Annotated in this window: 191 protein-coding genes, 2 tRNA genes, 1 pseudogene and 1 riboswitch (2 of these 195 running past the window's edge); of the genes and pseudogenes, 89 read left to right on the top strand and 105 right to left on the bottom strand. The window is 61.9% G+C overall.

Going from position 1 to position 230,686, the window contains the following annotated elements:
- A protein-coding gene (locus ACMFWR_RS10990; RefSeq protein ID WP_413191712.1) for a GNAT family N-acetyltransferase crosses the window boundary here: on the top strand, positions 1-338 show its 3' portion. Its footprint begins 130 nt before the window's first position; the window shows 338 of its 468 coding nt (coding positions 131-468); its start codon lies off the left edge, out of view; its stop codon occupies positions 336-338.
- Positions 335-457, top strand: a complete 123-nt coding sequence (locus tag ACMFWR_RS10985; protein ID WP_413191711.1) for a hypothetical protein — start codon at positions 335-337, stop codon at positions 455-457. The genes ACMFWR_RS10990 and ACMFWR_RS10985 overlap by 4 nt, the downstream gene beginning before the upstream one ends.
- A gap of 59 nt (positions 458-516) precedes the next feature.
- Here the strand turns inward: ACMFWR_RS10985 and ACMFWR_RS10980 are convergent, their stop codons facing one another.
- Positions 517-2,187 (bottom strand): hypothetical protein, encoded by a 1,671-nt coding sequence (locus ACMFWR_RS10980; protein WP_413191710.1) that lies wholly within the window; start codon positions 2,185-2,187, stop codon positions 517-519.
- A 580-nt stretch (positions 2,188-2,767) separates the two neighbouring features.
- Here ACMFWR_RS10980 and rimO point away from each other — a divergent pair.
- On the top strand, positions 2,768-4,132 hold the full coding sequence (rimO, locus tag ACMFWR_RS10975) for a 30S ribosomal protein S12 methylthiotransferase RimO (RefSeq protein WP_413191709.1): 1,365 nt from the start codon (positions 2,768-2,770) through the stop codon (positions 4,130-4,132).
- 182 nt (positions 4,133-4,314) lie between these two features.
- On the opposite strand, the gene ACMFWR_RS10970 is transcribed toward rimO, so the two are convergent.
- Positions 4,315-4,842: a hypothetical protein gene (locus ACMFWR_RS10970; protein WP_413191708.1), complete on the bottom strand. Its 528-nt coding sequence runs from the start codon at positions 4,840-4,842 to the stop codon at positions 4,315-4,317.
- A gap of 118 nt (positions 4,843-4,960) precedes the next feature.
- Between ACMFWR_RS10970 and bktB the strand changes: the two genes are divergently transcribed.
- The 3 genes from bktB to ACMFWR_RS10955 all read left to right on the top strand — a co-directional run bounded on the left by bktB (position 4,961) and on the right by ACMFWR_RS10955 (position 7,974).
- Positions 4,961-6,145 carry a beta-ketothiolase BktB gene (gene bktB / locus ACMFWR_RS10965; protein ID WP_413191707.1) on the top strand — a complete coding sequence of 395 codons (1,185 nt, stop codon included), beginning with the start codon at positions 4,961-4,963 and terminating at the stop codon, positions 6,143-6,145.
- A 13-nt stretch (positions 6,146-6,158) separates the two neighbouring features.
- The gene (locus ACMFWR_RS10960) at positions 6,159-6,692 is read left to right on the top strand and encodes a hypothetical protein (protein WP_413191706.1); all 534 of its coding nucleotides are present in this window, start codon (positions 6,159-6,161) and stop codon (positions 6,690-6,692) included.
- Positions 6,693-6,789: 97 nt separating this feature from the next.
- Positions 6,790-7,974, top strand: coding sequence for a cystathionine beta-lyase (locus ACMFWR_RS10955; RefSeq protein ID WP_413191705.1), 1,185 nt, complete (start codon positions 6,790-6,792; stop codon positions 7,972-7,974).
- A gap of 35 nt (positions 7,975-8,009) precedes the next feature.
- Here the strand turns inward: ACMFWR_RS10955 and serB are convergent, their stop codons facing one another.
- Positions 8,010-8,849 (bottom strand): phosphoserine phosphatase SerB, encoded by an 840-nt coding sequence (gene serB, locus ACMFWR_RS10950; RefSeq protein WP_413191704.1) that lies wholly within the window; start codon positions 8,847-8,849, stop codon positions 8,010-8,012.
- 343 nt (positions 8,850-9,192) lie between these two features.
- Here serB and ACMFWR_RS10945 point away from each other — a divergent pair, with 343 nt between their 5' ends.
- The gene (locus tag ACMFWR_RS10945; protein WP_413191703.1) at positions 9,193-11,547 is read left to right on the top strand and encodes an autotransporter outer membrane beta-barrel domain-containing protein; all 2,355 of its coding nucleotides are present in this window, start codon (positions 9,193-9,195) and stop codon (positions 11,545-11,547) included.
- Between the two features lie 143 nt (positions 11,548-11,690).
- Here ACMFWR_RS10945 and motB read toward each other — a convergent pair whose 3' ends face one another.
- The 3 genes from motB to ACMFWR_RS10930 all read right to left on the bottom strand — a co-directional run bounded on the left by motB (position 11,691) and on the right by ACMFWR_RS10930 (position 16,793).
- Positions 11,691-13,403, bottom strand: coding sequence for a flagellar motor protein MotB (gene motB / locus ACMFWR_RS10940; protein ID WP_413191702.1), 1,713 nt, complete (start codon positions 13,401-13,403; stop codon positions 11,691-11,693).
- A gap of 2 nt (positions 13,404-13,405) precedes the next feature.
- A complete protein-coding gene (gene motA / locus ACMFWR_RS10935) occupies positions 13,406-14,275 on the bottom strand; it encodes a flagellar motor stator protein MotA (protein WP_413191701.1) in 870 nt (289 codons plus the stop codon).
- Between the two features lie 184 nt (positions 14,276-14,459).
- A complete protein-coding gene (locus ACMFWR_RS10930; protein WP_413191700.1) occupies positions 14,460-16,793 on the bottom strand; it encodes a PAS domain S-box protein in 2,334 nt (777 codons plus the stop codon).
- A gap of 263 nt (positions 16,794-17,056) precedes the next feature.
- Between ACMFWR_RS10930 and ACMFWR_RS10925 the strand changes: the two genes are divergently transcribed.
- The 5 genes from ACMFWR_RS10925 to ACMFWR_RS10905 all read left to right on the top strand — a co-directional run bounded on the left by ACMFWR_RS10925 (position 17,057) and on the right by ACMFWR_RS10905 (position 23,556).
- Positions 17,057-17,581 (top strand): DUF6013 family protein, encoded by a 525-nt coding sequence (locus ACMFWR_RS10925; RefSeq protein WP_413191699.1) that lies wholly within the window; start codon positions 17,057-17,059, stop codon positions 17,579-17,581.
- Positions 17,582-18,092: 511 nt separating this feature from the next.
- Positions 18,093-18,707, top strand: a complete 615-nt coding sequence (locus tag ACMFWR_RS10920) for a biliverdin-producing heme oxygenase (protein WP_413191698.1) — start codon at positions 18,093-18,095, stop codon at positions 18,705-18,707.
- Entirely contained in the window at positions 18,704-21,097 is a 2,394-nt protein-coding gene (locus ACMFWR_RS10915) for an ATP-binding protein (protein WP_413191697.1), read from the top strand. The genes ACMFWR_RS10920 and ACMFWR_RS10915 overlap by 4 nt, the downstream gene beginning before the upstream one ends.
- Complete coding sequence (locus ACMFWR_RS10910; protein ID WP_413191696.1) at positions 21,090-21,554, top strand: response regulator; 465 nt, start codon at positions 21,090-21,092, stop codon at positions 21,552-21,554. The genes ACMFWR_RS10915 and ACMFWR_RS10910 overlap by 8 nt, the downstream gene beginning before the upstream one ends.
- A 13-nt stretch (positions 21,555-21,567) precedes the next feature.
- A complete protein-coding gene (locus tag ACMFWR_RS10905) occupies positions 21,568-23,556 on the top strand; it encodes a response regulator (RefSeq protein ID WP_413191695.1) in 1,989 nt (662 codons plus the stop codon).
- Here the strand turns inward: ACMFWR_RS10905 and ACMFWR_RS10900 are convergent.
- The 3 genes from ACMFWR_RS10900 to ACMFWR_RS10890 are packed head-to-tail and all read right to left on the bottom strand — an operon-like array spanning position 23,510 to position 26,662.
- The gene (locus ACMFWR_RS10900; RefSeq protein WP_413191694.1) at positions 23,510-24,310 is read right to left on the bottom strand and encodes an ABC transporter permease; all 801 of its coding nucleotides are present in this window, start codon (positions 24,308-24,310) and stop codon (positions 23,510-23,512) included. The two genes, ACMFWR_RS10905 and ACMFWR_RS10900, sit on opposite strands and share 47 nt — an antisense overlap.
- Positions 24,307-24,987, bottom strand: coding sequence for an ATP-binding cassette domain-containing protein (locus ACMFWR_RS10895; RefSeq protein ID WP_413191693.1), 681 nt, complete (start codon positions 24,985-24,987; stop codon positions 24,307-24,309). Before ACMFWR_RS10895 ends, ACMFWR_RS10900 begins: the two co-directional genes overlap by 4 nt.
- Positions 24,980-26,662 carry an EAL domain-containing protein gene (locus ACMFWR_RS10890; protein ID WP_413191692.1) on the bottom strand — a complete coding sequence of 561 codons (1,683 nt, stop codon included), beginning with the start codon at positions 26,660-26,662 and terminating at the stop codon, positions 24,980-24,982. Before ACMFWR_RS10890 ends, ACMFWR_RS10895 begins: the two co-directional genes overlap by 8 nt.
- Before the next feature lie 366 nt (positions 26,663-27,028).
- On the opposite strand from ACMFWR_RS10890, the gene ACMFWR_RS10885 reads away from it, so the two are divergent.
- Positions 27,029-29,497 (top strand): AsmA family protein, encoded by a 2,469-nt coding sequence (locus tag ACMFWR_RS10885; protein WP_413191691.1) that lies wholly within the window; start codon positions 27,029-27,031, stop codon positions 29,495-29,497.
- 17 nt (positions 29,498-29,514) lie between these two features.
- Here ACMFWR_RS10885 and ACMFWR_RS10880 read toward each other — a convergent pair whose 3' ends face one another.
- Positions 29,515-29,724, bottom strand: coding sequence for a dodecin (locus ACMFWR_RS10880; RefSeq protein ID WP_413191690.1), 210 nt, complete (start codon positions 29,722-29,724; stop codon positions 29,515-29,517).
- Positions 29,725-30,029: 305 nt separating this feature from the next.
- Here ACMFWR_RS10880 and ACMFWR_RS10875 point away from each other — a divergent pair, with 305 nt between their 5' ends.
- Positions 30,030-30,788, top strand: a complete 759-nt coding sequence (locus tag ACMFWR_RS10875; RefSeq protein WP_413191689.1) for a FadR/GntR family transcriptional regulator — start codon at positions 30,030-30,032, stop codon at positions 30,786-30,788.
- A gap of 122 nt (positions 30,789-30,910) precedes the next feature.
- Here the strand turns inward: ACMFWR_RS10875 and ACMFWR_RS10870 are convergent, their stop codons facing one another.
- On the bottom strand, positions 30,911-31,327 hold the full coding sequence (locus ACMFWR_RS10870) for a hypothetical protein (protein ID WP_413191688.1): 417 nt from the start codon (positions 31,325-31,327) through the stop codon (positions 30,911-30,913).
- Positions 31,328-31,556: 229 nt separating this feature from the next.
- Between ACMFWR_RS10870 and ACMFWR_RS10865 the strand changes: the two genes are divergently transcribed.
- The 3 genes from ACMFWR_RS10865 (at position 31,557) to ACMFWR_RS10855 (ending at position 35,483) form a co-directional block, all read left to right on the top strand.
- Positions 31,557-33,347 (top strand): sensor histidine kinase, encoded by a 1,791-nt coding sequence (locus ACMFWR_RS10865; protein WP_413191687.1) that lies wholly within the window; start codon positions 31,557-31,559, stop codon positions 33,345-33,347.
- Positions 33,348-33,357: 10 nt separating this feature from the next.
- Positions 33,358-33,807 carry a response regulator gene (locus tag ACMFWR_RS10860; RefSeq protein ID WP_413191686.1) on the top strand — a complete coding sequence of 150 codons (450 nt, stop codon included), beginning with the start codon at positions 33,358-33,360 and terminating at the stop codon, positions 33,805-33,807.
- A 68-nt stretch (positions 33,808-33,875) separates the two neighbouring features.
- Complete coding sequence (locus ACMFWR_RS10855) at positions 33,876-35,483, top strand: response regulator (RefSeq protein ID WP_413194849.1); 1,608 nt, start codon at positions 33,876-33,878, stop codon at positions 35,481-35,483.
- 93 nt (positions 35,484-35,576) lie between these two features.
- Here ACMFWR_RS10855 and mscL read toward each other — a convergent pair whose 3' ends face one another.
- Positions 35,577-36,023 carry a large conductance mechanosensitive channel protein MscL gene (gene mscL / locus ACMFWR_RS10850; RefSeq protein WP_413191685.1) on the bottom strand — a complete coding sequence of 149 codons (447 nt, stop codon included), beginning with the start codon at positions 36,021-36,023 and terminating at the stop codon, positions 35,577-35,579.
- 241 nt (positions 36,024-36,264) lie between these two features.
- Between mscL and ACMFWR_RS10845 the strand changes: the two genes are divergently transcribed.
- From ACMFWR_RS10845 to ACMFWR_RS10815, 7 genes are all read left to right on the top strand, one after another.
- The gene (locus ACMFWR_RS10845; protein ID WP_413191684.1) at positions 36,265-37,302 is read left to right on the top strand and encodes a LysR family transcriptional regulator; all 1,038 of its coding nucleotides are present in this window, start codon (positions 36,265-36,267) and stop codon (positions 37,300-37,302) included.
- Positions 37,303-37,380: 78 nt separating this feature from the next.
- Positions 37,381-39,546 (top strand): glycogen debranching protein GlgX, encoded by a 2,166-nt coding sequence (glgX, locus tag ACMFWR_RS10840; RefSeq protein ID WP_413191683.1) that lies wholly within the window; start codon positions 37,381-37,383, stop codon positions 39,544-39,546.
- 268 nt (positions 39,547-39,814) lie between these two features.
- A complete protein-coding gene (locus ACMFWR_RS10835) occupies positions 39,815-40,648 on the top strand; it encodes a DUF1223 domain-containing protein (RefSeq protein ID WP_413191682.1) in 834 nt (277 codons plus the stop codon).
- A gap of 450 nt (positions 40,649-41,098) precedes the next feature.
- Positions 41,099-42,451 (top strand): MATE family efflux transporter, encoded by a 1,353-nt coding sequence (locus ACMFWR_RS10830; RefSeq protein WP_413191681.1) that lies wholly within the window; start codon positions 41,099-41,101, stop codon positions 42,449-42,451.
- A 994-nt stretch (positions 42,452-43,445) separates the two neighbouring features.
- Positions 43,446-45,305, top strand: a complete 1,860-nt coding sequence (locus ACMFWR_RS10825; RefSeq protein ID WP_413191680.1) for a hypothetical protein — start codon at positions 43,446-43,448, stop codon at positions 45,303-45,305.
- A gap of 260 nt (positions 45,306-45,565) precedes the next feature.
- On the top strand, positions 45,566-47,791 hold the full coding sequence (locus ACMFWR_RS10820; protein WP_413191679.1) for an autotransporter outer membrane beta-barrel domain-containing protein: 2,226 nt from the start codon (positions 45,566-45,568) through the stop codon (positions 47,789-47,791).
- Positions 47,792-47,926: 135 nt separating this feature from the next.
- Positions 47,927-51,106, top strand: coding sequence for an RCC1 domain-containing protein (locus tag ACMFWR_RS10815; protein WP_413191678.1), 3,180 nt, complete (start codon positions 47,927-47,929; stop codon positions 51,104-51,106).
- Positions 51,107-51,120: 14 nt separating this feature from the next.
- Here the strand turns inward: ACMFWR_RS10815 and ACMFWR_RS10810 are convergent, their stop codons facing one another.
- The 4 genes from ACMFWR_RS10810 to ACMFWR_RS10795 all read right to left on the bottom strand — a co-directional run bounded on the left by ACMFWR_RS10810 (position 51,121) and on the right by ACMFWR_RS10795 (position 56,573).
- The gene (locus tag ACMFWR_RS10810; protein WP_413191677.1) at positions 51,121-52,743 is read right to left on the bottom strand and encodes a methyl-accepting chemotaxis protein; all 1,623 of its coding nucleotides are present in this window, start codon (positions 52,741-52,743) and stop codon (positions 51,121-51,123) included.
- A gap of 389 nt (positions 52,744-53,132) precedes the next feature.
- Positions 53,133-54,143 carry an alpha/beta fold hydrolase gene (locus tag ACMFWR_RS10805; RefSeq protein WP_413191676.1) on the bottom strand — a complete coding sequence of 337 codons (1,011 nt, stop codon included), beginning with the start codon at positions 54,141-54,143 and terminating at the stop codon, positions 53,133-53,135.
- Positions 54,140-55,006, bottom strand: a complete 867-nt coding sequence (locus tag ACMFWR_RS10800; RefSeq protein WP_413191675.1) for an SDR family NAD(P)-dependent oxidoreductase — start codon at positions 55,004-55,006, stop codon at positions 54,140-54,142. Before ACMFWR_RS10800 ends, ACMFWR_RS10805 begins: the two co-directional genes overlap by 4 nt.
- On the bottom strand, positions 54,993-56,573 hold the full coding sequence (locus ACMFWR_RS10795; protein ID WP_413191674.1) for a flavin-containing monooxygenase: 1,581 nt from the start codon (positions 56,571-56,573) through the stop codon (positions 54,993-54,995). Before ACMFWR_RS10795 ends, ACMFWR_RS10800 begins: the two co-directional genes overlap by 14 nt.
- Positions 56,574-56,679: 106 nt before the next feature.
- Between ACMFWR_RS10795 and ACMFWR_RS10790 the strand changes: the two genes are divergently transcribed.
- Complete coding sequence (locus tag ACMFWR_RS10790) at positions 56,680-57,351, top strand: TetR family transcriptional regulator (protein ID WP_413191673.1); 672 nt, start codon at positions 56,680-56,682, stop codon at positions 57,349-57,351.
- A 78-nt stretch (positions 57,352-57,429) separates the two neighbouring features.
- On the opposite strand, the gene ACMFWR_RS10785 is transcribed toward ACMFWR_RS10790, so the two are convergent.
- From ACMFWR_RS10785 to ACMFWR_RS10775, 3 genes are all read right to left on the bottom strand, one after another.
- Entirely contained in the window at positions 57,430-58,284 is an 855-nt protein-coding gene (locus ACMFWR_RS10785) for a metal-dependent hydrolase (RefSeq protein ID WP_413191672.1), read from the bottom strand.
- 473 nt (positions 58,285-58,757) lie between these two features.
- Complete coding sequence (locus ACMFWR_RS10780) at positions 58,758-59,951, bottom strand: tetratricopeptide repeat protein (RefSeq protein WP_413191671.1); 1,194 nt, start codon at positions 59,949-59,951, stop codon at positions 58,758-58,760.
- Entirely contained in the window at positions 59,948-60,628 is a 681-nt protein-coding gene (locus ACMFWR_RS10775) for a PspA/IM30 family protein (RefSeq protein ID WP_413191670.1), read from the bottom strand. Before ACMFWR_RS10775 ends, ACMFWR_RS10780 begins: the two co-directional genes overlap by 4 nt.
- 453 nt (positions 60,629-61,081) lie before the next feature.
- On the opposite strand from ACMFWR_RS10775, the gene ACMFWR_RS10770 reads away from it, so the two are divergent.
- Positions 61,082-63,646 (top strand): penicillin-binding protein 1A, encoded by a 2,565-nt coding sequence (locus ACMFWR_RS10770; protein WP_413191669.1) that lies wholly within the window; start codon positions 61,082-61,084, stop codon positions 63,644-63,646.
- Positions 63,647-63,816: 170 nt separating this feature from the next.
- Here ACMFWR_RS10770 and ACMFWR_RS10765 read toward each other — a convergent pair whose 3' ends face one another.
- Positions 63,817-64,338: a plasmid fertility inhibition factor family protein gene (locus ACMFWR_RS10765; RefSeq protein WP_413191668.1), complete on the bottom strand. Its 522-nt coding sequence runs from the start codon at positions 64,336-64,338 to the stop codon at positions 63,817-63,819.
- A gap of 305 nt (positions 64,339-64,643) precedes the next feature.
- Between ACMFWR_RS10765 and ACMFWR_RS10760 the strand changes: the two genes are divergently transcribed.
- The 3 genes from ACMFWR_RS10760 (at position 64,644) to ACMFWR_RS10750 (ending at position 67,869) form a co-directional block, all read left to right on the top strand.
- The gene (locus ACMFWR_RS10760; RefSeq protein WP_413191667.1) at positions 64,644-65,054 is read left to right on the top strand and encodes a hypothetical protein; all 411 of its coding nucleotides are present in this window, start codon (positions 64,644-64,646) and stop codon (positions 65,052-65,054) included.
- Between the two features lie 548 nt (positions 65,055-65,602).
- On the top strand, positions 65,603-66,199 hold the full coding sequence (locus ACMFWR_RS10755; protein ID WP_413191666.1) for a carbonic anhydrase: 597 nt from the start codon (positions 65,603-65,605) through the stop codon (positions 66,197-66,199).
- Positions 66,200-66,279: 80 nt separating this feature from the next.
- Complete coding sequence (locus ACMFWR_RS10750) at positions 66,280-67,869, top strand: SulP family inorganic anion transporter (protein ID WP_413191665.1); 1,590 nt, start codon at positions 66,280-66,282, stop codon at positions 67,867-67,869.
- A gap of 95 nt (positions 67,870-67,964) precedes the next feature.
- Here the strand turns inward: ACMFWR_RS10750 and ACMFWR_RS10745 are convergent, their stop codons facing one another.
- The 3 genes from ACMFWR_RS10745 to ACMFWR_RS10735 form a co-directional block, all read right to left on the bottom strand.
- Positions 67,965-68,930, bottom strand: coding sequence for a magnesium and cobalt transport protein CorA (locus tag ACMFWR_RS10745; protein WP_413191664.1), 966 nt, complete (start codon positions 68,928-68,930; stop codon positions 67,965-67,967).
- Positions 68,931-69,384: 454 nt separating this feature from the next.
- A complete protein-coding gene (locus tag ACMFWR_RS10740; protein WP_413191663.1) occupies positions 69,385-70,407 on the bottom strand; it encodes an ABC transporter substrate-binding protein in 1,023 nt (340 codons plus the stop codon).
- A 185-nt stretch (positions 70,408-70,592) separates the two neighbouring features.
- A riboswitch (guanidine-I (ykkC/yxkD leader) is annotated at positions 70,593-70,727 on the bottom strand.
- Positions 70,728-70,828: 101 nt separating this feature from the next.
- Entirely contained in the window at positions 70,829-71,209 is a 381-nt protein-coding gene (locus ACMFWR_RS10735; RefSeq protein ID WP_413191662.1) for a MarR family transcriptional regulator, read from the bottom strand.
- Between the two features lie 193 nt (positions 71,210-71,402).
- On the opposite strand from ACMFWR_RS10735, the gene ACMFWR_RS10730 reads away from it, so the two are divergent.
- From ACMFWR_RS10730 to ACMFWR_RS10715, 4 genes are all read left to right on the top strand, one after another.
- The gene (locus tag ACMFWR_RS10730) at positions 71,403-72,257 is read left to right on the top strand and encodes a sugar phosphate isomerase/epimerase family protein (RefSeq protein WP_413191661.1); all 855 of its coding nucleotides are present in this window, start codon (positions 71,403-71,405) and stop codon (positions 72,255-72,257) included.
- A complete protein-coding gene (locus tag ACMFWR_RS10725; RefSeq protein WP_413191660.1) occupies positions 72,254-73,363 on the top strand; it encodes an isopenicillin N synthase family dioxygenase in 1,110 nt (369 codons plus the stop codon). Before ACMFWR_RS10730 ends, ACMFWR_RS10725 begins: the two co-directional genes overlap by 4 nt.
- Positions 73,364-73,695: 332 nt before the next feature.
- Entirely contained in the window at positions 73,696-75,231 is a 1,536-nt protein-coding gene (locus ACMFWR_RS10720) for an MFS transporter (protein ID WP_413194848.1), read from the top strand.
- A gap of 160 nt (positions 75,232-75,391) precedes the next feature.
- Positions 75,392-75,883: a heme-degrading domain-containing protein gene (locus tag ACMFWR_RS10715; RefSeq protein ID WP_413191659.1), complete on the top strand. Its 492-nt coding sequence runs from the start codon at positions 75,392-75,394 to the stop codon at positions 75,881-75,883.
- Between the two features lie 152 nt (positions 75,884-76,035).
- Here the strand turns inward: ACMFWR_RS10715 and ACMFWR_RS10710 are convergent, their stop codons facing one another.
- Positions 76,036-76,989 (bottom strand): LysR family transcriptional regulator, encoded by a 954-nt coding sequence (locus ACMFWR_RS10710; protein ID WP_413191658.1) that lies wholly within the window; start codon positions 76,987-76,989, stop codon positions 76,036-76,038.
- Positions 76,990-77,280: 291 nt separating this feature from the next.
- Between ACMFWR_RS10710 and ACMFWR_RS10705 the strand changes: the two genes are divergently transcribed.
- The 3 genes from ACMFWR_RS10705 (at position 77,281) to ACMFWR_RS10695 (ending at position 81,521) form a co-directional block, all read left to right on the top strand.
- Positions 77,281-78,153, top strand: a complete 873-nt coding sequence (locus ACMFWR_RS10705) for an aldo/keto reductase (RefSeq protein ID WP_413191657.1) — start codon at positions 77,281-77,283, stop codon at positions 78,151-78,153.
- Between the two features lie 296 nt (positions 78,154-78,449).
- Positions 78,450-79,850 carry a GntP family permease gene (locus ACMFWR_RS10700; protein ID WP_413191656.1) on the top strand — a complete coding sequence of 467 codons (1,401 nt, stop codon included), beginning with the start codon at positions 78,450-78,452 and terminating at the stop codon, positions 79,848-79,850.
- Between the two features lie 225 nt (positions 79,851-80,075).
- Positions 80,076-81,521 carry an NAD-dependent succinate-semialdehyde dehydrogenase gene (locus tag ACMFWR_RS10695; protein ID WP_413191655.1) on the top strand — a complete coding sequence of 482 codons (1,446 nt, stop codon included), beginning with the start codon at positions 80,076-80,078 and terminating at the stop codon, positions 81,519-81,521.
- Between the two features lie 81 nt (positions 81,522-81,602).
- Here ACMFWR_RS10695 and ACMFWR_RS10690 read toward each other — a convergent pair whose 3' ends face one another.
- From ACMFWR_RS10690 to ACMFWR_RS10680, 3 genes are read right to left on the bottom strand one after another with little or no spacing between them, the layout of a single operon-like run.
- Positions 81,603-82,838, bottom strand: a complete 1,236-nt coding sequence (locus ACMFWR_RS10690; RefSeq protein WP_413191654.1) for a hypothetical protein — start codon at positions 82,836-82,838, stop codon at positions 81,603-81,605.
- A gap of 44 nt (positions 82,839-82,882) precedes the next feature.
- Positions 82,883-83,410: a (2Fe-2S)-binding protein gene (locus ACMFWR_RS10685; protein ID WP_413191653.1), complete on the bottom strand. Its 528-nt coding sequence runs from the start codon at positions 83,408-83,410 to the stop codon at positions 82,883-82,885.
- Positions 83,407-86,208: a xanthine dehydrogenase family protein molybdopterin-binding subunit gene (locus tag ACMFWR_RS10680; RefSeq protein ID WP_413191652.1), complete on the bottom strand. Its 2,802-nt coding sequence runs from the start codon at positions 86,206-86,208 to the stop codon at positions 83,407-83,409. Before ACMFWR_RS10680 ends, ACMFWR_RS10685 begins: the two co-directional genes overlap by 4 nt.
- Positions 86,209-86,417: 209 nt before the next feature.
- Here ACMFWR_RS10680 and ACMFWR_RS10675 point away from each other — a divergent pair, with 209 nt between their 5' ends.
- A complete protein-coding gene (locus ACMFWR_RS10675; protein ID WP_413191651.1) occupies positions 86,418-87,122 on the top strand; it encodes a methyltransferase family protein in 705 nt (234 codons plus the stop codon).
- A 140-nt stretch (positions 87,123-87,262) separates the two neighbouring features.
- Here ACMFWR_RS10675 and ACMFWR_RS10670 read toward each other — a convergent pair whose 3' ends face one another.
- Complete coding sequence (locus ACMFWR_RS10670; protein ID WP_413194847.1) at positions 87,263-88,201, bottom strand: ferritin-like domain-containing protein; 939 nt, start codon at positions 88,199-88,201, stop codon at positions 87,263-87,265.
- Positions 88,202-88,426: 225 nt separating this feature from the next.
- Positions 88,427-89,572 (bottom strand): hypothetical protein, encoded by a 1,146-nt coding sequence (locus ACMFWR_RS10665; protein ID WP_413191650.1) that lies wholly within the window; start codon positions 89,570-89,572, stop codon positions 88,427-88,429.
- Between the two features lie 383 nt (positions 89,573-89,955).
- Here ACMFWR_RS10665 and ACMFWR_RS10660 point away from each other — a divergent pair, with 383 nt between their 5' ends.
- The 3 genes from ACMFWR_RS10660 to ACMFWR_RS10650 all read left to right on the top strand — a co-directional run bounded on the left by ACMFWR_RS10660 (position 89,956) and on the right by ACMFWR_RS10650 (position 91,938).
- On the top strand, positions 89,956-91,368 hold the full coding sequence (locus ACMFWR_RS10660) for an ISNCY family transposase (protein ID WP_413191649.1): 1,413 nt from the start codon (positions 89,956-89,958) through the stop codon (positions 91,366-91,368).
- Positions 91,369-91,666: 298 nt separating this feature from the next.
- Positions 91,667-91,810: a hypothetical protein gene (locus ACMFWR_RS10655; protein ID WP_413191648.1), complete on the top strand. Its 144-nt coding sequence runs from the start codon at positions 91,667-91,669 to the stop codon at positions 91,808-91,810.
- A complete protein-coding gene (locus tag ACMFWR_RS10650; RefSeq protein ID WP_413191647.1) occupies positions 91,807-91,938 on the top strand; it encodes a hypothetical protein in 132 nt (43 codons plus the stop codon). The genes ACMFWR_RS10655 and ACMFWR_RS10650 overlap by 4 nt, the downstream gene beginning before the upstream one ends.
- Before the next feature lie 41 nt (positions 91,939-91,979).
- Here the strand turns inward: ACMFWR_RS10650 and ACMFWR_RS10645 are convergent, their stop codons facing one another.
- Both ACMFWR_RS10645 and ACMFWR_RS10640 read right to left on the bottom strand, forming a co-directional pair.
- On the bottom strand, positions 91,980-92,537 hold the full coding sequence (locus ACMFWR_RS10645) for a hypothetical protein (RefSeq protein ID WP_413191646.1): 558 nt from the start codon (positions 92,535-92,537) through the stop codon (positions 91,980-91,982).
- A gap of 837 nt (positions 92,538-93,374) precedes the next feature.
- Positions 93,375-94,448, bottom strand: a complete 1,074-nt coding sequence (locus tag ACMFWR_RS10640) for a sigma-54 interaction domain-containing protein (protein WP_413191645.1) — start codon at positions 94,446-94,448, stop codon at positions 93,375-93,377.
- A 512-nt stretch (positions 94,449-94,960) separates the two neighbouring features.
- Between ACMFWR_RS10640 and ACMFWR_RS10635 the strand changes: the two genes are divergently transcribed.
- From ACMFWR_RS10635 to ACMFWR_RS10585, 11 genes are all read left to right on the top strand, one after another.
- The gene (locus ACMFWR_RS10635; protein ID WP_413191644.1) at positions 94,961-96,760 is read left to right on the top strand and encodes an ABC transporter ATP-binding protein; all 1,800 of its coding nucleotides are present in this window, start codon (positions 94,961-94,963) and stop codon (positions 96,758-96,760) included.
- A gap of 241 nt (positions 96,761-97,001) precedes the next feature.
- Positions 97,002-99,281 (top strand): TonB-dependent receptor family protein, encoded by a 2,280-nt coding sequence (locus ACMFWR_RS10630; protein ID WP_413191643.1) that lies wholly within the window; start codon positions 97,002-97,004, stop codon positions 99,279-99,281.
- A 2-nt stretch (positions 99,282-99,283) separates the two neighbouring features.
- Positions 99,284-101,074 (top strand): ABC transporter substrate-binding protein, encoded by a 1,791-nt coding sequence (locus ACMFWR_RS10625; protein ID WP_413191642.1) that lies wholly within the window; start codon positions 99,284-99,286, stop codon positions 101,072-101,074.
- Positions 101,071-102,009, top strand: a complete 939-nt coding sequence (locus ACMFWR_RS10620; RefSeq protein WP_413191641.1) for an ABC transporter permease — start codon at positions 101,071-101,073, stop codon at positions 102,007-102,009. The genes ACMFWR_RS10625 and ACMFWR_RS10620 overlap by 4 nt, the downstream gene beginning before the upstream one ends.
- Positions 101,936-103,372, top strand: coding sequence for an acyl-CoA dehydrogenase family protein (locus tag ACMFWR_RS10615; protein WP_413191640.1), 1,437 nt, complete (start codon positions 101,936-101,938; stop codon positions 103,370-103,372). Before ACMFWR_RS10620 ends, ACMFWR_RS10615 begins: the two co-directional genes overlap by 74 nt.
- 21 nt (positions 103,373-103,393) lie before the next feature.
- Positions 103,394-104,368: an ABC transporter permease gene (locus tag ACMFWR_RS10610; protein ID WP_413191639.1), complete on the top strand. Its 975-nt coding sequence runs from the start codon at positions 103,394-103,396 to the stop codon at positions 104,366-104,368.
- Positions 104,365-106,053, top strand: a complete 1,689-nt coding sequence (locus ACMFWR_RS10605; RefSeq protein ID WP_413191638.1) for a dipeptide ABC transporter ATP-binding protein — start codon at positions 104,365-104,367, stop codon at positions 106,051-106,053. Before ACMFWR_RS10610 ends, ACMFWR_RS10605 begins: the two co-directional genes overlap by 4 nt.
- Entirely contained in the window at positions 106,046-107,455 is a 1,410-nt protein-coding gene (locus ACMFWR_RS10600; protein WP_413191637.1) for an LLM class flavin-dependent oxidoreductase, read from the top strand. The genes ACMFWR_RS10605 and ACMFWR_RS10600 overlap by 8 nt, the downstream gene beginning before the upstream one ends.
- A 189-nt stretch (positions 107,456-107,644) precedes the next feature.
- Positions 107,645-108,379 (top strand): TonB family protein, encoded by a 735-nt coding sequence (locus tag ACMFWR_RS10595; RefSeq protein ID WP_413191636.1) that lies wholly within the window; start codon positions 107,645-107,647, stop codon positions 108,377-108,379.
- 106 nt (positions 108,380-108,485) lie between these two features.
- Complete coding sequence (gene tolQ / locus ACMFWR_RS10590) at positions 108,486-109,274, top strand: protein TolQ (RefSeq protein ID WP_413191635.1); 789 nt, start codon at positions 108,486-108,488, stop codon at positions 109,272-109,274.
- Between the two features lie 2 nt (positions 109,275-109,276).
- Positions 109,277-109,711, top strand: coding sequence for an ExbD/TolR family protein (locus ACMFWR_RS10585; RefSeq protein ID WP_413191634.1), 435 nt, complete (start codon positions 109,277-109,279; stop codon positions 109,709-109,711).
- A gap of 130 nt (positions 109,712-109,841) precedes the next feature.
- Here ACMFWR_RS10585 and ACMFWR_RS10580 read toward each other — a convergent pair whose 3' ends face one another.
- Entirely contained in the window at positions 109,842-111,386 is a 1,545-nt protein-coding gene (locus tag ACMFWR_RS10580) for an MFS transporter (RefSeq protein WP_413191633.1), read from the bottom strand.
- A gap of 154 nt (positions 111,387-111,540) precedes the next feature.
- Here ACMFWR_RS10580 and ACMFWR_RS10575 point away from each other — a divergent pair, with 154 nt between their 5' ends.
- Positions 111,541-112,446: a LysR family transcriptional regulator gene (locus ACMFWR_RS10575; RefSeq protein ID WP_413191632.1), complete on the top strand. Its 906-nt coding sequence runs from the start codon at positions 111,541-111,543 to the stop codon at positions 112,444-112,446.
- 127 nt (positions 112,447-112,573) lie between these two features.
- Positions 112,574-112,711 carry a hypothetical protein gene (locus ACMFWR_RS10570; RefSeq protein WP_413191631.1) on the top strand — a complete coding sequence of 46 codons (138 nt, stop codon included), beginning with the start codon at positions 112,574-112,576 and terminating at the stop codon, positions 112,709-112,711.
- A 54-nt stretch (positions 112,712-112,765) separates the two neighbouring features.
- On the opposite strand, the gene ligK is transcribed toward ACMFWR_RS10570, so the two are convergent.
- From ligK to ACMFWR_RS10540, 6 genes are all read right to left on the bottom strand, one after another.
- On the bottom strand, positions 112,766-113,449 hold the full coding sequence (gene ligK, locus ACMFWR_RS10565; RefSeq protein ID WP_413191630.1) for a 4-carboxy-4-hydroxy-2-oxoadipate aldolase/oxaloacetate decarboxylase: 684 nt from the start codon (positions 113,447-113,449) through the stop codon (positions 112,766-112,768).
- 2 nt (positions 113,450-113,451) lie between these two features.
- On the bottom strand, positions 113,452-114,477 hold the full coding sequence (locus ACMFWR_RS10560; protein WP_413191629.1) for an amidohydrolase family protein: 1,026 nt from the start codon (positions 114,475-114,477) through the stop codon (positions 113,452-113,454).
- Positions 114,478-114,490: 13 nt separating this feature from the next.
- Positions 114,491-115,810, bottom strand: a complete 1,320-nt coding sequence (locus tag ACMFWR_RS10555) for an MFS transporter (RefSeq protein WP_413191628.1) — start codon at positions 115,808-115,810, stop codon at positions 114,491-114,493.
- Between the two features lie 121 nt (positions 115,811-115,931).
- Positions 115,932-116,705, bottom strand: coding sequence for an IclR family transcriptional regulator (locus tag ACMFWR_RS10550; protein ID WP_413191627.1), 774 nt, complete (start codon positions 116,703-116,705; stop codon positions 115,932-115,934).
- A gap of 93 nt (positions 116,706-116,798) precedes the next feature.
- A complete protein-coding gene (locus tag ACMFWR_RS10545; RefSeq protein WP_413191626.1) occupies positions 116,799-117,014 on the bottom strand; it encodes a hypothetical protein in 216 nt (71 codons plus the stop codon).
- Positions 117,015-117,173: 159 nt separating this feature from the next.
- Complete coding sequence (locus tag ACMFWR_RS10540) at positions 117,174-118,823, bottom strand: acyl-CoA synthetase (RefSeq protein ID WP_413191625.1); 1,650 nt, start codon at positions 118,821-118,823, stop codon at positions 117,174-117,176.
- Positions 118,824-119,180: 357 nt separating this feature from the next.
- Here ACMFWR_RS10540 and ACMFWR_RS10535 point away from each other — a divergent pair, with 357 nt between their 5' ends.
- Together ACMFWR_RS10535 and ACMFWR_RS10530 are read left to right on the top strand one after the other, a co-directional pair.
- Entirely contained in the window at positions 119,181-120,635 is a 1,455-nt protein-coding gene (locus ACMFWR_RS10535) for a DUF5939 domain-containing protein (protein WP_413191624.1), read from the top strand.
- Positions 120,636-120,766: 131 nt separating this feature from the next.
- On the top strand, positions 120,767-120,913 hold the full coding sequence (locus tag ACMFWR_RS10530) for a hypothetical protein (protein WP_413191623.1): 147 nt from the start codon (positions 120,767-120,769) through the stop codon (positions 120,911-120,913).
- Between the two features lie 156 nt (positions 120,914-121,069).
- On the opposite strand, the gene speB is transcribed toward ACMFWR_RS10530, so the two are convergent.
- Positions 121,070-122,032: an agmatinase gene (speB, locus tag ACMFWR_RS10525; protein WP_413191622.1), complete on the bottom strand. Its 963-nt coding sequence runs from the start codon at positions 122,030-122,032 to the stop codon at positions 121,070-121,072.
- A gap of 324 nt (positions 122,033-122,356) precedes the next feature.
- Here speB and ACMFWR_RS10520 point away from each other — a divergent pair, with 324 nt between their 5' ends.
- Entirely contained in the window at positions 122,357-123,241 is an 885-nt protein-coding gene (locus tag ACMFWR_RS10520) for a LysR substrate-binding domain-containing protein (RefSeq protein WP_413191621.1), read from the top strand.
- Positions 123,242-123,384: 143 nt separating this feature from the next.
- On the opposite strand, the gene ACMFWR_RS10515 is transcribed toward ACMFWR_RS10520, so the two are convergent.
- From ACMFWR_RS10515 to ACMFWR_RS10485, 7 genes are all read right to left on the bottom strand, one after another.
- A complete protein-coding gene (locus ACMFWR_RS10515) occupies positions 123,385-124,077 on the bottom strand; it encodes an HAD family hydrolase (protein ID WP_413191620.1) in 693 nt (230 codons plus the stop codon).
- Between the two features lie 77 nt (positions 124,078-124,154).
- A complete protein-coding gene (locus ACMFWR_RS10510; protein WP_413191619.1) occupies positions 124,155-125,132 on the bottom strand; it encodes a PDR/VanB family oxidoreductase in 978 nt (325 codons plus the stop codon).
- Positions 125,133-125,166: 34 nt separating this feature from the next.
- The gene (locus tag ACMFWR_RS10505) at positions 125,167-126,303 is read right to left on the bottom strand and encodes a Rieske 2Fe-2S domain-containing protein (protein WP_413191618.1); all 1,137 of its coding nucleotides are present in this window, start codon (positions 126,301-126,303) and stop codon (positions 125,167-125,169) included.
- 143 nt (positions 126,304-126,446) lie between these two features.
- Entirely contained in the window at positions 126,447-127,214 is a 768-nt protein-coding gene (locus tag ACMFWR_RS10500; protein ID WP_413191617.1) for a GntR family transcriptional regulator, read from the bottom strand.
- A 333-nt stretch (positions 127,215-127,547) separates the two neighbouring features.
- Positions 127,548-128,708 (bottom strand): patatin-like phospholipase family protein, encoded by a 1,161-nt coding sequence (locus ACMFWR_RS10495; protein ID WP_413191616.1) that lies wholly within the window; start codon positions 128,706-128,708, stop codon positions 127,548-127,550.
- A gap of 102 nt (positions 128,709-128,810) precedes the next feature.
- On the bottom strand, positions 128,811-131,579 hold the full coding sequence (locus ACMFWR_RS10490; protein WP_413191615.1) for an MGH1-like glycoside hydrolase domain-containing protein: 2,769 nt from the start codon (positions 131,577-131,579) through the stop codon (positions 128,811-128,813).
- A 252-nt stretch (positions 131,580-131,831) separates the two neighbouring features.
- A complete protein-coding gene (locus ACMFWR_RS10485; protein WP_413191614.1) occupies positions 131,832-133,844 on the bottom strand; it encodes an amylo-alpha-1,6-glucosidase in 2,013 nt (670 codons plus the stop codon).
- A gap of 468 nt (positions 133,845-134,312) precedes the next feature.
- Here ACMFWR_RS10485 and ACMFWR_RS10480 point away from each other — a divergent pair, with 468 nt between their 5' ends.
- The 5 genes from ACMFWR_RS10480 to ACMFWR_RS10460 are packed head-to-tail and all read left to right on the top strand — an operon-like array spanning position 134,313 to position 139,753.
- Positions 134,313-134,768 (top strand): MarR family winged helix-turn-helix transcriptional regulator, encoded by a 456-nt coding sequence (locus tag ACMFWR_RS10480; protein WP_413191613.1) that lies wholly within the window; start codon positions 134,313-134,315, stop codon positions 134,766-134,768.
- 16 nt (positions 134,769-134,784) lie between these two features.
- Positions 134,785-136,854, top strand: a complete 2,070-nt coding sequence (locus ACMFWR_RS10475) for an FUSC family protein (RefSeq protein ID WP_413191612.1) — start codon at positions 134,785-134,787, stop codon at positions 136,852-136,854.
- 34 nt (positions 136,855-136,888) lie between these two features.
- The gene (locus ACMFWR_RS10470; RefSeq protein ID WP_413191611.1) at positions 136,889-137,089 is read left to right on the top strand and encodes a DUF1656 domain-containing protein; all 201 of its coding nucleotides are present in this window, start codon (positions 136,889-136,891) and stop codon (positions 137,087-137,089) included.
- A gap of 16 nt (positions 137,090-137,105) precedes the next feature.
- On the top strand, positions 137,106-138,272 hold the full coding sequence (locus tag ACMFWR_RS10465; RefSeq protein WP_413191610.1) for an efflux RND transporter periplasmic adaptor subunit: 1,167 nt from the start codon (positions 137,106-137,108) through the stop codon (positions 138,270-138,272).
- Positions 138,269-139,753, top strand: a complete 1,485-nt coding sequence (locus tag ACMFWR_RS10460) for an efflux transporter outer membrane subunit (RefSeq protein ID WP_413191609.1) — start codon at positions 138,269-138,271, stop codon at positions 139,751-139,753. Before ACMFWR_RS10465 ends, ACMFWR_RS10460 begins: the two co-directional genes overlap by 4 nt.
- A gap of 6 nt (positions 139,754-139,759) precedes the next feature.
- Here ACMFWR_RS10460 and ACMFWR_RS10455 read toward each other — a convergent pair whose 3' ends face one another.
- From ACMFWR_RS10455 to ACMFWR_RS10415, 9 genes are all read right to left on the bottom strand, one after another.
- A complete protein-coding gene (locus ACMFWR_RS10455) occupies positions 139,760-140,701 on the bottom strand; it encodes a 2-hydroxyacid dehydrogenase (protein WP_413191608.1) in 942 nt (313 codons plus the stop codon).
- Between the two features lie 284 nt (positions 140,702-140,985).
- On the bottom strand, positions 140,986-142,533 hold the full coding sequence (locus tag ACMFWR_RS10450) for a methyl-accepting chemotaxis protein (RefSeq protein ID WP_413191607.1): 1,548 nt from the start codon (positions 142,531-142,533) through the stop codon (positions 140,986-140,988).
- Positions 142,523-142,786, bottom strand: coding sequence for a hypothetical protein (locus ACMFWR_RS10445; RefSeq protein WP_413191606.1), 264 nt, complete (start codon positions 142,784-142,786; stop codon positions 142,523-142,525). Before ACMFWR_RS10445 ends, ACMFWR_RS10450 begins: the two co-directional genes overlap by 11 nt.
- Positions 142,787-142,841: 55 nt before the next feature.
- Positions 142,842-144,206, bottom strand: coding sequence for an MFS transporter (locus ACMFWR_RS10440; protein WP_413191605.1), 1,365 nt, complete (start codon positions 144,204-144,206; stop codon positions 142,842-142,844).
- 7 nt (positions 144,207-144,213) lie between these two features.
- On the bottom strand, positions 144,214-145,005 hold the full coding sequence (eutC, locus tag ACMFWR_RS10435; RefSeq protein ID WP_413191604.1) for an ethanolamine ammonia-lyase subunit EutC: 792 nt from the start codon (positions 145,003-145,005) through the stop codon (positions 144,214-144,216).
- A gap of 122 nt (positions 145,006-145,127) precedes the next feature.
- On the bottom strand, positions 145,128-146,546 hold the full coding sequence (locus ACMFWR_RS10430; protein WP_413191603.1) for an ethanolamine ammonia-lyase subunit EutB: 1,419 nt from the start codon (positions 146,544-146,546) through the stop codon (positions 145,128-145,130).
- An 88-nt stretch (positions 146,547-146,634) separates the two neighbouring features.
- On the bottom strand, positions 146,635-147,606 hold the full coding sequence (locus ACMFWR_RS10425) for a diguanylate cyclase (protein ID WP_413191602.1): 972 nt from the start codon (positions 147,604-147,606) through the stop codon (positions 146,635-146,637).
- Positions 147,607-147,709: 103 nt separating this feature from the next.
- On the bottom strand, positions 147,710-148,717 hold the full coding sequence (locus tag ACMFWR_RS10420; protein WP_413191601.1) for a LacI family DNA-binding transcriptional regulator: 1,008 nt from the start codon (positions 148,715-148,717) through the stop codon (positions 147,710-147,712).
- A gap of 215 nt (positions 148,718-148,932) precedes the next feature.
- Positions 148,933-149,475, bottom strand: coding sequence for a response regulator (locus ACMFWR_RS10415; RefSeq protein WP_413191600.1), 543 nt, complete (start codon positions 149,473-149,475; stop codon positions 148,933-148,935).
- Positions 149,476-150,073: 598 nt separating this feature from the next.
- On the opposite strand from ACMFWR_RS10415, the gene ACMFWR_RS10410 reads away from it, so the two are divergent.
- A complete protein-coding gene (locus ACMFWR_RS10410; RefSeq protein ID WP_413191599.1) occupies positions 150,074-150,583 on the top strand; it encodes a hypothetical protein in 510 nt (169 codons plus the stop codon).
- A gap of 283 nt (positions 150,584-150,866) precedes the next feature.
- Complete coding sequence (locus ACMFWR_RS10405; protein WP_413191598.1) at positions 150,867-151,448, top strand: YSC84-related protein; 582 nt, start codon at positions 150,867-150,869, stop codon at positions 151,446-151,448.
- Positions 151,449-151,584: 136 nt separating this feature from the next.
- Here ACMFWR_RS10405 and ACMFWR_RS10400 read toward each other — a convergent pair whose 3' ends face one another.
- The 8 genes from ACMFWR_RS10400 to mltG all read right to left on the bottom strand — a co-directional run bounded on the left by ACMFWR_RS10400 (position 151,585) and on the right by mltG (position 158,796).
- Positions 151,585-152,655, bottom strand: coding sequence for a glycosyltransferase family 4 protein (locus ACMFWR_RS10400; protein WP_413191597.1), 1,071 nt, complete (start codon positions 152,653-152,655; stop codon positions 151,585-151,587).
- Positions 152,656-153,101: 446 nt separating this feature from the next.
- A complete protein-coding gene (locus ACMFWR_RS10395) occupies positions 153,102-153,458 on the bottom strand; it encodes a Rap1a/Tai family immunity protein (protein ID WP_413191596.1) in 357 nt (118 codons plus the stop codon).
- Between the two features lie 256 nt (positions 153,459-153,714).
- A complete protein-coding gene (locus ACMFWR_RS10390) occupies positions 153,715-154,452 on the bottom strand; it encodes an ankyrin repeat domain-containing protein (RefSeq protein WP_413191595.1) in 738 nt (245 codons plus the stop codon).
- A 70-nt stretch (positions 154,453-154,522) separates the two neighbouring features.
- Positions 154,523-155,326 carry a TatD family hydrolase gene (locus ACMFWR_RS10385; RefSeq protein ID WP_413191594.1) on the bottom strand — a complete coding sequence of 268 codons (804 nt, stop codon included), beginning with the start codon at positions 155,324-155,326 and terminating at the stop codon, positions 154,523-154,525.
- Position 155,327: 1 nt separating this feature from the next.
- Positions 155,328-155,828, bottom strand: coding sequence for an N-acetyltransferase family protein (locus ACMFWR_RS10380; protein ID WP_413191593.1), 501 nt, complete (start codon positions 155,826-155,828; stop codon positions 155,328-155,330).
- Between the two features lie 168 nt (positions 155,829-155,996).
- On the bottom strand, positions 155,997-157,058 hold the full coding sequence (locus tag ACMFWR_RS10375) for a DNA polymerase III subunit delta' (RefSeq protein WP_413191592.1): 1,062 nt from the start codon (positions 157,056-157,058) through the stop codon (positions 155,997-155,999).
- Between the two features lie 119 nt (positions 157,059-157,177).
- Complete coding sequence (gene tmk, locus ACMFWR_RS10370; protein ID WP_413191591.1) at positions 157,178-157,804, bottom strand: dTMP kinase; 627 nt, start codon at positions 157,802-157,804, stop codon at positions 157,178-157,180.
- Positions 157,801-158,796: an endolytic transglycosylase MltG gene (gene mltG, locus ACMFWR_RS10365; protein ID WP_413191590.1), complete on the bottom strand. Its 996-nt coding sequence runs from the start codon at positions 158,794-158,796 to the stop codon at positions 157,801-157,803. Before mltG ends, tmk begins: the two co-directional genes overlap by 4 nt.
- Before the next feature lie 70 nt (positions 158,797-158,866).
- On the opposite strand from mltG, the gene ACMFWR_RS10360 reads away from it, so the two are divergent.
- Entirely contained in the window at positions 158,867-159,961 is a 1,095-nt protein-coding gene (locus tag ACMFWR_RS10360) for a YgfZ/GcvT domain-containing protein (RefSeq protein ID WP_413191589.1), read from the top strand.
- Here the strand turns inward: ACMFWR_RS10360 and ACMFWR_RS10355 are convergent.
- Both ACMFWR_RS10355 and ACMFWR_RS10350 read right to left on the bottom strand, forming a co-directional pair.
- On the bottom strand, positions 159,937-160,410 hold the full coding sequence (locus tag ACMFWR_RS10355) for a GNAT family N-acetyltransferase (RefSeq protein WP_413191588.1): 474 nt from the start codon (positions 160,408-160,410) through the stop codon (positions 159,937-159,939). The two genes, ACMFWR_RS10360 and ACMFWR_RS10355, sit on opposite strands and share 25 nt — an antisense overlap.
- A gap of 32 nt (positions 160,411-160,442) precedes the next feature.
- Positions 160,443-161,405 (bottom strand): alpha/beta hydrolase, encoded by a 963-nt coding sequence (locus ACMFWR_RS10350; protein ID WP_413191587.1) that lies wholly within the window; start codon positions 161,403-161,405, stop codon positions 160,443-160,445.
- Between the two features lie 269 nt (positions 161,406-161,674).
- Here ACMFWR_RS10350 and ACMFWR_RS10345 point away from each other — a divergent pair, with 269 nt between their 5' ends.
- Complete coding sequence (locus ACMFWR_RS10345) at positions 161,675-161,974, top strand: superinfection immunity protein (RefSeq protein WP_413191586.1); 300 nt, start codon at positions 161,675-161,677, stop codon at positions 161,972-161,974.
- Between the two features lie 120 nt (positions 161,975-162,094).
- A complete protein-coding gene (locus ACMFWR_RS10340; RefSeq protein ID WP_413191585.1) occupies positions 162,095-163,294 on the top strand; it encodes an FUSC family protein in 1,200 nt (399 codons plus the stop codon).
- Positions 163,295-163,323: 29 nt separating this feature from the next.
- Here the strand turns inward: ACMFWR_RS10340 and ACMFWR_RS10335 are convergent, their stop codons facing one another.
- The 6 genes from ACMFWR_RS10335 to ssuE form a co-directional block, all read right to left on the bottom strand.
- The gene (locus ACMFWR_RS10335) at positions 163,324-163,539 is read right to left on the bottom strand and encodes a TOBE domain-containing protein (RefSeq protein ID WP_413191584.1); all 216 of its coding nucleotides are present in this window, start codon (positions 163,537-163,539) and stop codon (positions 163,324-163,326) included.
- A 43-nt stretch (positions 163,540-163,582) separates the two neighbouring features.
- Positions 163,583-164,587 carry an ATP-binding cassette domain-containing protein gene (locus tag ACMFWR_RS10330; RefSeq protein ID WP_413191583.1) on the bottom strand — a complete coding sequence of 335 codons (1,005 nt, stop codon included), beginning with the start codon at positions 164,585-164,587 and terminating at the stop codon, positions 163,583-163,585.
- Positions 164,588-164,684: 97 nt separating this feature from the next.
- Positions 164,685-165,563: an aliphatic sulfonate ABC transporter permease SsuC gene (gene ssuC, locus ACMFWR_RS10325; RefSeq protein ID WP_413191582.1), complete on the bottom strand. Its 879-nt coding sequence runs from the start codon at positions 165,561-165,563 to the stop codon at positions 164,685-164,687.
- A 73-nt stretch (positions 165,564-165,636) separates the two neighbouring features.
- Entirely contained in the window at positions 165,637-166,785 is a 1,149-nt protein-coding gene (gene ssuD, locus ACMFWR_RS10320; RefSeq protein ID WP_413191581.1) for an FMNH2-dependent alkanesulfonate monooxygenase, read from the bottom strand.
- 82 nt (positions 166,786-166,867) lie between these two features.
- Positions 166,868-167,845, bottom strand: a complete 978-nt coding sequence (locus tag ACMFWR_RS10315; RefSeq protein WP_413191580.1) for a sulfonate ABC transporter substrate-binding protein — start codon at positions 167,843-167,845, stop codon at positions 166,868-166,870.
- Between the two features lie 165 nt (positions 167,846-168,010).
- Entirely contained in the window at positions 168,011-168,697 is a 687-nt protein-coding gene (gene ssuE / locus ACMFWR_RS10310) for an NADPH-dependent FMN reductase (protein ID WP_413191579.1), read from the bottom strand.
- A gap of 260 nt (positions 168,698-168,957) precedes the next feature.
- Between ssuE and ACMFWR_RS10305 the strand changes: the two genes are divergently transcribed.
- Positions 168,958-169,383 (top strand): hypothetical protein, encoded by a 426-nt coding sequence (locus tag ACMFWR_RS10305; RefSeq protein WP_413191578.1) that lies wholly within the window; start codon positions 168,958-168,960, stop codon positions 169,381-169,383.
- 494 nt (positions 169,384-169,877) lie between these two features.
- Here the strand turns inward: ACMFWR_RS10305 and ACMFWR_RS10300 are convergent, their stop codons facing one another.
- A complete protein-coding gene (locus ACMFWR_RS10300) occupies positions 169,878-170,198 on the bottom strand; it encodes a DUF1488 domain-containing protein (protein ID WP_413191577.1) in 321 nt (106 codons plus the stop codon).
- Complete coding sequence (locus ACMFWR_RS10295) at positions 170,176-170,601, bottom strand: hypothetical protein (RefSeq protein ID WP_413191576.1); 426 nt, start codon at positions 170,599-170,601, stop codon at positions 170,176-170,178. The genes ACMFWR_RS10300 and ACMFWR_RS10295 overlap by 23 nt, the downstream gene beginning before the upstream one ends.
- A gap of 362 nt (positions 170,602-170,963) precedes the next feature.
- On the opposite strand from ACMFWR_RS10295, the gene ACMFWR_RS10290 reads away from it, so the two are divergent.
- Positions 170,964-171,260 (top strand): hypothetical protein, encoded by a 297-nt coding sequence (locus tag ACMFWR_RS10290; protein ID WP_413191575.1) that lies wholly within the window; start codon positions 170,964-170,966, stop codon positions 171,258-171,260.
- A gap of 229 nt (positions 171,261-171,489) precedes the next feature.
- Here ACMFWR_RS10290 and ACMFWR_RS10285 read toward each other — a convergent pair.
- Positions 171,490-171,566, bottom strand: a tRNA-Met gene (locus tag ACMFWR_RS10285).
- A gap of 188 nt (positions 171,567-171,754) precedes the next feature.
- Positions 171,755-171,831 (bottom strand) — tRNA-Met (locus ACMFWR_RS10280).
- Between the two features lie 238 nt (positions 171,832-172,069).
- On the opposite strand from ACMFWR_RS10280, the gene ACMFWR_RS10275 reads away from it, so the two are divergent.
- The 7 genes and pseudogenes from ACMFWR_RS10275 to ACMFWR_RS10245 all read left to right on the top strand — a co-directional run bounded on the left by ACMFWR_RS10275 (position 172,070) and on the right by ACMFWR_RS10245 (position 178,567).
- Positions 172,070-172,615: an NUDIX hydrolase gene (locus ACMFWR_RS10275; RefSeq protein ID WP_413191574.1), complete on the top strand. Its 546-nt coding sequence runs from the start codon at positions 172,070-172,072 to the stop codon at positions 172,613-172,615.
- Between the two features lie 14 nt (positions 172,616-172,629).
- Complete coding sequence (gene aat, locus ACMFWR_RS10270) at positions 172,630-173,379, top strand: leucyl/phenylalanyl-tRNA--protein transferase (protein WP_413191573.1); 750 nt, start codon at positions 172,630-172,632, stop codon at positions 173,377-173,379.
- 29 nt (positions 173,380-173,408) lie between these two features.
- A pseudogene (locus ACMFWR_RS10265) lies at positions 173,409-174,374 on the top strand (arginyl-transferase family protein); the annotation flags it as partial.
- Between the two features lie 258 nt (positions 174,375-174,632).
- On the top strand, positions 174,633-175,655 hold the full coding sequence (locus ACMFWR_RS10260) for a quinone-dependent dihydroorotate dehydrogenase (protein WP_413191572.1): 1,023 nt from the start codon (positions 174,633-174,635) through the stop codon (positions 175,653-175,655).
- A gap of 329 nt (positions 175,656-175,984) precedes the next feature.
- A complete protein-coding gene (locus ACMFWR_RS10255; protein ID WP_413191571.1) occupies positions 175,985-176,779 on the top strand; it encodes a cystine ABC transporter substrate-binding protein in 795 nt (264 codons plus the stop codon).
- Between the two features lie 6 nt (positions 176,780-176,785).
- Positions 176,786-177,445, top strand: coding sequence for an amino acid ABC transporter permease (locus ACMFWR_RS10250; protein WP_413191570.1), 660 nt, complete (start codon positions 176,786-176,788; stop codon positions 177,443-177,445).
- Between the two features lie 330 nt (positions 177,446-177,775).
- On the top strand, positions 177,776-178,567 hold the full coding sequence (locus ACMFWR_RS10245; RefSeq protein ID WP_413191569.1) for an IclR family transcriptional regulator: 792 nt from the start codon (positions 177,776-177,778) through the stop codon (positions 178,565-178,567).
- Positions 178,568-178,703: 136 nt separating this feature from the next.
- Here ACMFWR_RS10245 and ACMFWR_RS10240 read toward each other — a convergent pair whose 3' ends face one another.
- From ACMFWR_RS10240 to ACMFWR_RS10215, 6 genes are all read right to left on the bottom strand, one after another.
- On the bottom strand, positions 178,704-180,056 hold the full coding sequence (locus ACMFWR_RS10240) for an MFS transporter (RefSeq protein WP_413191568.1): 1,353 nt from the start codon (positions 180,054-180,056) through the stop codon (positions 178,704-178,706).
- Between the two features lie 45 nt (positions 180,057-180,101).
- Positions 180,102-180,863, bottom strand: a complete 762-nt coding sequence (locus tag ACMFWR_RS10235) for an SDR family NAD(P)-dependent oxidoreductase (protein ID WP_413191567.1) — start codon at positions 180,861-180,863, stop codon at positions 180,102-180,104.
- 10 nt (positions 180,864-180,873) lie between these two features.
- Positions 180,874-182,172, bottom strand: coding sequence for a histidinol dehydrogenase (gene hisD, locus ACMFWR_RS10230; RefSeq protein ID WP_413191566.1), 1,299 nt, complete (start codon positions 182,170-182,172; stop codon positions 180,874-180,876).
- Positions 182,173-182,293: 121 nt separating this feature from the next.
- Positions 182,294-183,157, bottom strand: a complete 864-nt coding sequence (locus ACMFWR_RS10225; protein WP_413191565.1) for an SMP-30/gluconolactonase/LRE family protein — start codon at positions 183,155-183,157, stop codon at positions 182,294-182,296.
- Positions 183,154-184,932: a bifunctional 3-(3-hydroxy-phenyl)propionate/3-hydroxycinnamic acid hydroxylase gene (locus ACMFWR_RS10220; protein WP_413191564.1), complete on the bottom strand. Its 1,779-nt coding sequence runs from the start codon at positions 184,930-184,932 to the stop codon at positions 183,154-183,156. Before ACMFWR_RS10220 ends, ACMFWR_RS10225 begins: the two co-directional genes overlap by 4 nt.
- Positions 184,933-185,314: 382 nt before the next feature.
- Positions 185,315-186,061, bottom strand: a complete 747-nt coding sequence (locus tag ACMFWR_RS10215; protein ID WP_413191563.1) for a GntR family transcriptional regulator — start codon at positions 186,059-186,061, stop codon at positions 185,315-185,317.
- Between the two features lie 125 nt (positions 186,062-186,186).
- Between ACMFWR_RS10215 and ACMFWR_RS10210 the strand changes: the two genes are divergently transcribed.
- A complete protein-coding gene (locus tag ACMFWR_RS10210) occupies positions 186,187-187,044 on the top strand; it encodes a fumarylacetoacetate hydrolase family protein (protein WP_413191562.1) in 858 nt (285 codons plus the stop codon).
- Positions 187,045-187,140: 96 nt separating this feature from the next.
- On the top strand, positions 187,141-188,121 hold the full coding sequence (locus tag ACMFWR_RS10205) for a VOC family protein (protein ID WP_413191561.1): 981 nt from the start codon (positions 187,141-187,143) through the stop codon (positions 188,119-188,121).
- Positions 188,122-188,239: 118 nt separating this feature from the next.
- Here the strand turns inward: ACMFWR_RS10205 and pbpG are convergent, their stop codons facing one another.
- Entirely contained in the window at positions 188,240-189,391 is a 1,152-nt protein-coding gene (gene pbpG / locus ACMFWR_RS10200; RefSeq protein ID WP_413191560.1) for a D-alanyl-D-alanine endopeptidase, read from the bottom strand.
- Positions 189,392-190,074: 683 nt separating this feature from the next.
- Between pbpG and ACMFWR_RS10195 the strand changes: the two genes are divergently transcribed.
- Positions 190,075-190,644: a phasin family protein gene (locus ACMFWR_RS10195; protein ID WP_413191559.1), complete on the top strand. Its 570-nt coding sequence runs from the start codon at positions 190,075-190,077 to the stop codon at positions 190,642-190,644.
- Between the two features lie 509 nt (positions 190,645-191,153).
- Here ACMFWR_RS10195 and lpdA read toward each other — a convergent pair.
- From lpdA to aceE, 3 genes are all read right to left on the bottom strand, one after another.
- A complete protein-coding gene (lpdA, locus tag ACMFWR_RS10190; protein ID WP_413191558.1) occupies positions 191,154-192,935 on the bottom strand; it encodes a dihydrolipoyl dehydrogenase in 1,782 nt (593 codons plus the stop codon).
- Positions 192,936-192,968: 33 nt separating this feature from the next.
- Positions 192,969-194,663, bottom strand: a complete 1,695-nt coding sequence (gene aceF / locus ACMFWR_RS10185) for a dihydrolipoyllysine-residue acetyltransferase (protein ID WP_413191557.1) — start codon at positions 194,661-194,663, stop codon at positions 192,969-192,971.
- A gap of 101 nt (positions 194,664-194,764) precedes the next feature.
- Positions 194,765-197,458, bottom strand: a complete 2,694-nt coding sequence (aceE, locus tag ACMFWR_RS10180; protein WP_413194846.1) for a pyruvate dehydrogenase (acetyl-transferring), homodimeric type — start codon at positions 197,456-197,458, stop codon at positions 194,765-194,767.
- Positions 197,459-197,829: 371 nt separating this feature from the next.
- Between aceE and fixL the strand changes: the two genes are divergently transcribed.
- From fixL to ACMFWR_RS10160, 4 genes are all read left to right on the top strand, one after another.
- Positions 197,830-200,286, top strand: coding sequence for an oxygen sensor histidine kinase FixL (gene fixL / locus ACMFWR_RS10175; protein WP_413191556.1), 2,457 nt, complete (start codon positions 197,830-197,832; stop codon positions 200,284-200,286).
- Positions 200,283-200,909 carry an oxygen response regulator transcription factor FixJ gene (gene fixJ, locus ACMFWR_RS10170; protein WP_413191555.1) on the top strand — a complete coding sequence of 209 codons (627 nt, stop codon included), beginning with the start codon at positions 200,283-200,285 and terminating at the stop codon, positions 200,907-200,909. Before fixL ends, fixJ begins: the two co-directional genes overlap by 4 nt.
- A 125-nt stretch (positions 200,910-201,034) precedes the next feature.
- On the top strand, positions 201,035-201,895 hold the full coding sequence (gene folD, locus ACMFWR_RS10165) for a bifunctional methylenetetrahydrofolate dehydrogenase/methenyltetrahydrofolate cyclohydrolase FolD (RefSeq protein ID WP_413191554.1): 861 nt from the start codon (positions 201,035-201,037) through the stop codon (positions 201,893-201,895).
- Between the two features lie 255 nt (positions 201,896-202,150).
- The gene (locus ACMFWR_RS10160; RefSeq protein ID WP_413191553.1) at positions 202,151-204,316 is read left to right on the top strand and encodes a M3 family metallopeptidase; all 2,166 of its coding nucleotides are present in this window, start codon (positions 202,151-202,153) and stop codon (positions 204,314-204,316) included.
- A gap of 166 nt (positions 204,317-204,482) precedes the next feature.
- Here the strand turns inward: ACMFWR_RS10160 and ACMFWR_RS10155 are convergent, their stop codons facing one another.
- The gene (locus ACMFWR_RS10155) at positions 204,483-205,763 is read right to left on the bottom strand and encodes an amidohydrolase family protein (protein ID WP_413191552.1); all 1,281 of its coding nucleotides are present in this window, start codon (positions 205,761-205,763) and stop codon (positions 204,483-204,485) included.
- Between the two features lie 1,650 nt (positions 205,764-207,413).
- Between ACMFWR_RS10155 and ACMFWR_RS10150 the strand changes: the two genes are divergently transcribed.
- Entirely contained in the window at positions 207,414-207,962 is a 549-nt protein-coding gene (locus ACMFWR_RS10150; RefSeq protein ID WP_413191551.1) for a hypothetical protein, read from the top strand.
- Positions 207,963-208,007: 45 nt separating this feature from the next.
- On the opposite strand, the gene ACMFWR_RS10145 is transcribed toward ACMFWR_RS10150, so the two are convergent.
- From ACMFWR_RS10145 to ACMFWR_RS10065, 17 genes are all read right to left on the bottom strand, one after another.
- Positions 208,008-208,751, bottom strand: coding sequence for an IpaD/SipD/SspD family type III secretion system needle tip protein (locus ACMFWR_RS10145; RefSeq protein WP_413191550.1), 744 nt, complete (start codon positions 208,749-208,751; stop codon positions 208,008-208,010).
- Between the two features lie 34 nt (positions 208,752-208,785).
- On the bottom strand, positions 208,786-209,898 hold the full coding sequence (locus ACMFWR_RS10140; protein ID WP_413191549.1) for a hypothetical protein: 1,113 nt from the start codon (positions 209,896-209,898) through the stop codon (positions 208,786-208,788).
- A 105-nt stretch (positions 209,899-210,003) separates the two neighbouring features.
- Positions 210,004-211,122, bottom strand: coding sequence for a type III secretion system translocon subunit SctE (gene sctE, locus ACMFWR_RS10135; RefSeq protein ID WP_413194845.1), 1,119 nt, complete (start codon positions 211,120-211,122; stop codon positions 210,004-210,006).
- A gap of 211 nt (positions 211,123-211,333) precedes the next feature.
- The gene (locus ACMFWR_RS10130; RefSeq protein WP_413191548.1) at positions 211,334-211,996 is read right to left on the bottom strand and encodes a SycD/LcrH family type III secretion system chaperone; all 663 of its coding nucleotides are present in this window, start codon (positions 211,994-211,996) and stop codon (positions 211,334-211,336) included.
- A gap of 24 nt (positions 211,997-212,020) precedes the next feature.
- Positions 212,021-213,151, bottom strand: coding sequence for an EscU/YscU/HrcU family type III secretion system export apparatus switch protein (locus ACMFWR_RS10125; protein ID WP_413191547.1), 1,131 nt, complete (start codon positions 213,149-213,151; stop codon positions 212,021-212,023).
- Positions 213,148-213,936 (bottom strand): type III secretion system export apparatus subunit SctT, encoded by a 789-nt coding sequence (gene sctT / locus ACMFWR_RS10120; protein WP_413191546.1) that lies wholly within the window; start codon positions 213,934-213,936, stop codon positions 213,148-213,150. The genes ACMFWR_RS10125 and sctT overlap by 4 nt, the downstream gene beginning before the upstream one ends.
- Positions 213,937-213,948: 12 nt before the next feature.
- A complete protein-coding gene (locus ACMFWR_RS10115; protein WP_413191545.1) occupies positions 213,949-214,218 on the bottom strand; it encodes a flagellar biosynthetic protein FliQ in 270 nt (89 codons plus the stop codon).
- 18 nt (positions 214,219-214,236) lie between these two features.
- The gene (locus tag ACMFWR_RS10110) at positions 214,237-214,980 is read right to left on the bottom strand and encodes an EscR/YscR/HrcR family type III secretion system export apparatus protein (protein ID WP_413191544.1); all 744 of its coding nucleotides are present in this window, start codon (positions 214,978-214,980) and stop codon (positions 214,237-214,239) included.
- A gap of 10 nt (positions 214,981-214,990) precedes the next feature.
- Entirely contained in the window at positions 214,991-216,037 is a 1,047-nt protein-coding gene (locus ACMFWR_RS10105) for a FliM/FliN family flagellar motor switch protein (protein ID WP_413191543.1), read from the bottom strand.
- 20 nt (positions 216,038-216,057) lie between these two features.
- Positions 216,058-217,050, bottom strand: a complete 993-nt coding sequence (locus ACMFWR_RS10100) for a hypothetical protein (protein WP_413191542.1) — start codon at positions 217,048-217,050, stop codon at positions 216,058-216,060.
- Complete coding sequence (locus ACMFWR_RS10095; protein ID WP_413191541.1) at positions 217,029-217,499, bottom strand: hypothetical protein; 471 nt, start codon at positions 217,497-217,499, stop codon at positions 217,029-217,031. Before ACMFWR_RS10095 ends, ACMFWR_RS10100 begins: the two co-directional genes overlap by 22 nt.
- Positions 217,483-218,865, bottom strand: a complete 1,383-nt coding sequence (locus ACMFWR_RS10090) for an EscN/YscN/HrcN family type III secretion system ATPase (protein ID WP_413191540.1) — start codon at positions 218,863-218,865, stop codon at positions 217,483-217,485. Before ACMFWR_RS10090 ends, ACMFWR_RS10095 begins: the two co-directional genes overlap by 17 nt.
- Positions 218,862-219,260, bottom strand: a complete 399-nt coding sequence (locus tag ACMFWR_RS10085) for a hypothetical protein (protein WP_413191539.1) — start codon at positions 219,258-219,260, stop codon at positions 218,862-218,864. Before ACMFWR_RS10085 ends, ACMFWR_RS10090 begins: the two co-directional genes overlap by 4 nt.
- Positions 219,261-219,277: 17 nt before the next feature.
- Positions 219,278-221,332 carry an EscV/YscV/HrcV family type III secretion system export apparatus protein gene (locus tag ACMFWR_RS10080; RefSeq protein ID WP_413191538.1) on the bottom strand — a complete coding sequence of 685 codons (2,055 nt, stop codon included), beginning with the start codon at positions 221,330-221,332 and terminating at the stop codon, positions 219,278-219,280.
- Positions 221,329-222,405 carry an HrpJ domain-containing protein gene (locus ACMFWR_RS10075; RefSeq protein WP_413191537.1) on the bottom strand — a complete coding sequence of 359 codons (1,077 nt, stop codon included), beginning with the start codon at positions 222,403-222,405 and terminating at the stop codon, positions 221,329-221,331. Before ACMFWR_RS10075 ends, ACMFWR_RS10080 begins: the two co-directional genes overlap by 4 nt.
- On the bottom strand, positions 222,402-224,327 hold the full coding sequence (sctC, locus tag ACMFWR_RS10070; protein ID WP_413191536.1) for a type III secretion system outer membrane ring subunit SctC: 1,926 nt from the start codon (positions 224,325-224,327) through the stop codon (positions 222,402-222,404). The genes ACMFWR_RS10075 and sctC overlap by 4 nt, the downstream gene beginning before the upstream one ends.
- 131 nt (positions 224,328-224,458) lie before the next feature.
- A complete protein-coding gene (locus tag ACMFWR_RS10065; RefSeq protein WP_413191535.1) occupies positions 224,459-225,337 on the bottom strand; it encodes a helix-turn-helix domain-containing protein in 879 nt (292 codons plus the stop codon).
- Between the two features lie 260 nt (positions 225,338-225,597).
- Here ACMFWR_RS10065 and ACMFWR_RS10060 point away from each other — a divergent pair, with 260 nt between their 5' ends.
- The 6 genes from ACMFWR_RS10060 (at position 225,598) to ACMFWR_RS10035 (ending at position 229,970) form a co-directional block, all read left to right on the top strand.
- Positions 225,598-227,058 (top strand): PrgH/EprH family type III secretion apparatus protein, encoded by a 1,461-nt coding sequence (locus tag ACMFWR_RS10060; protein WP_413191534.1) that lies wholly within the window; start codon positions 225,598-225,600, stop codon positions 227,056-227,058.
- Positions 227,059-227,133: 75 nt separating this feature from the next.
- On the top strand, positions 227,134-227,394 hold the full coding sequence (locus ACMFWR_RS10055) for a hypothetical protein (protein ID WP_413191533.1): 261 nt from the start codon (positions 227,134-227,136) through the stop codon (positions 227,392-227,394).
- Between the two features lie 180 nt (positions 227,395-227,574).
- Positions 227,575-227,826, top strand: a complete 252-nt coding sequence (locus ACMFWR_RS10050; protein WP_413191532.1) for a hypothetical protein — start codon at positions 227,575-227,577, stop codon at positions 227,824-227,826.
- On the top strand, positions 227,823-228,626 hold the full coding sequence (gene sctJ / locus ACMFWR_RS10045) for a type III secretion system inner membrane ring lipoprotein SctJ (protein WP_413191531.1): 804 nt from the start codon (positions 227,823-227,825) through the stop codon (positions 228,624-228,626). The genes ACMFWR_RS10050 and sctJ overlap by 4 nt, the downstream gene beginning before the upstream one ends.
- Positions 228,626-229,291, top strand: coding sequence for a hypothetical protein (locus tag ACMFWR_RS10040; protein ID WP_413191530.1), 666 nt, complete (start codon positions 228,626-228,628; stop codon positions 229,289-229,291). The genes sctJ and ACMFWR_RS10040 overlap by 1 nt, the downstream gene beginning before the upstream one ends.
- A gap of 52 nt (positions 229,292-229,343) precedes the next feature.
- Complete coding sequence (locus tag ACMFWR_RS10035) at positions 229,344-229,970, top strand: hypothetical protein (RefSeq protein WP_413191529.1); 627 nt, start codon at positions 229,344-229,346, stop codon at positions 229,968-229,970.
- 14 nt (positions 229,971-229,984) lie between these two features.
- Here ACMFWR_RS10035 and ACMFWR_RS10030 read toward each other — a convergent pair whose 3' ends face one another.
- Together ACMFWR_RS10030 and ACMFWR_RS10025 are read right to left on the bottom strand one after the other, a co-directional pair.
- On the bottom strand, positions 229,985-230,413 hold the full coding sequence (locus ACMFWR_RS10030; RefSeq protein ID WP_413191528.1) for a DUF3830 family protein: 429 nt from the start codon (positions 230,411-230,413) through the stop codon (positions 229,985-229,987).
- Positions 230,414-230,430: 17 nt separating this feature from the next.
- Positions 230,431-230,686, bottom strand: partial view of a substrate-binding domain-containing protein gene (locus tag ACMFWR_RS10025; protein WP_413191527.1) — the end only. It continues 758 nt past the right edge of the window; 256 of the gene's 1,014 nt are visible here — the last part of the coding sequence; the start codon falls outside the window, past its right edge; its stop codon occupies positions 230,431-230,433.

Raw genomic sequence — 230,686 nt, 5'->3', positions numbered from 1 at the left:
GCAGTGATCTGTTTCTGGCGAGCTGGAACGGCTCAGAGAACTACGTGATCGAATGGGCCGGCATGGCGATCGGCGTGCTGCGCATCGATCAGGATTCGGACGCGCTGTACGTTCACGATATCCATATCGTGTCGACGCACCGCAATCGGGGGGCAGGGACGTTTGCGCTCGAATCCGCTCACGACATCGCACGGCAGCGCCGGCGGCGAACGCTGATCCTCAGAGTCTTTGTCGACAATCCGGCAGCGCATTTGTACGAACGGCTCGGGTATCGCCCGGTCAATGTGCGGACGTCTGCAGGATCGATTCGCCAGATGACGCGCCCGGTCGATGCATGACGAATCGACTGCGCTATTCCGATTCCGCCAGCGATACGGTGAATGATCCGTTTTTCATCCGCCGCCCGCCGTTGCGCTTTCGCCTGCGCCAGACCCGCCGCCGTCCGCGCGGCCATTGAGGGACCAGGGGCCGCGTCCGATACGTGACGCAGAGAAGAGGTGCAGCGGCCCCGGGCTTTTATTGCGACTTCGGAAGCGAAAGGATCAGGGAACTGTTGTCCATCCAGACTTCGCCGTTAATCGACATACTGCTGTTCTCGCAGCGATAGTCCTTATCGTCCCACTGGCACCATTGATGCCGTGCGTCGTACACCGACGTGTATTGCGTGGTGCGACCAGCATTTTGAGCAAGAGGAAGTTCCCACACAATCGACCACGCGGGGTTGAGCGTCTTGGCGAGCGGCGTCGCGTTATCGATCCAGAGGAACGAATCTTTCTTGAGATCCTTGGCTTCGATCCAGTGTGCCATCGCTTCCCAATCGGGTTTCCAGTTGGTCGAGCGGTACATCAACGTGTCGGCATTGGTCGTCGTATCCACCAGGCTCAAGGTTTCCTGGGCCGTGTTGGTATTGGTATAACCACCGCTCAATGAAAGCGATAGAGAACCCTCGGGCCCGGTTTCGGAGGCACCCACTGATCCGGTGAACGCCCCTCCGATCGACCATGCGGTCGAATTGGCGATCGTCACTTGGTCGTTATAGGTATTTCCAGGAAGCACGCTCAGGAGACGAGGCTGGATTGGGCAATATACCGATGTCGTGATGCCGTTATTGACCCCGGTACCCATATTCACCGCTGCTCCATTCTTCTCGCAGAGGAACATGTCCGTGGGTGTCTTGTTAGGCCACGCAGTTGGCCTGCTTTCGATTGGCCCCCACCCGCTGTGGATGGACGTGTTCATGATGTCGTACATTTCCACGCCATTCTTCCGGGTATAAGCGTGTCCGGCAACGCCGGTTGCCCACGTGAAACCGGAACCGGCGTCATCGCCAAGCGTTCGAAGCCACACGTAGGCGCGCGATCCTTCGGGTTGCGCTTTGTCCTCGCTGAGGAGGAGCATCCATTCCTTGCGTAGATTGAGCATGAGAGTCGTGTCGGCCGGCATTCCATATGCGGGCTCGCCCGTTACCGAACGAAATTCTCCGACTGTCCCGTATTGACACACGCGTTGTACAGCGTTTGTGACCTCCGTAGTCGGAACGGCAGGATCGTTCAAGGTCGCCGCGAGCTGATTTCGAATCGATATGCACACGCCGCTGGGGGTACTCGATATCAATTGCGGCATCTGGAATGAGCCGCTTGACGAACTGGACCTGGCAGAAGCGGATTGTGGCGCGGTCGCGCGCGTCGGCGTTTTATTGCCAGCCGTGCGAGCGGAAATCTGCTGACGCGTTCGGGACAGCGCTTCGGCAATCTGGTCGATCGTCGCCGCAGCATCCACCGTCAGCAGATAGTCACCCAACTCCTCGCTTCGGGTGGATATGAAAAGTCGGCTGCCCGGCACCCACACCGAACGCATTTCGGGCTTCATCTGGCGAAGAAGGTCGTCAGTGCCTTCGACGAGCACATCAATCTTTTGATTCATGGCGGCTTCGACGATAGGTTTCGCGCGCTCGACGTCAGAAGCGTTTGCCACCGACAACATGATCATCGCGTTATTGCGCGCAGCGGAGGAGAGCAGGTCGTCTACGGTCGAGGTCGTTGTGTGAGTCGACTTTGCGCTCAGTCCATGAACCACCGTTCCGCTTTCGAGACCGGACAACGTGATTGTGTTGTCCGCATAAGCGCAGTTTGCTGCCAGGCCGAGGGTGATGTAGGCGGCAGTCAGCCGGAGTTGACGTAGTTTCATTGTGGACGGCTTGATTTTATTTTGATAAATCAAAATAGATGTTTTTGAAGAGTTTGTGAAAATCAAAAAACGAGATGTGAGTTAGTTTCGCCCTCCTATCAACATCTGATGTGCTGTTTTGACTAAATCGAGCATATTCTGCTCATCGCGCAGTGTATGCGCGATTAATTAAAAGGGAGATTGTCAACATTCTTAAAGCGATGTCGGATTATTCTTAATGTGATATTGCGCGTATTCACTCGATTCGCTATGGGGGAAATGCGCGAAAGATGTGCGATGGGCACGATCCGCCCATCCTGTTAGCAACTGGAAAAGCGTCGTCACGTGCTACCTGGATGGCAGCGCGGCATGTGCTTCTTGGGACGAGCTTAGGGGCGCGTTCGAAAGGGACTGCTGGCCCGGCCAGGCGGCCGCACTTCGGGTGTTGACGCGTTCCGCGCGTGCGGATTGCACTGCCTGAGCCGGGAGGCGACCGTTGCGTGAGAGGGGCGCCATCTGTCTCGCTGATTCAAAGACTTACGCGCATTCGACGTGCTAAACCGCTACAATCCACGGTTTCACGTCTTTACAGCGGTCCCCCATGTCTGCCACCCCCCCGAATGCCGCGCCGAAGGTCGGCTTTGTCTCGCTCGGGTGCCCGAAGGCACTCGTCGATTCCGAACAAATCATTACCCAGCTACGCGCTGAGGGTTACTCGATCCACGGTAGCTACGAGGGGGCCGATCTCGTCGTCGTCAATACCTGCGGCTTTATCGACGAAGCTGTCCAGGAAAGCCTCGACGCGATCGGTGAGGCACTCAACGAAAACGGCAAGGTCATCGTCACCGGTTGCCTCGGTGCGAAGAAGAGCGCGAGCGGCGGCGGCCTGATCGAGGAAGTGCACCCGAAAGTGCTCGCGGTCACGGGGCCGCATGCGGTCGGCGAAGTCATGCAGCATGTGCATTCGCATCTGCCCAAGCCGCACGATCCGTTCGTCGACCTCGTGCCGGCTGCCGGCGTGAAGCTCACGCCGCGCCATTATGCGTATCTCAAGATCTCGGAAGGCTGCAACCACCGCTGCACCTTCTGCATCATTCCGTCGATGCGCGGCGACCTGGTGTCGCGTCCGGTCGCGGAAGTCATGCTTGAAGCGGAGAACCTCTTCAAGTCGGGCGTCAAGGAACTGCTCGTGATCTCGCAGGACACGAGCGCCTATGGCGTCGACGTCAAATACCGCACGGGTTTCTGGAACGGCCGTCCGCTCAAGACGCGCATGACGGAACTCGTCCAGGCGCTCGGTGAACTCGCCAAGCAATATGGCGCATGGGTACGCCTGCACTACGTGTACCCGTACCCGCACGTCGACGAGATCATTCCGTTGATGAACGAAGGTCACGTCGTGCCATATCTCGATGTGCCTTTCCAGCACGCACACCCCGACGTGCTCAAGCGCATGAAACGCCCGGCTAACGCGGAAAAGGTGATGGAGCGCGTGAAGGCATGGCGTGAAATCTGTCCCGATCTTACGATTCGCAGCACGTTTATCGCGGGCTTTCCTGGCGAGACCGAAGAGCAATTCGAGACGCTGCTCGATTTCGTGCGTGAAGCCGAACTCGACCGCGTCGGATGTTTCGCCTATTCGCCGGTTGAGGGCGCGACGGCGAACGAGCTCGACGGCGCGCTGCCCGACGAAGTCCGCGAAGAGCGCCGAGCGCGATTCATGGAAGTGGCTGAAGCGGTGTCGGCCGAACGGAACAAGCGCAAGGTGGGCCGCACGATCAAGGTGCTCGTCGACGAAGTGAACGCCGAAGGCGGCGTTGGCCGCTCGGCAGCCGATGCGCCGGAGATTGACGGAGTCGTCTATATCGATCCACCGTCGAAGCCGTCCAAGCGGTACAAGGCCGGCGAATTCGTGTCAGTCAAGATCACAGGCGCCGACGGCCACGATCTGTGGGGCACGGTTTAAAACAAGGCGCGATCCGATTTGGGAGGGTCTGACCGGTCGGACCCCTGACCAATGGCGTCATACCTACAGGCGGCGCATCGGCGGCTTGCGACTCGAACGCTTCGGCTGTCTCCGTGCCAAGCCCGGCTGCCTGGAACCGTCTCCGCGCTGACGACGGTTCCTTCCCTGCGGATGCTGCCCGTTTACTTCGCTGGCGACGCCTCGGGTTCAGACGCCGCGTCGGGACTCGATCCTTGCCCGGCTGAACCCTGAGCATTGGACGGATCGTCCGGCATCGCCGGCGTGAAATGCGGGTTGGCGGGCTTATCGACCGCGCCACCGGCCGGGGTCACCTCGACAACCGGTCCATTCGGCCCGGGTTTGCTGGCGACGTTGTAGACGAGATCGCCACGGCAGGTATGCGCGGTCCAGATTTGCGGCGCGGCTTCGGTCGGCTCGCCGTCCGGCCGGTCGATATTCGTGACAGTGGGGCATCCCGAACGCAATTGCGCGTCGAGCCGGACCATATTGTCGGCGGTGCTGCGCGTGGGTGTCAGATCCGTGCGTGTTTCGCTGACCGGTTCGACCTTGACCACCTTCGGCGTGCTGCTGCACGCGCTCATCATCATCGCGACGGGCAATACCAGCCACAGGCCAAGCGACGCGCGAGGCTGCAGCGATCGAGTTGCGGGAGCGCAAACCTGCGCCTGGCTATACGACAGCAATGACATCTTGATTCTCCTGCCCGGACTTCAAAAAGCGGAAGCGCGATGATACCGTGCGGAACTGCCCGGCGCGGATAACGGAAACACGCCGTTACCTGCCGGCCGGGCACAAAAGGGAGATGACATGACAAAAGAAGTGGTGGTGGTCAGCGGCGTCAGAACCGCGATCGGCGATTTTGGAGGCAGCCTGAAGGACATCGCACCGACCGACCTCGGCGCTCGCGTTGTCGCTGAGGCGCTATCGCGCGCGAAGGTCGGCGGCGATGAAGTCGGACACGTCGTGTTCGGTCACGTGATCAACACGGAGCCGCGCGACATGTATCTTGCCCGCGTCGCCGCGATCAACGCCGGAGTCAGCCAGCAGACGCCCGCTCTCACGCTCAACCGCTTGTGCGGGTCGGGCTTGCAAGCCGTCGTCAGCGCTGCGCAAACCATCATGCTCGGCGACGCGACGATCGCCGTCGCGGGCGGTGCCGAAAGCATGAGTCGCGCACCGTACATCGCCCCCTCGACCCGTTTCGGCGCGCGCATGGGCGACGCAGCCATGGTCGACATGATGCTGGGCGCGCTGCACGACCCGTTCGACAAGATCCATATGGGCGTGACGGCTGAAAACGTCGCCGAGCGATACGGCGTCGACCGCGATGCGCAGGATGCGCTGGCCGTCGAATCCCATCGACGCGCAGCTCACGCGGCGCAAGCGGGCTATTTCAAGGACCAGATCCTTCCGATCACGCTCAAGAGCCGCAAGGGGGACATCGTCTTTGATACGGACGAGCACGTGCGCGGCGAAACCACGGTCGCCGACCTCGCAAAATTGCGTCCGGTATTCAAGAAGGAAGGCGGATCTGTTACGGCCGGCAACGCGTCGGGCATCAATGATGGCGCGGCGGCGCTGGTGCTCATGGAACGCTCGGTCGCCGAGCAACGCGGCATCAAGCCACTGGCGCGACTCGTGTCGTACGGCCATGCAGGGGTTGATCCGAAGTACATGGGCATCGGCCCGGTGCCCGCATCGCGCCAGGCGCTGGAACGCGCGGGGTTGACGATCGCCGATATCGACGTGATCGAATCGAACGAAGCGTTCGCGGCTCAGGCGTGCGCCGTCGCAAAAGAGCTTGGTTTCGATCCGGCAAAGGTCAACCCGAACGGATCCGGTATTTCTCTCGGGCATCCGGTCGGTGCTACCGGGGCGATCATTGCGGTGAAGGCACTATATGAGCTGCAACGGGTTCAGGGCCGTTATGCGCTCGTGACGATGTGCATCGGCGGCGGGCAGGGCATTGCCGCCATCTTCGAACGAATCTGAGCAAGAGGAACGGATGCCGGGACCGCTCAAGCACGCAAGGTTGACGAACTGTGTGAGCCTGCGTCACATATCGATGTGCGCAGGCGTCATCGCCATCGCTTTGTTGACTGCCGATCTGTCAGGGTGCGCCGCGCCGTCGTCGACGCACGCTTCGACGGGCGCATCAGGTTCGAGCACGCGGCTACCCCCGCCGTCGGTCACGCTGCATCCCAATCCTGCTTTTGCTGCGCTGCCGACGTATGAGGGTACGCTCGGGAAGCGAGCTATCGTGCTGCATCTCGGCGAGAAGACGGATCCCGAGGACTCAGGCGGGCTGCACGGCGAATATCAGTTTCGGGACACCGGGCAGGTCGTGCTCGTCGCGGGCGATGCGGGCGATGGGGTCGTCGAACTCGACGAATCCGACGATGGCACCCGCATATCGGGGCAATGGGTCGGTAAGCTTGCCGCCGATGGCACTTTCAAAGGTGTCTGGAGCAACGTCGACGAGTCCGACACGGAATCGATCGAGTTGCACCGGGTGGCTTCCGGACCCTCCGGGAAGTGATGTAACGGGCGACGGCGCCGTGTCGTGAGGCCGCTGAGCGGATGACCCTGTGCTATTCTCGTGCGCTTCTTTACGATGCCCAGAGTTGCACCTCACCATGTCCGAAGCCGGCCCGAAGATCCATCCCCAGACGCTTTCTGTTCACCCCGAAGACCGGATCACGCCGGGATGGGATGCGGTTCAGGTGCCCGTCGCGCGCGCATCGACGGTGCTGTTTCCAGATCTGGCATCGATCCGTGCATTAAACTGGCGCGACGATACGCAATGGCGCTACGGCCTCCATGCAACACCGACTTCGATGGCGTTGATGCAACGGCTCGCTGCCATCGAGGGCGGTCAGCACACCTTGCTCCATCCGTCGGGCCTCTCGTCGATTACGAACGTCTATCTCGCATTCGTTCGTCCCGGCGACGACGTATTGCTTCCCGATAACGCTTATTCGCCGAACCGCGAGCTGGGCGATTGGTACGCGAGCGACTTCGGCGTGTCCGTGCGTTACTACGACCCCCTGGCCGGCGAGAAGATCGCGGACCTGATCCAGCCGAACACCAAGCTGATCTGGATCGAAGCACCGGGCTCTGTGACGATGGAAGTGCCCGATGTCGCGGCGATTGCGCGCGTGGCGCGCGAAAAGGGCATTCTGACGGCCATCGACAGCACATACGCGGCGGGGATCTCGTTCCGTCCGCTTGAACACGGTGTCGACATCGTCGTTCAAGCCCTCACGAAATATCAGTCGGGCGGCAGCGACGTCATGATGGGCGCGACGATCACGTCGAATAGCGACCTGCACGCTGAACTCAAACGCGCGCGCATGCGTTTCGGTCTCGGCGTGTCGTCCGACGATTGTTCGCTGATTCTGCGTAGCCTGCCGACCATGCAATTGCGCTACGAAGCGCACGACCGCAGTGCGTTGTCGCTGGCCAAATGGCTTGCCACACGCGATGAAGTCGAGGTCGTGCTGCATCCGGCGTTGCCGAGTTGCCCGGGCCACGAGCATTTCGTGCGCGATTTCACCGGCGCCGGTGGCTTGTTCTCTATCGTGTTCAAGCCCGGGTACACGAGTGCTCAGGTCGACGCATTCGTCGAGGGGCTGCGCTTTTTCAAGCTCGGCTACAGCTGGGGCGGGGCATTAAGCCTTGCCATGCCTTATCACATTCGTGCGATGCGCACCGCGACGCAATGGCCGTACGACGGTGTACTGGTCCGGTTCTTTGTGGGACTCGAAGATGAACGCGACTTGCGTGCTGATATCGAGCAGAGCCTGAACGCTCATCTATGAGCCTGGCTGACCCGGCATCGCGCCGGGCCCAACGCTTACACGAACAAATTGAGCAGGCCATCAAGCCCGACGTGATTGAACGCAACCGTTGCCGCGTCCTGCACGACGGGCTTCGCGCGGAACGCCACCGACAGTCCTGCTTCAGCCATCATCTTGAGGTCGTTCGACCCATCGCCCATGGCGATGGCGCGGCTCGGTGCAATGCCGAGCGTGTCGCATGTCTCGCGTAGCGTACGCGCCTTGACGTCGGCGTTGACGATTTCGCCGATTACCCGTCCGGTCAGTTTCCCATCAACGATTTCGAGCGTGTTCGCGCGCGTGAAATCGAGCCCCAGCCGTTCCTTGAGCCGCTCGGTGAAGAACACAAAGCCACCGGAGACGAGCAATGTCTTCAGGCCCGCATCGCGCGCGCCCGCCAGCATGCGCTCGGCACCCGGGGACAGATTGAGCCGCTCGTTGTAGACGCTTTCGAGCGCACTTGCTTCGAGGCCCTTGAGCAACGCGACACGCCGCGTGAGGCTCTCGTTGAAATCGCGAATCTCCCCCCGCATCGCCGCTTCGGTAATCGCTGCAACCTCGCTTTTCAATCCACAGAAATCGGCGATTTCGTCAATGCATTCAATCGTGATCAGGGTTGAATCCATATCCATGGCAACGAGCCCGAACGCCGATAGCGCCTGAGGTTCGACATACGCGTAGTCGAGGCGGTGCGTTTCGCAGTAGATCGCAATGTCGGGGCGTTGCGTCAGCTTGGCGTCCACCACGCGCAACGTATGCGGATTGACGAGCCCACCGGATGCGCCGCGTGCGAGTCCGAGGAGCGGTTTGAGATGGGGCGCGTCAAGCGGTGTAGGGCTTTGGATGACGAGGTTCATCGTTATGTGGAGTAAGAAGGTACACGCAAGTGGCCGAGCAATACGGCCGCCATTGTAAAGCGTTGGCAACGTCGCAGTGCCAAGGCTCGGGATGTAGCCCAGTATCGCGATATGAACCGGTCCGGGTCGCGAAGAGGGCGAGGCTTACGCGCGCCTGGATAAAGACCTAAACCGGTTCGGCGAATTCCGAACGATGAAAGGTAAATGTAAGAGTTTTTGAGTTGCGTGTGGTTTCTACACTGGGGGCGCTTCGTTCCGGTCCGCGAAGCACTCCTGAATAAAACCATCGCAACTTATGAAATTGAACCAAAGACCGTTACATATTCCATTGTCAATTGCCTTCGTGGCAGTCAACGCCGTGTGGAGCTGGCAAGCACTCGCGACGGTGCAGGTATGCGGGCCCACCGGCGCAAACTGCTCAAATGCAACGATCGCATCGGGTACCGATAACAGCTACGACAGCTCACAATGGCTCAAAATTACCAACGACCCAAGCGGAGCCAATATCGGTACCGAGACGGACACGACTATTTCAACCAAAGGCAATCTGACCGTTGCCAATTCGACCGTCAGCGTGGATAGCATTACGATCGGCACGGTGAACAATGCGACCGGAGCGCCCAATACGGCGTCCACGCCGAAGGCGACCATCAGCGACAGCACCGTCTACGTCAGCTCGGCCGCTGGCGGCCTGACCGTCGCCGAAGGCAACCTGACGGTGTCGAATTCAGTGATTCATGGCGATGTGACTGCAGCGAACAACGGTAAGCTGGACAGCTGGGTTGGAAGCGGCGAAATTGTCATTCAGGATAACTCCACCGTGTATGGCACAGTCCAGACGTCATACAAGTCGAGCGTATCAATCGATAACAGCGACGTTTTTTCAAGTGCACCCGATGCGTCGTCCGCCGCTGTCTGGGTCCGGGGCGGGGGGACGGTAAAAATCACGAACGGCTCCAACGTTTCGGGTGCAACGGGGATTCGTATCGAAGGCGATATCCAGTCGCCAGACAGTAGCGTCGTGATCGACGGGTCGTCCGTAACGGCGACCAACAATGCGGCGATTCGTGTGCTTAACAGCAGTACGAACACGACCACGAACATTTACGTGCAGAACGGAGCGACGCTGTCCGGTAGCACCGGTGACATGCTGCTTGTCGAAGACAGCTTCAATGGCACGGTGAATTTCAACGCCGAAAACGTGAATCTCGTGGGTGATATTTACGCGTATGACACGCCTACGGTGAATGTCGCGATGTCGAACCACGGCAACATCGCGGGCGCCATGATCGGCGTGGACTCGCTCAGCATTTCCAACAGCACCTGGAGGCTGACGGACGACTCCGACGTGCGAACCATCACGAGCGCGGGTGGCACGATCAATACCGGTTCGAGCGTACTGGCAACAGTCTCCATGTCGGGGCAGGGCAACCTGGTGTCGGATATGGAACGCGTGAGCGCCGGGCCTGCGGTGATCGTCAACCAGAATATGTCGGGCGATTGGAATGTCGCGGTCACGGATACGAAGCACAACTATGACCAGGGTGAGCTCCAGCAGACATACGTCGTCGCCGAAGTAGCAGGCGAAAACACGGCCAACGTCAGCGGCAAATCCGATATCGGCGCGTATAGCTATTCGAGCAGCGTGGATCAAAACGGGGACGTCGTCGTGACGCAGGACGCCGACGACGGAAATGATGGCGGTGGAGGTGGCGGTGGTGGCGGTGGAGGCGGTGGCAAGCCCGCGCTCAATGACGGCGCGACAGCAGCCCTCGATGCCATGTCTGTCGCGGCGCAACGTGCGATCTGGGACACTCAATTCTCGGCATTGCACTTACGTCAGCAAAACCTGCGTGACTTCACGCCTGCTCCGGGCGCCGGTTCGTTCTGGGTCCAGGGCTACGGAGGTAACTACAAGCTGGATAATGGCTATGGGTCGAGCGATGCGGATACGTTCGACACAACGGTGACCGGCGTATCGATCGGCTTCGACAAGGTTTTGCATCACGACGACAACGCCGACGTCATCGGTGGCATCTACGCTTCGTTCGTTGACGAAAATCGCCAGGCAACAGCACAAAGCAACGGCGACAGTCACGGCTACTCGATCGGTGCATATGGAACCTGGGCGCACCGCTCCGGCTGGTATGTCGAAGGCATGATGGCGTATGGCAATTTCGACAACAGCTACAGCGCGCGTTACTACGGTGATCCGTCACACACCATGGTCAATGCCGATGACTGGAGCAGTTCATCTGGCGCCATTGCCGTTGAGCTCGGCCGCAAGTTTGAGCTCGCCGACGGGTGGTCGATTCAACCGGCCATCGGCTTGCGTTACCTGAGGCAAGGCAGTCAGGACTTTACGACCGATCTCGGCCATCGGGTCAGTTCGGATGGTGTGAGTTCGGGCGGTGCCAACGCGTCGGTCACGTTTGCAAAGACCATACACCAGGGCGACGCGGTATTTCGCCCCTACGTACGCGTCGGATACGCGGAAGAATTTAACGGCACGCAGACCGTTCACTACGCCGGCGCGACCATCGACTCGGAACTCGACGCTTCGCGCGCATTCGTCAACCTCGGTGTTGCCGCGGAGTTCGCGAAGCACCACTCGGCCTTCGTCGATTACCAGTACCAGAAGGGTCACAACGTCGAGAACACTTACCTCGTCAATCTTGGCTACCGGTATGCGTTCTGATCGCGTCGAAGGTACGACGTGGATAGGTGTGAGATAGAAAAGCCGTGAAGCCTGAGCATTCCGGAGCCGCGGATCTGCAGGCTCGATGCGAAGCCGGTCTGATTGAGGGGGGAGCGATGAACCGCTCCCCCTCGTCGGTTCGCTTACTGCGCGCGTCCGAAATCGGACGTGTTGTGCTCGACGGCGGCTGGTGCCGGCGTCGTCGCTGCCGGCTGGATTGCACCGGAGCTGACCTTCTGCGGTGCCGGGGTGATGGCGCCGGCGCTGACCTTCTGAACGGGCGCCGTGATCGCGCCCGAACTGATCTTCTGCACCTGGGGCGAAGCCGCACCTGCACCGTTGCCAGTCGCGTTACTCACGTTCGCGCTCGCGACCTGCATCGCGACCGTGCCGCCATTCGCGCCCGCTGCATTGGCTTGCGGCGATGCACCTGCCGCGGCCGTTGCCGTCTTGATCGCGGCGAATACCGAACTGGCGTGGGCCGATCCGTTGGTCGCCGCATCCTGCTGCGACGGCGAACCGTGCTTCGCGCCGGTTTCGGGCGTCGCGGGTTGAACCGCAGCCTGCGACGGTGCAACGTTAGCGGACGACTGCGCGCGTTGTGCCGCACCAGGCACCGCCTTCGCAGTTGCCGCCGCGCCAGAACCGCCGTTCGTGTGCGGAGCCGGGTCCGCGACATCGACAGCTGCCTTGATCCGTGCGACCACGGCTTCCGGTGAAGCCGCGACGTTGTTGGGCGAACCGCCATCCGGGCTCGACGTATGGTTCGATACCACGGTCTGCGCCGGTGTGCCCGCTGCCGGAGCCGCGCCGGACGGCTTCTGCGCATCGCCCGGCTGAGCCGATCCCGGCGTCGACAGGTCCATCCGTCCACCGTCGCGATAGAACGCGTCTTCGGTCTTCTTGTTGAGCACAAGAATACTGATGCGTCGATTCGCGGGTGCGGCGAGATCGTCCTTCACGAGCGGCAGGGCGTCGGCGAGGCCGCGCACCTGGAGCACCTTGAGTTCCTTGAGCCCGCCAATACCGAGTTCGCGGCGCGCTGAGTTCGCGCGTTCAGACGACAGTTCCCAGTTCGAGTAGCCCGACAACGCACCCGAATACGGCGCCGAGTCTGTATGGCCGGCGATCGAGATGTGGTTCGGCACGTCGTTGAGCGCGATACCGATCTGATCGAGGATTTCCTTCGCGTACGGCTCGAGTTCTGCACGGCCCGTCTGGAACATCGGGCGGTTCTGCGCGTCGACGATCTGGATACGCAGACCCTCGGACGTGATGTCGATGCGAATCTGATTCTTGAACTGCTGCAGCTTCGCGTTCATTTCGATCATCTTGTCCAGACGATCCTTGAGCGCCTTCAGTTTGGCTGCGTCGTCCGGCGTGTCGGCGCGCGGGGTGTTCTCCGGCTGCATCGGGTCTGCGGCCGGCATCATCATGCCCGGCGTCGACGAATCCTGTTCGTCTGCAGACTTCTGCGTTGTCGCGTTCGGCACGAGCACCGCGTTCTGTGTCTTGGAGTCGTCGCCATGCGCAACTTCGGCCGACGTCTTTGACATCAGGTCCGTGCCGCCGCCGTTGATGATGCTGGCCGAGGCGCTCGACGAGTTGCCGTGGTCGAACGCCACCGAGATCGGGCGGTTGAAGAAGTCCGCAATCCCTTGCTTGTCGCTTTTGTTCGTCGAGTTCAGCAGCCACATCAGCAGGAAGAACGCCATCATGGCCGTCACGAAGTCGGCGTAGGCGATCTTCCATGCGCCGCCGTGGTGGCCATGGTCGCCATGGCCACTCTTGCGGCGCAGAATCAGCAGCGAAACCTTGTCGGTTTCACCGCCTTCCTTCTTTTTTGGTGGAGGCATGGTTACGCAGCCTTCGGAGTCTTCGTTGCCTTGACGGCTTCTTCGAGCTCTTCAAAGCTCGGACGGTCGACGGAGAACAACACCTTGCGGCCGAATTCGACGGCGACGGTCGGCGCATAGCCACCCATGGCGGCGAGCAGCACGCACTTCACGCATTCGAACGGCTTGCCGGCTTCCTTGGCCTTCGCGTTGAGCACGCTCGCGAGCGGGCCGATAAAACCGTACGACAGCAGAATCCCGAGGAAGGTACCGACGAGTGCCGCGGCGATCATTTCGCCGAGTTCGGCCGGCGGCACGCCGATCGAGCCCATCGTGTGCACCACGCCCATGACGGCCGCCACGATCCCGAATGCGGGCAGGCCATCGGCCATCGACTGGATCGCCGTGCCGGGCACCGCAGCTTCGGCATGGTGGGTGTTCAGTTCGGCATCCATCAGGTCCTGCACTTCGTGCACGGCGAGGTTGCCGCTCGACATCATGCGCAGATAGTCGACGATGAAGTCGAGCAGGTGATGGTCAGCCAGCACCACGGGGTACTTCTGGAAGATCGGGCTTTCCTTGGGCGACTCGACGTCGGCTTCAAGGCTCAGCATCCCTTCCTTGCGCGACTTCTGGAGCAGCTCATAGAGCAGGGCGATGATCTGGAGGTATTTTTCCTTGTTGTACTTGCTGCCCGCGAAGCACGTCGGGATCGCCTTGAGCGTCGCCCCGAGCGTCTTCTTCGGATTGCTGACGACGAAAGCGCCCGCAGCCGCACCAAAAATACACATCAGTTCGAACGGTTGCATCAGCGCAAGGACGTGACCGCCCTCGAGCACGTAGCTACCGATCACGCAGCCGGCCACGATGGCCCAGCCAAGAATGACGAACATGGGATTAATCCTAAGAGGGAAAAGAAGTCGCGCGATACTTCGCTTAATTCTGTTTACGGTCGGCTGACCGCGTACTTGATAGTCCGGAACCCGCGAAAGGGCGACATTTTGACGGATTCGTCACCCGTTTATTACCGTTGTTTGGAAATATTGACCGCTATGCGAACACGTATTGCCGAGCGTGCTAGGTTTCTTCACGAGAAGGGGCGCGGCGAACGGGTGAAAGCAGCGCGTCGATGGCGGCCGGATCGGCCGGTTTGACGAGGTGATGGTCAAAGCCGGACTCTTCGGCGAGGCGAATGTCCTTCTGTTGTCCATACCCGGTGAGCGCGATCAGCAAAGTGTGCGTGCCCCAGTCGCGAAGCCGCGTGCGCTGGGCGACTTCATAGCCGTTCAGCCGCGGCAAGCCGATATCGAGAAACACGGCGTCAGGGTGAAAGCGCTCGATGGCCTCGAGTGCCGCCTGGCCGTCATAGGCGATCTCGACGGTATCGCCGCCGAGTTCGAGCATGGCGCCGAGCGCCTGCGCGGCATCGATATTGTCGTCGACCACGAGCACGCGCAAACGTCGGCCGGCGGTCGGATCGGCCATGGGGCCGGCCGCCGCACGATGTTCGGGTTCGACCAGCGGCAGGCGAACGGTAAACGTGCTGCCGGTACCCAGGCCGTTGCTGTGCGCTGTCACACTGCCGCCATGAAGCCGTGTGAGCTGTTGGGCGAGAGAGAGTCCCAGGCCCAGCCCGCCAGGGACGACATCGTCTGTCGCCGGTTCGACGCGCGCGAAGGTTTCGAAGACTTGCGCGAGCATGTCCGCCGCGATGCCGATGCCGTTGTCGCGGACGGTGAGAAGGGCGGTGTTGGGGTCGCCCGGATCCCGGGCAAGATCGATGGCGATCCGGCCCCCCGGCTTGGTAAACTTCGCAGCGTTGTGAAGCAGGTTCGAGAACACCTGCGCGAGGCGTGCGCGGTCCGCGTAGACCGCAAACGGTTCCTGCGTCAGGTGCACATCGAGATGATGCTGGCGCTGGTCGATCATCGGCGACGCCGTGTCGATGGCGATCTCGACGGTTTCCGTCAGGTCGATGACGTCCTTGCGCAGCTCGAGCCGGTTATGCGTGATCCGGGATATCTGAAGCAAGTCGTCGACGAGTCGGGTCATCTGATCGACCTGGCGCACCATGATCGCGCGGGCCTTTGCGCGCGTCACGGGTTCGGACGAGCGTTCCAGCACTTCGAGCGAGGCCCGGATCGGGGCGAGCGGATTGCGCAGTTCATGCGCCAGCACCGCCAGGAACTCGTCTTTCTTTCTGTCCGCCGTGCGCAGGTTTTCGAGCAGCCGCGCCGCGACTTGTTCTGCACGTTTGCGATCGCTGATGTCGCGAATCACGCAGCGCGCATATTGGAACTGCAGCCCTTCGTGATGCGCATTGGCATCGAGCAGCACGGCGCGCAGTTCGCCGCTGCGCGCACGGATCGCTCCTTCGAGATTGCGAACAGTCTCGCCGGCGACCAGCCGGTCGAGTAACACGCGTAGGCTTGCGGGATCGGCCCAGAGGTCGGCGAGCGGCCGGTTGAGCACCGCGTCGCGCGGCGCGCCAAGCAGATCGAGCAGCGCCTGATTGGCCTGCACGACGACACCGTCGATATCGATGCGCAGCAATGCCACTGCGACATTTTCAAGAAAATCGGCGAGATCCTTTTCGCTCTGGCGCAGCCGTGTCTCGGCGAGCTGCCGCTGCGTGATATCGCGGAACACAATGACAACCCCGGCCGGACGGCCTTCGTCGTCGAGCACGAGCGAGGCGCTTTCCTCGATCGGCAACGTGATGCCATTGCGTGCCTCGAGCCAGGGGGCCAGACCGTCGGCCGCGCGCGGGCCGGCACCGGCCAGTACACGTAACACGGGGCTGGGGAGCGTGGCGCGGGTCTGGCCGTCGACCAGCCTGACGAGCGCATCGAAGGATCGGCCCAGTGCCTCTTCGGTCCGGTAGCCGGTAAGCGCCTCGGCTTCGCGGTTCATGAGCAGCAGCGTGCCTTCGAGATCGGTCACGATCACCGCGTCGCCGATGCTGGCGAGGGTCGCCGACAGCCAGTCGCGCTGACGGCGCGCGTCGAGTTCGACGCGGCGGCGTTCGCGCACTTCGTCCTCGAGCAGGGCGGTCGACGCGATGAGTCGCTCGCGCGTGGTACGCAAGGCGTCGAGCATGATGCAGACGGCCGAGCCAATCAGCAGGAACAAGGCGACGAAGACGATGTCGTTCGCGTGATCGAGCCGCAGCGACATTCTGGGCGACATGAACAGCAGCATGCCCGCCAGCGCACCCAGCACCGTCGCGGCGAGCCCGGCACCGAGCCCGCCGAACCAGGCGGCGAACAACAGCGAGAGCAAAAACGGCAGAAGCGGCGCGTGGTAGCCCAGCACCGGCGTCAGGAGCCAGCGCAAGACGCCCATCGCGATCGTCGAAGCAATCGCGAGCAGATAGGGCCAGACGCCGTTACGCAACGAAGGGGCTTTCACGGATGAAGTGTCCGGGCGATCGGTGCGAATGCGGATAAGGACTTGACCGGATGCTCTGATCCAGGCTGGTCTTGTTCAATGTGGCCTTTTTCAATGAGGTCGCGACGGCGGGCTCCCGGTTCCGTATGTGGGGCGCGCCCGGGTTGGCGCGTCCTGTGCTGGGAGCATATTATCGGAGAGGCGGCACGCGTGGACGATCGGTTCGTGCAAGCGATTGCCGCCCAGCAGGACCCCATTCGCCTGACATCAACAGGAGACACCGGATGAGAACCGTACTGATGACGCTTGCCTGCATCGCCGCCGTTGCCGGGAGTGTCCAGCCGGCCAGCGCGAAATCGCCTGACGAGAAAATCGCTTACACGGTCAAGGTCAGTTCGAAGGTGTATGGCAACAGCCAGGCGACGCGGCAGATCGCATCGGGCCAGACCGACGACTACACGTGGAAGACAACGCCGCCGGGTGGCGCCGCGGCTTTACCGTCGCAATGCGCGGCCGGGCACGACTGGCCGGTTGATGAGAATGGCGCGTTGTTGCGGCAGACGCGCGTGCGGCTGGCTCCGGTCGTCGACGCAGCGAATACCGCCAACATCCAGTTGAGTTTCGACGCACTGAGCCCGCAGGCGTCCGCACCCAAGCAAGGGTCGTCGACCGCCAACGCGGATCCGAAGGCGTGTCCGGCCGTGTCGACGACGAGCGAAGTCGTGCGATTCGCGCTGCCCCTCAATAACAAGCCAAAGACCATCACCCTCAAGGACGGCACCCAGCTGACCATCAGCGCCAAGTCCTGACATCCTGAGCGGACCCGGGCCATGACGTGCAGTGTCGCGGCGTGGCCCGGGCCCGCTCGTCGTCCGTCCATCCGCTGTTCGTGCGCTGTTCGTCCTCCATCCGGCAGCCGCGTGGCCGGGGTGCGTCGCGGGTGTGTAACCACCGTTGACGCGCGCCTTTACGTCGCGTTAGACCTCCCTTCGCGCTTCCCGGCACGAAGCGTGCTTGTAAGGCCGCACCTTAGATGACCGCGCTGTGTCAATTCCCGACGGGATCAAGGCGGGCGCGGTTCTGCTGTGCAATCGCGACGATCGGCGTAGGTGTTTTTTACGTCGCATCGGGACTTTTTCCTCGTTCGGCGATTCGATGCGTGCAACGGGTACCGGATACCGAATGACAATCACGACCCACTCCCTGATAGACCAGGAAGAACAAGAAGAACAGGAACGAAAGGAACCCGAAGCCGTCTCCACAGGAGCGCGGGCCAGTCGCGCGCGGAGTCAGCGCGGGCAGCCGCCACACGAGACCTTGATGCAGATGCTCCGGACGCAGACGCACGCCCATCACCGGCGGCTGGAGACGTCGCTCGATCTGATGCGGACCGGCATGACGCTCGACGATTACGCAGCCGTGTTGCGGGGCTTCTATGGATTTATCGCGCCGTGGGAAGAATCGGCGCGTGCCCGCATGCCGGCGACGTTGGTCACCGCGTTCGACGCACGCCGCAAGACGGGCGCATTGCGCGACGATCTTCGTGCGCTGACGCGGCGCGGCGTTGGCGAGTCGGAGGTCCGCGGGCTGAGCTTGCCGGCGTTCGAAAGTACGGCGGAGAGTACGGCAGCGTGGCTTGGCTCGTGGTACGTGATCGAAGGCTCGACCCTGGGCGGACAGATTCTCGCGCCGCACTTTGCCGCGCGCTTCGGGCTCACACCCGAAAGCGGTGTCCGTTACTTCGACGGATACGGGCCGCGTACCGGCAGCATGTGGAATGCCTTCAGGGCCTTGCTGGTCGAGACCGTCGAACCCGCGGCTTACGGCACGGCGGTCGATGGGGCACGGCGTACGTTCACACGGCTGCACGACTGGATGATCGAAATCGGCGTCGCGCGGGATGCGAGCGCTGAAACGACACAAGGAGCCGGATGAGTTTGGGGAACACGGGCCGCACCGATGCACCGGATCTCGGCGCATGCGATCGCGAGCCTATTCATGCACCGGGCGGCATTCAGCCGCACGGCTATCTGTTTGTCGTCGACGAGTCGTCGCTACGGATTCTGCAGCTCAGTTCGAACGTGCAGGCGCTGGTGGGCGCGCAGGCCGAATCGTTGCTCGGCACGACGCTGGCGACCGCGCTCGGCGACGCGTGTTCGGCGCGTGTGACAGAAGCGCTGGCGATGAGTGCACCCGACGTCTCGCTCGACGACGTGCCGCTGTATCTGGGCGACATCACGATTGCGTCGCAGCACGTCGATCTCGTGTTGCACCGGCGTGATCCGGTGCTGATGCTCGAGCTCGAGCGGCGCTCCGATCGGCGCAGCGATACGTTTGCGTCGATGTATCCGCTCGTGCGCAGCTTTGTGACGAGCCTGCAAAAGGCGGGGTCGGTTGAAGAACTCGCAAGCCTTGCCGTCGCCGAGATTCGGCGTATCACGGGCTTTGGCCGAACCTTGCTGTACCGGTTCGACGACGACGGGCACGGTGTCGTGCTCGCCGAAGAGTGTGAAGCGGGATACGAACGGTTTCTTCATCATCATTTTCCGGCCTCGGACATTCCCAAGCAGGCGCGCGCCCTGTACCTCAAGCGCCATTTGCGGCTGATCGCCGATGCGAACTACGACCCGGTCCCGCTTGTGCCACGTGACAACCCGGCCACAGGCGAACCCACGGACCTGAGCGCGGCCTCGTTACGCAGCGTCTCGCCCGTGCACCTCGAGTACATGCGCAATATGCGCACGATCGCTTCGATGTCCGTGTCGCTGATCGTGCGCGGGAAGCTGTGGGGCATGATTTCGTGTCACGACCACGCACCACGCTTTCCGGGCTTCGGCACGCGCATGGTCTGCGAGCATCTGGGCCAGGTGCTGTCGCTGCAGATCGAGGCCAAGGAGGATCGCGAGGATTCGCTCTACCGGCATGATCTGCGCCGCACGCTCGTCGAGCTGCTCGCGTCGATGGCCGATCACGACGGGTTTGTCGAGGGACTGGTCGAACATGGGCACGCCTTGCTGCGTCTGGGCGGTGCGAGCGGCGTAGCGATCGTCGTCGACGGACACGCGACGTTGCTCGGCCTGACGCCGCACTCCGCCGCAGTGCTCTCGATCGCCGACTGGCTGGCCGAGCGCGGAGACGGGCCCGTGTATTCGACCGATCGGCTCGGGCCCCAGTTGCCTGCCGGCTTTGTTGACATCACCGCGCAGGCGAGCGGCATGCTGGCCGTGTCGATCTCGCAGCTGTACCGGCATTACGTGATCTGGTTCCGGCCTGAAGTCCTGCGGGAGATCGACTGGGCTGGCGAGCCGCGCAAGGAAGATCTGTCGGGCGCCACACCGTCCGGTGCGCACGCATCGAATGGCGCGGGGGCGCCCGCTGCGTCTCGCCATGCCGCGCCTGAGCACGAAGTGCGGATTTCGCCACGGCGCAGTTTTGCTTCGTGGCGCGAAACCGTGCGCGGCTGCTCAACGCGCTGGCGCACGGCCGAGGTCGACACGGCCCTCGAATTTCGCACGGCGATGCTGGGGTACGTGTTGCGCCGCGCCGAGGAAATGGCGGCACTGTCGACTGAACTCGGCCGTGCGAACAAGGAACTCGAAGCGTTTTCCTATTCTGTGTCGCATGATCTGCGTGCGCCGCTGCGACACATCGTCGGCTACGGTGATCTGCTCGGCGAGTTCGAGGGCGAACGGCTGACCGAGCGGGGGCACCGGTTTTTATCCAATGTGCTGTCGTCGGCGCGCTTTGCAGGCGCACTCGTCGACGACCTGCTGAGTTTCTCGCAGATGGGGCGGGCGGCGCTGCGTGTGGCCGAAGTCGATTTGCGCAGTCTGGTCGAGTCGCTGATCGCCGAGTCGGAGAAGGACATCGACGGCCGTGAGGTCGAATGGCGGGTGGGGGCGCTGCCTCATGTGCACGGTGATGCAGTGTTCCTGCAGATCGCGCTGCGCAATCTGGTTTCGAATGCGCTCAAGTATTCGCGCGGTCGCCATCCCGCCGTGATCGAACTCGGCGCCCGGCTCGAGGGCGACGAGCATGTCGTGTTCATTCGCGACAATGGTGTGGGCTTCAACATGAAGTACGTCGCAAAGCTGTTTGGTGTGTTCCAGCGATTGCATCGCGTCGAAGAGTTCGAAGGCACCGGCATCGGTCTGGCCAATGTCCGACGCATTATCGAGCGCCACGACGGCCGCACCTGGGCCGAAGGCAAGCAGGACGAAGGCGCCACGTTTTATTTCTCCCTGCCCGTTGCCGGTCCGTCCGACCCGAACGCGGCTTCACCCGGTGCGAAGGGATCGCTCAGACCGTATTCCAGCCATGCTTAAGCCTATATTGCTCGTCGAAGACAATCCGAACGATCTCGAGCTCACCCTGGTCGCACTCGAAAAGAGCCAGCTCGCCAACGAAGTCATCGTGTTGCGCGACGGCGCGGAGGCCCTCGACTATCTGCGCCAGACGGCGAACTGGTCCGACCGTCCGCCCGGCAACCCGGCGGTGATTCTGCTCGACCTGAAAATGCCGAAAGTCGACGGGCTGGAGGTCCTGCAAATCATCCGCTCGACCACCGAGCTCAAAAGCATTCCGGTGGTCATGCTGACTTCGTCCCGCGAGGAGCGGGATCTGATGCGCAGCTACGAGCTGGGTGTCAATGCGTACGTCGTGAAGCCCGTCGAATTCCGTGAATTCGTCGAAGCCATTACCGACCTCGGCGTGTTCTGGGCCGTGGTCAACGAACCGCCGCCGGGTTCGGCGCGAGCGCGCCGCCGCGCGCTCGAAAGCTAGCGCGGAGACGATCGTGACGACACTGCGCCTGTTACTCGTGGAAGACAGCCCGCTCGATGCCGAGCTCACGCTGAGCGCGCTCGAGCGCGGCGGCTACCATGCCCTTGCGCATGTCGTCGACAACGAAGCCGACTTTGCGAATCGGCTTGACGCGGCCATGCTCGACGACCGGCTCGATCTGATTCTTGCCGACTTCGTGCTGCCGAGCTTCTCCGGTACCGAAGCGCTCTCGATCGCGCGTGCGCGGGCGCCCGATGTGCCATTTATTTTCGTGTCCGGCGTACTCGGCGAAGAGCACGCCGTCGATATGCTCAAGCGGGGTGCGACGGACTATGTGCTCAAGCAACGCCTGACGCGCCTGCCTGCCGTTGTCGCGCGTGCGCTCAACGAACGTGCGACGCGGCTCGAGCGCATCCGCATCGAGCGCACGCTGCACGAAACCGAAACGCACTTTCGCCTGCTCGTCGATGCGCTGCGCGACTATGCCGTCATGACGCTCGATGCGCAGGGCTGCGTACGCACGTGGAATGCGGCATCGGAACGGATCCTCGGCTATACCGCGGCCGAAGTGATCGGACAGTCCGCGAAGATTTTTTTCAGCCGCGAAGATATCGAGGCAGGGGCATTCGAACGCGAGCTCGACGAAGCGCGCCGCCTGGGCAGCAGCGCCGACGATCGATGGCTGTGGCGCAAGGACGGCCAATCGTTCTTTGCGGCCGGCACGACCACCGCGATTCGCAACGACGGTTCCCAGACGCAGGGCGCCGACACGCTGCTCGGTTTCTCGAAGATCATCCGCGACGCCACGCAGGAGCGCGTTGCCGCCGACGCGTTGCGCCTTGCCAAGGAGCAGGCCGAAACGGCGAATCGCGCGAAAGACCATTTCCTCGCCGTGCTGTCGCACGAACTGCGCACGCCGCTTACGCCGATTCTCGCCGCGGTCAGATTGATCGAAATGAAAGGCCCCTTGCCCGATGGCGTGAATTCGACGCTCGACGTGATCCGGCGCAACGTCGAACTCGAGGCGCGCCTGATCGACGATCTGCTCGATCTCACGAGTATTGCGCGCGGCAAGCTGAGCCTGAACTTCCGCTCGGTGTCGCTCGATGAGGTGCTGGGCTCAGCCCTCGACATGTCGGTCTCCGACATCCACGCGAAGGGCCTGCATCTGTCGACGGCGTTCGATGTCGACGGCACGCGGATTTCGGGGGATGCGGCGCGGCTGCAGCAGATCATCTGGAACCTCGTCCGCAATGCGGTCAAGTTCACCGCATCGGGCGGACGCATCGAGATCCGGGTATTCAAACCCGATCCGAAAAGCGTCTCGGTCGTGGTGTCGGATACGGGCATCGGCATCAACGCCGAAGCGCTTCCGCGGATCTTTTCGGCGTTCGAGCAGGCCGACGATTCCATCTCGAAGGGGTTCGGCGGCCTGGGGCTCGGACTGGCGATCGCCAGCACGCTTGCGCAAAAGCATGGCGGCACGCTGTCGGCTCACAGTGACGGGCGTGGGCACGGGGCGCGATTCACGCTGACTCTGCCTGTGCTTGACGACGTCAGCGCCACGGCCAGCCCGGAACGCGGACCCGATGCGGAACCCAATCCTCTGCAGTCGTTGCGCGTGCTGCTGGTCGAGGACAATGCGTACACCTCGTCGGCGATGGCCGATCTGCTCGAGGCGCTGGGTCACAACGTCAGCGTGGCCGACACGGTGCATCGCGCCGTGCTGCTCGCGGCAGACCATCCTTTCGATTTATTGATCAGCGATATCGGCTTGCCCGATGGCAGCGGCCTCGACGTGATGCGCGAATGGGCGCGATTGCAGCGTGGGGTGCCGGGTCTGGCCGTCACGGGATACGGCATGGATGAGGACGTCCGCCGCTGCCGGGAGGCGGGTTTCGCCGATCATCTGACCAAGCCGGTCAATATGGACAGGCTCGAAGCCGCCTTGCGCGCTATCGCTCGACAAGTCGCGACGCAACAAACCGGTGGTCTGCCGTAAACAGACGCGAGCTCGCAAAGAGCACGGCGAGCACCGTGGCCGCGGCGGAAGCTGCCGCGAGCAGGAACATCACGACGATCTGATAGCGCACAGCCTGCTCCGGGTGCTGTCCCGCGAGCACCTGGCCCGTCATCATCCCGGGCAGGCTGACGAGGCCTACCACCGTCATTTGATTCAAGGTGGGTGTCATGCCCGCGCGTACGGCGATGCGCGCCGAGGCGAGTGCCGCTTCCCGGCGCGTGGCACCCAGCGCGAGCAGCGTTTCGACCTGCGCGCGGCGCGCCGTGAGTTCCTCCGTCATACGCTCGAGACCAAGCGACACGGCCGTGAGGCTGTTGCCGAGAATCATGCCAAGGATCGGAATCGCATATTGCGGTGTGTACCAGGGATGGACACCGATCACGAGCACGAGCCCGATTGTCGTGACGATCCATCCGCTGATTCCGATCGACGCGAGCGCATCGACCCTCAGGCCGCGATAGGTGCGTGATCCTCTTCCGCTCGCCGCGATGCCGGCGATCACGGTCATCGTGACCATCACGGCCACGGCGAACGGCCACTGCGGGTGCCCGAATACCCAGCTCAGCACGTAACCGATCGCGAGCAGCTGTACGACCGTGCGCACTGACGCGACGGCGAGCTTGCGGCCGAGGCCCAGACGCAGCCAGACCGACAACGCGCCGTCGAACAGAATCAGCGACGCAGCGATGGCGACGTCGACATAGGACAGATCGACATAACGGGATCCATTCATGAAGCAGGGGACTCCGGAGGGCCTGACAAAGAAAGGACGCCGGCCCTGAGGGTCGCGAAACGGTTGCCGACGCGGCGTGCCTGCGCAAGGTCGTGCGTGACCCAGGCCAATGCCGTGTGCGGGGTATGCCGGGCCCAGTGATCGATCATCGCTTCGACCGCGAGGACCGTCTGCGGATCGAGCGACGCAGTGGGCTCGTCCAGCAACAGCATCGTCGGCGCGAGCAACAAGGTCCGCACCAGGGCAACCAGCTGTTGTTCGCCGCCCGACAGATCGTCGGCACGCTGCTCGAGAAACGCGCTCTGGCGTCCCGCGGTGGAAAGATAGTCGAGCGCGGCGGCACGATCGTACGTGCGATGCCGATGAATATGAAGCCCGAACGGCACGCGCAGATTGTCTTCGACCTTACCGTCGAACAGTGCAGGGCGTTGCCGGACGTAGGCCACCGCGCTGCGATAAGCGGGGACGTGCGACCGGGCCACGGGTTTGCCATGCCAGCGAAGCTCGCCCGACGGGCGATCGAGCAGGGCGAGCGCGCGCATCAGCACGCTCTTGCCCGCGCCCGACGGACCCGTGATGACAAGCCGGTCCGCGGGTGCAATCGTCAAGTCGCACGGATGCAGCAGGACGGCTTTCGACAGATCGTCGCTGCGCGACAGTCCAATGGCTTCAAGCATCACGGGGGCGGGGCGGAGCAGGATCGGTACCGGATGGCGGCGCAGCGACGCCGGACCGCGGGGAGGTCATGCCGGGCGAGGGCTCGGCGCCGACGCGTGCGTGTACGCGCCGCGGCCCGAGTGTCAGCCAGTGCGCCAGTTGCGTGGCGCTCATCGGTGAGCCGTGCAGATAGCCTTGCCCATATTCAACGCCGAGATCCAGGAGACGCTGGTGCTGCCGTGTCGTTTCGATGCCTTCGGCGATCAGGGTGAGGCCGATTTGCCGTGCAAGCGCAACGATGCCGCGTATCAGGTCGGTCCGGTCGTGCTCGAGTTCGCTTACGAAGCGCTGATCGATCTTGAGAAAGTCGAAGTGAAACGCCTGCAGTTGGCCGAGCGTGCTGCGATCGGTGCCGAAGTCGTCGAGCGCGAAACGCACCCCGTGCTGACGCAGCAACTCGAACGACGCGAGTGCGGCCGCGCGGTCGTCGAACAACTGGCGCTCGGTGACCTCGGCGATCACGCCACGGCCGCGGGCTCGCGTGCGCAGCAGCCGCGACAGGTCGGCGATCGCCCGTCGGTCCTGCAAATGCCGCGGCGCGAGGTTGACGGCCAGGTGCAGGTTCGCAGGGATGCGGTGGATATGAAGCTCTTCAAGCGCGCGTTCGACGATCATGTGCGTCATCGGTGCGATCAGCGGATCATCTTCGACGATGCCGATAAACTCGCCCGGACTGACGGTGCCCCAGCGTGGATGCGACCATCGCACGAGTGCCTCGACGCCGACACAGGTGCCGCGCTCGAGGTCGACGACCGGCTGGTAGTGCACTTCGAACTCGCGCCGCTCGATGCCCGTGCGCACGGCGCGCAGCAAGAGGCGTCGCGGGTCGAACGAGATCGACATCAGCCACGCGATCATGCCCGCGAAGGCAAAACCGATCGGCACAAAGACGCTCAGCTGATGGCGGTACACGTCGCGCACGAACACAGGCGACTCATGCACGACGACGTCGAGCGGAAACCGGTCCGATGCGGCGGTGGCCGGCTCGCGCGCACCGGACGCCGCGCTCACGCCACTGAGCGTCAGTGTGGACTGTGCATTGCGCAGCGCGATGTGATCCATGCCGAAGCGCGTGTCCTCGCGCAACACGTCGGCGAGGTAGGCGCCATCGATATAGAACAGCACGCCCGAGCCGAGCGGGTCAGGCGTGGGCGCCGGGAAAAAAACGAGGAGCGTGGCGCGCGTCGGCTGGGCCACGGTGCCCGACACGAGGCGATATGAAGGCCGGTCCCGCGCGACTTCGCCGAGGTAGGTACTGAGTCGTACGGTGTTCGGTCCATACGACGATACGCAATAGATCAGGCCGTTTTTGACCAGTGCGCCGCTGCGGATGTAGGGGATGAAGGCGTCGGATGTCGCCAGCCGCAGCCGCGCGACATCGCACGGCGTGCCCACGAGCGGCATGATGCGCCCATGTTCGGCAGACACGCGATCGATCATCGATTCGACGCTCGTGATGACGTCGCGCGCGACGTCGATCCGCCGCTCGGCAATCTCTTCGCGCGCCTGCCACACTCCCAGAAGCACAAACGCCGCGACGGTCAGCAAGGCGCACGCAACCCGCAGCACGAGGCGGGACCGGCGCGCATCGCCGTGCGCGCCGCGGCTCTCGGAATCGGACGAAATGGATTTCACTCTGGCTAGCAGGGGCAACGCGCCGCGGATGTTATCTGAACTATTGTCTAAGCGCGCGCTACGGGATTGCATTCGCGGGCGGTGCGAGCATAGCATGCGGATCGGCCGGGCCACGATTGGCCGGGCCACGATTGGCCGGGCCGCGGTCGGCCGCGCCACGCTGGGTCGAGCCATCCGATGGCCCGGTAATTGCTGCCTGCTTCGCGCCGCAAGGATGTGTGAGCTGTTGTTTGTTACTGATCGCCCGCCGGGGGGCATAGACCCGCGCGCGTTTGTCGTCGGCACACGCCGATGCCATCCGGCGTGCGCGTCCAGCGATCGTGACGCTGTTGAGCATTCATCGTCTTCAATCCAAGGAAAGCCTGCATGACGACACTCGTTCGACGCACCGTCGGCACCACCTGCCGCCTGGTCGGCTATTTGCTCGTGGCCCTTGCGTTGCTGATCGCAGTGCTCGTGATTCTGTTTGTGACGTTCGACTACAACCGTGCGAGGCCCTGGGTCGACGACAAGGTGTCGGCGGCCATCGGCCGTCCGTTCGCGATCGAAGGGGATTTGCGCCTCGACTGGCGACGTCCCGTCGGCGAGACAGGCTGGCGCGCATGGGTGCCCTGGCCACGCTTCTCGGCCAGGCAGATCCAGGTGGGCAATCCCGACTGGACCCAGCGAAAGCAATTCGCCACGCTCGACGAGATCGATTTTGAAGTCAAGGTGCTGCCGCTGCTCGTGCGCCGAATCGTCGTGCCATCGATCAATCTCGTGAATCCGTCTGTCGATCTCGAACGCCAGGTCGACGGGACCAACAACTGGACGTTCCGCCTGCCTTCGTCGAGCAGCCCGAGCGAGTGGAAGCTCGATCTGCACGATATTGCGTTTCAACGCGGGCAGATTGCGCTCGACGATGCGCAGAACACGCTGTCGCTCGATGTCATGATCGACACGCTCGGGCAGCCCATTCCCATTGGCGACGTACTCAAGGAACAGGAGAGCGAGTCCCAGGCCCAGTCTGCGCAGGTGATCGGCGCGGCCGGCGCGGCGAAGCTCGCGAAGCAAACGACCGCGGCCTCGTCGGCAAGCGCGGTCGAAGAATCGGTGACGCAGCCCGAAACGCATCCTTCAGCGACGGCGTCCGCCGCCGAACAAGGGGGCCCGGCCGCATCGTTCGCAGGGGCGGCCGCTGCATCCGCAGTGCCCGAATCCGCTGCGCGGGCGGCGAACGCCAACAGCAGCGCGCGTACCCCCAGCCAAGGCGCTCAGGCCTCAGGGTCGAGCCCCGCGAGTCAGGGCGTGGCCGTTCGCAACGCGGCTGACGGTCAGCCGCTGTATGCGCTCGGATGGTCCGTCAAAGGCACCTATAAAAAGCAGCCGCTATCGGGTACCGGCAAAGTCGGCGGCATTCTCGCGCTTCAGGATGCGTCGCGTCCGTTCCCGATCCAGTTCGACGTACGCATCGGCGACACGCGAATTGCAGTGGTCGGTACCCTCGGCGATCCGGCGCATCTCGCCGCTCTGGATCTGAGGCTCTGGCTTCAGGGGCGCAGCATGGGCCAGCTTTACGCGCTGACTGGCGTCGCGTTGCCGGAGACCCCGCCATACGCGACCGACGGGCATCTGATCGCGCGCTTGCGCGGCGATCCCGTGTTTCGCTACGAGGATTTCACCGGGCGCGTCGGGGGCTCCGACCTGAATGGCACACTGGTCTTCCGGATGCAGAGCCCGCGTCCGCTGCTGACGGGTTCGCTCGTCTCGAACCTGCTCCAGTTTTCCGACCTGGGCCCGATCGTCGGCGCAGACTCGCGCGCCAGCCGGCTGCAACGCGGCGATACGCAGTCGCAGCCTGCGGGCAAAGTGCTGCCGGTCGAGGAGTTCAGAACCGATCGATGGAAGACCCTCGATGCGGATGTCCGCTTTACGGGGCGCCGGATCATCCGGTCCAAGGCGTTGCCGATCAACGATCTGTACGCCCACGTGCTGCTCGATAACGGCGTGTTGACGCTCGATCCCTTGCGCTTCGGCGTGGCCGGCGGATCGATCGCGGGCACGATTCATCTCGACGGATCGGCCGATCCGCTCGCCGGCCGCTTCGCGATTGCGGCGCGGCACTTGCGTCTCAAACAGCTGTTTCCGACGTTCAAGCCGATGCAGACGAGCCTCGGTGAAGTCAATGGCGACGTGGCGCTCTCGGCGATCGGGAATTCACCCGCGCGCCTTGCCGCAACGTCCAATGGCGAAGCACGGCTGCTCGTCAACGACGGTGCGATCAGCAACACGCTGCTCGAGGAGGCTGGACTGAATGTCGCCAACGTCGTGTACAACAAGGTCTTCGGCGACAAGACCACCCATATCGAGTGTGCGGCCGCCGACCTCGTCTTCACCAATGGCGTGGTCGAGCCGCGCGTGTTTGCGCTCGATACCGACGATGCATTGATCAACGTCGACGGCAAAGTCGATCTGCGCGACGAGACGCTCGACCTGAACGTCCGTCCTCATACGAAAGGCTTTCGGATCTTCTCGCTGCGCTCGCCGCTTTACGTAGACGGAACGTTTGCCCGGCCCAAGGCCGGAGTCGACATTCCTCTGCTGGCGCTGCGCGGCGGAGCCGTCGTCGGACTCGCACTGATCAATCCGTTCGCCGCGCTGATTCCCTTGCTCGCACCGAGCAATGTCAGTGCATCGCCATGCTCGCAGATGTTCGCGCGCATGCAGTCGCTGCCGACGGCGCCTGAGCCAGGCGTCAAGGAACCGCCACCCGGCAAGGCGAGTGCGCCCGCCAAGTCACGCGCTCGCGTGGCGGCGCGCGGTGCCGCTTCGGATCTGGAGCAGAACAAGCCCTGAGACGTCGAACGCTGTTTTCAGTCTTCGAGGCGCAGGCCGACCTTGATCGTGACCTGCCAGTGCGCGACTTTGCCGTTCTCGATGTGGCCACGCGTTTCGACGACTTCAAACCAATGCAGGTTGCGCAATGTCTTGCCTGCCTTGGCAATCGCGGTTTCAATGGCGTGCTGAATCGACTGAGGTGACGATCCGGTGATTTCGATGGATTTATAAACATGTTCACTCATGGCAGCACCTTCGGGGATGGACATTGCCGGGACAAATGTTTCAATCCGTCGCAATGTGTTGGAAATCGCACGCACCGGATGCAGCTTAAGCGGTCCGCGCGGATGAAGACTCCTGCAACCGAGCCCGTTGAGTACGCAGACCGCGTGCCATCCGGATGCACAGGCACCGAAAAAACGGGCAAATCGTCGTTTGCGCGACGGATTTGTGTCTTTTCGTGTAATTCTTGATTTCGCGTTTGATAATGCGCCGCTATGCTTACGCAAAATGACAAACGCAGTGTCCTCCTCGCCGGTATCGTTTCATCATGAGTAAAGCTGAAAATACGTCCACCGTCGCACAGGTGGCAGACAAACTCGCAATGAACATCGTTGCGGGTCAATACGGGGAGATCCTTCCGCCACAGGAAGAGCTCGCGCTCAACTTTGGCGTGAGCCGGACCCTGATGCGCGAAGCGCTGTCGATGCTGCTCGTCAAGGGCATGCTCGAGATGCGTCCGCGCCTGGGAACGCGCGTGCTGCCTGAACGCGACTGGAAGATATTCAACAAGGACGTGATCGACTGGTGCTTCGCAGCGACGCCGGATCAGGAGTTTCTCGGCGATTTGCTCGATCTGCGCGCCGTCATCGAGCCGCGTGCCGCTGCGCTGGCGGCAACGCGTGCCACCGCGGCCGACAAAGCGGCGTTGCGTGCTGCGATCAACGGCATGCATGCGTGGCCGTCAACGAGCCCCGAATTTGCCGCGCATGACCTGGATCTGCACGTCGGGATCATTCGCGCGAGTCATAACCAGTTATTCATTCAGCTCGAAGTCATTGTTCGCGCGTCGATTGCGACGATGATTCAGATCGTCAATCCGAATCCCGGTATTACGACAGCGGCGGTCAATGCGCACGAGCGTGTCGTGAAGGCGATCGAGAATGGGGATCCTCAGGAAGCGGATGCCGCGATGCGCGCGCTCGTCGATCGTGCGGCGAACAATGTAGAAGAACGCCTCGGCATCGACGTGCAGCGGTGGAATCCCGATGCTGCGCGCGCGGCCAAAAACGCGCAATCAGGCAGCTGAGTCATTTAGCTCAGTCGGGCAGCTCAGTCAGGAAGCCCACTCAGGAAGCTCACTCAAGCACCTGAAACGCGCATGTCGAACGAGGGTGCAGATGCACCCGTCAATACGAAGCTGAACGTACCTCAGGGTGCGTCGTCGGGAGCTGACGGCGCGAGTTGCCCCGTACTGCCTGACGCACCGAACTCCGACAGCACTTTCTTGCGCGCCAGGCTCGCGAAAATCAGAAAGCCCAGTCCGTTGGCTTCGTACCAATAGCCGCCGTTTTCCAGCCCGCCGATCGACTGTTCGAGTGCGTGCTCGATCGAGTCGAGACATGCGTTGCGGAGGTCTTCGATTTCGGGGTACGGAGGCTGTGCGCCGCGCACGGGGCATAGCAATACGTCCAGACCCGGGAGAATATGGGCGTAAAGCACAGGCTCATCATGGGCACGTGCACGCGCCAGCTTCGAATTGAGCTGGCTGAAGGGCTCGCAGCGTTTCACTGCGAGCAAATACGAATCGCCGGCACTCTCGCGCCGACGCTTGTTCGGGATCGACATTGCTAGACCTCGCACCGGCTGAGAACGAGAAGGCAATCGCGCCCGCCTTGCGGGCTTCGCGTCACGGTTCTTTATAGCACAAGCAAATTCGCGCCGAGCGCGAATTCTTTTGGGGCGCGTACGCTATCGTCTGCGCATTGGCCGATGTCGCATGCGACGTTCCTGACCCCTTCATTGATCTCTACCGGTGCATTGCCGATAATCTCTCATCTTCCTGCCGTGCGCGCGCATGAACCTATTGACGAAGGGCCTGCTGCTGATTGCGATTCCGAGCGTACTCGAGCTCGGCGTGCTCGGCTTGCTGCTCGACAAGCAGGAGGATGCGACCCGCACGCAGACCTGGGAGCTGCACAGCCGCCAGGTGATCGATCAGGCCGCCACGCTGATCGAACCGTTGCTGCGCGAATCGTCGCGCGTCTACGGCGCGGCCATTACCGGCTCGACTCAACCGCTCGTTGACGACGAGCCGTGGAAAGACTTCGACAGGCGGCTTGCGTCCTTGTCGTCGCTCGTGGCCGACGATCCCTTGCAACTGGCGCGGCTGAGCGCGATTGGATCGCTGGCCAAGCAGTACCGGGAGTGGGTCGGCCGTTACACGGCGCTCGTCGGTGCCGGAGAGCCATCGGGATATGTCCCGATGCTGCGTCCCGACAACGATGGCGACGTGTTGCTTGAGCGCATGCACGCGTCGATCGGTACGTTCAGCGCGCAGGAAGACGCATTGCACAACGCGCGGGGCCGCACGCTCGATCGCTTGCGCGACATTCAGAAGTCCGGGCTGATCCTCGCAGCGCTCGGCTCAATCCTGATCACTGTCCTGTCGGCCTTCTTGTTCACGCGGCACATCAGCCTGCGTCTGGCCACGCTGGGTGAGAACGCACAGCGTGTGGCCGACGGACTCGAACTCGCGAGCCCCATCAAGGGCAAGGACGAGATCGCCGCGCTCGATGCGATCGTTCACGACACGAGCCGGCGGCTGAATGCCGTCGAGCGTGAGCATCGCGACTTGTCCGACGAATTGCGTGAGCGTGGCGCACAGTTGATCGAGGTCAATCAGCACCTCGTGGCGCAAACGAGTGAAAACGAGACGTTCGTCTACGGCGTGTCACACGATCTGCGCTCGCCGCTCGTCAATCTCCAGGGTTTTTCGAAGGAATTGCTCGTATCGTGCGCGAGCCTGCGCGAGGACATCGAACGCTCGTCGATGTCGGAGGTCCAGCGCGCGCAGGTCAGGCAGCTCGTCGATGGTGAGTTCGCCGAATCGTTACACTTCCTGCAGAACGCCGTGATGCGCGCGACCAATATCGTCGATGCGCTGTTGCGCTTGTCGCGCGTCGGCCGGCTCGACTACCAGTGGCGTCAGGTGCGTGTGGACGCGATCGTCGAGCGTGTCGTCAGCGCGATGCGGCAGACCATGCGCGAGCGCGGTGCGGAGATCACGGTGCGTGCGTTGCCTTCGGTCTGGGGCGATGCCACGACCATCGAACAGATCTTTGCCAACCTGATCGGCAATGCGCTCAACTATCTGGACCCCGCGCGGGCCGGCCGTATCGAGGTCGGTGTGAAGCTGGAACCCGTTGCCGACGCGCAGGCGCCGCGCCGTCCCACCCATGTCTTCTATGTCAGGGATAATGGTCTGGGGATTCCCGAACGCTACCTGCCGAAGATGTTCAGCGCGTTTCAGCGCCTGCATGGCAATGTCGCCAAGGGCGAGGGCATCGGATTGGCACTGGTACGGCGCATGGTCGAACGGCACGGCGGGCGCGTCTGGCTTGAATCGAAAGAGGGCGAGGGGTCGACATTCTTTGTCGAGCTGCCCGCCGAGGCGCCGCGCGACGCGGCCGGGCGCGACGTCCGCGCACGCTCGGCGGAGGACACCGCGGCATCTGCGACGAGTACGTCGGAGACCGCAGCGGCCCCGGCCGGGGTATCTGGGGCAGTCACGCCTTCGCCCGCAGTGACGGGGCCCGGAGCGTCCGGGCCGTCCGCTCGCGACATCGGCACCGCTCAATCAACCTGAGGACAAGTTCATGAAGAACGGCGAAACGGTCGGAATCATCCTGATCGAGGACGATGACGGACACGCGACGCTTGTCGAGCGCAATCTGCGCCGCGCCGGCGTCACGAACGGCTTCACCCGGTTTTCCGACGGACAGGAGGCGCTGGACTGGTTCTTCAATGATCCTGCCTATCCCGACGGACGTCCGCTTGCGAACGTCGTCGTGCTGCTCGACCTGAAGATGCCGCGCGTCGACGGCATCGAGGTGTTGCGCCGCCTCAAGGCGTCGCCGAGCACGGCGGCGCTGCCTGTGATCGTGCTGACGACGACCGACGATCCGCGCGAGATCGAACGGTGCTACGAGCTGGGCTGCAACGTGTACGTGACCAAGCCCGTCGAATACGATGCCTTTATCGAAGCCGTTCGGCGCCTGGGATTCTTCCTGCAGGTCGTCAAGCTTCCACAGCCCATGCGGCCGTGAGCGCGGACGCGTCTGTGCCAGGAGACTTCCGCGTGAACGCCGACGCACCATCCGCGACCGTTTCGTCGATGCGCGGTACTGCACACGTGCTGCTGCTCGACGACGATGAGGGGCTGCTCACGCTTGCGCGGCGCATTCTGGTGCGAGCCGGGCATCGGGTGAGCGCCGTCGCCGATACCGAAGCGGCGTACGCCGTCGTGCGTGACGATCGGCCCGATCTGTTGCTGATCGACTACCAGCTTGGCGGCCCTGAAACGGGACTGGATTTTTTCCGGCGCATTGCCGGCGACGGACGTCCGATGCCCGCGATCCTGCTGACGGGCTTCACTGACGAATCCCGCGTGATCGAGGCCTTGCGCGCCGGCGTCGCGGATGTCGTGCCCAAAACCGGCGCCTATCTCGACTACATGCCGGAGGCCGTGTCGCGCGTGCTCGAGCAGACACGACTGCGTGACGCACTCGCGCAGGCAGAGTTGCTCAGTGCACGCGAGGAGGAGCGCGAACGCCTGCTGGCATCCGAACAGGCCGCGCGACAAGCTGCGGAAGAAGCGAATCGCGCCAAGGATCGCTTTCTGGCCATGCTTTCGCACGAACTGCGTACGCCGCTGTCGCCCGTGCTGGCGACGGCAACTCTGCTCGAACGCATGAGCGCGCTGCCTGAGGCGGTGCGCGCGGACGTGCGGCTCATTCGCCGCAATATCGAACTCGAAGCGCGCCTGATCGACGACTTGCTCGACCTGACGCGCGTGGCCAACGGTAAATTGCTGCTCGCGCTCGAATCCGTCGATATCCACGAAACGATCGACGCGGTGCTCACCTTGTTTCGGGACGATATCGACTTCAAGCGCCTGCGCGTCGTGACGCAATTTTCGGCCCGGCGTCATTGGGTACGTGCCGATCGTGCACGTCTTCAGCAGATGCTCTGGAACCTCTTGCGTAACGCGGCCAAGTTCACGCCCGAAGGCGGCACGATCACGCTGCGCACGCGCGACACCGGGGTCGCGGCGGGCGCCGGATCGATCGAGATCGATGTCGAAGACACCGGCATCGGCATCGAGCCCGAACGGTTGTCGAAGCTGTTCAATGCGTTCGAACAGGGCTCCGATACGATCTCACGGACCTTTGGCGGCCTGGGTCTGGGTCTGGCCATCACACGTGCACTGGCCGATGCGCACAGCGGCCATGTGACGGCGCATAGCGACGGGCCGGGGCAGGGAGCGCGGTTCACGCTCTGTGTGCCGCTGGCAGCCGAACCTGCGGCCGTTCCCGTACCCCATGACGATCGGGCACAAGCGTCGGCGCGTGTCCTGCGCATCTTGCTGATCGAAGATCACGAAGACACGGCCGAAGTCATGGCGCGGCTGCTCGAGAGCTACGAGCACGAGGTGACGATCGTCGGCCGGCTCGATGCAGCGCAGGCTGCATGCGAACAGCAGACATTCGATCTTGTCATCAGCGATCTGGGCCTGCCGGACGGCAGCGGGCTCGACTTTGTGCGGGCGTTCCGCCGTTCGAGCGAGGCGCCGGCGATCGCGCTCACCGGCTATGGGATGGACGACGATGTGCGTCGTTGTCTCGACGCGGGCTTTTCAGCCCATCTGACCAAGCCCGTCAGTATCCACCAGCTCGAACAGCTGCTGGCCGATGCGGCGCAGGGCGCGGCGACAGGTCGTTGAACCGGCGGTCGGCGCGAAACCCACTGGCGGGGCGACCGGAATGGCTCCGGCTGCACCGCCAGCCGATGGGTTCACACCGCTGGCACGTGCATCTCAACTCTTCGTCTTGAGTTCGTCGCGGATCTCGCGCAACAACAGAATGTCTTCGGGCGTGGGCGCCGGTGCGGCCGGTGCCGGTGCTTCCGCGGGCTCGCGCAGCTTGTTGATGAACTTCACCATCAGAAAGATGATGAACGCGAGGATGATGAAGTTGATGACGACGGTGATGAAGCTGCCGTATCCGAGCGCTGCGACGCCCGCGGCCTGAAGGTCTTTGTACGAGTCGGGATTGCCCTTGAAGCTCGCGGGAATGTCACCGAGACGAACGAACTTGTTCGAGAAGTCGAGGCCGCCCGTCACGACACCGACGATCGGCATGATCAGATCCTTGACGACCGAGTTGACGATGCCGGAGAACGCCCCGCCGATGATGACACCGACGGCCAGATCCATGACGTTGCCCTTGACCGCAAAGCTCTTGAATTCCTCAATCATGCTCATTCGAAACCCCCTTGTTGAAATGTCCGGACTCATGCGGAGTCGCATCGAGCGAAATCCGCCCGTCAACTGCGTCGTTCAGGGCGCAGGATGCCCCGACTTGCGCCGATAGGCAAATGCCTACATCACCCGAGTCAGGTTGGCCAGCACTGAGCGATCCACCCACAGCGCGAGTGGGGCGGCCGTTGCGGGTTATTACGAAAACTGAAAAAATGTAAGGACTTGAAGGAAAAGGGGAAAGAGGATGGATACCCTGCAGAACATGCGGGTGTTTATGCGGGTGGTCGAGACGGGCAGCTTTACGGCGGCGGCGCAACAGATGGCGACGACGACCGCGCATGTGTCCCGCTCGATTTCCGACCTCGAGACACATTTACGCACGCGGTTGCTCAACCGCACGACGCGCCGGCTCGCGCTCACCGAGGCAGGCGAGCGGTATCTGCTGCGCTGCGAACAGATCGTTGCGTACGTCGATGAGGCCGAGGCCGAGGCGCGCCATGCCCAGGCGCGGCCCGCCGGGACCTTGCGCCTGCACGCCATGTCGAGCCTCGCCCAGCACTACCTGATTTCGGCGATCGCGCGGTATCACGAGAAGTACCCGGACGTGTTCGTCGACCTGACGCTGTCGCAGCGCATGCCCGACCTGCTCGAGGAAGGGCTCGACGTGTCGGTGATCGTATCGTCGCAGCTGCCCGACTCCGGATTGATCTCGCAGAAGCTCGGTGAGTCGCGGACCATCGTCTGCGCATCGCCGCGCTATCTGGCGCAGCGTGGCACGCCCGCAACGGTCGAGGAACTGGCCGAGTACGATTGCGTTCAGCTTCAATCGGCCGCGGTCTATGCGAGCGATCGCTGGGCTTTCACGGGGCCCGACGGCGAACAGACGGTGACGGTGCGCGGCCCGCTGCGAGTCAATGGCGCCGAGTCGCTGCGCCAGGCACTCGAAGAAGGCATGGGTATCGGCCTGTTGCCGGCCTTCACGGCACTCGAAAGCCTTCGCCAGGGCACGCTCGTGCGCATCCTGCCCGAATACGCGCTGCCTGCGCTGTCGGTCTATGCCTTGTATCCGTCGCGTCAGTATCTCGACGCCAAGATCCGCGCGTGGATCGAACTGATCCGTGCTGAGGTGACCGAGGCCATGACAGCCGATGACGCCGAGCTGTGCAGCCTGCCTTGTGCCAGAGCCGGAGCGGCGGCCTACGCCGTGGCGAAGTACGAAGCGGCGCAGGCGCTCGCCTTTGCGGAAGCGGATGACGCACTGCGCGACCACGAGCCGGAATAGCGCGTGGGCATGACGGGCACGCAACCTGCTTGAAACAGCCGCTTGCAGTCCTCCTTCCACGAGTCTAAGGACGCCGTCATGCCGCTGTTGAATCTCGCCGAAGGGTCACCTTTTCCGCTCGGAGCCACGTGGGACGGCAAGGGCGTCAATTTTGCGCTTTTTTCGGCGAACGCGACCAAGGTCGAACTGTGCCTGTTCGACAAGAACGGCCGCACGGAAACCGACCGCATCGAGTTGCCCGAATTTACCGATGAAGTCTGGCACGGGTATATCCATGACCTCGCGCCGGGCACCGTGTACGGCTATCGGGTGCACGGCCCGTATGAGCCTAACGCCGGCCACCGCTTCAATCCCAACAAGCTCTTGCTCGATCCGTATGCCAAGGCCCATGTGGGCACATTGAAATGGCATCCGTCCGTGTTCGGCTACACCATCGGCCACAAACAGGGCGATCTCTCTTTCGACAAGCGCGATAGCGCGCGCAATGTGCCGAAGTGCAAGGTCGTCGACACGACGTTCACGTGGGAGCACCCGAGTCGGGTTCGCGTGCCCTGGGACCGGACCATCATTTACGAGACCCACGTACGCGGCTATACGAAGCGGCATCCACAGGTGCCCCTCAAGCTGCGAGGCACGTTTGCAGGCCTTGCGAGCCGCCCGGTCATCGATTACATCAAAGGGCTCGGCGTCACGACGATCGAGCTGATGCCGATCCATGCGTTCCTCAACGACAGCCACCTGCTCGACAAAGGGCTGACGAACTACTGGGGCTACAACACCATCGGCTTCTTCGCCGCCGATCCGCGTTTCTACTCGGACGGCAGCGTCAACGAATTCAAGCAGATGGTCGACCGGATCCATGAGGCCGGTCTTGAAGTCATTCTCGACGTCGTCTACAACCACACCGCCGAAGGCAATGAACTCGGTGCGACGCTGTCATTCAAGGGTATCGACAACGCGTCGTACTATCGGCTGATTCCCGACAACCCGCGTCACTACATCAACGACACGGGCACGGGCAATACGCTGAACCTGTCGCATCCGCGCGTGCTGCAGATGGTCACCGACAGTCTCCGTTACTGGGTCACGGAAATGAATGTCGATGGTTTCCGGTTCGATCTTGCGACCATTCTTGGCCGTGAGCCGTACGGCTTCGACGAAGGCGGAGGCTTCCTGGACAGCTGCCGTCAGGATCCGATCCTGTCGAGCGTCAAGCTGATCGCCGAGCCATGGGATTGCGGTCCCGGCGGCTATCAGGTCGGCGGGTTTCCCCCGGGCTGGGCCGAGTGGAACGATCGCTATCGCGATACGGTGCGCGCGTACTGGAAGGGCGACGAAGGGACCACGGCCGATCTTGCGACCCGGCTCACTGCGTCCGGCGACAAATTCAATCGGCGCGGCCGCCGTCCGTGGTCAAGTGTGAACTTTATCTGTGCGCACGATGGTTTCACATTGAATGACCTGGTCTCGTACAACGACAAGCACAACGACGCGAATGGCGAAGAGAACCGCGACGGTCATTCCGACAACAAGTCGTGGAACTGCGGGGAAGAAGGGCCCACGGATAACGTCGACGTGCGTACCCTGCGCGAAAGGCAGAAACGCAATCTGCTCGCGACGCTGCTGTTCTCCGCAGGCACGCCGATGGTGCTCGCCGGCGACGAATTCGGCCGCACGCAACAAGGCAATAACAATGCGTATTGCCAGGACAACGAGATCAGCTGGGTCGACTGGGAGGGCATCGATGACGATGGGCGTGCGCTGACCGACTTCGTTCGCAAGCTCACGACGCTGCGTCATACCTTGCCCGTGCTGCATCGCAATCGCTTCCTGACGGGCGAATACAACGAGAAGCTCGAGGTCACCGACGTCAAGTGGATCGATCCGAACGGCGCGGTGCTCTCCGACGAGCAATGGGGCGATCCGCTGATGCGCTGCTTCGGCATGATCATCGACGGCCGCGCTCAGGCAAGCGGCATTGTGAAGCCGGCATCCGATGCGACCCTGCTGCTGGTGTTCAATGCGTATCACGACGTGGTCGACTTCACCTTGCCCGATATTCCGGGCAGCGATCAGTGGACGTGCCTGATCGATACCAATGCACCCGTCAGAGAAGAACTGCCTGAGTTTGACGCCGGGAATGTCTATCAGGTGACGGGACGTTCGTTGTTGTTGTTCGCGCTGCATGCGCGCGGCGAGACGGCGCGTATCTTCCGGCGGCTTGAAGGGGCGTTGACGGAGTAGCGGGATCGCCGTGCGGGCGCTCAGCGTCGCAGAGCGAGACGGAGTCTTCGCGCATACGCAGCCGCACATTGGCGTCACTGCATCGATGTGATTGCGTTGATGTGATTGCATATGCATCACCCCGTCTGCCGGGACCCGTTCACGGGCCCCGGCAGACGGCTGCTTCAAATCGCTGTAAGGACCATCGCGCTGCGCCGACCAAGGGCATATTCTTCGAACAACTGCCCCGGAGGCCGTCATGCACCGACCTGCGATACACCCTGCTCGTATGCTTCGTTCCGCCGTCACGCCCGCGGGCTTCGCGCTCAGGGCGCTGACCGCAGCCCTGGCACTGACAGCCAGTATCACTGCCGCATCCGCTACAACCGGCGGTGCAGGAGGGATGTGTTCGGCAACCAGCCCGGCGCACCGCGCCGCGCTGATCGAGCTCTATACGTCGGAGGGATGCAGCAGTTGCCCGCCGGCCGACGACTGGCTGGGCCGGCTGGGTGCCGCGGCCAATCCGCAGATGATCGTGCCCCTTGCGCTCCATGTGACCTACTGGGACAGCCATGCGTGGCGTGACCGGTTCTCCGACGACCGATTCGATGCTCGCCAACGTGAACAGTCCCATCGCGCCGGCGCCCATTTCGTCTACACACCGCAGGTGCTCGTCAGCGGAGAAAGTCTCACGGACTGGTCGAGCCGTACCAGCTTCGAACAACGTGTGAAGGCGATCGTGGTACAGCCATCGCCGGTCGACATCACGCTGGCGTTGAGCCGGTCGCCCATCGATGCGTCGATGCTCGATGTCGAGGCGACGATTCACCCGTCTGCTTCGTTGCCATCGTCGGCGCGTACCGTGATCGCGCTGTATGAGAACCGGTTGAGTTCGAGCGTCGCGGGCGGCGAAAACGAAGGCCAGAGCCTGCATCACGACTATGTCGTGCGCCAATGGCTCGATCCGGTGCCAGTGGGAAGCGGTGCGACACTCAAGCGTCAGTTCCGACTCACGGGCGACCTTGCGAGTGCTCCGGCTTCCACATTGGGTGTCGTCGCGTTCGTCGAAGATGCGCAGACGGGCGAGGTGCTTCAAGTGGCTCGCGTGGCGATGTGTGAGTAGCCGGTGTCGGTAAGGCGCGGGAACACCGCTTCGAACTGGGTCGCGCGCGGTTGTCGGTTCGTTGTGTGACCGCGACCTTGAGCTCGAATTTGAGCGTGAGCTTAAATTTGAGCTTCAATTAACCATGCCGGATGTGGATTCACAGGCCGGTCTTCGAACTGCGATCCGGGCACGTTTGCACCGGAAAGCCGCGTACTGACGAGCATCTGACTAGATCGGCCTGACCAGATCTAACGTCAATCGCGTTTTTCGAGTCCCGATTACTCCGAAAATCAAAAACAATATTCAATCAAAGGGAATGTCGCATTAATGCTTTTATTTACGGGGCGACATGTAATTGATTAAAGGTTTGTTCTAGAATTTCGCAAGCCGGACTGTCCGCTCCCGATCACGCCGTCGACGTGATCCGCGCCCGGGCGGGGTGTCCGGCTCCATACGGGGTTCCACGAAGTGAACAAGCTGAAGTTCTGGTCGGTGGCCTGGCCGATCGGCACCGAGATGGTGTTGATTTATGGCGTCGCGTTTATCGACATGTTTTTCCTCAGTCGTATATCCGACTCCGCGGCGAGCGCCTTCGGTGCGTTGAATCCCTTGTTGATCATTCTGGTCCTCGTGCTCAAGCTGATTGCACAGGGCGGCGGCGTCGTGGCGGCACGGTTCGTCGGAGCGGGGGATCGCAAGCGGGCGCGCGATGCGTACACCTTCATTCTGACGACCAATATCGGCCTCGGCGCGATCGCTGCCGGGACCATCTTTGCCCTTCAGGATCGGATCGGCGACTGGCTGGGCCTGACGGGCGAGACAGCGGAATACGCGCGGCAGTATCTGAGCCTGTACTGGATCGTCTTATTCGCGATGGGCTTTCGCGTGGCGTATGCAGCAATCGCTGCGTCGATCGGCATGACGCGCTGGAGCATGATGGGTTTTGCGGCGGGCAATGTATTCGGTATCACGCTGAATTGCGCGTTCGCCTACGGATGGTTCGGCGCGCCACACTTGGGTGTGCTCGGCGTGTTGGCCGCGGCGTCCGTCAATTACTTCGTTAACGTCTGCGTGCTCGGCTATTGCGTACACCGCAAGATGCGCGTTCGCCTGGCGCTCAGCGCGGGAACAAGAGCGAGATTTTTGGAAATGGTACGGCCGGTGCTGACGACGGCCATCCCGATGACGTTGGAACCCGTGTTTTTCAATGCGTTTCAACTGACGTTGACGAGCATGATCGTGCGCATGGGCAACGAGGCTTTGGCAGCGCGGACGTATGCGCTGCAAATTACGACGTGCATCATTTTCTGGTCGCTCTCGATTGGCCAGGCGACGCAAATCATGACCGCGAATCGCATCGGCGCGCGGGACTATGAGCAGGCGTACGTTCGCGTGTTCAAGAGTCTTCGCTATGCAATCATCGGCGCGGTCGTATTCACGTCGCTCGTGTATTTCAATGCGCGGTCGCTCTATCACTTCTTCACCAACGACCCGGCGGTAATCCACCTCGGCGTGCAGATCGCGGCCATCGGTTTTGTGCTCGAAGTGGGGCGCTGCTTTAACGTGGTGTGCGCTTCATCGCTGAGTGCGGCAGGCGATGCAAAGTTTCCCGCTTCAATGGCCGTGATCTTCAGCTGGTTCGTCGGCTTGCCGCTGTGCTGGTACATCGGCGTACATCTCGGGTATGGGCTGGTCGGTATCTGGGTCGGCATGACCATTGAAGAGTGTGTGCGCGGCGCGTGCAATTTCATGCGCTGGCAACGGCGGGGATGGATGAACGTGCACACGAGGCGTGAAGGGCACGGCGCGACGCTTGCCTGAGATCGCGTGCGCTTGACGGGCGTGCGGCACCCCTGCCGCACCCCGTCGCATCGAGGATTGCAACCGGGCGGGAGCACACAGCCCCCATCCGCTATGGCGAAGCGAGTCTCACATCGACTTTGCCGACCTGCACGGCGACGCCCGGCGCGCGACTCAGATCCGCTAAAACGGTGATCTGGCCTGATTAATCCTCATGATGTATTGAGATAATCCTCATGCTATGGTTCGCCTCGGCATTCGACGGACATTTTCCATTTTTAAATCATTTTGACTGCATGACAGAAGATTTCGTCAACTATCGGATGATTCGAATTGACGTCGAGTAATGCGAATGAATGCGAGTGGGCATCGTATTATTCGCAGACGGTCGCGAGATTTGTCAGCGTGAAATTGATATTCGCTGAGGCAATATTAACGTCGACGCATTGATGCGAGCGGTATCAATGCGTTCATGTTCGGCCCGCTGGCAAACAGGCCGCGGAGACATGCTTGATCCGATCTCCCGAGGTTTGTGCGTGATTGTTTGGTGTGCGAACTGCACGTGATCTGAAGGCATGCGTACGTTTGGTGAATTGCATTGATTGTGCGGAAACGATTTGGATTATTAATTTTATCCAGCACGTTTATTCAATCTCTTATTCTTTTTCATTGCTGCTAAGATGGGTTCAAGGCGTGCTTTGAGGTTTAATGACGAGGTCTATTTAAATATGTCAGCGCACCCGCATTGGTTAATGCGCATCTTGATTGATCACGGGGTTCAAAAGCTCAGCCGGCCGATTTTCTATTAACGAAATCTCCCGCTCGTTCGAAATCGGACACGACTTCGCTGCGGGATGTAGTCTGCGCGATTCGATCTCACAGGCGGGTATTCGATCGCGAAGTGAAACCCCGCGCTCAGCGTTTCGAACGGAGGTGTGTCGTGATGAAACCGAGAATTACTGCAGATCAAGCTCGTGGATTGCAATTGACCAGACGGGTGGCACGTGCCAGACGCATGGCGCAGGTTTCCGCCGCACCGTTGCCGGCACCCACTGTCCCGGGTGCATTGCAGCCCGATACGCTGCTCCCCGGTGAAATGCTCGAAACCGGGATGCCTGTCCAGATCGACAACTATCAGACCGCCAGGGACAAGGATGCTGTCGTTCTGTATTGGGACGGCGACGCCGAGCACGGCACGGTGGTGGGTTCGGCGTATATCCCCGTCGCATCGACCCAGGCATGGCCGATAAAAGTGACCGTGGATGCGACCTACCTTCAAGACGACGGCATCCATTCTCTGATGTACGTCGTCACGTCGGCGTCAACCGAGACTCAGACTTCGCTTACTACAACGGTCAAAATCGACAAGTCCGCTCCGAACAACGATATCGCCGGAGATCCGTTGATTTATCCGGCGGAGATTGTCAGCAACGGTGTGACGCCGGAGTACCTGGACGCGCACGGCGATCAGGTTGTCGCTACTGTACCCGCGTATGCAGGGATGGAAGCCGCGCAAACCGTGAAAACGATGTGGGGCGCTTTCGTGGCAAACACGGCGCAGGTGACCTCGGCCGATGTCACCGCGCAGGCCGTGTCGGTCACGATCGGGTCCGACACGATCTACGCCGCAGGCGAGGGCACGATCAGTACGACGTACTACCTCACGAGCCGTGCCGGGTTTCCGGGGCCGGCTTCGACAGATTCGCCTGTCGCCGTTGAGCTGTCTCCGTCCCCCAAAGACTTGCAAGCGCCTCAGGTGCCATTGGCAATTGATGGCAGCGTCGATCTGCCGGACGCCGATACGGGCGTAACCATCGAAGTGGGCGCGTACACGAATATCCTGGCGGACGACATCATCGCAACGAGCTGGGGTGCGACGCTGCTGGATCAGCATGTCGTCTTTTCGATAGCCGATTTTCCCGTTGTGGTGACCGTGCCCAGAAGTATCGTGATCACGACAGGCACAGGGAGCGTTGACGTCACCTACCAGGTGATCAGGGGCGCCGCATCCTTCGACTCGCCGGTGAAGCAGGTGGCAGTGAACGTCGATCATGCGGGCCCTGCGGACCCCGCGCTGGCCTCGATCGTCAATGAGGCGCTGCTCGCGCCGAGCGTCATGGGGCAAAGCGCAAATATCAATGCGCTGGGCCTTGCTGATGCCGGTCAAGCCGCAACGGTGACGGTAGGGATGTATAGCAACGCGGCGACGGGAGATCGAGTGACGGTGTCCTGGGGGGATGGCACCCAAGCGAAGCTCTTGCCACCTTACGCCCTCATCGATTCAGACATTTCAGCAGGCACCATACCGAACTTCACGGTGTCACCGACGATCGTCGATGGAACGCCGGAGACGTCGGCATGGCCCGTCTTCTACATGTTGAGCAACTCGGCAACTTCAGGTGACCCGCCGAACCCGGTCTATTCACCCAGTGCCATGGTCGCGGTCAACCTTGTTGGCCCGGGGGGGCCGGCAGGTCTTCTGCCTCCCGTCTTCCCGGACGCCAACTCGGCGGGCTATCTGGGCTACGACGAGGTGAAAAACGGCGCGAACGTGAAAGTCAATGTGTACGCCAATATGGCTGTGGGCGACAGCGTTGTGCTGTATTGGCAAGCGTTCAAAACGACGAACGCAACAGACGGTTCAGAGATCACGGGTACCGGATACGTCAGCGCCAAAGTCACGGTCGGCATTGCGGAAACAACGCGGGGCATTTTGTTTGTTGTGCCTTACGACGCCTACATCGCCCCGATCGCGACATCAAGCGCAACCAAAGACGGTGCAGCGCAAGCCTACTACGTGGTGACCCAGGATGGAGACGCTTACACATCCGCGGTCGGGCAGATCAGCATCGACCTCATCAACGCGCGCGTGTGACACCGCCGTCTGGCGTGTCAATAAAGCTCGAAGCCTGGCAAGACGGATCACGAAGTCTGCGAATGCGTGGATCGAATGTGCCCGTGCAGTGAAAATCAGAAGGTGAAATGAACGTTACGAAAACAAGAGCCCTGGAGGGCATTAGCGCAGAAGCGCCCCGGATGCTGTTCACGAGGACACGCATGCGCGACGCGATTGGAGTCATGTTCCTCGCAATCAGCGTCGGAGCGCGAGGAACAACGACCGTGGACGGAGTCGCCATGACCGTCACCGCGTCGACACCTCCCACCGATTATTCGGTGATCTACGGTGGCTTGTTGACCCTCGAGCCCGGTGCCTCGGCGACCCGGATCGTGGTGGCGGGAGCCAGCTTGCAAATGAACGGTGCCACGGTGTCGGGCAACACGTCGGCGAACAATACTGCCGCGGTCGAGGTGCATCAGGGCGTGGCGACCATCGCAGGCTCCACAGTGTCCAACTCCGTCGAACGGGCATTGCTGGTCACCGCGGACGGTAACGTCAATTCGCCCACTTCCGTCCTGGTCGAGGACAGTACGCTAACCGGCGGAACGATGGGCGGGTCGGTCGGTGCGAATGCGGGAGTGACGGTGACCGGAAGCAACGTCTACGGTACGGCGCCGACTGGCGCGGGCTTTGCGGTCGACGGTGGCGTCCTCGTCGTCAAGGATCACTCTACGATCAGCGGTGTCGAAAACGGCATTGTATTCGGCACGGAGGCCGTTGCGCCCGGTGACACGGAAGGCTTACTCACAGTCGACAACGCCACCGTGACGGGGCAGACCGGCAGTGCGATTGTTGTGGGCGGTCCCGCGGGCTCGCAAGCCAACGGTGCAGGCGCAACGATCACGATCCAGAACGGCGCTTCGGTGAAGGGAGGTAACGGCCAGTTGCTCACTGTCTATGCGGACAGCCACGCGAGCTTCACCGTCGACAACTCGAGCCTTCAGGGAGATATCGTCGTCGACGATGGCGGTGCGGCCGAGGTCACGATGCGCAACGCCGCAAACATCACGGGGGCAATGAGCAACGTCGAGTCCCTGATGCTCTCGGACAGTGTCTGGATGATGACGGCTGACTCCACCGTCACGAACATCAGCGCATCGAACGGATCGATCAATACGGGTTCGAGCAGTCTTGCCACGCAGACGATCTCCGGGTCCGGCTCTTTGACCTCAGACATGGCGAAGGTCAGCACCGGACCGTCCGTGCATGTTGCAGACACCATGTCGGGGCAGTGGCAGGTCGCGGTGACGGATGAACAACACAACTACGCGGAGGGAGCGCTCCAGCCTTCGTACACCGTCGCCCAGGTCGACGGCGCCAATACCGCGACAGTGCACGGTACATCGGATATCGGCGCGTACCGCTACACGAGTGGGGTCGATGCCAAGGGGAACGTCGTGATCATCCAGGATACCGACGGCGGCGGAGGGGACAGCGGCGGAGAGGGTGGTGGTGGTGGTGGTGGTGGTGGTGGCGGTGGTGGTGGCGGGGCAGAGCCGCCTGGCAAGCCCGCATTGAATAGCGGCGCCACTGCCGCTGTCGATGCCATGTCGGTTGCATCCGTACGCGCCATCTGGGACACCCAGTTTTCTGCTCTCCACTTACGGCAGCAGAATCTTCGGGACTTCACTCCGGGGCAACTGTCCGGAACCTTCTGGGCGCAGGGTTACGGCGGCGACTACAAGCTGGACAATGGATACGGATCCGGTACGGGCGACACGTTCGACACCACCGTCCAAGGACTGTCGATCGGCTTCGACAAAGTCTTGCATCACACGCAGGACGCGGACGTTGTCGGTGGCATTTATGCGTCGTTCGCCAACGAAGACCGAAGCGCTGATGAAAGCGAGGGCGGCATGCACGGTTATTCGGTCGGTGCTTACGGCACCTGGATGCATCGCTCAGGCTGGTACGCCGAGGGCATGGTCGCCTACGGGAATTTCGACAACAGCTTCAGCGCGGTTTATCACGGCGATCCACGTGTGTCCACCGTGTCCGCCAATGACTGGCGTATCGCATCTGCGGCGGTTGCGTTCGAAGTCGGACGTGAGTTCCTGCTTGAAGAAGGCTGGAGTGTGCAGCCGGCAATGGGCATGCGGTACTTGCATCAGGGCAGCCAGCACTTCACGACGGACCTCGGCCACCAGGTGTCGTCCGACGGCATCGGGTCTGCGGGCATCAACACGTCGGTCACGCTGGCGAAGACTTTCGAAGACGGCGGTTCTCGGTATCGCCCTTATCTGCGCCTGGGGTATGCCAAAGAGTTCAAGGGAACTCAGAGCGTTCAGTACGCTGGCGCGTCGATCGACTCGACGCTCGATGCCTCGCGATTCTTCGTCAATGCGGGTGTGTCGGCAAACGTCGCAAAGCGGCATTCGGTATTCGTCGACTATCAGTACGAGAAAGGGCGCAATCTCGAGAACACTTATCTCGTGAACGTCGGCTATCGCTATACGTTCTAGGAATGCGTTCACATCGCGGTGTCATATAGAGGGGAATTTGTGTCGTAACGTATCATCCCTGCGCGAGGTGCCCGATCGTCGTGCGAACCGGGGGTTTCGCCAACACGAAGAGGAGTGCGAATGATGAAGCCTTCGATGAACCAGTTTACGTCGCGAGACGCGAGGGAGACGCTCCCGGTGCTCTCCGTTCCCGACGCAACCCCGATTCCGCTGGACGAGCCTCAGTCATCGCTCTATGGCGTCGGCATCGCGGATACAAAGACCGGGCTGATCGTTGTCGTGCCCGCCTATTCAGCGATGAAGGCGGGAGACGACGTGGCAGTCTATTGGGGAGAAACACCGGTGCTCGCCGTCAGTACGCCCGTCACCTATGACAATGTCGACGCTGACCTTGTCATGACGGTGCCGCACGACCTGATCGTCGACGAGACGTCGCAGCCGTTCTATCGGATTACGCGTACAAGCAATGTGATGTCGGATTCCCCGCAACGCTATATCGATGTCCGGCTCTTGCGACCGGGTGGTCGTGACCCCGTTCTGCTCACGCCGTACAACGAGAATCTCGCCGCGCCGCAACTTCCCGATGACGTGGTCGTCAATGGCGTCGATGCGGCGCAGGCCGCACTCGGCGTCAGGGTGACCATTCTCCCGTACGAGAACATGGCGCAATACGATGATATTCGCCTCGTTTGGGGAAGCTCGCAGATCCATCACACGGTGCTGGCCACAGAGGTCTACAACCCGGTCGTGATCGTTGTGGACAAGGACGCGATTCTTGCTGCGGGTGATGGTGACATTGAAGTCATGTATCAGATTATCGACGTCGTCGGGAACATCTCCGACGGGTGGTCGATGTCGGCGACGGTCCGGGTCGTGGCCAGTTCGGCCGCGCTCGACGCGCCCATTGTGAAGGACGCCAACGCCGAGGGCGTGCTGGATCTTGCCGCGCTTGGTGACGCAGACGCGGTCGTGCAGGTCACGGCGGTGGACTTGCCGTTTCAGGTCGGCGACACGATCGCCTTGCTTTGGGCGGGGTACGCGGCGAATGGTGTGAGTGTCCCCTGGACCGGCTCGAAGAAGGTGACAGCCGTGCCGCAAATCGTCGAGTTCGCGGTGCCGAACAAGACCGTCGTCGCGATCGCGCAAGGTTTTGCGGACGTGTCGTACACGCTGCTAAAGCAGACGGGGGCGCCGTTGCCCTCGAAGCACACGCAGGTTCGGGTCTCCGGGCAGGCAGCGCTGTTACCGCCGCCGTCGGTCGAAGAGGCTGTGGGGGGCGTGCTGCCCGCGGACGTGCCGTACGCAACCGTGGTCGTGCAACCTTACCCGGGCATGACGGCAGGCGATGCCGTGCAGCTTGTCTGGTCGGGGACGCGAGCGGACGGTAGTCACACGGACTATCGTACTGCGTTGCCGGTCAGCGGCAATCAGGCAAACAACCCCGTGATGTTCACGGTGCCTGCCTCGGAAGTTTCGACGCTCGCTTATGGCAGCGTCGACGTATCGTATCGTGTCGTTCCTTCCAGCGGTACCGAACAGGATTCCGAGGTACTGACGCTCAGAGTCGGTACAGCGGTTGCGTCGCTGCCACCGCCGACCGTGGAGGAAGCGCAAGGCGGCACGCTTGCGCACGACTTGCCGAAGGCGACAGTCGACATTCCAGTCTATTCGGGGATGGCTGCGGGCGACACCATCAATCTCCAATGGCGGGGCGACGCAACCGGGCTCTATTCGGACTATTTTCCTGTCAATACGGCAACGGTGGGTCACGTTGTGAAATTCTCCGTCCCCTCAGCCGACATCTCCCCGAACCATTCCATTCGGGTGAGTTACAGCGTAACGCGTGAGACATTCGTCGTGGGCACCTCGGCGGTGGCCTCCTACACGATTGTGACGTCGGGAACCAACGCCGGAAAGCTCGTGGTCATGGGGGCACGTTCGGTGCGGTCGTTCCTTAGCTCGGTCCCGACGTGCAGGTCTTGCCTGACCGCGCTTGATGCTGACAGCCTCCAGCCGATCGTCGCGACCTGGCAATATGCGGGCTCGACGGATTCGAAAGCAGCACAGAATTTCAACGACATCGAACCTGCCAGACTACTGATTGTCACGACGAGCGACAGTCAGTTCGTACTCAACGGGGCGAATCTGTGTGCGACTTACGGATCGATGGTGGCGAGGCTCGACGACGGTTCAGTGGTGGGATGGGCGAGTACGAGTGTTCCCGGTGACATCGCCGAAACTGCCGCTGTCGTGGAGATTTCTGCGACGGCGAGCGCCTATGCGGCACGCCTCAGCGATGGCAGCGTCGTTGGCTGGGGAAACGCCAGTCATGGGGGCACGGTTCCGGGTGGCGTACTCGATTTGCAGGATATCGTCGAGGTCGTGGGCAATGACGCGGCGTTTGCTGCCCGACGAGACGACGGATCGGTCGTTGCATGGGGTGACGCTCTTTCGGGCGCCTCGCTTACGGCACAGATCACAGACTTGTGCAACGTACGCAAGCTGGTTCCAGCGGGAGCGGCGTTTTGCGCTTTGTGTCTGGACGGTTCGGTCAAAGCCTGGGGCGACACCGCACGTGGCGGCGCCGTGCCGTTGAAAATCGCCGGCTACCAGAACATCGTCGACGTCGTTGGCGGCGGGAATGCCTTTGTCGCAATACGTGCGGACGGATCGCTTGCCGCGTGGGGCAACCAGACTTATGGAGGGCTGCTATCGGGTGAAGCCGCGCTCATCCGTGATGCAGTCAGCGTGGTTGCGAGTGCCAGGGCATTTGCGGTGCTAAGGAGCGACGCAACGGTCATCGCCTGGGGCGACAAGTATAGTGGTGGCGCTCTGCCCGATGACGTCGCCGCGATAGCGGATATCGTAGCCGTGACGGCAAATGACGGCGCCTTTGCAGCAAGGCGCGCCAATGGCACCGTGGCCGTCTGGGGGGATGGCGCTTGGGGGGGCACATCGTCAGTGACCCAAACCGGCGTCGTGAACATCACAGGAGGGTTTCAATCGTTTGTCGCCCTCAGCAGCGACGGCACGATGACAAGCTGGGGAAACCAAGCGACTTTTCCGGTGCCTCCCTATCCCGCCCTCAGAGCCGTGTACGGCGGGGTTTCCTGCTTCGCCGGACTGTACGGTCAGGGAAGCGTCTTGACATGGGGCGATAGCGCGCAGGGCGGCGACAGTAGTGCGGTCAGCGACCTTCTCGACGGTTACGTCTCGTACGAAGCTGTCCTGGCGTCGCGCCGCGTCGGCACTCACCGCGCGCGCGAAACGCAGGCACATCAACGCCGAACCCGACCGTCGCTCACTGATGCGTGACTATCGTCCAGGGTCTATGCAAAGCCGGCACGCGTTGCCGGCGACTTGCCCGCGAAGCTGCCGGCGTGTCGTAGGTCACCGGTGCCGTCTTGAGCGCCAACCCTGAACACCGCCACGACTTCTCTCATTCTCCCTGCCTGATCCTGCAACGAAGACGCCGCAGCCGCAGCTTCTTCGACCAGCGCCGCATTCTGCTGCGTGACTTCATCCATCTGTGTCACCGCGCGATTGACCTGTTCAATGCCGCGGCTTTGTTCTTCGGAGGCTGCAGCGATTTCACCCATGATGTCCGTCACGCGTTGCACGGCACTCACGAGTTCGGACATCGTGGAACCGGCCTCACTGACCAGATCCGAACCCGTCGACACTCGGCCCACTGATTCATTGATCAGCAGCTTGATTTCCTTGGCAGCGGTCGCGCTGCGTTGTGCGAGGCTGCGGACTTCGCTTGCGACGACAGCAAAGCCGCGGCCTTGTTCGCCCGCACGTGCAGCTTCGACGGCAGCATTCAACGCAAGGATATTTGTCTGGAAGGCGATGCCTTCGATCACACCGATGATGTCGGCCATCTTGTCCGAGCTTTGATGGATCGAGCTCATCGTGCCGATCACCTGATCGACGACCGAGCCACCGCGTTGTGCAACCGATGAAGCCTGATCAGCGAGCGCGCTCGCCTGACGCGCGTTCTCGGCGTTCTGACGTACGGTCGCAGTCAACTGCTCCATGCTCGCTGCGGTTTCTTCGAGCGATGCAGCTTGCTCCTCGGTGCGTTGCGACAGATCGCGATTCCCCGACGCGATCTGACCCGTTGCAGATGCAATCGATTCAGTACCACCGCGTACTGTGCTGACCGTTGAAATCAGCCCGTCCTGCATCTTGCGCAAGCCCTCGAGCAACTGACCCATTTCGTCGTTCGAGTGCACCATGATGTCGCGCGTCAAGTCGCCCGTTGCAATCGCTTCGCATTGTGCGAGTGCGTCTTCGATCGGCTTGGCGATCGAACGACGCAGCGAGAACCAGCTCATGAGCGCTGCGACGGAACCGAGCGCGAGACTGATCACGCAGACGGTCAGCAAGCGGAAGTACGCGGCCTGCGATGCGTCGTAGTTACCCTGCGCAGTCGTGTCCTGATACTTCTCGAGTGCCGCGCTCGCTGTCGTCACCGAGTTGTAGAGCGACGGCAGCTTCTTCATCGTGACTTCGGTGGCCACATCGAAGTTCTTCGCCTTCAGCGCTTCGATCAGCGGCTTCCAGCCCGCATCGAAATACTCGGCTCGCTTTGCGGCCATGGCGGAGGCCAGCTCTTTCTCTTCGGCCGATTGAGGCAGTGAAAGATAGTGCTGCCATGAGGCCGTCGACTTCGCCACCATCATCTCGGCGCGATCGATCGTCGCTGGTACGTCGGGTGCATCGGGCTTGAGCACGGCGCGATCGATAATCGCGCGCGCCCGGACAAGATAGGTATCCGAAACACCGAGCGCGTGCGTCGATGCCATGGCGTTTTCATAGGTATCGCGCTGCGCCTGATTGGCGGATCGCATGCCCGCAATGCCGAGTAACCCGGTCAGAATAAGCAGGCCGCCGAGCACGCAAATGGTGACGGCGAGGCGGGTCTTGATGGTCAAATTCTTCAGCATGGCCGGAATCTCGCACGGACGGGGACCGGTCTTGCACTTCGGAGCCAGGCTGATTCAAGACCGTTGCGGGTATTGCGGCAGCAGGGTGTCCTGGAAGCACAAGACGTCGGGCTTTAGGACGCGTGTTGTTTAGCTGTCTTCATGTCCCCGTTTACGGTCGCAATCCTCACGACTTGAGATATTTTCGGTAACACTGCAAAAAGTACCTATTCATCTAACTAAACACGCTGGTCACGTGTGTAGGGTCCGCGTGTGAAAGGCGAACGAAGCCGTTTCGATGTTGCGTAAGGGTCGATGCGCGCACGGAAAAAGCGTCGCAATGAATTCATCGATTCGAAGCTCCGCAAATGAAGCGAGGGCTATCGCCGGAGATGAAGGACCATCCAGCGTCAAGGCAAGGTTGGCTCGTTCAAAAAAGCAAGTAACGCTTGCGCGACGCTTGCAGGGTCCTCCTCCATCGGAATATGACCGAGCGTCTCGAACATCACGAGCCGGGCACCCGGAATAGCTTTGGCGAACTGGCGTCCATGCGAGGGGGGGATCCATCGGTCTTTCGCACCCCAAAGTACGAGCGTCGGAACCTGTAGCGCAGAGAGTGGCCGCGTGTCGATCGCGCTGAGGTCCAGCCCGGGCACCATGCTCACGATGGCCGCGCGCGTGCCGGCAGCGAAAGTCAGGTCCGTGTAGCGCCGATACGTGGCGGTCGTCACGCGCGATGCATCGCCATAGCAGTCGCGCACAGCGGCCCGAATGGCCGCCGCCGGTTGAAGGCGAGGCGAGAGCCAGCGCGCCACGGGATTGTCGAGGAGCTTGATGGCTGCCGGGAGGTGCATCGGGAAACCTGCGGCGTCGACGAGCACGAGCCTCTCGACGACCGTGGGTCTGCGGACTGCCAGGTCCCAGGCCAGCAATCCACCGAGCGAATTACCGACGACGGTCACGCGTTCGAGCGCAAGCGCATCGAGGACGGTGTCGAGTGCCTCACGTAGTACCTCAAGATCAACACGCTGCGCGCGACCTTCGACGGAAGGCAACGCACCCGTCAGACCGAACGGCGGCAGGTCGAGCCGGATGAACCGGCACGATTGACGCAGCAACGCGCTGACGCCGTCCCACGTATGGACGGACGCTGAAAATCCATGAAGCAGCACGACCGTATGCGAGGGCGAAGCGGCCTCACACTCATTAACGTAGTGCAGGCGCCCATGCCGGAAATTGAGCCAGCCTGATTGCGGGTATCGATAGCGTCTTTCAATTTCATCGCGCGGAATCTCGCGTAACCCCAGTTCGTACGCAAAGCCGGCGATCCCCGCCGGGCGCAATTCGACGGGGCGGCGCTCGCTCACCGGATCATCTTCACGATTGTCGCGCGGGCCGCGCACCGGAATGGGCGCGCTCATTGCGCCTCCGCTTGAGACGATGCGCGCTGCGCGATTCCGCGCTGCCGCTTGAGAGCAGGGCGCAGGACAGACCAGTACCTCACGGGAAACAGCCGTGCGAGCAGGGACAGGAAGCGTGCGTCGGCCCCGATCAGGCATCTCGGGCGGCGCGCAAGGATATCGCGCAAGATGATGCGCGCAGCCTGTTCGGGTGACGTGCGGGCAATGCGATCGAAGTCCTGAATCGCGCGGTCCGCGTCGGTGCTGCCGTCAGGCATCTCGTGATTGCGAGCATGTCGAACGATGTTGGTCCGGATCCCGCCTGGATGGACGCACATCACATGCAACGGCGTACCTTCAAACTCGTGGCGCAAGGCCTCAGTGAAACCGCGCACCGCGAATTTGGTTGCGTTATACGCGGCTTGAGTCGGCACTGCCACGAGGCCGAAGACACTCGAGATATTGACCAGCGAAGCCGACGGACGCGACTTCAGCGCGGGGATGTAGGCCTGTGTGCCATGCACGACACCCCACCAATTGATGTCGACGATCCAGCGTAAATCCGCCTCCGACAGATCTTCGACGCGACTCGACACGGACACCCCGGCGTTGTTGATCACGACATCAACGCATCCGAATTCCGTGAGCGTCGCGTCACACCAGGCAAACACGGCGGCGCGATCCGCTACGTCGACCTGGCGCATCAGTACACGGACATCGGTCCGCTGTGCCCGCATGCGTTGCAGGGTCTGATTCAATCCGATCGTGTCGACATCGCAGAGCGACACGTGCGCGCCGTGTCTGGCAAGCTCGATAGCGAGCGCGCGTCCGATGCCCGACGCTGCGCCCGTAATCGCGACAACCTTGTTTTCAAATGTCTTCATGAGGAGCGTTGGGTTTCGGCGAAAAAATGAAGTCGCGTGGATCGAGTGCTTTCGTGGCGCGGCGGAAGGCGAACGTAAATCCCGGCCATAGCGTGGTGTTTTTGCCCGTCGCCGTGAGGTACCAGCTTCGGCAGCCGGTACTCCAGACCGAACGGGAAAACCGTTGCTGAAGCTGTGTGTTGAAACGTTCCTGCGCATCGGCACGCACCGCAACACTACGCGCGCCTTTATGTATCAGTGTCTGCAACGCATGCAGGATGTACGTGACCTGCGACTCGATCATATAGACCATCGAGTTATGTCCGAGCCCGGTGTTCGGGCCGACGATCAGAAACAGATTTGGAAAGTCCTTGATCGCGGTGCCGAGATAGGCTTCGGGCCCATCGCGCAGCCAGCGCTCGGACAGACTCGTGCCGCCCACGCCAAACATTTCGAAGGGCGCGGGAACGTCGTTGACCTGAAAGCCTGTGCCGCAAATCAGCGTGTCGATGCGATGGAGGGTGCCATCCGCTGTGACGATGCCTTCGGGACATATTTCACGGATCGGTGACGTTTCAACGTGAACATTCTCGCGAGCGAGAGTTCGGTAGTAGGTGTTCGACATCAGGATGCGCTTGCATCCCATCACATAGTCTGGCGTGACCTTGGCGCGCAGGGCGGGATCGTCGATCGAGCGCTCGATATAGCGTCGCGCCAGCCGCATTGCCAGGCGAAGCAGGTTAGGTTGGGTGACAAACCCAATGGCCCTGGCTTCAAGCAAGCAATAGATCGAAGCACGCGCGAGCGACTGCAGCCATGGCATGCGTCGATACAGGCGACGCCAACGCGTTCCGATCGGGCCATCGGGCTTAGGCAGGACCCACGGCGCTGTACGCTGGAAAACCGTCAGTTGTGCGGCTTGCGGAGCGATCTCTGGAATGAACTGAATCGCGCTCGCCCCGGTCCCGACCACGCCGATCGTGCGGTTGGCGAGATCGACGTCGTGATTCCAGCGAGCCGAATGAAACAACGTGCCCGCAAAGGTATCGATGCCGCGGATCGACGGATACGCCGGGCGCGACAGCGGACCGCTCGCGGCAATCAGCACGTCGACTTCGATTCGCTCGTCATGGACTTCGAGTTGCCAGACGTGGCGTGTTTCATCGTAGTGCGCCCGCGTCACGGGCGCGTTGCAGCGCAGACGTGGCCGCAGATCGTATCGATCCGCACAGCGTTCGAGGTACGCGAGGATTTCGGGTTGCGGGCCGTACGAACGCGTCCAATCGGGATTGGGTTCGAACGAGAACGAGTACAGGTGCGACGGAATATCACACGCGGCGCCCGGATAGGTATTGGCCCGCCACGTGCCGCCGACACCGTCGGATTGCTCGTAGATCGTGAAACTGTCGATACCGGCACGTTTAAGCCGGATCGCCATGCCGATGCCTGCGAATCCGGCGCCGACGATGGCAATGCGCGGCCAGGCACGAGACGATGCAGGACCCGAGGTTGAGTTCAATACTGGATTCAGCGGCTGCGCGGGTGTCGGACTTGACACAACACCGGCTTGAACGATCGACGGTTCCATAACGTCACCAGGTCAGGTGTTTTTGGAGGTTGTTTTGCCCGACGGCCTCGGGGACGAATGTCCGTGCCCCTTGCAGCGCGGGTGTTTGCGAGGCTAGAGTGACGGCGTGATCCCGAATCCTTCCTCGCCCGATACGGGCCTCCCTGCGCTTGACGATGCAAGCATTGCACCCGGCAAGCGCCGCCTGATCGAAGCCGCATTGCGGCTTGCCGTTGTGCGCCGGACGTTCGCGTCGCTGGGCATTCGCGAACTGGCGCGAGAGGCGGGTCTGAATCCCAACACGTTCTATCGGCACTTCGAGACGCTCGACGATCTCGCACTCGAGACGATCACGCTGATCGGTGCGCGTCTGCGCCCGATGCTCCACAGCGTGCGCGACAGCGCTGCGCGTGATGACCCGGCACATGTCGCGTCGCGAGCCGTCGCGGCGTTTTTCGCGTTCGCGCTCGACCATCGGGACGCTTTCATCATTGGCATCGCGGAATATCACGGTTCCTCGGTGCGGGTACGCAGTGCGTTGCGTGCGCTGCTCGATGAGATTGCCCGTGAGATGGCTGACGACGTGCAACGGCTCGGCCTGGCTCCGGGACTCGCAAGGGAACGTCTGGATGAAGTCTGCGCGCAGATCGTGCTTCAACTTTTTCATGTCTCGCATGACTATCTCGAGAACCCGGCACAACGGGCCACGCTGCTCGTTCAAAGCGAGCGATTCGTGGTGTGGCTGCTGACCGGTGCGATGCTCAATCCGAATGCGGCGCAAGTACCGGCGCCGAACTAATTGGCGACCGGATGACAGGACGACCCGACGACCTGACAGCTTAGCGACCTGGCATCTCAACGCGCGGACGTCGACCGGTCATGACGGTTTTTGCGACGTCTGCGTGCGTGCGAGCGCGTCGTACGCTTTTTGCGTATCGCCGATCAGGGCACGGTTGTCGTGCTTCCATGGATGAAACCCCGGCCGAAACCACGCGAGCCACTGCGGCAGGATGCGGACAAACGGACCCGGCGAAATGAATTGGTAGTAGAGCAGGCGTAGCCAGCCGCGCAGGTCCCGATGCTGGCCGTCCGATTTAACGAGCCGCCAGTTGAACGACCAGATGTGCGAGATAAAGACCGGCGTCACGATCAGCATGGCGTTGCAACGCCGCAGATAACGCTCGAACGGACGCGGCAGCGCGCGGACATAGAGGTCGAATGCCACGGCCTTATGCTCGGTTTCTTCGAGCGCGTGCCACTGCCAGAGCGCCTGCATGGCAGGGTCGGCGTCTCTTAGCGTCGCCGGATGCCGTAGCACCTGATCGGCCAGCATTGCCGTGAAATGCTCGAGGCAGATCGTCACGCCCAGCATGCCGCCGCGGGAAAGACGCGAGCGGGCAAGATTGAGCCGTGCGAGCAGTTGAGCCTCGATCTGTGCGACCGGCGCGCCTTGTTCGCCAACGCGTTCGTTGTATGCGATGTGTTCGCGCCGGTGCATCGCTTCCTGCCCGATAAACGCGCGCACATCACGTTCGAGTATCGGATCACCCTCCGCGAAGTCGCGGCACATGCGTACGCTTTCGATAAAGAATTTCTCGCCTTCGGGGAACATCAGCGACATGGCGTCGTAAAAGCGCGTGCGGTGAGCATCGCCATCGAGCCAGTGAGGATCGATCTCACCGTCCATGCCAAAGCGAATGTCGCGGCGTTCGAAGGGTAGGTTGGAAGCCATCACGTCCTCGCGTAGACCGTGTACGTTGGGGTACGGGTCGATGTGTACAGTTGTCTACCTAGACTAGGCAGGCAGCGACACCCCGTCAAGGACGCCGACAGGACAAGCCGGATGTGCGATCCGGAGGCGTTCGACGCTCTGTCCAAAACGCCCGAATCCACGCGCAAGGGAGAATGCGGCGTGTTTGGAGGGATGATTCGAATCGAACGACGCGTGCGATCCGGCGGCCGGGACGCCAGCGATGCGCGCAGGGACGATGCGGCGACTGAAACAGGGCTGACGCGTGTAGAAACGGGGTCGTGAAGTCACCAAGGGCGTATTGGCGACGCTCGGGCACCCGGAACAGGCGGATTGCGTCGCCAAGCCAAGGAAGCGGATTCGATCGGTGGCGGAGGTGCCAATAAAAAAGGCGTGCCGGGCATGCACGCCTTATTGAAGCTGGTGAGGCCGCGAAACAAGCAGAAGTGACAGGATCAGCTGTTGTCCGACCAGCCGCCGTCGTCGCCACCGCTGCCGCTGTCGATGCCTCCACCGCTATCCCAGTCGTTGCCGCCCTGGCCGAAGTCGAAGCCGGGATCGGGCACGTTATTGCCGCCGCGACGACGGAGTTCATCGTCGTCAACGATGACATCGCGTTCGATCACACGGTCACGCTCGCCAAAGCCGCCGCTGAGCACGCTGCCAAGCAGCACGCCCGTCAGAAGGCCTCCGCCACCGCCGGGCGGCGGGTTATTCACGATAACCGTCTGCGGCGGAGGACCCGCCGGGCCGCCCGGATACGGCGGTGCGCCGAACCGGTCCGCTTCTTGGGCATACGGGGACGGATTGTTCGAGTAGGGGCCGGGGGCCGGCGCCGCATTCGGATCGGGACGACCCTCGGCACGTGCTTTCAGGCTTGCGAGACGACGCTCAAGATCCTCGACGCGGTAGTCGGGGATCGGGTTGTCGCCATTGAGCGCGGCGATCGTGTCACGCGCGTCGCCCTCGAGCCCTTCGGCCTCGTTGGTCAATACGTCGTGGCCGGGTGCCGTCGACAGACGCAAATCGAGCTTCAGCGAGCGAATCGCGTTAAGCACGTCGGTCGCACGACGCATCTGCGCGAGCCGCGCTTCCTTCGCCTCGCCATCGCCCTTGCTGCGCGCGCGGCGCACGGTCCAGACGAGAATGGCGATGACGGCAACGATCACGATCAGGAAGATCATCCAGACTCCCATACCCGGTCCGTGCGACGCGCGCGGGGCAGGCGCCATGCCCGAGTCTTGCGACACGGTGCCGCCGTTGGCGTGGAACCCGCCGCCCTGACCGGCAGAAGGACGTTGGGCCACCGAGCCGCCGGTCGCGTCGGCGTCGGCCTGCACATGACGCTCGACGGCGCGGAATTCAGCGGCGTCAGTGAACTTGAGTGAGGGATCGAGCGTGCGCGCCTGTTCGATCTGGGCCAGACCTGCGGCGGCCTTGCCGTTGCGATCGAGCACTTGTCCGTACATGTAATGCGCACGCGCGCTGTCCGGATGGGCCGTGACGACTTCATTCAGCATCGTCTCGGCCTGCCCGTAGTTCCCGGCGCGAATCGCGGCTTCGACGTCCTTGACGGACGGCGCAGCCGCCCAGGCGGTCTGCGCGAGTCCGGCGAGCGCGAGTACCGCTACAGCAAGCAGTTTCTTCATTGCGACGGAGCGTTGAGTTCCTTCTTGAGCGCGGCGAGGCGATCGTCGACCGACGGGCCGGCACCGAGCGCGGCGAGCTTGTCGTCAAGCGCCTTGCCGCTCGACTGATCAGCCGTGTTCAGACGCGCATCGGAGCGCGCGTTCGACAGGTTGACCTTCTCTTCGAGCTTGTTGAAGTCATCAGCATAATTCTTGCCACCGATCCCACCGAGGGCGGTCGCGGCCGTGTCCTTGGCCTTCGCGATCTCTTGCTTGGCGTTCAGGATGTTCGAGCGCGACTGCAAGTCGTTACGGCGCGTGCGCATTTCCGCAATCTGCGTCTTGAGCTGGTCGAGCGACGGCTCGAGTTTCGCGAGTTCGCCATTCAGCGCATCACGCTCTTTTTCTGCGTTGGCCTGGGCGGTCAGGGCTTCGCGGGCGAGGTCTTCATTGCCGGACTGCAGCGCGCGCTTGGCGCCATCCGCATACTTCGCCGCTTTTTCGTTGGCGAGGTCGCGCTTGCTTTGCTGCGTGCTGACCTGGGCTTCGATCTCGATCAGCGAGTTTTCGGCGGTGCCGATGCTGCCATCGAGTTCACGCACGATCTGGCGCGCGTCCCGCGACGGATCCTGTACCGATTCGGCTGCGTCGTTGAGCAGACCCTTGACCGTGCGCGAGATGGTATCGAGAAGCGACATGGTGACTCCATGGTTGGACAGTTGTGAGGTGATCTTACACCAGTGGCATGACAGGCTGGCTGCGCCACGGAAAGCCCGCTCACTGTGGCTTTCGGACCGCTGTCAGCCTGAATGCGGGGCCAGTATAGGCAACGCAGACTTAAACGAAAATGAAGGCTTTTTAGCGTAGGAAACCTCGCTGGCCAAAGTCCTGTCAGAGTCGTGCCCGCGAGAGGAAAATGCGGGCGCCGGCACCGTTTTCAAGGGCAGGGGGCCCACCGCGACGACAGGCCCCGGAGCCCTTGTGGACGGGCTCCGGCGGGTCAGGCCGCCTGTCACGAGCGTGCGTTGAAATGAACGTCACGCGCTTTCGATTACACTTGCGCTTTTGCCCGCGTCCGTTGGCGTGCGTCTCTTGCGCGCGCCGCGCGGGTTGCGCACCGCTCTGCGCTGAGAACGAGATCGACAAAGCCCATGGCCAATCAGAATCAACCGCCCTCAAGAGGCGATCGCTTCCGTGAGCCGAGTTTTCGCAACCTCGGCGACGCCCGTCACCTTGAAGACCCGACACCCGGCAACGGTAACGGCAACGGTGGCGATGACCATGACGACGAGCCCCGTGCACGACGTTCCATTTTCCTCACGCTGATCATCGGGTTCAGCGGCCTGGTCGCTGCCTGCGCGATCATCGGCGCGCTGATCGTCGGATACATGCTCGTCGTGATGCGGCCGAATCTGCCGTCGCTCGATGCGCTGACCGACTATCAGCCCAAAGTGCCGCTTCGCGTCTACACCGCCGACCACGTGCTGATCGGCGAGTTCGGCGAAGAGCGTCGCAGCCTGGTGCGCTTCAACGACATCCCCGATGTGCAGAAAAAAGCCGTGCTGGCGATCGAGGACTACCGTTTCTACGAGCACGGCGGCGTCGACTTTATCGGGATCCTGCGCGCAGGCGTCGAAGACGTCATGCACGGCGGTAACGCGCAGGGTGCGAGCACGATCACGATGCAGGTCGCGCGCAACTTCTTCCTGTCGAGCGAGAAGACCTATACGCGTAAGGTCTACGAGATGCTGCTCGCGTACAAGATCGAGTCGGCCCTGAGCAAGGACCAGATTCTCGAGCTGTACATGAACCAGATCTATCTGGGACAGCGCGCCTACGGCTTTGCGGCCGCCTCGCGTGTGTACTTCGGCAAGGACCTCAAGGACATCACGCTCGCACAGGCAGCGATGCTCGCCGGTCTGCCGAAGGCGCCGTCGGCGTACAACCCGATCGTCAATCCGAAGCGCGCAAAGATCCGTCAGGCCTACATCCTCAAGCGCATGCTGGACCTGCGCTATATCACGCAGGATCAATACGACCAGGCGATCAAGGAGCCGATCCATACGAAGACGGCCGGCACCGAATACACGGTCCACGCCGAGTACATCTCGGAAATGGTCCGTCAGATCATGTACTCGCAGTACAAGGAAGATGCGTACACGCGCGGGCTGACGGTGACGACGACGATCGACTCGGGCGATCAGGAAGCCGCGTATGACGCGGTTCGCAAGGGCGTGATGGACTACGAGCGCCGCCACGGCTATCGCGGCCCCGAGGCGTTCGTCGACCTGCCGCCGGTCAATGGCACTGACGCGAGCGACCGTGACGCAGCGATCGACGAAGCGCTCAATTCGCATCCGGACAACGGCGAACTGGTGGCCGCAGTGGTGACCAGCGTGACGGCGAAGACGGTCGACGCCGAGACATCGGACGGCAACGTCATCACGCTGCAAGGCGACGGCCTGAAGTTCGCAGCCAACGCGATGTCCCCGAAGGCACCGGCGGGCGTCAAGCTCCGCCCGGGCGCAATCATCCGGATCGCACCGGACGGCAAGGGCGGTTTTGCGATCAGCCAGTTGCCGCAGGTCGAGGGTGCACTCGTGTCGCTGACGCCGCAAGACGGCGCGATCCGCGCGCTGATCGGCGGATTCGACTTCAACAAAAACAAGTTCAACCACGTGACGCAGGCGTGGCGCCAGCCTGGTTCGAGCTTCAAGCCGTTTATCTATTCGTCGTCGCTCGAAAAGGGCGTCGGTCCGGCGACCATCATCAACGACGCGCCGCTGCACTTCCCACCGGCCGGCCCGGGTCAGGACGCATGGGACCCGAAGGACGACGATCAGCCCGACGGCCCGATGCCGATGCGCCTGGCGCTCGAGAAGTCGAAGAACCTGGTCTCGATCCGTCTGCTTGGATTCGTGGGCACGAAGTACGCACAGGACTATGTGACGCAGAACTTCGGCTTCGATGCGGACAAGACGCCGCCGTATCTGCCGATGGCACTCGGTGCCGGCCTTGTGACGCCGCTTCAGTCGGCTTCGGCCTATGCCGTGTTCGCCAACGGCGGGTATCGCGTGAATCCGTATCTGATCAACACGGTCAGTGACTCGCGCGGCAATGTGTTGTCGAAGGCTCAGCCGGTCGTCGCCGGGCAGAACGCGCCGCGCACGATTTCGGCGGCTAACGACTACATCATGACGAGCCTGCTGCGTTCGGTCGCGCAGGCGGGTACCGGCGCCGGCACGAACGTCCTGAAGCGGACTGACCTCGCGGGCAAGACGGGTACGACGAACGAAGCGCATGACGGCTGGTTCGCCGGGTATCAGCACACACTCGTCGCTGTTGCATGGATGGGTTACGACCAGCCCAAGAGCCTCGGCTCACGCGAGTTCGGTGCGCAGCTCGCGCTGCCGATCTGGGTTCAGTACATGGGGCGTGCGCTGCGTGGCGTACCGCAATACGTCGATCCACCGCCCGACGGCGTGACGACGATCAACGACGAGCTCTATCTTTCGAACTTCACGCCGGGTAACGGCTTCGTGACAGGTATCGGCCTCGATGATGCCAACCCGTTCAGCGCGTCGGGTTCAGAAGCCGCGAGCACGCCGGCCGGCGCCGAACCGGGCCCGAATCCGGATCAACCGGTCGCGCCTCCGCCGCCTGCGGTCAGCGCGAGCGAGACGAGCGAGATCCTTGATCTGTTCAAGCACCGGTAACGGTGTAAGAAGAGGTGTGGAAAGCGGTATGAGAAGACAAAAGGCCGGCGATCATCGCCGGCCTTTTTTTGCATACCCGACGTGAAGGGCACGCCGCTCTCAGGCACGTCAGCCACGCATGCACGGCGGGCGGCCGGAACTTCGGCGGGGGTACGTCGTTGTCGATGACGTCAGTGCCGTCCGGCGCCGACCCAGCCACAATACTTTCGCAGGCCCTCGGCTTCCGTCTCGTGCACCTCGACCGGAAAGCAGACGGCGCCCGCATGCGCCATATAGCGCGCGCGGTGCTGACCGTTCCGAAATGAGACAACGCCTTCATGGCCGAAGCCGAGAATGCCGGCAATGCCCTTCGTGCGCCGCGTACTGAACAGCACGTACGGCATTTCCGGAATGCGCGACTGGCCGGGCTCGAGGAATTCCCGCAGGCCCTTGACCTTGCCTTGCTGCCAATACTGGGGCGCGGGCAGCACGTAGTCGGTCGGATCGCGATCGGCGCACGCAAGCAAGGCCTTGGCGTCGACGAGGACGACAACATGGCGGCTATCGGGCAGGTTGAAGATCCGCTTGAGCTGGACGGACGGGTAGTGGGGGTGCTCGGTCAGAGGCACCGTCCAGATACCCGATTCATCGGCGTACGCGAGCGGCGGTCCGCCATCGGCGGACTCGAGGGGCGGGGCATCCAGTGTGTCCATCGGTTCAGGCAACGACAAAAGCGTCAGGGTTGATTAAGTATGGAGCAAGCCAAGCCTGCGATGGTCAGGCATCGCAAATTATCCCGCGAGGCAGCTTGCGAGGCGAGCAAGTTCATATGAAGATTCGATGACAAAAGGGTCAGGGTGGCTCCGGGGCAATCCAGAACGATAGGCCGGGTTGCTCGCGAAGAGCGCTTCTGGCAGGCTGCACGTGTCATTGATGCCGAATCGGCAACACGGCCGGTTTCATCCCGCCGACGCCGCAAGCCACGATTCGCCACTTCGCCGTCTAACGAGGACTCGTCATGCCACGTCGTCTTGTGTTCAAGCCGTCTGCTCTTTCTCGCTCGCCGAAGTGCGCCGCTGTTGCGGCGCTCGCGTTGATGTCTTTTTCGGTCAGTGTCTATGCGCAAAACCTCGCGTTTATGCACAACTCGCCGATAACTTATATGCGCGATAAGGATCTCGCTTCGTTGACGAAGACCCTCAACGCCGCTCTTGACGGCAGCCCCGATGGCCAGAGCGCCGACTGGTCCAACGAAGGTCTCGGCAATTCGGTGCCGATCAAAGGCACGGTCACGCCGAAAGACACTGCAGATCAAAACGGGATGCACTGCCGGCATGTGGCCGTCACGCTCAACGCAAAGGACCAGGACCAAAGCTGGCTGCCGCTGTTCTGCAAGACCGCGCAGGGCTGGAAGATGCAAAAGCGTTGAACGATTAACAAGCATCCAGAACATCGGGCACGCGGCCTGCTGAATAGCGGTATCGCGCTAAACGCCTGTTGGCGGCGAGCGCTCTACCTGCAGGAGGTTGCCATGCCTTATATCCTTGGCTGGTTTCTCGGTGTGCCGCTGGTCGTGCTGGTGATCCTCTACCTCATTTTTCACTAGGCAACGCTTTCACCACGCGACTCGCTGTCTCATGGGCCTGGACCGTGCGGCGGCCGGGCCCTCCAACGTGTCGGCCAATACGTCCGGCACGTTGGCTTTCACGCTTTTCCAATCGATGCGCGCAAAGCATGATTGCACATCGCGCTATCTTGTTTTTCACAAAATTTTCGTTCGTCAAGAACTGTATCTCAAGGTGTGACAATTTGACGCACCACTAAGCGCTATCTCATCGGCACTTCATTCATTGCGCGATCTCTAACGACACTCGCTTGGCGATGTGCGGCGACTCCGCGGCCCAAAGAACGGCTGCTCGTTGCCCGACGCTCGCTGCGCGACCGATGTTCTTATTGACCGCCACGCTGGAGTGACGATTGACTGCTTCGAACCCTTCTCCGAAACGCCTGCTTGTCGAGAACCTCGCCTGGTCGAATGACGTGCAGCAGCGCGACCCGACCTATTTCCAGAGGCTCGCTCACGCTCAGACGCCGACGTTTCTCTGGATCGGTTGCTCCGATAGCCGTGTGCCGGCGGAGACGATCACGCATGCATCGCCCGGAGACCTGTTTGTTCTTCGCAATATCGCCAATATGGTGGGCACCGGCTCAAACAGCTCGAGTGCGCTGGAATACGCAGTCTGCGTGCTTGAGGTCAAGCATGTGATCGTCTGCGGCCACCACGGGTGCGGTGGCGTGCGCGCCGCGCTGCTGCCTGAAAACGATGCGACGCCGAACGTCAACGAGCGCATCGAGCCTTTGCGCAGGCTCGCGCATTTTCATCGCAAGGAACTGGACGCTTTGCCGACGCTCGACGCGCGCATCAATCGTCTTGTCGAACTCAATGTGCAGGCGCAGCTCGATGTCATCGGACACTCCGAACCGATGAGCCGCGCACGCAAGCGCCCCAAGCTGCACGGCTGGGTTTACGGACTCAAAGACGGGCTGCTGCGAGAGCTGACCTCTGAGCTGTAGGCCATCCCCGCCCACGTTCGGGCCCGTGTCGCCGAATCCGCTCGTTCGGCTGTTCAACGTCTTACTCGCGGAGACTCTTTATGCTTTCCTCGCTTTCGCAATTCACGGCATCGCTTCGTCGCGACGTATTCGCCGGCATTGTCGTGTTTCTTGTTGCGCTGCCGCTGTGCCTCGGCATTTCGAGCGCGTCCGGTGTCGATCCGCTCGCGGGCCTGCTCGCTGGTGTGATCGGCGGCACGGTTGTCGCCGTGTTCAGCGGGTCCCGCCTGAGTGTCAGCGGACCGGCTGCGGGGCTGGTCGTGATCGTCGTCGAAGCCACCGAACTGTCGGGTGGATTTTCTGCTTTCATGACGGCGGTCATGATCGCCGGGGCGCTGCAACTGATCTTCGGCATGCTTCGCGTCGGCCGGCTCGCTGCGTATGTGCCGACGTCGGTGGTCAATGGCATGCTTGCGGCGATCGGGTTGCTGCTGATCATTCAGCAAGTACCGGTCGGGCTCGGCCTCAACCTTCCCGTGCCTGACGGCCAGACGCTCGCCGTGGCGCGCGAGGCGCTCGATCTCGCGAGTGGCGTTGAAGCGGAGCCGTCGATCGCGCCTGCGCATTTTCTCGCCCGCATCGCACCGGGTGCCGCCGTGGTTTCGGGGGTCTCACTCGTCGTGCTCTTCGCCTGGTCGAGCGCGGCCATGCAGCGCTTCAAAGCTGTGAAGGCAGTACCCGGTCCGCTGCTGGTTGTGATCTGGGGCGTGATCTTTTCAGTCGTCACGTCACGGTGGTTGCCGTCACTGGCAATCGTCCCATCGGGACATATTTCGCTGCCGCGAATCGACTCTTTCGCTGCGCTCGGTCAGTCCATGTCGTGGCCGACCCTTGCTGCGCTCAAAGATGGCAAGACGTGGGAGCTGGGCATCACCGTCGCGATCGTGGCGAGCCTTGAGACGCTGCTGAGCCTGACGGCCGTATCGAGACTGGACCCGCGTCGCGAAACAGCACCACCCAATCGCGAGCTGGGCGCGCAAGGGATCGGCAATCTGTTGGCGGGTGCGGTGGGCGCGCTGCCGATCACGTCGGTCATCGTGCGAAGCTCGGCCAATGTGCAAGCCGGCGCCTCGACGCGTCTCGCCGCGGTCATTCACGGCATCCTGCTGTTGCTGAGTCTGTTCTTGCTGGTCGATGTGTTGAACTGCGTACCGCTTGCGTGCCTGGCCGCCGTCCTCGTCCATACGGGCTACAAGCTTGCGTCACCGAGATTGTTCGTCGGCGCATGGCGCAACGGCATCGCGCACTGGGCGCCGTTTGCCGCAACGATTGTCGGTGTACTCCTGACTGACCTGCTGGTCGGCATCGGGATTGGCATCGCGGTGAGCGCCGTCGTCGCGCTCGAACTCCATCGGCGTGGCGCGATGACCATGACCGTGCACGGCACGCATCACTTGCTGCGATTCCATAAGGACGTCTCGTTTCTGACGAAGGTCTCGCTCGAAACGCACCTGGCGAAGGTCGCGCCGAATGGCGTGCTGATCGTCGATGCCAGCGCGGCGCGCTATGTCGATCATGACATCCGGCGCGTGCTGTCGGAGTTTGTCGAGGAGGCGCCGCGCCGCCATATCCGCGTCGAGCTGATTCATCTCGACCTGAGCGGAATGGGTAACGCGTCCGCTGCGCACTGACACGGCGGTACCCCATCGCGGCTGCACGACAAGCGGTATGTGCAGATGCCTATGTGCGCGATGTGCTCACATAGGCATTCGGCGAATCCGCGTCCTCAAACCCAACCCGACTTGCGCAAGCGCCGGAACAGATAGACGCACGCGACAATGGTCCCTGTGACCGCGACAGGGTACCCGTACTTGAAATCGAGTTCGGGCATCCATTTGAAGTTCATGCCGTAGAGGCTGAACACCAGCGTGGGCACCGCGAGAATGGCACCCCAGCCGGCAAGGCGCTTGACCGTTTCATTTTGCGAGAACGTCACGAGCGCGAGATTGATCTGGATTGCCGTGGTCATCATTTCGCGGACGCTGTCGAGAATCGTCACGGTCTTCAGCGCATGGTCCGAGATGTCGCGAAAGTAGGGCCGCAGCTCCTTCGGGATCAGGTCCTCATGCAACCGGGTCATCTGCCGGCAGATTTCGTCGATCGGCGTTGCTGCAGAGCGCAGATGCAGCATCTCTGCCTTCATGCGGTACAGCCGGTTGATGGTTTCGCGGTCGTATTCGTCGGTGAACAGATGCGCTTCGATGGCTTCGAAACGCGTCTGAATTTCATCGGCCACCTCGTACAGATGGTCAGTGATGAAATCCATGATCGAGTACGCGACGAACGCCGGCCCCTTGGTCATCAGGGCAGGCATCGATTCGCACCGGGCACGCACTTGCTGGTACGACGACGATGCGCCATGGCGGATCGACACGACGAAATTGTGGCCCAGAAAAATATGCGTCTCGCCAAAGCTTGGCAGATCGTCGACGAGCTGCGCCGTGTTCATCACGACAAACAGTGTCTCGCCATACGCTTCGACCTTGGGCCGCTGATGCGCGAGGAGGGCATCTTCGATCGCGAGATCGTGCAGTCCGAACTCGACCTGAATCTGCTTGAGCAACTCGATCTTTGGATCCAGCACGCCGAGCCAGACGAACGTGTCGGGTTCTTTGAGCACCTCGCTGATATCGTCGATCGGCACGTCGCCGATCTTCTTGCCATGCCGGTACGCAGCGGAATTGATGATCATGTCGTGGTTTCGCGAATCGCACGGAGAGGGGGTTCGATTGTAGCCAAGCTGCTTGGCATCAGTAAGGCAACCCAAGGCGCTTCGAATGCTTCATGTCATTGCGAAGCAGAAGCTCGAAAAGGGCGCTGCGACGGGGTGGTCGCGTCTTTCTGGCGATCGAAGGACGGCTGCCCACGCGGTCTTCTCCGCTTGCCGGACACAAAAGGAAACACAATTCGCGTCAATCTCGTTCACAAAAAACGAAAGGCCGGCATCAAAGACACCGGCCTTCCTGAACATCGCCTTACTTGAATATAACGATTGACTAACGAGCAACGATTAACGATTGACGATTAACGAGCAATGAGTAATAAGCAACGAATCGCGATGAGCGATTCACGCCTGACCGCTACAGCGACATCGCCGAGTGCAAAGCGATCGCCGCTCATCGACTCACGGAACACAGTCGCTGCGCTCAGTTCGCGTTAGTCAGCGACGAATCGATATATGCGCTCACGTCTTGCGACTGCTTGTAGACCGCGTTGCGCACGTTGAACTTGTCCGCGTTCGTGCTGGACCCATACACCGAGTCGAGGCCAGCGCCTTTGACATAGGCCTTCTTCGCAGCGGCTTCGTCGAGCAGATGCGTACCCTTGAGCAGCGGCAGGTATTGCGCAGGCGTGAGGCCCACGCGCGCCGACATGATCTTGACCGCGTCCGGTTGGGTCTTCGGATCGTTGATATAAGCCACGCACTGATACCAGACCTTGAGCACCTTCTGCCAATCGGCCTTACGTGACGACAGGCTCGAGGGGCTCACGGTAATCGCGTCATAGATCAGCCCGGGCGCATCGGCGGACGTAAAGATGGCCTTCGAACCAGGCACTCGCTTGAGTGCTTCACCCGCATTGGGTTGCCACGCACCGACCGCCGCGACATCGTTCGACGACGACAGCACTTGGGGCAACTCATTCGTCTTGGCGTTGACGAGCGTCAGGTCGGTTTCCTTGAGGCCGTTCTTTTCGAGTGCGGTGTCGAGCAACAGATGATCGACGAGACCCACTTCGACGCCGACCTTCTTGCCCTTGAGATCCTTGACCGATTTGACCGCAGGCTTCGCGATGACCATGTCGTTGCCGCTCGAATAATCGGTCAGCAGCACCATGACGTTTTTAGCACCGGTCGCACCCGTGACGAGCGCATCGCCGTTGGTCGCGCCGACGGCATCCAGCTTGCCCGCGGAGAATGCATCGAGCGAGGCCGAGTAGTCGAACCATTCGAAGTCGACATCGACTCCCGCCTGCTTGAACCAGCCTTTGTCGATCGCGATCTGGAACGCGACGAAGCCGGGCCAGTCGCTATAGCCGATCTTGAGTGGAGCAGCGGCCTGTGCGGGAATGGCCGTCGCGCCGAGTACAAGCGCGGCGGCAACGCCCGCGATCGCGTGTCGAAGCACGCGTGTGGGTGCACGGTAGAGCGAGGATTCGTTGCGTTTCATCGTGTTTCTCCAGGAGACCGGGTGAGTGATCGTGTCGCCTGGCGCATGGGCTCTCGGGCTCACGACCAGGCGGATGACTTCGCAGTGGCATCGCGCAATGCGCGTTGCCACGTCATGACCGGACCCTGAGCTTGCGGGAGACTCAAGCCAGCCATGGAGAGGCACGACCGCCGTCGCGATCGCCGATCTCCCGGGCTTTTATCCCGCCGTGTAGCGCGGCGAGCATGCGGGTGGAGTACGACTGTCCGCCCTCATGCTGCCGTGCCGGGCTGCTCTCGGACCAGACGTTCTCTCGAACCGGAACCCTAGCATCCCTAAGATGCGACATCGCCGCACCTCTCGGCCCCAATAAAGCGATATCCATGCCAGCGGCAGTATTGCGAGCGCTGCGCCAGCCTTGTTGGTCACCTCGACGATCAGGTCAACGCGGCGTCACGTCGAGTCCCTCAAACCGGTCGTGCACATAGCCGAGAAACAGCTCGAGCCGATGGGCGATCTCGGGCGTGAGCGACACGAATTTGATGCGCCGATCATGTTCGGCGCTCGTTTCGGCGAGCAGGCCGCTGTCGATCAGCGACTGGACATATCGCACGGCGGTGCGTCGGCTCACGCCGGGCATGAAGTCGTAGAGCGCGGTCTTCGGAAATGCCTCGAGGTCGTCGATCCACATGCGGCAGAAGAGGTCGCTGTAGTTGAGGTCGCTCAATCCGAGCTCGCCGAATGAGGCCGACCATTGAAGGTCCATGTCGAGGATCGCGCGGGCGACCGCTTGCCCCTTGTTTCGGGAGATTTTCTTCTTCATCGATTCACCAGCAAGAGGAGGCGCGCACAGTTTATGTGCAAACAGACCCGGAAATCGAGCGTCCGGTGCCCGAGCTCGGCACGTGCGTCTGGTACCCGCGTCTGGTACCCGCGTCCAATCACCGCAAGTTTATTTTGGCGGACGCATTACGCATGTAGTATTGCATGCACTTTTGCACATAAATAAATCTCGTATGAAACTCGAACTGTTCAAGACGTTCTGGGGCTTCGAAGGCGGCCCTGACGAAGCCGCGCCGCTCGTCCGGGCAGCGGGTTTCGATGGCATCGAGGCGCCCGTGCCAGAAGGCGAGGCGCGGCGAGACGCGTTCGCCGCGTCGATCGAAACTCACCATCTGCCGTTCATCGCCGAGATCACGACCGCAGGCAGCTACGTACCCGATCGTTCAGCGACGCCCGAAGCCCATCTGCTCGATCTCGAGACAAAAATCGCGTGGGCGAAGCCTTTGCAGCCGCGCTTCTTCAACGTCATGGCGGGGTGTGATGCGTGGCCGCTTGCGACCCAGATCAACTTTTTTGCGCGCGCCGTCGACATCGCCGAGCGGCACGACGTCGTATGCAGCTTCGAAACGCACCGGGGACGTTCGTTCTTCAATCCGTGGGTCACGCGCGATGTGGCACGCGCCGTACCGGCGCTCCGTCTGACGTGTGACTTCAGCCACTGGGTCAACGTCTGCGAGCGGCTGCTCGAGTCGGAATGGGAGACGTTGCTCGAGCTCGCGCCGCATGCGCACCACGTGCATGGCCGCATCGGTTATCCGCAGGGTCCTCAGGTCCCGCATCCGGCCGCGCCCGAATACGCGGAGTGTCTCGCCTCCCATCAGCGAATGTGGGAAGCGCTGTGGTCCTCGCAGATTGCACGCGGCTACACCGTCACGACGATGACGCCCGAATTCGGGCCGGACGGCTATCTGCATACCTTGCCATTTACGAACGCGCCGGTCGCGGACCTCTGGGAGGTCAATACCTGGATGGGTCATGAAGAGCGCCGCCATATCGCCGACTTTCTTTCGGAGCGCCAAGCCGCATGAAGCGCACACAACCCGCACAATCCACCCATCCCGCTCGTACCGGACACACGCATACCGGTTTCGAACGGCTGCCCGTGGTTGACATCAGCGGCCTCTATGACGCATCACTCGGGCAACGCATGGCTACCGCCCGGGAACTCGATCGCGCGGCGCGCGAGGCAGGGTTCTTCTACGTGACCGGGCATCAGGTCACGCGTGCGCAGCAGTCGGCGCTGATTGCGCAGGCACAGGCGTTCTTTGCGGGGCCGGTCGAGTGGAAGATGCGCTACTACATTGACCACTCGATCGGCACGTCGATGGCGCACCGAGGCTATGTGCCGGAAGGCGAGGAGGTGTTCGCCGGCGGAAAGCGCGATCGAAAGGAGGCATTCGATACCGGACGCGACTTGCCGGCCGACGATCCCGACGTGCTCGCGGGCACACCAATGCTCGGGCCCAACATCTGGCCCGATCAGCCAGGGTTTCGTGAAGCCGTGGATCAGTACTATGCGGCGGCGTTCGCGCTCGGCAGAACCTTGTTTCGGGGTTTCTCGCTCGCTCTGGGTCTGCCCGAAACGCATTTCGAGCGGTACCTGACGAAGCCGCCGAGCCAGTTGCGCCTGATTCACTATCCATTCGACGCGTCCGCGGAAGATCGCCCGGGCATCGGCGCACACACCGACTATGAGTGCTTCACGATTCTGATGCCGACCGCGCCGGGTCTGGAGGTCATGAACGGGGAGGGCAGGTGGATCGATGCACCGCCGATCGACAATGCGTTTGTCGTCAATATCGGCGACATGCTCGAGGTGTGGACCGGTGGCACCTACGTCGCGACGTCGCATCGGGTGCGCAAGGTCGCCGAGGAGCGTTATTCGTTCCCGTTGTTTTTCGCGTGCGACTACGGGACCGTCGTGGCACCGCTTGAACCCTTTGCGACAACGGAAGCCGTGCAACGCTACGCGCCGGTCGCCGCGGGCGATCATCTTTTCGCGCAAACGGCACAGAGTTTTACGTACCTGAAGCAGCGTCTTGAGCGCGGTGAGCTGGTCCTGCCCGAAGGATCGAAGGCGCTGGCGAGTTTCGGCCAGCAGGCCCGTTACGCGGACGCGGACGCAAGCGACTGAGGCTCGACAGGTAATGCGCTCGGACCGAAAAATTGTGACTGGTGCGTGGTGCGGGACAGACGACGGCTCGCGCGCCATGGTTCAAGCACCACGAGCCAAGTGCACTGAGGACCGCACCACAGGCAAGGGCTGATTGAGTACAATCGACGGGCTTTTCCGATGGCGGCGAAGTCCGGCGTGGCGACATGTGCGGGACTGGCGCGCCCGACCGGCGCAATCGGCGCCGTGCCCTTGTACTCTGTAGACCCCAGGATTGCCTAGTGACTGCCGAATCGATGCCACCCCCGTCTCATTCGGCGCCGGCTCGGCCGTTTCGCGATTCCCTGCTCGCGATGCTCGGCATCGGCCTCGTCAATATGCTCGTTGCGCTCGACCAGACGGTGGTCAGCACGGCATTGCCGTCGATCCTGTCGGAACTCCAGGGCTTCGAATACTACGCATGGATGGCGAGCGCGTATCTGCTGGCCTCCGTGGTGACCGTGCCGGTGTTCGGCCGGCTTGGCGACTACTTTGGCCGCAAACCGTTCGTGGTGGCCGCCATCGTGACATTCACCGTGGCATCGGTGTTGTGCGGCATCGCGCCGTCGATGCTGTCGCTCGTGATCGCGCGCGGGCTTCAGGGCGTCGGCGGCGGCATGATGGTGGGGACCGCATTCGCTTCGATCCCTGACCTGTTTCCCGATCCGCGAGCCCGGGTGCGTTGGCAGGTCGTGCTGGCCGGAGCCTACGGAATCGGCACGGCCGCCGGACCTTCGCTCGGCGGTTTTCTGTGCGAGCACTATGGATGGCGCTCGACGTTCCTCGTGAACTTGCCTGTCGGACTCGCAGGCCTTTACTGTGTCTGGCGATATCTGCCGTTTTTCCGGCGCGCGCACGAAGGGAAGGTCCGCATCGACTGGCTCGGTGCGGCGCTGCTCACGGTGGCGCTCGCCTGCTTGCAGATGTGCGTTGAAAATGTGCCGCGTAGTGGGCTGAATACGGGCAATCTCGTGCTGCTCGCCGTCACGGTCATCAGCGCGGTGGCCTTCGTGGCGTGCGAGCGTCGCGCGCTGCACCCGATCGTGCCGCTGAGTCTGTTCGCGAACGGCAAGCTCGTCGTGCTATTCACGCTGTCGACACTGGCGGGCGTGTCGATGTTTTCGCTGATCTTCTTCGCGCCATTGCTGCTGCAAGGCGGCTTCGGCATGTCGCCGCAGCAAGCCGGTTTGCTGGCGACACCGCTCCCGGTATGCATCGCAGGCGGCAGTCTGCTCAACACGAAAATCATCGTGCGCCTCAAGAAGCCCGCGGCAATTCTGAGCGCCGGCTTCACCCTGTTGCTGATTGCGACCATCGGCGTGGCGATGACGTACCGCTACACCCCTCTGGTCGTGCTCGAAGTTGCATTGGCCTGCGGCGGCGTCGGCCTGGGATTCGTGCTCAACAATATGAACATCTTCGGTCAGGAGATCGCCGGCCGGTCGAATCTCGGCATCACCACGGCGCTGATGCAGTCGACCCGGATGGTCGGCGGCATGATCGGTACAGCGGCGGTGGGGACGATCGTTGCACGGAGCTACGCAAGCGGGGTCGCGGACGCACTCGGCAATCTGACGGGTGCGGCCAATGCGGCGCACTGGACCACGCGGCTGAGCGACCCGCAAGTGCTCGTCGACGCCGGCACGCGCGCGACGCTGCTGACCGACCTGGCGCAAGCCGGCTTCGACGGTCCGCAATTGCTCGGCATGAGCCGGCAACTGCTCGTGGCATCGATCCATACCGGCGTGCTGTTTGTCGCGGTGGCCATCACAGCGGCGATCCTGCTGGTACGCAAGATCCCGGATATGACGCTCAATGCGAAAGCGATGCCTGCGCCGCCGCTCGATTAGAATGCTCCCGGCTGTTGCTCGCACCGGCTGATTGTGCCCGTTGCACGCACCTGTAGCGCGACGCCTGTTGCACGACGCCGCCCTCACCACGGCTGTAGCACGCCGCCGGTAACGCGATGCTCGTTGCACGACGCCTCTTCCCCAGTCCTATTTCACTGACATGACGAAACCGATTCCCGAGACGACGCAAACGATGGCCTCCGACGAGGTCGCAGCCCAGGAAGCCGCGCTGACGTTCGAGCGCTTCACGCACCTCGACGCGATTGCGCTCGGCGACCTGCTCAAGGAAGACGCGATCGCACGCAGCCTGCCGATTGCGTTCGATGTGTTTATCGGTGAGCGCACCGTCTACAGCGTCGCGCTGCCGGGTAGCTCGCCCGACAATCTCGAGTGGATCCGTCGCAAGCGCAACAGCGTGCGACGTTTCGGCAAGTCGTCGTTCCGCATCAATCGCGAGCAGGCCGAGAAGGGCACGTCGCTCCACGACAGCAAGGCGGTGCCGGAGGAAGAGTACGCCGGCCACGGCGGCTCGGTGCCGATCCTCGTTGCCGGCCTGGGTCCCGTCGGTGTCGTTACGGTGTCGGGGCTGCCCGGTTGGCAGGATCATGCGACCGTGGTGGCCGCATTGACCCGGCTGCTGGCCACGAAATAAAGCTGCAACAAGACTGCAGCAAAGCATCGAGGGCGTGTCTCGCGTGAGCGGGCCACGCCACGTAGGTCGAGTCACATGATTTCGCGTCGTCGCGCGCCATTCCACGTGGAGTCGTCCGGCGCCACGCCATCCCCCACATCAAGCCACGCAGGTCAGGCGACCTGAGCCGCAGCCGGTTTGAATGCCTGCTGAACCGCCGTACCGAATCGACCGACGGGATACTGGAGCTTGCCGAGAAAACGCGGCTTGACCATCCAGATATCGATGGACGGTTTAAAGTCCGTCACGTTGATCACATCGAGATCGTTGGCGCGCGCGCTCGCCGCGAGCGCTGTGCGGGCCACCAGACCCAGCCCCACGCCGTCGGCGACGAGGTCCAGCTGTAGTTCCGTGCCCAGCGTCTCGAGCTGGACCTTGAGCGAAGCACCGCGCTCGGCCAGCGTCCTTTGCAGCACCATGCGAAACCCGCATCCTTCGGGATTGAGCACCCACCCGTGCGGCTGAAGGTCGAGCAGCGTCTGCGTACGTTTTCTTAGCCGGCCCTTGGGCGCAACCACCGCCAGTTCGACAGCGTCGATCGACTCGGCGTCGATCGTTTCGGGAAACTGTGTGTTGGCTGGCATCAGCAGGGCCGCAGCATCGAGCTCGCCGCGTGAAAGCCGTTCGAGCAGCGCCGCGCCCCAATCGGTCGACACCTTGGCTTGCAGGCCGGGGAACATGTCACGCAGGTCACGCAGCCCGTCGAGCAAGGCCATATCGCTGATCACGGGCTCGATGCCCAGACGCAAGCGGCCTACCGGTGGCGTATCGGTCGCGACGAGATCGCGAAGCGTATCCACTTCACGCACAATTGCACGGCATTGCTCATAGACCTGCCGCCCCATGGGCGTCGGCTTGAGCGGCTTGGTATTGCGATCGAGCAGCTCGACGCCAAGCGCTTCTTCAAAGCTTTGCACGCGACGCGTGATCGCCGGCTGAGTCAGCGACAGAGCTTGCGCCGCAACGCTCAACGACTGACAGCGTACGACCGCCACGAAGGCATCAATGTCATCGAGTTTCATTTCAAGGCCCTCGCGCTTGCCCATGAGTCCGACACGGGAACGCATCCCGCGGCACCGATGTCGATGCCCGGCAACAGCCGTCGTGGCGCACAGCCGCAAGCGCGGATAAACAAGCGCGGATTATGACCCGCGCCAAAATACGCCGCAGTCTAGGCATGCCCGCGCGTCCGCAATGCAGCGCGATTGCTGCGATATGTCAGTTCCCGTTAATTCTGAATTCAGCTTGAGGAGGCCTGACTCGTTCCCCCATTGCGCGTAGGATCGCGCTGTCTGACACCGCCGCGCGCCCGGAGGGATCCGTTTGCGCGGCTTTCGTGCATTCAAGGAGCGCACACCATGTCCCAGTCTGTTTCTGCAGCAGCCTCCGGTCAGTTCAAGATCGGCGGCGATATCACCGTCAATCGCCTTGGATTCGGCGCCATGCGCATTACCGGCAAGGGTATCTGGGGCGACCCTGAAGATCCGGCGGCTGCGCGTGCCGTGCTTGCGCGTCTGCCCGAACTCGACGTGAACTTCATCGATACGGCCGACAGCTATGGTCCGTACACGAGCGAAGACCTGATTCGCGAAGTGCTGCATCCGTACAAAGGCATGGTGATCGCCACCAAGGGCGGCCTCACGCGCCATGGTCCGGATCGCTGGGCGCCGCTCGGCCGCCCTGAATATCTTCGTCAATGTGTCGTGACGAGCCTGCGCCGGCTCGGCGTGGACCATATCGATCTGTGGCAGTTGCACCGGATCGACCCAAAGGTCCCGCGTGAAGAGACGTTTGCCGAAATCGCGGCGATGCAAAAGGAAGGTTTGATTCGCCACGTGGGCCTGAGCGAAGTCAATGTCGAGGAAATCGAAGCCGCGCGACGCCATTTCAAGGTCGTGACGGTGCAGAACCTCTATAACCTCGGCAATCGCCAGAGCGAAGCGGTGCTCGAGCATTGCGAGAAGCACGACATTGGCTTTATTCCGTGGTTTCCGCTTGCGGCGGGGCAATTGGCCCAGCCGGGTTCCGTGCTCGATGAAATCGCCAAGTCCCACAACGTAAGCACGGGAGCGATTGCGCTCGCATGGCTGCTCAAGCGTTCGCGCGTGATGTTGCCGATTCCGGGCACGGGGAAGGTCGATCACCTTGAGGCGAATGTTGCAGGCGCGAGCGTCAAGCTCACGGATGCGGAGTTTGCCGAGCTGGACAAGGCAGGGCGCGTCACGGCGTAGTTCGTCAGGGCGTGACGCCTTGATCAGCGTCGGCGCATGACAGCGGTGTCCCATGCGGGACGCCGCACGCGCGGTGCGCGACTCGGATGCCGATCACCAGCTGAAGCGCATCGCGTGTGGCAACGCCGGCGGCTTGCGCACGAGCCGGCCGGGGCTCCAGGTCTTGGCGCTCGTTGCGACCCCATTACGTCTTTTTGCGTATTTTTTATCGTTTGCGCGTCCGGTAGCATGGCGCGCACGCGGCGTATTTTCATGCGTTGCGATAAAAATTATTCAAACCCCTTTCAGGAGACGTAATGGCTTTTATAGTCGTCCTCGCCGCACTCGTTTTTCTCATGTTTGCGGCCTACCGGGGCTACAGCGTGATTCTCGTGGCGCCGGTCGCCGCGCTCGGCGCTGTGCTGCTCACCGACCCGGCTGCCGTCGCTCCCGTCTTTAGCGGGATCTTCATGGAGAAGATGGTCGGCTTCGTGAAGCTCTATTTCCCCGTGTTCCTGCTCGGCGCCGTCTTTGGCAAGGTCATTGAGCTATCCGGGTTTTCGGAGGCGATCGTTGCCGCTGCGATTCGCTATATCGGGCGATCGCGCGCCAATGCCGTGATCGTCGCGGTCTGCGCACTGCTGACCTATGGTGGCGTCTCGCTGTTCGTGGCGGTTTTTGCTGTGTATCCGTTCGCGGCCGAACTCTATCGCCAGAGCAATATCCCCAAGCGCCTGCTGCCGGGCGCGATTGCACTCGGCGCGTTCTCGTTCACGATGGACTCGCTGCCGGGCACCCCGCAGATCCAGAACATCATCCCGACCACGTTCTTCAAGACGACCGCATGGGCGGCGCCGATTCTCGGCACGGTCGGCTCGTTGTTCATTATTGCGGTCGGCCTGCTGTACCTCGAATGGCGCCGTCGTGCAGCTGCGGCGCGCGGTGAAGGTTATGGCACGTCGCTCGTCAACGAGCCGGAGCGTGTCGAATCGACCACGCTGGCCAACCCGGTGCTTGCGATCGCGCCGCTCGTGCTGGTCGGTGTCGCCAACTTCGTGCTGACCAAGCTGATTCCGCAGTGGTATGGCGAGAGCTACACGGTGGCCGGCGATGCGTTGCCTGGCATTCATACGCCGATCGTCGCGCCCGTCAAATCGCTGGTCGCGATCTGGGCCGTGGAAGGCGCGCTGTTGCTTGGCATTCTGCTTGTCGTCGTCACGGCATTCCCGCGTGTGCGCCAGAAGTTTGCGAGCGGCACGAAAACGGCCGTCGGCGGCGCGTTGCTTGCGGCAATGAATACGGCCTCGGAATATGGCTTCGGCGGCGTCATCGCCGCATTGCCCGGCTTCCTGGTCGTGGCAGATGGCCTGAAGAGCATCCCGAATCCGCTCGTCAATGCGGCGGTGTCGGTGAGCTCGCTGGCGGGTATTACTGGCTCCGCGTCGGGCGGCATGAGCATCGCGCTCGCGGCCATGTCCGATCTGTTCATCAAGAACGCGCAGGCGGCCGGTATTCCGATGGAAGTCCTGCACCGTGTCGTTGCAATGGCGAGCGGCGGCATGGACACACTGCCGCACAACGGCGCCGTGATTACTCTGCTTGCCGTCACGGGGCTGACACACAAAGAGTCCTACAAGGACATCTTTGCTGTCACGGTGATCAAGACCTGCGCGGTGTTCTTCGTGATCGCCGTCTACTACATGACCGGTCTGGTCTGACCGGGTCTGACGGTCGTCTGCTCTTCCAACTCCTCCGGTAGCTCACGGAGGAGTTCGGCCATGCGTTTCACAATCGGCTAGAATCGCCGCACAAGACATCCCTCAGTCCAGCGCGTGCGACCCGGTTCGCATGAGCCCGACGCGTGTCGGGGCGGTTGCGCGCCCGATGCGGCGCATGTCCAGCCCATCGCCATCCTCATTCATTCCGATACTCCGATACCCACCATGATGAATCCGAGCTATACCGACACGCGTTTGCTGATCGACAACGTCTGGTGTGACGCCGCAAGCGGGAAAACGATCGACGTTCTCAACCCCGCGACGGGAAAGGTGATCGGCACGGTTGCACATGCGGGTATCCCTGACCTCGATCGCGCGCTCGCTGCTGCGCAAAAGGGCTTTGAAGTCTGGCGCAAGATCCCCGCTTTCGAACGCGCGTCCCTGATGCGCAAGGCGGCGGCTATCGTGCGTGAGCGCGCCGAAGCGATTGCCCGCTTGATGGTGATGGAGCAGGGCAAGCCGTTTGCCGAGGCGCGTGTCGAAACGCTGCTGGCTGCAGACATCATCGAGTGGTTCGCCGACGAAGGCCGCCGGGTTTACGGCCGTGTCGTGCCGGCGCGCAACCTGCAAGCGCAGCAGCTCGTGCTCAAGGAGCCTGTCGGGCCGGTCGCCGCATTTACGCCGTGGAATTTTCCGATCAATCAGGTGGTGCGCAAGCTCAGTGCAGCGCTGGCAAGCGGATGCTCGTTCCTCGTGAAGGCACCCGAAGAAACCCCGGCATCTCCCGCCGAACTCATCAGGGCGTTTGTCGACGCAGGCGTGCCGGCTGGCGTTGTCGGCCTCGTGTACGGCAACCCCGCGGAAATCTCGAGCTATCTGATTCCGCATCCGGTAATTCGCAAGATCACGTTCACGGGCTCGACGCCGGTTGGCAAGCAACTCGCCTCGCTTGCCGGCGCGCATATGAAGCGTGCCACGATGGAACTCGGCGGCCACGCGCCGGTGATCGTCGCAGAAGATGCCGATATCGCGTTCGCTGCAAAGATCGCCGGCGGCGCCAAGTTCCGCAATGCAGGTCAGGTCTGTATTTCGCCGACTCGATTCCTCGTGCACAACAGCATCCGTGAAGCGTTCAGCCGCGAACTCGTCAAGCAGGCTCAGGGCATCAAGCTCGGCGACGGTCTCGCCGAAGGCACGACGATGGGGCCGCTTGCGAATGCGCGCCGCCTGACGGCGATGTCGGCCGTTGTCGAAAACGCACTCGCGACCGGCGCGACGATTGAAACCGGTGGCGAGCGCATCGGCTCGGACGGCAATTTCTTCGCGCCGACCGTGATCACAAACGTGCCACTCGAAGCCGACGTGTTCAATAGCGAGCCGTTCGGCCCGGTTGCCGCAGTACGCGGCTTCGACACGCTCGAGGACGCTATCGCTGAGGCGAACCGTCTGCCTTACGGGCTGGCCGGCTATGCCTTCACGCAGTCCTTCCGTAACGTGCATCTGCTGTCGCAGCAACTTGAAGTCGGCATGCTGTGGATCAATCAGCCCGCCGCGCCGTGGCCGGAAGTGCCGTTCGGCGGCGTCAAGGATTCGGGCTACGGCTCCGAAGGCGGCACCGAAGCGATGGAGCCGTACCTCGTCACGAAGGCGGTGTCGGTGATGGCCGTTTAATTGGCAAAGCGCACATGAACGGTGGTGCAGGGCAGAACTGCACCACACGAAGCATGTTCTCCATCGCTTCATTTCTCCGCATCAATGCGCCGCTGTGCCTCCGATAGCGACTCGGTCGAACATCGGGCAAGCGTGATCCGCTGGCATCGCGCCTATCCAGTGACTTTTGGGAGGCGCGGACATGACCGGCGTGAACGTGCAATTCGGGTTCTTGTGCGTGCGATCGGCGCAGCACGTCAGGATATCGTTGACTGACCGAATGTTTTCCGCCGTCCAGCGATCCTGCTCCATGTCCTGCGTCGGCATCCAGTGACTCAGCGGAAAGGCATTGGCCTGCGCGTTGTTGGCAGGCGAACCCAGGCGACCTGCTGACATCGGCACGTAAGTACTGCAGCTGCGCTCATCGCCAATCCGATGGCAGCCGATACAGGTATTGCCCGGCGTGCTGATCGCCCATGATCGCCGCCACGAAGCGAAATCCGCACCGATATTCACATACTTACCCCACGGATCAGTGGGCACGTTATTCCAGACTTGCGCGATATACGGACTCTGAATAAAGGGACCCGCATCGTGACACGATGCGCACTGCGCAGCGGCCACTTCGCGTGGTGCTTTCCAGAACTCCACCGCGGACGGATGTCCGGCCGGCGCGACACGTTCGTTGGGTGGCGGGACGCGTGATGCGTCGATACCGACGTTGTCGCTCTTGTCCGCGCCTTGACCTTGGACCGGTGTGTGGGGCGGGGCGGCCTTCGATTGGAACCAGCACGTCTTTCCACTGCCGGTGTGATGTAAAACGATGTCGACCTCGTCAAAGTAATGACTCTTGTCGGGGTGCCGGTTGAGCGAATTGCGGCGGCAGTACACCGAAATCTGGGTGCTGCCGCGAGACAGATTGAGCACCTTGGAATAGGGCATGCATTGCCCGCTATTCGCCTGATCCGGAACAAGCAACGACGGCCGGTCGCACTGCTTGAGGTTCGTATAGTCCGTCGGCGTCTTGTTGTCGACGGTGATCGGGATGTCGGTGCCGCTATTGCAATCGAACGGGCAGATCTCGCCGATTTCCCGCGCGCATTGGTCGCCGTACTCGAGGACGGTCTGCTGGCCGGCACGTGCGTGCGAACCGGCGCTCGCGTAAGTATTCGACGAAGTGTTCGAAGGTGTCGAGTTTTTGGCGGACTTCGAAACCTTGGCCGCAAGATGCGAAGAGGGCGCGGCCTCCTGCTCCTGCCTGACTCCGGCAGTGGCGACCGCCGCGATGCCACAGACCATCGCGCACAGCATATACGCCGAGGCAAACGCAAGCCTCAACGCTGGCCTCCGAGTCCGCGACGTGACGCCTGAGACGCCGGGCTTCATCGCCACATCCCCTTATGCAGACGTCGGCGTGCGACCTCGGCGATCGCCTGCTTGTACTTGAGGTAGCCCGAACAGCGGCACAGATTGCCGCCGACCCACGTGTCGATCATCGAGTCGATATCGCCGGAACTCACGGGGTTGCGTTCGATGTGCTCAAGCATGGCGGTCGCCGCCGTAAGGAACCCCGGCGTGCAGTAGCCGCATTGAAACGCGAAGAGTTCGAGAAAGCGCTGCTGCAGATCGGACAGCACATTGTTGGCCGCAAGACTCTCGACGGTCTCGACGTGCATGCCTGCCACCGCGCCGAGCTGGGTCGAGCACGCCAGCGTTTTCTCGAGGACTGCGCCCGGAGCACTGCGCACGCCGACGGTGCAGGCACGGCATACGCCAATACCGCATCCGAACTTCGTGCCCGTGAGATCCAGCCGCTCCTGCAAGTACTCGAGCAGTGTCATATCCGCATCACGTGCATCGATCAAGTAGCGCGCATTGTTCACATGCAGCTCGAATGCGTCCGTGCTCATGTAAGGGCCTCGCGGATGCGTTGCGGCGTCACCGGCGTCGTTCGAAACCGAACCCCCGTGGCCATCGCCAGTGCATTGAGCACGGCAGGCGCGATCGGGCACATGACGGCTTCGCCGATACCGCGCCCTGCATGTTGGGCCTTGTCCGCTGGCGCAGTGATCGGGATCAAGGCCGCGTCAGGCATGTCGCTCATGCGAAGGATCTGATATCGATCGAGATTCCAGCCTCCGCCTCCGGGTCCGTCATCGCCCGGGATACAGTTCTCGCAGAGCACGTTGCCAATGGCCATGGCAATACCCCCGTAAAGCTGGCCCTCGACGATCGGCGGGCAGATCATCACGCCGGTGTTGACCGCTGCGACCACCTTTTCGACATGAACCCGACCGGTCTTCGTGTCGACTTCGAGCGCGACGAGCGCACCGGCAGGCGCATACGTGTCGCGACCGTAGTTCGAATTGATTTTCGTCGGTGCGCTCGACGGAGCCGCGCTTTCCGCTCTCGTCAGTTGCGTCAGTGTCTTGATGTCCGTGCCGGTCGCGACGAAATCGCAATCGACCTTGCAGGCCCCGGACTGGAACGGAAACGTGAAGCGCCAGAACGCGCCCGTGTAGCTTGCGTGGACGACGGCGATCGTATGGAGGCTATGGCGCTCGATCAGACTCCGGAGCATGGGCCACGTCAAAGGATGCAGACTGTTCGCCTTGAGCTTGGAGCGTGCCTTCGACACGGGCACCAATCTCCCTTCGACCCAGTGGATGTCGTCGGGTGTAAGAGTCGGGGCACTCCAGTAGATACGCGCGGCCGGAAGCACCGCCTGCAAATGCAGCACATGCGCCGCTTCCTCGACGGCATGGTGTTGATGAAACGCGCCGAGGCACGAGCTCGACGAACCGTAGGTCTTGCCCGGAATGTAGTGAGCGTCCGTGTACTTCGCGTAACTCGACAGCTGGAACGCATTGAACACGTCGATCTGACTCATCGCGATCGAGTTCGCGTTCTGTCCAAGCCATGTCGCAGGTGCGAGCGACAGCGTGGTGGCCGCGCCGTTTCCCATATCGGTGTAGGTCGTGCGCACGCGCAAGGTGGCATCGGGGAGAATCTCGATCATCCCGAACATGCCTTCGGTCGTGCCCGAACCGTACGCCTGGTTCGACATCGCAAAGCCAACGCCATACTTCTTGTTCCGACCGGCGCTGCCACGAGCACGCTCTGCCGCGACACGATGACGCTCTTGCCAGAGCGGGTGGCGACGCAAGGGCTCCATGATCTGATCGAGCTGAAGATCGAAGAGGATCGGAGCGCCGGTGATCGTTGCGCCTTTACCGGGGGCGAGCAGATTCGCTTTGCGAAGCTCGAAAGGATCCTTGCCAAGCCGTTGTGCCGCTTCGTCGATCAACGTTTCGATCGCGAGAAAAGCCTGTGGTCCGCCAAACCCGCGTTGTGAGCCGCCAAAGACGTCGTAACTGAAATTCGCCACACCATGTGAGCGCGCGAGCGGGATCTCATAGCAGCTCATCGCACTCATCGCTGCAAGGCTTGCCACGGCAGCCTGAAGGTTCGTCTTGCGGCCGCCGCTCAGCGTGAATTCACAGTCGATTGCTTCGAATTTGCCCGCCGGCGAGACCCATAGCGATTCGGTAAAGCTCGATTCACAGCGTTTGAGCCCCACTTGAAACTGCTCATAGCGTGACTGCTGCCAGCGCAGCGCGCCTTTGGCAAAAGGCGCCGCGAGCGCCAGGTAGATCGGGAAATAGGACTTGTCGCGGCCGCCGAAGCCACCACCCGGATAGCAGGCAATGATGTCGACGCCGCTGATCGTGATGTCGCTGTTGTTGAACAGATGGCAGGCGTTGTTGGCGTCGTCATTGGGGGACTGCGTGCCCAGCACAAGACGTAACGCTCCCTTGCTCGCATCGTAGTAAGCGAGTCCCGATTCAGGTTCCAGAAAGACCGGATCGATCGAGGGCGTGTCGAATCGACCGCCTTCATCGGTGCCGACCTTGATCCAGCCTTTTTCGGTTTCAGAGGTTTCCGCAGTCCGCCTGACTTGCTGGCCTACCGCATCCACATGGGCGTTGTAGACATCTCGCGACAAGGAGGCCTTGTTAAAGGGTTTGGACGGGTCACCGGGCAACTCAGGTGCACGGACATTCGTTTCATCGTAGGGGATCTTTCCGAGTGCAGCGCGGTGCGACGTGCCCAGCGGCGGACCATAGCGCACGACGTTGGAGTTGAAATCGAGTTGCCGCTTCGCGCGGCGATAGGTATCGAAATCGGCAAAAATCAGCAGGGCGGCGGGTTGGCCGTAGAAGTCAGGGGGCTGGTCCTTGCGAGCGAGCAGGGGAGGCTCCGTCGCACCTGACGATGTGTAACAGCGCGTGTCGATCTTGTGCCGCGAGGTCAGAGCATCGTCGATGATGGTGACGGGCTGATCATCGAGCATGCTCAGATCGATACCGGTGAAGTTCCGGTCGACGCGGTTGCAACGCACCGCATAGAGCCATTGCTCATCGGGCCATTTGAAATCGCGCGCTTTGAAGTCACGCGCATAGATTTTCTGACCGGTCACTTTCGGCAGGCCGTCGATTCGCCAACGCGCGACGCCCGGCCGGGCGGACCACTGCGGTCCTGCGTCCAGGCGTGTGTCGTCGCGAGGGTCCCGGAGGCTGTTCGCTTGTGCGTAACTGCCCGTACACTGGGCCATCGCCGGCAAGCTATGGATCGAGATCGCGATGGCCGTGCTGCTTCCCACCAGCTTCAGAAAGGTCCGACGGGTGACGGGTATCTCGTATGCCATCGCGCGCCTCCGCCTGCAGCCTCGTTCGCAAGGTGCCTGCTCGCGTGATGCGCGCCGTTAGCGCGCTATCCATTCGTAATCCGAATCGTTTCACTCGCGTGTTTCGATTCGAATGTGCGGTAATCGTATTGAGTACATTTAACGATTGCAAGGTATGGTTTTCCTGCGTGAAGCTATACGTTGCGTCTGCACCACCGAAAAGGAATGCTGTGAATCGAAATCAGCGCGCATCGCTTTTCTTTCGTGCCTGGCTCAGCGTGGCCGCGCTCGGGTTGATCATGGGCGTGTTGCTGTTCGTCGGCGCAGGCACGCTCAGTTACGTGCAAGGGTGGGTGTACTGGATCATCTTTGTCGGCGCATCGGCGTGGACGACCGATTACCTGATTCACCACGACCCGGCGTTGCTTGAACGAAGAATGCGAGGCGGCCCGTTTGCCGAAGGTCGGGGCGCCCAAAGGGTCATCATGACGCTCGCATCAGTCGGCTTTATCGGCTTGATAGTCGTACCTGCGCTCGACTATCGGTGGGGATACCCGCTACGCTGGACACATACGCCGTTTCTGGTCGAGTGCGCCGGGGTAGCCCTGGTCTGCCTCGGCTTCCTGGGCATCTACGCGGTCTACCGGGTCAACACGTTCGCCAGTGCGACCGTTCAAGTGGCCGACGAGCAGAAAGTCGTGACGACCGGCTTATATGGGTGGGTACGGCATCCGATGTATGCGACAGCGTCATTGATGCTGATCGGCTCGCCATTGACACTCGGTTCATGGCTAGGGATCGCCGTTTTCGCGGTGGTTGTCCCGACATTGATCTGGAGATTGCTCGACGAAGAGCGCCTGCTCAAGCAGACCCTTGCGGGATATAGCGCATATTGCGAGCAAGTCAGGTGGCGATTGATTCCGTATGTCTTTTGATTCAACGGCACCGTATATGCGACATCGGGCCGAGAAAGTACGCGGTGCTTAAAGGACGTTCGTTGTCAGACGTACCGAATGCCGACGGCATGGAGCTGCGCTGACCTCGTACGCTGACCTCATATTGGCCTGAGACGAAATCAGCCCTTTTTTTGTTTCATGAAGCGTAAAGCGAATCGTACGAGGCGCGGCATCGTTTCGGGGCGCCGCAGACGTGCGTCATATCCGGCAAAACGTCGATCATTTTCCTTCAGGCAGAGCCGCATGAGATCGCCAGGCGCGATCTTGCCCGTCGACACGTCCTGTGCGCCTTTAACGGTGAACTTGCTGTCCTGCCTGACTTCATTCCCGTCTGCGTCGAGCGTGCGCGCAACGCCGATTCGCTCCCAGACAAGAAATACCCAGACCGCAGCGACCTTGAGTTCAAAGCCGATCCGCGCATACCAGGGCAGGTTGGCGCGATACCATGCGACCCAGTTGGCAAAGAGGAGGATATGACGGCATTCCTCCTGAATGACGGGCTCGAACGTGTCCGTAAGCTCAGGCGGAAAAAGACCGGAGCGCCGCGCAACCTCGAAGAGTCCGAATGCGAAGAAACTGTCGATACATTCGCTGTAGCCAGTGACGAGATAGGCCCACTGTGTATCTTTCGGATACACATAAGGGGCTTCCTTTGCGAGTTTGATGCCGTAAGCCTCGACGAGACGGGACAACACGTCCTTGTGGCGGCTTTCTTCCCATGCATTCAGCGCGAGCGCGTGACGGACATCGATGTCCAACTGCTGGCTTGCGTAGGCCGCCATGCGCAGCCGCGCTTTTCCCTCGGTCTGCACCGCGATATCCCAGATCGGCAGCGAGACGATCTTGTTGCGTGTCTCGGCATCGAGATTCGGCCAACTCAGCACCGAAGGACGGTACGGGTTGAACGTCTCGCTGAACATGCGGCACATTTCACGCTTGTGCAAATCCGAGCCTGCCGGAAGCGGGCCGACGACCTTGCTTTGCCAATAACGCATCTTTCGATCCGCTGCTTCGAGCGCGGCCGCGTCGGGAGGTTCGAGTGGAAGCCGGGGCTCCATAAAACCGGGAACCAGATTCTCCGCGTCAAAAGCAGTTCCGCCCGCTGTCATCGGAATCGGATTGCGCATGCCCCAAGCTCCTACGTCATCGCATGCGAGCCAGAATACGTGATTTGAGAAAACGGCGCGCAGCGGCCCGGGACACGCTCATCGCGACGACTCAGGGTCTGGCGAGCGGCGCGTCGACCTTGCAGAATCCGGCGCCACGCGAGGCCCGTTGCACCGTTACGCTGCGCGGAAAATACGCTTGAAGAAATGGAGTACCGAGGCGAAGGCAGCCTTGATCCGCTGGCCCACCGTTCGCGCTGGCGAAGCATCTGTGTCGGGATACTGATGCGCTCTGGAGGCCTTGGAAGGGTTGTTTTCGTGGGGAGCTTGCGCTGCTGGAGTTCTTACGTAGGACGATGCCTGGCGCGCATTGGCACCTTCGTGAGGAAGCGTGTTACTCGGGGATGGGGCGATATGGACATCTCGGGCTGTCGCCAGGCGTTTGGCAGACCCGTACGCATCGCGCGTCAGATTCCAGAACCTGAACCCTTCACGAAACTCATTCGCCGTTTCCGACGTCATGAAGGCGGGATGTACCGCTTCGAGTTCATCAAAAAGACCGACATTGCGCATATCCCCTAAGCAAGCATATTGGTGAAGCTGCGCGATGAGGTCGCTACGCCGCTCTTGCGAAAACGCATTGAGAAGCGTATCGATGAGCGTGACATATTCAGCGACGAGCCCGGGCGGTAAGGTGGGGGCGCGAGCGAGCACGCCAAGCAGAGAATCGAAAGCAGGGCTGTCGCGATCCGTCTCGCGGGGAACGGCCCTGTCAGTCGCAACGACGAGCGTCTGCCAAAAGCGACCCGCATCGCACTGGCCCCGTTCACAGACGTACGTGACGACGTGAAAAAACTTCACAAACAGCGACGTAAGGCGCTGCAATTGCAAGAGCGGGGTCCTGGCATCGATGCCGTCCAGCGTGGTTGTGAGTTGCTGAAGCAGGTCGGGGCGCGTCAGACAACTTTGCATCGCGGCAAAATGCTGCGGGCCGTCGACGCATTCCGCCATCGCCCGGAGTCCTCTCACGCGCTCTTGAGCGCGATCTATTGAATCGAGCCGGCTCGATGACGGGTCTCCGGGTCGATCGCCGCCCTGAAGACCCACCTTTCCCGGTAGTCGCGTTGATGGCGGCAAGGTCGATTTTGTGTGCATAAAGCTGTGGCCGGAGACGCGGCCCATCGCGTTCGAGACGGCCGTCAGGCCCGTGGCAAGGCATTGACAAGAACGGCTGAATCCGTCGACTCCACGTTGTGTGACCCTGAGGACGGTGCCGGCACCATTGATTCCAGTGGCGATCGAGTTAAATACGTTGACAAGCATCGGCTATTTCCGTGGTGCGCACCGGGCTCGGGGCACGCGCCAACGAACGTTGGCGTATCGCCGCCAGGCCGCCCGGCGAGGTTGGAACTCGCTCAGTTTCCGTAAATATCGTCGCGGGAATTTACATATCTCGCTGCAACTCACCGCAGGCATGATGGGTTGAGGGTGAACGCGCGCGTGGTAACTGTAGTGATACCTAAGAGGAAGGTCGGGACGCCGAGCTATCGAGTTTGTTCGCTGATCATTTAGTTTACATAACGCAAATTATGCAGTGATCGTATGTGGGACCCAAGTAGAGATGTCGTATCTGGCCCAAATAGAAATGTCGCACCCGGGCCGCTTCCGGCGCATGCTTGCGGTGTTCAGCGCGCTGGGAGACGATCATGGATCGACGAGGATTGATCACCATGAGCATGAGCGAGTTCGATCGTCTCAAGGTCATTCAGGCGGTCGCCGACGGCCTGCTGATGCCGTGGCGTGCTGCCGAGCGGCTCGGTATCAGCCGACGTCAGATCGAGCGACTGACCAAGCGCTTCCGAGTCGAAGGCGCCATGGGGCTCACGTCTCGGCATCGAGATCGCCCGAGCAATCATCATTTGCCTGATGGACTGGCAGACCAGGCAATCGCGATCATTCGTGAGCGCTACCCGGATTTCGGGCCGACGTTCGCCAACGAGAAGCTGCGCGAATGCCACGGCATCGTGCTGGGTACTGAGACGCTCAGGCACCTGATGACGATCGCCGGCCTCTGGATCCCGCGCAAACACCGGCTGCCCCAGATCCATCAGCCGCGCGCACGCCGCGCGTGCCTGGGCGAGCTGATCCAGATCGATGGCTGCGAGCACGCGTGGTTCGAGGACCGCGCGCCGATGTGCACGCTGCTGGTGTTTGTGGACGACGCGACGAGCCAGCTGATGATGCTGCATTTCACCGCGACCGAATCGACCTTCAGTTATTTCGAGGCGACGCGCGCGTATCTGGAACGCTATGGCAAGCCGGTCGCGTTCTACAGTGACAAGGCCTCGGTGTTTCACGTCAACAAGCCCCCGGCGACGGCCCCGCAACCGGGCGTGACCCAATACGGGCGGGCCTTGTACGAGCTCAACATCGAGACCTGGTGTGCCAACAGCAGCGCGGCCAAGGGCCGCGTCGAGCGTGCGCACCTGACCTTGCAGGATCGTCTGGTCAAGGAGCTGAGGCTGCGTGGCATCAGCACGAAGGAGGCCGCCAATGCGTATGCGCCCTGCTTCATGGTCGACTACAACGCGCGCTTCGCCAAGCCGCCGAGGAGCAGCTTCGATGCGCACCGACCGGTGCGTGAAGACGAGCGGCTTGACCAGATCCTGACCTGGCGCGTGTTGCGCAAGGTCACCAACGTGCTGACGGTGCAGTACGACCGCGTGATCTATTTGCTCGAGGACACGCCGGCGAATCAGGCGCTGATCCATCGGTACGTCGATGTGGTCGAGTATCCGGACGGCACGGTGGAGATCTGGGCCAATGGCGAGTCGTTGCCGTACGTGCCGTATGACCGGCTCGCGCAGATCGATCAGGGCGCGGTGATCGATCACAAGCGCCTGGGTCACGCGTTGCAGCTCGCCGCCGCGATGCAGGCGCAGCGTGACGATCGCCGCACGCAACCGGCGCCGTCGCGCGCGCATCGGGATGAGGCTGTGCGCGAGCACTTGAATCGGCAAGGTCGCAAGACATCTCGAGCGATGACGGACGACGATTTTAAAGCCGCCCTGGAGCACGCAACACCGCACTGGAATCCGCAGAGTGGTCCACTGCACTAAGCCTCCACCACCCTGCTCTTCAACTTCAACTACGACATTTCTATCTAGCTCAAACCCCGACATCTGAACCCGGCCCCAACATCGTATGTAAGAGCAATATCCTAATGTCGTGTTTGAGCAAGATTGAAATGTCCGCTTTTGCCCGGCACGCAGGTTTGGACCGTGCACCTGGATCGGGACCCTCGGGTCAAAGACCCAATTTGAACGAAGCTATAAGTGTCTTTAGGCAGCGCGTGCCGCCGTCTCCCGTGGCGCGCTGCGCACCCTCGAACGGACCGGACTCGTCACCGTCGAAGTCATGCTGCGCGTGGCCGGGACACTGGGATTGATTGAGCAGCTCGAGGCTGTGTTCACGGTGCAGCCGGTAAGCATCGAACAAATGGAAGCCGAGGCCGCAAGCCGTTCACGCCAGCGCGCTCGCCGCAAAACGGATTCGAAATGAAGAAACTCGATGTGATCTATGCCGGCTGGGGAGAACGTTTTCCGCTAGCGCAACTGGCGGACGACGGTCGGAACGTCTTGTTTCAATACACCCCGCAAGCGCTCGCACTTGTTGGTGCCCTCGCCTAGCGTCGTAAAAGTCGGTTCGCGGGCGGGCTAGTGAAAACGCTTCATGGCGTGCAAACAAAGGGCTTCGGGCTACGTACCTCAACTAATTGAGCTATGCCAAACTTTTCCACCTGCGCGCCAATTGGTGTCAATGCCCGTTGGGCGCGCGGTGCCTCCTGTTCGAACTCAACCTTTCCGTCGGGGCCGAGAATGAAGTCACCGACATATACGACGGCACGCTGCGGGGCTACAAAGGCCCGCGACGCCATGTTCTTATCTCGAAGTTGCGCGCCATTGAACACGCTATACACGTAGTACCCAGGCTTCGCGTCGAATTCGAAATACCGCATTTCGCGAGCAGATGAATCTACAGATGCCTCCATCCTGTTAAAGCGAAAGCAATTTCCTGAGATGTTTTGCTGATTCAGGTCATATTCATCGAGATTCACCCCAAATTTCTGGTGTGCCCAAGGGCCATCGACCCGTATTCCATACACGATCGTGGTACGGTCGTCGGAGGGAACCTCTATGTTCGATAGAGTTCGCACGTTGTTGAGTTGACAAGCCGTGCAGGCCACACCGGCAAGGATCATGAGAATCAACGTTGTGACATTTTTCATGACAAGTCTCCGTGCATCTTAGTTGGTGGGGCGCACTATTGGCATGAGATACCTTAGCCATCATAGGCTGCGCCGTCTATCCATCATCCTGCGGCAATCAAGCTCTCAAGCCTCAAATTAGCATTCGTGAGCCGATAGACCGCAAGACGTAGCGTACTGAAGATTTTAATTTCTTATCACGCGATTTATCAGTGTACGCATCAGCGCTTTCTCTGATGATTGGCTTCAATTTGCCACTGCCGCAAGACAATCATTTGAAGAATAGTATTTGAATTGCAAAATCAACAATAAATTATTAATAATCAATCGACGATTGCGCACTCTACTGAGTTTTGTGTCAATGGCTTTGATGGTATTTCGAAACACAATTTGAAGGCAATTGATTGCGTGTAGCGCTCGATAGTTTAACGAGACGAAGCGACGCACGAGTAAATTTTCGTCTAATTGCATAGAATATTTCGAGGAAAATAAAATGCCAGCCGGAACCTACACAATAAGTGAAGTGCAGTTACCTATCCCCTTCGGTATCGCCGGGCACAATATGCTCGTACTCAAAGATCCGAATGGAAATATAATTGGGGAACTTGATGGGCTCGCGACAGGCTCTGACGGATCGATTAAGCCTATCGGATATTTGCCGTCAGATACGTTGCAGGTGTACTCCTATAATCAGCCCACTTACACTTGACCGAACAATAGTAAGAAAAACGCGCCAACCTGCCCAACGGTACGTCCCAACAACATTGCGTTCATGGCGCATATGGCCGCAGGCGAAAACTGAGAAAAGCAGGAAGTTGCTGCCGGAACCTTTCGACATTGCATGCCGCTCGCCTTTGATCAACCACGGCCCTCTCCTCGCGAACGACGCCGCGCGCGGCGGCGTCGATACCCACCTTCGATCACGCCAAACCGTTGCAGTCGGGTCCGCACGACGCTGCGTGAAATACCGAGTAGGTCGGCGGTCTGGATCTGATTTCGCCCCGCGTAGTCGAACGCGGCAAGCATGATGGCTTTGTCGACCGTTTCATACAGGTCGGGGACATCGAGCGACAACAATTCGGTGAGATGTGCGCGCAGCCGCATCAGCGCGTCGGATACATCCGCTGGCGCGGTGGGTCCGCGCTTTGGAACATCGAGGCCGAGGTTGCACGCTTTCAGGATGCCTGCCGGGCTCGCCAGCAACGCCCGTTGAATGGCGCTTTCGAGTTCGCGTACATTGCCGGGCCAGTCATACGCGAGCAACGTCGCTTCGGCATTCGCCGACAACATCGCCAACGACATCTGCGATCGATTGCGATACTTTTCGATGAAATGCCGGGCAAGTGGAAGGATGTCGCCGGGGCGCTTCCGCAAGGGTGGAATCTCGAGCGACACGACGCGCAACCGATAGTACAGATCCTCTCGAAAGCGCCCCGCCTTCGTGCGCTCCCAAAGATCGACGTGGGTTGCGGCAATGATCCTGACGTCGACAGGCAACGCTGTGCGCGACCCGATACGCGACACCGTACGCTCTTGTAGCACGCGTAACAGTTTGACCTGCGCGTTTGGCGACAGCTCACCGACTTCGTCGAGAAACAAGGTGCCACCGTTGGCCGCTTCGAACCAGCCGGCTTGCCGCTGCACCGCACCCGTGAACGCGCCACGCTCGTGACCGAAAAGTTCGCTTTCAAGCAACGTATCGGACAACGCCGCGCAATTGATCGCGACAAACGGCCCGTTACTACGCCGACTCTGCCGATGGATCTGCCGTGTCACCCGCTCCTTACCCGAACCCGTCTCTCCGAACAGCAGTACTGTGGCCTCACTCGGTGCAATACGCTCGATGCGCGCAAGCAGCGCCCGGGACGCCGGGTCGCAAAAGAGCGGCACGTCCTCGTAAGCATCGGGGGGAACGGGTAGAGAGACACTCAAATCGATCCCGTGCAGGTCACATGTTGAGCCTTCACCATACCAGCCGTTTCAAAGCTGTTGAAAGTCTTAAATTAGAAATGCTTATGACGCGGTAACACTTAAGAAAACCTATGCGACACGTACTTAACAGCGACCCGTGTCACTCCACGATTTGGAATGCACCGCACTGGCATGTGTAGATCGCGTGGTCGATTCGAGAACACTGTGTGTTGCACTGCTGCACAAATTTATCCAGTGATCGCTCGCGTTCGTTCGATGCTTATCGAGCCACGTCATAAGCGCGCCGCATGTAGGCCGGTAGTCGGCGATGACGCCATCGCGCCGTCGCGCGAACAACGCGTGGCATACACCTTGCAAATGGAAATGCTCCATTCAGTGACGCACGCATAGTCAGTCAGTGCACCGCGTTCGCTCGATTTCCATCGCGACACTTTCCAGGTTCATTGATGCCCCCAGCCTCCCCCGCTACGACTGACATCCCGCCGCTGCCTGGTGACCCCTTACGCTTTATCTTGCACTTCGTTTTGCGCTTCCGTGCGTGGTACGTCGCGATTGTGATCGCCGAAATCGGCGCGGCCGGCACGTCCATTCTGATTCCGTATGCGATCGGCTCGATGGTCCACGTCGTGTCAAGTGCGGTCTCGTCGCCCTCCCATCAGACCAACGACGCGCTGTTCGCCGAGATCACACGGGGTCCGCTCGTACTGTTCTGCGCACTCGCGTTCGGTGAGGTCGTATTCGCGCGCGTGGGTGGCGCATGCCAGATCTGGGTGGGTCCGCGACTGCGTGCAGCCGTTGCGCGTGACATGTATGCCTATTTGCAGAACCACTCGCACCGTTACTTCACGAACCATTTCGCGGGCGCACTTGCGCACCGGATTTCCGAAACGAGTTCGGGCGTGAGCCAGACGCTCTGGGCCGTGTTGTTCGACTTCCTGCCGATTTTCGTGACGCTTACGATCTCGACCGTGCTGCTCTACCGCACATCCGGCTTGCTGGCCGCCGTGATGCTCGGCTGGTCGGTGGCATTCGTCGGCATTTCCTATTTCCTCGCCAGGCGTTGCCAACCTTATGCGCAACGCAGCGCCGCGGCGCGTAGCGAGACGAATGGCAAGATCGTCGATGCGGTATCGAATCTCTCGAGCGTGCGGTTGTTCTCCCGCTTCGCGTACGAGGTCGGCTATCTCGCACGCTTTCTCGAACGCGAGAGCCGGATTTCGCATGCAACCGGTTTGCGCATGGAATGGATCCGCTGGTTCCAGTTCCTCGCGGCCATGCTGCTGAAGGTCGCAACGCTCTATATCGCAGTGAGGCTTTGGCGCGACGGGGTCATTGGCGTCGGCAGTTTCGTCACGACGACCAGCCTGGCGCTGCTCGTGATCAGCGACACACGAAATCTGAGCAGGCGCTTTCTCGAGTTCTTCGAGTTCGTCGGCAACGTGGAGAACGGCGTCAGGACGATCGTCCGGCCGATCGAGATCGTCGACAAGCCTGACGCGACGGATGCCGTCTTTGCCCAAGGCCGAATCGTGTTTCGTGACGTGCGCTTCGGCTACAAGGCTGACAAGCCCGTGTTCGATCATCTGAACCTCACGATCGAGCCGGGCCAGCGCGTGGGCCTCGTCGGCTTCTCGGGCTCAGGCAAGTCGACGCTCGTCAATTTGATCCTCCGTCTCTACGACCCGCAGGCGGGCTCGATCGAGATCGACGGCGTCGACATCCGCGACGTACGTCAGGTCGCGCTGCGTTCCCAGATCGGATTGATTCCGCAGGACCCGAGCCTGTTTCATAGAACCCTCGCTGAGAACATCGGTTACGGTGACATCGATGCCTCGGACGACTCGATTCACGATGCCGCCCGACGCGCCCATGCCGACGGCTTCATCGGCAAGCTCGACAAGCGCTACGACTCGCTCGTCGGCGAACGCGGCGTCACGCTCTCAGGCGGACAGCGTCAGCGCATCGCGATTGCACGGGTGATCGCGAAAAACGCGCCGATTCTGATTCTCGACGAAGCGACCTCGAGCCTCGATTCGGTGACCGAGCGGGCCATTCAGGAAACGATCGACGATCTTTCGGGTGCGCGTACGGTCATTGTGATCGCCCATCGCTTGTCGACGATCGCTCACCTCGACCGCATTCTCGTATTCGACGCAGGCCGCATCGTAGAAGACGGCAGTCACGCGGCGCTCATCGAGCGCGGCGGCAGATACGCGCAACTTTGGACTTCGCAATACGGCGAACCACCCGCGCGCCCTGCCGCAACACCGCGCGAATTCGAAGCCCGCTCGGCCAGCCCCGTCATGAACTGATCCGACCGGCGGTCGATTCACTGCCGCGCATCCCCCGCATTCATTCAATCGTAGCGAGTCTCTATCGCCGCGTGGATTCACTCGCCATTTGAATGGAGTCGAACAGGGTCAATAGGCGATTTAGAACATAAGCAAACGAGAAATGGTTGTTTTTTCGGCCACGGTCTCAAAGGTAAATTGAATTTCAATCAAACAGCGTCATCGCGACGAACAAGCTTAAACGGATGAGCACAAAAACGTTATGAGAAGAACGATTCACGCACACACGCACAAGGGTATCGGTACGGGGGTACGCATTGATCGGTCGGCGTTTGCCATTCCATTCACACGCAGCAGACTCCTGCACGTGCTGATCGCGAGCGGGGCACTATCGATCGCGCCGGGCGTGGCACATGCCGACGAAAACGACCCGCAATCAGGCAATACGCCAGGCAACAACGCCGCTGCGCAGAAAGGCACTGGCAAAACCTCATCTGACGGTGGAGCACAACAAGCTCAGGTCGCCACCGTCGTGGTGCACGCTAAAAAGGAATCACGCGTCGACGCAGTGAAAGACAAGCTTGCCGATATACCGGGCGGCACGAGCGTCATCGATAACACCGCTGTTGGACAGGCAAGCGTGCAGACCAACGCCGACGTGCTCTCATTACAGCCCGGTGTGTTTGCACAATCGGCGGGCGGCACCGACGGTCCGAAGATCTCGATTCGCGGATCGAATATCCAGAGCGGCACGAACTACTTTCGCACCGGCATCTTGTTTTCGTTTGACGGACTACCCGTCACGGGTCCCGGTGGCACGCCGTATGAATTGTTCGAGCCGCTGGGGCTCGCGTACACGGAAGTGTTACGCGGCGCCAACGCGTTCGATGCGGGTGCGCTCGAGCTCGGCGGTGCGATCAACTACGTAACCAAGACAGGCTACGATGCCGCGCCCTTCCAGGCGCGCTTCGAAGCCGGCAGTTTTGGCTATACGAAGGAACAAATCAGCTCGGGTGCCGTGATCGGCAACTTCGACTACTACGCGAGCATCACCAACTCCTATCGAGCCGGCTATCAGGTCAATTCGGCGACGAAGGCCACGGGTGTCGTCGCAAACTTCGGCTACCAATTCACCTCCGACCTCAGCACGCGCCTGTACATTCGTTACCGAAGAACGAATCTCGACTATCCGGGCTCGCTGACGAACGCACAGATCGCGGCAAACCCGCGACAAGCGCAGTACCCGTACTACACCGACCAATATCACTCGTACCGGCTGCAACCGGGCTCGGTCTGGATCGCGGACGAAACGACGTACAAGATCGATTCCAACTCTCAGATTGTCGGCGGCTTCGTCTATCACAACTATCCGATCGAAATCGGCGAAGGTGCGAACTGGGGCATCTGGGGCTTTACCGACATCAGCGGCGTGCTCCAGTACAAGCGAGTCGACACGATCGCGGGGCGCGAAAGCGATACGCAGATCGGTGTGCTCGCCACGCGCAATCTGAACGGTTGGCAGGACACGGTCGTACGTATTCCGACGGGCGCGACCGCAAATGTGCCTGTCGGTGAAACGATTCGTCGTGCCGAGTACGGCGGTCAGGACATTACGTTTCACGCGAGCAACAACACCGAGATCGTGCCGCGCTGGTGGCTGACGACGGGCCTCGCTTTCGCCAATTCGCAGCGTTCGACTCAGGTCGTGTTTCCGCAAACGCAGTATCCGGGCGTCAGCCGCAGCACGTGGAACTTCTCGCCGCGCATTGGCCTCAAGTTCGAACTCACGCCCGACATCTCGATCTACGGCAACGTGAGCCGCGGCGCCGAGGCGCCAATGTCGTGGGAATTCCTCAGCGGCACGAACTTCGCCACGGGCGTCACCAAGGGGCTCGCAGCCGGCACCGTCGACCTGCAAGACGAAACCGCGACGACCTTCGAACTCGGTACGACCGGCACGATCTCGAACAACAAGTGGACGTTGGCGATCTATCGATCCAATGTCAGCAACGAGTTGCTCGACGTCAACACCGGCACGATCGCGAACCCGCTCGTCTCGTACTACAACTCGTCGCCGACGATCCACCAGGGTGTCGAGGCGAGCCTCGAGACACAGCTTTTCGCACGCCCTGGCTATGCCGTCACCTATCGCCAGGCCTATACGCTGAGCGACTTCCACTACAAGCACGACCCGGTGTTCAACAACAACCGTCTGCCGGGGCTGCCCGTGCACTACTACCAGGGCCAGTTGCGTGTCGATACGACACTGGGCTTTTACGCGGCGGCCAATGTGACGGCATCGTCGAGTGTCTGGGACGACTATGCGAACACAACCGAAACCCCGGGCTACACGGTGTTCGGCGCAACGCTGGGCTGGGAAAACAAGAGCTGGTCGACGTTCCTGAACTTCACCAACCTCACGAACAAACACTACGCGAACACGGTATCGCCGACCTACAACAACAACCACGTCGATACCGCACAGCTCACCCCGGGCGATGGCTTCGGTGTATTCGCGGGCGTCGAATACTCGTGGAGATAAGCATGCCGAGTCCGACTTTGAAGACGCCAAGCCTCCTTCACGCCGCGTTCGTCGCGGTACGTCGAGCGCCTCGTGTGTGCATGCGCGGCGTTCGCTCGAGCCGGTTGGCCGTCGCTGTGCTCGCGGGCGCGGCACTTGCCGTGGCGGCGGGCTGCGACAGCTCGGCGTCGCAGCGTCCGCCCTCGCCGGCAGCCGTACCGGCGGCTTCAGGTTCGTATCCGGCCACCAGCTACTACGAGCAGTCGCCTGGCAAAACAGGCGGCACCTTGCGCGTATCGGTAGCAGCCGATACGGGGTCACTCGATTTTCATGCGATCTCCGATACCAATTCGCAATGCCTCGGTCGCTTGATCTACGACAACCTCGTCTACCTCGACGACAAGGGACACGTGACGCCGTGGCTCGCGAAGTCATGGACGGTTTCACCTGACGGCAAGACTTACACCTTCCACCTGCGCGACGACGTGACGTTCAGCGACGGCACGAAATTCGACGCACAGGCGGTGCTCGTGAATCTCGAGCATATGCGCGATCCCGCGACCAAATCGCCGCTCGCGGCAGCGTATATCGCGCCCTATGTCAGCGGCAAGGTCATCGACGCCACCACGTTCGAAGCGACGCTGAGCCAGCCCTATACGCCGTTTCTCAACGTGCTCGCGCAGTCCTGGCTTTCGATGGAGTCGCCCAGGGCGATCAAGGATCACCCCAAGCAACTCGGCGAAGCCCCCGTCGGCTCCGGACCCTTCGTCGTCGAAAGCTATACGCGTCAGCAAGGCATCCGGCTGGTTCGACGCAAGGACTACCACTGGTCACCCGATTTTCTCCATCACGCGGGACCCGCCTATCTCGAACGCATCGATATCGACTTCGTGCCTGAAGCGATGGTCCGCTATACGTCGCTCGCGGCCGGCCAATACGACCTGACGATCGATGCCCCGGCGCAGGACGCCGCGGCGATCCGCTCGAATCCGGACCTTGTGTTTGAGGCCCGCATTCGCCAGGGCAACCCGTATCGTGGATTGACGTTCAACACATCGAAGCCGCCGTTCGACGACGTGCGCGTGCGCAAGGCGGTGGCCGATTCGATCGATCGCGACGGCATTGCGCGCATCGTCGGCTTTGGGGAATTCGCGCCAAAAGCCGATTTCCTCGCGGTGAACACGCGCTACTACGACCCCGCATATCGCACGACGCTCAAATACGACCCGGCGGCCGCGAATCGCCTGCTCGATGAAGCGGGTTGGACGGCGCGCGACGCTGCGGGCTACCGCACACGCAATGGGCAGCGACTCTCGGCCGAAGTGCTTGTCTATCAAAGCCCATCGGTCTCGACGGCCGGCGTCGTTGCGGTGCAGTCGGACGCGAAGAAAATCGGCGTAGAACTCAAGCTCGTCGCGCTGCCGGTCGCTCAACTCCTGGAGCGGCGCAACGCCAACGACTATCAGGCCGTTGCGGGAGGCGTCTGGCACACGAATACGCCCGACGGGCTCTACATCCTCTATGACAGTCACGAAATCGTCTCGGCTCGCCGCGTCGGCCAGAACCTGTCCCGCCTCAGCGATCCGACGCTCGACGACACCCTCGAACGCGCACGACACAACGCAGACCCCGTCGAACTCCAGCGCCTCTACAGCAGTGCACAGCAACAATTGACCGCGCTGGTCCCTGCGGTACCGCTGTACGACAACTATTCACTGATTGCGTATCGGCGCGGCATCAAGGATGTCGTGTTCGATACATCGCACAACACGCCGTTTTTTACGAGTGTCTGGCTCGACAAAGGAGCGTCATGAATCTCGCCCGGCATATCGCCTTACGCCTTTTACTCGGCATCGGTGTGCTATGGGGGGCCGCGACGCTGACTTTCGTGATGATCAATACGACGAGCGGCGACGCAGCGGTCACCATTCTCGGTGGACCCGATGCGTTGCCCACGCCTGAAGCGCTGGCCCGTGTGCGCGAGGAATACGGACTCACACAGCCATTGCTCGTTCGCTATACCCACTACCTCGCGCGGCTCGCCCACGGCGACCTCGGCGAGTCTTATCGGCTCCATATCCCGGTCGCTCGCGCGATCGCGCAACAGATCGGCCCGACGATCCGACTCGCCGCAGCCGCCGCGTTCGTATCGGTCGCGTTCTCGTTGACGTTCGCGCTGCTGACGGCGGGCCGCGCGCGGTGGATCAAGTCGACGGCATCAGGCGCCGAACTCGTCACGACTTCTACGCCGGCATTTGTCACCGGCATCTTGCTGCTGATCGCCTTCTCGTTTCGGCTTCACTGGTTTCCGGCGGCCGGCAGCGATGGATGGCGCGCGCTGGTGCTGCCGACCATCACGCTCGCGCTCCCGCTCGCGGCCGTGCTGTCGCAAGTGTTGCGTGCCGAACTCGACGACGTACTCGAGCAGTCATTCATTGCCATGGCGCGCGCACGTGGCCTCTCGGAAGCCGGCGTGCGGCTCGGGCACGCGCTCCGACACGCCCTGATTCCGCTTGTCACGCTATCGAGCTTCGTGCTCGCGGGTCTGCTCGGCGGCGCTGTCGTCACGGAATCGCTGTTTTCCCGCCAGGGCATCGGTCGTCTGATGCTCGATGCGACCACCAATAAGGACATTCCGATCGTGCTCGGCGTCACATTGATTTCAGCGTCGGTCTATGTCGTCGTCAATTTCGTCGTCGATCTCGCGCATGTCGCGATCGATCCCCGGCTCGCCGATGCGCCCCGCTAGCACGTCGATATCGGCATCCCGATTACCTATTCAATACGTCACCATGGTTGCTACCTTTCAAGCCCATCCGATCCTCTCCGAGTCAGAGCGCGCGCTCAGAGACCGCTTTCAGCCCATCTTCGACGAGATCCGAGACGGTGCCATCGCGCGTGAGCAATCGCGCGAGCTCGCTTTCGAATCGGTCGAGCGCCTGCGCAAAGCAGGTTTTCTGGCGCTACGGATTCCACGAGAGCACGGTGGAAGCGGTGCGACTCTGCCCCAGTTGTTTCGCTTGCTCGTCGCGCTCGGCGAAGCCGACTCGAATCTGCCGCAAATCTTGCGCGCGCACTTTGCATTCGTCGAGGGTCGGCTCAATGCGCTCGACGACGACAATCGTGAGCTGTGGTACGCACGTGTGGTCGATGGCGCGCTGTTCGGGGCGGCGATGGCGGAACGCACCGCCGCGACCGAAACGACGGTCACACTGACGCGTAGCGACGGCGATCGATGGACGCTCAATGGCGACAAGTACTACAGCACGGGCACGATCTACGCGAACTGGATCGTGGCCGCAGCGCGAGATGGGGAAACGCGTGTGAGTCTCGCCGTGCCGAGGGATCGACCGGGCGTGAGCGTCGTCGATGACTGGGACGGCTTCGGTCAACGCCTGACCGGCAGCGGCACAACGCGCTTTCGTGACGTTCATCTCGACGACGACCATGTGATTCGACGGTTCGAAGCGGGTCAGCATCCGTCCGACACGTATATCACGGCGTTCTATCAAACCTTCCACCTTGCAGCGCTCGCAGGCATCGCCAACGCGGTGCTTCGGGACTCGATCGCGTTCGTTCAGGCAAAGACGCGTACTTTTGGCGTGCCGGGTTTGTCCGAGCCGCGTCATGATCCCCTCGTCCAACGCGTGGTGGGTCGCTTGTCGAGCCTCGCCTTCTCGGCGAATGCGATCGTCGATCAGGTCTCGGCGACGATGCAGGCCGTGCACGAAGCACGACTTGCCGGCACGTCGGTGCCGGCCGACTACGCGGCAGCCGATATTCAGGCCTTTCAAGGTCAGCAAATTGCCATCGGGCAAGTACTCGAAGCCACGACGTTGCTGTTCGAAGTCGGTGGCGCATCGGCCGTCAGCGAATCGCGACGCCTCGATCGTCACTGGCGCAACGCACGCACGCTTGCGTCGCATAACCCCGCCATCCAGCGCGAGCGCGCGATCGGTGATTTCTATCTGAACGACAAGACGCCCGATGCGGCCTGGCGTGAAGCATTCGAAAAGACATCCACGGAACCCGCTACGCCGCACACCGGCGGTCAACCCGACGTCGGCGACGTGGTGCTTGCGCACGCCGCCGAAGAACGCGACGCCGCATAACGGCCGCGGCAAGGAGCGTCTATGAGCGATAACGCGAACCGCACCCTCTTTATCGATCCGTCGGGTGGCGAATCCACTGACAGCGGCTTGCACCGCTTTGCGGCGTCCGCACTAAGCGGCGCCCCCAGCGCTGCACGCACGGCATGGGCATTGCGGTTCAGTACGGCATCGCTGCGGCGTTTGCTTCGGCATGCGCTTCGACGGCCGGGCCTCGTGCTGGCCGCCCTCTTCGTGGCAGCGCTCGCAATCGCGGCCATTCACCCTGAATGGTTAAGCGCCAACGACCCGCTCGGTGCTGATGCGCAGCTCGCGTTTCTGCCACCAGGCATCGGCCATCTGCTCGGCACGGACGAAAACGGGCGCGACGTGCTGACGCGGCTGATCTACGGCGCACGCCCGTCGTTGATCATGGGCGTCTGCGCGACGGCAATCTCGCTGATTGGGGGTGTCGTTCTCGGCTTGCTCGCAGGCCTCGGCCATCGCGCCATCGACAGCGCTGTCATGCGCTTTATCGACATCTTGCTCGCGTTTCCCGACCTGCTGCTTGCGCTCGTGATCATCGCCTTCTGGGGGCAAGGCGAGTTCAATGCGATCCTCGCTGTGGGTCTTGCAAGCGTACCGCGCCACGCGCGAATGGTGCGTGTGCAGACACGCGTGGTGCGCTCGGCCCAATATGTCGAAGCCGCTCGCACGCTCGGTATCGGCGGTTCGCGACTCGTGCTGCGCCACGTTTTGCCGAACGCGATCAAGCCGATCCTGATCCTGTCGATCATCAGCATCGGCGGTCAGATCACGGCGGGCGCATCGTTGAGCTTTCTCGGGCTCGGCGCGCCCCCACCCTCGCCCGAATGGGGATCGATGCTGTCGACCGGTCGCGAATTCCTGGCCAACGCGTGGTGGCTCACTGCAATGCCGGGCATTGCCATTACCCTGACCGTCCTGTCGATCACGGCACTCGGCCGCGAACTGCTGCGCCGTCGCGAGGGCAAGCGATGAGTGTTCATCAAGCCACGCAGGCCATCGCGTCACCGCTGATCGAGGTCGAGAACCTTCGCGTTCGCTTTGGCGCGCACGCCACGCCCGTCGTCCGCGGTATCTCGTTCGCCGTGCATCCTGGCGAATGCGTCGCCCTCGTGGGCGAGTCGGGCTCCGGCAAAAGCGTGACGTCGCGCACGCTCGCAGGCCTCGCCGGCCCCGATGCACATATCGAGGCGACGCGTTTGCGGTTCGGCGGCGAAGACCTGCTCGACTTCGATGCGCGTGCATGGCGCCAAGTGCGCGGTCAGCGCATCGGCTTTGTCATGCAGGACGCGCTTGGCTCGCTCGATCCGTTGCGTCGCATTGCGCAAGAGATCGAAGAACCGCTGAAGTTGCACACGCCTCTGACGGCTGCGCAACGCAAGGCCAAAGTCATCGCCCTGCTCGACGCCGTCGGTATGCCGGAGGCCGCGATGCGCGCCCAGCAGTATCCGCATCAGCTGTCGGGTGGCTTGCGTCAGCGCGCGCTCATCGCGTGCGCCATTGCGTGCGGCCCGCAGTTGCTAATCGCCGACGAACCGACGACGGCGCTCGATGCCGTCATTCAGGCTAAGATTCTTTCGCTGCTCGAATCGCTTCGTTCAGAACGGAACGGCATGTTGATCGTCACGCACGACTTCGGCGTCGTGTCGCGCCTCGCCGATCGCGTGCTCGTCATGCAACACGGGGAGATTGTCGAACAGGGATCGACCGACGCCATCCTGCGCGACCCGCAGCATGCCTACACGCGTGCGCTGATCGGCGCGGTGAGCGCGGTGCACGAACGACGCCTCCGTCTGCTTCGTGCAACAGCCGACGCGGCCGCGCCTGACGCCAATTCGCCCTTGCCTGCCGAGTCTTCGGACGCCGTATCGTCTTTGATCGACGTTCGCGGCCTCAGCAAGAGTTTCGTCGGCCCTGACACGAAGCGGCGTGCTGCTGTCGCGGATGTGTCGTTCACGCTCGGACCCAGCGAGACACTCGGCATCGTGGGCGCATCGGGCTCGGGAAAGACGACGGCGATGAGGCTCGTGCTCGGTCTGGAGCAGGCCGACCGCGGTTCGATCGTCGTGCGCGGCAAAGATTGGACGACGCTGTCGTCCCACGAGCGCAACAGCGAACGCAAGCACGTGCAGATCGTCTTCCAGGACCCGCTGCGTTCATTCGATCCGCGCTACACGGTCGAGCGTGTGATCGGGGAAGCGCTCGACGCCGCAGGTCATCCGCCTGGCGCTGCGCGCCGCAAGCGCGTGGTCGAACTCCTGCAGCTCGTGAGCCTCGACGCGCACTTCGCGACGCGGCGTCCGATCGAGCTGTCGGGTGGACAACGTCAGCGCGTCGCGATTGCGCGCGCGCTCGCGCCCGAACCCGAAGTGCTGATCTGCGACGAGCCTGTTTCGGCGCTCGACGTTGTCGTGCAGGCACAGATCCTCGATTTGCTCGCGGATCTCAAGCGTCGCCTCGGCCTGTCCTGTCTGTTCATTTCGCATGATCTCGGCGTGATTCGCACCGTCAGCGACCGCGTCGTGGTCATGCGCGACGGCGCCATCGTCGAAACGGGCCCGGTCGATGAAGTTTTCGACAATCCGCAACACGAATACACGCGAGCGTTGCTCAACGCGATTCCCCATATCACGACTTACCGGAGTGCCGCCGATGCCTAAACAACTGCACGTCAACCTGTTCGAAATGAACTGCGTGAGCCATATCGTTCACGGTATGTGGGCGCATCCCGACAATAACCGCCATCGGTTCAACGACCTCGCATTCTGGACCGAACTCGCACAACTGCTTGAATATGGCACGTTTGATGCCGTATTTCTCGCGGATGTGGTCGGCGCCTACGATGCGTTCCGCGGCAGCGCGGAGACGTCGCTGCGCGAGGCCGTTCAGATTCCGAACAACGATCCGCTGCTCCTGATTCCCGCGATGGCGCAGGTCACGCAGCATCTGGGTTTTGGTGCAACGTTCTCGACGACCTATGAACCGCCGTTTGCGTTTGCGCGTCGCATGAGCACACTCGATCACCTGACCAAGGGCCGTGTGGCGTGGAATATCGTGACCTCATATCTGCCCAACGCCGCACGCAATTTCGGCCTGGAAGGCGAGATCGAGCACGACAAGCGCTATGCGATCGCCGATGAGTATCTCGACGTGCTTTACAAGCTCTGGGAAGGATCGTGGGATGACGATGCAGTCATCGTCGATCGCGACAATCGCGTCTACACGGACCCCCGGAAGGTGCGTTACATCAACCACGTCGGGCCGAATTTCAAGGTTGCCGGGCCACACTTGTGTCAGCCGTCATTGCAGCGTACACCGTTGCTATACCAGGCGACCGGATCGGCCGCGGGTTCCGAGTTTGCGGGTCGTCACGCAGAAGTCGTCTTTACCGGGGGCATGAATCCGCAAGCCGTCAAACGCAATATCGCCAACATGCGGGCTCGCGCACAGGCACATGGGCGTTCAGCGTCGAGCATCAAGTTCATTACCAGCGCGGCGGTCATCGTGGCCAAGACCGATGCCGAGGTGTCGGACAAGATCGCGCGATATCGCGAGTTCATCAGCGTCGAAGGCCGGCTCGCCCATTCGCAATCGGGCGTCGATCTCACGCGATATCCGCGTGACGAAACACTCGGCGCGATCATAGAGCGACGCGACCCGGGCTGGGAAACGCTCGGCGGCCGCTACGCCGCGCATCAAACGGTCGGTGAGGTGCTCGACCGGCTCGGGGGCATCTCGCAAGGACGCTTCTATGTCGCGGGCACGCCCAAGGTAGTCGCCGACGAGATCGAGCGCTGGCTCGACGACGACGGCATCGACGGCATCAATCTCGTGCAGTACTTGTCGTTTGAGACGGCGCGGGACTTTATCGAACTCGTGGTGCCCGAACTCAGGCGTCGCGGTCGGTTCCGCGAAAGCTACAACGACGGCGAGACTTTGCGCGAGCGCCTGTTCGGGCCGGGCCATGCGCGATTGCCCGCCGACCACTTCGGCGCACGCTATCGGCACAACCCCGACGCGCTTAGCGAGCCTGCGCGCCCACTTGAATTTGTACCGGCCTGAGGTACGTATGCGGTAAGCATTCATCGTGGACGGGTTGAGGATCGCCTTATCAGCATCCCTAACAAGATCATGATGAATCATTGGTTCTACTCCTGCGTATCCGTTTGCTAACGTTGAGCGACACCCGCATGGCCTGCATTGAATCGCAGCGTACTGCGTCCCCCGCCGAACACTGATGCCGATGCTCATATGAACGCACTCGTCCTATCCGATACCCATGTGCTCGCCGCACAGGCATTGCACCCGCGAGGTCACTGGCTCAAACGCCCAGGCGCGGCTATTTCAATTGCACTGCACGGGATAGCGATCGGTGCGGTGATCCTGTTTGCCGGCCATGCCGATGCACCGCGTCCCGATCGCGCGATCGAACTCGTGCTCGCGCCACCGGAGCCGCCCAAGCCGATCGTGCCGCCTGAACCCCCGAAGGTGTTGCAGCCGGTCCGCACGCCCGAACCCGTCCATCGCGCTGCGCCGACGCCGGTGCGGCAAGCGCCTGCGCCACGTCCTGCCGTTGTGACGCAACCCACGACGCCATCGCCGGTTGCGGCCGCTGAACCCGCGCCGGAGCCGACGCCGCCCGCGCCGCCGGCTCCGCCTGTTGCACCGGCACCTCATGCGGTCGGCATGTCGGGCATTCCGACCGACTACGTCAACGAGGTCTACCAACGGATCAACGGTGCGGCGAGCGGCAACTATCCGCGTGCCGCCCGCGCGATGCACATCGAAGGGCAAGTGCGCTACACGCTGACGTTGAAGCCCGACGGCACGCTCGTGAACTGCCATATCCAGAGCTCTGGGCAGGCCCTGCTTGATGCCGCTGCCGAACAGGCCGTGCGTGCTGCTGCCCCGTTCCCGAAGCTACCCGATTTGGGCGGGACGTCTTACGAACTGACCGGCGTCATCGGCTACCAGCTCGATGGCTGACGTCGACTGGCGATGTCGACGACTGAACCCGACGAACGAACGCGCCGATCGTTATCGACGCCTCAAATCAGATATGTCTTTCCTTATTTCTCGTGGAGTCTTCAACATGAATGCAGCCGAGCTTTCGGCCCAACTGTCGCCGTGGCATCTGTTCTTGCACGCCGACATCATCGTCAAGGCCATTATGGTGTTGCTTGCGCTTGCGTCGATCGCAAGCTGGGGTGTGGTCGCCGAGAAACTCACGCGCTTTCGCAGTCTGCGCAAGCAAGCAGACGTCTGGCTCCGGCAACTCGGCAACGGCCGTTCGTTGTCCGCGCTATCGGCGTCGCTGCACGACCGCGCCACCGATCCATTCGCCCGCATCTACAGCGCGGTGATCGGTGAATGGCGTGAAACGCATCGCCATCATGTCGACGCATCGTCTGCCGGCGCCGATGGGCTCAAGGAACGGATCAATCGCGTGGCGGGTATCGCTACCAACATCGAAATCAGCAAACTCCAGCGCGGCTTGCCCGTGCTTGCGACGGTCGGTTCGGTCGCGCCGTTCGTTGGTTTGTTCGGCACGGTCTGGGGCATCATGAATGCATTCCAGGGCATCGCCGCGTCGAATAACACGAGCTTGTCGGTCGTTGCACCGGGGATTGCCGAAGCATTGTTTGCGACCGCGTTGGGCCTCGTCGCCGCCATTCCCGCCGTGATTGCTTACAACCGCGCATCGGGTGAACTGAACGAGTATGCCAACTCGCTCGGTACGCTGACAGGCATTGTCGAGGTCCACCTATCGCGGCTCATCGATACCGGCGAAGCGCTTGTCGAGGCACCGGAGAGCGGCTCGTCGCAACATGGACGCCCCGTTGCCGTCGCCGCAACCGGTCTTGCGTCGCAAGGAGCCTAGTCATGGCCGTCAAACTCTCGAACCCGCGCGGCAACACCGGGTTTGCCGCACCGGTTAGCGACATCAACGTGACGCCGCTCGTCGACGTGATGCTCGTGTTGCTGATCGTCTTTATGGTGGCTGCGCCGCTGATGGCACAGGGCGTCAAGGTCGATCTGCCCAAGAGCGATGCCAAGCCACTCGTCGAAGACAAGCCGCCGATCGCCGTGAGCCTCGACGCGCATGGCGCGCTGTTCGTCGACAAGACGCCTGTCGCGCCCGCTGCGCTCGTCGCGGCGGTCGAACGCGCGGCGCAAGGCGACAAAGCGCGGCGCGTGAACATCCGCGGCGACAAGTCGCTTGCGTACGGCAAGGTGATCGAAACGATGGGCCGGATCAACGAAGACGGCTTCTCGAAGATCGCGCTGGTTTCGTCGCCGCGCGACGCAGCCGAGTAGGATGTGCCTGAGCGGGAGCGTACGCCTCGGAGGCTAAGCACCATCGCCCCGTTCGGCGAAACGTTCCCATCCGCTCCATCGCCCGAGCTATAGAAACAGCGCATCGCTCAATCCAGGATCTTCAGCCGCATTACGCCCGCTGCCCCACATCGACCTTCGCACGCGTTGATCCAAACGTCGTACGGCTCAACAGCGCCGCGGCCCACGCAGCAATGCCGCCATAGAGCATCACCCATCCAAACCCATGCACGAGCGCGAGATGGACGGTGGCATGCGTGAGTCCGGCAAATGCCGTCTCAGCGGAACCTGAGCCCGTTAGGCTGAACTCGCCCGTGCACACCGCATTCGCAAATGCACGTAGCGCGGATTCGTTCATCGTGTCGGGAAGCGCTTGGCGCAGCACAACGAGGATCCCCTCGACAAGAATCAGCCCCATGATCGCGATATTGATGGCCAGCGATATCAGCCGCGCGCTCATATCGATACCCGAGGCCATCCCGGCCCGATGCGCGCTGACGGCGCCCGTTGTCGTATTCGTCACAGGGGTGTTGGTCAAGCCGAGCCCGATGCCGGCGAACAAACATCCCGGCAACATCGTGAGCCAACTCGCTTGCGCGCCGCGACTACCGAGCCACATCAACATGAAGCCCAACCCGATGGTAAAGAGCCCTGCGGGAATCACCGCGCGCGGATCGTGTCGTGCCATCAGTCTTTCAGCAAACGGCGGCACGACGAGCGTGGGCAACGTATACGCAAGCAGCGAAAGGCCAGCCGTCACGCTCGAATAGCCGAGCACGCCGCGGAAATAAATCGGCAGATAGATCATGAACGGCCAGAAGCTGAAGTTCATACCTGCCGACCCAACGAGTGCGCCAGAGAACGGACGAATACGCAGCACCGAAAAGTCGAACATGGGTCGTGTGGCCACGCGCTCAGCGATCAGAAACGCGATAAAGCAACCGAGCGTCAGCGCGAAAATCCCGACCGTTCGCAAGCTCGCCAAACCCATGTCGGGTCCCTGCGTAATCAGAAACGCGAGTCCGAACACGGACAATGACAGCGTGATCATGCCGGCCAGATCAAGATGCTCGGCATGTGGATCACGCGACTCTTCTACGCCGCTCAGCACGCAAAGCAACGCGACCACCGACACGACAATGTGCACTAGAAACACCCAGTGCCAATTCGCGAGCGCAACGATGGAGCCGCCGATGATCGGCCCAAAACCGAGCCCGCTGCCGAACACGATGCCCCACATCGCAAACGCCCTGCTCCGCTCCCTTCCCTCACGAAACTGATGCGAAAGCACGGCGACCTGGCAGATCAACATCGCACCGCCTCCGACGCCCTGAGCAAAACGGCTCGCAATCAGCATGGGTGCGCTCGATGCCACACCGCATAGCAACGACGTCAATCCGAAGATGACGATGGTGATCAGGTACAGACGCTTGCGGCCAAACCGGTCGGCCAGCGTGCCCGTGGCCATCAGCACGGTCGTACAGGCGATCGTGTAGGCGTTCATGATCCACTGCATGTCCTTGAAGTCGGCATGCAGCACGTCTCGAAGGGTCGGCAGGATCACGGGCACGCTCGAGATCTCGAGGCCGAACATGAGCGAGGTCAGACAGACCGCCGCCAGGGCGATCGCATTGGAAGGTATGCGCAAGTAGGTCATGGGATGTCCAGATAGAAGGGATCGGTGCACCGGTCGACCCGTGGCGATCTCTCGCCACGAAAAACAAGCTGCGCGCTTGAGAAGTACTATATTGGGAAATTGATTCCCGATTGGCGAATCAGAATTCCATGAATGTTTCCATTCAGGACCGAATATGACGGACAAGCTCGATGGCGTGGCGACTTTCGTTCAGGTTGTGGAGGCAGGCAGCTTCACGACCGCCGCAATGCGGATGAATCTCACTCGATCGGCCGTGGGCAAAGTGATTACGCGGCTCGAAGCACGTCTTGGCGTACGTCTGCTTCATCGCACGACGCGAACGCAAACGCTCACCGAAGCCGGCCAGGCCTACTACGATCGATGCGTACGAGCTCTTGCCGAACTCGATGAGGCTGAGGCAGAGCTTGAAACCAAACGCAGCGTGCCGCGTGGTCGTCTTCGCGTGAGTGTGCCGATCGCCTTTGGACATCTGTGCGTGGCGCCGGTACTTTTTGAACTCGCACGTCGGCATGCGCATCTGCAGATCGATCTCTCGTTCACGGACCGCTTCGTCGATCTACTGGAAGAAGGTATCGATCTCGCAGTACGGATTGGCTCGCTGGGAGATAGCTCATCGTTGAGCGCACGCAGGATTGGTGTGCAATATCAGACCATCGGCGCGGCGCCCTCGTACCTTGCACGCCACGGCAAGCCGCGTAACGATGCGCAGATCGATGGGCACGAGGCTATTGTCTATTCGCGAGCCGGCGTGGTCGCACCGTGGCAAGTTCATCACGAAGATGGGCAGAAGCACGAACTGCGTATCGTGCCGCGCCTGAGCCTCGATGACGTTCAGGCAATTGCCGGCGCCGCAGTGGCCGGTTTCGGCCTCGCGCAATTGCCATGCTGGCTGTTGGCGCGGTTCGAACGTACGGGCGAACTGATCGAAGTGCGAGGCCGCGAAGGTTTGCCGACGCAGGATATTCACGCAGTCTGGCCGACTTCGCGCTACCTGCCGCTCAAAACGCGCGTGGCTATCGACGCGCTAGCGGCCGAGATTCCGAACATGATTCCGGAGTGAACCGTTTAGGCGGGGTAGTTGCCGAGCGCTTTTTGCAAGCAGCAACCACGCAGGCAGACTAAATTAACAAATCCGATGACTTCGCTATGCGCATTGTCGATGCGCGGAACAAGAGACGAATGAGTTTATGAACGGTTCGATAGACAACCCGCACAATGTGGCAAATAGCGGGCAACGAGCACGTGCAGTTGCCCTCAAATGGGCTGTTTACGTGTCATTGGGCGTCATCGCCGCAATGACGCTGACGATTCTTATCGGCAAGTAGTCAATCGCTGGACGAGAAGCGGACCGTACTCCTATCGACCCTTCCCGTCCGGCCTCAATCGATATACCGCAACCCAAGCTTGCTCAACGGTTCGCGCATTTGATACATATCGAGGCCGAGCACGCCGGAGGCGAGCTTTTCGCGCTTAGCTGTTTCGTTGGCCTCGCGCGCGGTGGCCTTTTCGAGTGTCGTGACTGCCTGCGATGCGGGCACCACAGCCACACCATCCGCATCGGCCACGACGACGTCACCTGGCGACACAAGCGCACCTGCGCAGATGACCGGGATGTTCACCGACCCGAGCGTTGCCTTGATCGTGCCCTTCGCCGATATCGCCTTGCTCCATACCGGAAAACCCATCTCCTCGAGCACGCTCACGTCGCGCACGCCCGCATCGATGATCAGCGCTCGCGCGCCACGTGCCTTGAAGCTTGTTGCAAGCAGGTCGCCGAAATATCCGTCCGTGCAATCTGCGGTCACGCCCGCAACAACGATGTCGCCCGGCTGAATCTGTTCCGCTGCGACATGCATCATCCAGTTGTCACCCGGATGCAGCAGTACGGTCACGGCAGTGCCCGATGCCTTCGCGCCCTTGTAGATCGGACGCATATATGGCTTGAGCAGCCCCGTGCGTCCCATCGCTTCATGGACGGTTGCACTGCCCAGTTCGCCGAGCGCATCGGCCACGCGCGAATCCGCGCGCACGATGTTGCGATAAACCACGCCGAGTTCGTACATGTTCAACGTCCTTGTGCCTGCAAAGTGGCATCCAGGCGCGGATACACGCGCCGCGCATTGCCTTCATAAATCTTGTACCGCTGGTCAGGATCGATCGACGCGGCTTCGACATAGCGTTTGGTGTCGTCGAAGTAGTGGCCCGTCTTCGGATCGATACCGCGCACCGCGCCAATCATTTCGCTCGCGAACAGAATGTTGTCGACCGGTATCACCTGGGTCAGCAAATCGATGCCGGGCTGGTGATACACGCAGGTGTCGAAGAAGATGTTCTTGAGCAGGTTCTCTTCGATCGACGGCTTTTTCATTTCCTGCGCGAGGCCGCGGAAACGGCCCCAGTGATACGGCACAGCCCCGCCTCCATGCGGAATCACGAAGCGCAGCGTCGGGAAGTCCTTGAACAGGTCCGACGTCAGGCATTGCATAAAGGCCGTCGTATCGGCGTTGAGGTAGTGGGCACCCGTCGTATGGAAGCACGCGTTGCAACTCGTGCTCACGTGAATCATGGCGGGGATGTCGTACTCGACCATCTTTTCGTAGATCGGGTACCAGGAGCGATCCGACAGCGGCGGGCTCGTCCAATGGCCACCGGACGGATCCGGGTTCAGGTTGATCGCGACGTTGCCGTATTGCTCGACGCATTTGACGAGTTCGGGAATGCACGTTGCCACGTCGACACCCGGGCTTTGTGGCAGCATCGCGGCGGGCACAAAGTGCTCGGGAAACAGCTGAGACACGCGATAGCACAGCTCGTTGCAAATCGCGGCCCAGGTGCTCGACGTCTCGAAGTCGCCGATGTGATGCGCCATAAAACTCGCACGCGGACTGAACACGGTCAGATCGAGGCCACGCTCCTTCATCAGACGGAGCTGGTTCGTCTCGATCGATTCGCGCAGCTCGTCGTCACTGATGTTCAGTTCCGACACTTTCGGTGCTTCGGCCGGATTGCCCAGGGAGGCAATCTGACGATTACGCCAGGCTTCAAGCGATTTGGGCGCCGTCGTGTAGTGGCCGTGGATATCGATGATCAAAGTACTGACTCCGTCAATTGCTATGCGCCGGATTGCGGCGCGTGTTCGTGCTGGATGAGGGGGCCGCGGAGCCCGCAGCGTCTGCCGTGTCCGTCGCATCCGAAAGCTGGGTGAGATCGCGCCCGCGCGTCTCGGGCAGCATCAAGGCCGCGATAACCACCAGCAGGTACGAGGCGCAAGCACAGAGGCCCATCGCAGCGCCGAGGCCGGTTTTCGCGCTGAACACGCCGACCATCGTCGGCATGATCGCGCCGATTGCGCGGCCGGCATTGCCGCAGAGACCCTGTGCCGACGCGCGGATCCGGGTCGGAAACAGTTCGGCGATATACGCGCCCGTCCCTGCCGCGGTGCCCGATTGAAGCGTGCCGAGCACAAACCCAAGGACCAGCGTTATCGGCAGCGTGATCGGTGCGAGCGTATAGACGGCCACGGCAATCGCCTGCAAGCACGCGATGGTGATGAAGGTGCGGCGCCGTCCGAAACGGTCGGCCATCCAGCCATTCAGAAATGCGCCGGCAAACGAACCGAGGATATTGATCGCGAGATAGCCGCCGATATTGGTGATCGAGAGCTTGAGTTCAAGCTTCAGATACGCAGGCAGCCACGTGATCATCACGTAGTTGCCGCCGTAGATGCCGAACGTCAGCAACATCGCCTTGAAAGTGGTCAGCCGCGTTGCGGGGCCGAACACGGCCCAGATGCTCGGCTTGTCGGCTTCACGCTCGCGGCGGCTTTGCTCGAACACCGGAGCTTCTTCGATATAACGACGAATCCACAACACCAGCAGCGTCGGCAACAGGCCGATGGCAAACAGTACGCGCCATGCGAGCGCGGGTTCGAGCGTGTTGAAAAGCAGCGTCGACAACAGCACGGCAATGCCGTAACCCACGGCCCAACCGGCCTGAAGCGAACCGACTGCACGACCGCGCACTTGCGGTCGGATTGTCTCGCTGATCAGCACCGCGCCGACGGCCCATTCGCCGCCAAACCCCAGCCCTTGCAGGCCGCGTGTGATCATCAACTGCCAGAACGAATTCGTGAATGCCGACAGCAGCGTGAATGCAGAAAACCACAGGATCGTGATCTGCAGCACGCGCACGCGACCATATCGGTCAGCGAGAATGCCCGCGATCCAGCCGCCGATCGACGCCATGATCAAAACGGTGGTGCCCAGTATGCCTGCTTGCCCGCGCGTCATGCCCCACAGGGCAATCAGCGTGGGTATCGCGAGCGCGTACATCTGCGTATCCATTGCGTCGAGCCCCCATCCGCTGAAGCACGCCCAATAGGTGCGCTTTTCGGACTTCGTCAGCTCCGTGTACCACTTCAACATCGTGTCTCCCCCGGCTAAAAAACTTTGAAATCGCTTTGTCGGATGCGGTGTGTGATTGGTTGATTTCTGGCTTGCGCCTCACGCGTCGCCAGTCGTGGATGCGGCGAACCACACCGCTACCTCATTCAGTGGAAACGCCCTGCCCCATCGCAGCGGCTGCAAGCAACGGCGCACCGTTGCCGCCAAGCGTTGTCGTCAATTGCGCCGCAACTTGCAGGAGTCGCGGCCGATAACGATGCATCTGCTCGACGCCCATACGGGTCGCAGGTGCGACGATGCCGAGCGAGCCGACGAGTTCCTGGCCGATCTTGAAGACGGGCGCGGATATCCCGGTCGTTTCAGCATCACGCTCGCCGACGGACAGGTACACATACGTGCGACGGATCTCGTCGTACGGCGCACCCTCTTCGCCCGAAAACGCGAGCAATACCCGTCCGCCCGCGCCGAGCCCGAGCGGTTGCACGTCGCCGGGATGCACCTCGGCGCGAATCGAATGGTGTGAAGCGACGCGGTACAGGCAGACGCGATGATCGCCTTCGCGCACGTGAAACGAGGCGGCCTCGCCGCACTCCGTGCTCAGCTGCTTCATGGCAGGCACGAGGATGTCGCGCAGGTCGAGGCCGGCTTCGTAGATGCCGCACAAATGGATGGCTGCTGAGCCGATCCAGTACCGACCGTCGTTCAGCCGGATCAGGAGGTTGTGATGGCAAAGCGCCTGCGCGAGGCGAGAGAGCGTGCTCTTGTAGAGACCAGTGCGCTCCGACAACTGCGCAAGCGTGAGCGGCTCGTCGGTGCGACGAAACGCAAAAAGGATCGACGCTGCGCGGTCCAGCACATCGATACCACTGGCCGTGACGCCCAGCGGCGTACGCACGGTTTGACTGTCTCGGGCCATTTCTTCCGTCCTTCGTTCTATCTGCTAGAACACATATCTATCCAATGGAACGATAATACGGGCCGAGGTCACGCACGTCAAACGTCGATCGGTTCAGGGCGTTCCCATCGGGAAATGCTCCGCCTCGTACCGCTCGACAAGTAATGACAGCACGTCTAGTTCATTCCCATCTGGACTTGCCGGCGCGGGATCGAGATCTACAAGCGCCGACACTCGTGCAAGCGCTGCTTCATAGTCAGCGTTGGTTTGCAGTGGACGGATATCCATATCACTTTCCCATTTCAAGCGACGCCGCGTCGATTCAGTCATATTTGACCCCGAGTGAGGCTGCCTAATCTAGTGCGCACGCGTGCGCTGCGCGAGTCGGCGTACGCCGATTTCGACATAGGAAAAATCCGCTCATCGGCTGGGCCGTCACGGGATCCCGCTTCGTGCGCGTCTCGATATGTGACTCACTGCTTCACGGACTCACCCCTTCCCGATCAGATCGATGGCTTCCTTCGATCCGGCGATTTTGCGGAGGGCGAACTTCTGGATCTTGCCGGTGGCCGTTTTCGGCACTTCGCCGAAGCGTACGGCCTTCGGAATCTTGAAGCCGGCGAGGTGTTGACGGCAATGCGCGATGATCTCCTCAGGCGTACACGCTTTGCCTTCCTTGAGTTCGACGAACGCGCACGGAACTTCGCCCCACTTCTCGTCGGGCATCGCGACGACGGCGACGACCGAAACGGCGGGATGCCGGTAGATGACATCTTCGACTTCGATGCTCGAAATGTTCTCGCCGCCCGAAATGATGATGTCCTTGCTTCGATCCTTGATCCGAACGTAACCGTCGTCCGTGATGACGGCGAGATCGCCCGTATGGAACCAGCCGTCGCGAAACGCAGCATCGGTTGCGGCGGAGTTCTTCAGATAGCCCTTCATGCAGATGTTGCCGCGGAAAACGACTTCGCCGATCGTCTCGCCATCGCGCGGCACGGCGACGGAGGTGTCGGGGTCGACGACGTCGACTGCGGCTTGAAGGTGGTAGCGAACGCCTTGTCTTGCATTGAGCGTGGCGCGCGCATCGTCATCAAGCGCGTCCCACGATGCTTGTCGGGCGCAGACGGATGCCGGTCCATAGACTTCAGTCAAACCATAGACGTGCGTGATGTCGAAGCCGATCGCTTGCATACGGCACAGCACAGCGGGCGATGGGGCCGCGCCCGCGACCATCGAGCGCACGGTGTGCGTGATCCCTGCTCTCCACTCGTCGGGTGCATTGGCGAGTGCGCTTTGCACGATCGGCGCGCCGCAATAGTGCGTGACGCCCTCGGTGCGTATCAGATCGAAGACGGTTTTCGCATCGAACTTGCGCAGACACACATTGACAGCCGCGCGCGCCGCGACGGTCCATGGGAAGCACCATCCATTGCAGTGGAACAGCGGCAACGTCCACAGGTAGACCGCGTGCTTGGGCATATCCCATTCCAGCACGTTGCTGATCGCGTTGAGATATGCACCGCGGTGGTGATAGACGACGCCCTTCGGGTCCCCCGTCGTGCCGGATGTGTAGTTCAGCGCAATCGCATCCCATTCGTCCGCGGGCAATGCGTACGCATAGTCTGGGTCGCCTTCCGACAGAAATGTCTCGTAGTCCGTCGCGGATGCAAAGGCGTTCGTGTCGACCTCACCAACATCGTGCACGCTGACCACGTGCACGTCGGGTAACTCGACCGCCACACGAGCCGCGAGTGCCACGAATTCCGTATCGACGATCAACACACGCGCTTCGCCGTGGCGAAGCATGAACAACAACGATTCGACATCGAGCCGCGTATTCAGTGCGTTCAGTACGGCACCACTCATCGGCACACCAAAATGCGCTTCGACCATCTGCGGAATGTTTGGCAGCAAGACAGCGACCGTGTCGCCTCGGCGCACGCCCGCGCGTTCGAGTGCGCTCGCCAGACGCCGCGTACGGTCGAACGTTTCGCGCCACGTGCGACGAGTCTCTCCGTACGCAATGGCGGGCCGGTCGCCGTAGACTTCTGCGGCGCGCGCGATAAAGTCGATCGGCGACAGCGGGACATAGTTGGCCGTGCGCCGTTCCAGACCGTGATCGAACTGGTTGCTCATCGTTGTCTCCGTTCACCGCCTCAAGCGGGGCAGCGAGTTTTTATTTTGATTGGCCGGCTAGCCGCGGCCCGCAATGGCACATATTTCGATGCCATCAGGCGAAACCATTCGTTTTCGGACTATAACGACGCACGCGCAAACGTTCCAGTTCGGGAAATGCCGGTGCCTTCCGTCCGGTTCACTCACGGGGTGAAATCGGACGCGTCCGGTTTACATCGACCACGCAACACCTACACTGGGTAAGTGCCGCTGCCTGAACGGACAGCACGCATCGCTTGACTGCATCGGCTTCTGGTTCGGTTTCTGGCTTCGATTTCTGGTCCCTTTTCTTTGGGTTGGCTTCCGCAGGAGGTACGCATGGAGCCCACGATCAACGAACGGCTGCTTGAAAAGCGATTCGAGGCACTCGAAGCCGCGCATACCTGGCATCCTCGCGTGATTTCGCGCATCGAATCGCATATCCGTACAAGCGAAGACAAGGGACTATTCCGAATGAATCCAATCCGCTACGCGGAAGATCGCGGGATGTCCGAAGGCGAATCGATCGATCTCTTTCTGCATGGCACGGCGCTCGGATTGTTTCAAATGGACTGGCTCCTGCTATGTCCGATGTGCGCATGCGTCGTGGAAAGCCTCGCGAGCCTCAAAAGTGTCGGCAATCGATTTCATTGCGGGATGTGCCATTCCGATTATGAAGCCCGACTCGATGACTATATCGCCGTGACATTTACGATCGCGCCCGATATTCGCAAGATCATGTATCACACGCCTGCTGAAATGCCGGCAGAAAGGTATTGCTTTGAATACAAAATGACGTCCGACGGGCATGTCGAGAATGGCCCGCCTCTGGTCGAACTCATGAAGTCCGTCTCGCACGGTGTCACCTATATCGAAGCAGGAAAAACACATCGATTCGACGTGGATTCGCCGAGCGGCACCTATTTCGGGTGGGATATCGACACCGGCGCTTATTTTGACTTTCATATCGCCGGTGCTGCGGAGCCGGAACCGAGGGTCATTGCGGTGCGGCATACGGAAGGCAGTTGCGAGCCTCACGAACTCACCCTCGCACCCGGCAAGATCACGTTCGAAGTGACCAATACCAGCGATCGACGGTGCGTGTTCGCGCTATGCACGATTCCCGAGAATGTCTCCAAGGCCATGCTGACGTACGCACCGTTTCTGAACGGCGGCCGATTACTGACGACGCAAACGTTCAGAGACCTGTTCCGTTCGGAGCTTGTGAAGTCATCCGAAGGGATTGGCGTGCGTGATGTCACGTTGCTTTTCACCGATCTCAAGGGATCAACCGCGCTTTACGATCGAATCGGCGACCTCAACGCGTTTTCACTCGTTCAGCAACATTTCGAGCGCCTGCTTGATGTGACCGTCACGCATTCGGGTGCCGTGATCAAGACACTCGGCGACGCAGTCATGGCCACATTCCGTACGCCTGTCGACGCGGTGCGCGCGGCCATCGAAATGCGCGAAGAAATCGAGCGGTTCAATCACTTGCGTCCGGGAGAGGACCTGATTCTCAAAATAGGTGTCCATCACGGGCCTGCCATTGCCGTGACACTCAACGAGCGGCTCGATTATTTCGGGCAAACGGTCAATATCGCCGCTCGCGTGCAAGGCGTCGCGCGTGCGAACGAAATATGCTTTACCCGCGACGTACACAGCGCTCCAGGTGTCGCGGAGGTCCTGGCGCCGTATTCCGTCGAACAGGACTACGCGCGACTGCGCGGCGTCGACGAGGAAGTGCTCGTTTTCCGGGTCAGCCAGGCTCAAATGGCCGCCTCTCCCGCATGACAAATCTGTCATAGACGCGTCAGTGTCGCGTTCGGGGCTGGATCGCATCATTCACTCACAGTCTGCGAAGACTGAAGTGACCACCAGACGCTCTGATGGTCGCCTCATCCAACCGATTCGGAGTGAATGCCATGTCTCAAGGCGAGGTCGTGTTCTTCGCATTGCAACTGTGCGCGTTCTGCCGGATCTGGTGCGTGCATACGTTGAATACGTCGCAGCGAGGCGCGCTGCGTGCAGTAGCAGGCCGGGTTCATGCATGGCCGCTCGGCGCGCGCTGACAAGTTGTCGCGATGACTCGTCTCCGTACTTGCCCAGTGCCCTCACGCCCCACACGCCTGATGTGCGAAAGGTAGACGCACGCCTTATCCGATAGAGTTCGCGCTCTATTGATCGAAACGTAATCGTTTCCGTGACAAACCGTCACATTACTCAGCTTAAAGATCAGTCAGCGCGTCGCCGTTCTGACGCGCGAGTTTCTGGGCGTTCATGACGCACAGCAGGTCGGCGGCGATATGCGCGGCCGCGAGGCCGGTCAGCTCCGCGTGGTCGTACGCCGGTGCGACCTCGACAACGTCGGCTCCGATCAGATTGACCGGCGTCATCGCGCGAATGATCGCCAGCGCCTGCGCGGAATTCAATCCTCCCGGTACCGGGGTTCCGGTGCCGGGTGCAAATGCCGGATCCAGGCAGTCGATATCGAAGGTCAGGTACGTCGGCGCATCGCCGACCGTGTCGAGAATCGCCTCGATCGTTTTCGCAATGCCGTTCTCATGCACCCAGGGTGCGCTAAGCACGTTGAGTCCCATCGTGTCGTCGTTCCACGTCCGGATACCAACCTGCACTGAACGCTTCGGATCGATCAGGCCTTCGTGCACGGCCTTGAAGAACATCGTCCCGTGGTTCAGCGAATCGGGCTGATCGTCGGGCCAGGTGTCCGTATGGGCGTCGAAATGAATCAGGCTCAGCGGCTTGCCGTATCGCTCGGCGTGCGCGCGAAGCAACGGATAGGTGATGTAGTGATCGCCGCCGAACGTCAGCATCCGGGCGCCCGATGCGAGGATGGTGCGCGCGTGCTGAACGATCGCGTCGCGAATGGTCAGCGGGTTGTGAGCGTCGAACGTGCAATCGCCATAGTCGATCACGTTGAGCGTCTCGAACGGATCGACACCCCACGGAAACGGCTTGAGTTCGGCAAGCTGTGCAGAAGCCGCGCGCACGGCGGACGGCCCGAAACGGCTTCCCGAGCGGAATGTCGTGGCCAGATCGAACGGCACGCCTGAAACCACGACGTCGACACCGCCAAGCTCACGCGTGTGAGGGCGGCGCATAAACGACAGAATGCCCGAGTAGGTCGCGGGCGGCGCGGATGCCGGTGCGGGGTGGCCGTTCGTTGTCATTGAGATCCTCTGCAAGGCGATACGTAGGATGTTTTGTTCAGCACTGAGTCCACGTCCTGGCTCAGCCCTTCCCGGTTTTGTGTCTGTCGACGTGTAAATCGCTCGGAGTCAGCCGGCACGCATCGATCAGGCGCCCAACCGCACCGCACGCCCCATCGACAAAAAATATTGATGGATTCTGTCTTTGATTGCGCACCGGCGTGACTGCCGCGCTCGCGAATGCACTAATATGGTGGCCAATAGTCGCGAATTTCCGGCGATCAATAAAGCGAAAGTTCCTTGTAGAACTATCGATTTTCCTCATACCTCGGAGAGCCCCGTGCAATGAGACGCCTGCCCCCGCTCCAAACCCTGCTCGCCTTCGAGTCGGCCGCGCGGCTGACCAGCTTTTCGCGCGCGGCGCAGGAGCTGTCGCTGACGCAATCCGCGATCAGCCATCAGATCCAGCAGCTCGAGGCATGGGCGGGGCAAATGCTGTTTCGGCGCGTGGGGCGCGGTGTCGCGCTGACGGCGGCGGGTCAGCTGTTCGCGCGAACGGTTGAGGAAACGATCCGGCTTCTGACGGACGGGCGCAACCGGATCGAGCCGTACTGCAATCCGGACTCGGTGATCCTGTATTGCCCGCCCGCGTTTGCGTCGGGCATCGTGATACCCGCGCTCGATGCTTTACGCGCAGACCATCCGTCGCTCGAGCTCTGGCTCGTGACGACCGAGCAAGCGGGCGAAATCGATCATATCGACGTCGATCTGATCGTGACGAACCGGCTGATCAGTGCGCCGGACATCGTCGGCGAAGTGCTGCTGGAAGACCAGGCGATTGCGATTTGCGGCCGGGCGACAGCCGATCGAATAGGCGATGTGCCGTTCCCTGACGTGCTTTCTCGCGCGCCGCTCGTCATGTATGAGCGGGATCCCGACTGGGCGCCGTGGCTCGCCGACTTGCGGCGCGAAGGGCTTGAGACACGGCGCGCCATCACCATCGACGATCCGAGGCTCCTGGTCGATACGGTGCAGCGCGAGATCGGTATCGCGATGTTGCCCCGGCTATGGGCCAAGGCCGCGCTCGCGGAAGGTCGCGTCGCGGCGCTTGCGCAAGTGCCTGCGGTGCCCTTGCCTTCCTTGTGGCTGATGAAATCGACCCAGCCACCGCGGGCCCCTGCCGTCGTGACCATCTACGAATGGCTGCGCACGCTGTGCGCCTCGGCTTAGTACAAGCCCGATTTGGATGGGGCAACGCGGGCGGGCGCGATGAGTGAAGCGCAGCGCTGTGCAGGCGCAGTGGTGCGGTACGACTTCGTGCGCGCCCGCCGAGTACGAACCGCTGCGTACGAGTCCTCGTAGTGCGGCTAAGTTCAGCCCGCGGGATAGAGGGGTGACGGATAAAGGCGTTCGAGATCAAACGTCAGCAACTCGCCGATACGCTCGATCGTCACGTCGGCCGGAGCGTACGAATCGACTTGCTTGCGATCGAGCGCGTAGTGTCCCTGCCGCGGAAAGACGGTTGTGAGCTCGGCACCCCACGCCTCTTTCATCGCAGCAAGAATGCGAATCTTGTCGTCGATCATCACGTAGTGATCCGCCGGAAAATGTTGCCTGACGGCATCGAGCATTTTTTCCTTGTGCACGTAAATCAGCACGCGGCCGTCGACAGCGTCCCAAAGCCCTGAGCGTTGAATCTTGCGCGGCTGAAACACCACGTCGCCGTCCGACAGAATCACCGTCGGCCCGAGTTTTCCAAGGCGTTCGAGCACCGCCATCACGTCCGGAAACAGACGGTCCTTGAACGGATAGTCGACCAGGAACGACGACATCGTGAGCAGCTTCGGATTGTCGCGGTCCTCGCTGCGCAAACGCTGCAGCGTACCCAGGTAGTCTGTGTACCCGAGCTCGTTACGCAGTTCCTCGAACAACTCGAAGTACCGGCGCTCGCACGACTCGCCGAGCGTGGTACGCAGGTGCTCACGCAAGTCATGCGTGACGCGGTCATTGTCGAGCAACGTGTTGTCGACGTCGATCAGAAACACGACTGTAGAGCGATCCGTCATTCATGCATCTCCGTCAGAGGGTATGCCGACGAGAACGGATCCGCTCATACGAGCGCTCAAGACACGCTGAAGATCCGCTAAAGATCGAGCACGAGCTCGCTCGTTTTTGAACGCGAGCAGCACGGCAGAAACTGATCGTTGGCGGCGCGTTCCTCGTCGGTCAGGTACATATCGCGATGGTCGGGCTCGCCGGCCAGCACGCGGGTCAGGCACGTGCCGCAGACGCCCTGTTCGCACGAGGTCGGCACGATGACACCGGCCGCCTCCAGCGACTCGATGACTGACTGATGCTCACCCACCTCGACGATCTGCCCTGTGCTCGCGAGTTTGACACGAAACGCCCCACCCTCGCTGACCGGCGGCGTCGCGGCTGCAAAGTACTCCTTGTGCAGATGCGTTTCGGGCCAGCCCAGGCCCCGCGCAATCGAAAGCACCGCTTCGATAAACCCCGCCGGACCGCAGACATAGAGATGGCGGCCGCTTTCAGGCACGCCGACGATGGCACTCAGATTGGCACGTGCGTCGATCGGAGCCGAGTCGTAATAGAGATGCGCGTTCGCACCGAGCGCAGACGTCTCGATCTCCTCGCGAAACGCGGCGCGTGCCGGTTCTCGCACGCAGTAGTGCAATTCGAACGATGCGGATTGCGCGGAAAGCGCCCTGGCCATCGCCAGCAGCGGCGTGATGCCAATGCCGCCAGCGAGCAGCAGTGTGCGCTGCGCACTGTCGACGAGAGCGAAATGATTACGCGGCTCGCTGATCAGCAACTCGTCGCCTTCGGCAAGCGCATGCATCGCGACGGACCCTCCACGCGACTGCACTTCCCTGAGCACGCCGATCCGATAACGGTGTGTTTCGGACGGATCGTTACACAACGAATACTGTCGGATCAGTCCGTTGGCGAGATGCACGTCGATATGCGCACCGGCTGTGAATCCGGGTAAGGCGTGCCCGTCCAGCGACGCGAGTTCAAATGCACAAACATCGGTTGCCGCTTCTGTCTTGCGGGCGACCCTGACCTTGATCAACACTGACTCCTGATATTCGAATGCCATCGGCGCGCAACGCTGCCGCGCCGTCCCTGCCGTTTCAATGCGATCCTTGTGTAACAGGATGAATCACAGTTGCGGGACGTGTTGCCGCTGTGCCCGCTGCCGTACCCGACGCGGCCGCGCGCGCAGCCACAAGCGCTGCGCGCTCCTGCACTTCGCGTTCGAGCAGGCGATCGAGAATCTTGCGAGACTGCACGCCACCGGCGTCGATATTGAGCTTGAGCAAGCGGCGCTCGGGCTGCGCGAGCAGATTGCGCTGCTGTGCCTCGAGCATCTCGAGATCCTCGGAAAAGATCTTGCCCTGTCCGGCCTGGATCGTTGCGGTCAGCGCCGCGTCGTGCGGTTTGAAATTGCGTGCCATGCCCCAGAAGTACCAGATCGATGTCTCGGTCTCGGGTGTGATGAAATCGACGACGATGCTGCTCGCCTTGTACTGCGCATCGGCATCGTATCCGCCGTGTCCGGCGTGAGCGACACCGACCTCGATCAGCACATGGCTCGGTGGCGTAAAGCGGCAGATCTGCCAGCGATCGCATGGCACATCGTCGGCAAGTCCATTGCCACGCAACGCGGCTTGCCAGAACGGGGGCGCCTTGATGTTCTCCATAAAGCGGCTGGTCACGACCTCGTCGCCTTCGACACGGGTCGCAGGCGCGGCCTCTTCGATCTCCGGCTGCCCGATGCTCGACGCATGCACGTAGGTCTCATGTGTCAGGTCCATGAGGTTGTCGATCATCAGGCGATAGTCGCACTGGATGTGGTACAGCCCGCCGCCATAGGCCCATTGAGGATCTTCGGCCCATGGGAGGTGATGCAACTTCGCCGGGTCGGCGAGTTCCGCATCGCCCGCCCAGACCCAGATAAACCCATAGCGCTCGATGACCGGAAAGCGCCGAATCGCAGGAATCCCCGCGACGCGCTGACCCGGCATGCTGACGCACTTGCCTTCGGGGCCCATCGTGAGTCCGTGATAGCCGCACACGAGATGACCGTCCCGCATAAAACCCAGCGACAGCGGCGCGCCGCGATGCGGACAGAAATCCTCGACCGCGGTGACCTGATCGTCCGGCCCGCGGAAGAAGACCATCGCCTCGCCGCAGATCCGGCGGCCTAGCGGTTTGCCGACAATCTCGTCGGGGGTGCATGCGACGTACCACGTGTTCTTCAAATACATGCGTCTGTCTCCACCAAACAACTCGATTCACGCCATGCGAGGCGATACGCGCTCGCTGCAGCATCGGTCGTGCCGATACGGTTGCCCGCGCTTGCGCGCGACATGCTTCACGCAACCCGGCAGCGTCCTTGCCTTACGTTTGCTCAGACCCGATCGCGACGGATCAGATTGCCGCCGAGCAGTCGTGCCAGTGCCTTTTGATTCTGGAGCGCAAGCCGAAGATTGCGATGCGCGATGCGCGCGTGCTCGCGCATCAGCGCCTCGGCGCGTGCACCCTCGCGATTCTCGATGGCCTCGACAACCGCACGGTGCTGCGCCTGTGCGATCAGCAGCATCTCGCGCGCGCCGTCCTCGATCGATTGCACCATCACAAACGCACTCGCCGATGCGAACGGCAGGTTCATCACCCGCTCGATCTGTTGCTCCGCCACGCGGCTATGCGCGGCCGTTGACATCAAGCGGTGAAAGCGCGCGTTCATGTCGACGTAGACCGAAAATTTCTCCTGCGTCAGTTCGCCCTCGAGCGCGACGTCGATTTTGTCGACGCACTCGTGCAGCGCTTCGAGCGTCTCGGGCGACACCCCGCGCTCCGCCGCGAGCCGGGCGGCGAATCCTTCGAGCGTGCCGCGCAGCTCAATCGAATCACCGATTTCCGTTTCGCTGAACGAACGAACCGCGAAACCACCCGAGGGGATCGGCTCGAGCAGACCTTCTTCCTGTAGCCGGATCAGCGCGGAACGCACGGGCGTGCGCGACATGCCGAGCCGGTCCACCACCCACAATTCCGAAATCCGGCTGCCCGGTGCCAGCTCGCCACCGAGAATCAGTTCGCGAATGCCGAGCAGCGCGCGTACGGTTTGCGAGGCCGCGCCCCCGCGTTGGTCAGATCCGTTTGATTCGTTGACGTCCATGTTTCACGCATCCAGGCGAATGAGTTGATATAAATGTATACAATTCGAATCCGAATTGCATGTGGGAATAGCGATTTTGCGGGTAAACACGATGTCAGACATCAACCGACCGCGTTCTTTTCGTCGGTGAAATGGCATTTGAGTACGCGCGTGCGATGGGATTGAGCGCGTATTGGCCGTCTTTACGGTCTAAATTTGTTTAATAGGCTCAAACGAGCAAACAATCAGGATTGGCGATGACTGTATACATGATGAGCTTCGCCTGAGGTTGCAACGTCCTCGTGCAACCAGTCTGGCTCGTGCAACCCGAGTCCGCTCAAACCGCGTCCGTTGTCAGGCAGCGGGGGCTTCACCGGAGCGGTGGGCCGCCCCCGTGCGGTGAACCGCAATCCCTTCCATCGGATCGAGCGGCTCGTCCCAGGGAGCGCGTGCAATGGCGTGCTGTGTGTCGGTGTAACCGGCGGACCAGCGCCGGCCAATGCCGCTCAGTGAGAAGTCGATATCCTTGTTGATATCGTCGCCGTCGAACAGCGGCGCATCGAGTTCGACGACATGCATCGTCGTGCCGCATCCCCAGGCCATCAATGCCTTGACCTCGCTCTGCGCACGCTCGTCGTCGGGCAAATGAGCCGAAAGCTCACGAATCACGTGGCGCAAGCGGTGGATCTGGCGCTGGCGTTCGAGATGACTTTCCGCGCGGCTCGAATATTGAATATCGCGCTGACGCCCCATCGCCTGTTGAATCGATACCGGCTCGGGACCGCTCGACGGCCAGAGCTGCACCGAGAAAATGACCGAATCGCGACGGGGATTGTCGTCGAGCACGGCCTCGAGCGGAGTATTGGAGTAGATGCCGCCGTCCCAGTACGCTTCGCCATCCACGCGCACTGAAGGGAAACCCGGCGGAAACGCGGCCGATGCCATGACATGCTCCACACGCATGTCCGCATCGCGGTTCGTGAAGTAACGCATGCGCCCGGAACCCACATTAACGGTCCCGACGGTCAGGCGAGTCGCCCGGGCGTTCAGATAGTCAAAGTCGACGAGCTTGCGCAAGGTGTCACGCAGTGGGGCCGTCGAGTAAAACGACGCGCCGTCCGTCCCGACTTCGGCGTGCAGTCCCTTCCACACGCTGTCGCTGGGCGAGAAAAACGAAGGGATCCCGCGCGTCACGATCAGCAGGTCGCGGATCCAGTTTTCGAATGCCGGAAGCAAGCCCGGCGCGGCCAGCGTGCGTTGCGCGACGCTGTCCCAGAACTCGCGCAGGCGTTCGAGCCGGCGCTCGGGCGGGTTGCCGGCGATGATCGCACCGTTAATCGCGCCGATCGACGTGCCGATCACCCAGTGGGGCTCGATCCCGGCTTCGTGCAGCGCCTGGTAGACGCCGGCCTGATAAGCACCCAGTGCACCGCCGCCCTGCAGCACGAGCACGACCTGCCCCGGCACGGTCACCGGTGAGTTCGCGGGCGTCGTCTGTTCGCTCGTGGACGGCATGGTCATCGCGTTCCCCGCTGAAGGATCGTTGCGTACGGATCAATGAAAGTCGATCGCCGGATGCCGATCGTTCGAAGACCTTACAGCAATCCTGCCCACTGGTCAGGGCGTGACGGGCTCCTCTTCGGCTTCGGCCTGGGCCGCGACCGGCACATCGGCCCCGTCGGCGGCCACGCGCGGCTGCAGCAACAGCGCGACCAGACCCGTCCAGCCGGTCTGATGCGACGCCCCGACGCCCCGCCCGTTATCGCCATGGAAGTACTCGTGAAACAGCACGAGATCGCGTGACTTCGGGTCGGCTTCGAGCAGCGGATACGCGGCCATGACGGGACGGCGGCCGTTTTCGTCGAGCAGGAACAGCCGTGTCAGCCGATCGCCGAGCGCGTGTGCAATGCCGTCGAGCGACTTCGTTTCGCCCGAGTGTGTCGGATATTCGACCTGGAATTCCGAGCCGTAGTACCGGTGAAACTCGTAGAGCGATTCGATCAGCAAATAGTTGACCGGCATCCAGATCGGGCCGCGCCAGTTCGAGTTGCCGCCGAATACACGCGAGTCGGACTCCGCGGGCAGATAGCGCACGCCGAAGCTGTTGCCGTTGTGCTTGTACTCGAACGGATTGTCGTGATGCACGCGCGACAGGGCGCGCACGCCATACGGCGACAGAAACTCGTTTTCGTCGAGCATGCGTCGCAACAGCGCCTTCATGCGGTGGCCGCGCAGCAAGGACAACAGCATCTGATTGCCCGAATTGCCTTTGGCCTGGGGCTCGTACCAGCGCGAGACGAGCTTGGCCAGATCGCGCCGATGGTTGAGAAACCAGAACAGTCGTTCGCGCAGCGAAGGAAGGTGTCCGTACACCTTCTGCGACAGGGTATGGACCGCGAACATCGGGATCAGACCCACGATCGAACGCACGCGCATGGGCACGGTCGACCCATCAGGGAGTCGCAGCACGTCGTAGAAGAACTGGTCGTCTTCGTCCCAGAGGCCGGTCTCGCACGTATCGCTCTTACCGACGGCCTCGGCGATATACAGGAAGTGTTCGAAGAACTTCACGCCGATGTCGACATAGACCGGATCTTCCGTCGCGAGCTCGAGCGCAATGCGCATCAGGTCGAGTGCGTACGCGGCCATCCAGGCCGTGCCATCCGCCTGATCGATGCGGCCGCCGGTCGGCAACGGCGACGAACGATCGAAGATGCCGACGTTATCGAGCCCCAGAAAGCCGCCCTGGAAGATATTGTGACCGTCGGCGTCCTTGCGGTTGACCCACCACGAGAAGTTGAGCAGCAGCTTGTGGAACACGCGCTCGAGAAACTCGCGATCGCCCTTGCCCGTCAGCACCTTGTCCATCTCGTACACGCGCCACGTGGCCCATGCGTGCACCGGCGGGTTCGCATCGCCATACGCCCACTCATAGGCCGGGATCTGACCGTTCGGGTGCAGATAACGATCCTTGACGAGCAGCAGCAACTGCTTCTTCGCGAAGTCGGGATCGATCAGCGCAAAAGCCACGGCGTGGAACGCCAGGTCCCATGACGCGTACCACGGGTACTCCCATTTGTCGGGCATCGACACGATGTCGCAGTTCGACAGGTGTCGCCAGTCGCGGTTGCGGCCTCGCTTGCGCGAGCGCGGCGGTGTCGGTTGCGTCTCGTCGCCGTCGAGCCACATCGCGATATCGATGTGGTAGTACTGCTTGGACCAGAGCATGCCTGCCAGTGCCTGGCGCTGGACGAGACGCGCGTCGTCGGACGTGAACTGGCATTGCACGGCAGCGTAGAACTCGTCCGCTTCTGCGCGGCGACGGGCGATCACGGCATCGTGGTCGAGCAAGGCGGGCCAGCGGGGACCATCGGCGCGCACGCGCAGATAGACGGTTTTCGTCTCTTCGCCCTGCAGCTCGAGGTGCACGTGTGCGGCCACGCGCGTGCCGCGGTCACGCCGGATCGCGTCTTCCCGCCCGCCGACGATGTAGTCGTTAAAGCCGTCCTTGAACGGGCCGGGGCCATCCATGTTGAACAGCCGGCGCACGTTGGTTTCGTTCTCGCAGAAAATCCAGTCGATCTCCTCTTCCGCGCTCGCGGTGATGACAAACGGCGGCTGCGACGGGTGATGCGCATAGATGCGCGACTCGGTACGCCCGCCATTGCCGTTGTCATCAGGCTCGATCTCGACATCGCGGCGATGCATCTCCGGCTTGGGCGTCTTCGTGTCCCACGACCACGTATTGCGCGCCCAGACCTGCGGAAGCAAATCGAGCACAGCGGCTTCAGTGCTCCGGTTCTCCACCGTCACGCGCATGACGATGTCGTCGGTGCCGTGCTTCGCGTATTCGACCGTCACATCGAAGTACTTGAGATCGTCGAACACACCGGTGTCGAGGACTTCGTATTCAGGCTGGTCGGGACCGCGCCGGCGGTTTTCCTCGACGAGGTCCGTGTACGGAAACGCTGCATGCGGGTACTTGTACAGCATGCGCATATACGAATGCGTCGGCGTGCCGTCGAGGTAAAAGTAGAGTTCCTTGACGTCCTCGCCGTGATTGCCTTCGGCGTTGGTGAGACCGAACAGACGTTCCTTGAGGATCGGATCATGCCCGTTCCACAGCGCGATCGAGATGCACCAGTCGAGCTTGTCGTCTCCAAACCCGGCAATACCGTCTTCGCCCCAGCGATAGGCTCGGCTGCGGGCATGCTCGTGGGGAAAGTAGTCCCAGGCGGTGCCATCTGCGCTGTAGTCCTCACGGACGGTGCCCCACTGGCGTTCGCTCAGGTAGGGCCCCCATTGGCGCCAATGGACAAGATCGGGACCGTGCAGACGTTGGCCTTCGACGGTGGCGAGCAGCTTGGCGGGACAAAGCGGCGGCATGGCATTCCTCGTTCAGGCGGGCGCAGCGAGTCGAACTCGCGGACCAGAAACGAAAATGTAGCGCATCCCGAAGACCCCGTCTGTGCGCGGTGCACAAAGCCCGTGCATTACGGGCCGGCATGTGGGGTCCGCTTAGAGGGCCAGGCAGGCATAAAGGGCCGGCATGCCGAGGTCGAACACGGCCTGCGCCCGACGCGTCCATTCAAACCTGCTTCGAGGGCCCGTACCAAGCGTCGACGGTTCAGCCCCGACTCAGGCCCATGCATCTCCCGGGTCGCGAACCTCGGGCGCGTGACGCAGCCAGTGTTCGATCCGGATCAGCTCGCCGAGCGACCAGGCCTGAAACGGCGCGCCGCGTGGCGTATGCGGTGCATCGCCATCGGCGATCTCCGACACGTGGCCGAGCCCCGCCGTTTTCAAATGGGCCAGCAGCGGCGCAAGGAACCGGTCTCGTGCTTCAGCCCGCGTCGCCGCCGTCGAGCCATGCACGCGTAACCACGCGTCAACGAACGGGCCCATCAGCCAGGGCCAGACCGTGCCCTGGTGATATGCCGCGTCGCGCTCACGCGGGCCGCCCAGATAGCGCCCGCAATAGTCGCGGTCGTGCGGCGACAGCGTACGCAGGCCCAGCGGTGTCCAGAGTTCCGCCTCGACCTGCGCAACGACCTGCTCGGCCTGGTCCCTCGCAAGCAGCCCGTACGGGAGCCCGCCGACCGCAAAGATCTGGTTGGGCCGGATCTTGCTGTCGATCTTGCCGGGTTCATGATCGGCATCCACGACGTCGAGCAGGCCCGCGGCCGCGGACCGCGTGAATCGCTCACGAAACGACGCATTCGCGCGGTGCTCAAGCGAGCGCCATGCATCGGTCCAGTGACTTGCGATGCGCAGCGCATTCACCCAGAGCGCCTGGATTTCGACGGGCTTGCCAACGCGCGGCGTGACAACCCACGAGTCCACCTTCGCATCCATCCAGGTCAATTGCACGCCGGGCACCCCCGCGCGGATCAGGCCATCCGCGTCCGCTCCGATCGCGAAGCGCGTGCCGCGTGCGTACCCGTCGAGAATCGCATCTACGGCATGACGCAGCGTGGCTTGCGTGTGCGCACAGGCATGCCCGGTCGCCAGGTAGTCATGCACGGCGATCACATACCAGAGTGACGCATCGACCGAGTTGTACTCGGGCTCGCCCCCGTCGTCGGGAAAGCGGTTCGGCATCATGCCTTCCGATACGACGCCGGCCCAGCTCACGAGAATCGCTTCGGCCTCGGCAAGGCGTCCGGTGGCAAGCATCAGGCCGCGCATGGCGATAAACGTGTCGCGGCCCCAGTCGGTGAACCATGGAAAACCGGCGACCAGCGTACGGCCCTGCCCGCGCGACACCAGATAGGCGTCGGCGGCACGCTCGACCGGTGTCGGGAATGCCATGCGCCTTGCGTATTCAGTACGCGCGAGCGCTTCAGCATGAGCGTGCGCGTCGGCACCCGACAGACTGCCCGCGTGGAGCACCATGGCGGCATCGGTCGCATGCAGGTCGAACGAAAACACGCCCGGAGACGCGAGATCCTCGGTCGCATCGAGCCCGCGTTCGCGTTCTGCACGATACAGAAAGTTGCGATACCACTCGGGCGCGTGCGCGTAGGTTCCGTTGCTCAGCACGGCGATCCCCGGCAAACCGTTATAGGGACGCCAGCCGACATTGCCATCGCCCGTGCGTTCGAAATCGAAGACGGGGTTCTCGTGATGCAGACTGTGATAGTCACGGCCGGATAACAGCAGCCTGACGTTCAATGTGATGCGTGCGCCCGGATTGTGGCTGCCATTGTGGCCGCCGTTGTGGACACCGTTTTGGCCGCCCTCGCGCGCGAGTTCGACGCCCTCGCCGGCCGGCTCGGCGCGCCAGCGTAATACCGTTTCGCACGACGCCTTGGTGACGAACAGCTCAAACACGATGTCGCCGGCGTCGCCGAGCGAAAAACGCCAGGTCGGCCAGGGTGTCGTATCAAATGCCGTGAGGTACGACGTGCAGTCCGGGTAGACCACGTCGGGCATATAGCGCTGTGTACTCAACGCCACCCGCGCGTTATCCGTCTCGACCCACGCCTCAAATCCCTGGACCAGCGCATAGCGGCCGGTCGGGGGCTTGGTCGCCGTCAGCAGCAGTGCGTGATAGCGGCGCGTGCGCTCGCCGCCCACGGTCCCCGAGGCAAAGCCGCCGTGGCCATCGGGTTCCAGCCATTCCGCATCGAGATCGAAGCGTTCGGACATGTTTCGCAGACGAGTTTTGCAAAAGAAAGTGTGCGCGCCCCTGTACGACTTGCGACTTTGCTGACGGCGCCGATGCGTGATCTTACGCTGCCCGATCGCGTTTGCGCCGCACAAGCCGATCGGCCCCACGGCACGTGCCCATGTCGCCCTGCGCGTTCGACACGGCTTGCGCACAATCTGGCAAACGTGTGCCGAATCGTCCAGAACCGGTATTCGACGCGGATCACGTGCATCGCCTGCCCGACCCGTGTCACCGCATTGTCATGGGGCAAGAACGATGCAGTGAGTGGCCCGAAGGCAAGGAGGCAGGCGCGCCAGCAACGTCGCCCCGAAGCACTTCGAAGGATCGCCCCCGTTGCGCCTTGCGATGCGGTGAACGATGCAATAAGCGGGTGCAGTGAGTGGGTGCAGTGACGTCGCGTAATTCAATAGCTTGCTATCGAATTAATTAATATCTAAAATGCTGCGATGCCCAATATCCATGATCTCCGGCGGTCGGTGACCGGCCGACTCGTACGCGTCGCGCGCCAATGGCGTCGCGTGTCGCATCACGTCATCTCGGGGTACGGGGTGTCCGAGGCGTGCGCGACGCCGCTGCTCATGATCGGGCGGCTCGGCGAAGGCGTGCGCCAGGGGACGCTCGCCGAATACGTCGGCATCGAAGGCCCCTCGCTGGTGCGCCTGCTGGACCAGCTTTGCAGCGCGGGACTCGCGCGGCGCGAAGAAGACCCTGCGGACGGACGCGCAAAGACCATCTGGCTGACCGATGCGGGCCGCGCCGTATGCGAAAAGATCGAGGACGCGCTGATTTCGCTGCGTGCCGAGAAGCTCAAGGGGATCAACGCCAGCGATCTCGCCGCGACTTTGCGCGTGTTCAAGGCCATCGAGCTCGCCGCGGCGCCCGACGCGCCCGAAGACCACTAGAACAGTACTGCCACGTATGCCGCTGCCTTCATCACGCGACTGGATTTACTCGGTAAAGACGTTTGCCGCGTCGATGCTCGCGCTTTATCTTGCACTCAAGTTCGAGTTGCCTCGCCCGTACTGGGCGATGGCCTCTGTCTATATTGCGTCCAACCCCTTCGTCGGCGCGACGACGTCGAAGGCGTTGTACCGTGCGCTGGGCACGCTGCTCGGTGCGTCGGGTGCGGTCTTCCTGCTGCCGCCGCTCGCGCAAACGCCGGTTCTCTTCAGCCTGGCGATCGCGGTCTGGATGGGCGTCATGCTGTATATGGCGATCTCCGACCGCACGGCCCGATCCTATGTCTTTCTGCTCGCGGGCTATACCCTGCCGCTGATTGCACTGCCGACGGTCAACAACCCGGCCACGGTGTTCGACGTCGCCATCGCGCGCTTTGAAGAGATTACGCTCGGCGTGGTGTGCGCGGCGGTCGTCAATTCGCTGATCCTCCCGAGCAAGCTTGCGCCCGTGCTCGCTGAGCGTACGGTTGCCTGGTTCAGCGACGCGGCGTTCTACGCTGCCGAGGCGCTTGGCGGCCGCGCGGCAGGTCAGCAGCTCGTCGATACGCGGCAGCGCATGGCGGCCACCATCAACGCGCTCGAAATGCTGCTGAGCCAGCTGAGCCACGACGGCACCCGCCCGGATGTCGTGCGCAAGGCGCGCGAACTTCACGGCCGCATGAGCGTGCTGCTGCCGATCATTTCGGCGCTCGCCGATCCCCTGCGCGTCTTCCGCCAGAGCGCGCTGCCCACCGAGGCCGCGATCTCGCGGGTTGTCGACGACGTCGTCGAGTGGATCGACACGACCCATCGTCGTCCAGGTGAACACGACGACGCCGATATCGCGCGCGGCGCCGCACGCTTGCAGTCCGCTTTCGCCGCGCTCGAGCCCGCCGCCGATGCGCTCAGGACCTGGGAAGGCGCGATCGTGTCGAGCGTGCTCTGGCGCTTGCGTTTGCTCGTCGAGCTTTGGCAGGATTGCGTGACGCTTCAGCACGCCATCTCCGCCGACCGGCGCGACCGGTTCGAGCCTGCCTTCCGGCACTGGCGTTTCGGCGGCACCGAGCCTTTTTTTGATCGCGGCATCATGCTCTTCTCGACGCTCTCGGCCATCAGCGCAGTGTTCGTGGCCTGCATGCTCTGGATCGTGACCGGCTGGCAAGACGGCGCGGGTGGCGTCTCACTCGCAGCCGTGGCCTGCTGCTTCTTCGCCGCACTCGACGATCCCGCGCCATCGGTGTTCAAGTTCTTTACGTCGACGGCGGCGAGCGTGGTCATTGCCGGGCTCTATATCTTCGTCGTCCTGCCGCAGGTGCACGACTTCCCGATGCTCGTCATCCTGTTTGCGGTGCCATTCATTCTGGTCGGCACGCTGATTCCTCAGCCCCGCTTTGCACTGGCGACCATGCTTGTCGCGGTCAACACAGCGACCTTTATCAGTATCCAGAGCGCCTACGATTCGAATATCGAGATCTTCCTGAACAGCAATCTGTCCGGGTTGGTCGGGCTGCTGTTCGCGTATGTCTGGACACGTGTGACGCGCCCCTTCGGCACCGAGCTCGCGGCGCGCCGGATCGTCGAATCGTCGTGGCGCGACGTGATCGCCGCGGCCTCGCCGCATGAACTCGGTGCTCAACGCAATATGGCTTCACGCATGTTCGACCGGCTGATGCAGTTGTTGCCGCGCCTCGGTTCGGCCGACGGCGCGACGCATCCGTCAATCGACAGCCTGCGTGACTTGCGAATCGGTTTGAATACGCTGGATCTGCAGGCCGAACGCGAGAAGGTGCGGCCGAACCTTCGTTCGGCCATCGATCTCGTGCTGCGCGAAGTACGGCTGCATTTCGAACGTTGCGTGGCGCATGGCGGTCGTCTTGCACCGCCCAAAGCCCTGCTGATGGCGATCGACACCGCGCTTGAAGGCACCGTCAACGTGCCGGCCGAGTCGGTGCAGCGCGAATCGATGCATGCGCTCGTATCGCTGCGCCTTGCCGCGTTTCCGAATACGCCGCCTCCCCTTAACCCCGACGCCTCATCCAGTCCATCGTGAACGTGACATCCTTGAACCGCACCGGAGGTGCACGATGATCGGCGAAGTCGACATTCTGGGTGTGTTTATTCCCGCTTTGCTGTGGATGATGCTGATCGCCTATGTCATCAGCCTTGCAGTACGAAAGGTGTTGTCGCATACGCGCTTCTATCAGTACGTGTGGCACCGCTCGATCTTCGATCTCGGCCTCTACGTGATCGTGCTTGGCATTGTCGTATCGCTTACCCATCGTTGATGAATTGGCTTACAACGTGAAAAAACCTTTCTTCTCCGTCGCGCTGCTCGCACGGATCGCGTTCACCCTGGTGATCGTTGCGATTGCCGCGTTCGTGCTCTGGCGTCTGGTCGGCTACTACATGTTTTCGCCATGGACACGCGATGGCCGCGTCGGCACCAATGTGATCGAGGTCGCCCCCGACGTCTCGGGTCTGATCGTCGACGTGCGGGTCAACGACAATCAGGCTGTGACCAAGGGGCAGGTGCTCTTCGTGATCGACAACGCGCGCTTCCAGCTCGCGCTGAATCAGGCCGAAGCGACCTCGGCCCAGCGCAAGGCGACGCTCGACGAAGCGCGCCGCGAGTTTGTGCGTAACAAAGGTCTGGGTGACCTCGTCGCGAAGGAAGTGCTCGAGGAAAGCCAGACGCGTGTCGACACTGCCGCAGCTTCGTATCAGGACGCCCAGGTGGCGCTCGGCGTCGCGCGCCTGAACCTCGAACGCGCAACGATCAAGAGCCCCGTGGATGGCTATCTGAGCGACCGGGCGCCGCGCGTCGGCGAATTCGCCGCATCGGGGCGCGCCGTGCTCGCGGTCGTCGACGCCAACTCTTTCCACGTCGACGGCTACTTCGAAGAAACGAAGCTGCACGGCATCCAGGTCGGGCAAAAGGTGCTTGTCAAGGTCATGGGTGAAGACAAGCCGCTGCGCGGTCATGTGCAAAGCATCGTGGCCGCCATCGAGGACCGCGATCGCGCAACGAGCGGCAGCCTGCTGCCCAACGTCAACCCCGCCTTCAGCTGGGTGCGGCTCGCACAGCGCATTCCGGTACGCGTGATGCTCGACGAGGTGCCGCCCGACTTCCGGCTGATCGCCGGACGCACGGCGACCGTCGCGATCGATGAGCCGTCGCTGTACCAGCACGGCTGGGCGCGTCCGGCTTTTGACGAGCCGGCTGCGTCGGGTGCGTCCGGCGCCTCCGCGGCCTCAGCTTCGCCTGCCGCGTCGAATAGCGCTTCAAACAACGCTTCAAATAGCGCTGCAAGTTCCGCGGCGCCGGGCGCGCAGTCGACCTCGGGCACCAGCCCGGCATCGGCCGCAACGGGCGCCCCCTCCACGACCGCAGGATCGGCACCGGGTGCTGCCGCTGCGTCGGGTTCTGCATCGCACCCGGAACAGCCTGCTAGTGGACGTGCAAGATGAAAGCCGTACTCCGACATACCGCCCTGGGTGCCCTGCTGCTGTGTGCAGCGGCATGCACGGTCGGCCCGAACTATGAAGTGCCCAAGGAGGCCGCCGTCAACAATCCGGCGGCTGCCGGATCGCTGACGACAGCAAGCGGCAAGGAAGTCACCGACGCCGACGTACCGCCGAACTGGTGGCATCTGTACGACGACCCGACGCTGAACCAGCTCGTCGAAGACGCGCTGCATTCGAATACGAACCTGCGCGTGGCCGCGGCGAATATCGCTCGCGCGACGTTTTCGATGCAGGCCGCCGAAGAAGCCGGCGGCTTTTCCGGCAAGACCAGTGCGGCTGTGGCTCGCGCTCAGGAGTCGGGTGAAGCCTTTCTGCTCACCGAGAAGGTGCCCGTCGTCAATGAAGGCGACTTCGGCATCGCGGTGTCGTATCAGCTCGATCTGTTCGGCCTGATCCGGCGCGGCGTCGAAGCGTCGAGCGACGACCGCGATGCGACGGTCGCGGCGGCCGACGTCACGCGCATCACCGTGGTGGCAGACGTCGTGCGCTCGTATGTCGAGAACTGCGCAGCGGGCGATGAGTTGAACGTCGCACAGCATTCGCTCGACCTTCAAAACCAGAGTCTCGCGCTCACCAAACGGCTTCGCGATGCGGGCCGCGCGAACGAGCCCGAGGTCACGCGTTCGCAAACCCAGACCGCCACGTTGCGCGCCGATATTCCGCGCTTTACGGCGCGCAAGCGCATCGCACTGTATCGGCTCGCGATGCTCACGGGCCGCGCGCCGAATGAACTGCCGGCAGACATTGGCACCTGCGACAAGCTGCCACGTCTGGCGCAGGCCATCCCGGTCGGTGATGGCGCCGCCTTGCTCAAGCGTCGTCCCGACGTGCGAGAGTCCGAACGCAAGCTCGCTGCGGCAACCGCTCGCATCGGCATCGCGACCGCTGCGCTCTATCCGAATGTGAGCATCGGCGCCTCGGCAGGCTTCACCGGTGTGCTCGAAGACATCCCTCAGAGCCCGACCGCACGATGGAATTTCGGTCCGCTCGTGTCGTGGAATTTCCCGATCAACGGACAACGTCAGCGCGTGCACGAGGCCGAAGCGACGACGTCGGCCGCACTGGCGTCATTCGACGGTGTGGTGCTCAATGCGCTGCGCGAAACCGAGAGTTCGCTGGCGACGTACTCAGCCGATCTCTCGCGCTCGGACGAACTCCGGGACGCGCAGCTATCGGCGCGCAAATCGGCGGATCAGACCCATCGCTTCTATCTTGCGGGGCGACAATCGTCGCTTGCCGACCTCGACGCGCAACGCACGCTCGCATCCGTCGACGCGCAGGTCGCGGCGGCCGAAGCGCAGGTCTCGATCGATCAGGTCAATCTCTTCCTCGCGCTGGGCGGCGGATGGGAACAGGACGCAGCAGCTCAACCGCAGGCCGCCGGGAAACCTGCCACGGCCGCGTCGGGGTCGAGCGCTCAGTAAATTCGATCAATATCCGCGTACCCGGTCGACGATACCGCCGACCGTTTCGCCGCGTTCCATGGCGCGAATCTTTTCGGCGATCTGCTCGACGCTCTCGTCGAGCAACGTCAACGCAGACACATGCGGTGTGATCGAGATGCGCGGCTCACGCCAGAACGCGTGATTCGCGGGCAACGGCTCTTCGCCGAACACATCGAGCATCGCACCGGCCAGCTTGCCGCGCGAAATCGCGTCGATCAGGTCCGATTCGACGACGTGTGTGCCACGCGCAACGTTGACGAGATACGCGCCGTCCGCGAGTCCACCGAGTATGCGTTTGCCGATCAGACCGCGCGTCGACGGTGTACTCGGCAGCAGATTGACCAACATCTTCGCACCCTGAATGCAGGCGCTGATGGTGTCGTCACCGGCAAACGTCCTGACGCCTTCGAGCTGCTTTGCCGTGCGGCTCCATCCGCTGACAGGAAAGCCTGCGTTGGCGAGTGCAACTGCAACCGCGGACCCGAGTTGCCCGAGGCCGAGCACGGCAATCGGAAAATCGCCCGGACGGCGGGCTTTGAGCGGCGCCCAACGTCCCGCTGCACGCTGGCGTTCGTACTCATCGAAGCGACGCATATAGCGCAGGGCCGCGTACATGACGTACTCGACCATTTGCTCGGCCATGCCGGCGTCTTCGAGACGGATCAGGGGAACGGACTCGGCGAGCGCATCGGGCTCGCGACGCACCATATCGAGAATGGCATCGACACCCGCGCCGAGATTGAAAACCGCCTTGAGTCCCGCACGTCCGCGTAGCGCTTCCGCCGGTGGTTTCCAGACCGCTGCGTAGTGCGCAGGCGCATGATCGTTGGGCTGCCAGACCCGGCACTGAGCCTCGGGCAGCGCGCGCTGGAAGGCCTCCAGCCAACTGCGGGCTTCGTAGCCCGGCATGCAGAACAGCAAGTCCATGGAATCGGCCTCCGTATTGTTATCGGTGTGGGCTGGGGCGTCCGAATGCGTATCGACGAATGAACATCGACGAATAAGTATCGACGAATCAGTATCGACTTCGGAGACCAGCGTCGAGACACCGCAACGGTAACCGACATCGGGCGTGCCGGTCCAGCGAGCACGAACGTGCGAGACGCGTTGTGCGAAAGCCGTACGTACCGGATGGATCCTGCAGCTCAGTACCGAGACCTGAAGGGTGGCGGGCCGGACAAGCCGCCCGCCAGGCCGCGCATTCGTGCCTTTCAGTGTGCTGCGAGCCGGAAGCCGGCGACAGCGTCCTTCATCTGGCGTGTTTGCGTATGAAGCGAAGCGGCCGCGGCGGCAGCCTCTTCGACAAGCGCCGCGTTTTGCTGCGTCATGCTGTCCATCTGCGTGACGGCGACGTTGACCTGTTCAATGCCGGTGCGCTGCTCGATCGATGCGTTCGAGATCTCCGACATCCGCTCTGCAACGCGCGATATCGCAGTCGACACTTCGCTCATCGCCGAACCTGCGCGCTCGACCATTTCCGTGCCGCCGTTGATCTCGCTAACCGAGGCGCTGATCAGTGCTGCAATTTCTTTCGCCGATTGCGCCGAACGCTGTGCAAGATTGCGCACTTCGCCCGCCACGACAGCGAAGCCGCGTCCCTGCTCTCCTGCGCGCGCCGCTTCCACCGCCGCATTGAGCGCCAGAATATTGGTCTGGAACGCGATGCCGTCGATGACCGCGATAATGTCGCGAATCTTCTTCGAGCTGTCGGCGATCGCCTGCATGCGGTCCACCACCTGCCCGACGACTTCACCACCGCGTTGTGTGGCGAGCAGACCGTCTTCGACGAGGCGATGTGCTTCCTGAGCATGGTCGGCGTTTTGCTTGACCGTCGCCGTGAGCTCTTCCATGCTCGCCGCCGTTTGCTCGAGCGAGGCGGCCTGTTGCTCAGTGCGGGCCGACAGATCGGCGTTGCCCGTCGCGATTTCGTCGGCCCCGAGGTGAATCGACTCGGCCGATGTGCGAACCGTGCGCACCGTCGAGGCCACGCTCAATTGCATGGCGCGCAGCCCGGCAAACAAACGTCCGATTTCATTGTTGCCGCGTTCTTCGATCGATTCGCTGAGATTGCCCTGCTTGATCTGGTCGAAATGCACGCCGACCTCTTCGAGTGGCCGCACGATCAAAGCACGGGCCGCGAAGTGCATTGCAATGACACCGCCGACGAGCACGACCATGATCGTGATCGCCACGCCTTCGAATGCCTGGAACTGATGGTCGATCGCCTTCAGCGAGTCCGTACCGACCTGGTCGCCGTACGCCATGAAGTCGCGTTGTTTGGCCAGGAAGGCGTCCTGATACTTCTGCGTCGGCTGATCCAGAAACGCCTGAATGTTGCCGCCCGTCAGGAATTCGGCGAGTTCGGCGAGCGCGCCACGATAGACCTTGTAGTTTTCGGTCAGCGCCTGCGCGCGTGCGCGCGCCTCTTCCGATGTCTGCGCCGCCGACGTGAAACGTGCAAACGACGTGTCGGCCTTCGTCAGTTCATCGCGCGCATGCGCAATGATGTCAGTCGGTGCCGTGCCGCCGCGAACCATGCGCGTTCCCGCGCGCGACAGATTGATCCGCGCATCCATCAAATGCTGCGTCGTTTCGGCAACTGCATCGACCTGCGTAATCGCCACATCGGACAACGCACCGACATCATCGCGCGTCGTCGACAAAGACCAGAAACCCAATGCTTGTGTGACCAGTTGCATCACACAGAAAATCACGAGGACACCCAACAAGGCCGAGGCCAGCTTCACGTTACGCAACATCAGAATCCTTTTTTACAGCAAATTCGGGGAGACCGATCGGATAGACCGATGACCGACAGGAGCGCGCGATATACGCGCAGGACACCTGCGTTAACGGCAGCACGGCACGATGCTTGAGTGAATGTGCGGCGTCCTGGGCCGTGCGATGGGCGGCGTCATCGGTCTTGTGCGCCCGCCCGGCCTGAATAGTCGCGTGAGTGACGATTCGATGGGCAGTCAGGTCTTCGGTGCGTGCCGCATCGCGCTTCACCAAACCTTCACGGTTTGCTCACGGCACTGTCACGAAGCCGTCCGCGTGACGAGCGCGCCTAGGCCAGCACGGACGGATCGCCCTCGTCCGCCTTACCCCGGTCCGTCAGGCGCGGTACGCGCACGCACGCGACGATCAGCGCGGCGACACACGCCAGCGCGGACACAAAGATCGCGACGCTCGATGTCTCGCCATCGTGTGCGTTAAGCAATGCAGAGCAAATGACCGGGCTCACGCCACCACCGATCACGGCGCCGACGGCGGCGACCGACACACCGGAAAACCGAACGCGCGCCGAGTACATCGATGCAAACAGCCCGCCTTGCGGGCCATACATCAGAGGATGGATGACACCCAGCGCGACGACGACAGCCATCACGATTCCTGCCGGCGCGCGCGTCTCGAGGATCGCGAGAAATGGCCAGACGTAGGCACCACTGAGCAGCAAGCCGGCCACATAAAACCCCTTGCGTCCGAGACGGTCCGACAACGCGGCGGTCAGCGGAACCATGCACATGGCCACGGTAGCGCCACACACCACCGCGGTCAGGATGACCGGTCGCGGCAGTTTCAGATGCGCCGTTGCGTAGGCCACCGCAAAGACCAGCACAAATACCGACCAGCTGATTTCGCCAAGACGCGCCATCAACACGACGAAGACCTCACGCGGATGATGTCGCAGCAGTTGTGCGAGCGGAAACCGCTCGATCGCGCCGTGTGAGCGCATCGATTCGAAGGCCGGTGTTTCGGGGAGCCTCAAACGACAAGCGAGTCCGATGGCGACGAGCACGATGCTTGCAATAAACGGCAATCGCCAGCCCCACGCGAGGAACTGCGCTTCGGGAAGTTGCGTCACCAGCAGCAACGCCAGCGTCGACAGCACGACGCCGCCATAGCCGCCTGCATTGCTCAAACTGGCAAACACGCCTTCGTACCTCGGTGGCGCGCTCTCGAAGCCGAACACGATGGCACCGCTTTGCTCGCCCCCAATCGCAAAGCCCTGGACGATACGCAGCACAGTCAAAAGCACCGGCGCCCAGATGCCGATCGATTCGTACGTCGGCAGGAGTCCGACGAGCGTCGACGCAACACCCATGACGAGCAACGTCGCGATCAACAGCGCCTTTCGGCCGATGCGATCACCCAGATGCCCGCACAGCAATGCACCTGCTCCACGAGCGAAATAGCCGGCCGCATAGGTGCCGAGCGAGGCGAGCGTGCCGGCAACGGGATCGAGGTGCGGAAAGAAAATCTTGTTGAACACCAGCGCCGACGCGGTGCCGTACAACAGGAAATCGTATTGTTCGAGCGCCGTGCCGGCGAACGACGACAACACAACGCTGAATGAACGACGCGCTGATTGACGCGCCGAATGACCCGACGAATGACGCGAGTTAGGCGACGGTGGCGATTCGGTCTGCATGGTTTTGCTAAATGTTCGGGAGAAGACCGCTTTCGTCCTTGAGCGCGACCCCCGTGATACGGAGGTCGCGCGCTCGCATGAGCAGGTAGTGCAATTTATGCGCGGCCGTATCGTACCCGAGTCCTTCGGGCCTGACATTGGAGATGCAGTTGCGCTCCGCATCCGTGCGGCCGACGCGGGGATGCCAGGTCAGATAGATGCCCAGACTATCGGGCGAGCTGAGGCCCGGACGTTCGCCGATCAGCATGACGACGACATCGGCATTGAGACGCTCGCCGATGTCGTCGCCGAGCGCGACACGCGATTGCGTCGCAATGACGATGGGGCCGATCGACCAGTCATGCAGCCGTGGCAACACTTCTCCGAGCAAGGGCAGCGCATGCCGCTGAGGCGCGAATGCCGACAGTCCATCGGCGATCACGAAGAGGATGCGCGGCGCATCGGTGTCGGATCCGTCGGCCTGGGGTGACGACGCCGGGTTGCCGGCGCGGTACGCGTCGAGCGTCTCGGCGGCCGACGCATGCAACCTGCGCCCCAAATCAGGACGCAGCAGGTATTGCGCGCGGTCGGCCGCCGCGCTGCGAACGACGATCGACGGCAGATGCATGGCATCGAGCGCCGCGGACAGCAACGCCACATCGAGCGGGTGATGCACGGCATCGCGCGCTTGCGCATGCGCGAGTCCGAAATCAAGAACCGCCTCGGTCGGCAAGCTGTCACCGGCCCGGCCCAGCGCAATTCGCGCCCGAGTGAATTGACGAAGGTCGTGCCAGGGATTGCCAATCACATCCGTGCTCATCTAGCACCTCTTTGAACCGATCGGGGTCCTGCGGAGTAGGCTCTGACCAGGGTCGCCAATTTCCTGCCTGCTCCCCGTCTATTCCCTGCCTGTGTTCTGGCGACGCGCTGCGTACATCCGGCCTACTCGCGGTCAAGCAGCGCCTGGGCCGCCGGTAAAAGTGTTTGAGCAGATGGCACACGCTCGAGTCGGCCATCGTCCCGTGTGACGCCCATCTTCGCGAGCCACGCTTCGAACTCCGGCGCGCGTCCCAGTCCGAGTACGCGCCGCGCGTACAGCGCATCGTGAAACGACGTGCTTTGGTAGTTCAGCATGATGTCGTCAGCACCCGGCACACCCATCACGAAGTTGACGCCCGCCACGCAGAGCAATGTGAGCAGACTGTCCATATCGTCCTGGTCGGCGTCGGCGTGATTCGTGTAACAGATATCGCATCCCATCGGCACGCCGAGCAACTTGCCGCAGAAATGATCCTCGAGCCCCGCCCGGATGATCTGCTTGCCGTTATACAGATACTCGGGACCGATAAAGCCGACGACCGTATTGACGAGCAAGGGCCGAAACGCGCGCGCCACTGCATACGCACGCGCCTCGCACGTCTGCTGGTCGATGCCGTGATGCGCATTGGCGGACAGCGCGCTGCCCTGCCCGGTTTCGAAATACATCACGTTGTCGCCGACGGTGCCGCGCGCGAGCGACAGCGCGGCTTGATGCGCTTCACGCAGCAGCGCGAGATCGATGCCGAAGGCTGCGTTCGCCGCCTGTGTGCCCGCGATCGACTGAAACACCAGATCGACCGGCGCACGGCGCTCGATGGCTTCGAGCGTATTTGTCACATGCGTGAGTACACATGATTGCGTCGGCACGTCGTAGCGCTGGCGAAACGCCTCGATCATCTCGATGAGCGTCACGATGGCGGCCGGGCTGTCACTCGCGGGATTGATACCGATCACGGCATCGCCGCACCCATACAACAGACCGTCCAGCATCGACGCGGCAATGCCCTTCGGATCGTCGGTCGGGTGATTGGGTTGCAGTCGCACGGACAGGCGCCCGGGCAAGCCGATCGTATTGCGAAACCGTGTGACCACCCGGCATTTCTGCGCCGCGAGAATCAGGTCCTGGTTGCGCATGAGCTTCGACACGGCCGCGACCATCTCGGGTGTCAGGCCCGGCGCGATACGCGCGAGCGTAGCCGCGTCGGCTGCATCGCTCAACAGCCAGTTGCGGAAATCGCCCACGCACAGGTGGGCGATCTCGGCGAACGCGACAGGGTCGTGCGTATCGATGATGAAGCGGCTGATCTCGTCGTCTTCATACGGGATCAGCGGCTCCTCGAGAAATTGCGTGAGCGGAACATCGGCTAGCACGCTGCGCGCGAGCATGCGCTCCTCTTCCGATTCGGCTGCAAGGCCCGCCAGGGCGTCGCCCGACCGGAACGGTGTGGCCTTGGCCATGACCGTCTTCAGATCGCCGAAGACATAGCCGCGGCCATCGAGACTTGCCGAGTACGCACTCAGGTGTTTCGCCAGTTCGGTCATGTCGGCTCTCTGACTCAGACCTTTCGGTTATACCCCGCCAAATCGCGAAATGCACGGCATGCACTACCTACGCGACGATGCGTGCCCGCTATCGTTCGACCGAACGACGCGCCTGCTTGTTTTCGTACATCGATTTGTCGGCATCCGCGAGCAGCGCTTCGACATCCGGGCTGCCGCCCGGCACGTAGTCGATGACGCCGACGCTGTACGCGATCTTGTACTGCCGGTTCGATGTCGCGTTCAACGCTTCGACATTGTGGCGAAGCCGTTCGAGTGCTTCGTAAGCCGTATTGCTGCGCGTATTGCTCAGCAACACGACGAATTCGTCTCCGCCGAGGCGGCCCACGACGTCGGACTCGCGAAACGTCGTGCGCAACACCTCGCTGAAAGCGCTGAGCGCGGCATCGCCCTCGGCGTGGCCATACGTGTCGTTGATCTGCTTGAAGTGATCGAGATCGAAAAAGAACAGGGACGCGGGAAGCCCGAGTCGATGGCAACCCGCGAGGACATGCCGCGCGAGCGCTTCGAAACCGCGACGGTTCGAGAGTTGGGTCAGGTGATCCATCGTCGCGAGCTGAACAGCCGCAATCTCTTCCTCGGCCATCCGTGCGAGGTCATGGAGCAACGCGCGGTCATCGGTGCTCAGCTCGCGCGGCTTCACATCGAGCAGGCACAGCGTCCCGAGCTTCATATTGATCGGCACGGTCAGCGGACATCCCGCGTAGAAGCGGATCTGCGGTCCGCCCGTAACGAATGGATTGTCCGCGAAGCGCGGGTCCTCGAGCGCGTCGGGGACCTCCATGATGTCGTCGCTGTGAATCGCGTGGGCGCAAAACGACACATCGCGAGTCGTCTCAACGAGGTCGATGCCCTGCCGCGATTTGAACCACTGCCGGTCGACGTCGATCAGCGTGACGAGTGCCATGGGCACGTCGAACATGCGTTTGGCAAGCCTCGTCAGGCGGTCGAATCGCTCTTCGGGCGCGGTGTCGAGGATGCGCAGGGCATGGAGCCGCTCGACGCGCTCGGTTTCATTGGCGGGGATGGCTGGGACTTGCATGGAGACGCGTGATCGACCCTGGGTACGATGAAGTCTCAAACGTACCGTCGTCCACGCCCCGTGCCAAGTCCCATGGCCTGTTTTTTTCAGACTTTACAGTCGTTCAATTCGGGCGCGGGGGCGCCGTCGACTCGCGGACCTTGAGCTCCGGCGCGATGATCAGCCGGCGCGCCTCGCCATCGATATCCTTGGTCACACGCTCGATCAGGGTCTGCGCGGCGCGCTCGCCGAGCATGACGATCGACTGACCGACGGTGGTCAGCGCCGGATAGAAGTACCGGGACAGCTGGATATCGTCGAAGCCGATCACCGACAAATCGCGCGGCACAGACAGGCCGCGCTCGGCGGCGGCGCGTAGTGCGCCGAGCGCCATGACGTCGTTGGTCGCGAAGATGGCCGTAGGCTGGCGCCCCTCGAGCAGCGAGACGGCCGCCTCGTAGCCGCCCTGGCTCGTGTAGTCGCCCGCGATGAGCTGGCAGCCATCGACCTCGACCCCATGTTCCTCGAGCGCGCGCTCGAAGCCTCTGACGCGCGCTTCGCTCACGACCATGCGCGCCGGGCCGGATATGCATGCGATGCGCCGATGGCCGAGTTCGAGCAAGTGCCGGGCAGCGATATAGGCACCTTGCTCATGGTCGATCTGTACCAGGTCAGCCTGCACGCCCGGCACCTCACGATCGACGATGACCACGGGCAGATCCGTGCGTCCGAGCGCCTCGGCGAGCGTGTCTTCATCGCCCGCGGAGGCGACGATAAGTCCGTCGATGCGGCGTTCGATCATCACGCGCAGGTATTTGCGCTGCTTTTCGGGCTCGTCGTCCGAATTGCCGAGAATCACGCAGTAGCCGCGGCGTTCGCAATACGTCTCGATGCCGCGCGACATCTCGGCGAAATAGGGATTGGTATTGTTCGGCACGACCACACCGATCGTCGAGGTCGTTTTTGCCTTGAGGGAGCGCGCGACGGCGCTGGGCACGAAATTCAGCTCGCGAATGGCCGCTTCGACTTTTGCCCTGACCTCGCTGCTGACCGGACGCGTGTTGTTGACGACGTGCGAGACGGTCGTGAACGACACTCCGGCTCGCGCAGCAACGTCCTTGATGGTGGCCATGGAGTCTCGGAAAAAATTGCTTGGCGAGATTGTGGCGGCATTGGAAATCAAGTCAACTGCCGTCGTCGTGATTCACACGGTACGAAATCTTCAACAAGCTTTTAATTTCGAGATGATGTAGGCCCAATGAAACCCTGCCGTGTTTCAGCGATTGAATCCACGCACGTCCCATCGAGCGTCGACGCGCTCGTTTAACGATTGAGTCGTTCAACCGTTCAACGCATGCCGTCACGCCCTGCGCGCTCATCGAGGCGCATCGAAAGCAACTGAAGCAACTCGTCGATGTCGACCGGCTTGAGCCGGTAGTCATCGAACCCGGCCTGCCAGGCCCGGGCGATATCGTCGGCGGCGCCCAGGCCCGTCAAAGCGATCAGCAACGCGTCTCGCGTGAGCGGACTCTCGCGCAGTTTGCGGGCGACGTCGTAGCCGCTCATGCGCGGCATGGCGATATCGAGCAGGACGACGTGCGGACGGAATCGCTCGGCTTTTTCGATGGCGACCGCGCCGTCGAAGGCGATCTCGACGACATAGCCGGCGAAGTCGACGAGCATCGCGGTGCCCTCGCACGCATCGACGTTGTCGTCCACCACGAGCACGCGGTAGGCATCCCGGCGCGGCATCAACGATGCGGCGCCCGCGGCCTCGAGCGGGTCGATGGGTTGCCGCGGTTCAAATTCGCTACGGGGTGTATTTGCCGGACTCGATTTCAGCGCGTCCGGTCCGTGCGCCAAGGCGCCTTGCAAGACGATGGCGCTCATCGCCACGCCCTCACTGCCGCCCCGCGCGGCATGACGCGAAGCGGGCCACTGACCCAATGAGTGTTCATGCTCTCTCCCTACCCGGCTTCCGACCTCGACGTACCGGCGCGCTATCGATACACGACGCGAAAGTTCGCGCCGGGTGTGCACATCGTGCCCGCCGAGGCATAACAGCCGCTGGAATAAGCAAGAGCCATACCGAGGCGCGTGAAGCCTCGTGGGACGCGTGCCGGAGCGAAGTCGAATCCACTCGAATTCGCATCCAGGCATCGACAAATGCAGCCTGGACGGTGTCAAAGGCAGCGTGCTCGCGCTTTTCCGTCAGCCAGGGCGACCGACGGCGAAAACCTGACACGGATTCGACACAGCCGGGACGTCCCGGTCGTGACGCACACACGACAGTTATTTACACAACACGCGCAAGAATTACGTAACGACACGGAGGGTGGCGCACGGTCATTTCATTTATGATGGCTTCGCGCGGCCTGACTCCGGTCGGTGCGCGGCGGGCTTCGAAACCACGCCGCGTCACACGACGGCCCAATACGCCCCCGCGGGCATGCCGGCGCAAGTTGCCACATCACGCACGGAGACAGCGATGGCGACGAAGGCGGCACAAAATGCATCCGGCAACGGGGTCAAACGACCCGGACGCTGGTGGCGGCGCTGGGTCATCACCTGCCTTGTGTGGGCGGTGCCCGTGGTCGCGCTCGGCGTCAAGGAAATGGTCGCCGAGATGCTCTATGACTCAGCCGACATCCACGTCAGCCTGGATCGCTGGGTCCTCACCGATGCGCAACGCGCGTTACCTGAGGCCGTGCACTGCACCGGCGCGCTGGACGCCGCCCGCCAGGCCGGCTGCCCGGCTTCCATCGTCGACGCCAACGCCGCCCTGCGTGACGCGGCCGCCGCAGATCTCCACGTGCGCCGCACGGCGCAAATCATGGGTTTCTTCCAGGCGCTTGTCGTGTATTGGGTGATCCCGTGTGTGTTCATCCTCGCGGTCGGCCTCGTGCTCGGCCTGATCCGGCGCGCCCTGCGCAGGCCGGCGCCGGCCATGTCGGTCGGCCAGGCCGGGGCGACCGGGATCGACCGGCCGCGGACATGATCCGTCAGGGATCGGCTTTCCCACGCCGTCTCATTTTTCCGTTATCGCGCTAATAACGTAAAGAATTCAATTGTTTGGCAAGATCACCCTGCAAAGTCATACGACCCGGGTATAAATTACGGTCGTATCGAGGGTCGATTGTGCCGTCATTTTTTTGGCACGCGAAGTGCTTACCTCAAATCGACCGTAGATCGAAAGCGCCATTTCGTGTGCGATGTCGGCGACTGCGCCTCACTTGTCGATGGTTCGATGTTGTCAAGCACTCAACCCAACGGAGGTCACAATGCAAAGACGTGAGTTTGTCCTGAAGTCGGGCGTGGCGGTTGCCGCCCTGGCCGCTACGCTCGCGGGCTGCACAGCCAACAACAATTCGGGGAATGACGATCCGGCGGCCGAACGCCGCGCGATCAATTCGTCGGTGGATGACACCCTCTCGAAGCTCTATACGCAGGTCAGTGGCTCGCGTGAGCTCGTCTCACGTGCGCGCGGCGTGCTCGTGTTCCCGAACGTCGTCAAGGCCGGCCTGATCGTCGGCGGCGAATACGGCCGGGGCTCGTTGCGCGTGGCGGGCACAACGACGGGCTACTACAGCACGACAGCGGTGTCGGTGGGTCTTCAGGCCGGCGCGCAATCGAAGGCGCTGATCTTCCTGTTCATGACGCAGGACTCGCTGGACACGTTCCGCAATCGTGACGGATGGTCGGCCGGTGCCGATGCGTCGGTCGCGGTGCTCAAGCTCGGCGCCAACGGCGCGATCGACACGACAACGGCGACCGCGCCGGTCGAAGTCATCGTGCTGGCCAATGCGGGCCTGATGGCGGATCTGTCGGTCGACGGAACGAAGGTCACGAAGCTGAAGATCTGACGACGCGCACGTAAAAAAACCCGGTGCTGCCGTGCGCAGGACCGGGTTTTTTGTTGGGGCCGGGGTTTCGGATTGCTCCAGCATCCTCGGTCCCACGCTTACCGCGACGGTTTGAGCCTCATTCGAGGCCCGGACCTCACACGTTCGGCGCGCCGTCGACCACCTTGAAACGCGAACGCTTTTGCGCGCGGATCACCGAGTTGTAGGCATCGACATATTGCTCAGCCATACGACGCGACGTAAAGCGCGCTTCGAATTGCTGACGCACGCGCTCGCGCGAGATCGTGTTCAGGCGATTGACGGCAGCGACCGCGCCGATTTCATCCTCGACGACAAAGCCCGAGACGCCTTCATCGATCACTTCCGGCACCGAGCCGCGGTTGAACGCGATCACCGGCGTGCCGCATGCCATCGACTCGATCATCACCAGACCGAAAGGCTCCGGCCAGTCGATCGGGAACAACAGTGCGTGCGCGCCCGACAGGAATTGCGCCTTGTCCTTGTCCGCGATTTCGCCGATGTACTCCACATGCGGCAACGAGAACATCGGCTTGATTTCGTTTTCGAAGTATTCACGGTCAGCCGCGTCGATCTTGGCGGCGATCTTGATCTTCATGCCGCACTTGCCGGCGATGCGGATCGCGGTGTCGACACGCTTTTCCGGCGAAATACGGCCCAGGAAAGCCAGATACTTCTGCTCGACCGGTTGCGGCGTGTAGAGCTTCTCGGGCAGGCCGTGATAGACCGTCGTCAGCCATTTCGCTTGCGGCAGCGGATGACGCTGGTTGTCGGAGATCGACACGACCGCCGCATTGTTGAACACGTCGAACACCGGCTGCTGTTCCGGCAGGTCGAGGCGGCCGTGCAAGGTCGTGATGAACGGCGTGTCCTGGCGACCGAACAGCGAGAACGAGTAGTAATCCATGTGGAAATGGAGCACGTCGAACTGATCCGCGGCACGGCGCACGCGCTCCATCAGCAGCATGTGCGGTGCGATCCGATCGCGAATACCCGGGTCGAGGCGCAGCGCGCGCGGCCATACGGGTTCGAGCTTCGCGCTCGTTTGCGAATCGCCGCTCGCGAACAGCGTGACGTCGTGGCCCAGGTCGACGAGCGCTTCGGTGATGTACGACACGACGCGCTCGGTGCCACCATAAAGCTTGGGCGGAACGGACTCGGTCAGCGGCGCAACTTGCGCGATTCTCATTGCTTTGTCTCCTGTCAGGCCGGCCAGCCTGGATCGCTCGCCGAATAAAAAAGTGCGCCATTATCTCTGAACACGCGAGCCATCGCGCGTTTTTCAAGACAATGACAAACCCGCAGCGGTTCTCTCGAACCGGCTGCGGGTGGCTTACAGTTCTTACGTGGACGTCCAACGCCGCACCCGCGCGGCCGGTTGACCGGCGATTGCGCGGCGAACGGGCGAACGAATGTCGGGTGTCGTCGGGGTGGAGTGAGCGATTTTCGTGCCCGGCCGGACGGATTGCCCTGTCCGATCGCTGTCCGATTGCCATCCGGCCGGCGATGACTCGCCTCTGCGGCGCGTCGCCTGACGACAGGCGACGGCCGTCAGGCTGGGCGAAACGGGGAACGAAACGTGACGGGAAACGCGATCTGAAATGTGACGCGGCGAAACGGGCAAACCGGGGAGCCTTACGGCTCCGCGCGGCACGCGTATGTGGCGCCCAGTCCCAGCGCCACCACGGTACTGGCGTTGTAGTCGAGCTTGTCACCGTTTGCGGCAGCCCATTTGCGCACGGCGCTGGTCATGTCTTCAGGCGTGGTGCCGCCGGGCAGGCAGAAATATTGGCCCACGCGCGGTCCGGTCGTGCCCCCGATCGCCTCGATCGTGTTGTAAGCACCGTCTGCGGCGCCTTCGATATAGGCCTGGCAGGCGCTCTTGGACGGCACATCCGTCCGGTTGCAGAGCTTGATCAGGTCGGCCCCGTTGAAAGCGGCTGCCGTCAGCGGCAGACCGAGCGCACACGCGCAGAGCAAAGCCCGCAGCATGGTTGTTCCTTTCGTATTCGTATTTGGCTGTGTATGGGCCATCGCCCTGTTTTCGGCTTGCATCGTCGCGTCCCCGTTTCCCTCGCCGCCGACCCTCGCTTGCCGGTCGCCGTTGTACTTCAAGGCGTTTTCATTCTGCCTGACCCACTGCGAGCCCCCCGGCCCGAATCCAGTCGGTCGATGATGCAGCACAACGGCACGGGCACAACGTGGCGATTCCGACCGAACCTGCCACGTCACCCATCGCCGCCGTGAGTTACTTCGATGCCGCCGCCGACGCGCCTGAAGCCGGCGCACTTCGCGCCGCTTCGACGTTCGCAATGCGCTTGCCCAGGCCATCGGCAATATCGCGGTGATTGTAGCGTTTGGCGATATCGGCCGCATTGAGTCCGAGCTGATTTTTAATCGTCGGATCGGCACCTTCGTCGAGCAATAGCTTCAGCGTCGTGTCGTGACCTGCCGCGGCTGCCATCATAAGCGGCGTCGAGCCATTCGGCGATGCCGCGTCAATATACGCGGAATGATCGAGCAAGACCTTGACAATCTCGTCGTCCCCCGCGCTGGCGGCGTAGTGCAGCGGCGACCAGCCCTTCTTGTTCACTTCGGCGTCCTTCGCGAGCAGCGTCTGGACCATCGGCATGTCCTGATTGATCGCGGCCATCATCAGCGCGTTTTCGCCGGCGGGGTCCACCGCTTCAAGATCGACGTCGGGATTCTCGACCAGCATCTTGACCGTGTTGTCTGCCTTGTAGCGCGCGGCATACACAATGAGGGGCACGCCGTGCGATTCCATCACGTTCGGGCTCTCGCCACCCTTGATCAGGTCCTTGACCTTGTCGGCGTAGTCGAGCTGCACCGCGCGAAACATCGCGGCACTCATTTCGGGCTGCTTGGCACCGGCCGGCGCCGATGCGGCAGGCTGTGCGATCGAAACCGATACCGACGTGGCGCCCGCCAGCAGGCAGGCCATGGACAGTGTGCGAATCAACTTCATGCAGTTCCTTAAATTATTTTAACAACCGCCTGATTAAAAAGCGAATTGCGCTAGCTAACCGAGTCAATGATCAGATCGGATTCGACGCCTGGACCGGCGTAGCGCTCGAAAACAGGCGGAAAAAGTTGTCCGTCGTCGCCTGACCCAGGTCCGCTTCGTCGATGCCGCGCAACTGCGCGATGAAGCGTCCGACATGGCTGACGTGCGCAGGTTCATTGGTTTTGCCGCGATATGGCACCGGCGCAAGGTACGGCGAGTCGGTCTCGATCAGCAAACGCTCGAGCGGCACCCGTTGCGCAACGTCCTGGACGTCGGTCGCGCTTTTGAAAGTCACGATGCCCGAGAGCGAAATGTGGAAGTTGAGCGCGAGCGCGCGCTGAGCCACGTCCCACGGCTCCGTGAAGCAGTGCATGACGCCGCCGACGGCATCGGCACCCTCTTCGCGCATCAGCCGGATCGTGTCGTCGGACGCCGCGCGCGTATGGATGATCAGCGGCTTGCCGGTTTGACGGGATGCGCGGATATGCACGCGAAACCGCTCGCGCTGCCACTCCATATCGGCGATCGAACGGCCTTCGAGGCGGTAGTAGTCGAGACCGGTTTCGCCGATCGCGACGACTTTGGGATGGTCGGCGAGTTCGACGAGTTCGGCCACGCTCGGCTCCCTGACCTGCTCATGGTCCGGGTGCACGCCCACCGAGGCGAACAGATTCGCGTGCTGTTCGGCGAGCCGCAACACGTCGGGAAAGGTTTCAAGGTCGACGCAGGCGATCAGCGCGTGGCTCACGTGTTGATCGCGCATATGGTCGAGCAACTCGGGCAGGCGCTCGACCAGTCCTTCGAAGTAGATGTGGCAATGGGAATCGACAAACATATCAGTCCTTGAGCCGCAGGCCGAGGATCACGAGATCGCGCTCGATCCCGTCGAGGTTCGCCACGCGCGGCAGCACGCCCCAGTCCGTAAAGCCGAAACGGCGGAACAATTTGAGGCTCGGCTCATTGTGGCCGAAGATAAATCCCAGCGCGCTTTTGACGCCGAGCGACGGCGCCACCTCGAGCGCGTGCGCCAGCATGGCCTTGCCATAGCCTTTGCCGCGCGTGCTTTCGCCGAGGTAGATGCTGATCTCGGACGTGCCGTTATAGGCCGGACGGCCATAGAAATCCGAGAAGCTGAGCCAACCGACCAGTTGGCCGTCGTCGTAGGCCATCCAGAGCGGGCGCCGCTCGGGCGAGTGCGCGTCGAACCATTCGTGACGGCTCTCGACCGACACCGGTTCGAGATCGGCGGTCACCAGTCGCGAAGCGATCGTCGTGTTGTAGATGGCGACGATGGCCGGCAGGTCATCGCGGGTCGCATTGCGGAAGGTCAGGTTCATCGGGCAATCAGCAGGCTTGAGTCGGTTGAATCGGATGAGTCGGTTAAATCGGTTGCGTCGTTGAATCGGTTGCGTCGTTGAATCGGTTGCGTTGGTTGCATTGGTTGAAGCAGTGGACTCGGCTTAGCCCGCCGAGTACGTTGCGTCCGTTGCTTCCGTTGCGTTGGGTCAGCGGGCCTCAAACAACGCACGATAACCGGCAAACAAAGACTCGAATACGAGCCGCGAGTTCAGCGGATGATTTTCGACGGCGCGCTGACTCACGACGGTGCGCCAGTATGCCGCCAGCGCCACGGGATCCACCGCGGCTGCGCACCGCTCGATGGCCTTGCCGGCATCAGGAAAGTATCGTGCGCGACCCGCACTCTGCTGGGCCATCACGTCATACAGCCAGCGCTGCAGCCATCCGAGCACGAGCGGCACCGCGGTCTTCTGCAGCGTCTCGCCGCACGCGAATGCGTCACAGCCGGGCCCGGCTGCGAGCTGCTGCAGCGTAAAGCGACGCAGTGCCGCATGCTCCGGATCCCGTGCGATGTCGAGCGCGAGCAACGGGGCACCCCCGGCTTCGGCCAGCGCTTGCGCCGCCGCCTTCTCGCCGCCTTCGATGCCTTGCGCGGACAGCCACTCGTTCGACACAGCCGGCTCGGGCGTCGTCAGGGCCCATTGGCGACATCGACTGATCACCGTCGGCAACAGGCGGTCGAGCCGCTGCGTGACAAGCAAAAAGCGCACGCTGGACGCGGGTTCCTCGAGCGTCTTGAGCAGCGCATTGGCAGCCGCGACGTTCAGCGCCTCGGCCGGATAGAGCAGCACCACGCGCACGCCACCCCGATGCGACGCAAGAGAGCAGAAATCGAGCAACGAACGCACCTGCTCGATCTTGATTTCCTTGCTGAGCGTCTTGGTCTTCTTACCGTCCTTGTCGTCCGAGGCGTCACCGCCTGCATCGCCGGCTGCCGCAGCCGCACCGGGATTGTCCGCGGCCATGCTCTCGGGGCACACCACGCGAAAGTCGGGATGGTTGCCCTGTGAAAACCAGGTGCACGCGACGCAATGACCGCAAGGCTGTCCATCCTCGAGCGGCGATTCGCAAAGCAGGCCCTTTGCGAGATGGCGCGCGAAGTCGACCTTGCCGGTGCCCGCCAGCCCGTGAAACAGCAGGGCATGCGGCCAGTTCGGCTTGAGCGCCTGAACCCGGCTCCAGTCATCGACTTGCCAAGGATAGATCATGAATTCACTGTTAAATCAATTAATTAGAAAATAAATATGATGTGAAAAGCGAGTTTTTGGTCAGACCAAAAGCATTTTTCACGTCGATTATTATTAAAATAACTATTTATGATTAAAAATCAAATACTTGAAACAATATCTTTAAGTTTCACGCGAATATTTTCAATCGACTGCGTCGCGTCAATGATCGCAAATCGCCGGGGCGCCTCGGCAGCCCGGCGCAGATATTCGTCGCGGGTTCGCGTGAAGAATCCGTCCGATTCACGTTCGAACTTGTCAGGCTCACGCGCAGCACCGCGGCGCTCGCTCGCGGTCTGCGTCGGTACGTCGAAGAGCAGCGTCACGTCGGGTTCAAGCCCCTCCTGAACCCAGCGCTCGAGTGTGGCCAGCTTGTCGAGTGACAGGCCCCGTCCACCGCCCTGATAGGCAAACGTTGCGTCGGTAAAGCGATCGCACAACACCCAGTCGCCCCGGCTGAGCGCGGGCTCGATCACGGTTGCGATATGTTCGCGGCGCGCCGCGAACATCAGCAGCGCCTCCGTCTCGAGATGCATGGGCTCGTGCAACAGAATCTGGCGCAGCGACTCGCCGAGCGAAGTGCCGCCAGGCTCGCGTGTCATGACGACCGACGCGCCAGCCGGCACACGCGAGCGCTCGAGCTGCTCACGGAACCACTCGAGGTGCGTCGTCTTGCCGGCCCCGTCGATGCCCTCGAATGTGATGAACTTGCCGCGTGCCTGCGTCATTGCTTACCCCGGATGTATTTATCGACGGCGCGATTGTGTTCGCCGAGACTTTCTGAAAACTCGCTGTGCCCGTCGCCGCGCGATACAAAATAGAGCGCATTGCTTTGGGCCGGATTCACGGCCGCCATCAGCGACGGCATGCCCGGCAGCGCAATCGGCGTCGGCGGCAGACCCGGGTGCATATAGGTGTTGTAAGGCGTGTCGGTCTGCAGGTCATGCTTGTGCAGATGGCCGTCGTAGGCCGCGCCCATGCCGTAGATCACGCTCGGATCGGTTTGCAGCGGCATGCCCTTTTTGAGCCGGTTCGAAAAGACCGCCGATACCAGGCTGCGATCGGCTTTCACGCCCGTCTCCTTCTCCACGAGCGACGCCATGATCAACGCTTCGTACGGCGTCTGGAACGCGAGGTCGGGCGCGCGCGCGGCCCAGGCCTGGGCGAGCCGGTCATGGCCCTCCTTGTAGGCACGCTTGAACACCGACAGGTCGCTCTCACCCTTGTCGAACAGGTAGGTGTCGGGGAAGAACAAGCCTTCGGCCTGCGTCTCGGGCACGCCGATCGCCGTGAGCAATTCGGCATCCGACATGCTCGCCGTGTCATGCTCGAGCGCGGGGCTGACATTCAGTTCGGCGCGCATGTGCGCAAACGTCCAGCCCTCGACGATCGTCACGGCGAACTGATTCACGTCGCCGCGCGCGATCTTGAGCAGGACCTGATACGGCGTCACGCCGTTCGAGAATTCGTAGTTGCCGGACTTGAGCGCCGTCGTCATGCGCAAGCCACGGGCCATCAGCTCGAAAAGCCAATGGTTGAGCGGCACACCGCCGGTCTCGAGTTGTTCCGATACGCTGCGCGTCGAACTGTGCGGGCGGATCGTCACATCGAGCGGACTCGTTGCGAAGCTCAGCGGCCGGTTGGCCCAATAGTAAAAAGCGCCCCCCGCCGCGGCGACCAGCACAAGCGCGGCGATCAGCAGGTTTCGAAGAAAGGACATGCGACTGAAGGGGTTTCCGAACGGCCCATATAATACTTGCTTGCCCCTATTAGATCACCGTCGGGTGTTTATGACCGCCGCTTCTCATTCGCCTTCGTCCGCTTCGTCGCTCAACGCTGCATCCGCCAATGGCGCGGATGCTCCGGCCGCCGCCTCTGCCGCAGCCCATCCGAGCCCTCTCGCGTCGTCGCCTTTACCCGTCGCCGCCGATTTCGACCATGCCGCTGAAAAGGCGGCGTATGCCGTACTGAACCAGTTTGCTGTGATCGACGTCGCGGGCGCCGATGCCGCCTCGTTTCTGCACGCTCAGTTGACCAACGACGTCGAGTCGCTCGCAAGCGGCTCGGCACGCCTCGCCGGCTACTGCACGCCGAAGGGCCGCCTGCTAGCGAGCATGCTCGTCTGGCGCACGGGCGAGACGATCCGGATGCTGGCGTCGGCCGACCTCGCCGCGGGCGTGGTCAAGCGACTGTCGATGTTCGTCTTGCGCGCCAAGGCCAAGCTGGCCGATGTCACGGCGACGCACGTCGCGGTCGGCATCGTCGGCGATGCCACCGGCCCGCTGTCGGCGATTTTTCCTGCGTTGCCCGATACCGTGCATGGCGTGGTCAGCGGCGAAGCCGGCAGCCTGATTCGCGTGCCCGATGCGCCCGAAGGGCGCCAGCGCTTTCTCTGGGTCGCGACGCGCGAACAGTTCGACGCGAACTCGGGCGCGTTGACCAGCGCGCTGCGCCAGGTGCCGCCGGCTGTCTGGGACTGGCTCGACATCCACGCCGGCGAGCCGCGAATCACCGCCGCGACGCTCGAACAATTCGTCCCGCAGATGATCAATTTCGAAGTGCTCGGCGGCGTGAACTTCAAGAAGGGGTGCTATCCCGGGCAGGAAATCGTCGCGCGGAGCCAGTATCGCGGCACGATCAAGCGGCGCGCAATGCTCGCACACGTCAGTGCGGGTCAGGCGGGCGACGAGATCTTCGATTCGAGCGAACCCGATCAGCCGTGCGGCATGGTGATCAATGCCGCACCGGCACGTACGGGTGGCGTCGACTGCCTCATTGAGATCAAGCTCGCGTCAATCGAAAGCCCGTCGGTGCATGTGGGGAGCGCGACCGGACCGGCTTTGACGTTCTTGCCGCTGCCCTACGCGCTGCCTTCGGACAATTGAACGCCCGCGCGTAGTATCCGCATCATCTCGATGTGCGGAATGCCGGCCTCTTCGAACGGTTCGCCGACCACGACGAAGCCGCATTTCTCGTAGAGCGGCGTCACATAGGTCTGTGCATACAGGCGCGCCGCATCGTCACCACGCACACGCGCCGCCTCGACCAGTGCCTCGACAAGGCGCTGGCCGAGCCCGCCGCGCCGCGCGGACTTGAGCACCGCGACGCGTCCGATCCAGCCCTCGCTCAATAGTCGCGCGGTCGCCACCGGCTCTCTCACCGCTCCCACGCGATACGCCACGACATGGACCGACGTCGCATCGTCGGCGTCCCATTCGAGCTCCGCCGGAATGCCCTGCTCGCGAATGAACACCGCATCGCGGATTCGCGCCGCGTCCGGGCCAAGTTGTGCCCAGTCTCCCGTCACGATTTCAATGGAAGGCGCTTCGTGCATGGATATCCTGCCTGGCTGTGAAATGAAGAAAGTCAGTCGTTGCCAAACGCCCGCTTGAGCGCTTCGACCGCGTCGGCGTGAGCCTGAGCGACTTCAGGAACAAACCGGCCCATTTTGAAGAACTCGTGCACCATGCCCTCGTAGACGCGCAGCGTGACGTCGTTGCCCGCGTCGCGCAGCTTGGCCGCATAGGCACGGTCTTCGTCGAACAGCGGGTCGTATTCGGCCGCGGCGATCCACGCGGGTGCCAGACCGGAAAAACTCGCCGGCGCATTGATGTGGCCATCCAGCGGCGCGAAACGCCAGTCGTCCCGTTCCGCCCGATTGTGCACGTATTGCGCGAACATCCAGTCGATCGTTTTCCCCGATAGGAAGTAGCCGTCAGCGTACGCCGTGTGCGACGGCGTCGACTGATGTGCTCCGACACCCGGGTAGATCAGCAGTTGCAGGGCCAGCTTGAGGCCCGCATCACGCGCAAGAATCGCCGACACCGTGGCCAGCGTGCCGCCCGCGCTGTCGCCGCCGACTGCGATGCGCTCGGGATCGATGCCGTAGCTCAATGCATTGGCAAAGAGCCACTGAAGCGCGTCGAACGCATCTTCAACCGCGGTCGGAAACCGGTGTTCCGGCGCGAGCCGGTAGTCGACCGACAACACCATGCATTGCGCATCGCGTGCAAACAGACGGCACAACGTATCGTGCGTGTCGACATTGCCGACCACAAAGCCGCCCCCATGCGTGAACAGCAGCGCGGGCGCGGGGTGCGTCCAGTCCGGCTCGAAAGGCTGATAGAAGCGCACGCGGATCGAACTGCCGTCCCGTACCGGTACCTCGAGATCCTCGACTCGCGCCAGCGGCGCCGGCGCCACATCGAGAATCGGCGCGCTACGCGCATAGGACGCGCGCGCGTCTTCCGGCGACAGGGTGTGAAGCGGCGCGAATTTCGATCGGGCAATCGAGTCCAGCAACTGTGCAACCTTGAGATTCAACGGCATTGAATAGATCGAGGAGACGGGAAAAGGCCGGCCGTATGATCGCACGCCGCCGTGATTCGTTAAATTCACCCGCAAAATGAAAGTAAATCGAAAGATAGAGCCGTATTGCTCTGACTTTTCGACCCATTTATAGGCTATTGATCCGATAGGCGCGCATAAACTGAACAGACTCTTGCACGAATCCGGGTTAATACTGAGTTCACTCAGGATTAGACTGTTTAAACCGTCACCCCAGAGACGACGGATTCTGATTCGCCGGAGAAAACGACATGTTGAAATCGGTTATTGAATTTGCGGCCATTGCAGTTGCTGTGTCGGTGTATTTCCTGCCGTCGATCCTTGCGGATCAACGCAAGCACTCCGATACGCTCGTGATCGCACTCTTCAATGCCGTACTCGGCTGGAGCGTGATCGGCTGGGTCATCGCACTGGTATGGTCGTTGACACCTTCGCACTCGCATTCGCCGCGGACCATCACATTGATGAAGCGCGAGCTCCAGACAGTCACAGTCACGGCGGCCATCGTCACGCGCGCCCAGCGGCGTGACCGCAACAACAGCGGTTACTGATTGCACGTGTGATTGTGCGTGTGATTGCACGCGTTATGGCACGCCCCGACATAAGGCGGCGTGCCAGGAAACATTCGGTTCATATTCCCAATTGGGTCAGGCTCACGTAAATTCGGGCCAATGAGGCCCTCTCCCATCGTCCGCTTGCGCCTGAGTGCGCGCACTCTGCTCCGGCAGATCACCGACCCGTACCGCCGCTATCGGCATGCGAAATTCATTCATGCATTCCGTGTGGCCGCGGCGTTGCTGGCATCGATTGCGCTCACTACGGGCATTGACTTGCCGCATGGAGAATGGGCGTCGATCACAGTGTTGATCGTTATCGGCGGCTTGCAGCATCACGGCAATATCCGCAAGAAGTCGGCTGAGCGCGCGCTCGGCACACTGATCGGCGCGACCGGCGGCCTGCTGCTCATTCTCGTGCAGTCATCGTTTCACCTGCCCGCCCTGACCTACACCTTGATGTCGATCGGCTGCGGTATCGCTGCCTATTACGCGATCGGGCCGGCCGGGTATATCGCGCTGCTCGGCGGCATCACGATGATGATTGTGGCGGGTCACGGCGATGCGGAGTTCAGCGACGGCTTGTGGCGAACGGCCGATGTGCTGATCGGTATCGTGATCGCGCTGCTGTTTTCGTTCGCGCTGCCGCTCTACGCCACGTATTCATGGCGCTACAAACTCGCCGACGGATTGCGCGACTGCGCGCGGCTCTACTCGCGCATCGTCAGCGGGCAGTCCGTGGTCGACGACGAACACGTGAAGATCCTGGTGCGCCAGGGCACGATGCTCGTGCAACTGCGCGCCCTGCTGCCGTCCGTCGCGAAAGAGATCGACGTGCCATCGTCGCGTCTTGAAGCGATTCAGCGCAATCTGCGGGGAATTATCGGCGCGCTGGAAATGCTCACCGCGGTCCACGTCGACGAATCCGATACGGCGGCGCGCGCGCTGATTGCGAACGCACTCGCAGCGGACGACCGCCGGATTCGCGAGACGCTCGTGGGCATCGCGCGCGCGCTCAAATACGGCACGGTCGCGCGGCTGCGTCCCTGGCGCGCGAGCCGGGGCGTCGGCACATCTGTCGAGACGCCCGACACCGCCGCCCCATCGCCGCTCCTCGCCACACCCGTCTCGACAGAATCGTCTGCATTGCCGGGCACGCCTGCGGCGATGGACGCACCTGCCTCGATGGACGTTTTCACCTCCCCAGCCGGTTCGGCCGAGCTCGAGCGTTATCGATGGTTGACCGCGCAGTTACTCGAGCAGATCGACCTGCTTCGCCACCATCTCTCCGATTTCGCCGAGCACTGGAACATCTGACCCGACACTTCGAATCACTCGCGCGCGAGTTACAGACGCGCGATGGAAACCTCGGTCGACTTGACGAGCGCCACGACCTCCGCGCCCACCTTGAGGTCGAGTTCGTCGATCGAACGCGTGGTGATGACCGACGTCACAATGCCAAACGGCGTTTCGACATCGACTTCCGACACGACAGACCCGCGAATGATTTCCTTGACCTTGCCTTTGAATTGATTTCGCACATTGATCGCGCTGATCGTCATGGTATGTCCTGTTGAAATGAAAAGAAGAGTGGGTGAAACACAATCAAAGCGCCCAACGCACCTCGCCGGGCGAAAACACGCGCCGCGCTGCATCGGCATGCGACGCCGTCCCGCCGCCATCGTGGCCGTCGCCGGATCCATTCGATCCGTTCGAGCTGCGGAGCACACGCTGAAGCACGCTGTCTTCGAGTGCCGCAAACGCCGCACTGCCCCGTGCGCGTGGCCGTGCAAGCCCCACAGGCGTGTCGAGCGCAAGACGTCCTTGCTCGATCAGCACGATACGGTCGCCAAGCGCGACGGCCTCGTGAACATCGTGCGTCACGAGCAAGGCCGTGAAGCCGCGCTCGCGCCAGAGACGTTCGATGAGGCCGTGCATCTCGATGCGCGTGAGTGCATCGAGCGCGCCCAAAGGTTCGTCGAGCAGTAACAGTTCAGGCTCGTGCACGAGCGCGCGTGCCAGGGCGACACGCTGACGTTGGCCTCCCGAGAGCTCGGCGGGCCAGTCGTTTTCGCGCTCCGCGAGCCCGACATCGGCGAGCACCGCACGCGCACGTGCCCGTGCGTGTTTCGGCATACCCAGCATCACGTTCTCGAGCACGGTCTTCCACGGCAGCAGGCGCGCATCCTGGAACATGATCCGTGTCTCGAGCGGCGTGCCGTCGTCGCGGCGTGCTTGCAGCGAACCTTCGTCGATCGACTCGAGACCGGCAACAAGCCTGAGCAAGGTCGACTTGCCGCAGCCGCTGCGCCCCACGATCGCCACGAAGCTGCCACGCTCGATATTCAGATCGAAATGCTCGAGCACGGTGCGCTCACCGTAGCGCTTGGCGACGCGCTCGAGCGCAACAGCGACCGGACGCGGTGTGGCGCGGCTGGTTGCCGGTGCTTGCGCCGCATGGTCGCCTTCACGGTCGAAATGCAGCGGCTTCAGCGTTGCCTGACTATTCGTCGCGCGCTGCGAATCGAAACCCGATCCCAGCTCAGCCTCGATATCGAGGCTCGTGACGCCCGGGAAAGGCGTCTGAATCAAACTGGCGGTGCCGCTCATAGGCCCTGCTCCACGAAAGACGATGGCAAAGAGCGATCACGCTCTCGGCACGTTTACCTGCAATGCAGACGGAAACCGTTCGGACCACATCGTGTCCTCAACGTGCGCGGCTCTTCTTGCGATACGCGGGGTTCCAGCGCAAGACACGGCGTTCGATCGCGGTCGCGATCACATCGGCCAGCTTGCCGAGCAAGGCGTAAAGCAGGATGCCGACCAGCACGACGTCGGTTTGCAAAAACTCGCGGGCATTCATCGTCATGTAGCCAATGCCCGATTGCGCAGACACGGTTTCCGCAACGATCAATGTGACCCACATCAGTCCCAGCGCGAACCGCACACCCACCAGGATCGAGGGCAAGGCGCCCGGCAGGATGACATCGCGATAGAGCGGCCAACCCGACAGTCCGTAGCTCTGCGCCATCTCGATCAGGTTGCGATCGACCGAGCGAATGCCGTGATACGTGTTCAGGTAAATCGGAAAGAACACGCCCAGCGCCACCAGAAACAACTTCGCTTCTTCGCCAATCCCGAACCAGAGAATGACAAGGGGGATCATTGCAAGCGCCGGGATATTGCGGATCATCTGCAAGGTCGAATCGAGCGCGAGTGCGACGTTGCGCGACACGCCTGTGGCCAGGCCGAACACCAGTCCGAGCGTGCCCCCGACGGCGAAGCCCGCCAGCGCACGCAGCGTGCTGACCTTGACGTTGTCCCACATCGACCCGTCGAGTGCGAGACCCCAGGCCGCCTTGATGACGGCGAGCGGCTCGGGCAACACGCGCGTTGAAATCCACTGCTCGCGCGCCCCGGTCTCCCACACCGCAAGGATCAGCAACGGCAGCAGCCATGGCACGATCGAAGCGAACGTCACCGGATAAGGCGCGCGGCGCGGCAAGGGGCGTGCCTGTGATGTGGCCTGCGGTGTGGCCTGCGAGGTGGCCTGCGATGAGGCTTTTGATGTGAGCGGCGTCGCCATTGTCGTTCTCCGGGACCCGTGTCAATGAGCCGATCAGCGCGCGGGGGTCTGCGCGATCGGCACACGGTGTTGATCAGCTTTGCGACACCTTCGGCAAATAACTGTTGCCGACGATCTCTCCGAACGGACCCGACAACGGGCCGCCAATCTGTTCACGCTGCTTGCGCGGCAGCAACGGGAACACGAGCTCCGCGAACCGGTACGACTCCTCGAGATGCGGATAGCCCGACAGAATGAAGGTTTCGATCCCGAGCTCGCCATACTCCTTCATGCGTGCGGCGACCTCTTCGGGGTTGCCGACCAGCGCCGTCCCTGCACCGCCTCGCACCAGGCCGACACCAGCCCAGATATTCGGTGCAACCTCGAGCTTGTCGCGGCGTCCGCCATGCAAGGCAGCCATGCGCCGCTGCCCTTCCGAGTCCATCTTCGCGAACGCCGCTTGTGCGCGGGCGATCGTCTCGTCGTCGAGCCGGCTGATGAGCTTGTCCGCCGCTGCCCACGCTTCTTGCGACGTCTCGCGCACGATCACGTGAAAGCGGATGCCGAAACGGATCGTGCGGCCCTGATCGGCTGCGCGCTTGCGGATGTCGGCGATCTTCTTTTCGACTGCCTCGAGCGGCTCGCCCCAGGTCAGGTACGTATCGATATGCGTACCGGCCATCGCGTGCGCAGCCGGCGACGAGCCGCCAAACCACAGCGGCGGATGCGGCTTCTGCACGGGCGGATAGAGCGACTTGCCGCCTTTGCTCCTCAGATGCTTGCCGATGAAATCGATCGATCCGTTGTCGTGCGATGCCTCGAGTATCTGACGCCAGATATGCAGAAACTCGTCCGTGATCTCGTATCGCTCGTCGTGGTTCGTGAAGACGCCGTCGCCTTCGAGCTCCGTTGCATCGCCACCGGTCACCACGTTGATCAGCAAGCGGCCACCGGACAGACGATCGAACGTCGCGGCCATGCGCGCAGCGAGCGCCGGCGATGTGATGCCGGGACGAATCGCAACGAGGAATTTCAAGCGCCGCGTCGCGCCGATCAGGCTCGATGCGACGACCCACGCGTCTTCGCACGAACGGCCGGTGGGCAGCAACACACCCTCATAGCCGAGCGTGTCAGCGGCGACCGCGATTTGCCGGAAATAGTCGAAGCTCGCTTCGCGTGCCCCCTCCGAGGTGCCCAGGTAGCGACTGTCGCCGTGTGTCGGGATAAACCAGAAAACGTTCATGTGCTGCGGTCCTTGTTCGAATGGGCTTTGGCCCGGGCGGTTCGAAGGCTGTGCTTCGTCGCCCGATCACTGAGGTCTGCCCTCAAGCCTTCCATTGCGCCTGCTTCACTTCGAGCTTGCGGGGAATGAGTTTGAGATCGGTGAACGTGTCGGCGATGTTCTGCTGATACGCGATGGTTTCGTCCGTGATCGGCTGCACGCCGTACGAGTACCGGTTCACAGCGAGATCGATCACGGCCGGGTCGAGCCCAGTCTGAGGTGCGAGCACGCGCGTGATCTCCGCCGGATTGGCCTTGCCCCACACGTCGACTTCGCGAAGTTCATCGAGCACGGTCCGCACGAGATCCGGCGACTGCTCGGCATATTTGCGCGCCGATACGTAGAACTGGAGATTGCGCACGAGTCCTGTTCCATCGATGAGCACTTTGCCGCCCGCATGCTGGATCGAAGCAAAGTACGGATCCCAGATGACCCACGCATCGACGTTGTTCTGTTCGAACGCGGCGCGGGCATCGGCCGGCGCGAGGTACACCGGCTGGATATCGGTGTACTTGAGATTGGCCGCCGCCAGTGCACGCACGAGCAGGTAGTGCACATTCGAGCCGCGATTGAGCGCGACCTTCTTGCCGCGCAGATCCGCGACGGAGCGGATCGTCGAATTCTTCGGAATCACGATCGCTTCCGATGACGGCGCGGCCGGCTCGTTGCCGATATACACAAAATCCACGCCGCCGGCCTGCGCGAAGATCGGCGGCGTTTCGCCGACGGTGCCGAGATCGACGGCGCCGGCATTCAGCCCCTCGAGCAATTGAGGGCCGGCCGGGAACTCGAGCCACTGAACGGTGGCGCCCTGGGCCGCGAGCCGCTTCTCGAGTGTGCCGCGCGCCTTGAGAATCACAAACGTTCCGTACTTCTGGTATCCGATGCGCACGACTTTGCTGCCTTGAGTGGCGGCACGCGCAACGCCGGTGGTACCGAGCGCGGCACCAAGTGTAACTGCAGCAGATACACGCAAGAGTTGACGCTTGCGTGCATCGATCGGGTGTGGATCGTGGCTCATGATGGTGTGTTCTTGAATTCGATGGTCCGGACGAGACGCAGCCGCACGCCGCAACGCGGTGCTGGCGCGTCGATCGAAGTGGTTATGACATGTCTGTGCAAAAAACAGACGGCGTACCCGCATCACGCCGCGGGCAGGCCGTCAGGTGCGACGTTCACTCACGCGTCAGTCCTGACATCGGGAAGGCACCGGCGCCAGTACGACCTCGCGATGGCCCGCGCCGCCGTGCTGCGTGGAATGACTGTCCGTTGCATACGCCGCCACCGCTGCCGCGTGCGACGTATCGTCACGGCTTCGTTGTTCACGATGTGCCTTGAGTTCGACCTGGTCGAACCAGACGCGAACGAGCTGATCGATCGATTGCGTGAGGCGCTCGACCACAGGCGGTCCGGCCTCGTAACCGCGCTCACCCGATGGCACTTCCGTGTCCGTCGCAAATACATTGGCGAGTACGTGACGTGCGCCGAGCGACGACAGAACGGGCTTGAGCGCGTAGTCGAGCGCGAGCAGATGCGCAAGACTGCCGCCCGTCGCGATCGGCAACACCAGCTTGCCCGTCAGCCCTGTCTGAGGCAGCAGATCCAGGAAGGTCTTGACCAAACCGCTATAGGCCACTTTGTAGACCGGCGTCGCGATCACCACGGCTTGCGCATGTTCGACAAGTTCGAGCGCTTCGCGAATGGCCGGGTGTCCGAAATCCGCATGAAGCAAGGCCTCCGCCGGCAAGTCGCGAGGCTCGATGCGCCGCGTCGCGATGCCGCGCGCATGCAGCGAAGCTTCGGCGGCGCTCAGCAGATAGGTGCTCCGCGAGCGTGCGGCAGGACTTCCGGAAATCGTAACGACATAAGACATCGGGCAGGCTTCCTCGTGGCTTTCTCAGCGTCGGTCCGTACAAGCAGCGCACACGCCTTTCACGAAACATCGGACATGGCGCGCTTCATTGGAGGCCAGTCTAAGGAGCACCCTGATCTTTTAGAACGATTGATTTTTGCTTAGGTTGTGCGATTTCGTGCTTTGCGTTGCGTGCACGCATCTCGTGCACGCACGCCCGCCCCTATAATGGCGCCCTGGCTTACGGTCGTCGCCTTCGACGCCGCCCTGAACCGAGCGTCATGCAACGAATCATCCTGCCTTATCTCGCGGGCTTTCTCGCGGTCATCTTTTTCCAGCAGCCAACGGTCGAGCTGCTGCACCTCGCGGGCGCGACTGTGAACACGGCTTACCCGCTCGCTCCCGTACCGCCGCTCGGCGTGCCGGGATTCGTCATGTCCGCATTGATCAATGGCGTGATCGCCATCGTCATGGCGTGGCTGCTTCGCGTATCGCCCTCACGCCCGGCACCGTGGATCGGTGCGATTGTGTTCGGCGGCATTGCGCTGACCGCGATTTCGATTTTCGTGATCGGACCGCTGCGAGGCGAATGGCCAAGCGGCAATATCCTGCCGCGCATTGCATTCGAGTTTGTGATTGATGCGATGTGGGGATGGGGCGCATTGATTTTCATGCGCGCCTTCATGGGATCGGATCTGGGAGATTGACCGCGATCTGATGGCTATTGCGTGACGGCTATTGCAGGATGCCTATCGCAGCCGCCGCATGACGCTTACTTGGCACTTACTTAGCGCTTATTCAGCGCCGACGTCCGATTCGCCCAACACGGGCTCGCCGAGAACAGGGGGTGACGTTCGCGGAGTGAGTCCGGCCTCACGAAAGTGACTCACGACGGACACAATTGCGATCACAACCGCTGCGGCCGTTAAACCTGCAGCGATTGCAAAGAACACATAAGAATTGAAGTCGCCCATGGCGGGCCCCCGAAGTCTGTTGTTGTCGATCGCCTATGCCTAAGCAAGCACCGTGCCGTCGCTTGCACTCCCCTACAGACAAAGGCTTCACGCGATTTCGATCCGATTGTCGAATGCGCAGTTGTAACTTTGAAATGCTTTTTGTTACCAAATTGCCAAGGCTCATTGAACACCGGTTTGCGCCAACGCGCTTACCGGCATGAGCACTTTGCAGATGCGTGCGCCGTTCAGACTGAACGCGCATGAATCGACGGCTTCCGGTATACCGAAAACGCCGATCCGGGCGGGAAATGACCGCTCTTGAGCAAAATGGGAGCGCCATTGGAAAGACGCAGATGCTGGCGCGCCGCTTCCTCAATGGTTTCGCGTCCGGACACAAACGCATGGCGCCAGGCGTCGACATTGCACGCATGGGCGCCGAAGTGATCTTCAAGCGCTTCGACTGATATCGCGCACGGCACGATGCGACCATCGACGTGCGCGGCAAATGTCAGCGTGAGATTGTCCGAGCTGTAGGCCGGCTCGCTATCTGGAAATTCGATCTGCATCGTCTTCCTCCGCGGAAGCACCTTGCGGCCTTGTATTGTAGCGAAGGTCGAACAGCGTGCGAGGGACGTCGATCACAAACAATGAGCGCGAGTGGGCGCCGTCATAAGAAAACTGCAAAGACTGTGCGAGAACGCGAAGCGACGCGCGAATGCGTTCGCGATGTGCAACCTCGAGTTGCCCGTATCGCTCGAGCAAGTCGGCTTCGAAACGAAACAGCACACCCCAATTGAGATTGCCGGCGTGATCGCGCGAGCCTTCCGTTCGCCAGCTGATAAAAAGCGCCGGCGCGGCATCCGCTCCGACCTCCCGGACCTCGGATGTCTGCGGGAAAAGGTCGGCGACGGCTTCGACGAGCTCGAGGAGTGCCGGATTCTGGATCTGAATGTTGTGGTTTCCTTGCATGTATGACACCGATTAACTCGATGCCATTGACAGTGCAGGCGCTGTGCCCAGGCCGCCCCGACGCTGCACTTTAAAACGGTTGTTGCCGGCGCTTACACCCCTGTTGCCACTGCTTACGACTCTGCAACAGAAGGCACACCGATTGCTCCGTCGAGGCACGTTGATTGCTGCAACGCTGCGTCGCCATTGACAGACTTCCGAGGTCGACGATGCACAACCATGTGCCGCATTCCGAACACAGCCTCCGCGCCGATCACCCTGGTCTATTGAATCGCGCAGACCACAATGAGCCGCACGATCGGCCTTCGTCATTCCGCAACATGACAGCGCCCGCGATACGTTATTGGCGATGTGTTTCAACCATGACGATGCTGGCGTTTGCAGCATTCATCGGCGTCGGCGTGACCGCTTGCAGCACGAGTTCAACAGACCTTGTGCATTTACCCGACGGTCAGTCCGGGTTTGCAGTCAACTGCAGCGGCTCGGGATCCGGCTCGAGTTGGGCCGAGTGTTATCAGCGCGCCGGAGATGCGTGTGGCGCGAGTGGCTATGACATCGTCTCGAAGGACAACGATGATGGCGCTGCGGCAGGGGGTGGCGTGAGCAATATCGCGACCGCGAATGTCAAAAGCCGTTCGATGGTGATCCGCTGCAAATAGCCGGATGAACGAGAAGTGGATAGCCGCGGTTTCAATCCGCAGGCGCCGATCCGGTGAACTTGATACGCATTGCACCCGGAGACCTTGATGCGCATCGCGCGCGTTGACAGTCAAACGCTCGACACTTTGCACGCAATCATGCGCGTCATTCGCGTCGACATGCACGTTCTGGACAGGCAATAAAAAACCCGGCGTAGAGCCGGGTTTTTTAACAACCTCAAAGAGGGATTGGTTGCGGGGGTAGGATTTGAACCTACGACCTTCGGGTTATGAGCCCGACGAGCTGCCAGACTGCTCCACCCCGCGCCCGTATGAAATCTTTCGATATCGTGTCGGCGATCCGTGCGGCGACTGGCTTAGAAGCTCGCGATGTGTTGCTTTCTCATTGCCCTGCGACAACCTGCTTCGCATGACCTGCATCACGACGCTACTTCATGCGATGTGAACCGTACAACGTGGTCAATGACCCGGCTCAACATCATCAAATTCTGGCTTGGTTGCGGGGGTAGGATTTGAACCTACGACCTTCGGGTTATGAGCCCGACGAGCTGCCAGACTGCTCCACCCCGCGTCCGTCGAAAGATGAGATTATAGGGAACCCTGCGAGTCCGCGCAACGTCTTTCTTCGCTTGCTATCAAATCGCACTGCCCGACGCCCTTTGTACGCGGATTCAATGATGGCGTGATGACGTGTCCGGGCAGCGTATATAAGCAATGTCCTGGGGCAATGAATAGAGCACTGCATGGGGCCAATGCTAAACTCGCTGCATTCCAATCTAGTGCCCCCTGTTCGGCGCGCATTGTCCTCGATGAAATTCTGTTCAGTCTGCGGCCACGCCGTGAGCTCGCGCATTCCTCCGGGTGACAATCGCGAACGTTTCGTCTGCGACAACTGTGGCACGATCCACTATCAGAACCCGCGCAACGTCGTCGGCACCGTGCCGGTCTGGGAAGACAAGGTGCTGCTGTGCCGCCGCGCGATCGAACCACGCTACGGATTCTGGACCCTGCCTGCAGGGTTCATGGAACTCGGCGAAACCACGTCGCATGCCGCGGCGCGCGAGACACTCGAGGAAGCCGGCGCGCGCGTCGAAGTGCAGAGCCTGTTCTCATTGCTCAACGTGCCGCACGTGCACCAGGTGCACCTGTTCTATCTTGCGCGGCTGCTCGACATCGACGTCGAGGCCGGCGAGGAAAGCCTCGAAGTGCGTCTGTTTTCCGAAGACGAGATCCCTTGGGAAGACATCGCCTTCCCGACCGTGGGCCAGACGCTGCGCTTTTTCTTCGCGGATCGCGCGGGAGGTCATTTCGGTCTGCATACGGGCGATATCTTCCGCGCGCTGCGCGACGGCTGATCCGGAGCGGCTCGATGGTCCCCTGGCTGCGTGCGGACGATCCGTTCCCCCCGCTTGAACATGCGCTCGGACCCTCGAGCGGTGCTGCCGGACTGCTCGCCGCCACTGGCGAGCTCAGTGCGCAGCGCCTGCTCGACGCGTATCGCTGCGGCATTTTTCCGTGGTATTCGAATGGTCAACCCGTGCTCTGGTGGAGTCCGGACCCCCGCATGGTGTTGCAACCCGAGCGGTTTCGTCTGACCAAGTCGTTCGCCAAGACGCTTCGGCATGTGCTTCGCGATGAGGCGTGGGAGATTCGCGTCGACGACCACTTTACCGAGGTTATGCGCGCGTGCGCACGTGCGCCGCGCATTGGACAGGACGGCACGTGGATCACGCCCGAAGTCATCGCCGCGTATTCGGCGCTGTATCGGCAGGGTCTCGCGCACAGCGTCGAAGCCTGGTACCAGGGCCGGCGTGTCGGCGGCTTGTATGGCGTATCGCTTGGCACGATGTTTTTTGGCGAGTCAATGTTCGCCTCACGTACCGATGCGTCGAAGATCGCGCTGGCGGCGCTCGTGGGCCACTTGCGTGCGCATGGAGTGCAAATGATAGACTGCCAGCAGAACACCTCGCATCTGGCGTCGCTCGGGGCCTTCGAAATCGCACGACGCGATTTCATCACGCATCTGCGCGGCGCGGTCGATGCGCCACCGATTCCGTGGCGCTTCGACAAGACGGTGCTCGAAGCCGTACCGGGTTTCCAACCCGTGAGTGAGCAATAAGGGTTCGCCCATTTGCCGAGGCCAGCAGCGTGACGCACCCCAACGAATTACCGCTGTCGCCATTGTCTGCATTGCAGTTCTATGCGACGGCGCCCTATCCGTGCAGCTATCTGGACGGGCGTATCGCACGCTCGCAGGTTGCGACGCCCAGCCATCTGATCAATTCGGATGTGTATTCAGAACTGGTTCGCGCCGGCTTCCGGCGTTCGGGCGTCTTTACCTATCGCCCCTATTGCGACGGCTGCCGCGCCTGTGTGCCCGTGCGCGTCCCGGTTGCGGCGTTCGTACCGAACCGGACCCAAAAGCGCACGATCCGGCAGCATGGCGATCTCGTCGCGACTGTGTCTCCGCTGCGCTACGACGAAGAGCACTATGCGCTCTACATGCGCTACCAATCCGTACGTCATGCGGGCGGCGGCATGGATCGCGACAGCCGTGACCAATACGAGCAATTCCTGCTGCAGAGCCGGATCAACTCCCGGCTTGTCGAGTTCCGTGAGCCGGTCGAGCCCGAACTCGCCGATGAATCGGAATCGATGACGCAGCGCGACAGCGCGCAAGCGGCGGACCGCCCCGACCTCACCGATGCGCTCATGAACGAGCTCAACCCCACGATGTCCTCGGGCTCGAACGAATCAGCGGATCAAGCCTATCAGGTAGCCGGCACCTCGGCCGACGACCCAAGCGACGCGGACCCGGTGCGTGCGTCGCAGCCGGACGCACATCCGACAGTCGGCGAAACCGTCACGGCCCGGGCGCGCGAGCGCCGTCCACGCGGCACGCTGCGCATGATCAGCATGATCGACATCCTCGGAGACGGGCTGTCATCGGTATATACGTTTTTTGACCCGAGCGTCGAACGCGCGAGCTACGGCACCTACAACATCCTCTGGCAGATCGAGCAGGCACGGCAGCTGGGCCTGCCGTATATCTACCTCGGATACTGGATCCGTGAGAGCCGGAAGATGGCGTACAAGGCCAATTTCCAGCCGCTCGAAGGGCTCATCGATGGCCGCTGGAGGCCACTCGACCCCGAACAGACCGCGCTCGATCCGGTGGACGCGGCGATGCGCGGGCCAGCAGGCGGAACACGCGGCACGCCGCGCTAGTCAGTTCCCGCGGGGCACCACGGTCGAGCGAGGCCGCCTCGCGCGGAAACGCCAGGCTGCTGAGTCGATGCGTCGCACGCTGACTCATCCCCTTGATGTCGCCGCGCGGTTAAAATACGCGGTTTCCGTTTTGACGACCCCACTGTGTTCAGCTCCCTTTACCCGCTTGTGCGCCCGCATCTGTTCCGCATGGACGCGGAAGATGCCCACCATCTGACCTTGTCGATGCTGCGCGCCAGCGGCCGCACGGGACTCGCTTCGCTCGTCATGCCGCGTCCGGTCGAAGCACCGCGCACCGTCATGGGCCTGACGTTTCGCAACGCGGTCGGCCTTGCGGCAGGCCTCGACAAGGAAGGCTCGTGCATTGATGGCCTGGCCTCGCTGGGGTTCGGCTTTATCGAGGTCGGCACGGTCACGCCGCGCGCGCAGCCGGGCAATCCGAAGCCTCGCATGTTCCGTCTGCCTCAGGCACAGGCACTGATCAACCGTCTCGGCTTCAATAACGGCGGCGTCGAACAGTTCGTCAGCAACGTGCAGGCAGCCAACTACAAGGGCATTCTCGGGCTCAACATCGGCAAGAATGCCGACACCCCGATCGAGCGCGCCGCCGACGACTATCTGTTCTGCCTCGAGCGTGTTTACCCGTTCGCCAGCTACGTGACGATCAACATCTCGTCGCCGAACACCAAAAACCTGCGTCAGCTGCAAGGCGCCGGAGAACTCGACGCCCTCCTCGCCGCGCTCAAGGACAAGCAGAAGCGCCTCGACGACCTTCATGCGAAGCACGTGCCGCTCGTGCTCAAGATCGCCCCGGATCTCGACGATGCCCAGATCGACGATATCGCCGCGACGGTCCTGCGCCACGGCATCGAAGGCGTGATTGCAACGAATACGACGCTGTCGCGCACCGCCGTCACCGGTCTTCCGCACGCTGAGGAGACGGGTGGCCTGTCCGGGCGCCCGGTCTTCGACGCGTCGAACGAAGTGATCCGCAAGCTCCACGCGAAGTTCGGCAATGATGTGCCGATTATCGGGGTTGGTGGCATCCTGTCGGGAGACGACGCCAGACAGAAGCTCGACGCCGGTGCAGCGCTGGTCCAGCTCTATACGGGGCTGATCTATCGCGGCCCGGCGCTGGTACGTGAATGCGCGCGTGCGCTGGCCTGAGCTTGCCCGGGATCGTTCGGCCGTTCGACCGTTCTTTGGCTGATGCAGGTCTGCGCGGGTTTGCGCGAGATTCCGTCAATACAAACAAGCCCGTGCATACCTGCATGCGTCTGTACTTGCATCAAGCGTGGCATAAGAACATAAGGACATAAGCAAGGCGTATTTAGCTTCGCGGCTCTTGCTCAGTATGATGTGCACCCCATGGCACGGCGATCAGGCATCGACGTGCCAGCGGCAACGGATGAACCCAACGGATCGCGCCGCGCCAGCCACCACCCGGCCCGGCTTGCGCGTACGCGAACCGGATACACACTGCACCTGGAGATTCAATGAAGATCACCCTACTCGGCAAGCTGCTCGCCGTCGCCCTGACGGGCCTGCTTCTGTCGGCTGCGGCTCGCGCCGACGACCTGCTCGACACGGTCAAGCAGCGCGGCACGTTGCAGATCGCGCTCGAAGGCACGTTCCCCCCGTTCGACTACAAGGCGCCCAACGGTGAGCTCGAAGGCTATGACGTCGACGTCGCCAAGGCCGTGGCAGCCAAGCTCGGTGTCAAACCGGTGTTTATCACGACCGAGTGGAGCGGCATCATCGCCGGCCTGCAGTCGAGCCGTTACGACGTGATCGTCAATCAAGTCTCGATCACGCCCGAGCGTCAGAAGGCGCTCGATTTTTCGCCGCCCTACACGTATTCGACGGCTCAGCTGATCCAGCGCAAGGATGACTCGCGCCAGTTCAAGTCGCTCGACGATCTCAAGGGTCACAAGCTCGGCGTCTCGCTCGGCAGCAACTACAACGATATGGCGAAGTCGGTGCCGGGTATCGACGTGAAGACGTATCCGGGCGCCCCCGAATACCTGCGCGACCTCGCATCGGGCCGGCTCGACGCGGCGCTCAACGACCGCCTGATGCTCGCTTACCTGATGAAGACGTCGAACCTGCCGCTGCGCGAAGGTTCGAACGTGGGCGACGCTCAGGACGAGATGGGCATTCCGTTCCGCAAGGGCAATCCGAAGTTCGCCAAGGCGATCGCGGACGCTGTCGATTCGCTGAAGGCCGACGGCACGCTCACGAAGATCTCTGAAAAGTGGTTCGGTATCGACGTCTCGAAGCCCATTAAATAATCGCCGATGAATCCGTCCGCCCTGCTGATCCAGTCCTTGCCGGTCCTGATGACCGGCGCGCTGCTGACCATCAAGTTCGCTTTGCTCTCGATGGTATTCGGCCTGGCGGCGGCCGTCGTGATCGCCCTGATGGGCATCAGCACGAATCGCTGGCTGGTGGCGATCGCGCGCATCTACGTCAGTGTGATGCGTGGGACGCCACTGCTTGTGCAGATTTTTATCGTCTACTACGGTCTTCCGAGCATCGGCATCGCGCTCGACCCGACACCCGCAGGTGTGCTCGCGCTGTCGGCGAATGTCGCCGCCTATATGTCGGAGAGCATGCGCGGTGCGATCCTCGGCATTGCCAAAGGACAATGGCTCGCGTCGTACAGCCTCGGGCTCACGCGCGCTCAGACATTGCGCTACGTCGTGGGTCCTCAGGCCCTGCGACTCGCCGTACCCAGTCTGTCCAACAGCCTGATCAGCCTGATCAAGGACACGTCGCTCGTGTCGGTGATCACCGTCACCGAGTTGCTGCGCAGTGCGCAGGAAGTGATCGCGGCGACCTATCAGCCGCTTCCGCTCTATCTCGCCGCCGGCGCGATCTACTGGGTGCTGTGCGTCCTGCTCGAAAGCGTGCAGCGCGTATTCGAGCGCCGTCTGGCACTGCCGCAAAAGCACTGAACGCCACGCGGCTCGACGGTCACGCATTAACCCGTCGAGTCCGGCCCTCCGAAGTCAGCCATCTCCAGCTCCGAACGCGTCGTTCGCGCCCGCAACGACGTTTGTGTTATTTGTCTGTCTTGTCGCAATGACATTTTGCCGCGCACAATACGCGCGGGACCCCGAAGCCGCCCACGCGTTTGCGTCGCTCGCAGACCCCCGTGCGCTCCGATCGGTCGTGAAGCCGGCCGCCTTGCCCCGGCATGCCAGAAACTGGCGCTCGCATGACGCCACATTCCACGATATGATATGGCGCACGACCACTCGGATGATTTCCGCTTCCCGCAGTCTATGAGCGATAGTGAAACCGAAGGTAAGACCTCGATTCAGGTGATCGAGCGCATGATGCGTCTGCTCGATGCACTTGCCGATCACAGCGATCCCGTCAGCCTCAAAGACCTTTCCAAAGGCACTGGCCTGCATCCGTCGACGGCTCACCGGATTCTCAACGACATGGTGATCTGCCGGCTCGTTGACCGCTCCGACCCGGGCACGTACCGCCTGGGCATGCGGCTGCTCGAACTCGGCAACCTCGTCAAGGCACGGCTGTCCGTACGCGACGCCGCCCTCGCCCCGATGCGCGATCTGCATCGGCTGACGGGGCAAACCGTCAATCTCTCGGTCAGGCAAGGTGACGAGATCGTCTATATCGAACGCGCCTACAGCGAACGTTCCGGCATGCAGGTCGTACGCGCGATCGGCGGCCGTGCACCCTTGCACCTGACTTCTGTCGGCAAGCTGTTTCTTGCAGCCGACGAAGCGCCGCGGGTCCGTGCCTATGCGACCCGTACGGGTTTGTCGGGCCACACGCAGAACAGCATCACGGACCTGTCCAAGCTCGAGCGCGAGCTGCACCTCGTGCGTCAGCAAGCCTGCGCACGCGACAACGAAGAGCTTGAACTCGGCGTGCGATGCATCGCGGCGGGCATCTACGACGACACGGCCAGACTCGTCGCCGGCCTGTCGCTCTCGGCACCCGCCGACCGGCTTCAGGACTCGTGGTTGTCGCATCTCGCCGACACGGCCCTGCAGATTTCGCGGTCGCTCGGTTATCAGCCCAAGGATGACGTGATGGCCGGGTGACGGCCTGAGCATTGAAAGAAGCCCGACCCGACGATCGGGTCAAACGTCCGCGCCAGAACCCAGGTGACGATCAGGTCAAGGATCCGGTGAAACATGTGACCGATGGCCCGATCGAGCTTCGAATACGCGACGGCACTCAGTGCGACACGAGTCCGGCGTCGGCTTGCATGCCGAACAGCTCGGGTCCGGTACGACGCATCAGCAGCATCACGCCCGCCGCGAGCAGCACCGGCACCGCGACGATGGCAAACGTCTGAGGCACGCTGAACCCGTTGCTCACGAGGCCGCCGACCACGATCGGCCCCGACGCTCCGCCAAGCCGACCCACTGCCAGCCCCCAACCTACACCCGTCGAGCGAATCGCGGTCGGATAGCCCATCGCGGCAATGGCGATCAGTCCCGCCGTCGCGCCGCCGACAAACAATCCCGTGAATCCCGAAAGCGCCGCGACCCACGCCGTATTCGGCGCGGCCGCGCCTGTCATGCCGAGCACTACGGCGCCGACGACGAACACCGTGGCGAGGAAGCGATGCGTACCCAGGCGCTCCATCAGCTTGCCGGCGGAGGCCACGCCGATCATCCCGCCCACGTTGTTCCAGGCCATGACGATGGATGCATCGGCCACCGACATGCCGGCCGACTTCAGCAAGGTACTGGTCCAGGCCAGCACAGCGATCAGCGCAAGGAAGTTCAGGAAGAACGCGATCCAGAGCAAGGCCGTGAATGATGCACGGCCCTCCCTGAACAGATGCGACATCGGCAGGCCTGCCGTCTCGTGCTCGTGCGTCACGAACCTGACCGTGTCGTCGTTCGCCGGCACCTCCACGCCCAGACGCGAGAGGATCCGATGAACGCGGGGTCCCGCCACGCCCGTCAGGATCAGGAAGCGGACGGACTCAGGCACCAGCACGATCACGAGTAAGGCGGCCACGACCGGCACGACACCGCTCAGGTAGAACATCGACTTCCATCCGTAAGCAGGGATCAATGCGCTGCCCGCGAAACCGGCAATCACGCCGCCCGCGGGAATGGCGGCCCAGAGCAATGACGCCACGCGTGCACGCAGGCGCTGAGCCACGTACTCGGTTGTCAGGCTCACAAAACACGGCGCCGCACCGCCAAGGCCGATTCCGGTCAGCACGCGCAGAAGCAGCAAGCCGTGGAAGCTGCTCGCCTCGACGGTCAGCAACGACATGACGCCGAACAGCAGCGTACAGAGCACCAGCACCGTCTTGCGCCCGAACCGGTCGGCGATCGGCCCGAAGACCAGCGCGCCGATCATGAAACCGAACTCCGAACCCGCGAAGATGGGTCCCAACTGTGTCGGCAGTAGTTTCAAATCACTGGCGATCAGCGGTGCGCTGAGTCCCATCGTCTGAATGTTGGCGCCGTCCATCAACGCAATCACGAAGCACACCGCAAATACCAGCAATTGAAACGCGCCGAACGGGCGCGCGTCGATGACATCATCGACTCGTATCGTTTTCATGATCTGTCTCCTGCCTTCTCAAGATAAGGTTCAGTGCCACGCGCCTCATGCCAGCGGCCGGCCGCCATCGACGGGCAACGCCACGCCCGTCGTAAAACGCAAAAACGTCGCGGCCGCGAGCACGGCGTCCGCGACTTCATCGGGTGTCGCGAGACGGCCCAGCGCCGTCGCCTGCGCCTGCGTGTCGCGCCATTGCACGTCCAGCGACCGGACGAACTCGGTATCGATGAGTCCGGGCGAGACAGACAGCACGCGGATCGACGGCGCGAGCGCACGCGCAAGCGACGCGGTCATGTTGTCGAGCGCGGCTTTGGACGCGCAATACATGACGTTGCTGCCCATCGCCGTACGCGCCGCGATCGAAGAGATATTGACCACCAGCGCGTCGCCGCTCGCCTCGAGCCAGGGGCGCAGCGCCCGGATCGCAGCGAACGGCCCGCGGATGTTGGTCGCGAGAATCGTGTCGATCAGCGTGTCGTCGAGACCATCGAGATCGTCGTGCGGCACGAACTGTGTCGTGCCCGCACAATTGACGAGCACATCGACGCGGCCGGTCCGCTCACCGATTTGACGGGCGGCCTCGCGCAGTGCCGCCGAGTCTGTCACCGGCATGCGCACACAGAAGTGGGCGCCCTCCGGAAGCGACTCGGCAAGCTGCCTCGCGGCCTGCTCCGAGCGGTGGTACCCGAGCACCACCGTGCACCCGTGGTCGGCAAGGCGAGCACAGATCGCTGCACCCAGGCCACCTGCAGCGCCCGTGACCACGGCGACGCGCCCTGTCAGCAACGGAACGGTCCGTTCGATCATCGACATCACCTCAGGCGGTTGCGTCGGCTTTCGCCTTGCCATACCTGCGCACCCGCAGATCGGCCTGCTCCTTGTGACCGGCGAAGCCTTCGAGCGCGCAAAGCCGCGAACAGTATTCGCCGACCAGCGCCGAGGCCTCATCGGTCAGTACGCGCTGGTACGTGCAGGTCTTGATGAATTTGCCGACCCAGAGTCCGCCGGTGAAGCGCGCCGAACGCATCGTCGGCAACGTGTGGTTCGTGCCGATGACTTTGTCACCATACGACACATTCGTGCGTGCCCCGAGGAACAGCGCGCCATAGTTGGTCATCCGGTCGAGGAAGTAGTCCGGATCGATTGTCAGCACCTGAACATGTTCGGAGGCGATCCGATCGGCCTCCTCGATCAGTTCCTCAACCGAATCGCACACGATGATCTCGCCATAGTCCTGCCAGGCGACACGCGCGACGGCTGCAGTGGGCAGCACGGCAAGCTGGCGCTCGATCTCGGCGGGCACCGCTTCGGCCAGCGCAACCGACGTCGTCAGCAGGATGGCCGGCGAATTGACCCCGTGCTCGGCCTGCCCCAGCAAATCTGTCACGGCCATTTCGGCATCGCAGGTGTCGTCGGCAATGATCAGCGTCTCGGTCGGTCCGGCAAGCAGATCGATGCCGATGCGGCCGAACAGCTGCCGCTTGGCTTCGGCGACATACGCATTGCCCGGACCGACGATCATATCGACGGGTGCGATCTGATCCGTGCCGAGCGCAAGCGCCGCGATCGCCTGCACGCCACCGACGCAGTAGATTTCATCGGCGCCCGCGAGATGCATCGCGGCTACGATTGCCGGATTCGGCTTGCCCTCGAACGGCGGAGCGACGGCGACCACGCGCTTGACGCCCGCTACCTTGGCGGTCAGCACACTCATATGGGCCGATGCGACGAGCGGATATTTACCGCCGGGCACATAGCAGCCCACCGAGTTGACCGGAATGTTTTTGTGACCCAGTACGACGCCCGGCAGCGTTTCCACTTCGACATCACGCAGCGCACTCTTTTGAATCTCGGCGAAGCGCCGGACCTGTGACTGCGCGAAGCGGATGTCGTCAAGCTCGCGCGTCGACAGGGCAGCAATGCAAGCCTGAATCTGCGCATCGCTAAGCCTGAATGACTCGGGCGTCCACTTGTCGAACTTCGCTGAATATTCGCGAACCGCGGCATCACCGTGCGCACCGATTTCGGCAATGATGGTCTGGACCGTATCGCGAACCTGCGCGGCAATTTCCGCCTTGGCTTCGACCGGCTTGCTGGTCTTGAGACGTCGGATCATGAGCTGCTACTCCTTGTTGAAGACAAAAAGATCCCCGCGCCCTGCAGTAACGCAGTGCGTGAATCGAGTAAGAAAGGAATGGCCTGGAAGGCCGCGCGATCGACGCGCTATGCGTTCGGCATCACGGGATGCCGGAGCCGGCAAATGGCGCCGGTATGCGCTTGATAAAGCCTTCGCCGCGCGACTTGACCTTGCCGTCGTCGACGATGGCCGAGGTGCCGAGAAAAAGCGTTTGCCGTGTGTCCGCGCCGATCACACATGAGATGCATCGCTCATGCTCGAATTCGAGCCGGTGCGTGATGCGGCCTCCGGTATCGATGCGATGAAATGCCTGATTCCACAACAGGGCGACCCAAAGGCCGCCTGTGTCGTCGAGACACATTCCGTCGGGCCGCCCTTCGAGTTCGGCATGGATGCGTCGGTTGGACAGCGTCCCGTCGCTCGCGATGTCGAACGCCGAGATCGCGCTCGCGAACGTTTCGGCGAGAAACAGCGTCTTGCCGTCCGGCGTGATCGCCATGCCGTTCGGAAAACGCACGCATTCGGCCGCACGCCTCACCCCTTCCTGCGGCGACCACGACAACAATGTCCCCGGGCATTCGCGTCCGCCGGCGGCGAGATCAAAGCCCGTGTCGCCAACCCATGCGCGCCCGTTGGCGTCGACGATCATGTCGTTCAGCAAACCCGTCGCATGCGCCGAAAGATCCGCGGCAAGCTCGACGCGCCCCGGAGCGACCCACCATAGCTTGCGATCGAGCGCACCGGCCACCAGCAGCCGGCCGTCCGGGAAAAAACCCATCCCGGAAGGACGCCCGGGCAGATCGGCGACTTTCTCGGGCGCTTCGCCGGGTCGCACGCGCATCACGCGAAAGTGGTGGCAGTCGGAAAAGTACAGCGCGCCGTCATGCCAGCGCGGGGCTTCGGGCCACGACAATTCGCGCGCAACGATATCGAGCTGCTCGTGCCATGCCATCGCTTTGTTCATGATGACGCCCCGGGCGCGACGGCAGATGCAAAGACAGACCCCGGTGCGGGCGCAGTTAAACGCGCGCCCGTACGAGGTCCGGCAATCGTCGCGGTCGGGTTTCCCTCGGAAGCGATGGCCGGAAGTTGTGCCGCCCGCTCGCGGTCGACCGCCTTTGCGTGGGTGTTCGTCGTCGCTGCCGCTCGGTTGACGCGCATTGCGGCCCTGTGCTGAAGATCGTCGATTGCCTCTCCGAGATCTGCCAGCGCGCACCCGGCAAACACATAGAAGTCCGGCCGTACGATCATGACCTCGATACCGTGCTGTTCGAAGAACTCCGCATATCGGCCCTCGACGTCAACCGCGTCCGCGTCGTCATCGCCCGTTGCACCCAGCTTCACGTATTGCGTGCCGAGCATGTCCAACATCTGTAACTGCGCGGCGCTCAGATAGCGTTCGGCATTGTCGCCAAGGCTCACGATTGTGTATCCGTAGTGAGGGAAAAGATCGTCGAACAAGCCCGTACGCGATCCGCGCTGCACCGTCGCCTGCAAGCTCAATTGACCGGCGATCGGCATCAGCGCGCCCGACCGATCGTGTCCGATCACGCCGAAATTGAGCTTCGGAAAATCCGGCATTGGCGGACGCCAGCCGCTGCGAAACTTTGCGTCGCGTGCATCCGCAATCGCCGGATCCAGCGTGCACGGCACCTTTCCGCTTTCGATCGAGATGATCGTCCAGTCGTAGACGTGCGGGTAACGCTCTTGCTGATACGTGTCGAGCAGCGCGTCGTCGCACACGCCCTTGAGCACCGCATCGATCTTCCAGGCGAGATTGACGGCGTCGCGCATGCCCGAGCACATGCCCTGACCTTGAAACGGGGGCATCGTATGCGCGGCATCGCCGACGAGGAAGGTGTGGCCTCGCCGCCATTCGCGTGCGATGCGCGCTTCGAACGTGTAGACGATCTGGCGCACGATCTCAACATCGTCGGCACTCACGCCCTGCTCGGCCAACAAACGCCAGGCCGTCTCGGGCCGCTCGAGTTCCTCGCGCGTCTCGCCGGGCAGCATCGCCCATTCCCAACGGCGATGACGTTTGCCCAGCGGCAACACTGTGACCGGACGCTTCGGATCGCAGATCTGGCCGCAATCGAAGTCGAGCTGGAACTCACGCTTCTTGCGCGCGTCGACGTCGAGCCATTTTTCATTGAAGCCGAGATCGTCGCGTTCGATGCCAAGCCACCGGCGCACGACACTGTTCGCGCCATCCGCGCCCACCAGATATCGGCCAGTGATGCGCTCGCTGTGATCCGTGCGAGTCGGTACGTGCGCCCCCTCGGCGAGTTCAGTCCGAAACAGCAATGCCTCCACGCCCTCAGGTGTGTCGACGAACTCCGCTGCCTCCCAGCCTCGATAGAGCGTGACGTGGGGCTGATTCGCGATACGCGAGAACAGCGCATCTTCGAGCAGCGGCTGGTATTGCATGTAATCCGAGTTGTATCCCGAGACAGCCTTCGCGCCCCAGTCGAATTCGAGCAGCGTTTCGCCGAGTGCGTTTTTCCAGATGTACTCGACCGTCGGATAGGAGTCGGCCAGCACCGGCGCGGCCGCGTCGAGTGACTGAAGAATCCGGACGATTTCGTGATCGATATGGCCCGCGCGCGGCATGCCGTACAGGTTCGCGTGCTTCTCGACCACCGCGACCGGCCGCCCCTGTTTCGCGAGTGTCGCCGCGAGCGTGAGACCCACAGGCCCCATGCCGACGATCACCACGTCAAAGATTCTGTTGCCCATGCTGTCTCCGTCTGTTTGTCGATGTGCCTCGATGCCGAGCCCTCAGTGCGCGATTCGGACGGCGCGGTCCTGATCGGCGGATGAAGCTCGAACGCGGCACGATGAAAAACATCGTAGCAGCAGGAATATATTTTTCAACGCATAAAATCTATTTTTACGCTTTTACTCGGGTATATCCGGATACCTCGTATTTTTGGAGAAGCGGCAGTGATTCGGACTCCGATACGTTGCCGTCGGCAAAACGGAACCGATGTTGGCACCGATGACGCCGATGACGCCGATGACGACCCTATCGTGAACACGGCGCATACCATGTAGATAGCGTGAGTACCGTCGATTCCGTCAATACCGGAGACTCACGCCATACGCCGCGGCCGGTCGATCACTCCGCTTCCTCGAGTGCCCGGGGCGTGCGCACCGACGACTTGCGTCTGGGCCGCGACGCCCCCGGTTCGGCATCCTCGCCGAGTCCCGCTGCCACGATCTCCATCGTTGTCGTCAAATGCGTCGCGAGCAGCTCCGTCGCTTTCGCAATGTCCCGCGCCAGCGCCGCATTCATCATGGCTTCGTGTTCGGAGTTCGTGTCGCGCTCGACCTTTTGCAACGGCACCGAAATCTGGCGGTAGCGCTCGGTTTGCATATAAAGCTGATCCCGGATGCGGAGCAGCCACGGACTGTCGCATGCGGCAATCAGACATTGATGAAACTGGTTATGGGCCGCCCCCCACGTATCGCCGAGCCGCACGGCATCTCCGTCGGTCACGCGCTCCGGTGTGCGCGACAACCGGTAGAAGGCAGCGACCAGATTCGTTTCCCAATTCATGTCCCCACACGCAATCGAGCGTTCGAGACACGCCGATTCGATCTGGATCCGCACACGCGTCAGATCCTTGAGATCCGCCATCGACACAGGTGCGACGCGAAAGCCGCGCTGCGGCTCGGCCACCACGAGTCCTTCGGACGTCAACCGTGACAGCGCCTCCCGCACCGCACCCAGGCTCACGCCCAGCTGCTCGCACAACGCACTGATCTTCAGTTGCTCATTCGGGCGCAGCCGGCAACTCAGCACATCGGCGCGCAGGCGCTCATAGGCCGTCTGGGTCAGGCTTGCAGCATTCGTTGTGGCCATCGCGTCCATCCTCAAAGTTCGCGCATTCTACCAAAAATATATTATTTGGCTTGACATACCGCATCAATAATATATCTTTCGACATCAAATACTTTTTTAGTTAACCCTGACAGCGAGGTGTCGACGTGCGCTTTATCTCCTTCGAACAAGCTGGCCAACGAGGCCTGGCCGTGTTGACGCCGTCGGGCGAAGCACGCGGGCGCATCGAGAGCGATGCGCGCTACCCCGGCTCGCTCGACACCCTGGTCCGCCAGGGCAACGGCGCGTTCCAGCACGCCGCGCGCGAACTCGTTGATGCAGCGCCACTCGATCTCGAGACAATCCGGTTCTCGCCACCGTTCACGGCATCGGAAAAAATCCTGTGCGTCGGCCTGAATTACGCCGATCATTCAAAGGAAAGCGGCTATGACGTGCCCACGTACCCCACCGTATTCGGGCGCTTTACATCGAGCCTGGTCGGCCACCGTGCACCGCTGATCCGACCGCGTGTCTCCACGCAGTTCGACTATGAGGGCGAAATCGTTGCGGTGATCGGCAAGCCCGGGCGCCACATTGCGAAGGAATACGCACTCGATCATGTCGCGGGCTACGCGCTGTTCAACGACGGTTCGGTGCGCGACTATCAGCACATGACGCCGCAATGGACGGTCGGCAAGAATTTCGACGGCACGGGTGCCTTTGGTCCCGAGTTCGTTTCGGCCGATGAGTTGCCGTCGGGCGTGCGCGGATTGCGACTGCAGACACGACTCAATGGGCAGGTCGTCCAGCAGGCATCGACCAACGATCTCGTCTTCGACGTCGCGACGCTGATTGCAAAGCTCAGCGAGGCGTTCACCTTGCGCCCCGGCGACCTGATCGTGACAGGCACGCCGGCCGGCGTCGGTGTAGCGCGCAAGCCGCCGCTGTTCATGAAGCACGGCGACACGTGTGAAATCGAGGTCGAGGGTTTCGGCATCCTGAGCAACCCCATCGTCGATGAATAGGCAGCACATCGCAGAAAGCGAAGGACATCCGTCAATCTGAACACCTGAAAACATCGCGCGCCGCCGACCTCGGCGACGACGCGTGGAGGAGACACGATGGACCCAGCAATTCGCAGTGACGATCGCCCCCGAACGCACGGCACACCGGCTATCCATTCGCTCGATCACTTCTGTCTGAGCGTGCCGGACCTTGCCGTCGCGCGGCATTTTTATACGTCATTTGGTCTTGATGTACGTGACAGAGCCGGCGCGCTCGATCTCTACACCTTCGGCTGCGATCATCGATGGGCGACGATCGTCGAAGGTCCGGTCAAGCGAATTGAATATCTGTCGTTCGGCGCCTATGCACAGGATCTCGACGGCTTTCGCGCGAGGCTTCAGGAAGAAGGTATTGCGCTGGTTGACGAAGGGCCGCACGTTACGGATGAAGGTCTCTGGTTTCACGACAACGATGGCCGGCTGCTGCAGATCAGAGTCACCGCGAAATCGTCGCCCGACGCCAAGTCCGTCGTGACCTATGCGTCGTCCGCCCCAGGCGTACGGGGCACGCATACGCGCGCGGAACAAACAACGGTCCACCCTCGCCGCCTCGCGCATATCCTGATGCACACGCTCGCGCTCGACGAATCGATCGCCTTCTACGAGCACGTATTGGGCCTTCGGCTATCGGACAAGGCCGAGGTCGTCGCATTCCTTCACGGGATACACGGCAGCGATCATCACCTGATCGCATTCGCGCAATCGAACGGCACGGGCATGCATCACTCGAGCTGGGACGTCGGATCGATCGCTGACGTCGGCGTCGGCGCCATGCAGATGAGTCAGGCCGGCTATCCGCACGGCTGGGGTGTCGGTCAGCACGTATTGGGTTCGAACTTCTTCTACTACGTACGTGACCCGTGGGACAGCTATGCCGAGTACTCATGCGATATCGACTATGTTCCCGCCGACATCGAATGGCGCGCAGGATCGTTCACCGCCGACAACGGGTTCTACCTATGGGCGCCGCCTCCGCCCGACGACTTTGCACACGATTACGAGCCGGCATTAACGACGCGGCGGACCGAACCGGCGTAATTGAAACCATTCCAGTTACGCTTTCAGACAAACAAAAACCCCCGCAGCGCCGTCACGCTGCGGGGGTTTTGTATTTCGATGCGGTGTTGCGATTGCAGTCCGCCCTCTGTCGTATCGATCAGGTGCCGTGCGTATCGTCGATGCTCGTCACACGCTGCACGCCGCCTTCGTCGATCCAGGTACGGATGCGTTGCGCATCGCCGAAGCGCGAATACTTGCCATACGAATCGAGCAGCACGATATCGATGGCGCGATTCTGAATCGTGGTCTGCATGACCATGCATTCACCAGCCTCGTTGATGAAGCCTGTCTTCTGCAGACCGATATCCCACTTGTGACCGCGCACGAGCGCGTTCGTGGTGCCGTAGTGAATCGTCCTGCGGCCCGTGAACACTTCGTACGACTCATCCGTCGAGTACTGGCGGATCAGCGGATATTGATAAGCCGCATCGACCATCTTGATGAGGTCGCGACCGGTCGACACGTTCTCGCTCGACAGACCCGACGGGCTCAGGAAGTGCGTATCCGTCATGCCGAGCGAATGCGCCTTTGCGTTCATCGCGGCGATGAACGCCGGACGACCGCCCGGGAAGTAACGCGACAGCGAAGCCGCGGCGCGGTTTTCCGACGCCATGAGCGCGATATGCAGCATGTCGTCACGCGAAAGCACCGAACCGACCGACAGACGCGAACCCGTGTTCTTGATCAGGTCGCGATCTTCATCGGTGACTTCGATCTGCTCCGTGAGCGGCGCCTTCGAGTCGAGCACGACCATCGCCATCATGAGCTTCGTGATGGACGCGATCGGCATCACGGCTTGCGAGTTCTTGTCGAACAGCACTTCATGCGTGTTCTGATCGACCACGTACGCGACGCTCGAACGCAGCGCGAGTTCGTCCGGCGTGTCATGCAGACCGAACGCCGTGCCGACCGACTGGCGCGGTTCGTAGGCAACCTTGCTCATCCCCGTCGAACGTGCACCCATGCGGTAGTGCACGCGGCGGCGCTCGGCGCGCGTCGTCGTGGCGACCTTCTCGGGTTTGGCGGCGGGAGCGTTCTTGTCGTCAGCGGCGGCAGCCTTCTCGGCATGGCGTACGGACTTGATGTGCTTGGACTTCTTGGCGGACTTCGCGGGCGGGGCGTCGGTGCTCGTCGCAGCGTAGGCGGCAGACGGCGCAGCAGCGACAACCAGTGCGGCGCAGACGGAAACGGCAACGCTCGATGAGACGAGTCGAAGGGCCTTTCCGATCACAGATTCTTGGCTTCTCATGGGTAATTCTTTGGCAGCGTCACGGTGGCTTTGCGCAGAGTGTAGTAAAGCCACGAAAAATTAGCAATATTAGGCACTTACCGACGGCATTTAAACCGACCTCTCGCAGGCGATTGCCTAATTGCAATCGACAACCGTGTTCCGATAAATAAATTCACTTCGGACCGCGCCACCGGACCCATCCATAGAAGACGAATCCGGTGCGCACGATAGCAGACATCGCGCTTCCGCGCGCGCATTACCACAGCCATTGGGCATCTGTAACGCGTCTATGTCGTATTACGGCAGGCGGGCAGAAATCCTTACCCATGTATTTACCCTGAGCGAAAAAAATACGCACTGCCTCGGCGTTTTCACCCGGTGCGGCGGGCACATTTTTTGGCGCAAACCTTTGCAATGCACCAACTGCGGCGATTGTGCCAGTTGCACTGCAAACGTGCGCCCGATCGGTCATCACCGTGACACCGCATTCATACAAGCTATTGATTCTGTTAGGGCTTCATTCATGGTGCGACGCACCAAAAAGGGCTTGACAATGCCTCTCAAGCGCCTAGAATGGGCTCCATGCTGCGTCGCACAACACGAGAGCGCGGCATTTTAATCACCATCCAACACGGCTTTGATGCAGATGTGAAAGTCCGGCTCTCCGGACCATGCGTCGGGTCGAATTTCAGGAGCATGCAATGAGTGTGTTGACCCCCGAGCAAATCGCAGAAAATCAGAAGGCTGTTCTCGAAACGGTGTTCGGTCTGACGAACAAGCTGTTCGAAAGCTTCGAGAAGGTCACCGAGTTGAACGTTCAGGTCCTCAAGCAAACGCTCGCCGAAGGCCAGGACAACGCACGCAAGGTGCTGTCGATCAAGGATCCGCAAGAGCTGCTCGCGCTGCAAGCGCAAGTGCTCCAGCCGGCCGGCGAAAAGGCCCTGGCGTACAGCCGCCACGTGTACGAAATCGGCACCGGCCTGCAAGCTGAAATCGCCAAGGTCGCGGAAGCTCAATACGAAGAGCAGAACAAGAAGGTGCAGGCGCTCGTCGAGAACGTCGCGAAGAACGCACCGGCTGGTTCGGAAACGGCTGTCGCCGTTCTGAAGTCGGCAATCACGGCTGCGAACACGACGTACGAAACGGTTCACAAGGCCACGAAGCAAGCTGTCGAAATCGCTGAAAGCAACTTCAACGCGGCCGCTACGGCAGCAACGAAGGCTGCTCAGCAAGCCGCCGCTCAAGCGTCGCGCGCTGCAAAGAAGGCCTAAGTTTCACAAGCAAACAGGTCCGGCAGCGTTGCGGACCTGTCGTGCGACACCTGCGGCCGAACGGCCCGGAACGCACCGCATGAGGATTCAGACGTGAGCGTGCGTCAGCATCCATCGAGGCGTTGTCTGACACATGAGAGGCGGGATTCTGATACGTCTTTTATACGGTCCGGCGTAAGATGGTTTAGCCAACGCATTCGCTGTGAAGGCGCTCCGTTTTCCAAGAACGAGTGAGCAGTCCGAAGGGCAGATCCGCAGGGATCTGCCCTTTTTATTTGCGGGTTTTCGGTAAGCACGACGCGCCGTGCAGCGGTGCCAGTTTGTTCACCGCGCGACCCGAACTCGCGCCCCGCGCCGCACCGGCATCGAATCGCCGCGGGCATGCGCTCGAAACCGGACGAACCATAAAAAAAGCACGTTCTCGCAGCGAAGATCGCTACTCGAACGTGCTCGTGGTCGACGCTCCGGATTGACGCGCCGACCCGACGCGTCGTAACCGGTCGCTGACCTTACTTCTTGCGCGGCGGCGGAAGGTCCGTGCAGACACCCTCGTACAACTCGGCCGCCATGCCGATCGACTCGCCCAGCGTCGGGTGCGGGTGGATCGTCTTGCCGATATCCGTCGCGTCCGCGCCCATTTCCACGGCAAGGCAGACCTCACTGATCAGGTCGCCCGCGTTGAGACCGACGATGCCCCCGCCGATCACGCGATGCGTTTCCTTATCGAAAATCAGCTTCGTAAAGCCTTCGTCGCGGCCGTTCGCAATGGCACGGCCCGATGCAGCCCACGGGAACACGGCCTTCTCGTACGCCACGCCTTCGGCCTTGAGCTGGTCTTCGGTCTTGCCCGCCCACGCGACTTCCGGATCGGTGTACGCCACCGACGGAATCTGCAGCGCGTCGAAGTACGACTTCTCGCCAAACGCCGCTTCGGCCGCGACGTGGCCTTCGTGCACGGCCTTGTGCGCGAGCATCGGCTGGCCGACGATATCGCCGATCGCATAGATATGCGGCACATTCGTGCGCATCTGCTTGTCGACGTCGATAAAGCCGCGGTCGGTCACGGTCACGCCCGCCTTGTCGGCGCCAATGCGCTTGCCGTTCGGGCTACGGCCCACGGCGACGAGCACCAGGTCGTAACGCTGTGCTTCGGCCGGCGCCTTCTCGCCTTCGAAGCTCACGTAGATACCGTCGGCCTTGGCTTCGGCCTTCGTCGTCTTCGTCTTGAGCATCACGTTGGCAAAACGCTTCGCGTTGTACTTCTCCCAGACCTTCACAAGATCGCGATCCGCGCCCATCATCAGGCCATCGAGCATTTCAACGACGTCGATCTTCGCGCCGAGCGTCGAATAGACCGTCGCCATTTCGAGGCCGATGATCCCGCCGCCCACCACCAGCATGCGTTCGGGGATCGAGCGCAATTCGAGCGCGCCCGTCGAATCGACAACGCGCGGGTCTTCGGGCATGAACGGCAGTTTGACCGCCTGCGAGCCGGCGGCAATGATCGCCTTCGCGAACTTGACGACCTGCTTCTTGCCGTCTTTCGACACCACTTCGATGTGGTTCGCGCCAACGAACGTGCCCACGCCGGTCACGACCTGGACCTTGCGCGCCTTGGCCATACCGGCGAGACCACCCGTCAGCTTGCCGACGACGCTCGACTTGAACGTGCGCAGCTTCTCGAGGTCAACGACAGGCTTGCCGAACGAAATGCCGTGCGACGCAAGGGCCTCGACCTCGTCCATGATCAGCGACGTATGCAGCAAGGCCTTCGACGGAATACATCCGACGTTCAGGCACACGCCACCCAGCGTTTCATAACGCTCGATCAGCACCGTCGTCATGCCGAGGTCGGCTGCGCGGAATGCCGCCGAGTAACCACCGGGGCCCGAACCGAGCACGACCATCTCGCACTCGACGTCGGCCTGACCGCTGTACTGCGCGGCGTTCGGTGCTGCTGCCGGTGCCGCTTGAGCGGGAGCCGCCTGCGCGGGAGTCGGCGCAGCCTTCGCCGGTTCCGCAGGCTTCGATGCGGGTGCCGCCTGAGCCGCCGCACCGCCTTCGAGCGTCATGATCACCGAACCTTCGGACACCTTGTCGCCAACCTTGATCCGGATCTCCTTGATCGTGCCGGCCGACGGGCTCGGCACATCCATCGTGGCCTTGTCCGACTCGAGCGTGATCAGCGACTGTTCGGCTTCGACCGTGTCACCGGGCGCAACCAGCACCTCGATGACCGGAATGTCCTTGTAGTCCCCGATATCGGGCACCTTAACTTCGACGAGACTCATGGTTTTGTCCTTCTCCTAGGGTTTCGCCAGCCGTTAGAGGATCACGCGGCGGAAGTCTGCGAGCAGCGCGCCGAGGTATGCGTTGAAGCGTGCGGCGGCCGCACCGTCGATCACGCGGTGATCGTACGAGAGCGACAGCGGCAACGTGAGACGCGGCACGAATTGCTTGCCATCCCACACCGGCTTCATCGCACCGCGCGACAGACCCAGAATCGCGACTTCAGGCGCGTTGATGATCGGCGTGAAGTGCGTGCCGCCAATGCCGCCGAGCGACGAAATCGAGAAGCAGCCGCCTTGCATCTGGTCGGGCTTGAGCTTGCCGTCGCGTGCGAGCTTCGACAGATCGGCCATTTCCTGGGCGATCTGGATCAGGCCCTTCTTGTCCGCATCGCGGATCACCGGCACGACAAGACCGTTCGGCGTATCGGCTGCAAAGCCGATATGGAAATACTGCTTGAGGATCAGATTGTCGCCGTCGAGGCTCGCATTGAACGTCGGGAACTTCTTGAGTGCCGCGACGACAGCCTTGATCACGAAGGCGAGCATCGTCACCTTGACGCCCGACTTTTCGTTTTCCTTGTTCAGCGTCACGCGCAGCGCTTCGAGATCGGTGATGTCCGCTTCGTCGTTGTTCGTGACGTGCGGGATCATGACCCAGTTGCGGTGCAGGTTCGCGCCCGAAATCTTCTTGATGCGCGACAGCGGCTGCGGATCGATCGGACCGAACTTCGTGAAGTCGATCTTCGGCCACGGCAGCAGATCCAGGCCGACGCCCGAGCCACCCGCTGCAGCGGCAGCAGCCGGCGCGGCTTGTTGGCCCGTCATCACGCCCTTGACGAATGCCGTGATGTCTTCCTGCGTGATGCGACCCTTCGGACCCGTGCCGGCGACGCGTGCCACATCGACACCGAGTTCGCGCGCAAACTTGCGCACCGACGGGCTCGCATGGCTATGACGCTTCGCACCGCCCTCGCCGGCCGGAATCGCCGGGGCTTGCGCGAGTGCCGACGTCTGCGGCGTGGCCGCTGCGGGCTTGCTCGGCGCATCCGACGGCACTTCGACCGATGCGGCTGCGGGCGCAGCTTGCGGCGCTGCGGGTGCCGGCGCTGCGGCACCGCCCGCGCCTTCGAGTTCGACGATCGACGAGCCTTCCGACACGTTGTCGCCGACCTTGACCTTGATCGCCTTGACCTTGCCGGCCGACGGGCTCGGCACGTCCATCGTCGCCTTGTCCGACTCGAGCGTCACGAGGGCTTGCTCGGCTTCGACCGTGTCGCCGACCTTGACGTGGATTTCGATGACCGGAATGTCTTTGTAGTCACCGATGTCGGGAACCTTGACGTCGACGCTGCCACCACCCGCCGCAGCGGGTGCAGCGGTTTGTGCCGGCGCAGCCTGGGCCGGTGCTGCAGCAGGCGCGGCCTGAGCCGCCTTGGCGGGCGCTGCCTCGGCTTTCGCCGCCGGAGCCGCTGCCTGACCGGATGCGGCGCCGCTCTCGAGCACGAGCACGAGCGACCCTTCCGACACGGTGTCGCCGACCTTGAGCTTGATTTCCTTGACCGTGCCCGACGCGGGGCTCGGCACGTCCATCGTCGCCTTGTCCGATTCGAGCGTGACGAGCGACTGCTCGGCCTCGACGGTATCGCCCGGCGCGACGAGCACTTCGATAACGGGGATGTCCTTGTAGTCGCCGATGTCCGGGACCTTGACTTCGATCGTTTGACTCATTGTTGGTGTCTCCAGCATCGCGCGCATTGACGCGCCGCGGGACCCCGTCTGGGGGTCCCGCGGCGCTCAAGTCCCTGCACGCAGCATTCTTCGGAAGGGGCTTAGACGGACATCGGGTTCGGCTTGGCCGGATCGAGCTTGTACTTCTTGAGCGCGTCGGCAACCTTTGAGCGATCGATCGTACCTTCGTCGGCGAGCGCCTTCAACGCGGCGACCGTGACCCAGTAGCGATCGACTTCGAAGAAGTGACGCAGCGCTTCACGCGTGTCCGAACGGCCGAAACCATCCGTGCCAAGCGTCACATAACGGCGCGGCACGTAGGCGCGGATCTGGTCGGCGAACGCACGCACGTAGTCGGTCGACGCGATGATCGGGCCTTGCGTGTCCTTGAGCAGGCGCTCGACGTGCGACAGCTTCGGCTCGGCCAGCGGGTTCAGCAGGTTCTGGCGATCGACTTCCTGGCCGTCGCGCGAGAGCTCCGTAAAGCTCGGGCAGCCCCACAGGTCCGACTCGACACCCCAGTCGTCCTTGAGCAGCTTCGACGCGGCGATGACTTCATTGAAGATCGTGCCCGAACCGAGCAACTGCACGCGCGGGCCCTTCGACGCTTCGCCCTTGCGGAACGCATACATACCCTTGACGATGTCGCCCTCCGAACCTTCCGGCATGGCCGGATGCTCGTAGTTCTCGTTCATCACCGTCAGGTAGTAGTAGACGTCTTCCTGTTCCTGCACCATGCGGCGCAGACCGTCCTGGATCACCACGGCGAGTTCATAGCCGAACGTCGGGTCGTAGCTCACGCAGTTCGGCACGAACGCCGAGAACATGTGCGAATGGCCGTCTTCGTGCTGCAGGCCTTCGCCGTTGAGCGTTGTGCGGCCTGCCGTACCGCCGAGCAGGAAGCCGCGTGCGCGCATGTCGCCGGCGGCCCATGCGAGGTCGCCGATACGCTGGAAGCCGAACATCGAGTAGTAGATGTAGAACGGCACCATGATCTCGCCGTGCGTCGAGTACGACGTCGCGGCCGCGATCCAGTCACACATACCACCGGCTTCGTTGATGCCTTCCTGCAGAATCTGACCCGTGGTCGATTCCTTGTAGAACATCAGCTGATCCGAATCTTCCGGCACGTACTTCTGACCGTCCTGATTCCAGATACCGATCTGGCGGAACAGGCCTTCCATACCGAACGTACGCGACTCGTCCGGCACGATCGGGACAATGCGCTTGCCCAGTGCCTTGTCCTTGAGCAGGATGTTGAGCACGCGAACGAACGCCATCGTCGTCGAGATTTCGCGGCCTTCGCCCGTGCCCTTGGTCAGCGGCTCGAATGCCGACAGCGCCGGTGCGGTAAGCGACTCGGCCGCCTTCATGCGACGGGCCGGCAGATAACCGCCGAGGTCCATGCGGCGAGCGCGCATGTACTCGAGTTCCTTCGAACCTTCCTCGAACGTCAGGTACGGCACATCGGCGATCTGTTCGTCGGTCAGCGGCAGACGGAACTGATCGCGGAACTTCTTGAGCGTCTCGATCGGCAGCTTCTTCTGCTGGTGGGTGATGTTCATGGCCTGGCCATGCTCGCCCATGCCATAACCCTTGATCGTCTTCGCCAGAATCAGCGTCGGCGCGCCCTTGGCATTCTGCGCCTGGTGATACGCTGCATAAATCTTGTGCGGATCGTGACCGCCGCGGTTCAGATTCCAGATGTCGTCATCGGACCAGTCGGCGACCAGCGCCTTGAGTTCCGGCGTATTGAAGAAGTGCTCGCGCACGAACGCGCCCGACTCCGACTTGTACGTCTGGTATTCGCCGTCGACGACTTCCATCATGCGGCGCATCAGCGCGCCCGACTTGTCGCGTGCGAGCAGTCCATCCCAGCGGCTGCCCCAGACGACCTTGATCACGTTCCAGCCCGCGCCGCGGAATTCCGACTCGAGCTCCTGAATGATCTTGCCGTTGCCGCGCACCGGGCCGTCCAGGCGCTGCAGATTGCAGTTGATGACGAACACGAGGTTGTCGAGGCGTTCGCGGCCGGCCATGCCGATCGCGCCGAGCGATTCCGGCTCATCCGTTTCGCCGTCGCCGAGGAACGCCCAGACCTTGCGGCCTTCCGTTTGCGCGATGCCACGGGCCTGCACGTACTTCATGAAGCGGGCCTGGTAGATCGCCATGATCGGGCCAAGGCCCATCGACACGGTCGGGAACTGCCAGAAATCCGGCATCAGCCACGGGTGCGGATACGACGAGATGCCGTTGCCGCCGACTTCCTGGCGGAAGTTGTTGAGCTGGTCTTCGTTGAGGCGGCCCAGCAGGAATGCGCGCGAATAGATACCCGGCGACGAGTGACCCTGTGCGAACACGAGGTCGCCACCGTGGTTCTCCGACGGCGCATGCCAGAAGTGATTGAAGCCGACGTCGTACAGCGTCGCTGCCGACGCGAACGATGCGATATGGCCGCCGACGTTCGTGTCCTTGCCGGCGCGCAGCACCATCGCGATCGCGTTCCAGCGCGTGTACGAGCGGATGCGGTGCTCGATGTCCTGATCACCCGGCAGCTTGGCTTGCTGGCTGACCGGAATGGTATTGATGTACGGGGTATTCGCTGAGAACGGCAGATGTTCGCCATGCACGCGCGCGAACTCGATCTGCTTTTCAATCAGGTAGTGAGCGCGGTCCGGGCCCACGTTCGAAAGCACACCGTCGAGAGCCTCGAGCCATTCGGCGGTTTCCTGGGGATCGTCATCCTTCGTGCTTCCGGCGACGTATTTGAGCACTTCCTCGGGTACGGCAGACATCATCGTCTCCTGATATGGGCCCCGGCGGCCGATTGTGTCGCGCCCGGTAACCACGTTGTTTCGGACCTATCGCGCGCGGCCCCGAGCCTGCGCAATATCAACAAACGGAAGCGATTCTAAAGAGCGCCTGAATCGAAGAGCAAGAACTATTTTCAAATGACGGTATCGCATACCATAATGCGAAAAACTATTGCGATGCAATACGGAAATTCTCAAAAAACGACAATGGGCAAAATGCCGGAATCCCTTTACTTGCGGGCTTGGGCGGGCCGTAAGCTACAATGGCCGTCATGTTTATAAAACGGATTCTCGCGCGGACTCGACGTTCCGTCGCATCGACCCGCCACTCGCCCGGTTCACGACCCGGCGGGATGCAATCCCGTTGGCAATACGGCCCGTGGTGGCTCAATTCTTACCTGTTGACGCCGGTCGTCTCGATCGTGGTTTTCCTGATCGTGATGAGCCTGATTCTCTGGAGCCTGAATCGTCGCGAACAGCAACAGCAGGAAGACACGCTGTATCGCAACGTCGCCTGGGCCCAACAACAGATCCGGCTGTCGCTGACGAGCGCCCAGGAACACGCAGCGGCGCTCGCACGCGACATTGGCGCCGGACGGCGCGACGAACCCTACTTCCAACAGATGGCCAACGAGGTGCTGCAAGCGCACCCCGAAATCATCGCGCTGACGTGGATCGATCCCGACCGTCAGATCCGTTATAGCAGCCCGGCGGCCGCCGCGTTGGGTTCGCGGCTCAATACCTTGAGCGAAGTCCAGCTTTTCGACGCACAGCGTGCGGCGTTCGCCGACGCGCGCAATGCTCGGCGCCAGGTCTATTCCCCGCTGATCTATGACGATCTCGGCGGCGGCTATGTCACGCTGCAGACACCGATTTACCGGGACCGCGAGTTCCTCGGCTGCATTGCCGCCGTGTTCTCGATCGAAGGGATTCTCGCGCACGAGTTGCCGACCGAGCTGTCGGCCAAGTACAAGATTTCGATCACCGACCCCAGCGGCCGCGAACTCGCGACATCGTCGACGCGCCCGCGCCTGCCGCGCGACTCGTTCTATGACTTACCGCTCGAGCCGCCAGGCCATGGCGTCTCGGTGCGCGTCTATGCATACCCGCAGGCGACGAACTTCACGAACAACACGCTGGTCTGGCTCGTGGCCGGCCTGTCGTGCTTCGTGCTGTGGTCACTCTGGAGCCTCTGGAAGCACACGCGCCAGCGCTTCGAAGCGCAGCAGGCACTGTATGCCGAAGCATTTTTCCGGCGCGCGATGGAAAACTCCGTGCTGATCGGCATGCGCGTGCTCGACATGCAGGGTCGCATTACCCACGTGAACCCGGCGTTCTGCCGGATGACGGGCTGGGACGAGTCGGACCTCGTCGGCAAGACTGCGCCGTTCCCGTACTGGCCGCGCGACGCCTACCCCGAAATGCAGCGCCAGCTCGATATGACGCTGCGCGGCAAAGCCCCGTCCTCGGGCTTCGAGTTGCGCGTGCGCCGCAAGGACGGTTCGCTGTTTCACGCCCGCCTCTATGTCTCGCCGCTGATCGACAGCGGCGGCCGCCAGACAGGCTGGATGTCGTCGATGACCGACATCACGGAACCGAAGCGCGCTCGCGAAGAACTTGCTGCAGCGCACGAACGGTTCACGACGGTGCTCGAAAGTCTCGACGCCGCGGTGTCCGTGCTGGCGGCCGACGAAACCGAGTTGCTGTTCGCGAACCGCTATTACCGGCATCTGTTCGGAATCCGCTCTGACGGTCACCTCGAACTGGCCGGCGCCAGCTTCGACCGGTCGCAAGTCTCGAACGACTCGATCGATATGATCGACACGTATGCGGGCCTGCCCGCGGCCGCGCTGACCGAAAGCACGTCGGATGCGCGCGAAGTCTATGTGCCGAACATCCAGAAATGGTTCGAAGTGCGCCGCCAGTACATCCAGTGGGTCGACGGCCACCTCGCGCAGATGCAGATCGCAACCGACATCACCCAGCGCAAGCAGGCACAGGAGCTTGCGCGCCAGCAGGACGAAAAGCTCCAGTTCACGAGCCGCCTGATGACAATGGGCGAAATGGCCTCTTCGCTGGCTCACGAACTGAACCAGCCGCTGGCGGCCATCAATAATTATTGTTCGGGAACGACGGCTCTCGTACGTTCAGGCAAGACGTCGCCTGATATCCTGCTGCCGGCACTCGAAAAAACATCACAACAAGCGATCCGCGCGGGGATGATCATCAAGCGGATCCGGGAATTCGTAAAAAGAAGCGAGCCCAAGCGTCAGCGTGCGAAGATCAACGACATCGTCGCCGACGCCGTGGGACTTGCCGAGCTGGAGACACACAAACGGCGTATCCGTATCGTGACCGACATGCGCGCGCGCCTGCCGATCATCTATGTGGATCCCGTGCTGATTGAGCAGGTGCTGGTGAACCTGCTCAAGAACGCTGCCGAAGCGATGCATGAACATAAGCCCGACGCGATCGATGCGGTGATTCGCGTACTGGTCCGGATCGAACACGACATGGTGCAGATCAGTGTCGTCGACCAGGGCCCGGGCGTCGACGAGGCAACTGCGGAGCGGCTTTTCGAGCCGTTCTACAGCACAAAGTCGGACGGGATGGGCATGGGGCTGAATATCTGCCGGTCGATCATCGAATCGCACCGGGGCCGGCTCTGGGTCGAAAACAACATCGCCGCCGATGGACGCATTCTTGGATGTACGTTTCACTTCTGCCTGCCGTTGTCGGTCGACTCCGATGCGTCGCCCGATGACAGAAAGCAGGCCCCGACCCTCACCACCGCAACGGGAGAACTATGAGCAGTCCAGTGACCACCACCGCCGAAACCGTCTTCGTCGTTGACGATGACGAAGCCGTCCGTGATTCGTTACGCTGGCTCCTCGAGGCCAACGGCTACCGCGTGCAGACGTACGCGAGCGCCGAGCAGTTTCTCGACGCCTATCCCAATGCCGCAGCGGGAGTCGGCTGCCTGATCCTCGACGTGCGCATGCAGGGCATGAGCGGCCTCGAGTTGCAGGAGCGCCTGATTGCCGACAACGTGCAGCTGCCGATCATCTTCGTGACGGGCCACGGCGATGTGCCGATGGCCGTCTCGACGATGAAAAAAGGCGCGATGGACTTTATCGAGAAGCCGTTCGACGAAGCCGAGCTGCGCAAGCTCGTTGAGCGGATGCTCGACAAGGCCCGGGCGGAAAGCGGCGAACAGCAGATCCAGAAGGCCGCGGCCGAACGCCTGGGCAAGCTGACGGCACGCGAGCATCAGGTGCTCGAGCGCATCATCGCCGGTCGTCTGAACAAGCAGATCGCCGACGATCTCGGCATCAGCATCAAGACGGTTGAAGCGCACCGCGCGAACATCATGGAAAAGCTCAACGTCAACACGGTCGCCGACCTGTTGCGTCTCGCGCTCTCCAAGAAGTAGGCACCGCGTTTCCCGACGATGGCCGGCGCACGTCGCCGGCCGCGCGTGCTGGCGCGCCGTGTCAGGTTGCGCGCGGCTATAATGTCGGGCTTCGATTCGCCCTACTTTCCGAGCCCCTCGCGCCCATGACTGCACAGCTCATCGACGGTATCGCCCTTTCCAAGCAAATCCGCGCCGACGTCGCGCAACGTGCCGCCGCGCTGACCGCGCGTGGCCACCAACCCGGCCTCGCCGTCGTGCTCGTCGGCGAGAACCCCGCCAGCCAGGTCTATGTGCGCAACAAGATCAAGGCGTGCGAGGACAACGGCTTCCACTCCATCTGCGACCGCCTTCCGGCCGATCTGACCGAAGAAGCGCTGCTTCAGCGCGTCGACGAGCTCAATCGCGACCCCAAGGTGCACGGCATCCTCGTTCAGCTGCCGCTTCCCAAGCACATCGACGCGCACAAGGTCATCGAATCCATCGCTCCGGAGAAGGATGTCGACGGCTTCCATATCGCGAATGCCGGCGCGCTGATGACCGGTCAGCCGCTGTTCCGGCCTTGCACGCCCTATGGCGTCATGAAGATGTTCGAAGCTTATGGTGTCGAGCTCGCCGGCGCGAACGCCGTCGTGATCGGCCGATCGAATATCGTGGGCAAGCCCATGGCGATGCTGCTCGTCAACGCCGGCGCAACGGTCACGATCTGCAACAGCAAGACGCGCGATATGGGCGCATTCACGCGCGCCGCTGACATCGTGATTGCCGCAACGGGTCAGCGCAATTTGCTGACGGCGGACATGGTCAAGCCGGGCGCGACCGTCATCGACGTCGGCATGAATCGCAATGATGAAGGCAAGCTCTGCGGCGACGTCGACTTCGACGGCGTGAAAGAGGTGGCAGGTCTTATTACCCCGGTGCCTGGCGGCGTCGGACCGATGACGATCACGATGCTGCTCGTCAATACGATTGAATCGGCCGAGCGTACGGCATCGGCTGCTGCATAAGTTGCTGCATAAGTCGCTGCATAAGTAGTCTCTGCATCAACCCGCATCGACGCGCACAATCACCGCGTTCGACACAAACTATTGGCATCGGCGGGACGCTTTACCCGACCATTGAGAAACGGGCAAACGCCCCCCAAGTAAGATCGGGCGCACGCGGGGCGCGCGTCCGGATCGCACCGCGGCACCCCGCGGCGCGAATGCTTGCAGGGCGTCGATCACGCCCGATCTCGGCAGACTATTACGAACAGGACGACCATGAACGCAGCCAATCCGCTTCTCGATTTCTCCGATCTGCCGCGCTTTGCCCACGTCCGCCCCGAACACGTGACGCCAGCGATCGACGCGCTGCTGGCCGACGCACAAACGGCTGTCGACAAAGTCGCGGCCGCCGACACGCCCGCGACGTGGGACGACGTCGTGACGACGCTCGAGCGCACGACAGAGCCGTTTGCACGTGCATGGGGCGTGATCGGACACCTGAATGGCGTGGCCGACACGCCTGAGCTGCGCAAGGTCTATGGTGAAAACCTGCCGCGCGTCACGGAATTCTGGTCCAGCGTGGGTCAGAACCTCGCACTCTACGAAAAGTACAAAGGCATTGCTGCAGGCTCGGCCTACGCGGACCTGTCACCCGCGCGTCGCAAGGTCATCGACGACGCGCTGCGCGATTTTCGCCTCTCGGGCGCAGAGCTGCCCGAAGATCGCAAGCCGCGTTTCGCCGAGATCCAGGAACGGCAGGCCGAGCTCGGCAAGGCGTTTTCGGACCACGTGCTCGATGCAACAAACGCCTACGCCTACTGGGTCACGAACGAATCGGAACTTGCGGGCCTGCCCGAAGATGTTCGCGATGCCGCGCACGAGGCGGCCTCGCGCGATGCCGATCCGAAGCGTCAGGCAGGATGGAAATTCACGTTGCACTTCCCGTCGTATTTCCCGGTCCAGCAGTACGCCGAACACCGCCCGCTTCGCGAAGCCATGTATCGCGCGTATGTGACGCGCGGTTCGGAACTGGGCGTCCAGTACGGCGACGGCAAGCCTGAATGGGACAACACCGAGATCCTGCGCGAACAGCTGGCGCTGCGTCAGGAAGAAGCGCAGATGCTCGGCTACCGGAACTTCGCCGAAGTGTCGCTCGCGCCCAAGATGGCCGAGTCGCCCGCTCAGGTTGTTGCCTTCCTTGAGGATCTCGCGAAGCGCGCGCGCTCGCATGCCGAAAGCGACTGGCTTGAGTTGCGTGCGTTCGCCGCGACGGAGCTGGGCATTGCCGAACTCGAGCCGTGGGATATCGCGTATGCCTCGGAAAAGCTGCGGCAGAAGCGCTACGCGTTCTCCGAGCAGGAAATCAAACAATACTTCCCCGAGCAAGCCGTACTTCAAGGCCTGTTCAACGTCGCGCAGTCGCTGTTCGGTGTCTCGATCCGGCCGGATCAGGCAGAAACGTGGCACCCGGACGTGCGCTTTTTCCGCATCGAAAATCCGGACGGCAAGCTCGTCGCGCAGTTCTACCTCGACCTGTACGCTCGCGAAGGCAAGCGTGGTGGCGCGTGGATGGACGACGCGCGCTCGCGCCGCAAACTCCCCGGTGGATCGACCCAGACGCCGGTCGCCTATCTGAACTGCAACTTCTCGGCGCCGGTCGGCGGCAAGCCCGCGTTGTTCACGCACGACGAAGTCATCACCCTGTTCCACGAGTTCGGCCACGGTATCCACCACATGCTGACGGCGGTCGACGAACTCGCCGTGTCGGGCATCAATGGCGTCGAATGGGATGCGGTCGAGCTGCCGTCGCAGTTCATGGAGAACTTCTGCTGGGAATGGGATGTGTTGACGTCGATGACGTCGCATGTCGACACAGGCGCACCGCTGCCGCGCGCGCTCTACGACAAGATGGTCGCGGCGAAGAATTTCCAGAGCGGCCTGCAGACGCTGCGCCAGATCGTGTTCTCGATGTTCGACATGCGCGTGCACACGCAGGATCCGAAACAGCTGACGACACAGATCGACCCGATTGACGGCTCGGCCGCAACGACTGTCGATACCGCGGCAGAGGGCGTGCTCCAGACGATCACCGAAATCGCGCGGGACGTGAACGAGCAGTATCACGTCATTCCGCAATCGCCGATTTCGCGCTGGCCGAATACGTTCAGCCATATCTTTGCGGGCGGCTACGCGGCGGGGTACTACAGCTACAAGTGGGCCGAGGTGCTGTCGGCGGATGCGTACGCGGCCTTCGAGGAAGCGGCGAGCGCTGCACACACGAGCGTGCTCGACGCGACGACGGGTGCACGGTATCGCGCTGAAATCCTCGAGGTTGGCGGCAGCCGTCCGGCAATGGAGTCGTTTAAGGCGTTCCGCGGTCGTGAGCCGCGTATCGACGCACTGCTGCGGCACAACGGCATGACCGAGGAAGTCGCTCACTAAGCACGACGCCTGGAGCAGATCCGGCCACCCGGTGTGGGTGGCCGGTTGCATGTGTGGCCGGGAAACCGTCGGGCGTGGGGATTGCGCCGGCGTGGGATTGCCCAGGCGTACGGCTTGCGGGGCGTCGCACGCCCACGCTCCCGGACCGACGCGGATCGAATGGCGATCAGCCGTGCCTGCGCAACCGAAAATCCACCATCGAAGGACGGCCTTCGATCGATAGCGTCGATCGATTCGCTGGCGCCCGGCTGATCACCTTGCCCCGCCGCATCACGAGCGTACGCGTCGCACGCAACCGGATCGCCTCGATCGGATCACGCGCATCGAGCATCACCAGATCCGCATGGCACCCGGGCGCGATGCCATACCCTTCGAGCCCCAGAATCCGCGCCGGCGTGTCCGTCACGGCACGGAAGCACGCCTTGCTGGCTTCGACGCCGGTCATCTGTGCGACGTGCAGGCCCATGTGCGCGACTTCGAGCATGTCGCCCGACCCAAAGCTGTACCAGGGATCCATGGCACAGTCCTGCCCGAAGGCCACCTCGATGCCGGCCGCGAGCATCTCGGGTACGCGCGTCATGCCGCGCCGCTTCGGATACGTATCCGAGCGCCCCTGAAGCGTGATGTTGATCAGCGGGTTGGCGATCGCAGCAACGCCCGACTCCCTCATGAGCGGCAGCAGCTTGCTCACGTAGTAGTTGTCCATCGAATGCATCGACGTCAGATGCGAACCTGTCACGCGGCCCTGCATGCCGAGACGGTGGGTCTCGGCAGCCAGGGTTTCGACATGCCGGGACATCGGATCGTCCGACTCGTCACAATGCATATCGACACGCAGCCCCTTCCCCGCTGCATATTCGCAAAGCAGACGCACGGATTCGGCGCCCTCGCTCATGGTCCGCTCGAAGTGCGGTATGCCGCCCACTACGTCCACACCCCGGTCAATCGCCCGCTTGAGGTTCTCGAACGCACCGGCGCTGCGCAGCACGCCGTCCTGTGGAAAGGCGACAAGCTGCAAATCGAGGTAAGGTGCCACGCGCCGTTTGACGTCGAGCAAGGCGTCGACCGCGAGCAGCCGCGGATCGCAGACGTCGACGTGGGAGCGCACCGCAAGCAGGCCTCGCGCCACGGCCCAGTCACAATATTGGAGCGCGCGCCCGGCGATCGCCTCCTGTGTCAGCTCGGGTTTGAGTTCGCTCCACAGCGCAATGCCCTCGAGCAGCGTGCCTGACTGATTGACTCTCGGCAAGCCATACGACAGCGTCGCATCCATATGGAAATGCGCATCGACGAACGGCGCCGAAACCAGGGCGCCCTCTGCATCAATTTCTTCCGCGCCCACGGCGGCGAGGCACGGCCCGACCGCCTGGATCTTTGAGTCCTGAATCCCGATATCGATGTCTTCGCGCCCGTCCGCGAGCGTTGCATGCCGGATCACACAATCCATCGTTGTCTCCCATGGGGACTGCTGTGCTTTGCCAATTGAAGCGTGCCGAGTGCCATGCGCGTTGCTTGCGACATCTGCGGCGAGTGAGCCGGTCCACTCTCCCGCCCGGCCATCCGTCCCTTCCAGGGCGTCCTGGCGTGAGGTGATGTGGCAGGTGCATTGTACGGGGCGCACCGCACACGTCAAAAAGCGACCGTCCGCGTTTGCTGTATGCCGGGGGTGCGCACTGCCGCCGCTGAACATCGACGAGGCTCAAGGCCACTGATGACGCCCTGTTCAACCGGTTCTTTGCTTGAGCTGTCTCATTCCGGCCGATTCGGAATATCGGCGGCGCCTCGGCTGAACTTCAATACGGTTCCTTTCCGACAAAAAGTCGGAGTTTTCCTAACCCACTACCTGCGCCAGAACGCATATCGTGTAGCCGTGGTCGAAGCGTGTCTGCCTTGGTTTCATTTCTGGTGAGATCGAGGCGACGCAGTGTCACACAGCGACGGCTGACATCTCGGGGCGATGCCGTTTCGAATCGGTGTGGGGATCAATACAACAACTATGGACGCACAACATGGAATGCCCTGACGACGAGGGGATGGCTCCGATCGACTGGTCAACGATCTTCGAGTTTGATGTCGACCGCATGAGACTGCGCAACGCACAGACCGGTCGCCAATGTGCTCTCACACGCAATGAAGCGTTGCTGCTCGAAGCGCTCGTTTCAGGTGTCTGCGCGAAATCCGACCTCATCGATGAAGTATGGACGCGCCACGGTACGGTCGTCACTGAAAACAGCTATTACCAGCTGGTATCGCTGCTACGCAAAAGCTTCGCTTCCATCGATCTCGCAGGCATGCTGGTCACCGTACCTCGCAGGGGGCTCACCTTGACTGAGGCTTCTGACGAAACGGCCTCGCGGGCGTTCGATGCCGATTGCACTACGCGTCATCATGCCGTCCGGCATCGCCCGGCGCTATCGGCCGGTGGGCGCCTGCCTGACATAGTCACGGATAGGTGTTCGACTTCTGGCGCCGGCTCACCGAGCGGCGATCGTGCAGGCAGCGACCCGCAAACGAGTACGGCTACGGCCACGTCCACTGCTACCGCCGAAGCAGTGGCAAACCAGGCCCACGCAAAAGGCGATGCATCGCCCGACGAATCGCTCGACGACCGAGTCGTCGCATCGAACGCATCGTGCCACTCCAACACGACTAACGAGATTGGACGCAACAATCCATCGACGCACCGACCAGTGGGCCAGAGGGCATATGCACCAGTCTGGCATCGTTGGCGCCCTGTATCTGCAAAACGCTTCCGCACGACCCTTGGCTTTGCAAGCGGTGGCGTCGCGCTCGTGTTCGCCGTTGTGTTCGCCTTTGTCGCGCCTTCCGTTCGGCATTCCGCGTCAACGGTCGTGACGACCGAGCCCTACTCGACGTCACGAACATCGAATCCATCGGGAATGTCTGTCGTCATCGGCGATGGCGTCGCGCTTCACTATTCACATATCCCCGTCGAAACGGCACTGCGTGTCTGGCGCGATATTGAGGCCCGCGTGGATATTCCCCAAGAGCAGCATGCCTACCTCGCGCTAACCGTGTTTCGAAACCGATACGCTTTACTTTCTTGCAGTGCAGCCCCCGAACTTCCGACAGTACGATGCGCCACCATCACAGAATCGCTTTAATCGTGTGTGGCGTGCTGGCGGTCGGGATGTGGGGTGCCCGGGCATTCGATGCGCAACGCAGCGCGCCGAATGAGGCCTGCCACGCGCGGCTGACCACGCTTGAAAGTCCGCGCATCGCTCGCTCGGGCCACTCGGTTCAGTTCGATGGGACGCTGCTCTTTCGACCGACAAGCCTTTATGTCGACGGCACGCTCGACACGGGCGATCACATTTACCGACTCAATCGTCTCATCAACTGGAAGCGTGAATGGTTTGCGTCGTCGTATCGCATCGAGACGACGCATCGCTATTTCGGCGACGGCGTGCCTGTCGATGTCGCGTCGCAGCTACCTGTTTTTGGAGAACCACAAATCGACCTTCAATTTATCAAGATCAACCCCTGGCTTTATAGCGTCTTTTCGAACGATGTGTTTGTCACGTACTGCCGAAAAATGCCGGAGATCGACGCGAAGACATCTGATCCCCTTCATATAAAAGACCGACAGAGCGACATGCCCCTCCCGGCGAGCCCTACACCGTGAAGCATGTAATGCGGGACGGCGCCCGCAGGGTGCCGTCCCGATACCCTATCTTGCGGCTTGCGCGCAGATGTCTTGAAACGATTTAACTATGCCACTGAACACCTCGCGAAAATTGTTATACATCGCCAGACCGTTTCGGGCGAGCTCAGTCAACAATCCGTTTTCGGTTTCAATCTGCTGTTGCTGCGTCGTGAACGTCGTATTGAACGCCTGGTACTGACCCACCAGCCAATCGACTTTGCCGTCGGTCCCGGGCTTCGCGTCGGCAATCGCGCCGAGCATGGTTTCGAGCGGCTCCACGTTGAACATCACGGTACCGGTGCCGTCTCCATTGTCTCGAACAGGAAGACGCCACTTCTCACCCATTCGCTCGATCTGCGCAAGCGGTCCAGGGCCGAAGACGGAGCGATCCTTGTAGTCCGCCAGCAATCGCTCAAGTTCAGTCTTCACGGCTTTGACATCGAGCTTGATGTGATTCGCATCGGACCCCGCCGATGTCGCGGGTCCTATTAACGCCATCAGATGACTGACGTCTTCAAAGTACCGCTGATATTCTTTCAGCGCCTTTGCCGGCGGCTCAGCGACTTGGGAATTTATCTGGTCAAGTGCATCGACCAGCATCTGAAACGTGGAATGGGTTTGCCCAACGTCTGAGTTCTCCGCGTTACTGCTAGCAAGCGCGGAGTCGCCGGAACGGATGTCCGGGGTCGCATCGCTGCGCGTTCGCAAATCACGCTCGCCCCGCGGCGCGACAAGTCCAACGCTTTGATAACTGGGCGCGGAGTTCATGGCCATTGTCATTGAGAGTCCTCGAGGATTGCGGTTACATATGACCTGCAACGGCCTGGCCGACACGCTCGGATGACCGAAGCGCCTCGGCGATCGTCGAAATGCAACGGCCTGAAGCATCGCGCGTGACGCGCGAATCATCGCTCAACGAGGCGTTGACCGCGGTCGTGTTTTCAGCCGCTGTCCTGCTCATCTCACTGTTCGCACGATCCTGCGCGGCAGCGATCTGCATGCCGCTGCCCAGCACGTGGCCCGCAGCCATTGCGCACGTGCTGAACGCGCTACCCGAGGCGCCGTAGCGCGCCGCGCTGAGTTCGAGCTGATCTGCCCTTTGCAGCATGTCTTCCCTTTGCGCGTCCGACAGCGTTGGCGTCGACGCCGGCTCTGACGCTGACGTGGCGGACACTGAAGGGGTGGACGGTGCCGCAGCAGTCGGCGGCGCTCCATCCGCGTCGCGCTGCGCGTGGACGAATTGCCCCGTGCGGTCTGCCGATGCGTTTGCACCAGAAGGTTGACCGCCTGACACTGGCGACCGCGACGACAACGCGTTGTCGAGTTCGTCCATGGGCCGCACGGCTGAAGATTGCGACGGCTGTCGCCCGGACGAAAGCAAGGCGATGTCGTCTGCCTGCTGAGTCGAAAAAGGCGAGCCATTCATCACCGGTATCTCACGCTCAGGAGACGAGGATGGCAACGCCGCCTTCCGTGCTGACTGTTCGAGTTCGCCGCGCAATGACACACTCTCCTGTCGGTTCACAGTACCTTTGTATTGCGACAGCCCCCCCATCGCAGACATGCCCGCGATGGCGCCCAGGCTCAGGAACGCCGCGCCCAGTTCCTTATTGGCGGACGAGATCGTTTCCTCCTTGCGCTGATTGTTCTGCTCTTGCGCGAGAATCGAAAAGCCCGCGCTTCGCTGCTTTGCCGTGGTCTGCGAGATTTGCAGCGTTTTGACGATCAGGGCAAGCAGGCAGATAAAGGTTTCAAAAGAAGACGTTTCAGCGGAGGACAATGGATCTGCCTGAGCACTGTCCACCGTTTCAAGGCGCCGCCATTGCGGGTCATCCCACTCGGCTTGAGCTTCCACCTTCGGTGCGTGGGGAATCATGCCGGGAAGCACCGGATGAAATTGCACGGCTGTAGTCATGTCGCTCTCCTTACAAAATAAGCTGAATCCAGAGGACCAGCAATTGGGCTTCACCCAAAATGCGCACTAACACGTGCATTCACGCGTTACGGCAAACGTTTTGCCTCATGCCGCGCGAAACATCCCACGAGCGATGCTGGCACTAACCCGTCGCTCTTGCGTCAGGATGTCGCTCGCACTCTCGATCAAGGCGGTCGCCCGTTCCAGCGACTCGGAATAAAGCTCAGTGACGTCCTTGAGCACATCTTCAAGGGTGTGTGACGACGTGTTGAGCTGCGAATAGGACGCCTGCGAGATCATGGCTTTCCGATTTGCCGACGCAACGACGACCCCGCTTGCGCCAATGACTGTCGGTGTCAGCGTCTGAGTCACGATGGCCGCTCGCTCCCAACGCAACGCTGCAGCCGCGACCCTGTCTGCATCTCCGCACACTCGCTGAAGCATGGTGTCGACGAGGCGCTTGCAGAGCGCCGTCGTCTGTTGCCCTGCAGATCGCAGCGCCGAAGGCAACACGCGCGCAGCGCTTGCCGAGAGTCGCTCCGCGACGTTCGACACCAGCGGCCCGATCCTCTTTGACAACGCCTTGAACGCGCTCGGACTGACGAGCGTCAGCACGATGACACCGACCATGACGGTGACAGCGGCGATCCAGTGTGCAACGTTCTCTGCCTTGTCCTTTGCGGTGCCACACCATTCGAGACACTTCGCGATCAGCTCGCCCAGCTTCGTCACGATCGGCGAAAGTACGGCATTGACCGCGGTGGCAATCGGCGACTTCCCTGTCGCCGACTCGACGATCTGATCTGCGATGGTCACCGCCACCATCGCCACCGCGATCGCCAGCGAAGCACCGCCGGTGAAGACTGCCGAAATCAGGCTGACAATCGTCACGATCCACGTCAACAGCTTGCTGACCCAGCCAAGATGTTTCTGGATTTTCGACGCATGCTCGATTTGCTCGGCAGCCTGTTTCGCCTGCGACAACGCTTCGTCGCGTTGGGCGTTGAGCATCTGGGTCACAAATGTCGACGTCTGCGACATCTGCGTGAGGTTCATTTCACTCACAAGCTGCTGGAACTGCAGCACGAGCGCTACCAGTTCCATCGCACCCGTCAACGGTTGTTCTCCTCGCTCCGTATCGGTCGCCGACACGACAAACGATGGAGCGGAGATCGCACCGCTCTCCGGCCGATATGCCGATACGGGCCTGGCACCCTCGACCATGTCATCCAATGCCTTTCGTTGCACAAACCACGCCTCAGGGATGGGTGATTTTGTAACAGACTCCACACAAGACGCCGTAGTTACCCCACTCACGCGGGCTTGGGCAACCGAGTGCAGAGCGTCGCGCTCTGCGACACGCGCGGTTTGAGGCCGCGCTGTATTCAGTGCCCATGGCATCCCTCTGCCCGAATTGGGCAACGAAACGGTCGAATCACTCATCCCTATCTCCGATCACATCAGACTGAAACGGACCCGCAGGCATCATGTCGTCGCGCTGCGGGGGGCCACCTATCGAAACCAGGTACGCATCAGCGCGCTCCCTGAGCACCCCGTCATCTGTCTCGGCGAGCACATAGGCAAAGCACTCGCGAGCGTCTTCGATTTCCCCGAGCTTCAGAAAGCATTGCCCCGCGTGGAACACCGGAGTGGGATCGGTAAAGCCCAGACGCATCGCCACGCCGTAAAGATCAATGGCCTGTCGATGCCGCCCCTGCAGTTGAAACACAGCGGCAAGCCCCATCGCGTAGTCAGCGTTGTAGAAATCGTAAAGACAGAGGAAGCGGAAAAACGCTTCGGCTTCATCAAGACGCCCTTGTTGATAGAACTCGTAGGCGTAGGCATGAATGCCATTCATGACCTGTGCAGGAATCGCTGGCAACTCCCGCAACGAAGAGCCCGCCTGAAGTGCATCGGTATGCCGCATCTCCGCCTCTTCGATACCGCCAGGTGCTGTTGACCCGACGGCACACGAACGGTTGCTAGCAGGTACGCCGTCGTCGTCGCATGAAGCCGAATCATCGCTAGGCCGGTGCATCACTGTGGTTTTCTCTCCTGTTGCCTCATCGACTTCGGATGCGAAGTCGGTGCCACGCATCCGCCGCATATTCGACACCCAACTCTATGTTCGGCATTCCGGACCGGCTTGCATAAACTCATCATGATTGCCTTGAGCATCGCCAGCGCCAACGATTTCTTTCGACTCCGTTGCCGGGGCATCCGTCATTTGGGCGTTCTCGACATCGGCCAGCCATGTCACGATGCGCAGCAGCTCGTCGACCACTGAGTCACTGACAAAGCCATAGCGGCGCGACGCCTGATAGACCGCTCTCGCGAGGCGACGGTTGCGAATGACCGGAACGCCAATCGATTCGGCGTAGTCGATAACGGCAAGCGCGCGACGGTTCGTCTCCCGCACCGACACAAACGGCCATGCGATCAGCGTCTCGTTGAAATAGATACCCACCGCGATATGCGTCGGGTTGGCGAGTACGAACCTCGAATCGGAAATGTCGTGACGCGTCTGCGCATCGAGCAATTCGAACAGCAAGTCTCTGCGGCGCGCGCGCACTTCGGGCTTACCCTCGTGATCCCGCATTTCCTGCTTGACCTCACGCTTTTCCATGCGGAGTTCGCGTGTATGCAAGCGGCGCTCGCAGAATGCATGCAGCAGGCACACAGGAAGCACGCACGCAAGCGTCACCGAGAGCGGCACGACAACGATGTGCATCCACAGCGCCTTGCCACTCGCCGGGTCCGCCAGCACAAGCCCGAAGACATCGCGGCCGCACAAGTGCGCGAAGATCCTGACGGCAGTGCCCGCGGCCGCGCAATAAGCGAGCGCACAGACCAACTGGTTAATTGAACGCAACGAGAAGATGCGCCCGAAACCCTTGATCGGGTCGAGACGGCTGATGTCCGGCACGAGTGCCTCAGAGGCGAGTTCGAATCTGCTCGCGCACAGCGAGAAAGCGGCCGGCGTGACAACCACAATCACGAGCAAGGGTGCGACGATTCCAATCGCCGCAGTGGCGCAATCGTGAATCAACGCATGCACATTCAACCTGGCAGCGTCGCCTCGCATATGACGAAGCGGAGCGAGCAACGCTGACCAATCCGTGCCTGCTGTCAGCCACGCAATACCCATACTGAGCGAAATCCAGTCGCACAGATCGCGCGGATTGAACACCTGGCCTTTTTTTGCGGCCTCACGGCGTTTGTGTTCGGTCGGCAGCTCGGTCTTTTCGCTCATGGTGCAAACCGCAATCCGTGCATCGCCTCTCCGAGCGCGCCAAACAGACGTGAGACGGCCGGGCCGAAGTAAAGGACAAAAACCACGAAGGCCACGAGACTTTTGATGGAAAACGCAAGCGCGAAGATGCCCATTTGGGTCGCGAACCGTGACAACGTCCCGAGCACGACCTCGGTCAGAAACATCGCGGCCACGACAGGACCGCTCAAACGCAATGCGTCGCGCGAGAGCACATCAAGAAACCGGATGTAGGCCAACCAGTCGATCGACGGACCGCGTTGCGCACCAAACTCTAAGTAGCTGCGATCCAGCGTTTCAAGAATGATCCGCATGCCATCATTCGCCAAAAACGCCGCGGTTGCGAAGACACTCATGAACGCACCGAACGTCGAGACTTCGACACCATGCGCCGGGTCGAGCACATCGCTCAGCGTCGCGCCACGCTGGTTGTCGATCAGCTCTCCGGCGCCCATGCAAATCCAGAATGGCATCGCGAGTGTCACGCCAATCGAGATGCCAATACCCCCTTCGCGTGCGATCTGACCGAGAAGCGCTCCGACGTTGTCAGGCAAACCCGCCGACGCGGCCCGGATCGACGGCCATAGCGCGATTGCGACGACAATCACCAGCGACTGGCGCAGGACGCCCCGGCCCAGCACGCGTTCGTTGAAGAACGGAAGCATCAGACACACGGGCGCGACGCGTGCATAAGCGAGTGCGAGCCGAATCAAGGCCTGCCCTTGCCCGTGAACCCATGCCGGCGCCCACCCGGCGATGTCAATCATGGGGTGCCGTCCCTACCATGAGCCCGTCGGCCGAAGCGCAAGCCTGACCAGTTCGGTCGACCAGATGATCAAAGTCTTCCCCGCCCAACCCGACCCGATGTAGACGCATACACCAACGCCGAAGAGTTTGAACCCAAACGGCAACGTCTGCTCCTGCAATTGAATGACCGTCTGCATGGCTCCAACGAGCAGGCCAATGGCGGTCGCGATGACGACGGGCCAGGCCGACAGCTCGACTACGAGCCAGATCGCCTGCTGCCCCGCGTGGATGATTTCGTTCATGGATAGCGGCGATGTGGCTCATGGATGAGCGATGTAGGCGTCAACGAGCCCCCGGCCGAGCATCGACCAGCCATCCATGGCAATGAACAACACGAGCTTGATCGGAATCGAGATCGACACGGGACTCATCATCATCATGCCAAGTGCCAGCAATACGCTGGACACAACAAGATCGATAACTACGAACGGCAGATACAAATAAAATCCCATCCGGAATGCATCGTCGAGTTCACTCAATGCGTATGCCGGAAGCAAAGCAAACAGCGAAGCGTCCTCGGGTGTCAGCGGCGTGGAAGTCACACGAGCCTGCGCCGCATCGGACGCGCCAGCACGCGCGCCTCCCGCTAAAACGCCGACTTCCGCTTCGTGCACCCCGCCCTCTGCTTGCTGTGATTCGAGGCGGGTCGACACGCCTTCGAAGTAGGCGAGCAGCGACGGATGGGTGTGACGAAACAGAAACTCGCGATACTCGCCAAGCCCTTCCGTCGAAAAGCGCTCGAGCTGCGTCCTGTCACTGATATCGAGTGGATGGTGCTGCAAATAAGCGTAGACACCCTGGGCAATGGGACACATGACAGCCATCGACAACATCAGTGAAATGCCGTTGAGTGTCATGTTCGACGGGACGTTCTGCAGCCCGATCGCGTTACGAACCAGCGACAGAACGATCGATATCTTGATAAAACACGTGGCGGTCGTCACGATAAACGGAACGAGCGATACCACCGCCAGGGTGGCGATCAACCCAAGTTCATTCTGCATTTGACGGCGCTCAGTTGACGAGATCGATACGTGTCACCTCGACCGCCAGTGCGCCGTCGACTTCAACGAGTTCGCCTTCGCCGATCGTCTGCTCCCCTGCGCGCAGCAGCACCGTGAAGCGCGGTTCCTGATCTGCACGCTGACGACTGCCACGCTGAATCGCGAATGCCGTGCCCGGACCCATCCGGCGCAAGTCCGCCAATTTCATGGTCACGCGATCCAGAACGAACTCGAGGTGAACCGGCAGGTCGTCCAGTCCGGGAGCTGGCAGAGGCTGCCCCTCGACCCTACCGCGCCCCGGAATGGTTCGTACGCCGGCGTCAGCGCCGGCTTCGGAATCCGCCTCGTCGTGCACATGCTCACGCGGTCCCATCGGGTCGTTCTCGCCGAACAGAATCAATTTGCAACACTCCTCTTCCATCGTGAACCTGCCAATTGCCGTGTACCCGATCCTGGCGAGCCAGTCGATCGACTGCACGAGAATCGCATCGCCACATTCAAGATCCCTGTACCGTTTGCGGGCCATGCAGCTGCGTCCCGCGCTGAGGGTCACGTCGACACGCAGCGCATCGCTCCACGCCGGCACCGGCATCCGCACTTCCATTGCCCCGGGCAACGCTTCGGGCCACGCGCGGATCGTGAGATACCACCCGGCGCTGGTACGTGCGACGACACACCACGAAGCCTGACGTGACGACTCGACCGCTTCGGCACGCCAATGACGCAACATGTGCATGCCCACCGTGACGCGCTGCGACTGAATGCTGTCCGCAAACCACGCAAGCAGATACATCGAATCGATCGCCTGAAACGCGATGCGTGCGTTTGCGCTCGTTCCCGGGCCCCACCCTGTGTCGACATCGACCGACACGTCGATACGTACGGATCCAAGCTCGACACTCGCGGCAATCGAGCGATGCGCATGCGGTCTGCGTTCATGCCACGCGTCGCAGCCCGACGCTTTCAATGCGGCTGCGAGCTGAATGCAACGGAGCTCGTCGCGGCCTCGGCATCGCATCAACCGGAGCACGCCCCGCGCGCCCTCATCCTGAGCCATCCCGCTTTGAGCTCGTTCCGTCACGATGCGCTGTGTCCGTGTGGCAACACAGCGGATTCCTCACCATCGATCCTCACCTCGCTGTCAAGACGATCACTGCCTTCGATCAAAGCGCTAAAGAGCCCCGCGTCTTCGGTCGCAATGTGAACGTTCGGCCTCAGTGCCGACGTATCGAGTTTCACCGTCGCGCTCGGCTGACCATTGAGTCCGGAGAAATTGAACGTGAATCCGACATCGTCATCGAGCAATACCGGCGGCGCTTGTCGGGACAGGCGAGTCTCCCGGCGCTGGGGCACCGGAGCCTGAGGGACATGCGCTTCGGCCGTGGGGAGTTGTCCGCCGTTGGGCGACCACGCAGGCGCAGCATTCGTTGCATCGCGCGCGAGCGTCGAATCCGGTGACGCATGATCGAGTGCGGATGCACCATTCCCATCCGTGCCATCTGCGTGTTGCGCCGACGATGCATATTCGTCGACGGACGGCAGGACTCCCCCACGATCACCCGCCAGCGTCGTTTCGCCAACGACGGCGGCACACATGTTTTCGCCGGCCCCCGCTCCCGCAGAAACTCCAACGACACCGTCAGCGAGACCGCATTCTGTTTGCCCCCCACGCTCCGGCTCGTTGTGGCTGCTGAACCGAAGTGCAGCGAAAGGTGATGCAAGACCTGAACACATCGGCGATTGCGTCGCACAGACTTGTTCATCTTCGTCACGTCCCGCTTCCTCGTCGCGTCTGTTCGCTTCAAGCGATGGGCGTTCAGTGACTTCGCGATCGATCTCTGCCGCGCCCGACACGGGCAATTGCGGGTTTTCGGATTCAGCCGGGCGCAGCGGCATTGAGCGCCCGGTCTCTCTCTCCCGCCCCGGATCGGCGACCGTGTTCGTCCGCCCCTCGAGCTTCGACCGCATGGCCTCGCGCACGCGTCGGTTCATGGACATCGCCTCGCTCGGCCAATCTCGGCGATCCTGCGAACGCGAATACGTTTCCATCACATCAGACAGTGCTTCCATGCATCCTCCTCAATCAGATCGTGTGCGCTGCGCAGGGTGACGAACTCCGCCCTGCGTCTGGCGATCGCAAACCACGCGTTCAGCCGATCGGCTCGTCGCCTCGCCGCTAACGCGGCGGCGCGGCTCGCGTCGACTTGAGCCTGGGCCCGTTCGATATCACTGTCGAGCAGCGCCACTTGGGCACTCGCTTCGTGCCATCGGTGCCGCAGTTGTCCCGCCTCATGCAGCAGCGCAAAGAGCCGGCGTTTGTCGACTGTGGCGCGAAGTTGAAAAAGCTCAAACAACGCGTCCCGGGCGACTTGTGCATCCGACACGTTCCGCGCTCGCTCGGCGACGAGCGCGTCATGGTGCTCGCGCGCGACCCTGACTGCTTTCAGGTGCGTCGTCGCACGATGCTCGACGCGCACGAGGAATGCACGGACGCGACGCAAATCAGGAGAGCGCGCCATCGATCGCCTTCCTCGTATCCGCCATCGTGGCCACCACGCCAGGAACCTGGGACAGCACGGCACGCAAGCGGGTCGCTGCCGCCAGCGCGTAGTCGTCCTCCGGTACGACGCCTGGCCTGTATTCCCCCATGTCGACGAGCATCGCGAGTTCCGCGGCACGAGCCAGCACGCGCCGCACACGGGTCGCCCGATCGAAATCCGCTTGCGTGCCCACGCGAGCGGCCACCCGGCTCACACTGCGACTCACGTCGACCGCCGGGTAGTGCCCCTCGCCGGCGAGCTGACGCGACAGCACCACGTGTCCATCGACGATGGACATGACCTCGTGTGCGATCGGATCGAGGGTGTCGTCGTCATCTGCGAGCACGGAGAAGAATGCGGTGATCGCACCCCGGCCTGCACACCCCGCGCGCTCGAGCAAACACGGAAGGCGCTCGAACACCGAGGCCGGATATCCGTGCCGCGCCGGCAACTCGCCCGCGCTCAGCGCGATCTCGCGCAACGCGCGCGCGTACCGCGTCAACGAATCCAGGATGAGGAGGACATGCAGTCCCTCGTCCCGAAAGTATTCGGCGACGGTCATCGCACTGCCTGCGGCTGCCACACGCTCGACCGCGGGTGCGTCCGATGTCGCTCTCACGAGCACGGTACGAGCTGGCCGCGGTCCCTCGCGAAGACGTTCGACGGTTTCTGACACCTCGCGTCCACGCTCGCCGACGAGGCACATGACGACCACATCGGCGCGGGGCGCGGACGCGATCATCTGCAGCAGCGATGTTTTCCCGACACCCGCGCCTGCAAGGACCACGACGCGCTGGCCAATGCCTGCGCCGAGCACACCATCGATGACCCGGACTCCGGTCTCGAAGGGCTCGACGACCGGGCGCTTTTCCACGGGATGCGTTGTCTCGACGACACGCGTTTGCTCCGCCGCGGTTTGAACCGGTGCTGCGTCGCCGATACCTGGGCCGACCGCGGTCACGACCGCGTCGACGGCATCTCCCACCGTGTGGTCTTCACCGACGAGATGGCCGCACACCGAACCATTTGCATCGATGACAGTACCGAGAAGCCCCCCGGAGACGCGAATGCAAAACGGACTGCCCGTCGGTTCAATCACCGCTGCTCGCGAAAGCCCGTGTGCCGTCCCGAGCAAGGCGAGGACAGCGCCATCGTCCGAAAAGCCGATAACTTGGGCACGACCGACGATGTGTCGGCTGCCCGCCTCGCTCCTGATCACACAGATCTCACCGATACAGACGTCGGTCAGCGACGCATCGATCACAGGTCCGCGGAGCCGGCGCAGGCGCGCCGCGCGCCTGACGGTTCGAGGCCAGATCGGCAGATTCGCGCCCGGGACACTCACGCAAGTGCCTCGACAAGCAGCCTGACACGGTTTTGAAAGCCTTCGAGCGCACGCATGAACGTCGCAGAATCCTCAAGGTAACCGGGACTCACCAACGCATAGAGGTCGACCATGCCAGAGCGTTTGAATACCGCCGGTGCACGACTTGCGATGAATTCAGACTGTTCGCTCACGCACGCCAGCACGGCGCCTGCAGCGCTTTCCCAGCGTTGATCGGTGACATCGAGTGCAGCGCTGAGCCAGACCTGCCCGTCGATCTGGTCGATCATGATCGAGGCCGTGTCGGCGAAGTCGAGCGCAATCGTCGAATGCGCCTCGAGCCCTGGAGATAACAACGATTGCCTCCCGACCGAACGCAACCCGTCTTCGAGCAAAGCAACAACGTCCACGTGCATGCATGACCTCCCTAAAATTAGATACTCGCTGCGATATCGATCTGAACGCTGTCGGACACTTCGGCAAACGACACGACGTCGAGATCGGGAAACCGGCGCTCAACCAGCTTTTTGACGAAGCGCCTGATGTCAACCGCGCAAAGCAGCACGGCGTTCGATACCCGGCGCAGGCGAAGGCCATCGATGCGATGTTCGACCGCCTCGATAAACGCCTGCGAATCTTCTGGCGCCATCTGAAGGAAGGCCCCTGCAGCCACCTGGCGGATCGAAGCCCGCACACGCTCTTCGCTCTCGGGAGCCACCAGAATGATTCGCTTTGTGCGGTCGGAGAGAAACCGGGCACTGATGGTCTTTGCCAACGAGGCGCGCACGTGTTCGGCCAGGACCAGTGCATCCTTCTCCCTCGGGGCCCACAACGCGATGGCTTCGAGCACGAGGCGCGTGTTGCGAACGGGGACGCACTCCACAAGCAGACGCTGCATGATTTCCGTGATCCGGATCAGCGGCAGGTGACGATAGGTTTCCTTGAGCAGCTCGGGATGGGTACGCTCGACGCTGTCGAGCAGATGTTTCGTTTCCTGAACGCCGAACAGCTCGTGGATATTGCGCGCGACAAGCCTTACGACACGTGCTTCGAGAGCGTCAAGCGCGTCGACCACGACGTAGCCGAGGGCACGCACGCGCTCGCTGTCGGCCCCGGCCACCCACCATGCCGTCCCTGTCACGGACGCGCACGCCGGGTCCGGGTCGACAAGTTCGACACAATCGAGGTCGCTCAGAGGTAGCCCGCGGTCGAACTCCGGAATCAGGCAGCGACCGAACGCAAGACCGATCGTCGCCGCGGGCATCTCGTGAATCAGCAACTGCACACGGTCCGTCTCCGCCATCGCGACGAAGTCGACACTCACCTCCGGTATGACGATGCCGAGCTCGTTCAGTACAGCCTGTCCCAGACGCTCGCCGAGACCGGCAATCGCTGCGTCGCCCCGCAGTTCCTGAGACACTTGCAGGACAAGTGGCCTCGGTGCACCGCCCTGTGCGCCCTCGCCGCCGGCCTCATGCGTTGAGCCTGACTGCCGCGCCGTCGCGCCCGCCCCCGGCGTCTCGATGTGCCGTCGATACACATACGCCATGAGCAACACGCCCGCCAGCGTCGCGAAGGCGGCGAAAGGGAAGCCCGGGAGCAGACCAATCGCGAGCGAGAGTGCGGCACAGATCGCGAGCACAGTGGGTTGCGATGCGAGCTCTGCGACCATTTTCTGGCCAAGATTGCCTTCGTCGTTCGACACCCGGGTCACGATAAACCCCGCCCCCACTGAGATCAGCAACGCGGGAATCTGTGCGACCAGTCCATCGCCGATACTCAATAACGAGTAGGTCGCGACGGCGTCGGACAATGACATGCCGTGCACCAGCGTTCCGGTCGCAATGCCGCCGATCATGTTGACGCAGATGATGATCATGCCGGCAATCGCATCGCCCTTGACGAACTTCAATGCCCCGTCAAACGCGCCATGCAACTGGCTCTCCTGCTCGATGCGACGCCGGCGAACCTCGACCTGACTCGCGTCGATCGTGCCGGCGCGTGCGTCGCCGTCGATACTCATTTGCTTGCCGGGCATCGCGTCCAGCGAAAACCGTGCAACCACTTCAGCGATGCGCTCCGCGCCCTTCGTGATGACGATAAACTGCACGATCGTCACAATGGCAAAAATCACGATGCCGACCACCAGGTTGTCGCCGACCACGAATTCGCCGAAGGTCGTAATGATCTGGCCGGCATCGCCCTGCAGCAGAATCAGGCGCGTCGTACTGATCGACAAAGCCAGTCTGAACAGCGTCGTGACCAGCAGCACGGCCGGAAATGACGAAAACTCGATGACTGTCTTGACGTAGAACGTGCTGACGAAAATCAGCAGTGCGAGCACGATGTTGGCAGCGATCAGGCAATCGACCAGTACCGTCGGCAGCGGAACGATCAGCATCGCGACGATCATCACGATCAGCGCGATCACAAGCAGATCGTTGCGCGCTCCGATGCGCGCGCCAAGCGATGCGATCCAGGTCGTCATGCGCACCCCGTCCGGATCAGACCTCGCCGCGCGGCGCGCTCGCGATCGGACAGATCGCCAAGAATGGCCTCGAAGCGCGCGATGAGCGTGCCCCGGCTCGCGGCATCGACAAACACATCGTGCCCGATCATCTTCACGGCGCCCAGCACCGCAGACGACATCACCGCACAACGCCCGGGTGAATCGATGCCCAGCGAATCAAGCCAGCGCACGATGGAGTCGGCCGTGACCTCTCCCGAGACGATGCCGATATACAACAGCGCAAGCGCGGCATCGGCATGCACCGCAAATCGAATCATTCGCCGGGCCGCGAGCGCCCGAAGCGGCGCAACAAAGGCCTGTTCCGAGCCGGTCAGCCGCCGAAGGAGCTGAAGTCGCAACCGCAGTCCGTCGACGTCCCAGGCCGATGCGCTCCATCCTCGAGTCCAGAGCATCGCTTCTCCTTCGTCCGACACGAACTGCACGATGATGCGTCGACGGCGCTCATCATATTGGCGTATCCAGTCTTCAAAAACGCAATGCACTTCTTCGATTGACGCGATAAGACGCCGGCATTCGCTTCGCAGATCAACGGCGGGGACACCGGTCGCCGCGGCGTGCTCTTTCGCCTGCAACGCAACGTCGAGCCCGGCTACGATCCATTGCGGGGATGCCACAGAAGTCAAAAACTCCTGTGCTTGTGCAAGGACGTCGGCAAACGGTGCGAGCTCTTCGCGTTGACTCAGTTGATCGAGCGCTGCAAACACATCCGAAGGGTCATCGAACACGCTCGTGGCAAGATCGAATGCTGCTTCGGGCTGGCCAGGCGGCGCGTCGACAAACTTTTGCAGCAGCGTGTTCATACGCTCTTCCGCGTCTTGCGCAAGAATATGGGCACTTGCGTAGCGCCGTGCACGCCATCGCGGCCCTGACGCTTCGCCGGCCTCCTCACTGAGTTCGGTGACCGACGCGGCATCGAGATGTGCAGCGTCGGTCGTCTGTGAACGCTGTGCGGCGCGCTCACTCGTGCCCGTGCGTTGCAGCGTCACGGTACGAGTGCTTGTGCGCAGGCCGGTCGTGAGAGGCGTGCTCATCGCGGCGCTCCAGCGGGCGAGTCGTGCCCGTCGACGGATACCGGATCGGATGCAGCGGCGCCCGGGACGGCGCGCATGCGATACGGATCCTTGCCGGCGCTCGCTGCCACGTCGGCTCGCAGTTGCTCCGCCGCATCGAGTGCCGACACGCCCGGTGCGATCTCGGCATGCGTACCTTGAAGCCCCCCGCGCCATATTTCGCGGCTTGCAAGTACGCGCGGCTGAATCAGAAACACGCGCACCTGGTCACTCGCCTTCGTATTGCGGGAACGAAACAGATTGCCCAGCAACGGAATGCTCGAAAGCACCGGAATGCCGGCATCACCCTGGCTCACCTCGTGGCGCGTATATCCCCCGATCAGCAAACTCATCTCGCGTGGCACGCGTGCCACCGTATTGATGTGAGTACGGCTGACCACGGGCAGCGTTGTTGTCTTGCTTGCATCACCGGACGAGTCGGTGGTGCCCCCGTTAGACGGGTTGCCGTTCCCGTCTTCGATATCAAGAATCATCTCGATATCGCTGTGATCGACCGCGAGACGAGGGATCACACTGACCATCGTCCCGTAAGTTGTTTCAGCCAGGTTAGCCACGCGTTCGCCGATCATTTCGAAGTAGAACGTCGTGTTGTTGTCGAAGACCGCCGGTACGTTTTCCTGAGTCAGGATCAGCGGACGCGAGACAATCTGCGCCTCACCTTTCTGATTGAGCGCGGAAACGGCCGCAAGAAAGCGCGCGCCGTCGAGTGTGCTCAGGCCACCTGCCGGCACGGCGGCGGATCCGTTGAACGTCATGCCGACCAGACCGCTGTTGAAGCCCCCCTGCCAGCTGACCCCGAGTTGCTCGAGTGTCGTCTGGTTGATATCAATGATCCAGAGTGACAATTCGATCTGAGTCTTTTCGATATCCAGTTGTTCGACCAGCTGGGACAGGTACGTCACTTCTTCGGGGCTGCCCTGAACCAGCAGACTATTGGTGTCCGGATAGGCGAGTACAACGGGGCGCTGTGAAATACGTATCGCCCGGGATCCGGCCCGAAGACGTCCTCCCGCCACGGGATCGAATCCGGGCAGCGAAAACGGCAAAGGGGCCGGCGAACGCCCCGTCTGTTCCCCGGATGAAATGGGATAGCCTCTTTCTGTGAAGCCGGTCGAGTTCGTCGACGCTCCCGTGCCGTTTGCGATCCGCTTCACCACGTCAGCGTTGCCGCCGGGGTCGATGTCGCCGCCGGTGGCCTGCGCCAGAGCCAGCTCCGCGCCACGCCCGGCGTTGGCGGTTTCGTCGAGCATGTCGGCCAGCACGGTCGCGATGCCCGGAATCTTGACGGTCTGGTCACGGAGCTTGAACACCCGGTCACGGACGAAGGTGTGCTTGAGCGAGATGACCTTCACGCCTTGCGCTTCGAGTCCCGTATCCAGCTTCGCGTGATCGAGGTAACGCGCGGCGGCGAGCACGGCGTCGACATAAACCGGGGGGCCCGCGACGTAGAACGTCTGCGACGTCGCCGTGCCACGAATCGGGAACGTCGTCGATGCGATACCCGAATCCGAAAGAAAGCGTCGCAGCGCCCCCACATCGATCCACTTCAGCGTGCCCACCGCATTGGTCAGTTCAGACATGTCGTAGACGTAGATCACGTTGCCGTCAAAGTACGACACAAGGCCGAGATCGGCGCATACGCGGTCAAGCACTCGCCTGGGGTGCGCAAAATCGAATCGCCCGGTTACGCGTTTGCGGCGAACCGGTGGGCTGACCACAATCGGCTTGCCGAGGGAAGCCGCGAGCCCGTCGAAGACCTGACTCAGTGCGGCGTCGTTGGCGACGTAGTCGTCTTGAGCGTCGGCCGGGGCCGCAGCGATCGGCATCGACGCCTCAGCGCTGCCATCTGCGCCAGCGATAGCACCGTAGGAGTTCGTTGTCACGCCGGCAACCGTCGAAATGCCCAATGCGATCGCCAACGCCATACGAGACGAGCGACCACGGCATTCCATTCCGGCAAGAAGCCGCCGCCGCATACTCCGGCGCACTTTACCGCCCTCGCATTCAATCCTGCTCATCGCGTAAGCCCAGGGCACAGATGATGCGTGTATCCGGGCGACAGTTCCTGGCGATGGGCGCGATCACGTCTGGCTGCCGCCGTGAGATCCCGCGTATGACTCCAGCGCTTGCCCACGCCAAATCCCCATATCTGGCTTGGGGGCACGCCGAGCAAACCCTTGATTTCTCTCGACAGGTGCGATGACGAAGCGAAGCCTGCATCGAGCGCAATATCGGTCAACGTCTGCTCACTCTCGATAATCCGCAGCACGGCTGACGCGGCGCGCCAACGCTTGAGTTCGGCCTTAAGCGAACCGCCGAGTGCGTGTTTGCACAAACGCCTGAAGTGCGCGTTGGACAATCCGTACTGGGCTCCCAAATCACTGACGCGCTTGTTCTCAGCAAATTGCTGCAATAAAAAGCTGACAACCCAATAGGCCTCCGTCGCACGCAAGAAATTGAACAACGGCGCGTCCTGCGGGTCGCCTTCGACAAGTCGGCCGATAAACTCGCGCTGAATCAACGGACACGACGGCGCACTGAAGCCGTCGATAAAAAATGCGGTTGCCGACCTTCGAATTGAAGGTGGCGTCGCCGGCGCGCACCCGCTCATGCTGAAATCAATAAATGCGATGAGTTTCACGAGCGACGAAACACCAATGTCGTACATCTCGGCGGAGTCGTTGAGAAGATGGATTCGCGCATTTCGGGACAACCCCACCAGATGTGTCGCCGGTGCAGGGGCGAGCGTCAGGCGTCCCGTCGCCGTTTCGATCGTAAGAGGTGTATGGCCATCCTGTGCGCGAAGCAGCCAGAGTGTGCGGCCCTTTGCCTGAAGCGGCCCTGCACCGCATGCTGTCCAGCCATCCTTGTCGTGCGAAGACGATGCTCCCACAGTGCCCTCCGTTGTCGTTGCCCAGTCACGAAACGGATTCTAGAAACCGTCACTCGATGTGACGTCTCATTCACACTGAATTCTTTTTCAGCCTCACGCCTATTTCAGATCAAGGCCCAATCTGAATCATCGATGATTCGCGCAGCCGTGGATCAATCAAACACTGTGATGTTGATTCAGGTGAAATATTTCTTGCTGGTGAGATGCTGTTCGCAACTTGTCGCATTCGATCGCCATGACCCGGCAGTATCACGTTACGCATGCATTCTGATATCGAAACACCGCCACACGAATACGCCATCAAGATTCTGTATGGCCCCCTGAGCGGACTGGAAATACCGCTCGCGTCGGGTCGTCATTTCTTCGCTACTACGCGTACTACGCCGTCGGGCGAAATGCCATTCGGCTTCCCAGAGAGAGACGGATCCTCGGGCATTGAAGACTCAGCGCTCGCGTGCACGGAAAACACCTATCTCATTCCTGGCCCCGTCAATCTGGCGGGAAAGACATCGGGCGCCGTGCCGAACTTCGCGGTCATCCTGGGACAGGCAGAACCGAAGAATCATCCGACGCGTGCACGCTCCGGGGACGGAGAAATGAACGACCCGTCCGGCGTAACAGAACCGGGGCAGCGCATCGACCATACCGAGCCTGCGCCGCATGCCATTGTCGAGGTTTATTTCGAGCCCCTGGCTTCGCAGACCGTCGGTGGCGCGTCATTGCAACAGTCGGTCCGTCTGGAGGAAGGTGCGCTGTTCGAGTACGGCGAATTGCGCTTTGCATGGAAGCGCAATGAGAGTCGTTGGTCCTTCGCGGACGCGTGCACGGTCTCTGATTCCATGCCCCGTACCGAAAGTCCGGGGCAGCCGCGGTTTGCATCGGGAGAGGTAGCGGCCCTGCACGAAAGACACCCTTTCGGACATCGCACGCCTCGGCGGGACACGCGTCGCCCCGCAGGGCATCGGTCCGCATGGGGGCTCGCCGTGTTCAGCCTGGTCGCAGCAATGGCAGCCTTGGGCTTATTTTCCAACGTCGCCGGCACGCAACCGACACTCGCGTCAGTCGAGACCGCGATGCAGGGTGCCCCTGCGCGAGCCACCGTGCACGTGGGTCGAGACGGTCAACCGTACGTCCTGGTTCAATCGGAACGCGACGCAACATGGGCCACCCAGGCCCTTCGGCGCATCGGGAGTACGGTCACCACGAGCGTGCGCATCGAGCGCAACGAAGTCGACCGCATTGAAGCTCTCCTCGAACGGAAGGGCGTTTCGTTCTACGTCGTGAGATTCGACTCACCCAAACAGCTGAGCCTGGTCCTGTCGGGTGATGACTCGACCCTTTCTCCCAGCGCCGACAAGCTGCTTCGAGACGAAGTACTGAACAGCTTTCCGTACATCGATGAAGTGCGCATCGATCGTTATGCCGTTGCGTCGATCGTTGCGAAGGCGCGAGCAGGTCTCGACGCACTCGACATTCGATATCGGCAGACCCGGCATGGCGGCACGACGACGTTCGAACTCGACAGCGCAATGGACGATGCCCGCCTTGCGGCACTCGGCAGCTTCGCACAGGCGTTTGCCCACGAGTGGGGCACCCAGGGTGTGCGTTTCATCTTCGAGCCGGCGTCTGACGGCGTACCACTGCGAACGATGAAGATTCGCACCCGAGGCTATGTCTCCAGCGGCGGCGACGCGATCGAATTTACTTCTCCTGTTTCATGATCCTCTGTCACAACTGCGGCGGAACCGCAGTGCCTGGTGAAGTGTTTTAGTTCTCTTTCAGATGGAGCTCTGCCCATGACATCCAATGTTTCGTTTGTTTCGCAACAAGGTTCGGGCTTTTTCGACGGTGTGATGGAAGTCACGTCCAAAGCATTGATTTCTGGTGAGCAACGCGTTCAGAAGTCCATCGAAAACGTCCGTGACCACCCAGGTGACGTCGGACCGTTAATGCAACTGCAAGTCGACATGATGATGTTCACGACGATCTCTTCTGTCAGCACGAACACGATCCAGAAAGAGAGCGAAGCGGTTCACGAAATTGCCCGCGCACGCTAGGTCAGCGCCATCTCGCAGGACCGCGCCGCGGTCTTGCCCCGCCCCAAACCTAACCTTCTCATCATGACATTTCCCCTGGAGCATTCCGCCCTCGCAACGCGAGTGAACGGTATCAGTTCAATGAATACTGCGTCGGATGGCGCATCGTCCGCCGACGCCTCGAATGGGACGATCGTATCGATGGCACAGCGTGCCAGCGACGCGCTGTCCGGCCAGAACGCTGAGCTCCGGGGGCTCTTCACGGTGCCCGCACCGGCACTGCGAGCCTCGCCGGTCACCGAGGCTGACAACGAGAGCGCTTCCTCCCCCATCGACATCGTTGAAGCCCTCAAATTCCAGCGCGATACGATGGCATATACCGTCACGCTCAGCTACGCCAACTCGGTGGTAAAAACCAGCGTCGACAATATCAAAACGCTTCAACAGTCATGAAGTCGCGCGTACGAACTGCATCCTGGCGGGTGATCGCGTTGAGTGCATGCTTGTTCGTCGCAGGCTGCAATGATCAGACGCTGCTCGAGAAGCTCGACCAGCGTCAGGCCAACGACACGATTTCGGCCCTGCAACGCCGCAATATCGCGGCTCGCAAGGTGAACCAGGGAAAAGGCGGCTATGCGATCGTGGTCGCGGCCGAGGACTTTACCGGCGCCGTCGATACCTTGAATACGCTCGATCTGCCGCCGCGTCCGCACGTCGAAGTCTCGCAGGCCTTTCCGGGTGATACGATGGTGGCCTCTCCGACAGCCGAACGTGTCCGGCTTCTTTCGCTGATTGAACAACGACTCGAGCAAACCCTCGTGACGATCGACTCCGTCGATCGCGCATCGGTCCACTTGAGCTACCCGATTGACGATTCCAATGCGTCGTTGGCGCGTCCGATTCATATCGCGGCGCTGATCGTTCACGAACCTGGCATCGACGAACAGGAGTTGATCACGAAACTGAAGCGCTTCATGCGCAACGCAGTCAGTAACGCCAACTACGACGACATCTCGATCACGCTCTTTCCGAGCACGCCTCCCCAGCTTGCACCTCCGTCCCGAGCCGTCGCGGCCCACGTCGGCAAATCGTTCTGGATCGCGACATCTTTGGCCGGCCTCGGCCTGCTTGCGCTCCTGACACTCGGTATCCGTCGCCTTTTCGCAAGCCTGGCTCGACGTTCAACCGTGGCGCGTGCTGCAGGCGGCGACCCACGCTTCGACACGGGCGCACCACCGACGGTGGCACAGTGATGACACGCGTTCGTCCAACACAACCTGCGCTCACATCCATCCTTTTCGATCCTCTGGACTGGTTGCCTCCGGCCTGCGTGCCCCTCGTTGTCCCCGCCCAATGGCTTGACCTGTGCAGCCTCCGATGTGACGTGCGCCCTGCCGCGTGGATCAATCAGGTCATTGTCGACACGCACAACCTTGCATGCACACTCGACGATCGGACTGAGGGCTCCAACCCGGCGGTGTGGATCAAAAACTGGCGACGTCTGCGCCACGCCGCGTGGCTCGCAGGATGCAGATGCCTGCGCGACACGCTTGTGACGACAGGACGCTTCAGTCAGCTCGGGCAGACTGCGCGCGACTTCGCGCTGCTCCCTGTCATCGCGCCACGCCCATGTACGCTTTTGCAGACCCGTGTGGCAACCGACCTGTCGGTACTGCTCGCACAAGGGTATCGATGCCTGTTTCAGAAGTCCGCGACGCATTCCGACGGAGGCACCGCACTACCGCTTGCCCTGCGGCAACGACTCGCCCTCATGTTCGCCGACGCACAGGCGCTCATCGACCGAGTTGCGCCGACCGCGAACGAGGACACCTCGCTTGCCACCTTTCCGACCTTGTTCGACACGGCCCTCGCCCATGCTCAAATCCATCAGAACACGTACGCCGTTACCGGTTATTGACGGCGTACTGATCAAGCGAGCCGCGCTTCAGCAAGCCCGGACGCACAAATCAATGATTGCACAAGCGCAACGCGAAGCGCGCGCGATCGTCGCACGTGCAGAGCGCGAGGCTGACGCCGTCCGGCAATATGCCGCCGCACGCGGGTATCGGGAAGGCATGCGAGAAGCATGGGGAAGCATCACTCCGTGGCTCGACAGATTCGAACGACACTGCTCGCAGGCGCTCGACGCGTTCGAACAAGCCGTACGCACCCGCCTCGAAGACGCGCTTCACGACCCGGCCGTCGTCGGCTTCGTCGTACGATGCGTCTTCGATGGCATCGCGCAGTCAAGCACGCGTCAGATCCGTATTTTTGTGCCGGCCGCGATGTCGGGTCTTGTCTTGTCGTTCTCCGAATGGGCTGCGCAAGCAGGTCTGCCTCATGTGGGTGTGGTGCCGTGCGAGGACGACCGGCTTGCCGTCGAATGCGGCGACGAAATCTTCCTGTTCGATATCAAGGCGCGAGCCAGCGAATGGGCGTCCTGCCTGGGGAGGTCGATGAACCAGCATCCAAGCGAACTGGCGACCGGGCCCTCGCACGCGCAAGCGCAGACAAACGCAACCGGCAGACAGGCTTTGGCGTCGATCGATACGGCCACCATTCGCAAGAGCGAGCGACCACCGCACGCGTTCGAATGAACGACCGCATCGCGTCAGTCGGCGAGTTCGAACACGATCGGCTGCGCGCCCTCCCACAACACACGCGTGCCGAGTGCCCTGAGTGCCTCGCGCCCTTCGACGACCGTCAGGAAATGATTGCCCGCGAGCTGTCCCATCTTGCTTGCAAAACAGCATGAGCCATAGGCCAGGATGATTTCAGTCTCGCTGTAGCCGCCCGGGTAGAACAGGATGTCGCCAACTGACGGGTGACTCGTATGGTTCTCGAACCCGACCGGTATGCCGTCGTTCTCGAGCTTGAATTCGCCGAGCGGCACCCAGCACCCTTCGCCGCTCCATCGCACGTGAATCAGCTTTTGGCGATAAGGCAAAAGCTTGAGAAAGGCCGCGACGGTCTGCGGCGCATCGGGATGAGTTTCGGCGAGAAAGATATGTCCGCCCGCAGTGATCCGGATCCGGGTCATGGAGAATGTCCTGGTTATCAGCCGACGCAAGGCCCGTCGGTATTGCCGATCTTGAGTTTCGGCTCCCAGAGTACCTGAAGCTCGTCGACCGGTGCGCCATTGAGCAGCGCAAGCATCAGTTCGATGATCCTCACGCCGATATCGTGCGGCTTCGCCGATTCGGTCGCCGTGACGTTGTAACCCATCAGCGGATCGGGCGGGCTGCCATCGTTGATGATGATCGATACCTCGCGTCCGACGGTCACGCCGGCGTCGACCAGTGCGCGCAGCGCG

The organism is Pararobbsia alpina (assembly GCF_965118125.1).
In the GTDB taxonomy this organism is placed as follows: domain Bacteria; phylum Pseudomonadota; class Gammaproteobacteria; order Burkholderiales; family Burkholderiaceae; genus Pararobbsia; species Pararobbsia alpina_A.
Note: the sequence above shows the minus strand (reverse complement) of the source record. Positions and strands in the feature narration are given on the sequence as shown.

Excerpts from the sequence above, each read along its gene's own strand:
- folD (WP_413191554.1), top strand. The coding sequence starts at position 201,035 with ATGACTGCACAGCTCATCGACGGTATCGCCCTTTCCAAGCAAATCCGC.
- ACMFWR_RS10505 (WP_413191618.1), bottom strand. The coding sequence starts at position 126,303 with ATGTATTTGAAGAACACGTGGTACGTCGCATGCACCCCCGACGAGATT.
- ACMFWR_RS10900 (WP_413191694.1), bottom strand. The coding sequence starts at position 24,310 with ATGAATGGATCCCGTTATGTCGATCTGTCCTATGTCGACGTCGCCATC.
- ACMFWR_RS10885 (WP_413191691.1), top strand. The coding sequence starts at position 27,029 with ATGACGACACTCGTTCGACGCACCGTCGGCACCACCTGCCGCCTGGTC.
- ACMFWR_RS10415 (WP_413191600.1), bottom strand. The coding sequence starts at position 149,475 with ATGAGCGCCATCGTCTTGCAAGGCGCCTTGGCGCACGGACCGGACGCG.
- ACMFWR_RS10645 (WP_413191646.1), bottom strand. The coding sequence starts at position 92,537 with ATGAAAAATGTCACAACGTTGATTCTCATGATCCTTGCCGGTGTGGCC.
- pbpG (WP_413191560.1), bottom strand. The coding sequence starts at position 189,391 with ATGAGAAGCCAAGAATCTGTGATCGGAAAGGCCCTTCGACTCGTCTCA.
- ACMFWR_RS10865 (WP_413191687.1), top strand. The coding sequence starts at position 31,557 with ATGAACCTATTGACGAAGGGCCTGCTGCTGATTGCGATTCCGAGCGTA.
- ACMFWR_RS10290 (WP_413191575.1), top strand. The coding sequence starts at position 170,964 with ATGACGATGCTGGCGTTTGCAGCATTCATCGGCGTCGGCGTGACCGCT.
- ACMFWR_RS10355 (WP_413191588.1), bottom strand. The coding sequence starts at position 160,410 with ATGCACGAAGCGCCTTCCATTGAAATCGTGACGGGAGACTGGGCACAA.
- sctT (WP_413191546.1), bottom strand. The coding sequence starts at position 213,936 with ATGATTGACATCGCCGGGTGGGCGCCGGCATGGGTTCACGGGCAAGGG.
- ACMFWR_RS10920 (WP_413191698.1), top strand. The coding sequence starts at position 18,093 with ATGCAGATGCTCCGGACGCAGACGCACGCCCATCACCGGCGGCTGGAG.
- ACMFWR_RS10075 (WP_413191537.1), bottom strand. The coding sequence starts at position 222,405 with ATGAGCACGCCTCTCACGACCGGCCTGCGCACAAGCACTCGTACCGTG.
- ACMFWR_RS10550 (WP_413191627.1), bottom strand. The coding sequence starts at position 116,705 with ATGGCCCGAGACAGTCAAACCGTGCGTACGCCGCTGGGCGTCACGGCC.
- ACMFWR_RS10700 (WP_413191656.1), top strand. The coding sequence starts at position 78,450 with ATGGCTTTTATAGTCGTCCTCGCCGCACTCGTTTTTCTCATGTTTGCG.
- ACMFWR_RS10625 (WP_413191642.1), top strand. The coding sequence starts at position 99,284 with ATGCCGAGTCCGACTTTGAAGACGCCAAGCCTCCTTCACGCCGCGTTC.
- ACMFWR_RS10250 (WP_413191570.1), top strand. The coding sequence starts at position 176,786 with ATGAATCCGTCCGCCCTGCTGATCCAGTCCTTGCCGGTCCTGATGACC.
- ACMFWR_RS10385 (WP_413191594.1), bottom strand. The coding sequence starts at position 155,326 with ATGTTTGTCGATTCCCATTGCCACATCTACTTCGAAGGACTGGTCGAG.
- glgX (WP_413191683.1), top strand. The coding sequence starts at position 37,381 with ATGCCGCTGTTGAATCTCGCCGAAGGGTCACCTTTTCCGCTCGGAGCC.
- ACMFWR_RS10825 (WP_413191680.1), top strand. The coding sequence starts at position 43,446 with ATGGCGCAGGTTTCCGCCGCACCGTTGCCGGCACCCACTGTCCCGGGT.
- ACMFWR_RS10350 (WP_413191587.1), bottom strand. The coding sequence starts at position 161,405 with ATGCCGTTGAATCTCAAGGTTGCACAGTTGCTGGACTCGATTGCCCGA.
- ACMFWR_RS10705 (WP_413191657.1), top strand. The coding sequence starts at position 77,281 with ATGTCCCAGTCTGTTTCTGCAGCAGCCTCCGGTCAGTTCAAGATCGGC.
- tmk (WP_413191591.1), bottom strand. The coding sequence starts at position 157,804 with ATGACGCAGGCACGCGGCAAGTTCATCACATTCGAGGGCATCGACGGG.
- ACMFWR_RS10360 (WP_413191589.1), top strand. The coding sequence starts at position 158,867 with ATGACCGCCGCTTCTCATTCGCCTTCGTCCGCTTCGTCGCTCAACGCT.
- ACMFWR_RS10575 (WP_413191632.1), top strand. The coding sequence starts at position 111,541 with ATGACGGACAAGCTCGATGGCGTGGCGACTTTCGTTCAGGTTGTGGAG.
- ACMFWR_RS10490 (WP_413191615.1), bottom strand. The coding sequence starts at position 131,579 with ATGCCGCCGCTTTGTCCCGCCAAGCTGCTCGCCACCGTCGAAGGCCAA.
- ACMFWR_RS10715 (WP_413191659.1), top strand. The coding sequence starts at position 75,392 with ATGACGAAACCGATTCCCGAGACGACGCAAACGATGGCCTCCGACGAG.
- ACMFWR_RS10150 (WP_413191551.1), top strand. The coding sequence starts at position 207,414 with ATGCGCCACCATCACAGAATCGCTTTAATCGTGTGTGGCGTGCTGGCG.
- ACMFWR_RS10895 (WP_413191693.1), bottom strand. The coding sequence starts at position 24,987 with ATGCTTGAAGCCATTGGACTGTCGCGCAGCGACGATCTGTCGAAAGCC.
- ACMFWR_RS10105 (WP_413191543.1), bottom strand. The coding sequence starts at position 216,037 with ATGGCTCAGGATGAGGGCGCGCGGGGCGTGCTCCGGTTGATGCGATGC.
- ACMFWR_RS10315 (WP_413191580.1), bottom strand. The coding sequence starts at position 167,845 with ATGAGCCACGATCCACACCCGATCGATGCACGCAAGCGTCAACTCTTG.
- ACMFWR_RS10605 (WP_413191638.1), top strand. The coding sequence starts at position 104,365 with ATGAGTGTTCATCAAGCCACGCAGGCCATCGCGTCACCGCTGATCGAG.
- ACMFWR_RS10515 (WP_413191620.1), bottom strand. The coding sequence starts at position 124,077 with ATGACGGATCGCTCTACAGTCGTGTTTCTGATCGACGTCGACAACACG.
- ACMFWR_RS10855 (WP_413194849.1), top strand. The coding sequence starts at position 33,876 with ATGCGCGGTACTGCACACGTGCTGCTGCTCGACGACGATGAGGGGCTG.
- ACMFWR_RS10685 (WP_413191653.1), bottom strand. The coding sequence starts at position 83,410 with ATGAGCACGGACGCATTCGAGCTGCATGTGAACAATGCGCGCTACTTG.
- ACMFWR_RS10100 (WP_413191542.1), bottom strand. The coding sequence starts at position 217,050 with ATGGAAGCACTGTCTGATGTGATGGAAACGTATTCGCGTTCGCAGGAT.
- ACMFWR_RS10880 (WP_413191690.1), bottom strand. The coding sequence starts at position 29,724 with ATGAGTGAACATGTTTATAAATCCATCGAAATCACCGGATCGTCACCT.
- ACMFWR_RS10775 (WP_413191670.1), bottom strand. The coding sequence starts at position 60,628 with ATGTCGCTTCTCGATACCATCTCGCGCACGGTCAAGGGTCTGCTCAAC.
- ACMFWR_RS10215 (WP_413191563.1), bottom strand. The coding sequence starts at position 186,061 with ATGGCCACAACGAATGCTGCAAGCCTGACCCAGACGGCCTATGAGCGC.
- ACMFWR_RS10725 (WP_413191660.1), top strand. The coding sequence starts at position 72,254 with ATGAAGCGCACACAACCCGCACAATCCACCCATCCCGCTCGTACCGGA.
- motA (WP_413191701.1), bottom strand. The coding sequence starts at position 14,275 with ATGTTCGTCATTCTTGGCTGGGCCATCGTGGCCGGCTGCGTGATCGGT.
- sctJ (WP_413191531.1), top strand. The coding sequence starts at position 227,823 with ATGAAGTCGCGCGTACGAACTGCATCCTGGCGGGTGATCGCGTTGAGT.
- ACMFWR_RS10910 (WP_413191696.1), top strand. The coding sequence starts at position 21,090 with ATGCTTAAGCCTATATTGCTCGTCGAAGACAATCCGAACGATCTCGAG.
- ACMFWR_RS10060 (WP_413191534.1), top strand. The coding sequence starts at position 225,598 with ATGCATTCTGATATCGAAACACCGCCACACGAATACGCCATCAAGATT.
- ACMFWR_RS10040 (WP_413191530.1), top strand. The coding sequence starts at position 228,626 with ATGACACGCGTTCGTCCAACACAACCTGCGCTCACATCCATCCTTTTC.
- sctE (WP_413194845.1), bottom strand. The coding sequence starts at position 211,122 with ATGGTCGAGGGTGCCAGGCCCGTATCGGCATATCGGCCGGAGAGCGGT.
- ACMFWR_RS10460 (WP_413191609.1), top strand. The coding sequence starts at position 138,269 with ATGAAAGCCGTACTCCGACATACCGCCCTGGGTGCCCTGCTGCTGTGT.
- ACMFWR_RS10035 (WP_413191529.1), top strand. The coding sequence starts at position 229,344 with ATGATTGCACAAGCGCAACGCGAAGCGCGCGCGATCGTCGCACGTGCA.
- ACMFWR_RS10730 (WP_413191661.1), top strand. The coding sequence starts at position 71,403 with ATGAAACTCGAACTGTTCAAGACGTTCTGGGGCTTCGAAGGCGGCCCT.
- ACMFWR_RS10650 (WP_413191647.1), top strand. The coding sequence starts at position 91,807 with ATGAAGAAACTCGATGTGATCTATGCCGGCTGGGGAGAACGTTTTCCG.
- ACMFWR_RS10235 (WP_413191567.1), bottom strand. The coding sequence starts at position 180,863 with ATGATCGAACGGACCGTTCCGTTGCTGACAGGGCGCGTCGCCGTGGTC.
- ACMFWR_RS10630 (WP_413191643.1), top strand. The coding sequence starts at position 97,002 with ATGAGAAGAACGATTCACGCACACACGCACAAGGGTATCGGTACGGGG.
- serB (WP_413191704.1), bottom strand. The coding sequence starts at position 8,849 with ATGAACCTCGTCATCCAAAGCCCTACACCGCTTGACGCGCCCCATCTC.
- ACMFWR_RS10145 (WP_413191550.1), bottom strand. The coding sequence starts at position 208,751 with ATGAACTCCGCGCCCAGTTATCAAAGCGTTGGACTTGTCGCGCCGCGG.
- ACMFWR_RS10820 (WP_413191679.1), top strand. The coding sequence starts at position 45,566 with ATGACCGTCACCGCGTCGACACCTCCCACCGATTATTCGGTGATCTAC.
- ACMFWR_RS10160 (WP_413191553.1), top strand. The coding sequence starts at position 202,151 with ATGAACGCAGCCAATCCGCTTCTCGATTTCTCCGATCTGCCGCGCTTT.
- ACMFWR_RS10720 (WP_413194848.1), top strand. The coding sequence starts at position 73,696 with ATGCTCGGCATCGGCCTCGTCAATATGCTCGTTGCGCTCGACCAGACG.
- ACMFWR_RS10155 (WP_413191552.1), bottom strand. The coding sequence starts at position 205,763 with ATGGATTGTGTGATCCGGCATGCAACGCTCGCGGACGGGCGCGAAGAC.
- ACMFWR_RS10655 (WP_413191648.1), top strand. The coding sequence starts at position 91,667 with ATGCTGCGCGTGGCCGGGACACTGGGATTGATTGAGCAGCTCGAGGCT.
- ACMFWR_RS10770 (WP_413191669.1), top strand. The coding sequence starts at position 61,082 with ATGGCCAATCAGAATCAACCGCCCTCAAGAGGCGATCGCTTCCGTGAG.
- ACMFWR_RS10375 (WP_413191592.1), bottom strand. The coding sequence starts at position 157,058 with ATGATCTATCCTTGGCAAGTCGATGACTGGAGCCGGGTTCAGGCGCTC.
- ACMFWR_RS10240 (WP_413191568.1), bottom strand. The coding sequence starts at position 180,056 with ATGAAAACGATACGAGTCGATGATGTCATCGACGCGCGCCCGTTCGGC.
- ACMFWR_RS10795 (WP_413191674.1), bottom strand. The coding sequence starts at position 56,573 with ATGGAACCGTCGATCGTTCAAGCCGGTGTTGTGTCAAGTCCGACACCC.
- ACMFWR_RS10595 (WP_413191636.1), top strand. The coding sequence starts at position 107,645 with ATGAACGCACTCGTCCTATCCGATACCCATGTGCTCGCCGCACAGGCA.
- ACMFWR_RS10615 (WP_413191640.1), top strand. The coding sequence starts at position 101,936 with ATGTCGTCGTCAATTTCGTCGTCGATCTCGCGCATGTCGCGATCGATC.
- ACMFWR_RS10110 (WP_413191544.1), bottom strand. The coding sequence starts at position 214,980 with ATGCAGAATGAACTTGGGTTGATCGCCACCCTGGCGGTGGTATCGCTC.
- ACMFWR_RS10130 (WP_413191548.1), bottom strand. The coding sequence starts at position 211,996 with ATGCGTGGCACCGACTTCGCATCCGAAGTCGATGAGGCAACAGGAGAG.
- ACMFWR_RS10600 (WP_413191637.1), top strand. The coding sequence starts at position 106,046 with ATGCCTAAACAACTGCACGTCAACCTGTTCGAAATGAACTGCGTGAGC.
- ACMFWR_RS10870 (WP_413191688.1), bottom strand. The coding sequence starts at position 31,327 with ATGTCGATCCCGAACAAGCGTCGGCGCGAGAGTGCCGGCGATTCGTAT.
- ACMFWR_RS10470 (WP_413191611.1), top strand. The coding sequence starts at position 136,889 with ATGATCGGCGAAGTCGACATTCTGGGTGTGTTTATTCCCGCTTTGCTG.
- ACMFWR_RS10800 (WP_413191675.1), bottom strand. The coding sequence starts at position 55,006 with ATGAAGACATTTGAAAACAAGGTTGTCGCGATTACGGGCGCAGCGTCG.
- ACMFWR_RS10380 (WP_413191593.1), bottom strand. The coding sequence starts at position 155,828 with ATGAACCTGACCTTCCGCAATGCGACCCGCGATGACCTGCCGGCCATC.
- ACMFWR_RS10480 (WP_413191613.1), top strand. The coding sequence starts at position 134,313 with ATGCCCAATATCCATGATCTCCGGCGGTCGGTGACCGGCCGACTCGTA.
- aat (WP_413191573.1), top strand. The coding sequence starts at position 172,630 with ATGGTCCCCTGGCTGCGTGCGGACGATCCGTTCCCCCCGCTTGAACAT.
- ACMFWR_RS10080 (WP_413191538.1), bottom strand. The coding sequence starts at position 221,332 with ATGACGACCTGGATCGCATCGCTTGGCGCGCGCATCGGAGCGCGCAAC.
- ACMFWR_RS10085 (WP_413191539.1), bottom strand. The coding sequence starts at position 219,260 with ATGCACGTGGACGTTGTTGCTTTGCTCGAAGACGGGTTGCGTTCGGTC.
- bktB (WP_413191707.1), top strand. The coding sequence starts at position 4,961 with ATGACAAAAGAAGTGGTGGTGGTCAGCGGCGTCAGAACCGCGATCGGC.
- ACMFWR_RS10765 (WP_413191668.1), bottom strand. The coding sequence starts at position 64,338 with ATGGACACACTGGATGCCCCGCCCCTCGAGTCCGCCGATGGCGGACCG.
- ACMFWR_RS10475 (WP_413191612.1), top strand. The coding sequence starts at position 134,785 with ATGCCGCTGCCTTCATCACGCGACTGGATTTACTCGGTAAAGACGTTT.
- aceE (WP_413194846.1), bottom strand. The coding sequence starts at position 197,458 with ATGTCTGCCGTACCCGAGGAAGTGCTCAAATACGTCGCCGGAAGCACG.
- ACMFWR_RS10220 (WP_413191564.1), bottom strand. The coding sequence starts at position 184,932 with ATGGGCAACAGAATCTTTGACGTGGTGATCGTCGGCATGGGGCCTGTG.
- ACMFWR_RS10610 (WP_413191639.1), top strand. The coding sequence starts at position 103,394 with ATGAGCGATAACGCGAACCGCACCCTCTTTATCGATCCGTCGGGTGGC.
- ACMFWR_RS10275 (WP_413191574.1), top strand. The coding sequence starts at position 172,070 with ATGAAATTCTGTTCAGTCTGCGGCCACGCCGTGAGCTCGCGCATTCCT.
- fixJ (WP_413191555.1), top strand. The coding sequence starts at position 200,283 with ATGAGCAGTCCAGTGACCACCACCGCCGAAACCGTCTTCGTCGTTGAC.
- ACMFWR_RS10335 (WP_413191584.1), bottom strand. The coding sequence starts at position 163,539 with ATGACGATCAGCGCGATCAATGTGCGAAATCAATTCAAAGGCAAGGTC.
- ACMFWR_RS10195 (WP_413191559.1), top strand. The coding sequence starts at position 190,075 with ATGAGTGTGTTGACCCCCGAGCAAATCGCAGAAAATCAGAAGGCTGTT.
- ACMFWR_RS10300 (WP_413191577.1), bottom strand. The coding sequence starts at position 170,198 with ATGCAGATCGAATTTCCAGATAGCGAGCCGGCCTACAGCTCGGACAAT.
- ACMFWR_RS10115 (WP_413191545.1), bottom strand. The coding sequence starts at position 214,218 with ATGAACGAAATCATCCACGCGGGGCAGCAGGCGATCTGGCTCGTAGTC.
- ACMFWR_RS10925 (WP_413191699.1), top strand. The coding sequence starts at position 17,057 with ATGAGAACCGTACTGATGACGCTTGCCTGCATCGCCGCCGTTGCCGGG.
- eutC (WP_413191604.1), bottom strand. The coding sequence starts at position 145,005 with ATGAGCACGGATGTGATTGGCAATCCCTGGCACGACCTTCGTCAATTC.
- ACMFWR_RS10390 (WP_413191595.1), bottom strand. The coding sequence starts at position 154,452 with ATGAAGTTGATTCGCACACTGTCCATGGCCTGCCTGCTGGCGGGCGCC.
- ssuC (WP_413191582.1), bottom strand. The coding sequence starts at position 165,563 with ATGGCGACGCCGCTCACATCAAAAGCCTCATCGCAGGCCACCTCGCAG.
- ACMFWR_RS10580 (WP_413191633.1), bottom strand. The coding sequence starts at position 111,386 with ATGACCTACTTGCGCATACCTTCCAATGCGATCGCCCTGGCGGCGGTC.
- ACMFWR_RS10875 (WP_413191689.1), top strand. The coding sequence starts at position 30,030 with ATGAGTAAAGCTGAAAATACGTCCACCGTCGCACAGGTGGCAGACAAA.
- ssuE (WP_413191579.1), bottom strand. The coding sequence starts at position 168,697 with ATGTCTTATGTCGTTACGATTTCCGGAAGTCCTGCCGCACGCTCGCGG.
- ACMFWR_RS10785 (WP_413191672.1), bottom strand. The coding sequence starts at position 58,284 with ATGGCTTCCAACCTACCCTTCGAACGCCGCGACATTCGCTTTGGCATG.
- lpdA (WP_413191558.1), bottom strand. The coding sequence starts at position 192,935 with ATGAGTCTCGTCGAAGTTAAGGTGCCCGATATCGGGGACTACAAGGAC.
- ssuD (WP_413191581.1), bottom strand. The coding sequence starts at position 166,785 with ATGAACGTTTTCTGGTTTATCCCGACACACGGCGACAGTCGCTACCTG.
- ACMFWR_RS10750 (WP_413191665.1), top strand. The coding sequence starts at position 66,280 with ATGCTTTCCTCGCTTTCGCAATTCACGGCATCGCTTCGTCGCGACGTA.
- ACMFWR_RS10620 (WP_413191641.1), top strand. The coding sequence starts at position 101,071 with ATGAATCTCGCCCGGCATATCGCCTTACGCCTTTTACTCGGCATCGGT.
- speB (WP_413191622.1), bottom strand. The coding sequence starts at position 122,032 with ATGACAACGAACGGCCACCCCGCACCGGCATCCGCGCCGCCCGCGACC.
- ACMFWR_RS10340 (WP_413191585.1), top strand. The coding sequence starts at position 162,095 with ATGAGGCCCTCTCCCATCGTCCGCTTGCGCCTGAGTGCGCGCACTCTG.
- rimO (WP_413191709.1), top strand. The coding sequence starts at position 2,768 with ATGTCTGCCACCCCCCCGAATGCCGCGCCGAAGGTCGGCTTTGTCTCG.
- ACMFWR_RS10225 (WP_413191565.1), bottom strand. The coding sequence starts at position 183,157 with ATGAACAAAGCGATGGCATGGCACGAGCAGCTCGATATCGTTGCGCGC.
- ACMFWR_RS10665 (WP_413191650.1), bottom strand. The coding sequence starts at position 89,572 with ATGCTTGTCAACGTATTTAACTCGATCGCCACTGGAATCAATGGTGCC.
- tolQ (WP_413191635.1), top strand. The coding sequence starts at position 108,486 with ATGAATGCAGCCGAGCTTTCGGCCCAACTGTCGCCGTGGCATCTGTTC.
- ACMFWR_RS10545 (WP_413191626.1), bottom strand. The coding sequence starts at position 117,014 with ATGACTGAATCGACGCGGCGTCGCTTGAAATGGGAAAGTGATATGGAT.
- ACMFWR_RS10955 (WP_413191705.1), top strand. The coding sequence starts at position 6,790 with ATGTCCGAAGCCGGCCCGAAGATCCATCCCCAGACGCTTTCTGTTCAC.
- ACMFWR_RS10670 (WP_413194847.1), bottom strand. The coding sequence starts at position 88,201 with ATGGAGCCCCGGCTTCCACTCGAACCTCCCGACGCGGCCGCGCTCGAA.
- mscL (WP_413191685.1), bottom strand. The coding sequence starts at position 36,023 with ATGAGCATGATTGAGGAATTCAAGAGCTTTGCGGTCAAGGGCAACGTC.
- ACMFWR_RS10430 (WP_413191603.1), bottom strand. The coding sequence starts at position 146,546 with ATGACCGAACTGGCGAAACACCTGAGTGCGTACTCGGCAAGTCTCGAT.
- ACMFWR_RS10845 (WP_413191684.1), top strand. The coding sequence starts at position 36,265 with ATGGATACCCTGCAGAACATGCGGGTGTTTATGCGGGTGGTCGAGACG.
- ACMFWR_RS10485 (WP_413191614.1), bottom strand. The coding sequence starts at position 133,844 with ATGTCCGAACGCTTCGATCTCGATGCGGAATGGCTGGAACCCGATGGC.
- fixL (WP_413191556.1), top strand. The coding sequence starts at position 197,830 with ATGCAATCCCGTTGGCAATACGGCCCGTGGTGGCTCAATTCTTACCTG.
- ACMFWR_RS10420 (WP_413191601.1), bottom strand. The coding sequence starts at position 148,717 with ATGGCCACCATCAAGGACGTTGCTGCGCGAGCCGGAGTGTCGTTCACG.
- ACMFWR_RS10835 (WP_413191682.1), top strand. The coding sequence starts at position 39,815 with ATGCTTCGTTCCGCCGTCACGCCCGCGGGCTTCGCGCTCAGGGCGCTG.
- ACMFWR_RS10295 (WP_413191576.1), bottom strand. The coding sequence starts at position 170,601 with ATGCAAGGAAACCACAACATTCAGATCCAGAATCCGGCACTCCTCGAG.
- ACMFWR_RS10440 (WP_413191605.1), bottom strand. The coding sequence starts at position 144,206 with ATGCAGACCGAATCGCCACCGTCGCCTAACTCGCGTCATTCGTCGGGT.
- ACMFWR_RS10810 (WP_413191677.1), bottom strand. The coding sequence starts at position 52,743 with ATGCTGAAGAATTTGACCATCAAGACCCGCCTCGCCGTCACCATTTGC.
- ACMFWR_RS10330 (WP_413191583.1), bottom strand. The coding sequence starts at position 164,587 with ATGAGCGGCACCGCCAGTTTGATTCAGACGCCTTTCCCGGGCGTCACG.
- ACMFWR_RS10345 (WP_413191586.1), top strand. The coding sequence starts at position 161,675 with ATGTTGAAATCGGTTATTGAATTTGCGGCCATTGCAGTTGCTGTGTCG.
- ACMFWR_RS10245 (WP_413191569.1), top strand. The coding sequence starts at position 177,776 with ATGAGCGATAGTGAAACCGAAGGTAAGACCTCGATTCAGGTGATCGAG.
- ACMFWR_RS10495 (WP_413191616.1), bottom strand. The coding sequence starts at position 128,708 with ATGCCGTCCACGAGCGAACAGACGACGCCCGCGAACTCACCGGTGACC.
- ACMFWR_RS10510 (WP_413191619.1), bottom strand. The coding sequence starts at position 125,132 with ATGGCATTCGAATATCAGGAGTCAGTGTTGATCAAGGTCAGGGTCGCC.
- ACMFWR_RS10455 (WP_413191608.1), bottom strand. The coding sequence starts at position 140,701 with ATGGACTTGCTGTTCTGCATGCCGGGCTACGAAGCCCGCAGTTGGCTG.
- ACMFWR_RS10555 (WP_413191628.1), bottom strand. The coding sequence starts at position 115,810 with ATGTTGAAGTGGTACACGGAGCTGACGAAGTCCGAAAAGCGCACCTAT.
- ACMFWR_RS10660 (WP_413191649.1), top strand. The coding sequence starts at position 89,956 with ATGGATCGACGAGGATTGATCACCATGAGCATGAGCGAGTTCGATCGT.
- ACMFWR_RS10535 (WP_413191624.1), top strand. The coding sequence starts at position 119,181 with ATGGAGCCCACGATCAACGAACGGCTGCTTGAAAAGCGATTCGAGGCA.
- ACMFWR_RS10055 (WP_413191533.1), top strand. The coding sequence starts at position 227,134 with ATGACATCCAATGTTTCGTTTGTTTCGCAACAAGGTTCGGGCTTTTTC.
- ACMFWR_RS10815 (WP_413191678.1), top strand. The coding sequence starts at position 47,927 with ATGAACCAGTTTACGTCGCGAGACGCGAGGGAGACGCTCCCGGTGCTC.
- ACMFWR_RS10400 (WP_413191597.1), bottom strand. The coding sequence starts at position 152,655 with ATGAGAATCGCGCAAGTTGCGCCGCTGACCGAGTCCGTTCCGCCCAAG.
- ACMFWR_RS10530 (WP_413191623.1), top strand. The coding sequence starts at position 120,767 with ATGTCTCAAGGCGAGGTCGTGTTCTTCGCATTGCAACTGTGCGCGTTC.
- ACMFWR_RS10570 (WP_413191631.1), top strand. The coding sequence starts at position 112,574 with ATGAACGGTTCGATAGACAACCCGCACAATGTGGCAAATAGCGGGCAA.
- ACMFWR_RS10915 (WP_413191697.1), top strand. The coding sequence starts at position 18,704 with ATGAGTTTGGGGAACACGGGCCGCACCGATGCACCGGATCTCGGCGCA.
- ACMFWR_RS10030 (WP_413191528.1), bottom strand. The coding sequence starts at position 230,413 with ATGACCCGGATCCGGATCACTGCGGGCGGACATATCTTTCTCGCCGAA.
- ACMFWR_RS10680 (WP_413191652.1), bottom strand. The coding sequence starts at position 86,208 with ATGGCATACGAGATACCCGTCACCCGTCGGACCTTTCTGAAGCTGGTG.
- ACMFWR_RS10500 (WP_413191617.1), bottom strand. The coding sequence starts at position 127,214 with ATGGACGTCAACGAATCAAACGGATCTGACCAACGCGGGGGCGCGGCC.
- ACMFWR_RS10980 (WP_413191710.1), bottom strand. The coding sequence starts at position 2,187 with ATGAAACTACGTCAACTCCGGCTGACTGCCGCCTACATCACCCTCGGC.
- aceF (WP_413191557.1), bottom strand. The coding sequence starts at position 194,663 with ATGAGTCAAACGATCGAAGTCAAGGTCCCGGACATCGGCGACTACAAG.
- ACMFWR_RS10780 (WP_413191671.1), bottom strand. The coding sequence starts at position 59,951 with ATGAAGAAACTGCTTGCTGTAGCGGTACTCGCGCTCGCCGGACTCGCG.
- ACMFWR_RS10805 (WP_413191676.1), bottom strand. The coding sequence starts at position 54,143 with ATGAGCGCGCCCATTCCGGTGCGCGGCCCGCGCGACAATCGTGAAGAT.
- ACMFWR_RS10585 (WP_413191634.1), top strand. The coding sequence starts at position 109,277 with ATGGCCGTCAAACTCTCGAACCCGCGCGGCAACACCGGGTTTGCCGCA.
- ACMFWR_RS10745 (WP_413191664.1), bottom strand. The coding sequence starts at position 68,930 with ATGATCATCAATTCCGCTGCGTACCGGCATGGCAAGAAGATCGGCGAC.
- ACMFWR_RS10735 (WP_413191662.1), bottom strand. The coding sequence starts at position 71,209 with ATGAAGAAGAAAATCTCCCGAAACAAGGGGCAAGCGGTCGCCCGCGCG.
- ACMFWR_RS10740 (WP_413191663.1), bottom strand. The coding sequence starts at position 70,407 with ATGAAACGCAACGAATCCTCGCTCTACCGTGCACCCACACGCGTGCTT.
- ACMFWR_RS10405 (WP_413191598.1), top strand. The coding sequence starts at position 150,867 with ATGCAAAGACGTGAGTTTGTCCTGAAGTCGGGCGTGGCGGTTGCCGCC.
- ACMFWR_RS10695 (WP_413191655.1), top strand. The coding sequence starts at position 80,076 with ATGATGAATCCGAGCTATACCGACACGCGTTTGCTGATCGACAACGTC.
- ACMFWR_RS10760 (WP_413191667.1), top strand. The coding sequence starts at position 64,644 with ATGCCACGTCGTCTTGTGTTCAAGCCGTCTGCTCTTTCTCGCTCGCCG.
- ACMFWR_RS10255 (WP_413191571.1), top strand. The coding sequence starts at position 175,985 with ATGAAGATCACCCTACTCGGCAAGCTGCTCGCCGTCGCCCTGACGGGC.
- ligK (WP_413191630.1), bottom strand. The coding sequence starts at position 113,449 with ATGTACGAACTCGGCGTGGTTTATCGCAACATCGTGCGCGCGGATTCG.
- ACMFWR_RS10095 (WP_413191541.1), bottom strand. The coding sequence starts at position 217,499 with ATGGCGCGCTCTCCTGATTTGCGTCGCGTCCGTGCATTCCTCGTGCGC.
- ACMFWR_RS10305 (WP_413191578.1), top strand. The coding sequence starts at position 168,958 with ATGCAACGAATCATCCTGCCTTATCTCGCGGGCTTTCTCGCGGTCATC.
- ACMFWR_RS10140 (WP_413191549.1), bottom strand. The coding sequence starts at position 209,898 with ATGACTACAGCCGTGCAATTTCATCCGGTGCTTCCCGGCATGATTCCC.
- mltG (WP_413191590.1), bottom strand. The coding sequence starts at position 158,796 with ATGTCCTTTCTTCGAAACCTGCTGATCGCCGCGCTTGTGCTGGTCGCC.
- ACMFWR_RS10125 (WP_413191547.1), bottom strand. The coding sequence starts at position 213,151 with ATGAGCGAAAAGACCGAGCTGCCGACCGAACACAAACGCCGTGAGGCC.
- ACMFWR_RS10710 (WP_413191658.1), bottom strand. The coding sequence starts at position 76,989 with ATGCGTTCCCGTGTCGGACTCATGGGCAAGCGCGAGGGCCTTGAAATG.
- ACMFWR_RS10985 (WP_413191711.1), top strand. The coding sequence starts at position 335 with ATGACGAATCGACTGCGCTATTCCGATTCCGCCAGCGATACGGTGAAT.
- ACMFWR_RS10960 (WP_413191706.1), top strand. The coding sequence starts at position 6,159 with ATGCCGGGACCGCTCAAGCACGCAAGGTTGACGAACTGTGTGAGCCTG.
- ACMFWR_RS10520 (WP_413191621.1), top strand. The coding sequence starts at position 122,357 with ATGAGACGCCTGCCCCCGCTCCAAACCCTGCTCGCCTTCGAGTCGGCC.
- ACMFWR_RS10050 (WP_413191532.1), top strand. The coding sequence starts at position 227,575 with ATGGCACAGCGTGCCAGCGACGCGCTGTCCGGCCAGAACGCTGAGCTC.
- ACMFWR_RS10860 (WP_413191686.1), top strand. The coding sequence starts at position 33,358 with ATGAAGAACGGCGAAACGGTCGGAATCATCCTGATCGAGGACGATGAC.
- motB (WP_413191702.1), bottom strand. The coding sequence starts at position 13,403 with ATGCCTCCACCAAAAAAGAAGGAAGGCGGTGAAACCGACAAGGTTTCG.
- ACMFWR_RS10410 (WP_413191599.1), top strand. The coding sequence starts at position 150,074 with ATGGCGACGAAGGCGGCACAAAATGCATCCGGCAACGGGGTCAAACGA.
- ACMFWR_RS10425 (WP_413191602.1), bottom strand. The coding sequence starts at position 147,606 with ATGCAAGTCCCAGCCATCCCCGCCAATGAAACCGAGCGCGTCGAGCGG.
- ACMFWR_RS10395 (WP_413191596.1), bottom strand. The coding sequence starts at position 153,458 with ATGCTGCGGGCTTTGCTCTGCGCGTGTGCGCTCGGTCTGCCGCTGACG.
- ACMFWR_RS10450 (WP_413191607.1), bottom strand. The coding sequence starts at position 142,533 with ATGTTGCGTAACGTGAAGCTGGCCTCGGCCTTGTTGGGTGTCCTCGTG.
- ACMFWR_RS10970 (WP_413191708.1), bottom strand. The coding sequence starts at position 4,842 with ATGTCATTGCTGTCGTATAGCCAGGCGCAGGTTTGCGCTCCCGCAACT.
- ACMFWR_RS10540 (WP_413191625.1), bottom strand. The coding sequence starts at position 118,823 with ATGAGCAACCAGTTCGATCACGGTCTGGAACGGCGCACGGCCAACTAT.
- ACMFWR_RS10205 (WP_413191561.1), top strand. The coding sequence starts at position 187,141 with ATGGACCCAGCAATTCGCAGTGACGATCGCCCCCGAACGCACGGCACA.
- hisD (WP_413191566.1), bottom strand. The coding sequence starts at position 182,172 with ATGATCCGACGTCTCAAGACCAGCAAGCCGGTCGAAGCCAAGGCGGAA.